The 225,955-nt window shown below is 67.4% G+C and carries 215 protein-coding genes, 2 tRNA genes and 1 riboswitch (2 of these 218 running past the window's edge); of the genes, 118 read left to right on the top strand and 99 right to left on the bottom strand.

Annotation, left to right across the window (positions count from 1 at the left end; genetic code table 11):
* Positions 1-730 carry the 3' portion of a homoserine dehydrogenase gene (locus SY26_RS02315; RefSeq protein WP_045999102.1) on the top strand. It extends 560 nt beyond the left edge of the window, so 730 of the gene's 1,290 nt are visible here — the last part of the coding sequence; its start codon lies off the left edge, out of view; its stop codon occupies positions 728-730.
* A gap of 82 nt (positions 731-812) precedes the next feature.
* Here the strand turns inward: SY26_RS02315 and SY26_RS02310 are convergent, their stop codons facing one another.
* The gene (locus SY26_RS02310) at positions 813-1,745 is read right to left on the bottom strand and encodes a class I fructose-bisphosphate aldolase (protein WP_045999101.1); all 933 of its coding nucleotides are present in this window, start codon (positions 1,743-1,745) and stop codon (positions 813-815) included.
* A 204-nt stretch (positions 1,746-1,949) separates the two neighbouring features.
* Between SY26_RS02310 and SY26_RS02305 the strand changes: the two genes are divergently transcribed.
* Complete coding sequence (locus SY26_RS02305) at positions 1,950-2,210, top strand: hypothetical protein (protein ID WP_045999100.1); 261 nt, start codon at positions 1,950-1,952, stop codon at positions 2,208-2,210.
* A gap of 28 nt (positions 2,211-2,238) precedes the next feature.
* Here SY26_RS02305 and pgk read toward each other — a convergent pair whose 3' ends face one another.
* Complete coding sequence (pgk, locus tag SY26_RS02300) at positions 2,239-3,441, bottom strand: phosphoglycerate kinase (RefSeq protein WP_045999099.1); 1,203 nt, start codon at positions 3,439-3,441, stop codon at positions 2,239-2,241.
* Between the two features lie 176 nt (positions 3,442-3,617).
* On the opposite strand from pgk, the gene SY26_RS02295 reads away from it, so the two are divergent.
* From SY26_RS02295 to glmM, 7 genes are all read left to right on the top strand, one after another.
* Complete coding sequence (locus tag SY26_RS02295; protein WP_042251774.1) at positions 3,618-4,124, top strand: peptidylprolyl isomerase; 507 nt, start codon at positions 3,618-3,620, stop codon at positions 4,122-4,124.
* Complete coding sequence (locus tag SY26_RS02290) at positions 4,117-4,794, top strand: peptidylprolyl isomerase (RefSeq protein WP_045999098.1); 678 nt, start codon at positions 4,117-4,119, stop codon at positions 4,792-4,794. Before SY26_RS02295 ends, SY26_RS02290 begins: the two co-directional genes overlap by 8 nt.
* A gap of 174 nt (positions 4,795-4,968) precedes the next feature.
* Positions 4,969-7,512: a putative PEP-binding protein gene (locus SY26_RS02285; RefSeq protein ID WP_045999097.1), complete on the top strand. Its 2,544-nt coding sequence runs from the start codon at positions 4,969-4,971 to the stop codon at positions 7,510-7,512.
* Between the two features lie 324 nt (positions 7,513-7,836).
* A complete protein-coding gene (locus tag SY26_RS02280; protein WP_052714635.1) occupies positions 7,837-8,433 on the top strand; it encodes a cell wall hydrolase in 597 nt (198 codons plus the stop codon).
* 41 nt (positions 8,434-8,474) lie between these two features.
* Positions 8,475-9,272, top strand: a complete 798-nt coding sequence (locus tag SY26_RS02275) for a dihydroneopterin aldolase (protein WP_045999096.1) — start codon at positions 8,475-8,477, stop codon at positions 9,270-9,272.
* 6 nt (positions 9,273-9,278) lie between these two features.
* Positions 9,279-10,271 (top strand): dihydropteroate synthase, encoded by a 993-nt coding sequence (gene folP / locus SY26_RS02270; RefSeq protein ID WP_369799384.1) that lies wholly within the window; start codon positions 9,279-9,281, stop codon positions 10,269-10,271.
* On the top strand, positions 10,268-11,611 hold the full coding sequence (gene glmM / locus SY26_RS02265; protein WP_045999095.1) for a phosphoglucosamine mutase: 1,344 nt from the start codon (positions 10,268-10,270) through the stop codon (positions 11,609-11,611). The genes folP and glmM overlap by 4 nt, the downstream gene beginning before the upstream one ends.
* A gap of 72 nt (positions 11,612-11,683) precedes the next feature.
* Here the strand turns inward: glmM and SY26_RS02260 are convergent, their stop codons facing one another.
* Together SY26_RS02260 and dksA are read right to left on the bottom strand one after the other, a co-directional pair.
* Complete coding sequence (locus SY26_RS02260) at positions 11,684-12,802, bottom strand: FAD-dependent oxidoreductase (protein WP_045999094.1); 1,119 nt, start codon at positions 12,800-12,802, stop codon at positions 11,684-11,686.
* 67 nt (positions 12,803-12,869) lie between these two features.
* Complete coding sequence (dksA, locus tag SY26_RS02255) at positions 12,870-13,292, bottom strand: RNA polymerase-binding protein DksA (protein WP_045984066.1); 423 nt, start codon at positions 13,290-13,292, stop codon at positions 12,870-12,872.
* 174 nt (positions 13,293-13,466) lie between these two features.
* On the opposite strand from dksA, the gene SY26_RS02250 reads away from it, so the two are divergent.
* Together SY26_RS02250 and SY26_RS02245 are read left to right on the top strand one after the other, a co-directional pair.
* The gene (locus SY26_RS02250) at positions 13,467-14,309 is read left to right on the top strand and encodes a MoxR family ATPase (protein ID WP_045999093.1); all 843 of its coding nucleotides are present in this window, start codon (positions 13,467-13,469) and stop codon (positions 14,307-14,309) included.
* A gap of 105 nt (positions 14,310-14,414) precedes the next feature.
* Positions 14,415-15,701 carry an O-acetylhomoserine aminocarboxypropyltransferase/cysteine synthase family protein gene (locus SY26_RS02245; RefSeq protein WP_045999092.1) on the top strand — a complete coding sequence of 429 codons (1,287 nt, stop codon included), beginning with the start codon at positions 14,415-14,417 and terminating at the stop codon, positions 15,699-15,701.
* A 50-nt stretch (positions 15,702-15,751) separates the two neighbouring features.
* On the opposite strand, the gene SY26_RS02240 is transcribed toward SY26_RS02245, so the two are convergent.
* Complete coding sequence (locus tag SY26_RS02240) at positions 15,752-16,747, bottom strand: SIMPL domain-containing protein (RefSeq protein WP_052715084.1); 996 nt, start codon at positions 16,745-16,747, stop codon at positions 15,752-15,754.
* A gap of 201 nt (positions 16,748-16,948) precedes the next feature.
* On the opposite strand from SY26_RS02240, the gene SY26_RS02235 reads away from it, so the two are divergent.
* On the top strand, positions 16,949-19,879 hold the full coding sequence (locus SY26_RS02235) for a hypothetical protein (RefSeq protein WP_052715083.1): 2,931 nt from the start codon (positions 16,949-16,951) through the stop codon (positions 19,877-19,879).
* A 6-nt stretch (positions 19,880-19,885) separates the two neighbouring features.
* Here the strand turns inward: SY26_RS02235 and SY26_RS02230 are convergent, their stop codons facing one another.
* Positions 19,886-20,893, bottom strand: a complete 1,008-nt coding sequence (locus SY26_RS02230) for a TraB/GumN family protein (RefSeq protein ID WP_045999091.1) — start codon at positions 20,891-20,893, stop codon at positions 19,886-19,888.
* Between the two features lie 184 nt (positions 20,894-21,077).
* On the opposite strand from SY26_RS02230, the gene SY26_RS02225 reads away from it, so the two are divergent.
* The gene (locus SY26_RS02225; protein ID WP_045981205.1) at positions 21,078-21,365 is read left to right on the top strand and encodes a co-chaperone GroES; all 288 of its coding nucleotides are present in this window, start codon (positions 21,078-21,080) and stop codon (positions 21,363-21,365) included.
* A gap of 45 nt (positions 21,366-21,410) precedes the next feature.
* Entirely contained in the window at positions 21,411-23,057 is a 1,647-nt protein-coding gene (groL, locus tag SY26_RS02220; RefSeq protein WP_045999090.1) for a chaperonin GroEL, read from the top strand.
* An 81-nt stretch (positions 23,058-23,138) separates the two neighbouring features.
* Here groL and SY26_RS02215 read toward each other — a convergent pair whose 3' ends face one another.
* The 4 genes from SY26_RS02215 to SY26_RS02200 are packed head-to-tail and all read right to left on the bottom strand — an operon-like array spanning position 23,139 to position 28,831.
* Entirely contained in the window at positions 23,139-24,662 is a 1,524-nt protein-coding gene (locus SY26_RS02215; RefSeq protein ID WP_045999089.1) for a Ppx/GppA family phosphatase, read from the bottom strand.
* Positions 24,663-24,716: 54 nt separating this feature from the next.
* The gene (locus SY26_RS02210) at positions 24,717-26,882 is read right to left on the bottom strand and encodes an RNA degradosome polyphosphate kinase (RefSeq protein WP_045981326.1); all 2,166 of its coding nucleotides are present in this window, start codon (positions 26,880-26,882) and stop codon (positions 24,717-24,719) included.
* 28 nt (positions 26,883-26,910) lie between these two features.
* On the bottom strand, positions 26,911-27,615 hold the full coding sequence (locus SY26_RS02205; protein ID WP_331497796.1) for a chromosomal replication initiator DnaA: 705 nt from the start codon (positions 27,613-27,615) through the stop codon (positions 26,911-26,913).
* A 4-nt stretch (positions 27,616-27,619) separates the two neighbouring features.
* Positions 27,620-28,831: an AI-2E family transporter gene (locus SY26_RS02200; RefSeq protein WP_064503533.1), complete on the bottom strand. Its 1,212-nt coding sequence runs from the start codon at positions 28,829-28,831 to the stop codon at positions 27,620-27,622.
* 129 nt (positions 28,832-28,960) lie between these two features.
* On the opposite strand from SY26_RS02200, the gene proS reads away from it, so the two are divergent.
* The 6 genes from proS to SY26_RS02170 all read left to right on the top strand — a co-directional run bounded on the left by proS (position 28,961) and on the right by SY26_RS02170 (position 36,030).
* On the top strand, positions 28,961-30,322 hold the full coding sequence (proS, locus tag SY26_RS02195; RefSeq protein WP_045999088.1) for a proline--tRNA ligase: 1,362 nt from the start codon (positions 28,961-28,963) through the stop codon (positions 30,320-30,322).
* A 444-nt stretch (positions 30,323-30,766) separates the two neighbouring features.
* Complete coding sequence (locus tag SY26_RS02190; protein ID WP_045999611.1) at positions 30,767-31,951, top strand: ABC transporter substrate-binding protein; 1,185 nt, start codon at positions 30,767-30,769, stop codon at positions 31,949-31,951.
* A gap of 114 nt (positions 31,952-32,065) precedes the next feature.
* A complete protein-coding gene (locus SY26_RS02185) occupies positions 32,066-32,848 on the top strand; it encodes an ABC transporter ATP-binding protein (RefSeq protein WP_045981209.1) in 783 nt (260 codons plus the stop codon).
* Positions 32,845-33,672, top strand: a complete 828-nt coding sequence (locus SY26_RS02180; RefSeq protein ID WP_084693643.1) for an ABC transporter ATP-binding protein — start codon at positions 32,845-32,847, stop codon at positions 33,670-33,672. The genes SY26_RS02185 and SY26_RS02180 overlap by 4 nt, the downstream gene beginning before the upstream one ends.
* Before the next feature lie 3 nt (positions 33,673-33,675).
* The gene (locus tag SY26_RS02175) at positions 33,676-34,683 is read left to right on the top strand and encodes a branched-chain amino acid ABC transporter permease (protein ID WP_045999087.1); all 1,008 of its coding nucleotides are present in this window, start codon (positions 33,676-33,678) and stop codon (positions 34,681-34,683) included.
* A 12-nt stretch (positions 34,684-34,695) separates the two neighbouring features.
* A complete protein-coding gene (locus SY26_RS02170) occupies positions 34,696-36,030 on the top strand; it encodes a branched-chain amino acid ABC transporter permease (protein WP_045999086.1) in 1,335 nt (444 codons plus the stop codon).
* 46 nt (positions 36,031-36,076) lie between these two features.
* On the opposite strand, the gene SY26_RS19755 is transcribed toward SY26_RS02170, so the two are convergent.
* Positions 36,077-36,589 carry a CAP domain-containing protein gene (locus SY26_RS19755; RefSeq protein WP_052715082.1) on the bottom strand — a complete coding sequence of 171 codons (513 nt, stop codon included), beginning with the start codon at positions 36,587-36,589 and terminating at the stop codon, positions 36,077-36,079.
* A 123-nt stretch (positions 36,590-36,712) separates the two neighbouring features.
* On the opposite strand from SY26_RS19755, the gene guaA reads away from it, so the two are divergent.
* From guaA to SY26_RS02125, 8 genes are all read left to right on the top strand, one after another.
* The gene (gene guaA, locus SY26_RS02160) at positions 36,713-38,272 is read left to right on the top strand and encodes a glutamine-hydrolyzing GMP synthase (RefSeq protein WP_045999085.1); all 1,560 of its coding nucleotides are present in this window, start codon (positions 36,713-36,715) and stop codon (positions 38,270-38,272) included.
* A 75-nt stretch (positions 38,273-38,347) separates the two neighbouring features.
* A complete protein-coding gene (locus SY26_RS02155; protein ID WP_045999084.1) occupies positions 38,348-39,868 on the top strand; it encodes a cryptochrome/photolyase family protein in 1,521 nt (506 codons plus the stop codon).
* A 62-nt stretch (positions 39,869-39,930) separates the two neighbouring features.
* On the top strand, positions 39,931-40,728 hold the full coding sequence (locus tag SY26_RS19750; RefSeq protein WP_052715081.1) for a GNAT family N-acetyltransferase: 798 nt from the start codon (positions 39,931-39,933) through the stop codon (positions 40,726-40,728).
* 70 nt (positions 40,729-40,798) lie between these two features.
* Positions 40,799-42,619, top strand: coding sequence for a M3 family oligoendopeptidase (locus tag SY26_RS02140; protein WP_045999083.1), 1,821 nt, complete (start codon positions 40,799-40,801; stop codon positions 42,617-42,619).
* A 58-nt stretch (positions 42,620-42,677) separates the two neighbouring features.
* Positions 42,678-43,859: a dipeptidase gene (locus SY26_RS02135; RefSeq protein WP_045999082.1), complete on the top strand. Its 1,182-nt coding sequence runs from the start codon at positions 42,678-42,680 to the stop codon at positions 43,857-43,859.
* A 9-nt stretch (positions 43,860-43,868) separates the two neighbouring features.
* Positions 43,869-44,252, top strand: coding sequence for a D-ribose pyranase (rbsD, locus tag SY26_RS02130; protein WP_045999081.1), 384 nt, complete (start codon positions 43,869-43,871; stop codon positions 44,250-44,252).
* A 63-nt stretch (positions 44,253-44,315) separates the two neighbouring features.
* On the top strand, positions 44,316-44,462 hold the full coding sequence (locus tag SY26_RS20145) for an entericidin A/B family lipoprotein (protein WP_064503532.1): 147 nt from the start codon (positions 44,316-44,318) through the stop codon (positions 44,460-44,462).
* 141 nt (positions 44,463-44,603) lie between these two features.
* Positions 44,604-44,987, top strand: coding sequence for a hypothetical protein (locus tag SY26_RS02125; RefSeq protein ID WP_052715080.1), 384 nt, complete (start codon positions 44,604-44,606; stop codon positions 44,985-44,987).
* Positions 44,988-44,990: 3 nt separating this feature from the next.
* On the opposite strand, the gene lepA is transcribed toward SY26_RS02125, so the two are convergent.
* From lepA to SY26_RS02105, 4 genes are all read right to left on the bottom strand, one after another.
* The gene (lepA, locus tag SY26_RS02120; RefSeq protein WP_045999080.1) at positions 44,991-46,790 is read right to left on the bottom strand and encodes a translation elongation factor 4; all 1,800 of its coding nucleotides are present in this window, start codon (positions 46,788-46,790) and stop codon (positions 44,991-44,993) included.
* A 65-nt stretch (positions 46,791-46,855) separates the two neighbouring features.
* The gene (locus tag SY26_RS02115; RefSeq protein WP_045999079.1) at positions 46,856-47,551 is read right to left on the bottom strand and encodes a type 1 glutamine amidotransferase domain-containing protein; all 696 of its coding nucleotides are present in this window, start codon (positions 47,549-47,551) and stop codon (positions 46,856-46,858) included.
* 201 nt (positions 47,552-47,752) lie between these two features.
* The gene (locus SY26_RS02110) at positions 47,753-48,658 is read right to left on the bottom strand and encodes a DMT family transporter (RefSeq protein ID WP_232303244.1); all 906 of its coding nucleotides are present in this window, start codon (positions 48,656-48,658) and stop codon (positions 47,753-47,755) included.
* Complete coding sequence (locus tag SY26_RS02105) at positions 48,655-49,356, bottom strand: HAD family hydrolase (RefSeq protein WP_045999078.1); 702 nt, start codon at positions 49,354-49,356, stop codon at positions 48,655-48,657. Before SY26_RS02105 ends, SY26_RS02110 begins: the two co-directional genes overlap by 4 nt.
* Before the next feature lie 64 nt (positions 49,357-49,420).
* On the opposite strand from SY26_RS02105, the gene SY26_RS02100 reads away from it, so the two are divergent.
* Positions 49,421-49,615, top strand: a complete 195-nt coding sequence (locus tag SY26_RS02100; protein ID WP_045999077.1) for a cation transporter — start codon at positions 49,421-49,423, stop codon at positions 49,613-49,615.
* A 130-nt stretch (positions 49,616-49,745) separates the two neighbouring features.
* A complete protein-coding gene (locus SY26_RS02095) occupies positions 49,746-50,048 on the top strand; it encodes a hypothetical protein (protein ID WP_052714596.1) in 303 nt (100 codons plus the stop codon).
* Between the two features lie 28 nt (positions 50,049-50,076).
* On the opposite strand, the gene parA is transcribed toward SY26_RS02095, so the two are convergent.
* The gene (gene parA, locus SY26_RS02090) at positions 50,077-50,709 is read right to left on the bottom strand and encodes a ParA family partition ATPase (RefSeq protein ID WP_045999076.1); all 633 of its coding nucleotides are present in this window, start codon (positions 50,707-50,709) and stop codon (positions 50,077-50,079) included.
* Between the two features lie 75 nt (positions 50,710-50,784).
* Entirely contained in the window at positions 50,785-51,105 is a 321-nt protein-coding gene (locus SY26_RS02085) for an antibiotic biosynthesis monooxygenase (protein ID WP_045999606.1), read from the bottom strand.
* A 123-nt stretch (positions 51,106-51,228) separates the two neighbouring features.
* Here SY26_RS02085 and SY26_RS02080 point away from each other — a divergent pair, with 123 nt between their 5' ends.
* Positions 51,229-52,275: a dipeptidase gene (locus tag SY26_RS02080; protein ID WP_045999075.1), complete on the top strand. Its 1,047-nt coding sequence runs from the start codon at positions 51,229-51,231 to the stop codon at positions 52,273-52,275.
* A 28-nt stretch (positions 52,276-52,303) separates the two neighbouring features.
* Here SY26_RS02080 and SY26_RS02075 read toward each other — a convergent pair whose 3' ends face one another.
* Entirely contained in the window at positions 52,304-53,512 is a 1,209-nt protein-coding gene (locus tag SY26_RS02075) for a helix-turn-helix domain-containing protein (protein WP_139598237.1), read from the bottom strand.
* Positions 53,513-53,717: 205 nt separating this feature from the next.
* The gene (gene hemA, locus SY26_RS02070; RefSeq protein WP_045999074.1) at positions 53,718-54,947 is read right to left on the bottom strand and encodes a 5-aminolevulinate synthase; all 1,230 of its coding nucleotides are present in this window, start codon (positions 54,945-54,947) and stop codon (positions 53,718-53,720) included.
* A gap of 163 nt (positions 54,948-55,110) precedes the next feature.
* Here hemA and SY26_RS02065 point away from each other — a divergent pair, with 163 nt between their 5' ends.
* On the top strand, positions 55,111-56,496 hold the full coding sequence (locus tag SY26_RS02065; protein ID WP_045999073.1) for a M20/M25/M40 family metallo-hydrolase: 1,386 nt from the start codon (positions 55,111-55,113) through the stop codon (positions 56,494-56,496).
* 50 nt (positions 56,497-56,546) lie between these two features.
* On the opposite strand, the gene SY26_RS02060 is transcribed toward SY26_RS02065, so the two are convergent.
* Entirely contained in the window at positions 56,547-57,158 is a 612-nt protein-coding gene (locus SY26_RS02060; RefSeq protein WP_045981225.1) for a transglycosylase SLT domain-containing protein, read from the bottom strand.
* A 277-nt stretch (positions 57,159-57,435) separates the two neighbouring features.
* Between SY26_RS02060 and gatB the strand changes: the two genes are divergently transcribed.
* Positions 57,436-58,947 (top strand): Asp-tRNA(Asn)/Glu-tRNA(Gln) amidotransferase subunit GatB, encoded by a 1,512-nt coding sequence (gene gatB, locus SY26_RS02055; protein ID WP_045999072.1) that lies wholly within the window; start codon positions 57,436-57,438, stop codon positions 58,945-58,947.
* 29 nt (positions 58,948-58,976) lie between these two features.
* Complete coding sequence (locus SY26_RS02050) at positions 58,977-59,285, top strand: DUF4177 domain-containing protein (protein ID WP_045999071.1); 309 nt, start codon at positions 58,977-58,979, stop codon at positions 59,283-59,285.
* A gap of 3 nt (positions 59,286-59,288) precedes the next feature.
* On the opposite strand, the gene SY26_RS02045 is transcribed toward SY26_RS02050, so the two are convergent.
* The 4 genes from SY26_RS02045 to recA form a co-directional block, all read right to left on the bottom strand.
* Complete coding sequence (locus SY26_RS02045) at positions 59,289-60,083, bottom strand: class II glutamine amidotransferase (RefSeq protein WP_045999070.1); 795 nt, start codon at positions 60,081-60,083, stop codon at positions 59,289-59,291.
* A 59-nt stretch (positions 60,084-60,142) separates the two neighbouring features.
* Positions 60,143-60,442, bottom strand: a complete 300-nt coding sequence (locus tag SY26_RS02040; protein WP_045999069.1) for a DUF1330 domain-containing protein — start codon at positions 60,440-60,442, stop codon at positions 60,143-60,145.
* Complete coding sequence (gene alaS, locus SY26_RS02035; RefSeq protein ID WP_045999068.1) at positions 60,439-63,090, bottom strand: alanine--tRNA ligase; 2,652 nt, start codon at positions 63,088-63,090, stop codon at positions 60,439-60,441. Before alaS ends, SY26_RS02040 begins: the two co-directional genes overlap by 4 nt.
* 139 nt (positions 63,091-63,229) lie before the next feature.
* Entirely contained in the window at positions 63,230-64,309 is a 1,080-nt protein-coding gene (recA, locus tag SY26_RS02030) for a recombinase RecA (protein ID WP_045999067.1), read from the bottom strand.
* A gap of 241 nt (positions 64,310-64,550) precedes the next feature.
* Between recA and SY26_RS02025 the strand changes: the two genes are divergently transcribed.
* Positions 64,551-65,138 carry a sulfotransferase family 2 domain-containing protein gene (locus SY26_RS02025; RefSeq protein WP_045999066.1) on the top strand — a complete coding sequence of 196 codons (588 nt, stop codon included), beginning with the start codon at positions 64,551-64,553 and terminating at the stop codon, positions 65,136-65,138.
* 8 nt (positions 65,139-65,146) lie between these two features.
* Here the strand turns inward: SY26_RS02025 and SY26_RS02020 are convergent, their stop codons facing one another.
* The gene (locus SY26_RS02020) at positions 65,147-67,261 is read right to left on the bottom strand and encodes an ATP-binding protein (protein ID WP_045999065.1); all 2,115 of its coding nucleotides are present in this window, start codon (positions 67,259-67,261) and stop codon (positions 65,147-65,149) included.
* 63 nt (positions 67,262-67,324) lie between these two features.
* Entirely contained in the window at positions 67,325-68,473 is a 1,149-nt protein-coding gene (locus SY26_RS02015) for an RsmB/NOP family class I SAM-dependent RNA methyltransferase (RefSeq protein WP_045999064.1), read from the bottom strand.
* Positions 68,474-68,723: 250 nt separating this feature from the next.
* Between SY26_RS02015 and katG the strand changes: the two genes are divergently transcribed.
* Positions 68,724-70,910: a catalase/peroxidase HPI gene (gene katG / locus SY26_RS02010; RefSeq protein ID WP_045999604.1), complete on the top strand. Its 2,187-nt coding sequence runs from the start codon at positions 68,724-68,726 to the stop codon at positions 70,908-70,910.
* A gap of 88 nt (positions 70,911-70,998) precedes the next feature.
* On the opposite strand, the gene guaB is transcribed toward katG, so the two are convergent.
* Positions 70,999-72,447 (bottom strand): IMP dehydrogenase, encoded by a 1,449-nt coding sequence (guaB, locus tag SY26_RS02005; RefSeq protein WP_045999063.1) that lies wholly within the window; start codon positions 72,445-72,447, stop codon positions 70,999-71,001.
* Between the two features lie 211 nt (positions 72,448-72,658).
* On the opposite strand from guaB, the gene SY26_RS02000 reads away from it, so the two are divergent.
* The 6 genes from SY26_RS02000 to SY26_RS01975 all read left to right on the top strand — a co-directional run bounded on the left by SY26_RS02000 (position 72,659) and on the right by SY26_RS01975 (position 78,736).
* Positions 72,659-73,816: an outer membrane protein transport protein gene (locus SY26_RS02000; protein ID WP_045999062.1), complete on the top strand. Its 1,158-nt coding sequence runs from the start codon at positions 72,659-72,661 to the stop codon at positions 73,814-73,816.
* A gap of 304 nt (positions 73,817-74,120) precedes the next feature.
* Positions 74,121-74,984, top strand: a complete 864-nt coding sequence (locus SY26_RS01995) for a hypothetical protein (protein ID WP_045981237.1) — start codon at positions 74,121-74,123, stop codon at positions 74,982-74,984.
* 1 nt (position 74,985) lies between these two features.
* Positions 74,986-75,912 (top strand): homoserine O-succinyltransferase, encoded by a 927-nt coding sequence (gene metA, locus SY26_RS01990; protein ID WP_045981238.1) that lies wholly within the window; start codon positions 74,986-74,988, stop codon positions 75,910-75,912.
* Positions 75,913-75,916: 4 nt separating this feature from the next.
* Complete coding sequence (ppk2, locus tag SY26_RS01985) at positions 75,917-76,801, top strand: polyphosphate kinase 2 (RefSeq protein WP_045999061.1); 885 nt, start codon at positions 75,917-75,919, stop codon at positions 76,799-76,801.
* A gap of 58 nt (positions 76,802-76,859) precedes the next feature.
* Positions 76,860-77,603 (top strand): SDR family NAD(P)-dependent oxidoreductase, encoded by a 744-nt coding sequence (locus tag SY26_RS01980; RefSeq protein ID WP_045999060.1) that lies wholly within the window; start codon positions 76,860-76,862, stop codon positions 77,601-77,603.
* A gap of 95 nt (positions 77,604-77,698) precedes the next feature.
* On the top strand, positions 77,699-78,736 hold the full coding sequence (locus SY26_RS01975; RefSeq protein ID WP_045999059.1) for an extracellular solute-binding protein: 1,038 nt from the start codon (positions 77,699-77,701) through the stop codon (positions 78,734-78,736).
* A 29-nt stretch (positions 78,737-78,765) separates the two neighbouring features.
* Here the strand turns inward: SY26_RS01975 and SY26_RS01970 are convergent, their stop codons facing one another.
* Together SY26_RS01970 and hppD are read right to left on the bottom strand one after the other, a co-directional pair.
* Positions 78,766-79,125 carry a Rieske 2Fe-2S domain-containing protein gene (locus SY26_RS01970; RefSeq protein WP_045981242.1) on the bottom strand — a complete coding sequence of 120 codons (360 nt, stop codon included), beginning with the start codon at positions 79,123-79,125 and terminating at the stop codon, positions 78,766-78,768.
* A gap of 37 nt (positions 79,126-79,162) precedes the next feature.
* Positions 79,163-80,275, bottom strand: a complete 1,113-nt coding sequence (gene hppD, locus SY26_RS01965) for a 4-hydroxyphenylpyruvate dioxygenase (RefSeq protein ID WP_045999058.1) — start codon at positions 80,273-80,275, stop codon at positions 79,163-79,165.
* Between the two features lie 128 nt (positions 80,276-80,403).
* Between hppD and SY26_RS01960 the strand changes: the two genes are divergently transcribed.
* The 3 genes from SY26_RS01960 (at position 80,404) to metH (ending at position 84,700) form a co-directional block, all read left to right on the top strand.
* On the top strand, positions 80,404-80,856 hold the full coding sequence (locus SY26_RS01960) for an Lrp/AsnC family transcriptional regulator (RefSeq protein ID WP_045999057.1): 453 nt from the start codon (positions 80,404-80,406) through the stop codon (positions 80,854-80,856).
* Positions 80,857-80,952: 96 nt separating this feature from the next.
* Positions 80,953-81,990: a homocysteine S-methyltransferase family protein gene (locus SY26_RS01955; RefSeq protein ID WP_045999056.1), complete on the top strand. Its 1,038-nt coding sequence runs from the start codon at positions 80,953-80,955 to the stop codon at positions 81,988-81,990.
* Entirely contained in the window at positions 81,983-84,700 is a 2,718-nt protein-coding gene (gene metH / locus SY26_RS01950) for a methionine synthase (RefSeq protein WP_045999055.1), read from the top strand. Before SY26_RS01955 ends, metH begins: the two co-directional genes overlap by 8 nt.
* 33 nt (positions 84,701-84,733) lie before the next feature.
* Here metH and betA read toward each other — a convergent pair whose 3' ends face one another.
* The 3 genes from betA to betI are packed head-to-tail and all read right to left on the bottom strand — an operon-like array spanning position 84,734 to position 88,357.
* A complete protein-coding gene (betA, locus tag SY26_RS01945; RefSeq protein WP_045999054.1) occupies positions 84,734-86,362 on the bottom strand; it encodes a choline dehydrogenase in 1,629 nt (542 codons plus the stop codon).
* Entirely contained in the window at positions 86,349-87,794 is a 1,446-nt protein-coding gene (gene betB, locus SY26_RS01940; RefSeq protein WP_045999053.1) for a betaine-aldehyde dehydrogenase, read from the bottom strand. Before betB ends, betA begins: the two co-directional genes overlap by 14 nt.
* Entirely contained in the window at positions 87,791-88,357 is a 567-nt protein-coding gene (gene betI / locus SY26_RS01935; protein ID WP_045981248.1) for a transcriptional regulator BetI, read from the bottom strand. Before betI ends, betB begins: the two co-directional genes overlap by 4 nt.
* Before the next feature lie 87 nt (positions 88,358-88,444).
* On the opposite strand from betI, the gene choX reads away from it, so the two are divergent.
* From choX to choV, 3 genes are read left to right on the top strand one after another with little or no spacing between them, the layout of a single operon-like run.
* Positions 88,445-89,386, top strand: coding sequence for a choline ABC transporter substrate-binding protein (gene choX, locus SY26_RS01930; protein ID WP_045981249.1), 942 nt, complete (start codon positions 88,445-88,447; stop codon positions 89,384-89,386).
* 55 nt (positions 89,387-89,441) lie between these two features.
* Entirely contained in the window at positions 89,442-90,290 is an 849-nt protein-coding gene (choW, locus tag SY26_RS01925; protein ID WP_045999052.1) for a choline ABC transporter permease subunit, read from the top strand.
* Positions 90,287-91,291, top strand: coding sequence for a choline ABC transporter ATP-binding protein (gene choV, locus SY26_RS01920; RefSeq protein ID WP_045999051.1), 1,005 nt, complete (start codon positions 90,287-90,289; stop codon positions 91,289-91,291). The genes choW and choV overlap by 4 nt, the downstream gene beginning before the upstream one ends.
* Here choV and SY26_RS01915 read toward each other — a convergent pair.
* The gene (locus SY26_RS01915; RefSeq protein WP_157020380.1) at positions 91,288-92,157 is read right to left on the bottom strand and encodes an ABC transporter permease; all 870 of its coding nucleotides are present in this window, start codon (positions 92,155-92,157) and stop codon (positions 91,288-91,290) included. The two genes, choV and SY26_RS01915, sit on opposite strands and share 4 nt — an antisense overlap.
* Before the next feature lie 323 nt (positions 92,158-92,480).
* Between SY26_RS01915 and SY26_RS01905 the strand changes: the two genes are divergently transcribed.
* The 3 genes from SY26_RS01905 (at position 92,481) to SY26_RS01895 (ending at position 95,658) form a co-directional block, all read left to right on the top strand.
* On the top strand, positions 92,481-93,704 hold the full coding sequence (locus SY26_RS01905; RefSeq protein WP_232303242.1) for a sugar transporter: 1,224 nt from the start codon (positions 92,481-92,483) through the stop codon (positions 93,702-93,704).
* On the top strand, positions 93,701-94,369 hold the full coding sequence (locus SY26_RS01900; RefSeq protein ID WP_045999048.1) for an ABC transporter ATP-binding protein: 669 nt from the start codon (positions 93,701-93,703) through the stop codon (positions 94,367-94,369). The genes SY26_RS01905 and SY26_RS01900 overlap by 4 nt, the downstream gene beginning before the upstream one ends.
* A gap of 113 nt (positions 94,370-94,482) precedes the next feature.
* Entirely contained in the window at positions 94,483-95,658 is a 1,176-nt protein-coding gene (locus SY26_RS01895; RefSeq protein WP_045981254.1) for an NAD-dependent epimerase/dehydratase family protein, read from the top strand.
* A gap of 36 nt (positions 95,659-95,694) precedes the next feature.
* Here SY26_RS01895 and SY26_RS01890 read toward each other — a convergent pair whose 3' ends face one another.
* The gene (locus SY26_RS01890) at positions 95,695-96,510 is read right to left on the bottom strand and encodes an alpha/beta fold hydrolase (RefSeq protein WP_045999047.1); all 816 of its coding nucleotides are present in this window, start codon (positions 96,508-96,510) and stop codon (positions 95,695-95,697) included.
* 86 nt (positions 96,511-96,596) lie between these two features.
* Positions 96,597-96,980: a DUF2147 domain-containing protein gene (locus SY26_RS01885; RefSeq protein WP_045999046.1), complete on the bottom strand. Its 384-nt coding sequence runs from the start codon at positions 96,978-96,980 to the stop codon at positions 96,597-96,599.
* Between the two features lie 135 nt (positions 96,981-97,115).
* Between SY26_RS01885 and hisA the strand changes: the two genes are divergently transcribed.
* From hisA to aat, 6 genes are all read left to right on the top strand, one after another.
* Positions 97,116-97,832 carry a 1-(5-phosphoribosyl)-5-[(5-phosphoribosylamino)methylideneamino]imidazole-4-carboxamide isomerase gene (gene hisA, locus SY26_RS01880; RefSeq protein ID WP_045999045.1) on the top strand — a complete coding sequence of 239 codons (717 nt, stop codon included), beginning with the start codon at positions 97,116-97,118 and terminating at the stop codon, positions 97,830-97,832.
* 84 nt (positions 97,833-97,916) lie between these two features.
* Positions 97,917-98,678, top strand: coding sequence for an imidazole glycerol phosphate synthase subunit HisF (hisF, locus tag SY26_RS01875; RefSeq protein WP_045999044.1), 762 nt, complete (start codon positions 97,917-97,919; stop codon positions 98,676-98,678).
* The gene (locus SY26_RS01870; RefSeq protein ID WP_045999043.1) at positions 98,675-98,992 is read left to right on the top strand and encodes a phosphoribosyl-ATP diphosphatase; all 318 of its coding nucleotides are present in this window, start codon (positions 98,675-98,677) and stop codon (positions 98,990-98,992) included. Before hisF ends, SY26_RS01870 begins: the two co-directional genes overlap by 4 nt.
* Before the next feature lie 107 nt (positions 98,993-99,099).
* A complete protein-coding gene (gene accB, locus SY26_RS01865; protein ID WP_045999042.1) occupies positions 99,100-99,618 on the top strand; it encodes an acetyl-CoA carboxylase biotin carboxyl carrier protein in 519 nt (172 codons plus the stop codon).
* Between the two features lie 4 nt (positions 99,619-99,622).
* Entirely contained in the window at positions 99,623-100,969 is a 1,347-nt protein-coding gene (accC, locus tag SY26_RS01860; protein ID WP_045981261.1) for an acetyl-CoA carboxylase biotin carboxylase subunit, read from the top strand.
* Positions 100,970-100,976: 7 nt separating this feature from the next.
* Entirely contained in the window at positions 100,977-101,594 is a 618-nt protein-coding gene (gene aat / locus SY26_RS01855; RefSeq protein ID WP_045999041.1) for a leucyl/phenylalanyl-tRNA--protein transferase, read from the top strand.
* On the opposite strand, the gene SY26_RS01850 is transcribed toward aat, so the two are convergent.
* The 5 genes from SY26_RS01850 to SY26_RS01830 form a co-directional block, all read right to left on the bottom strand.
* Positions 101,585-101,905 carry a DUF2155 domain-containing protein gene (locus SY26_RS01850; RefSeq protein WP_232303241.1) on the bottom strand — a complete coding sequence of 107 codons (321 nt, stop codon included), beginning with the start codon at positions 101,903-101,905 and terminating at the stop codon, positions 101,585-101,587. The two genes, aat and SY26_RS01850, sit on opposite strands and share 10 nt — an antisense overlap.
* A 26-nt stretch (positions 101,906-101,931) precedes the next feature.
* Positions 101,932-102,408 carry an outer membrane lipid asymmetry maintenance protein MlaD gene (locus tag SY26_RS01845; RefSeq protein ID WP_045999040.1) on the bottom strand — a complete coding sequence of 159 codons (477 nt, stop codon included), beginning with the start codon at positions 102,406-102,408 and terminating at the stop codon, positions 101,932-101,934.
* Position 102,409: 1 nt separating this feature from the next.
* The gene (locus tag SY26_RS01840) at positions 102,410-102,784 is read right to left on the bottom strand and encodes an NADH:ubiquinone oxidoreductase subunit NDUFA12 (RefSeq protein WP_045999039.1); all 375 of its coding nucleotides are present in this window, start codon (positions 102,782-102,784) and stop codon (positions 102,410-102,412) included.
* Positions 102,785-102,867: 83 nt separating this feature from the next.
* Positions 102,868-104,133, bottom strand: a complete 1,266-nt coding sequence (clpX, locus tag SY26_RS01835) for an ATP-dependent Clp protease ATP-binding subunit ClpX (protein WP_045981266.1) — start codon at positions 104,131-104,133, stop codon at positions 102,868-102,870.
* A gap of 161 nt (positions 104,134-104,294) precedes the next feature.
* A complete protein-coding gene (locus SY26_RS01830) occupies positions 104,295-104,927 on the bottom strand; it encodes an ATP-dependent Clp protease proteolytic subunit (protein WP_045999038.1) in 633 nt (210 codons plus the stop codon).
* Positions 104,928-105,082: 155 nt separating this feature from the next.
* Here SY26_RS01830 and pth point away from each other — a divergent pair, with 155 nt between their 5' ends.
* Genes pth through SY26_RS01810 form a run of 4 tightly spaced genes read left to right on the top strand, consistent with a single transcriptional unit; the run spans position 105,083 to position 107,785 of the window.
* Positions 105,083-105,778, top strand: coding sequence for an aminoacyl-tRNA hydrolase (pth, locus tag SY26_RS01825; protein ID WP_045999602.1), 696 nt, complete (start codon positions 105,083-105,085; stop codon positions 105,776-105,778).
* Positions 105,775-106,773: a DUF2332 domain-containing protein gene (locus SY26_RS01820; RefSeq protein ID WP_045999037.1), complete on the top strand. Its 999-nt coding sequence runs from the start codon at positions 105,775-105,777 to the stop codon at positions 106,771-106,773. The genes pth and SY26_RS01820 overlap by 4 nt, the downstream gene beginning before the upstream one ends.
* A gap of 48 nt (positions 106,774-106,821) precedes the next feature.
* Positions 106,822-107,196 carry a DUF2237 family protein gene (locus tag SY26_RS01815; RefSeq protein WP_045999036.1) on the top strand — a complete coding sequence of 125 codons (375 nt, stop codon included), beginning with the start codon at positions 106,822-106,824 and terminating at the stop codon, positions 107,194-107,196.
* Entirely contained in the window at positions 107,186-107,785 is a 600-nt protein-coding gene (locus SY26_RS01810; RefSeq protein WP_045999035.1) for a DUF4893 domain-containing protein, read from the top strand. Before SY26_RS01815 ends, SY26_RS01810 begins: the two co-directional genes overlap by 11 nt.
* Here the strand turns inward: SY26_RS01810 and trpB are convergent, their stop codons facing one another.
* Positions 107,786-109,012, bottom strand: a complete 1,227-nt coding sequence (gene trpB / locus SY26_RS01805; RefSeq protein WP_045999034.1) for a tryptophan synthase subunit beta — start codon at positions 109,010-109,012, stop codon at positions 107,786-107,788.
* A 215-nt stretch (positions 109,013-109,227) separates the two neighbouring features.
* On the opposite strand from trpB, the gene SY26_RS01800 reads away from it, so the two are divergent.
* Positions 109,228-109,932 (top strand): gamma-glutamylcyclotransferase, encoded by a 705-nt coding sequence (locus SY26_RS01800; RefSeq protein ID WP_052715079.1) that lies wholly within the window; start codon positions 109,228-109,230, stop codon positions 109,930-109,932.
* Positions 109,933-109,974: 42 nt separating this feature from the next.
* Here SY26_RS01800 and SY26_RS01795 read toward each other — a convergent pair whose 3' ends face one another.
* The 12 genes from SY26_RS01795 to SY26_RS01740 form a co-directional block, all read right to left on the bottom strand.
* A complete protein-coding gene (locus SY26_RS01795) occupies positions 109,975-110,736 on the bottom strand; it encodes an SDR family NAD(P)-dependent oxidoreductase (protein ID WP_045999033.1) in 762 nt (253 codons plus the stop codon).
* Complete coding sequence (locus SY26_RS01790; RefSeq protein WP_045999032.1) at positions 110,733-111,014, bottom strand: hypothetical protein; 282 nt, start codon at positions 111,012-111,014, stop codon at positions 110,733-110,735. The genes SY26_RS01795 and SY26_RS01790 overlap by 4 nt, the downstream gene beginning before the upstream one ends.
* Complete coding sequence (locus SY26_RS01785) at positions 111,011-112,018, bottom strand: phosphotransferase family protein (protein WP_045999031.1); 1,008 nt, start codon at positions 112,016-112,018, stop codon at positions 111,011-111,013. Before SY26_RS01785 ends, SY26_RS01790 begins: the two co-directional genes overlap by 4 nt.
* Entirely contained in the window at positions 112,015-113,226 is a 1,212-nt protein-coding gene (locus SY26_RS01780; RefSeq protein ID WP_232303240.1) for an acyl-CoA dehydrogenase family protein, read from the bottom strand. Before SY26_RS01780 ends, SY26_RS01785 begins: the two co-directional genes overlap by 4 nt.
* A 98-nt stretch (positions 113,227-113,324) precedes the next feature.
* Entirely contained in the window at positions 113,325-115,268 is a 1,944-nt protein-coding gene (locus SY26_RS01775) for a potassium transporter Kup (protein WP_084693640.1), read from the bottom strand.
* 314 nt (positions 115,269-115,582) lie between these two features.
* Entirely contained in the window at positions 115,583-116,863 is a 1,281-nt protein-coding gene (guaD, locus tag SY26_RS01770; protein ID WP_045999030.1) for a guanine deaminase, read from the bottom strand.
* Positions 116,851-117,582: a xanthine dehydrogenase accessory protein XdhC gene (gene xdhC, locus SY26_RS01765; protein ID WP_045999029.1), complete on the bottom strand. Its 732-nt coding sequence runs from the start codon at positions 117,580-117,582 to the stop codon at positions 116,851-116,853. Before xdhC ends, guaD begins: the two co-directional genes overlap by 13 nt.
* The gene (gene xdhB / locus SY26_RS01760) at positions 117,579-119,888 is read right to left on the bottom strand and encodes a xanthine dehydrogenase molybdopterin binding subunit (protein WP_045999028.1); all 2,310 of its coding nucleotides are present in this window, start codon (positions 119,886-119,888) and stop codon (positions 117,579-117,581) included. The genes xdhC and xdhB overlap by 4 nt, the downstream gene beginning before the upstream one ends.
* A 3-nt stretch (positions 119,889-119,891) precedes the next feature.
* Complete coding sequence (gene xdhA, locus SY26_RS01755) at positions 119,892-121,340, bottom strand: xanthine dehydrogenase small subunit (protein WP_045999027.1); 1,449 nt, start codon at positions 121,338-121,340, stop codon at positions 119,892-119,894.
* Positions 121,341-121,636: 296 nt separating this feature from the next.
* Entirely contained in the window at positions 121,637-122,890 is a 1,254-nt protein-coding gene (locus SY26_RS01750) for a urate hydroxylase PuuD (RefSeq protein ID WP_206692666.1), read from the bottom strand.
* Position 122,891: 1 nt separating this feature from the next.
* Positions 122,892-123,242, bottom strand: a complete 351-nt coding sequence (uraH, locus tag SY26_RS01745) for a hydroxyisourate hydrolase (protein ID WP_045981279.1) — start codon at positions 123,240-123,242, stop codon at positions 122,892-122,894.
* Positions 123,243-123,349: 107 nt separating this feature from the next.
* Positions 123,350-124,828 (bottom strand): nucleobase:cation symporter-2 family protein, encoded by a 1,479-nt coding sequence (locus SY26_RS01740; protein WP_045999026.1) that lies wholly within the window; start codon positions 124,826-124,828, stop codon positions 123,350-123,352.
* Positions 124,829-125,096: 268 nt separating this feature from the next.
* On the opposite strand from SY26_RS01740, the gene bhcR reads away from it, so the two are divergent.
* Positions 125,097-125,897: an HTH-type transcriptional regulator BhcR gene (bhcR, locus tag SY26_RS01735; protein ID WP_045999025.1), complete on the top strand. Its 801-nt coding sequence runs from the start codon at positions 125,097-125,099 to the stop codon at positions 125,895-125,897.
* Positions 125,898-125,904: 7 nt separating this feature from the next.
* Here the strand turns inward: bhcR and SY26_RS01730 are convergent, their stop codons facing one another.
* Positions 125,905-127,206 carry an NCS2 family permease gene (locus tag SY26_RS01730; RefSeq protein ID WP_045999024.1) on the bottom strand — a complete coding sequence of 434 codons (1,302 nt, stop codon included), beginning with the start codon at positions 127,204-127,206 and terminating at the stop codon, positions 125,905-125,907.
* Positions 127,207-127,424: 218 nt separating this feature from the next.
* Between SY26_RS01730 and puuE the strand changes: the two genes are divergently transcribed.
* Both puuE and SY26_RS01720 read left to right on the top strand, forming a co-directional pair.
* Positions 127,425-128,831: an allantoinase PuuE gene (puuE, locus tag SY26_RS01725; RefSeq protein ID WP_045999023.1), complete on the top strand. Its 1,407-nt coding sequence runs from the start codon at positions 127,425-127,427 to the stop codon at positions 128,829-128,831.
* Complete coding sequence (locus tag SY26_RS01720; protein WP_084693639.1) at positions 128,828-129,727, top strand: bifunctional allantoicase/(S)-ureidoglycine aminohydrolase; 900 nt, start codon at positions 128,828-128,830, stop codon at positions 129,725-129,727. Before puuE ends, SY26_RS01720 begins: the two co-directional genes overlap by 4 nt.
* A 16-nt stretch (positions 129,728-129,743) precedes the next feature.
* On the opposite strand, the gene SY26_RS01715 is transcribed toward SY26_RS01720, so the two are convergent.
* Positions 129,744-130,073, bottom strand: coding sequence for a DUF3140 domain-containing protein (locus tag SY26_RS01715; RefSeq protein ID WP_045981284.1), 330 nt, complete (start codon positions 130,071-130,073; stop codon positions 129,744-129,746).
* 116 nt (positions 130,074-130,189) lie between these two features.
* Between SY26_RS01715 and opgC the strand changes: the two genes are divergently transcribed.
* Entirely contained in the window at positions 130,190-131,386 is a 1,197-nt protein-coding gene (gene opgC / locus SY26_RS01710) for an OpgC domain-containing protein (protein WP_045999022.1), read from the top strand.
* 1 nt (position 131,387) lies between these two features.
* On the opposite strand, the gene SY26_RS01705 is transcribed toward opgC, so the two are convergent.
* The 8 genes from SY26_RS01705 to SY26_RS01670 form a co-directional block, all read right to left on the bottom strand.
* Positions 131,388-132,296: a DMT family transporter gene (locus tag SY26_RS01705; RefSeq protein WP_232303269.1), complete on the bottom strand. Its 909-nt coding sequence runs from the start codon at positions 132,294-132,296 to the stop codon at positions 131,388-131,390.
* Positions 132,297-132,393: 97 nt separating this feature from the next.
* Positions 132,394-133,137, bottom strand: coding sequence for a YebC/PmpR family DNA-binding transcriptional regulator (locus tag SY26_RS01700; RefSeq protein ID WP_045999021.1), 744 nt, complete (start codon positions 133,135-133,137; stop codon positions 132,394-132,396).
* A 124-nt stretch (positions 133,138-133,261) separates the two neighbouring features.
* Entirely contained in the window at positions 133,262-133,489 is a 228-nt protein-coding gene (locus SY26_RS01695) for a hypothetical protein (RefSeq protein WP_045981287.1), read from the bottom strand.
* 122 nt (positions 133,490-133,611) lie between these two features.
* Positions 133,612-135,396 (bottom strand): SLC13 family permease, encoded by a 1,785-nt coding sequence (locus SY26_RS01690; protein WP_045999020.1) that lies wholly within the window; start codon positions 135,394-135,396, stop codon positions 133,612-133,614.
* A gap of 102 nt (positions 135,397-135,498) precedes the next feature.
* Entirely contained in the window at positions 135,499-136,314 is an 816-nt protein-coding gene (locus tag SY26_RS01685; RefSeq protein ID WP_045999019.1) for a TIGR00282 family metallophosphoesterase, read from the bottom strand.
* 100 nt (positions 136,315-136,414) lie between these two features.
* A complete protein-coding gene (locus SY26_RS01680; protein WP_042248736.1) occupies positions 136,415-136,621 on the bottom strand; it encodes a cold-shock protein in 207 nt (68 codons plus the stop codon).
* Positions 136,622-136,776: 155 nt separating this feature from the next.
* Positions 136,777-136,851 (bottom strand) — tRNA-Thr (locus tag SY26_RS01675).
* Between the two features lie 30 nt (positions 136,852-136,881).
* Positions 136,882-138,474 (bottom strand): iron ABC transporter permease, encoded by a 1,593-nt coding sequence (locus tag SY26_RS01670; protein WP_232303268.1) that lies wholly within the window; start codon positions 138,472-138,474, stop codon positions 136,882-136,884.
* 229 nt (positions 138,475-138,703) lie between these two features.
* Between SY26_RS01670 and SY26_RS01665 the strand changes: the two genes are divergently transcribed.
* Entirely contained in the window at positions 138,704-139,579 is an 876-nt protein-coding gene (locus tag SY26_RS01665; protein ID WP_045999018.1) for a hypothetical protein, read from the top strand.
* A gap of 30 nt (positions 139,580-139,609) precedes the next feature.
* Here the strand turns inward: SY26_RS01665 and SY26_RS01660 are convergent, their stop codons facing one another.
* On the bottom strand, positions 139,610-139,861 hold the full coding sequence (locus tag SY26_RS01660; protein ID WP_042248738.1) for a DUF2312 domain-containing protein: 252 nt from the start codon (positions 139,859-139,861) through the stop codon (positions 139,610-139,612).
* A 111-nt stretch (positions 139,862-139,972) separates the two neighbouring features.
* Between SY26_RS01660 and SY26_RS01655 the strand changes: the two genes are divergently transcribed.
* The 10 genes from SY26_RS01655 (at position 139,973) to SY26_RS01610 (ending at position 148,456) form a co-directional block, all read left to right on the top strand.
* Positions 139,973-140,200 carry a hypothetical protein gene (locus tag SY26_RS01655; RefSeq protein WP_045999017.1) on the top strand — a complete coding sequence of 76 codons (228 nt, stop codon included), beginning with the start codon at positions 139,973-139,975 and terminating at the stop codon, positions 140,198-140,200.
* A gap of 7 nt (positions 140,201-140,207) precedes the next feature.
* Complete coding sequence (gene dtd, locus SY26_RS01650) at positions 140,208-140,657, top strand: D-aminoacyl-tRNA deacylase (protein ID WP_045999016.1); 450 nt, start codon at positions 140,208-140,210, stop codon at positions 140,655-140,657.
* 254 nt (positions 140,658-140,911) lie between these two features.
* Positions 140,912-142,285 (top strand): DEAD/DEAH box helicase, encoded by a 1,374-nt coding sequence (locus SY26_RS01645; protein ID WP_084693637.1) that lies wholly within the window; start codon positions 140,912-140,914, stop codon positions 142,283-142,285.
* 111 nt (positions 142,286-142,396) lie between these two features.
* Positions 142,397-142,969: a thymidine kinase gene (locus SY26_RS01640; protein ID WP_045999015.1), complete on the top strand. Its 573-nt coding sequence runs from the start codon at positions 142,397-142,399 to the stop codon at positions 142,967-142,969.
* Between the two features lie 88 nt (positions 142,970-143,057).
* The gene (locus tag SY26_RS01635; RefSeq protein WP_045999014.1) at positions 143,058-144,212 is read left to right on the top strand and encodes a D-alanyl-D-alanine carboxypeptidase family protein; all 1,155 of its coding nucleotides are present in this window, start codon (positions 143,058-143,060) and stop codon (positions 144,210-144,212) included.
* A complete protein-coding gene (tmk, locus tag SY26_RS01630; RefSeq protein ID WP_045981295.1) occupies positions 144,212-144,808 on the top strand; it encodes a dTMP kinase in 597 nt (198 codons plus the stop codon). Before SY26_RS01635 ends, tmk begins: the two co-directional genes overlap by 1 nt.
* Entirely contained in the window at positions 144,805-145,914 is a 1,110-nt protein-coding gene (locus tag SY26_RS01625) for a DNA polymerase III subunit delta' (protein WP_045999013.1), read from the top strand. The genes tmk and SY26_RS01625 overlap by 4 nt, the downstream gene beginning before the upstream one ends.
* Before the next feature lie 3 nt (positions 145,915-145,917).
* Positions 145,918-146,712, top strand: a complete 795-nt coding sequence (locus SY26_RS01620; protein ID WP_045999012.1) for a TatD family hydrolase — start codon at positions 145,918-145,920, stop codon at positions 146,710-146,712.
* Positions 146,709-147,515, top strand: coding sequence for an MBL fold metallo-hydrolase (locus tag SY26_RS01615; protein WP_045999011.1), 807 nt, complete (start codon positions 146,709-146,711; stop codon positions 147,513-147,515). The genes SY26_RS01620 and SY26_RS01615 overlap by 4 nt, the downstream gene beginning before the upstream one ends.
* The gene (locus SY26_RS01610) at positions 147,512-148,456 is read left to right on the top strand and encodes an AEC family transporter (protein ID WP_045999010.1); all 945 of its coding nucleotides are present in this window, start codon (positions 147,512-147,514) and stop codon (positions 148,454-148,456) included. Before SY26_RS01615 ends, SY26_RS01610 begins: the two co-directional genes overlap by 4 nt.
* 86 nt (positions 148,457-148,542) lie before the next feature.
* Here the strand turns inward: SY26_RS01610 and SY26_RS01605 are convergent, their stop codons facing one another.
* From SY26_RS01605 to SY26_RS01570, 8 genes are all read right to left on the bottom strand, one after another.
* The gene (locus SY26_RS01605) at positions 148,543-149,103 is read right to left on the bottom strand and encodes a hemerythrin domain-containing protein (protein ID WP_045999009.1); all 561 of its coding nucleotides are present in this window, start codon (positions 149,101-149,103) and stop codon (positions 148,543-148,545) included.
* Positions 149,100-150,050 carry an ABC transporter permease gene (locus SY26_RS01600; protein ID WP_045999008.1) on the bottom strand — a complete coding sequence of 317 codons (951 nt, stop codon included), beginning with the start codon at positions 150,048-150,050 and terminating at the stop codon, positions 149,100-149,102. Before SY26_RS01600 ends, SY26_RS01605 begins: the two co-directional genes overlap by 4 nt.
* Positions 150,051-150,054: 4 nt before the next feature.
* Complete coding sequence (locus SY26_RS01595; protein WP_045999007.1) at positions 150,055-151,356, bottom strand: ABC transporter permease; 1,302 nt, start codon at positions 151,354-151,356, stop codon at positions 150,055-150,057.
* Positions 151,357-151,415: 59 nt separating this feature from the next.
* Positions 151,416-152,492, bottom strand: a complete 1,077-nt coding sequence (locus SY26_RS01590) for an ABC transporter substrate-binding protein (RefSeq protein WP_157020379.1) — start codon at positions 152,490-152,492, stop codon at positions 151,416-151,418.
* 105 nt (positions 152,493-152,597) lie between these two features.
* On the bottom strand, positions 152,598-153,668 hold the full coding sequence (locus tag SY26_RS01585) for an ABC transporter substrate-binding protein (protein ID WP_045981304.1): 1,071 nt from the start codon (positions 153,666-153,668) through the stop codon (positions 152,598-152,600).
* Positions 153,669-153,693: 25 nt separating this feature from the next.
* Complete coding sequence (locus tag SY26_RS01580; protein ID WP_045981305.1) at positions 153,694-154,797, bottom strand: ABC transporter ATP-binding protein; 1,104 nt, start codon at positions 154,795-154,797, stop codon at positions 153,694-153,696.
* Between the two features lie 222 nt (positions 154,798-155,019).
* A complete protein-coding gene (locus SY26_RS01575; protein ID WP_045999005.1) occupies positions 155,020-156,927 on the bottom strand; it encodes a DEAD/DEAH box helicase in 1,908 nt (635 codons plus the stop codon).
* A gap of 147 nt (positions 156,928-157,074) precedes the next feature.
* A complete protein-coding gene (locus SY26_RS01570; RefSeq protein ID WP_045999004.1) occupies positions 157,075-157,551 on the bottom strand; it encodes an acyl-CoA thioesterase in 477 nt (158 codons plus the stop codon).
* Between the two features lie 94 nt (positions 157,552-157,645).
* Positions 157,646-157,748: riboswitch (TPP riboswitch) on the top strand.
* A 70-nt stretch (positions 157,749-157,818) separates the two neighbouring features.
* Here SY26_RS01570 and thiD point away from each other — a divergent pair.
* From thiD to SY26_RS01520, 10 genes are read left to right on the top strand one after another with little or no spacing between them, the layout of a single operon-like run.
* Positions 157,819-158,622 (top strand): bifunctional hydroxymethylpyrimidine kinase/phosphomethylpyrimidine kinase, encoded by an 804-nt coding sequence (thiD, locus tag SY26_RS01565; protein ID WP_084693636.1) that lies wholly within the window; start codon positions 157,819-157,821, stop codon positions 158,620-158,622.
* A complete protein-coding gene (locus SY26_RS01560) occupies positions 158,615-159,574 on the top strand; it encodes an FAD-dependent oxidoreductase (RefSeq protein WP_045999003.1) in 960 nt (319 codons plus the stop codon). The genes thiD and SY26_RS01560 overlap by 8 nt, the downstream gene beginning before the upstream one ends.
* A complete protein-coding gene (thiS, locus tag SY26_RS01555) occupies positions 159,564-159,761 on the top strand; it encodes a sulfur carrier protein ThiS (protein WP_045999002.1) in 198 nt (65 codons plus the stop codon). The genes SY26_RS01560 and thiS overlap by 11 nt, the downstream gene beginning before the upstream one ends.
* 3 nt (positions 159,762-159,764) lie before the next feature.
* Positions 159,765-160,526 (top strand): thiazole synthase, encoded by a 762-nt coding sequence (locus tag SY26_RS01550; RefSeq protein ID WP_045999001.1) that lies wholly within the window; start codon positions 159,765-159,767, stop codon positions 160,524-160,526.
* Entirely contained in the window at positions 160,523-161,119 is a 597-nt protein-coding gene (locus tag SY26_RS01545) for a thiamine phosphate synthase (RefSeq protein WP_045999000.1), read from the top strand. The genes SY26_RS01550 and SY26_RS01545 overlap by 4 nt, the downstream gene beginning before the upstream one ends.
* Positions 161,116-162,087 (top strand): HesA/MoeB/ThiF family protein, encoded by a 972-nt coding sequence (locus SY26_RS01540; protein ID WP_045998999.1) that lies wholly within the window; start codon positions 161,116-161,118, stop codon positions 162,085-162,087. The genes SY26_RS01545 and SY26_RS01540 overlap by 4 nt, the downstream gene beginning before the upstream one ends.
* The gene (locus SY26_RS01535) at positions 162,084-163,016 is read left to right on the top strand and encodes an ABC transporter substrate-binding protein (RefSeq protein WP_045998998.1); all 933 of its coding nucleotides are present in this window, start codon (positions 162,084-162,086) and stop codon (positions 163,014-163,016) included. Before SY26_RS01540 ends, SY26_RS01535 begins: the two co-directional genes overlap by 4 nt.
* Positions 163,013-163,690: a TenA family protein gene (locus SY26_RS01530; RefSeq protein ID WP_045998997.1), complete on the top strand. Its 678-nt coding sequence runs from the start codon at positions 163,013-163,015 to the stop codon at positions 163,688-163,690. The genes SY26_RS01535 and SY26_RS01530 overlap by 4 nt, the downstream gene beginning before the upstream one ends.
* Entirely contained in the window at positions 163,687-164,382 is a 696-nt protein-coding gene (locus tag SY26_RS01525) for an ATP-binding cassette domain-containing protein (RefSeq protein ID WP_052715078.1), read from the top strand. The genes SY26_RS01530 and SY26_RS01525 overlap by 4 nt, the downstream gene beginning before the upstream one ends.
* Positions 164,370-165,125 (top strand): ABC transporter permease, encoded by a 756-nt coding sequence (locus SY26_RS01520; RefSeq protein ID WP_045998996.1) that lies wholly within the window; start codon positions 164,370-164,372, stop codon positions 165,123-165,125. Before SY26_RS01525 ends, SY26_RS01520 begins: the two co-directional genes overlap by 13 nt.
* Here the strand turns inward: SY26_RS01520 and SY26_RS01515 are convergent.
* The 7 genes from SY26_RS01515 to SY26_RS01485 form a co-directional block, all read right to left on the bottom strand.
* Positions 165,112-165,900, bottom strand: coding sequence for a MetQ/NlpA family ABC transporter substrate-binding protein (locus tag SY26_RS01515; protein WP_045998995.1), 789 nt, complete (start codon positions 165,898-165,900; stop codon positions 165,112-165,114). The two genes, SY26_RS01520 and SY26_RS01515, sit on opposite strands and share 14 nt — an antisense overlap.
* 30 nt (positions 165,901-165,930) lie before the next feature.
* Positions 165,931-166,605: a methionine ABC transporter permease gene (locus SY26_RS01510; protein WP_045998994.1), complete on the bottom strand. Its 675-nt coding sequence runs from the start codon at positions 166,603-166,605 to the stop codon at positions 165,931-165,933.
* Positions 166,595-167,629: a methionine ABC transporter ATP-binding protein gene (locus SY26_RS01505; protein WP_045998993.1), complete on the bottom strand. Its 1,035-nt coding sequence runs from the start codon at positions 167,627-167,629 to the stop codon at positions 166,595-166,597. The genes SY26_RS01510 and SY26_RS01505 overlap by 11 nt, the downstream gene beginning before the upstream one ends.
* A gap of 201 nt (positions 167,630-167,830) precedes the next feature.
* Positions 167,831-169,660, bottom strand: coding sequence for a response regulator (locus tag SY26_RS01500; protein ID WP_045998992.1), 1,830 nt, complete (start codon positions 169,658-169,660; stop codon positions 167,831-167,833).
* Positions 169,650-170,513, bottom strand: a complete 864-nt coding sequence (locus SY26_RS01495) for a protein-glutamate O-methyltransferase CheR (protein WP_045981320.1) — start codon at positions 170,511-170,513, stop codon at positions 169,650-169,652. Before SY26_RS01495 ends, SY26_RS01500 begins: the two co-directional genes overlap by 11 nt.
* Positions 170,510-173,575, bottom strand: a complete 3,066-nt coding sequence (locus SY26_RS01490; RefSeq protein WP_232303239.1) for a response regulator — start codon at positions 173,573-173,575, stop codon at positions 170,510-170,512. The genes SY26_RS01495 and SY26_RS01490 overlap by 4 nt, the downstream gene beginning before the upstream one ends.
* 163 nt (positions 173,576-173,738) lie before the next feature.
* The gene (locus SY26_RS01485; RefSeq protein ID WP_045998990.1) at positions 173,739-174,287 is read right to left on the bottom strand and encodes a cytochrome b; all 549 of its coding nucleotides are present in this window, start codon (positions 174,285-174,287) and stop codon (positions 173,739-173,741) included.
* Positions 174,288-174,389: 102 nt separating this feature from the next.
* On the opposite strand from SY26_RS01485, the gene SY26_RS01480 reads away from it, so the two are divergent.
* From SY26_RS01480 to SY26_RS01460, 5 genes are read left to right on the top strand one after another with little or no spacing between them, the layout of a single operon-like run.
* Positions 174,390-175,133, top strand: coding sequence for a CDP-alcohol phosphatidyltransferase family protein (locus SY26_RS01480; RefSeq protein WP_232303238.1), 744 nt, complete (start codon positions 174,390-174,392; stop codon positions 175,131-175,133).
* Positions 175,130-176,707 (top strand): sulfatase, encoded by a 1,578-nt coding sequence (locus tag SY26_RS01475; protein ID WP_045998989.1) that lies wholly within the window; start codon positions 175,130-175,132, stop codon positions 176,705-176,707. Before SY26_RS01480 ends, SY26_RS01475 begins: the two co-directional genes overlap by 4 nt.
* Entirely contained in the window at positions 176,704-177,648 is a 945-nt protein-coding gene (locus SY26_RS01470; RefSeq protein ID WP_045998988.1) for a lysylphosphatidylglycerol synthase transmembrane domain-containing protein, read from the top strand. The genes SY26_RS01475 and SY26_RS01470 overlap by 4 nt, the downstream gene beginning before the upstream one ends.
* The gene (locus tag SY26_RS01465; protein ID WP_232303237.1) at positions 177,645-178,694 is read left to right on the top strand and encodes a glycosyltransferase family 4 protein; all 1,050 of its coding nucleotides are present in this window, start codon (positions 177,645-177,647) and stop codon (positions 178,692-178,694) included. Before SY26_RS01470 ends, SY26_RS01465 begins: the two co-directional genes overlap by 4 nt.
* A 54-nt stretch (positions 178,695-178,748) precedes the next feature.
* On the top strand, positions 178,749-179,162 hold the full coding sequence (locus SY26_RS01460; protein WP_045981725.1) for a VOC family protein: 414 nt from the start codon (positions 178,749-178,751) through the stop codon (positions 179,160-179,162).
* A gap of 3 nt (positions 179,163-179,165) precedes the next feature.
* Here SY26_RS01460 and SY26_RS01455 read toward each other — a convergent pair whose 3' ends face one another.
* The 3 genes from SY26_RS01455 to SY26_RS01445 are packed head-to-tail and all read right to left on the bottom strand — an operon-like array spanning position 179,166 to position 181,473.
* The gene (locus SY26_RS01455; protein WP_045998987.1) at positions 179,166-180,509 is read right to left on the bottom strand and encodes a HAMP domain-containing sensor histidine kinase; all 1,344 of its coding nucleotides are present in this window, start codon (positions 180,507-180,509) and stop codon (positions 179,166-179,168) included.
* Entirely contained in the window at positions 180,506-181,168 is a 663-nt protein-coding gene (locus SY26_RS01450) for a response regulator transcription factor (RefSeq protein WP_045981723.1), read from the bottom strand. Before SY26_RS01450 ends, SY26_RS01455 begins: the two co-directional genes overlap by 4 nt.
* Positions 181,168-181,473: a PepSY domain-containing protein gene (locus SY26_RS01445; protein ID WP_052715076.1), complete on the bottom strand. Its 306-nt coding sequence runs from the start codon at positions 181,471-181,473 to the stop codon at positions 181,168-181,170. The genes SY26_RS01450 and SY26_RS01445 overlap by 1 nt, the downstream gene beginning before the upstream one ends.
* 132 nt (positions 181,474-181,605) lie before the next feature.
* Between SY26_RS01445 and SY26_RS01440 the strand changes: the two genes are divergently transcribed.
* Positions 181,606-182,322: a calcium-binding protein gene (locus SY26_RS01440; RefSeq protein ID WP_084693635.1), complete on the top strand. Its 717-nt coding sequence runs from the start codon at positions 181,606-181,608 to the stop codon at positions 182,320-182,322.
* 30 nt (positions 182,323-182,352) lie between these two features.
* Here SY26_RS01440 and thyX read toward each other — a convergent pair whose 3' ends face one another.
* Entirely contained in the window at positions 182,353-183,258 is a 906-nt protein-coding gene (thyX, locus tag SY26_RS01435; protein ID WP_045999591.1) for an FAD-dependent thymidylate synthase, read from the bottom strand.
* Between the two features lie 135 nt (positions 183,259-183,393).
* Between thyX and SY26_RS01430 the strand changes: the two genes are divergently transcribed.
* On the top strand, positions 183,394-183,822 hold the full coding sequence (locus SY26_RS01430; RefSeq protein ID WP_045998986.1) for a VOC family protein: 429 nt from the start codon (positions 183,394-183,396) through the stop codon (positions 183,820-183,822).
* A gap of 45 nt (positions 183,823-183,867) precedes the next feature.
* Here the strand turns inward: SY26_RS01430 and SY26_RS01425 are convergent, their stop codons facing one another.
* The 3 genes from SY26_RS01425 to SY26_RS01415 form a co-directional block, all read right to left on the bottom strand.
* Positions 183,868-184,323, bottom strand: coding sequence for a MarR family winged helix-turn-helix transcriptional regulator (locus SY26_RS01425; RefSeq protein WP_127899388.1), 456 nt, complete (start codon positions 184,321-184,323; stop codon positions 183,868-183,870).
* 176 nt (positions 184,324-184,499) lie between these two features.
* On the bottom strand, positions 184,500-184,802 hold the full coding sequence (locus tag SY26_RS01420) for a succinate dehydrogenase assembly factor 2 (RefSeq protein WP_045998985.1): 303 nt from the start codon (positions 184,800-184,802) through the stop codon (positions 184,500-184,502).
* Positions 184,795-185,142 carry a helix-turn-helix transcriptional regulator gene (locus tag SY26_RS01415; RefSeq protein ID WP_042249702.1) on the bottom strand — a complete coding sequence of 116 codons (348 nt, stop codon included), beginning with the start codon at positions 185,140-185,142 and terminating at the stop codon, positions 184,795-184,797. The genes SY26_RS01420 and SY26_RS01415 overlap by 8 nt, the downstream gene beginning before the upstream one ends.
* Before the next feature lie 81 nt (positions 185,143-185,223).
* On the opposite strand from SY26_RS01415, the gene SY26_RS01410 reads away from it, so the two are divergent.
* Together SY26_RS01410 and SY26_RS01405 are read left to right on the top strand one after the other, a co-directional pair.
* Positions 185,224-186,426, top strand: coding sequence for a pyridoxal phosphate-dependent aminotransferase (locus tag SY26_RS01410; RefSeq protein WP_045998984.1), 1,203 nt, complete (start codon positions 185,224-185,226; stop codon positions 186,424-186,426).
* 52 nt (positions 186,427-186,478) lie between these two features.
* Complete coding sequence (locus tag SY26_RS01405) at positions 186,479-186,856, top strand: host attachment family protein (protein WP_139598694.1); 378 nt, start codon at positions 186,479-186,481, stop codon at positions 186,854-186,856.
* Positions 186,857-187,041: 185 nt separating this feature from the next.
* On the opposite strand, the gene SY26_RS01400 is transcribed toward SY26_RS01405, so the two are convergent.
* On the bottom strand, positions 187,042-187,824 hold the full coding sequence (locus tag SY26_RS01400) for a 3-hydroxybutyrate dehydrogenase (protein WP_045998983.1): 783 nt from the start codon (positions 187,822-187,824) through the stop codon (positions 187,042-187,044).
* 244 nt (positions 187,825-188,068) lie between these two features.
* On the opposite strand from SY26_RS01400, the gene SY26_RS01395 reads away from it, so the two are divergent.
* Positions 188,069-189,925, top strand: coding sequence for an extracellular solute-binding protein (locus SY26_RS01395; RefSeq protein ID WP_045998982.1), 1,857 nt, complete (start codon positions 188,069-188,071; stop codon positions 189,923-189,925).
* Positions 189,926-190,055: 130 nt separating this feature from the next.
* Complete coding sequence (locus tag SY26_RS01390) at positions 190,056-190,388, top strand: hypothetical protein (RefSeq protein WP_045981713.1); 333 nt, start codon at positions 190,056-190,058, stop codon at positions 190,386-190,388.
* A gap of 15 nt (positions 190,389-190,403) precedes the next feature.
* On the opposite strand, the gene SY26_RS01385 is transcribed toward SY26_RS01390, so the two are convergent.
* The gene (locus SY26_RS01385; protein ID WP_045998981.1) at positions 190,404-191,561 is read right to left on the bottom strand and encodes a choline transporter; all 1,158 of its coding nucleotides are present in this window, start codon (positions 191,559-191,561) and stop codon (positions 190,404-190,406) included.
* 285 nt (positions 191,562-191,846) lie between these two features.
* Between SY26_RS01385 and SY26_RS01380 the strand changes: the two genes are divergently transcribed.
* Positions 191,847-192,734: a cation diffusion facilitator family transporter gene (locus SY26_RS01380; RefSeq protein WP_045981711.1), complete on the top strand. Its 888-nt coding sequence runs from the start codon at positions 191,847-191,849 to the stop codon at positions 192,732-192,734.
* 17 nt (positions 192,735-192,751) lie between these two features.
* Here SY26_RS01380 and xth read toward each other — a convergent pair whose 3' ends face one another.
* On the bottom strand, positions 192,752-193,537 hold the full coding sequence (gene xth, locus SY26_RS01375; RefSeq protein ID WP_045981710.1) for an exodeoxyribonuclease III: 786 nt from the start codon (positions 193,535-193,537) through the stop codon (positions 192,752-192,754).
* Positions 193,538-193,595: 58 nt separating this feature from the next.
* Between xth and SY26_RS19745 the strand changes: the two genes are divergently transcribed.
* Complete coding sequence (locus tag SY26_RS19745) at positions 193,596-194,129, top strand: hypothetical protein (RefSeq protein ID WP_052715074.1); 534 nt, start codon at positions 193,596-193,598, stop codon at positions 194,127-194,129.
* Here SY26_RS19745 and SY26_RS01365 read toward each other — a convergent pair.
* Positions 194,126-194,449 (bottom strand): iron-sulfur cluster assembly accessory protein, encoded by a 324-nt coding sequence (locus SY26_RS01365; protein WP_045998980.1) that lies wholly within the window; start codon positions 194,447-194,449, stop codon positions 194,126-194,128. The two genes, SY26_RS19745 and SY26_RS01365, sit on opposite strands and share 4 nt — an antisense overlap.
* Before the next feature lie 74 nt (positions 194,450-194,523).
* Between SY26_RS01365 and SY26_RS01360 the strand changes: the two genes are divergently transcribed.
* Genes SY26_RS01360 through SY26_RS01350 form a run of 3 tightly spaced genes read left to right on the top strand, consistent with a single transcriptional unit; the run spans position 194,524 to position 197,030 of the window.
* On the top strand, positions 194,524-195,690 hold the full coding sequence (locus tag SY26_RS01360) for a deoxyguanosinetriphosphate triphosphohydrolase (RefSeq protein ID WP_045998979.1): 1,167 nt from the start codon (positions 194,524-194,526) through the stop codon (positions 195,688-195,690).
* A gap of 60 nt (positions 195,691-195,750) precedes the next feature.
* Positions 195,751-196,173: an OsmC family protein gene (locus tag SY26_RS01355; RefSeq protein ID WP_045999588.1), complete on the top strand. Its 423-nt coding sequence runs from the start codon at positions 195,751-195,753 to the stop codon at positions 196,171-196,173.
* Positions 196,173-197,030, top strand: coding sequence for a transglutaminase family protein (locus SY26_RS01350; protein WP_045998978.1), 858 nt, complete (start codon positions 196,173-196,175; stop codon positions 197,028-197,030). The genes SY26_RS01355 and SY26_RS01350 overlap by 1 nt, the downstream gene beginning before the upstream one ends.
* On the opposite strand, the gene SY26_RS01345 is transcribed toward SY26_RS01350, so the two are convergent.
* Complete coding sequence (locus tag SY26_RS01345) at positions 197,027-198,622, bottom strand: peptide chain release factor 3 (protein WP_045998977.1); 1,596 nt, start codon at positions 198,620-198,622, stop codon at positions 197,027-197,029. The two genes, SY26_RS01350 and SY26_RS01345, sit on opposite strands and share 4 nt — an antisense overlap.
* A gap of 160 nt (positions 198,623-198,782) precedes the next feature.
* Here SY26_RS01345 and SY26_RS01340 point away from each other — a divergent pair, with 160 nt between their 5' ends.
* Positions 198,783-200,174 (top strand): hypothetical protein, encoded by a 1,392-nt coding sequence (locus SY26_RS01340; RefSeq protein ID WP_157020377.1) that lies wholly within the window; start codon positions 198,783-198,785, stop codon positions 200,172-200,174.
* Between the two features lie 5 nt (positions 200,175-200,179).
* Here the strand turns inward: SY26_RS01340 and SY26_RS01335 are convergent, their stop codons facing one another.
* The 5 genes from SY26_RS01335 to SY26_RS01315 form a co-directional block, all read right to left on the bottom strand.
* On the bottom strand, positions 200,180-201,844 hold the full coding sequence (locus tag SY26_RS01335) for a formate--tetrahydrofolate ligase (RefSeq protein WP_045998975.1): 1,665 nt from the start codon (positions 201,842-201,844) through the stop codon (positions 200,180-200,182).
* 3 nt (positions 201,845-201,847) lie between these two features.
* A complete protein-coding gene (locus tag SY26_RS01330; protein WP_045981702.1) occupies positions 201,848-202,273 on the bottom strand; it encodes a universal stress protein in 426 nt (141 codons plus the stop codon).
* Positions 202,266-205,070 (bottom strand): TRAP transporter permease, encoded by a 2,805-nt coding sequence (locus tag SY26_RS01325; RefSeq protein WP_052715073.1) that lies wholly within the window; start codon positions 205,068-205,070, stop codon positions 202,266-202,268. The genes SY26_RS01330 and SY26_RS01325 overlap by 8 nt, the downstream gene beginning before the upstream one ends.
* A gap of 83 nt (positions 205,071-205,153) precedes the next feature.
* Positions 205,154-206,119, bottom strand: coding sequence for a TAXI family TRAP transporter solute-binding subunit (locus SY26_RS01320; protein WP_045998974.1), 966 nt, complete (start codon positions 206,117-206,119; stop codon positions 205,154-205,156).
* Positions 206,120-206,257: 138 nt separating this feature from the next.
* Positions 206,258-206,848: a uracil-DNA glycosylase family protein gene (locus tag SY26_RS01315; protein ID WP_157020376.1), complete on the bottom strand. Its 591-nt coding sequence runs from the start codon at positions 206,846-206,848 to the stop codon at positions 206,258-206,260.
* Between the two features lie 169 nt (positions 206,849-207,017).
* Here SY26_RS01315 and SY26_RS01310 point away from each other — a divergent pair, with 169 nt between their 5' ends.
* The 4 genes from SY26_RS01310 to SY26_RS01295 are packed head-to-tail and all read left to right on the top strand — an operon-like array spanning position 207,018 to position 211,570.
* Complete coding sequence (locus SY26_RS01310) at positions 207,018-207,671, top strand: ABC transporter ATP-binding protein (protein WP_045981699.1); 654 nt, start codon at positions 207,018-207,020, stop codon at positions 207,669-207,671.
* A 25-nt stretch (positions 207,672-207,696) separates the two neighbouring features.
* On the top strand, positions 207,697-209,427 hold the full coding sequence (locus SY26_RS01305) for a capsule biosynthesis protein (protein ID WP_157020375.1): 1,731 nt from the start codon (positions 207,697-207,699) through the stop codon (positions 209,425-209,427).
* On the top strand, positions 209,424-210,266 hold the full coding sequence (kdsA, locus tag SY26_RS01300) for a 3-deoxy-8-phosphooctulonate synthase (protein WP_045998971.1): 843 nt from the start codon (positions 209,424-209,426) through the stop codon (positions 210,264-210,266). The genes SY26_RS01305 and kdsA overlap by 4 nt, the downstream gene beginning before the upstream one ends.
* On the top strand, positions 210,263-211,570 hold the full coding sequence (locus SY26_RS01295; RefSeq protein ID WP_045998970.1) for a mechanosensitive ion channel family protein: 1,308 nt from the start codon (positions 210,263-210,265) through the stop codon (positions 211,568-211,570). Before kdsA ends, SY26_RS01295 begins: the two co-directional genes overlap by 4 nt.
* Here the strand turns inward: SY26_RS01295 and SY26_RS01290 are convergent.
* A complete protein-coding gene (locus SY26_RS01290) occupies positions 211,567-212,736 on the bottom strand; it encodes an NAD(P)/FAD-dependent oxidoreductase (RefSeq protein ID WP_045998969.1) in 1,170 nt (389 codons plus the stop codon). The two genes, SY26_RS01295 and SY26_RS01290, sit on opposite strands and share 4 nt — an antisense overlap.
* Before the next feature lie 94 nt (positions 212,737-212,830).
* Here SY26_RS01290 and SY26_RS01285 point away from each other — a divergent pair.
* Positions 212,831-212,905, top strand: a tRNA-Gln gene (locus SY26_RS01285).
* 53 nt (positions 212,906-212,958) lie between these two features.
* Here SY26_RS01285 and SY26_RS01280 read toward each other — a convergent pair.
* Positions 212,959-213,750 (bottom strand): IclR family transcriptional regulator, encoded by a 792-nt coding sequence (locus SY26_RS01280; RefSeq protein ID WP_045998968.1) that lies wholly within the window; start codon positions 213,748-213,750, stop codon positions 212,959-212,961.
* A gap of 78 nt (positions 213,751-213,828) precedes the next feature.
* Between SY26_RS01280 and SY26_RS01275 the strand changes: the two genes are divergently transcribed.
* Genes SY26_RS01275 through SY26_RS01240 form a run of 8 tightly spaced genes read left to right on the top strand, consistent with a single transcriptional unit; the run spans position 213,829 to position 224,198 of the window.
* A complete protein-coding gene (locus SY26_RS01275) occupies positions 213,829-215,352 on the top strand; it encodes a M81 family metallopeptidase (RefSeq protein WP_232303235.1) in 1,524 nt (507 codons plus the stop codon).
* Positions 215,353-215,394: 42 nt separating this feature from the next.
* Positions 215,395-216,960: an ABC transporter substrate-binding protein gene (locus tag SY26_RS01270; protein WP_045998967.1), complete on the top strand. Its 1,566-nt coding sequence runs from the start codon at positions 215,395-215,397 to the stop codon at positions 216,958-216,960.
* A 54-nt stretch (positions 216,961-217,014) separates the two neighbouring features.
* Positions 217,015-217,956 (top strand): ABC transporter permease, encoded by a 942-nt coding sequence (locus SY26_RS01265; protein ID WP_045998966.1) that lies wholly within the window; start codon positions 217,015-217,017, stop codon positions 217,954-217,956.
* On the top strand, positions 217,956-218,831 hold the full coding sequence (locus SY26_RS01260; RefSeq protein ID WP_045998965.1) for an ABC transporter permease: 876 nt from the start codon (positions 217,956-217,958) through the stop codon (positions 218,829-218,831). The genes SY26_RS01265 and SY26_RS01260 overlap by 1 nt, the downstream gene beginning before the upstream one ends.
* Positions 218,831-220,504, top strand: a complete 1,674-nt coding sequence (locus tag SY26_RS01255) for an ABC transporter ATP-binding protein (protein WP_045998964.1) — start codon at positions 218,831-218,833, stop codon at positions 220,502-220,504. The genes SY26_RS01260 and SY26_RS01255 overlap by 1 nt, the downstream gene beginning before the upstream one ends.
* Positions 220,488-221,657, top strand: a complete 1,170-nt coding sequence (locus SY26_RS01250) for a M20 aminoacylase family protein (protein ID WP_045998963.1) — start codon at positions 220,488-220,490, stop codon at positions 221,655-221,657. The genes SY26_RS01255 and SY26_RS01250 overlap by 17 nt, the downstream gene beginning before the upstream one ends.
* Positions 221,654-222,784, top strand: a complete 1,131-nt coding sequence (locus SY26_RS01245) for a M20/M25/M40 family metallo-hydrolase (protein ID WP_045998962.1) — start codon at positions 221,654-221,656, stop codon at positions 222,782-222,784. Before SY26_RS01250 ends, SY26_RS01245 begins: the two co-directional genes overlap by 4 nt.
* A gap of 7 nt (positions 222,785-222,791) precedes the next feature.
* Positions 222,792-224,198 carry an amidase gene (locus SY26_RS01240; protein ID WP_045998961.1) on the top strand — a complete coding sequence of 469 codons (1,407 nt, stop codon included), beginning with the start codon at positions 222,792-222,794 and terminating at the stop codon, positions 224,196-224,198.
* Here SY26_RS01240 and SY26_RS01235 read toward each other — a convergent pair.
* The gene (locus SY26_RS01235; protein ID WP_255352847.1) at positions 224,195-225,142 is read right to left on the bottom strand and encodes an NAD(P)-dependent oxidoreductase; all 948 of its coding nucleotides are present in this window, start codon (positions 225,140-225,142) and stop codon (positions 224,195-224,197) included. The genes SY26_RS01240 and SY26_RS01235 overlap by 4 nt on opposite strands.
* Before the next feature lie 44 nt (positions 225,143-225,186).
* On the opposite strand from SY26_RS01235, the gene SY26_RS01230 reads away from it, so the two are divergent.
* Positions 225,187-225,955 carry the 5' portion of an aldehyde dehydrogenase family protein gene (locus SY26_RS01230; RefSeq protein ID WP_045998959.1) on the top strand. It continues 689 nt past the right edge of the window, so only the first 769 of its 1,458 coding nucleotides appear in the window; its start codon is at positions 225,187-225,189; its stop codon lies beyond the right edge, outside the window.

The raw sequence follows: 225,955 nt of genomic DNA, 5'->3' as shown, positions 1-225,955 counted from the left end.
GCTGGGCTATCTGGAGGCCGACCCGACGCTGGACGTAGGCGGGATCGACGCCGGCCACAAGCTGGCGATCCTGTCGTCGATCGCCTTCGGCACCCAGGTCAACTTCAACGCGGTCGAGATCGAGGGGATCGAGCGCGTCAGCATCGATGACATCCACCGCGCCCGCGACATGGGTTACCGCATCAAGCTGCTGGGCGTTGCGCAGATGACCGCCCGCGGCCTGGAACAGCGGATGTCGCCCTGCTTGGTGCCCGCCGACAGCCCCCTGGGGCAATTGGTGGGCGGCACCAACATGGTCGTGATCGAGGGCGACAGCGTGGGCCAGATCGTCCTGCGCGGCGCGGGCGCGGGCGAAGGCCCGACCGCCAGCGCGGTCATGTCCGACATCGTCGAGATCGCGCGCGGCGTCCGCATGCCGGTCTTCGGACAGCCTGCCGGATCGCTGACCGCGGCCCAGCCCGCCCGCACGGCCGTGCCCGCAGCCTATTACATCCGTCTGGAGCTGCAGGACAAACCCGGTGCCTTGGCCAAGGTCGCGACGGTCCTGGGCGATGCCGGCATCTCGATCGACCGGATGCGCCAGTACGGCCAGCACAGCCCAGCCAGCGTCCCGGTCCTGGTCGTGACCCACAAGACCACGCCCGAAGCCATCGACTACGCCATCGAGGCCCTGCCCCGCACCGGAGTCCTGGTCAGCGACCCGGTCGAGCTGCGCATCGAGGAAGTATGAAAAAGGGGGCCACCGGCCCCCGTCCCGCGCCGCAAGGCGCTGATCGCGTCGCGCCCCCGTTTTCGGGGGCGCGTCCGTTTGGTCAGGCGTCCTTGCCCAGATAGATGTCGACCAGCTTGCCCAGCATCGCCAGCGCATCCTCGCGCGACCGCTGAAAGCTGTTGCGCCCGATGATCGAGCCGTTGCCGCCGCCGTCGCGGATCGCGCGGGCGTCGTCATAGACCGCATCGGTCCCCTTGGCCGCCCCGCCCGAGAACACCACGATGCGGCGTCCGCCAAAGCTGGCCTGCATGCAATGCTCGACCCGTTTGGCCTGGCTGGACACGTCGATCGCCTTCTCCTCGTAGACCTTCTTGGCCTCGGGCAGCATCAGGTGGTCGGTCGACAGCTTGATCTTGATGATATGCGCGCCGATCAGTGCCGCGATCTGGGCGGCATAGGCAGCCACGTCGATGGCGGTCTCCCCGTCCTTGGTGATCGCCTCGCCGCGCGGATAGGACCAGATGACGGTCGCCACGCCCTTGGCGGCGGCTTCCTTGCGCATGGCCACGATCTCCTCAAACATGTCCAGTGCCATGTCCGACCCCGGATAGATCGTGAAGCCGATCGCCGCGCAGCCCAGCCGCAGCGCGTCATCCACCGATGCGGTGATCGCCTGGTTCTTGCCCGCCGTGCCCGACATCAGGCTGTTGGCGCTGTTTACTTTCAGGATGGTGGGGATCTGGCCTGCAAAGGTGTCCGCACCCGCCTCGATCATCCCCAGCGGCGCGGCATAGGCGTTCAGCCCGGCATCGATCGCCAGCTGATAATGGTAATGCGGGTCATAGCCGGCCGGGTTCGGCGCAAAGGACCGTGCGGGACCATGCTCGAACCCCTGGTCCACGGGCAGGATGATCATCTTGCCGGTGCCGGCCAGCTTTCCGGTCATCATCATGCGGGCCAGCTGCGCCTTCACGCCCGGCGTCTCGCCCTCGTAATTGGCCAGGATGCGGCGCACCGTGTCGGTCATCTGCATGGGTCTCTCCTATTATTGTCGGGTGCTGGATAGCATGCGCCGGACCCGCGGCAATGCTGGTTACGCTAACAAATTCAGGCAGATGCGGTTTTCCGCCGCGTCGCGGCGCGGGCGATCCCTAAAAGCTTAATCACAGATGAATCGATTTTCTGACGAATTGTCCGCATCCTGCATGGCAGGGACAGACCCCGACAGGAGGATGCCATGTTCATGACCACGACCCTGGCGCATTATCAGCTGCCGATCTTCGGCATCGGGTCCAGCGCGCTGGAAACCCGCATCGGCGCGGACCAGCGGACGGTCTGGATGCGCCCCATCACGGCGGGTGCCAGCCAGACCGAACTGCTGCCAGCGTCCACGGTGCAATCGGCGGAACGCGTCACCCCGCCGATGGCCTATGCCCAGTGGCTCAAGATGCTTTGGGCTTATCAGGACGGCGCCAAGGCCGCACAGACCGGAGGCTGAGGCGCGCCGCCACCGGCGCGCCGTTCGCTCAGCGCTTGGCGGCTTCCAGTGCTGCGACGCCCGGCAGGGTCTTGCCCTCCATCCATTCCAGGAACGCGCCTCCGGCGGTCGAGATGAAGGTGAACTCCTCCGCCGCACCCGCCTTGTTCAGCGCCGCGACGGTGTCGCCCCCGCCCGCGACCGACACAAGCTGTCCCTGCGTGGTCAGTTCGGCCGCGGCGCGCGCGGCGGCATTGGTGGCAGCGTCGAAGGGCTCGATCTCGAAGGCCCCCAGCGGGCCGTTCCAGATCAGCGTCTTGCAGGCGGTCATCGCCTGACGCAACGCCTCGACCGTCTCGGGGCCGGCATCCAGGATCATCGCATCGGCCGGGCACTGATCGACGGGCAGCGTCTCGGACGCTGCGCCCGCCTTGAACTCGCGTGCCACGACGATGTCCACCGGCAGGTGGATCTTGCATCCGGTGGCATCGGCCTTTTCCAGGATGGCACGGGCAGTATCGGCCATGTCGCGTTCGGCCAGCGACTTGCCGACCTCGACGCCCTTGGCCACCAGGAAGGTGTTGGCCATTCCCCCGCCGATCACCAGATGGTCGACCTTCTCGACCAGGTTCGTCAGCAGGTCCAGCTTGGTCGAGACCTTCGCACCACCCACGACCGCCATCACCGGCCGTTGCGGATCGCCCAGCGCCGCGTCCAGCGCCTTCAGCTCTGCCTCCATCAGGCGGCCCGCACCCGCATACATCAGCCGCGCCAGCCCCTCGGTCGAGGCATGGGCGCGATGGGCCGCCGAGAAGGCATCGTTCACATAGGCACCGCCCAGCGCCGCCAGCGATGCGGCGAAGGTGCCGTCGTTCTGTTCCTCGCCTGCGTGAAAGCGGGTATTCTCCATCAGGGCCACCTGCCCCGGCTGCAGCGCCGCGACGACGCGCTTGGCGGGACCGCCGATGCAGTCGTCGGCGAAGACGACCGGCTGGCCCAGCGCCGCCTCCAGCGCGGGAACGATCTGGCGCAGGCTCATGCCCTCGACGCGCTGTCCCTTGGGGCGGTCGAAATGCGCCAGCAGCACGGGGATGCCGCCCTTGGCCTGGATGTCCTTGACCGTCGGTACGATCTTGTCGATGCGGGTGGTGTCGGTGACCTGGCCGTCCTCGACGGGGACGTTCACGTCGACCCGGGTCAGCACGACCTTTCCGTCAAGATCCATGTCGTCGATGGTGTTGAACTTTGCCATGTCGCATCCTTCAGGGTCCAAGAGTTGGCGAACTTGTCCCGCATGGCAGGCGCGGCGTCAACCGCGCCCGGTGGATGCGCGCCGCCCTGCCGGTCGGACCCCATAACGGTTTCGCGCGTTGCGCAGGGCAGCGACAGACCCTAGATCAAGGGTCGCACCTGACAAAGGAGGGCCTCATGGCCGAGATCAAGGACCCGGAAAACACCATCGTCATCCAGCTCAAGGACGGCCCCGTCGTCATCGAGCTGCTGTCCGACGTGGCCCCCAAGCATGCCGAGCGCATGAAGGAACTGGCCCGCGCCGGCGCCTATGACAACGTGGCCTTCCACCGCGTCATCGAGGGCTTCATGGCCCAGACGGGCGACGTGGCCCATGCGAACATGGAAAAGGACTACAACCCCGGCCGCGCCGGCACGGGTGGATCGGACAAGCCGGACCTGCCGGCCGAGTTCTCCAAGCTGCCCCATGACCGTGGCACCATCGGCGCCGCGCGGTCGCAGAACCCGAACAGCGCGAACAGCCAGTTCTTCATCAACTTCAAGGACAATCATTTCCTGAACGGCCAGTACACCGTCTATGGCCGCGTAATCGAGGGGATGGAGCATGTCGACAAGATCGCCCGCGGAGAGCCGCCGGTGAACCCGGACCGCATGATCAGCGTCAAGGTGGCCGCCGATGCGTAAGGCCGCGCTGATTCCGGCCTTGCTGATGCTGGGCACCGCCGCGACCGCGCAGGGCACCAACCCGCAGATCGAGGATACCGACGGCCCGAACATGGTCATCGAAGTTGCCGATGCCGAGGGCACCTCCAAGGGCACGATCGTGCTGGACCTGCGCGAGGATCTGGCGCCCAACCACGTCGCCCGCCTGGTCGAGCTGACGAATTCGGGTGCCTATGACGGCGTGGTGTTCCACCGCGTCATCGACGGCTTCATGGCGCAGACTGGCGACGTCGAGAACGGCCGTCAGGACGGCGACACGGCGATGGCCGGGATGGGCGGTTCCGACCTGCCCGACCTGGAGGCCGAGTTCACCGAACAGACCTTCGACCGCGGAACGGTTGGCATGGCGCGCGCCATGGATCCCAACAGCGCGAACAGCCAGTTCTTCATCGATCTGGCCCCGGCGCCGTTCCTGGACGGTGAATATACCGTCGTGGGTCAGCTGATCGAAGGCTGGGACGTGCTGGACTCCATCAAGAAGGGCGACGCCGCCACCAATGGATCGGTGACCGAGCCCGACTACATGATGACTGTGACCATCGCGGACGGTGACACGGCCGCCCCCGCTGAGGAGGCACCCGCTGCCGACGCCCCGGCCGAGGAAGCCCCTGCGGAAGACGCCGAGGGCTGATCCCCATGCGATCCGATCAGGGGGCCACGGTCCCCTGATCCCTCTCCCTGCGGGGACATCCCTTCTTTCACCAACGATCCGGCGCCATGCGCGGACGCGCCGCATGGCTCTCTGCTGCACTGCCGCATAATGGCCTTGCGGGACTGCGGTCGCCGCCCCTAGGATGCCGGGGTCATGACCAGCGCACCCCCACCCGCCACCGCATTGCAGATCACGCCCTCGGCCCCGATCAGCCGCGAGCTGCATGGGTGGCGTGCGAAATGCCTGCAGCGGCTGGTTCGGATGCAGCTTCCCGTCCCGCGCAGCTTTGCGATCCCTGCCGACACCGTCCGCATGATCGCCCAGGGACGGCGCATCCAGCCCGACGCCCTGTTGGACATCTTTGCGGGCAGCGGCTTGGTCAGCGTACGCCCCTCGGCCGCGATGCCGGAATGGGGCGGGCCGGGAACCGTCCTGAACGTCGGCATCAACGATGCGCTGCACGCGCGACTGGCCGAGGTGATCGGGCGCGATAATGCGGATGCGGTTTATTTGTCCTTCGTCCAGAGCTATGCGATCCATATCGCGCGGCTGAACCCAGACCTGTTCACGCAGGACGGCCCCGATGCCCTGGCTGCCAGCCTGCGCCACTACCAGGACGAGATGGACCAGCCCTTCCCCCAGGACCCCACGGAACAGCTGTCCGAGGTGCTGCGCAGCATGGCGCGTGCATGGGACGGGCCGACCGCCCGCCTGCTGCGTCAGGCCAAGGGTGCGCCCGCCGATGCGCCCTTGGGTCTGGTGGTGCAGGAAATGGCGCTGGCGCTTGGTCCGGGCATCTGCGGATCGGGCACGATCCAGTTCATCGACCCCGTCACCGGCACCCCGCGCGTCACCGGACGCTTTCGCGGCCAGCGCCACGGCGCGACCGTCGGGGCGGGCGCCGAGACGCTGTTCCTGACCCGCGACGACCGCGGCCCCGCGCTGGAGGACACCGCGCCCGAGATCTTTGCCGACCTGGTCCGCTTCGGCATCGCCGCCCGCGAGCGCCTGCGCGAGGAGATGCAGATCGAGTTCGTCGTGACCGAGGGCCGGATCAGCGTCATCGACGCCACCCGCGTGGCTCGCGGCAGCCGCGCCGGCGTCCGCATCGCGGTCAGCTTGGCGCGCGACGGGATCATCCCCCCCGAGGAGGCGCTGATGCGCGTCGAGCCCCGCGCCCTGGCCGACCTGCTGCACCACCAGGTCGACCCGCGCGCGCCCCGCGACGTGATCGCGCGCGGCATCGATGCCAGCCCCGGGGCCGCCACCGGGCGCATCGTTTTTTCCGCCGCCAGCGCGCAATCCGCCCATGCACGGGGAGAACCCTGTATCCTGGTGCGGCGCGAAACCGTGCCCGAGGACATCCGCGGCATGCACGCCTCGGTCGCGGTGCTGACCGAGCGGGGCGGCACGACCAGCCATGCGGCGGTGATCGCCCGCGGCCTGGGCCTGCCCTGCATCGTGGGCGCCAGCGGCCTGACCATCGACGCCCGCGCCCGCAGCGTGCGTGCCGGATCCCGCATCCTGCACGAGGGCGACGAGATCACCATCGACGGCAGCTCTGGCGAGGTTCTGGCGGGCGCGGCCGTCCTGCTGCCCCCCGCACTGGACGATGCGTTCACGCAGCTGATGGACTGGGCCGCTGATGCGGGCGGTATGGGCGTGCGCGCCAATGCCGACACCCCCGAGGACGCCCGCGCCGCCCGGCGGTTCCAGGCCCAGGGCATCGGCCTGTGCCGCACAGAGCACATGTTCTTCGACGCCGAACGCCTGCCCGCCATGCGCGAGATGATCTTTGCCGACACGCCCGATGACCGGCGCCTGTCCCTGGACCGCATCCTGCCCATGCAACGGCAAGACTTCGCCAGCCTGTTCGAGATCATGGCCGGCCTTCCCGTCACCATCCGGCTGTTCGACCCGCCGCTGCACGAATTCCTGCCCCATGACCGCGAGGGGCTGCGCGAGCTGGCAGAATCGCTGGACCTGCCGCTGTCGGACGTGACCCAGCGCGTGGAGGCTCTGACCGAATTCAACCCGATGCTGGGCATGCGGGGGGTCCGTCTTGGGATCACCGTTCCAGAAATCTATGACATGCAGGCCCGCGCGATCTTCGAGGCGACCGTCCAGGCCAGCCGCAAGGGCGACCCCGTCGTCCCCGAGATCATGATCCCGCTGGTCAGCGCCATGCGCGAGGTCGAGCTGGTCAAGACCCGCATCGACGCCGTCGCGGCCGCCGTCAGGAACGAGATGCGCACCGATTTCACCTATCGCCTCGGCGTGATGGTGGAAACGCCGCGTGCTGCCCTGCGTGCCGGCGACATCGCGGCCCACAGCGCCTTCCTGTCCTTTGGCACGAACGATCTGACGCAGATGACCTATGGCCTGTCGCGCGACGATGCCGGGCGCTTCATGGGGACCTATGTGGGCCAGGGGGTCTATGCCGAGGATCCCTTCCATGTCCTGGATCAGGACGGGGTCGGAGAGCTGTTGCTGATCGGCGTGCAGCGCGCCCGCGCGCAGGCTCCGGGCATCACCCTGAGCGTCTGCGGAGAGCATGGCGGCAACCCCGAATCCATCGCGTTCTGCCATCAGGCGGGCGTGGATTACGTGTCCTGTTCACCCTTCCGCGTGCCGGTCGCGCGGCTTGCGGCGGCGCAATCGGCCATCAGAAACCGCCCGCCTGTGCCCCGGTCGTGATTCTGCAACTGCAAGTTGCTGATTTGGCTGGACATAACATCTGACCCTTACACCCATGTGCCGGAAGTTGCCGGTTTCCGCGCAAAGGCGTGGCGGATTGCTGCCCAAAACTGCCCCGAACGGGCCGGTTCCGGGCCTCACGCCAAAGTGGGATGGCACAGCAGATGCCGAAAATCCTAATCACATCGTCAGCCCGCCCGGCGCGACAGACCATCCCTGTCGACCGGGCATTAATGCCCCGTCAACACGGGACCTTGTATAGGACTGTACATGCCCAAGCTGTCGAAACGGCTGGCGCACGCTCTTTTATGTGCGGCAACAGCCATGCCCCTTCTGACGACCACTGCCCTTGCCGGGGGAAACGGATCGCTTTTTTCCGCCGATACCGGCATGTTCGGCGCTTTGCAAGCCGCCGCGAACGCGCCGCGGCCCACGCCGCTGCTTTATACCGACGCGATGCCCGTCACGGTCGAGATCACTCCCGATGAGCCCGTCGAAACCCTGCATCTGGCCAACACGCGCAAGGTGATTTCCCGCGCCGATCTGGACTGCATGGCAGAGGCCCTTTACCACGAGGCCCGCGGCGAGGGCCGCCAGGGTCAGATGGCCGTGGCCGAGGTCATCCTGAACCGCGTCGACAGCGGCGCCTTTCCCCGCACCGTCTGCGGCGTGATCAACCAGCCCAGCCAGTTCAGCTATACCATCGGCGGCGCCAAGCCGATCCGCAACAAGGCCGCCTATCTGCGTGCCCAGGACATCGCGGCCGAAGCCCTGGCCGGCGCACCGCGCCAGTTGACCGGTGGCGCCACCTATTTCCACACCCCGGCGGTCAGCCCGTCCTGGTCGCGCCGTTTCCAGCGCACCGTCCAGATCGGCCGCCACATCTTCTATCGCACCAATCAGCGCGTCGCCTCGAACTGAGGTCTGCGGCGGGGGTTGCCCGCGCCGCGGATTTGCTGTGAATGGCGGATATGGAACATCCCGACCGCATCTTTCTGCGCGACCACGTCCTTTCGGCCGAGATCGGCGCCTTTCAATCTGAACGCGGCCTGGATCAGCGCCTGCGCTTCAACCTGACCGTGGATCTGCGAGAGACCGTCGCGGGCAGCGGCGATCATGTCGACGCCGTGCTGTCCTATGACGTACTGACGCAGGCGGTCGACACGGCGCTGGCCGATCAGCGCTACAACCTTGTCGAGACGCTGGCCGAACGCATCGCCGCCGAGGTGCTAGCCCATCCCCGCGCCGCCCGCATCACCGTCAGCGTCGAAAAGCTGGACCGCGGTCCGGGCGCCCTTGGCGTGTCGATCATCCGCCATCGGGGCCGCGTGCCCGCCACGGGCGTGGCCGCACAGGTGGCGATCCTGGTGCATGCGCCCGGCGCACTGCTGGCCCCGGGGGCGGTCGTGATCGTTCCGGGCGCCCTACCCATCACCGATGACGGCCCGCATGCCCGCCGCCTGGCGCTGTTGTCGCTGGATCAGGCCGCATGGCGGCTTGGCGGCGACCTGGGCATCGAGGTGGCAGAGACCCGCACCGAACTGGACGCCGCGATCCAGCTGCGCCAGCCGGTGATCTGGGCGCCCACGCGTCTTGCCGCCGATGCCCCGGATGCAGGCGACGGTCCCGACAGCCTTGCGCTGTGGCTTGCGGGGCGTCTTGGGGCCCATCACATCGATTTCGCCGGCCCTACCGACAGGCCGCTGCCGGTCGTACCGGACGGGTTGGCGGTCAGCGTCGCGCATCTGCGCACCGCCTGACATCCGATGATGCAGGACGGCCTCTACTATCGCCCCATCCCGCAGGATCAGGGTGGCCGCTGGCCCCTCGCCGGCGGGTGGACCGGGTTCACGCATCTGGAATGCCTGCAGCGCGGCGCGGCCCCGCGCATCGTCGACAGCGCACCCGATCGCGTGATGGCGGCCCTGACAGCCCCGCGGCCGTCCGTCCTGCGCCTGACGCTGGACCGGCCGCGGCTGATGGGCATCGTCAATGCGACCCCCGACAGCTTCTCGGACGGCGGCCGGTACGATCCTGCATCGCAGGCGCGGACCCTGGCGGCGGATGGGGCGGACCTGCTGGACATCGGCGGCGAATCCACCCGTCCCGGAGCCGAGGAGATCGCCGTCCCGGACGAGATTGCCCGCATCCTGCCCGCGATCGAGGCTGCCCGCGGCCTGTTGCCGATATCGGTCGATACGCGCAAGGCCGCGGTCGCGCAGGCGGCGCTTGCCGCCGGGGCCGGTATGGTCAACGACGTGTCGGGCTTCGATTTCGATGCGGGACTGGCACCCCTGGTGGCCGGTGCCGGGGTGCCTGTCTGCCTGATGCATGCGCAGGGGCTGCCCGCCACGATGCAGGACGACCCGCGTTACGACGACGTGCTGCTGGACGTCTATGATGCCTTGGCCGCACGCATCGACCGGGCGGTCCGGGCGGGCATTCCCGCTGATCGCATCGTGATCGATCCGGGCATCGGCTTTGGCAAGACGGAGGCGCATAATCTGGCGATCCTGCGGCGGATTTCGCTGTATCATGGGTTGGACTGCCCGATCCTGCTGGGCGTGTCGCGCAAGCGTTTCATCGGCCGGATCGGCGGGGCCGACCTGGCGGCAGAGCGCATGCCCGGCACGCTGGCCCTGACGGTCGCGGCCGTGGCCCAGGGGGTCCAGATCCACCGCGTCCACGATGTCGCGGAACACGCACAGGGGCTGCGCCTGATCGCGGCCCTCAACAAGAACGGGAAGGCAGGGACATGAGCAGAAAGCTTTTCGGCACCGACGGGGTCCGCGGGCGCGCCAACACCTATCCGATGACCGCCGAGATGGCGCTGCGCCTTGGCGCCGCCGCCGGCCGTTACTTTCGCCGCGACGGGCGCAACCGGCACCGCGTGGTGATCGGCAAGGACACGCGCCTGTCGGGTTACATGCTGGAAAACGCGCTGACGGCGGGGTTGACCAGCACGGGGATGAACGTGCTGCTGCTGGGCCCGGTGCCGACGCCGGCCGTCGGGTTCCTGACGCGGTCGATGCGGGCCGATCTGGGGATCATGATCTCGGCCAGTCACAACCCGGCCGAGGACAACGGCATCAAGTTCTTCGGTCCCGACGGCTTCAAGCTGTCCGACGAGGCCGAGGCCGAGATCGAGGCGCTGGTCGCGGGCGCGATGGAACCGGTCGCCCCGGCCAGCATCGGCCGGGCCAAGCGGATCGACGACGGTCGGGGCCGCTACATGGAATATGCCAAGACGACCTTCCCGGCCAAGCTGCGGCTGGACGGGCTGAAGGTGGTCCTGGACTGCGCGAACGGCGCCGCCTATCGCGCCGCGCCCGACGTCCTGTGGGAACTGGGCGCGGATGTGATCCCCCTTGGCGTCGAGCCGGACGGGTTCAACATCAACGACGGCGTCGGAAGCACGCATCCCCAGGCCTGCGCCGATGCGGTCCGTGCCCATGGCGCGCATCTGGGAATCAGCCTGGACGGCGATGCCGACCGGGTGGTGATCGTGGACCAGACGGGCCGCGTGGCGGATGGTGACCAGATCATGGCGCTGTTGGCCGGGCGGTGGGCCGAACAGGGCCGGCTTGCAGGCGGCGCGCTGGTCGCCACGGTCATGTCGAACCTGGGGCTGGAGCATTACCTGACCGCGCGCGGCCTGCGGCTGGAGCGGACGCAGGTCGGCGACCGCTATGTGGTCGAGCGCATGCGCGAGGGCGGGTTCAACCTGGGCGGTGAACAGTCGGGTCATATCGTGATGACCGACTATGCCACCACCGGCGACGGGCTGGTGGCCGCGATGCAGGTGCTGGGCGCGATGGCCGAGACGGGTCGGGCGGCAAGCGAACTGGTCGCGCAGTTCGAACCCGTGCCGCAGATGCTGAAGAACGTCCGCTATGCCGCGGGTGCCGATCCGCTGGCGGCCGAGCCGGTCAAGCGCATGATCGCGGATGCCGAGGCGCGGCTGGCCGGGTCCGGCCGGGTGCTGATCCGGAAATCGGGGACCGAGCCGCTGATCCGGGTGATGGCCGAGGCCGAGGACGAGGCCGTCCTGCGCGAGGTCGTCGACGGCATCGTCGCGGCGGTCGAACGCGCGGCCTGATTTGCGTCCCGCGGCGGCCGGGGGGCTATGCGCCCCCCGGACCCCCCGTCGCGGAGGGGTGCCGATGGCGGGTCAGGGTATCTGTCCCACGGGATCGAAGTCATAGAGCCAGTCGAAACGACCGGGCATCAGCGACGGCGCCAGGCGGTCCGCCACGCGCAGCACCGAATGCGCGCCGATCCGCATGACACCCCCGAAATGATAGTTGCGGGCATTGGCGTTCGCCGCATCGACGATCCGGGTCACGCGTGGCTGGCGCAGCGCCTGATAGCGGGCCAGGGCCTGTGGCTGATCCGGGATCGTGTCCAGGCAGGCGGCAAGCGTCCAGGCGTCCTCGATGGCCATGCCCGCGCCCTGGGCCAGAAAGGGCAGCGTCGGGTGGGCCGCATCGCCCAGCAGGGCAAGCCGGTCGTCATGCCAGCGCGACGCGACCGGATGGCGGAAGAGACCCCACAGATGCGTATGGTCCACCTGGGCCAGCCAGCCCGGCACCGGCCCGCCCATGCCCGCAAAGGCCGCGCGCAGGCGGTCGGGGTCGCCGGGATGGGACCAGCCCTCGTCCTGCCAGTCCGGGCGTTCCTCGACGGCCACGATGTTGCGCAGGCCGCCGGGCAGCGGATAGCTGACCAGATGCCTGCGCGCGGTCATGAAGACCTGCGCGACGGGCGCGCCTCCGGCATCGGGGATCAGGGCGCGCCATGCGGTCTGGCCGGTGAAGAATGGCACCTGCTGGCCGTTCAATGCTGCCCGATGCGTGCTGCGCAGCCCGTCGGCGGCGATGGTCAGGCCATCGGCATCAGCCGCCGTCACGCCAAGCTGGATCGTCACGCCCGCCTGCCGTGCCACATCGGCCAGCAGACCGATCAGCCGGGCGCGGTGGATCAGCAGAAAGCGCGCCTCGGGGCGGTGCGCCCGAAGGTCCATGCGCAGCACGCGCCGCCCGCGTTCGTCGTTCAGCTGCACCGCGTCTGTGCGCAGCGCGGCGCCATCCAGCGCGGTTCCCAGGCCAAGCGCATCCAGCACCCGCACCGCATTGGCCGAGATCTGGATCCCCGCACCGACCTCGCCCAGTTCGGGCGTGCGTTCCACGACCGTGACCTGCGCCCCGCGTCGCGCCAGGGCCAGGGCCGCCGTCAGGCCGCCGATTCCGGCGCCGATGACGGTCACGGGGCGGTTCTCAAGCGCGGACATGGATCGGACCTCCGGATATGACAAGGCCCCGCACCGGGCGGGGCCTGGCGCGGCGCTGACGGATGGATCAGTCGTCGCGGTGAACGCGTTCCTTGCGCTCGTGACGCTCCTGCGCCTCCAGTGTCATGGTTGCGATCGGACGGGCATCCAGGCGACGCAGGCTGATCGGCTCGCCGGTCATCTCGCAATAGCCGAAATCGCCGGTCTCGATGCGGCGCAGCGCGGCGTCGATCTTGCTGACCAGCTTGCGCTGACGGTCGCGGGTACGCAGTTCCAGCGCGCGGTCGGTCTCCTCGCTGGCGCGGTCGGCCAGGTCGGGAACGCTGCGGGCGCTGTCCTGCAGTCCTTCCAGGGTCTCGGCCGACTGGCTGAGCAGTTCCTGCTTCCAGGCCTCGAGCTTCCGCCGGAAATATTCGAGCTGACGCTCGTTCATGAAGGGTTCGTCCTCGGCGGGACGATAATCCTGGGGAAGGAAGGTCTGGGCTTTCATTACGTCCTCCGGCGGCGCCGGGCGGAGCAAAATTACCGGCACCTTGCGCGGTCCCTTAAAGTATGACGTGCTGCTTGTCACTAGGGTTCAGGGCGCTAATGATGCGCGGCGTGCAATTCGCCGCAACTTTGCGGGCAGTTGCGGGCAAGCACCTTGCGCTAAAGGAGAGTTTTCATGCAGTTCACGGGAACCGACCGCTATGTGGCCCCGCCCGATCTGGCCCTGGCGGTGAACGCCGCCGTCACGCTGGAACGCCCGCTGCTGGTCAAGGGAGAGCCCGGAACCGGCAAGACGGAGCTGGCCCGGCAGGTCGCCGCCAGCCTGGGCATGCCCATCATCGAATGGCACGTGAAGTCCACGACCAAGGCGCAGCAGGGGCTTTACGAATACGATGCGGTCAGTCGGCTGCGCGACAGCCAGCTGGGCGACGCGCGTGTGAACGACGTGTCGAACTATATCCGGCGGGGCAAGCTGTGGCAGGCCTTTGCCGCCCCCGCGCGGGTCGTGCTGCTGATCGACGAGGTCGACAAGGCCGATATCGAGTTTCCGAACGACCTGCTGCAGGAACTGGACCGGATGGAGTTCCACGTCTACGAAACCGGAGAGACAGTGCGCGCCGCGCACCGGCCCGTGGTCATCATCACCTCGAACAACGAAAAGGAGCTGCCCGACGCGTTCCTGCGGCGGTGCTTCTTCCATTACATCCGGTTTCCCGATGCCGCGACCCTGCGCGCCATCGTCGAGGTGCACCACCCGGGGCTGAAACCGCGCCTGCTGGACAGCGCGCTGTCCCAGTTCATGGAACTGCGTGACGTGCCGGGGCTGAAAAAGAAGCCCTCGACCAGCGAATTCCTGGACTGGCTGAAGCTGATCCTGGCCGAGGACCTGTCGCCCGAGGATCTGGCCCGCGATCCTGCGACGATGCTGCCCAAGCTGCACGGCGCGCTGCTGAAGAACGAACAGGACGTGGCCCTGTTCGAGAAGCTGGCCTTCATGGCGCGCCGCCAGGGCCGCTGAGGAGAGGATTTCCCCTGCCCCGGTCCCCCGTCGGGGAAGCCTTTTCCCGATTGCCGCCCGCCCGGCCCGGCGACTAGGCTTGCGCCACATCGGAGGGAGGACATCATGAGCGATCAACAGGGTTTCGACACGCGGGCGATCCATGCGGGGGCGGCTGCCGACCCGGCGACCGGGGCGCGGCAGGTGCCGATCTATCAGACGACGGCCTATGCCTTCCGCGACGCCGACCACGCCGCGCGCCTGTTCAACCTGCAGGAGGTCGGATACATCTATTCGCGCCTGACCAACCCGACCGTCGCGGCGCTGCAAGCGCGCGTCGCGGCGCTGGAGGGGGGTGCGGGCGCGGTCTGCTGTTCGTCGGGCCATGCGGCGCAGATCATGGCGCTGTTTCCGCTGATGGCGCCGGGGCGCAACATCGTGGCCTCGACCCGGCTCTATGGCGGCACCGTGACCCAGTTCAGCCACACGATCCGGCGATTCGGATGGTCGGCCAAATTTGTCGATTTCGACGACCCCGAGGCGCTGCGCGCGGCGATCGACGACGACACGCGCGCGGTCTTCTGCGAATCGATCAGCAATCCCGGCGGGTCGGTCACCGACATCCCGGCGGTCGCGGCCATCGCGGATGCGGCGGGAATCCCGCTGATCGTCGACAACACGCTGGCCACCCCCTATCTGTGCCGCCCGATCGAGATGGGCGCCACGCTGGTCGTTCACAGCTTGACGAAATACATGACCGGCAACGGCACGGTCACCGGCGGCGTGGTCGTGGACAGCGGCACCTTCGACTGGTCCGCCAGCGACAAGTTTCCCAGCCTGTCGGCCCCGGAACCCGCCTATCACGGGCTGAAATTCCACGAGACCTTCGGCAACATGGCCTTTACCTTCCACGGCATCGCCATCGGGCTGCGCGATCTGGGCATGACCATGAACCCGCAGGGCGCGCATTACACGCTGATGGGGATCGAGACGCTTGGCCTGCGGATGGAACGCCATGTCGCCAACGCGCAGAAGGTCGCCGCCTGGCTGGAGGCCGACGACCGGGTGGAGCGGGTGACCTATGCCGGTCTGGACAGCTCTCCGTGGAACACGACGGCGCGCCGGCTGTATCCCAAGGGCGCCGGGGCGCTGTTCACCTTCGCGATCAGGGGCGGCTATGCGGCGGCGGTCAAGCTGGTCGATGCGCTGTCGCTGTTCAGCCATGTGGCGAACCTGGGCGATGCGCGGTCGCTGGTGATCCATTCGGCCTCCACCACCCACCGCCAACTGACCGAGGATCAGCAGCGCGCCGCCGGGGCCGCCCCCGAGGTCGTCCGCCTGTCGGTGGGCATCGAGGATGCGGGCGACCTGATCGCCGACCTGGATCAGGCCCTGGCCAAGGCCACAGCCTGACGAAACGGGCCGGGGGTCGCCCCACGGCCCGTCCCTGCAATGTCATCCGATCAGTTCGCCGGGGTCTCGGGCAGTGGCTCGACGATGCCGGGCACGATCGGTTCGTCCGGCGCAGGCGCGCCGTCGCCGGGCATCGGCGGATGCACGGGGCTGCCGTCAGGCCCGCTCGCCGGACCACCGGCGGGGCCGCCATGCTCCCGACCGCCGTGTTCGGGGCCACCATGCTCAGGCCCACCATGCTCGGCGCCGCCATGACCGCGGTCGCCGTGATGCATGCCCATACCGTGCGGCGGCATCGGCGCACAGGCACCCTCTCCGGCCAGCGCGTATTCGATCTCGACCTGGGCGGCCATCTCGACCTCTCCGGCCTGGACGGGCACCGCATCGGCCATCGCGGCCTCCATGCGCATCATCGGGCGCGGGCCGCCCGTACCGGTCTGAATGTCGCGCAGCGTCAGCACCGGGCCCAGGTCGACGCCCGCGGCCTCTGCCAGCAGCTCGGCCTTGCGGCGTGCGTCGGCCACGGCATCGCGGCGGGCCTGATCCTGCGCCTCGGCGCCATCCTCGCGGCTGAAGGTGATGCCGTTGATCTCATTGGCACCCGCGGTGACGATGGCGTCCAGAACCTCGCCCAGACGGGCCAGGTCGGACACGCGCACCGCAACGGTGTTCGTCGCCTGATAGCCGGTGACGGTCGGGGCCTGGTTTTCGCCGTACTGCATCAGCGGGTTCAGGTTCAGCCCCGAGGTCTGGATCTGCGCCTCGTCGATCCCGGCACCGGTCAGCGCCTCGATCACGGCACTCTGCTGGGTGCTGTTCTGCTCCATCGCGGCGGCGGCGCTGTCGGCCTGCGTGGTCACGCCCAGCTGGACGGTCGCCATGTCGGGGGCGATGCGCGACTGCCCCTCGCCGGTGACGGTCAGGCGCGACGGACCGGCCGGACCGCAGGCCATGGGCGCGGCAAGGACGGGTGCGGCCATCAGGGCGGTCATGGCCACGGACAGGGCCAGCCGTCTTGCAGGGGGGGCACGGAAGATCGGTCGCATCAGGGGATCCTTTCTGATCGCGTGTTCGCTCAGGCGTTGATGCCCTGCCCGATGCCCGCTTCCTAGCCCTTTCACGCGCAAAACCGATCACAGATATGGCAGTTCTTCTTTCAACGTTCCACAATTTGCGGTAGTGGTGATTGGTGAACAATGACGTCGCGGGCACGACCACGCGACGCACCCCGAGCAGTGAAGACAGCCATGAACCAGCACGCCGCGCCACCCGAATTCGCCATGAGCTTCACCCAGGAGGCGGTCCGGCTGGAATGCCGCAACGGCCCGGATTGGCGGCCCTTGGGCCATGCCCGCTTCGCCGGCGGCGACATGGCCGCCGTGCTGAACGGGCTGCGCGAGCAGGCGGGCGGCCAGGCCGGGGAACTGGACACGGTCCTGGTGATCCCCGACGATCAGATCCTGTACACGGTGCTGACGGTCCCCTTCGGCTCGGACACCGCTGCAACCATTGCGCGCGCGCTGGAGGCGTCGACCCCCTATCGCGCCGAGGATCTGGCCTTCGACTGGTGCCCCGCCACGAACGGCGACATCGAGACGTTGCGCGTGGCCGCCGTCGCCCGCCGCACCCTGCACGAGGCCGAGGATTTCGCCCGCGCCCAGGGCTTTCGCCCATCCGGATTTCAGGCGCGGCCGGGCGACGACCGGTTCCAGGGCAATCCCGATTTCGGCCCCTCGCGGCTGGTGCAGGAACAGTACAACCGCCGGCCCTTCAGCGAGCCGGTCCTCAGCCAGGCGCGCGTGACCGCCCCGCAGATCGAGATCGAACAGCCCGTCGTCGCGGCGGTGCCGGTCATTTCGCGCATCATCCCGCATGTGGTCGCGGTCCCGGCAGCGGTCTCGGTCCCGCCCGCCACCGACACCGTCGCGCCCCCGACGGGTGAGACGCCTGCCGCGGTGATCCGCCACGGCAGCGGGCCGCTGACCGCAAAGCGCCTGTCGCCGCGGGCCGAGGCCGTGCACAGCCGCGCCGCCGCCGCCCGGGCGGAACGCGACGCGGCCGCACCCGCCGAAGACGTCGCGCCGACGCTGTCCGACCGCCTACGCGCCCTGGACCCGGCGCGTCTGCCTGTCCTGGTGGGCGGGCTGGCCCTGCTGCTGGTCGTGGCGCTGCTGTTCCTTGGCCGCCCCGCGCCGCAGGAGGAACTGGCCCAAGCCCCCGTTCCGCAGGCCCCCGTTCAGCAGGCACCTGTCCAGCAGGCTCCCGTCGCGGCAGAGCCGCAGCAGACGGCACCCGCCCCGCAAGCAGCCATCCCGGTTGCACCTACGACCACGACGCCGGTCGACCCCGTCCCTGTGGCACAGGAACCGCAGACCGCGCAGACGACGCCCGAACAGCCCGACGCCCTGGATCAGGCCCTGGCCGAGGCGCTGGCCCAGGCCCGTGCGCCTGCCCCTGCATCGACACCAGTCGCCGTGCCGCCCGCAGCATCGATGATCGCCGATCTGACGGCCACCCCGGCTGCAACCGCGACCACCGAAGTTGCGCCCGCCGCGGAGCCGACGCCCGCCGAACCTGCACCCGCAGAGACCATGGCGACCGCCGCGGCACCCGCGACGCCGACACCCGCTGCAACCGCGCCGACCCCGTCCGCCGCGCAAACCGCCGCCGCGCAGGCCGAGCAGTTGGCGCGGTCGGCCCGTCCGCCCCGGGCGACCCCGGCTGCGGCCTCCGTACCTGCCACGCCCGACCGCCAGCCGACGGTCCCGGCCAATCCGCTGCCGTATGGCGTGCAGAACCAACCGGCGGCACCCGTCGCGGCCGCGCGGCCGCCGTCGCGCCCCGCCGCGGCACCCGTCGCGCAGTCCGCTCCGGCTTCGGCGCCAGCCAATCGCCCCGCAGCGGCGGCCGCCTCCGCGCAGGCCGCCCCGGCGCAGACCACCGCCACCCCGGCGGCACGTCCGCCCAGCCCGGCCCAAGCGCGTCCCGCCCCGGCCCGGCCTGCGGCCGAGGCTGCCGCTGCCCCGGCACAACCGTCAGCCCGCCCGCCCTCGCGCCCCGACCGGCTGTCCCTGCTGGACGAAGGCAGCGCGCCCGAGCAGACCGCGGCGCTGACGCAGGCGGAACGCGACCTGATCATCAGTCAGCTGCGCGATCTGCGGACCGCGCAGGCAGGCAACGCGCCGCTGAGCCAGGCCGAGCGCGGCTTGGTGTTCCAACTGGCAGACGCCCGGCCCACGCGCCGGCCGGTCTCTGTGCGCGCACCGTCGCAACAGGCGGTGCAGGACGCCGTGGCACAGGCCGTCGATGCCGCCCGCCCCGCCCCGCGGGCCAGTGCGGCGGCCAGCCTTGCGGCACCCCGTCCCGCGGCCATCGATCCCGGCCCCACCGCCGCACCGTCGGGCGCCATCCTGCGGTCGGCCCGCCCGAACAGCCGGCCCGGCACGCGCACCGTGGCCAGCCCCGCGGTGTCGGAGCAGGCCGTGGAGGATGCCATCGCATCGGCCATCGGCAACAGCCCTGCCGCGCCCGGCGCGGTGGCGCTGACCGCGCTGACATCGTCGGCCATTCCGCCGCGCCGTGCCGGTGGCGCCGCCGTCAACGCGATGGTGGCCACGGCCGCCCCGGTCGCCGCAGCCCTGTCGCCGTCGTCGCCCGACCTGCGCGCCGCAGCCGAGGCGCAGTCGGCCGAGGCCGCGATCGCGGAACAGCGCCGGCAGGATGCCGAATTGCAGGCCCAGGCCGAGGCGCGCGCCCGGTCACAAGCCGCAGCCGACGCCCGGGCCGAAGCCCAGGCCCGCGCCCAAGCCGAAGCCCGTGCCCGCGCCCAGGCCCAGGCCGAGGCGCAGGCCGCCGCAGCGCGCAACCAGCAGTACCGCCCGCCCGAGGTCGACAGCGAGCCCGAGGTCATGGCCGCCGTCCCGCAGAACGCCATCGGCAATGCCGCCGCCAGCGCCACTGTCAAGGACGGCATCCAGCTGAGCAGCACCCAGATCATCGGCACGATCGGCGCGGGCCGGGCAAGCCGGGCATTGGTCCGCCTGTCCAACGGTCGCGTGCTGACGCTGCGCATCGGCGACCGCATCAACGGCGGCACCATCAGCGAGATCGGCGACAGCCGCATCACCTATCAAAAACAGGGCCGTGCCCACGCGCTTGGCGTCCTGAACGGCCAATAGATCCGGTCACCCGTCCAGACGGGTGATCGTGAAGCCCTCGTCCTGCAGCAGCGACAGGACCCCCGCCTCTCCGGGCAGGTGCAGCGCACCGAAGGCTGCGACAATTCCCTCATCCCCGGCCTCGACGGCACCCTCCAGCAGCGGTGCGATCCAAGCGCGGTTGCGATCATCCATCAGCCGGGTCTGGGCCAGGTCCATTTGGCGATCAACCTCTTCCCTGGACAATCCGGAATTGGCATAGGCGTCGAAACGCCCGAACTCCCAGATCTTCCAGACATCCCCGTCGAAATAGGCATCCGTCAGCGTCACCGCGTAATCGTCGGCATAGCTGGCCGCCGGCAGGCTTGCACGGATCATGTCCAGCTCCTGCTCGGGCGTCAGGCCCTCGAACAGGCCGAAGATGGTGTCCCACGGCTCCAGCGAGCGGACGGGCGTGCCCGCGTCCTGCGCCTCGGCCACCAGCAGGTGGTCCAGGCCGCCGGACTCTCCTCCCTGCTCGGCCATGGTGCGGACCATGCAGGGAGAGACGCCCAGCATCAGCGCGACATACCAGGGCCGCATCCGGGCGGTGATGACACCCGGCGTGCCGCGATCCGACATGGCCTGCGACAGCGCATCCCATTCGTCGGGCGACAGGCGTTCCGGCAGGGTGGGCCCGTCGGGATCGACCATCAGGGTCGGATCCTCGGTCAGCGCCTTTGTCAGGCGGGCCTCCTCGGCGGGGGCGGCCTCGACATAGAGCGCATGGGCCTCATCTATCAGCGGGCGGACACGCTCGATCATCGGCTGGTGGCGCGCATCGCCGAAGTGATAGGTGCCCACCAGCGTGATGCGCTGATCGTCGCGCACGGCCTGGTACAACAGGCCCTGGCGAAAGGGGACGTCGCGGCTGGCGGCCTCGATCGCCGCGGCGCGTTCGGCGGGCATGATGTCGAACAGGTTCTGGCCGGTGCAGGCGGCCATCGCGCCATGTCCCGACAGGGCGAACAGGGCGGCGGCAATCGTCAGTCGCATGGGTATCCTTGCTGGTCCGTCAATGGCCGCCAGACTGTCATGTTTGCCCCCCTGCCGCCAGACACCAGACCGCGATGACCCGTTGACAGGCTTGGGCGATTTGCCTATCTAGCCGTCATTGGCACTCGCACCCGGTGAGTGCCAACAAAGCAACACTGCAACCTGAATCAAGGAGTGTTCGACAATGGCATTCAAACCGCTGCATGACCGCGTGCTGGTCCGTCGCGTCCAATCGGAAGAGAAGACCAAGGGCGGCCTGATCATCCCCGACAACGCCAAGGAAAAGCCCGCCGAGGGCGAGATCATTTCCGTGGGCGAAGGCGCGCGCAAGGATTCGGGCGAACTGATCGCACCGTCGGTTTCGGCTGGCGACCGCGTCCTGTTCGGCAAATGGTCGGGCACCGAAGTCACGGTCGACGGCGAAGAGCTGCTGATCATGAAGGAAAGCGACATCCTGGGTGTGCTGAGCTGATCGGCCCCAAGACGCTTCTTTCCCCCAACATTCAGGAGATTTTTCATGGCTGCTAAAGAAGTCAAATTCGGCACCGACTCGCGCGACCGCATGCTGCGCGGCGTCAACATCCTGGCCGATGCCGTCAAGGTCACGCTTGGTCCCAAGGGCCGCAACGTGGTCATCGACAAGTCGTTCGGCGCGCCCCGCATCACCAAGGACGGCGTGTCGGTCGCCAAAGAGATCGAACTGTCCGACAAGTTCGAGAACATGGGCGCCCAGATGGTCCGCGAAGTCGCTTCGCGCACCAACGACGAGGCCGGTGACGGCACCACCACCGCGACGGTCCTGGCCCAAGCCATCGTCAAGGAAGGCATGAAGGCGGTCGCCGCCGGCATGAACCCGATGGACCTCAAGCGCGGCATCGACCTGGCCACCTCGAAGGTCGTCGAGGCCATCAAGGCCGCCTCGCGCCCGGTGAACGACAGCGACGAAGTCGCGCAGGTCGGCACCATCTCGGCCAACGGCGAAGCCTCGATCGGTCGTCAGATCGCCGACGCCATGCAGAAGGTCGGCAACGAGGGTGTCATCACCGTCGAAGAGAACAAGGGGATGGAGACCGAGGTCGAAGTCGTCGAAGGCATGCAGTTCGACCGCGGCTACCTGTCGCCCTACTTCGTGACCAACCCCGACAAGATGGTCGCCGATCTGGAAGACGCCTACATCCTGCTGCACGAGAAGAAGCTGTCGTCGCTGCAGCCGATGGTTCCGCTGCTGGAAGCCGTCATCCAGTCGGGCAAGCCGCTGGTCATCATCTCGGAAGACGTCGAGGGCGAGGCTCTGGCCACGCTGGTCGTCAACAAGCTGCGCGGCGGCCTGAAGATCGCTGCCGTCAAGGCACCGGGCTTTGGTGATCGTCGCAAGGCGATGCTGCAGGATCTGGCGATCCTGACCGGCGGTCAGGTCATCAGCGAAGACCTGGGCATGAAGCTGGAGAATGTCGGCATCGACATGCTGGGCCGCGCCAAGAAGATCACGATCAACAAGGACACCACCACCATCGTCGATGGCGCCGGCGACAAGGCCGAGATCGAGGCACGCGTCAGCCAGATCCGTCAGCAGATCGAGGAAACCACCTCGGACTACGACAAGGAGAAGCTGCAGGAGCGCGTGGCCAAGCTGGCCGGCGGTGTTGCCGTGATCCGCGTCGGCGGCATGTCCGAAATCGAGGTCAAAGAGCGCAAGGACCGCGTCGATGACGCGCTGAACGCGACCCGTGCAGCTGTCCAGGAAGGCGTTGTCGTCGGCGGCGGCGTGGCTCTGGTGCAGGGCGGCAAGGTTCTGGAAGGCCTGACCGGCGCAAACAGCGACCAGGACGCAGGCATCGCCATCGTTCGCCGCGCGCTGGAGGCCCCGATGCGCCAGATCGCCGAAAACGCAGGCGTCGACGGCGCCGTCGTGGCCGGCAAGGTCCGCGAGTCGACCGACAAGTCGTTCGGTTTCAACGCCCAGACCGAGGAATATGGCGACATGTTCAAGTTCGGCGTGATCGACCCCGCAAAGGTCGTCCGCACTGCGCTGGAAGACGCCTCGTCGGTGGCCGGCCTGCTGATCACGACCGAAGCCATGATCGCCGAGAAGCCCGAGCCCAAGGGCCAGGGCGGTGCCGGCGGCGGCATGCCCGACATGGGCGGCATGGGCGGGATGATGTAATCATCCCCCTGCCCCTTGGCAGAACAGGAAAGGGCGCCCCGCGGGGCGCCCTTTTCGCATCCGACAGTGTCGATGGCCCGTCTACTTGACGATGCCGACGACGCCGATCGACTTGCACAGCGACAGAAAGCGCGACTGCGCAACCTCGCCCATCAGGTGACGGCCGGTGGACGTCAGGCGCAGCTCCAGCGTGCCGGCCGGGGTCAGGCGCAGGCTGGCCGCATCGGACGGATCGTCGATCGCGAACATCGCGCCAAAGCGCATTGCCTTGCCCAGGATCTCGGCCGCGCGGATCTCGTCGTCATCCAGCAGCGCGAACAGAGGCGCCATCTGCGATTCCGCGCGGTTGTTCTTGTAGCGGTGCAGCAGCGCCAGCCCCAGGAAGATCCGCTCGGGGTGGCTCAGCGCCGCCATGTTCGCGCGCGTGACGTTGTCGAAGCAGGCTTCGGCCCGGTAATCGGGGTGGGCGCGCCATGCGGTGTCGTGCAGCAGGCAGGCCGCCCGCATCAGGCGGTCGCGTTCGGGCGTCAGGTTCGGAAACAGCGGTAGCAGGAACTGGTACAGCTTCTTGCCGAAACCCGGCAGGCGGGCCATCTGCTTTTCGGTGAAGCGCGCCGCCTCGATCAGGGGATCGCGCTTGCGAAGCGTCGTCGACATGTGCTCATAGAGCAGCCCTTCGCGAATGCCATAGCTGGACACCGCCAGCTCCTTGGGATCGAACACCTCGATCATCTGTGACAGGACCTGCGAGGCCAGCGGCACCAGTTCGATCCGCGAGGCGGAGATGCCGACCTTGGCACGCAACGTGCCCAAGTCGTGCTTGCCGATCCAGGCGACGGTGTCGGCGACCGCGTCGGGGGTCATGCGGTATTCATGCAGGACGGTCATGGGATAGCCCACGCGCTCCATGTCCAGCCGCGCGATGGCGCGCCACGACCCGCCGACCAGATAGATCCGGTCGTGATCGGTGCCCAGCTTTTCGGCGAGCCCCTGCAGGATCGTGGTGATATGCGCGCGCAGCTGATCGGGGGCGACCTGCTGCAGGCGGAACGGGCCCAGCTGCGACGTCACGCGCCGCCCGACCTTGCCGTCCGCGACCTCCGCCAGTTCCATGGAGTTGCCGCCGATGTCGCAGACCAGCCCCTTGGCGTCGGGCCAGCCCAGCAGGACGCCCTGCGCGGACAGCCGGGCCTCCTCCTCTCCGTCGATCACGTGCAGCTTCAGGCCGGTCTCCTTCTCGACGCGGCGCTGGAAGGCGGGGCCGTCCTCGGCCTCGCGCACGGCGGCGGTCGCGACGCAGGTCAGCGGCGCGATGTCCATGCTGCGGGCCAGCGCTGCAAAACGCGCCAGCGCGGAAAAGCCGCGCTTGATCCCCTCGGGGTTCAGGCGGCCGGTGCGGGCCATGTCCTGGCCCAGACCCGCCATGACCTTTTCGTTGTAGAAATAGGCGGGCGAACGAGCCGCCCCGTCGAACACCACCAGCCGGATCGAGTTCGACCCGACATCCACCACGCCGATCCGCTTGAGGGCCCGCTTGGGCAGCTTGCGGAACTTGCCGCCGAATGGCTCGATCGTCTGGCCGCTTGTCGTGCGTACGCCGTTCATCTTGCAGCCCCTTGTCCTTGGTCGCCCGTTAAGTGGCCCGGCGGGGCCAAACCGTCAATCCGCCGAATGGGTCAGGGCCGGCACGTCACGCGCGCCTGCCGTTCCCCGTCCCGACAAGGACGGGTTTTCCATGAAGAAGCGATGACAGTTGAACAGATCGTCACGCCCCTCGGGCAGGTAACGCAGGAAACGGCCATCCGGCTGCAACAACCAGCTTTGCGCCTCGTCGGCCATGTTGGCGGCCATGACCTGGTTGACGATCTGCGCCTTGACCGTGTCGTTCACGCATTCGACCAGCGTTTCGACCCGGCGGTTCAGGTTGCGGTCCATCCAGTCGGCCGAACTGATGAAGACCCGCGCCTTGGGCGACGGCATGCCGTGGCCGGACCCGAAACACACGATCCGGCTGTGTTCCAGATAACGCCCGACGATCGACTTCACGCGAATATTCTCTGACAAACCCTTGATTCCTGGCCTGATTCCGCAAATTCCGCGAACGATCAGGCTGATGCGGACACCTGCGGCACTGGCGGCATACAGCGCCTCGATCACGTCCTTCTCGATCAGCGAGTTCATCTTGGCCCAGATCGCGCCGGGGCGGCCCTGGCGTGCATATTCGGCCTCGCGGCCGATCAGGTCGATCAGCCGCGATTTCAGGTCGATCGGAGAGATCGACAGGTTCTCCAGCCCCGCAGGCTGCACATAGCCGGACAGATAGTTGAAGACCTTGGTCGCGTCCCGGCCAAGCGCCGGGTTGCAGGTGAACAGCGACAGGTCGGTATAGATGCGCGCGGTGATCGGGTGATAGTTGCCGGTCCCGTAGTGGGTATAGGTCACCAGGCCCTCGCCCTCGCGTCGTACGATGGTGCTGATCTTGGCGTGGGTCTTGTAGTTCACGAAGCCATAGACGACATGCGCACCCGACCGCTCCAGCCGGCGCGACTGGCGGATGTTGGCGGCCTCGTCGAAGCGGGCCTTGAGTTCGACCAGTGCGGTCACCGACTTGCCGGCCTCGGCCGCCTCGCACAGCGCGTCCACGATGGGGCTGTCGCGGCTGGTGCGATACAGCGTCTGCTTGATCGCCAGCACGTCCGGGTCGCGCGCCGCCTGCGCCAGATAGCGCACGACCATGTCGAAGGTCTCGTAGGGGTGATGCAGCAGCATGTCCTTCTGGCGGATCGCCGCGAACATGTCGCCGTCATGGTCCTGGATCCGCTCGGGGACACGGGGGGTGAAGGCGGGCCACATCAGGTCGCGGCGGCTGTCCAGCACCAGTTCGCGCAGATCGGCCATGCCCAGCAGGCCCTCGACCTCGATCACCTCGTCGGGGCTGACCTCCAGCTCCTCCATGATCAGGCGGCGCAGGCGGTCGGGGGCGCCGGCGGTGATCTTCAGCCGGATGACGCTGCCGCGGCGGCGCCGCTTCAGGGCGGTCTCGAACTCGCGGACGAGGTCCTCGGCCTCCTCCTCGACCTCCAGATCGCTGTCGCGCAGCACGCGGAAGCTGCAATGGCCCGTATCGCGATAGCCGGGAAACAGGCTGGACAGATGCATCAGCAGCAGATCCTCCAGCCGCAGGAACCGCTGCCCGCCCGGCAGGGGCACGAACCGCGGCAGCTGCGCGGGGATCGGCAGCAGCGCCTGCATCTTGCGGCCATCGGTCTCGCGCGCCAGCTCCAGCGCCAGCGAAAAGCCCGCGTTCGGGATGAACGGGAACGGGTGGGCGGGGTCGATGGCCAAGGGCGACAGGACCGGAAAGACCAGGTTCTGGAAATGGCCGTTCAGAAACTCCTCCTCGGCGCGGGTCAGGCGCTGGCGGGACAGGATGACGATGCCCGCCTGCTCCATCTCCTTGCGCAGCGTGTTCCAGACGCCCTGCTGCGCGCCCATCAGGCGGCGCGCGTCGGCGTTGATCAGGGCCAGCTGTTCCGCCGGTGTCAGGCCGTCATCCGAGGGCGTGGTGCTGCCCTCGCGCACCAGTTCGCGCAGGCCGGCCACGCGGACAGTGTAGAACTCGTCCAGGTTTGTGGCGCTGATCGACACGAAGCGCAGGCGCTCCAGCAGCGGCACGCGGGGATTGCGCGCCTCGTCCAGGACGCGCCAGTTGAACGACAGCCAGGACAGCTCGCGGTTGAAGAACCGCGCGGCGCCTTCGGGAACGCCCTCGGGCAAGGTCTTGGGTTCAGGGAACGGCGTGCGAAGAAAATCGGCTTGGGTCATGATCGTCCGGCGGCTGGCGTGGACGCGATCATGCGTCACCCTCGGACAGCTTGTCCAGCAGGTCGGCCGCGATCCGGCGGGTCACCGGGCCCTTCTGCGCCATGGCCGCATGGTCCATCGCCGCGACCAGCCGACGCGCCAGGCCCAGGTCGCGATCCATGTGCAGCACCAGCCAGTCGATCAGCCCCGCAGGCACGGCCAGCTGGCGATCCGCGAACAGCTTGACCAGTACCGCGGCCATCAGCGCTTCGTCCGGCGACCCAAGCCGCACCTGCGGCATCGCGTCCATGCGCGACCGCAGATCGGGCAGCACCAGTCCCCAGTCCCGCGGCGGCGTCCGTGCGGTCAGCAGCAGCAGGCAGTCGCGGGGTCCGCACAGGTTCCACAGATGGAACAGCGCCTGTTCGGCCCCCGCGGCAAAGCCCGCGTGATCGGCATCCTCGACCACCACGGCGCCGCCGTCGGCGGCCAGCAGATCGGCGGCATCGGGGCGCAGGGCCGAGGCGCTGATGCGGCGCGCGCCGTTCTCGGCCGCCCAGAAGGCCGCCAGATGGGTCTTGCCCGACCCTTCGGGCCCGATCAGCAGCATCCGGCCCGCGGGCCAGTCCTGGGGGCGGTCCAGCGCCTTGAGCGCGGCATGGTTGGCAGGCGCGGGCAGGAAATCCGCCCGCGCATGGGCGGGTGGCGTGGTCAGGTCCAGCGTCAGCTGGCGCGAGGGCGGAAACAGGCTCAACCCGTCAGCCTTGCAGGTCGCGGCGCGCCAGGTTTTCCTGCATGGCCTCGATCTGCTGCTGGCTGCGGGCGCGGTCGGCATCCATCCGCGCGGTGCGCATCCGTGCGGCCACGGTGCCCGCGGGCACCATCTCTACCAGGATAGGCTGCGACGGTTCCGCCGGCAATGCCTGCCCGGTAAACAGCGAGCTTTCGCGATAGCGCGCGATCAGGAACCGCGCCAGCACCCCCAGCGCCGCCGCCATCGGCACTGCCATGACCAGACCGACAAAGCCGAACAGCGCGCCGAAGACCGACAGCGCCAGAAGCAGCCAGACCGGGTGCAGGCCGACATGGCCGCCGACGATCTTGGGTTGCAGATAGTTGCCTTCGACGATCTGGCCCAGGGCAAAGATCGCGACGACCGCGCCGATCCACAGCGGATCGCCCCAGAAGCTGAACAACGCCACGCCGATGGCCGTCGCGCCCCCGATCAGCACCCCGACATACGGGATGAAGGACAGGACCGCCGCCATGATCCCGATGAAGAAGCCGAAGGGAAGGCCCACCAGCATCAGCGCCAGCGCGTACCACGTCCCCAGGATGGCGATCACGACCCCCTGTCCGCGCAGGAACCCGGACAGCGCGTCGTCGATCTCGGCGGCAAGCTGGCGGATGGTCGCCGCATGTTCGCGCGGCAGCAGGTCGTCGATGGCCGCGACCAGGTGATCCCAGTCCAGCAGCAGATAGAAGGCGACCACCGGCACGATGACCAGCAGCGCCACGGTCCCCAGCACGCCGGTGACCGATCCCAGGACGGTCGATGCCAGGCGTGCGGCCTGATCGCCCATCGTCGCCTGCAGGTCGGTCAGCGTCTGCTGCAGCCCGTCGCCCTGCGGGATCAGGTTGGGAAAGCGCGTGTCCAGGAAACCCCGCGCCTGGCTGATCATTTCCGGCGCGGTCTCGATCAGGGCGGTGGCCTGGCGCACCAGGATCGGCATGACCAGCAGAACGATGGCGACGAAGGCCAGCACGACCGCAAAGGTGATCACTACCACGGACATGGTACGCGACAGACCCGCGCGTTCCAGACGGTCGGCAAGCGGGTCCAGCAGATAGGCGATGCCCGCCCCCAGGATGAACGGCAGGACGGCCTGCCCCAGCAGCCACAGCGTCACCAGCAACGTCAGCGCCGCGATGCCCCACCACATGACCTGCTTGCGTACGGGGATGCGCATGGTTCGACCCTTGTCCAGAAACCTGCGGCGAATGTGCCGCCCCGTGCGTCTGGTTGCAAGCGCGATGCTTGGCAAGGCCGGACCGATCCGGTAACGCTGCGGACCGAACCGCTTTGAAGGACCCGTGCCATGCGTCTGTCGCGCTATTTCCTGCCCGTGCTGAAGGAAGACCCCAAAGAGGCGCAGATCGTCAGCCACCGGCTGATGCTGCGCGCGGGCATGATCAAGCAGCAGACGGCGGGCATCTATTCCTGGCTGCCTTTGGGCTTCAAGGTGCTGCGGCGCATCGAGCAGATCGTGCACGAGGAGCAGGCCCGCGCCGGTCACATCCCGATGCTGATGCCCACGCTGCAGCCCGCCGACCTGTGGCGCGAAAGCGGCCGCTATGACGACTATGGCGAGGAGATGCTGCGCATCAAGGACCGCAACAAGCGCGACCTGCTGTACGGCCCCACGAACGAGGAGATGATCACCGACATCTTCCGCAGTCATGTCGGCAGCTACAAGGATTTGCCGCTGACGCTGTACCACATCCAGTGGAAGTTCCGCGACGAGATCCGCCCGCGCTTCGGCGTGATGCGTGGCCGCGAGTTCCTGATGAAGGACGGCTACAATTTCGACCTGACCAAGGAAGACGCGTTACACGCCTACAACCGCCACCTGGTCAGCTATCTGCGCAGCTATGAACGGATGGGCCTGCAGGCGATCCCGATGCGCGCCGATGGCGGCCCGATCGGCGGCGATTACACCCACGAATTCCTGGTCCTGGCCGAAACCGGGGAATCCGAGGTGTTCTATGATAGCCAGATCACCGACCTGACCTTTGGCGACCGGGACATCGACTATGACAGCGTCGAGGAATGCCAGGCCGTGCTGGAGGAGTTCACCAGCCGCTATGCCCGCACCGACGAGACGCATGACGAGGCCGTCTATGCCCAGGTCCCCGAGGAACGCCGCCGCACCGCGCGCGGCATCGAGGTCGGCCAGATCTTCTATTTCGGGACCAAGTATTCCGAACCGATGGGCGCGATGGTCCGCAACTCCGAAGGTGCGCAGGTTCCCGTGCACATGGGCAGCCACGGCATCGGCGTGTCGCGCCTGCTGGGCGCGATCATCGAGGCGAACCACGACGACAAGGGCATCATCTGGCCCGAGGGTGTGACCCCCTTCCACGTCGGCATTGTCAACCTCAAGCAGGGCGACAATTCCACCGACGCCGCCTGCGACGCGATCTATGCCGAACTGCAGGCCCGCGGCCTGGACCCGTTGTACGACGACCGGGACGAACGCGCCGGGGCAAAGTTCGCCTCGATGGACCTGATCGGACTGCCCTGGCGCATCACGGTCGGTCCGCGCGGCCTGACCAGCAACAAGGTCGAGCTGACCAGCCGCCGCACCGGCCAGACCGAGGAGGTCTCTCCCCAGGAGGCCATCGCCCGGATCGCGCAGATCTATCAGCCCGTGTTGGGCGTGACGGTCGCGGACAAGTAGGCCGCGACGGACGGTCGCCGCCGCGCTTCATCGCAAGCGTCGTGGCGACCGACCACCCGCGCATTGCCCCTCTGTGTTGGTCCGCCATCGGGGGCATGGTTGACAGGATGACCAGTGCGGATGTCAGGTTCGAACATGGCATTTTCAAAGACGCAACCGCTGCACAAGTTAGGCGGATGCTATTCGACATCGGCGATGACGTCCGACGTCCCTGAACCCCGTGAAACGCCGGCAATACCATTCGGAACGGGATGACCACGGCGACGGCCGACCGTCCCAAAGCCGGCTTGAAGCGAGGGGCGATCATGCGGTCCAAAGTTGCCCCTGCGTCACACGTCAACCTGTCCAAAAACCATGCAAATACGCGCGACAACGCACTTTCTTTTTGAATGTTGCGCCTCTAACCTGACGCGCAGGACAATGTTCCAACTGGGAGACTTCCACATGAAAAAGCTTCTTCTCGCGACCGCCGCCGGGGCGCTGATGGCCGGTGCCGCGGGCGCCGAAGAAATCAAGCTGGGCATCTCGCTCGGCTTCACCGGTCCGCTGGAATCGATGGCCCCCGCAATGCAGCAGGGCGCCGAGATGGCCATGAAGGAGGTCAGCGATTCCGGCCTTCTGCTGGACGGGTCGACCGTTGTGGCGGTCACGGGCGACAGCACCTGCATCGACGCCGCCGCGGCGACCGCGACCGTCGAGCGTCTGATCGCATCCGAAGGCATCAAGGGCTTGATCGGCGGCATGTGCTCGGGCGAGACCATCGCCTCGCTGGAGAACGTCGCAAAGGCGAACGGCATCGTGATGATCTCTCCGTCGGCCACCTCGCCCGCGCTGACCGACATCGAGGATGACGGACTGTTCTTCCGCACCGCCCCGTCGGATGCCCGCCAGGGCGAGGTGATGGCCCAGATCATCGCCGACCGCGGCATCGAAACCGTCGCCGTGACCTACACGAACAACGACTATGGCAAGGGCTTGGCGGACAGCTTTGCCGCGGCCTTTACCGCCAATGGCGGCACCGTGACCGTCAACAGCGCGCATGACGACGGCAAGGCCGACTATTCGGCCGAGATCGCGGCCCTGTCGGCCGCGGGCGGCGATGCGCTGGTCGTGGTGGGCTATGTCGACCAGGGCGGTTCGGGCATCGTGCGCGGCGCGCTGGACAGCGGCGCCTTCGAGACCTTCGTGTTCCCGGACGGCATGGTCGGCCAAGCGCTGGAGGACAACTTCGGGTCGGAGATCGAGGGCAGCTTCGGTCAGAACCCCGCAGCCGAGGGCGAAGGCCGCGAGGCCTATCTGGCGATGGCCGAGACCGCGGGCTTTGACGGCTCGGGCGCCTTTTCGGCCGAGGCCTATGACGCGGCGGCGCTGATGCTGCTGGCGATGGCCAAGTCCAAGTCGTCGGACCCGGCGGTCTACAAGGAGCACATCATGGACGTGGCCAACGGCCCCGGCGAGGAGATCCTGCCGGGCGAATTGGCCAAGGCGCTGGAGATCATCAACGGCGGCGGCGACGTCGATTATGTCGGCGGCACCTCGGTCGAGCTGGTGGGTCCGGGCGAATCCGCGGGCACCTTCCGCGAGATCCAGTTCACCGACGGCAAGCTGGAAGTGGTCGGCTATCGCTGATCGCAGACCTGAACAGGCGGCCCGGCACCATCTTGGTGCCGGGCCGTTTTGCAAAGATAACAGCCGCTTGACGGCACATCTTCACCAGGAATGTGAAGACAGGGAAGGTGACGCATGATCCGTGTCGAGGATCTTCACAGACATTTCGGCGGCTTTCGCGCCGTGGACGGCGCCAGCCTGACGATCGAGACCGGCTCGATCACCGGGCTGATCGGGCCGAACGGCGCGGGCAAGTCGACGCTGTTCAACGTGATCGCGGGCGTGCTGCCCCCCACGTCAGGCCGCGTCTTCATGGACGGCGAGGACATCAGCGGCCTGCCGCCGCACGAGCTGTTTCACAAGGGCCTGCTGCGCACCTTCCAGCTGGCGCATGAGTTCAGCTCGATGACTGTGCGCGAGAACCTGATGATGGTCCCCGGCGCGCAATCCGGAGAGACGATCTGGAAGACCTGGTTCCAGCGCGGCCGGATCGAGCGCGAGGAGGCCGAACTGAAGCGCAAGGCGGATGAGGTTCTGGACTTCCTGACCATCCGCCACCTGACCCATGAGAAGGCCGGCAACCTGTCCGGCGGCCAGAAGAAGCTGCTGGAGCTGGGCCGCACGATGATGGTCGACGCCAAGATCGTCTTCCTGGACGAGGTCGGCGCGGGCGTGAACCGCACCCTGCTGATGACCATCGCCGACGCGATCATCCGTCTGAACAAGGAACGCGGCTATACCTTCTGCGTGATCGAGCATGACATGGATTTCATCGGCAAGCTGTGCGACCCGGTGATCGTGATGGCCGAGGGCAAGGTTCTTGCCAAGGGCAGCGCCCAGGACATCATGAAGAACGAGGCGGTGATCGAGGCCTATCTGGGCACCGGCCTGAAGAACAAGGACATGGTGGGCGCATGAGCGACGCAGGCTTTGGCAATCGCGGCAACCGCGACGCCTCGGTGGTGAACATCAAGGGGATGGGCCAGATCGACGGCACACGGCGGTCCGGACCGGTGGGCGCCGGTCGCGCGGGCGATCCATTTCTAATCGGCGAGGCGATGACAGGCGGGTACGGCAAGGGCGCCGACATCCTGCACGACTGCACCATCGCGGTCGAACAGGGCCAGATCGCGGTGATCGTCGGCCCCAACGGCGCGGGCAAATCCACGGCCATGAAGGCCATATTCGGCATGTTGAACCTGCGCCAGGGATCGGTGCGGTTGAACGGTCAGGACATCACCGCGCTGAACCCCCAGGACCGGGTCAAGGCGGGCATGGGGTTCGTCCCGCAGGTCAACAACATCTTCCCGTCCATGACGGTCGAGGAGAACCTGGAGATGGGCGCCTATATCCGCCGCGACGATATCCGCGCGACGATGGAGCAGGTCTATGACCTGTTCCCCGCCGTCGCTGCCAAGCGCCGCCAGGCCGCGGGCGAACTGTCGGGCGGTCAACGCCAGCAGGTCGCCGTCGGTCGTGCGCTGATGACCCGACCCAAGGTGCTGATGCTGGACGAACCCACCGCGGGCGTCAGCCCCATCGTCATGGACGAGCTGTTCGACCGCATCATTGCCATCGCGCGGGGCGGTCTGCCTGTCCTGATGGTCGAACAGAACGCACGCCAGGCGATGATGATCGCCGACAAGGCCTATGTGCTGGTGCAGGGCGCGAACGCCCATACCGGCACCGGGGCCGACCTGATGCAGAACGACGAGGTGCGTCGCACCTTCCTGGGGGGCTGAGCCGTGGATATCCTGAACGCCCTCGTGGTCTTTCTGAACTTCGTCTTCATCCCGGCCGCCGCCTATGGCGCGCAGCTGGCGCTTGGCGCCCTGGGCGTCACGCTGATCTATGGCATCCTGCGGTTTTCGAACTTTGCGCATGGCGACACAATGGCCTTTGGCACGGGAATCGTGATCCTGCTGACCTGGGGGCTGCAATCCCTGGGCGTCAGCGCGGGCCCGCTGCCCACGGCGCTGATCGCCCTGCCCCTTGGCATCGCGCTGACGGCGCTGCTGGTGCTGGGCACCGACCGCGCAGTCTATAAATTCTATCGCCGGCAGAAGGCTGCGCCGATCATCCTGGTGATGGCATCGGTCGGCGTGATGTTCGTGATGAACGGCCTGACCCGCATCCTGATCGGCGTGGACGAGATCCGCTTTGACGACGGCGCGCGCTTTCTGATCGCGGTCCGCGATTTCCGCGAGATGACCGGGCTGGAGGAAGGCTTGGCGCTGCGCTCGACCCAGGCGCTGACCGTGGGGGTGGCGCTGATCGTGATGATCGCGCTGTTCTGGTTCCTGAACCGCACGAAGTCGGGCAAGGCCATGCGCGCCTATTCCGACAACGAGGATCTGGCCCTGCTGTCGGGCATCGACCCGGAACGCGTCGTGCGCCTGACCTGGATCATCGCGGCCGCGCTGGCGACCATCGCGGGCACGCTTTACGGGTTGGACAAGTCGTTCAAGGCCTTCAACTATTTTCAGATCCTACTGCCGATCTTTGCTGCGGCGATCGTCGGGGGCCTGGGCAATCCGCTTGGCGCCATCGCGGGCGGCTTCCTGGTGGCCTTTTCCGAGGTCGCGGTGACCTATCCGTGGGTCAAGGTCGTGGGCTATCTGGCGCCTTGGTACGAACCCGGCGGGCTGATGCAGCTTCTGGGCACGGAATACAAATTCGCGGTCAGCTTTGTGATCCTGATCGTCGTCCTGCTGTTCAGGCCCACCGGCCTGTTCCGCGGCAAATCGGTCTGAGGGGGAGAGATCATGGCAACCAACCGTCAAGCCGCGACATCCGCCAGCCCCTGGCGCGCGCCGATCCTGTTCGGGGTGCTGGCCATCCTGTTCGTGCTGGAGGGCACGGTCCGGAACAGCATGTTCTCGGGCAGCTGGAACACCTCGCTGGCGATCCTGAACATGGGGCTGCTGTCCGCGATCACCGCCCTGGGCGTCAACATGCAATGGGGCTATGCGGGCCTGTTCAACGTGGGCGTGGTGGGCTTTCTGGCGATGGGCGCGCTGGCCCCCGTCCTGGTGTCGCTGCCCCCGGTCGAAGGAGCATGGGCCGCGGGTGGCACGCGGCTGATGCTGGCGCTGGCCGTGGGCGTAGGGACGCTGGCCATGGCCAAGCTGGCCTGGACGCGCACCCGCAGCGGCATCCTGACCGCGGTCGTGCTGATCGGCGGCTTTGTCGCCTATCGCTGGCTGTTCGATCCCGCTGTCATCGCGATCGAGGCGAACAACCCGGCCCGCAACGGCAATATCGGCGGCCTCGGCCTGCCGGTGCTGCTGTCCTGGGTGGTGGGCGGCCTGTTCGCGGCCGCTGCGGCCTGGGCCATCGGCAAGGTCGCCCTTGGCCTGCGGTCCGATTACCTGGCCATCGCCACGCTTGGCATCGGCGAGATCATCGTGGCCGTGACGAAGAACGAGGACTGGCTGGCCCGTGGGGTCAAGAACATCACCTCGATCCCGCGCCCCGTCGCGCAGGAGGTGGCCCTGCAGCGCAACCCGGATTTCGTCGACTTTGCCGCCAGCTGGGGCTTCCCCGCGGCCGAGGCGTCGGGCATCTGGGTCAAGCTGTCCTACATGTCGCTGTTCCTGGTCGTGCTGCTGGTCATCATCCTGCTGGCCGAACTGGCGCTGAAATCGCCCTGGGGCCGCATGATGCGCGCCATCCGCGACAACGAGACCGCGGCCGAGGCGATGGGCAAGGACGTGACCAGCCGCCACCTGCAGGTGTTCATCCTGGGGTCGGCGGTCATCGGGGTCGCGGGGGCGATGATGGTGACGCTGGACGGGCTCTTGGCGCCGACAAGCTACAACCCGCTGCGCTATACCTTCCTGATCTGGGTGATGGTGATCGTCGGCGGGTCCGGCAACAACTGGGGTGCGGTGCTGGGGGCCGTCACCATCTGGTTCCTGTGGATCAAGGCCGAGGTCTGGGGCCCTGCCCTGATCGCCATGCTGACCGGGCCGATGGCCGACGGGCCGGTCAAGGCGCACCTGCTGGACAGCGCGCCGCACATGCGCTTCATCGCGATGGGGGCGGTGCTGCTGCTGGTGCTGCGCTTTGCGCCACGGGGCCTGCTGCCCGAAAAATAAGGCGACGTGGGAAAGGGGCGCGGATCACACCGCGCCCCTTGTCCGTTCAGCGGCAGTTGTTGCCCAGGACCGTGCTGTGCCACAGCCGCCCGTCCGCGCCGCGCGCGACCCCGCTGCCGATTTGATAGCTGAGCTGTCCCAGGACCTGTTCCCGCTGCGGGCCGGGGACAAGCCACGCGTTGACGGTTCCTTCGGGCGTGCCGCCGGCGCCGACCAGCTGGACCACGCCGCAGGTCGGATAGCCCACGGACCGCGCGCGGTCGACGACGTTCGACCCGTTCGACCCGGCCACGTCCGCGCGGCCCATCCGCGCCATGTCGCAGGCATGGGCCAGCGCGATGCGGTCCAGTTCCGCACTGCTGGCCAGTGTGTTCTTGCCCTCGGCCGCGCGGGCGGCGTTGACGGCGGCAGACAGGCGTAGCCCCGCATCGACCTCTCCGCGGCATTCTGTGGCCAGCGCCTGATCGGCGGGGGCCTGCGGGGCCGTCAGGCCGGGAATCGGCATCTGGCAGGCAGACAGGGCCAGAACGCAGGTGGCGGCAAGGGACAAGCGCTTCATCGGGACATACCTTTTGCACGGATCGGGGTGATTGACCCCGAACGCGCGCGGGTTTCGTCGGTTCCCGCCCGCCCCGGCGCCGAAATGCTTGCAAGGTGCTGAAACCGCGCTTAAAGCGCACCCATGACCCAGCACCAGCGCCTTCTGATCATCGACTTCGGCAGCCAGGTGACGCAGCTGATCGCGCGTCGCCTGCGTGAACTGAACGTCTATTGCGAAATCCACCCGTTCAACACGGTGACCGACGACACGCTGCGCCAGATGGCGCCGCAGGCGATCATCCTGTCGGGCGGTCCCGCCAGCGTCACGACCGACGGCAGCCCGCGCGCGCCCCAGGCCGTGTTCGACATGGGCGTGCCCGTCTTTGGCATCTGCTATGGCCAGCAGGTGATGATGGAGCAGCTGGGCGGCCGGGTCGAGGCCGGGCACCACGCCGAATACGGCCGCGCTTTCATCGCGCCCGCGCCGGGCCACAAGTCCGACGGCATCTTTGCCGGCCTGTTCGACACGGGCCGCGAAGAGGTCTGGATGAGCCATGGCGACCGCGTCACCAGCCTTGCGCCGGGCTTCGAGGTCATCGGCACCTCGCCCAACGCACCCATGGCGATGATCGCGGACGAGGCGCGCCATTTCTATGCCGTCCAGTTCCACCCCGAGGTGCATCACACGCCGAACGGCCGCACCATGCTGGAGAACTTCGTCCGGCTGGCGGGCTTCACCGGCGACTGGACCATGGCCAGCTACAAGGACGAGGCAATCCGCAAAATCCGCGAGACCGTGGGCGACCGCAAGGTCATCTGCGGCCTGTCGGGCGGCGTGGATTCGTCGGTGGCGGCGGTCCTGATCCACGAGGCGATCGGCGACCAGCTGACCTGCGTCTTCGTCGATCACGGGTTGCTGCGGCTGAACGAGGGCGAGGACGTCGTCAAGATGTTCCGCGACAACTACAATATTCCGCTGATCCATGCGAACGAGGCCGACCTGTTCCTGGGATCGCTGGAGGGCGTCAGCGACCCCGAGGTCAAGCGCAAGACCATCGGCCGGCTGTTCATCGACGTGTTCCAGAAATACGCCAGCCAGATCGAGGGCGCCGATTTCCTGGCGCAGGGGACGCTATACCCGGACGTGATCGAAAGCGTCAGCTTCAGCGGCGGCCCGTCGGTCACGATCAAGTCGCACCACAACGTCGGCGGCCTGCCCGAGAAGATGGGCCTGAAGCTGGTGGAACCCCTGCGCGAACTGTTCAAGGACGAAGTCCGCGAACTGGGCCGTGAACTGGGCCTGCCCGAGAGCTTCATCGGCCGCCACCCCTTCCCCGGGCCTGGTCTGGCCATCCGCTGCCCAGGAGAGATCACCCGCGAAAAGCTGGAGATCCTACGCAAGGCCGACGCGGTCTTCATCGACCAGATCCGCAAGCACGGTCTGTACGACGAGATCTGGCAGGCCTTCGTGGCGATCCTGCCCGTGCGCACGGTGGGCGTCATGGGCGACGGGCGGACCTATGATTTCGCCTGCGCGCTGCGGGCCGTGACCTCGGTCGACGGGATGACGGCGGACTATTATCCCTTCACCCACGATTTCCTGGGCGAGACCGCGACACGGATCATCAACGAGGTCAAGGGCATCAACCGTTGCACCTATGACATCACGTCCAAGCCGCCAGGCACGATCGAATGGGAATGACGCGGCACCGCGTCGCATGACATGTCGGGAACGCGCAGGGCAACCTGCGCGTCCTTGTCATTCTGGGGGTGTGGAATGCGTCTGATCCTGGTGCTGGGCGACCAGCTGTCGCCTGACCTGTCAGCGTTGCGCGAAGCGCGCCCCGACGATCTGATCGTGATGGCCGAGGTGATGTCCGAGGCCAGCTATGTCCCCCACCACCCACAGAAGATCGCCTTCCTGTTCGCCGCGATGCGCAAGTTCGCGGACCGTCTGCGCGAGGCCGGCCACCGCGTCGCCTATGCGACGCTGGACGATCCGGACAACACCCAGTCCATTCCCGGAGAGCTGCTGCGCCATGCCGCGGCGCATGGCGCCGAGCGCGTGATCGCCACGCGGTCCGGGGAATGGCGCCTGATCGCCGCGCTGGACGACCTGCCCGTGCCCGTCACGCAGCTGCCCGACGACCGCTTCGTCTGCAGCCAGCCCGAATTCGAAGCCTGGGCCGACGGCCGCAAGGAATTGCGGATGGAGTGGTTCTATCGCGAGATGCGCCGCAAGACCGGGCTGCTGATGGAGGGCGACCAACCGATGGGCGGCAAGTGGAACTTCGACCACGACAACCGCAAGCCCGCCCAGGCCGACCTGCTGCGCATCCCCCCGCCCCGGTTCGAACCGGACGCGGTGACCGCCCAGGTTCTGGACCTGGTCGAGGCACGGTTTTCCGACAATTTCGGCCGTCTGCGGCCCTTTGGCTATGCCACCGACCGGGCCGGCGCGCTGCAGGTCCTGGCGCATTTCATCGACCATGCGCTGGACGAGTTCGGCCCCTATCAGGACGCGATGCTGCAGGACGATCCGTTCCTGCATCATTCGATCCTGTCGCCCTATATCAACGCGGGCCTGCTATCCTCGATGGAGGTGTGTCAGGCCGCCGCTGACGCCCATGCCGCGGGAAAGGTGCGCCTGAATTCTGCGGAAGGATTCATCCGCCAGATCATCGGCTGGCGCGAATACATGCGCGGCATCTATTTCCTGGAAGGCCCTGACTATACCGCGCGCAACGTGCTGGGGCATGACCGCGACCTGCCACCGGTCTACTGGGGTGCGCCCACGCGGATGAACTGCATGGCGCAGGCGGTGGGACAGACCCGCGATCACGCCTATGCGCATCATATCCAGCGGCTGATGGTGACGGGCAACTTCGCCCTGCTGGCGGGGATCGATCCGGCGCAGGTCCATGAATGGTATCTGGCCGTCTATGTCGATGCCTATGAATGGGTCGAGGCACCCAACGTCATCGGGATGAGCCAGTTCGCGGATGGCGGCGTGGTCGGGTCCAAGCCCTATGTCAGTTCGGGCAACTACATCGCCAAAATGTCGGATTATTGTGGCGGATGCGCCTACAAGGTGACGCAGAAGACCGGCCCCGGCGCCTGCCCGTTCAACGTGCTCTATTGGGATTTCATGGTGCGTCATCGCGACCGGTTCCAGTCGAACCCCCGCATCGGGCGCGCCTATGCGACCTGGGACCGGATGGACGCCGACAAGCGCCGCCAGATCCGCAGCGACGCGGCCGCGTTCCTGGACCGCCTGGATGCGGGCGATCCGGTCTGAGCCGCTTGACGCGGGGCTGCCGTGCCGCCACGCTGCCCGCCGATCAGCGAAAGGACCTGCCGATGGATTGCGCCTGCGGCCATGCCCATACCCCCGCCCTGGACCCCTCTGGCACGCCGGTGCCCCTGTCGCCTGCCCCCGTCGCCCTGCACGGACGCCTGATCTGTCACGACACGGCACAGATGCTGACCGCGCTGGACCTGCTGCAGGATCATGCCGATGCCAGCCGCGCCGAGCCGGGATGCCTGCGCTTTGACATCGCGCAATCCGACGACCCGATGGTCTGGACCCTGTCCGAGGTCTTTGCCGATGACGACGCGTTCGCGGCGCATCAGGCCCGCACGGCATCCAGCCCCTGGGGCCTGCGCAGCCGCGACATGGGCCGCGATTTTCATCGCCACGCCGCTCAAGTCATGATCCGGCCCGAGGTCCCGTCGGATCACGCAGCCCTGGACACCCTGCTGGTACGCGCATTCGATGGCCCGGCCGAGGCCCGCCTGCTGCGCGCGCTGCGGGCTGATGGCGATCTGTCCCACGCGCTGGTGGCCCATGTCGAAGGGGTGCCGGTCGGCCTTGTCGCCCTGTCACCCCTGCAGGCGGCGGAACCCGCATTCGCCTTGGCGCCGCTGGCTGTCCATCCGGCCATGCAGCGGCGCGGCATCGGTCGGGCGCTGATCGATGCCGCACTGCGCGCCGCGACGGGGCCGGTCGTGGTCCTGGGCGATCCCACGGTCTATGCCGGATCGGGTTTCGTCCCCGCGGATCTGGCATCCCCCTATGCGGGGCCTGGCCTGCAGATCCACGGCAGTCTGCCCCGGGGCAGCGCCGTGACCCATGCCGGGGCCTTTACGGCCCTGTGACGGCGCGCCCCTTGCGGCGCTGCCCGGCAGGGTCCACATCTGACGCCGAAGCATTCTGAAAGGACCCACCATGGCAGGCAACACCGTCTTCGATGCAACCGATCCGGCGCGCGCCAAGGGCGATTTCGGCACCCTGCCCGAATGGGATCTCAGCGACCTCTATACCGCCCCCGACAGCCCCGAACTGACCGCGGACATCGCGCGCATCGAGACGCAGGCGCAGGCCTTTGCCGCCGAATACCAGGGCAAGCTGGCCGACCTGACGCCCGCGCAGATGCTTCAGGCGGTCGAGGCGTTCGAGCAAATCAATATCCTGGCCGGGCGCGTCATGTCCTATATCGGGCTACGCTATTACCAGAACACCACCGACCCGGTGCGTGCCAAGCAGATGGGCGACCTGCAGGCGCGCATCACCGATCTGACGACGCCGATCATCTTCTTCTCGCTGGAGTTCAACCGCATCCCCGATGCGACCTACGAAGCCATGTTCACCGCCGCGGACGGCCCTGCCCGCTACAAGCCGGTCTTCGACCGGATGCGCGCGATGCGGCCCCACCAACTGTCGGACGAGCTGGAGCAGTTCCTGCACGACACTTCGGTCGTCGGCGCCGCCGCCTGGAACCGTCTCTTCGACGAGACGACCGCCGCCCTGACCTTTGACGTCGACGGAGAGACTCTGGGCCTGGAGGCCACACTGAACCTGCTGACCGACCACGACCGGGCACGCCGCGAGGCCGCCGCCCATGCGCTGGCCAGGGTCTTCACCGCGAATGTCGGGCTGTTCACGCGCATCCACAACACGCTGGCCAAGGAAATGGCGATCGAGGACAAGTGGCGCAAGATGCCCACGCCGCAATACGGCCGTCACCTGTCGAACCATGTCGAACCCGAGGTGGTCGAGGCGCTGCGCAATGCCGTCACCGCCGCCTATCCCCGCCTGTCGCACCGCTATTACGCGCTGAAGGCGAAATGGCTGGGGCTGGACAAGCTTCAGGTCTGGGACCGGAACGCGCCGCTGCCGACCGATGCGCCCCGCGTGATCGACTGGCCCGAGGCGCGGTCGACGGTCCTGGACGCCTATGCCGGCTTCTCGCCGGAACTGGCCGAACTGGCCGAACCGTTCTTCGACAGGGGCTGGATCGACGCGGGCGTCAAGCCGGGCAAGGCGCCGGGCGCGTTCGCGCACCCGACCGTCTCGACCGCGCATCCTTATATTCTCCTGAACTATCTGGGCAAACCGCGCGACGTGATGACCTTGGCGCACGAACTGGGCCACGGCGTTCACCAACGTCTGGCCGCCCGTCAGGGGGAGCTGCTGTCCTCGACGCCGCTGACCCTGGCGGAAACCGCGTCTGTCTTCGGAGAGATGCTGACCTTTCGCGCGCTGCTGGCCAAGACCACCGACCCCGCGCAGAAGAAGGCCCTGCTGGCGGGCAAGGTCGAGGACATGATCAACACGGTCGTCCGTCAGATCGCGTTCTATGATTTTGAGTGCCGCCTGCACGCCGCCCGCGCCGAGGGAGAACTGACCCCCGACGACATCAACGCGCTGTGGATGGCCGTCCAGCATGAAAGCCTGGGCCCGGTCTTCGAATACATGCCGGGATACGAGACGTTCTGGACCTATGTCCCGCATTTCGTGCATTCGCCCTTCTACGTCTATGCCTACGCTTTCGGCGACGGGCTGGTGAACGCGCTCTATGCCACCTACGAGGACGGCCTGCCGGACTTTCAGGACAAGTATTTCGACCTGCTGAAGGCAGGCGGCTCCAAGCATCACCGCGAACTGCTGGCACCGTTCGGCCTGGATGCGTCCGACCCGGCCTTCTGGGACAAGGGCCTGTCCATGATCGAGAGCCTGATCGACCAGCTGGAGGCGCTGGAGGCGTGATCCCGTCTGGCGTCCCCGGTCCGTCGCGCTAGACTATGCGCAACGGATCGGAGGAGCCATGTGGAAACGGGTGCTGCTGGGGACAGGCGCGGTCCTGGCGATGGGCGTGGCGGGGTTTCTGACCTTCGCCCCGGCCTATGTCGAACGCGGGATGAACCCCGTCACCATGCCGGCAGAAGGCTGGCCGGTCACGGCAGAAGCGCAGGCCCTGCATGACCGGCTGGTGATCGGCGACTGGCATTCCGATGCGTTGTTGTGGGACCGCGACCTGCTGGACCGTGCGGATCGGGGGCATACCGACGTTCCGCGCCTGCTGGACGGGAACATGGCGGTGCAGGTCTTCACCACCGTCACGAAAAGCCCCCGTGGCCAGAACTATGACCACAACGCCACCGATACCGGCGACAACATCACGCCGCTGTTCATCGGACAGCTGCGCCCGCCGCGCAGCTGGTTCTCGCTGCGCGAACGGGCGCTGGTGCAGGCGCAGGCGTTGCAGGACGCCGCGGATCGCGCACCTGACCGGCTGCGGGTGATCCGCAGCCGCGCCGATCTGGCCGACCATCTTGCGCAACGGCAGGCAGGCGCGCAGGTGCTGGGCGCGGTGCTGGGATCGGAAGGCGGTCACCCTCTAGAGGGCGATCCGGGCAATCTGGACGTGCTCTATGACGCGGGCTTTCGCTTGTTGGGGCTGACGCATTTCTTCGATAACGAACTGGGCGGCAGCCTGCACGGAGAGGGTGGCACCGGCGCGGGCCTGTCCGATTTCGGGCGTCAGGTGGCGGACGCGATGATCGCGCGCGGCATGATCATCGACGTGACCCATGCCAGCCCGCAGATGGTGCGCGACGTGCTGGCCATTCCGGGCGCGCGGCCGGTCCTGTCCCATACCGGCATCACCCGCCACTGCCCCAGCCCCCGAAACCTGCCCGACGATCTGGTCGCGGACATCGCGCAGGCGGGCGGGATCATCGGCGTCGGGTTCTGGTCGGACGTGGTCTGCGGATCGACGCCCGCCGACGTGGCCCAAGCCATCGCAGCCGCGATCGAGGTCGCCGGAGAGGACCACGTCTCGCTCGGCTCGGACTGGGACGGGTCGGTCGACACGCCGTTCGACGCCGCCCATCTTTCGGCACTGACCCAGGCCCTGCTTGACCAGGGCCTGTCAGAGGTGCAGATCGCCAAGGTCATGGGGGGCAACATGATGGCCTATCTGGCCGAAACCCTGCCCGAGAACTGAGAGGAACCGATGAAACGCACGACCTTGCTGCATGCCGAACTGTCCGGGCTGATCGCCGCCTTCGGCCATGGCGACATGCTGGTGATCGGCGATGCCGGGCTACCCGTGCCCGCCGGCGTCCGGGTCATCGACCTGGCCCTGACCCGCGGCATTCCGGGCGTCTTCGACGTGCTGGATGCGGTGCTGGCCGAACTGGTCGTCGAACGTTCGGCGATGGCGACCGAAGCCGCCCCCGACCTTCAGGCCGAATTCGCGCGACGTGACATCGGACCGGTCACCATGCAGTCGCATGACGACTTCAAGGTGGCGTCGCGCCACGCCCGCGCGATCGTGCGGACCGGGGAATGCACCCCCTATGCCAATGTGGCCCTTTACGCCGGCGTGGCGTTTTAGACGGAACCGATGCGCCGATATTGCGTTGCAAGCCCAGATGCTTATCCACAAGGAGACTGAGCGATGCAGAAGAAGATCCTGGGCCTGACCGCCGTTCTGGCCATGATGACGCTGGCCGCCTGCGAAACCGTGCAAGGTGCGGGCCGCGACATCTCGACCGCCGGCGCGGTCGTCCAGCAGGAAAGCGCCGAGGCTCAAGCCGGGATGTGATCCTGATCGATCGGCACGACATGACGGCCCCCCGCAGCCTGCTGCCGGGGGGCTTTCTCATGCGCATGGGACATTGGATACGGAACCCGATGCCGATCTGGTCCGTTTGAACGTATCCCTTAAAGAAACGATGAGGCCATCATGCGGATTATCCTGATGGCGCTGCTGGCGCTGCCCCTGCCCGCCCATGCTTTCACCGCCCGCAATGGCATGGAGGCCCGTCAGGTCGATGCGACCGATATCGCAGTCCCGTTCGAGGCGGGCCGGACCGACACGGATTACTGGTGCGCCGCCGGTGATCTTGCGCAGCAGGTGATGAACCAGCCGGTCGCGACGCGCATCTGGCGCGCCAGTCCCAAGCCGCGCGAGGCAGGTCAGGGCATCCTGTTCACGCTGGACCCGGCTCGCCAGGCGCAGGGCGCGGGCCTGTCCCAGTTCGGATCAGGGCCGCGCGATGGCGCACTGTCGGTCGGTCAGGCCGTGGCCAGTCATTGCCGCATCATCATTCCCTTCATTCGGGAATGACGATCAGTTGTCCATCTTCAGCGCCTGGATGAAGGCCGTCTGCGGGATCTCGACCTTGCCGAACTGACGCATCTTCTTCTTGCCGGCCTTCTGCTTCTCCAGCAGCTTCTTTTTCCTCGTGGCGTCGCCGCCATAGCACTTGGCGGTCACGTCCTTGCGCATGGCTGACAGCGTCTCGCGTGCGATCACGCGGGCGCCGATGGCGGCCTGGATCGGGATCTTGAACATGTGCCGCGGGATCAGGTCCTTGAGCTTTTCGACCATCGCGCGGCCACGGCTTTCGGCACGGTCGCGATGAACCATGATCGACAGCGCGTCCACCGGTTCGTCGTTCACCAGGATCGACATCTTGACCAGGAAATCCTCGCGGTACTCGCTAATCTGATAGTCAAAGCTGGCATAGCCCTTGGTCACCGACTTCAGCCGGTCATAGAAGTCGAACACGACCTCGGCCAACGGCAGGTCATAGACCACCATCGCCCGCGCGCCGGCATAGGTCAGGTCCAGCTGGATGCCGCGACGGTCCTGGCACAGTTTCAGCACGTCGCCCAGATATTCATCCGGCACCATGATCGTGGCCTTGATGCGCGGCTCCTTGATATGGTCGACATGGGTCAGGTCCGGCATGTCGGCGGGGTTGTGCAGGTCGCGCACCTCGCCGTCGCGCATGTGGAGCTTGAAGACCACCGACGGCGCCGTGGTGATCAGGTCCAGGTCGTATTCGCGCTCAAGCCGGTCACGGATGACCTCAAGGTGCAGAAGCCCAAGAAACCCGCAGCGGAAGCCGAACCCCAGGGCCGCCGACGTCTCCATCTCATAGCTGAAGCTGGCATCGTTCAGGGCCAGCTTCTCGATGGCGTCGCGCAGGGGTTCGAAATCGTTGGCGTCCACCGGGAACAGACCGCAGAACACCACCGGCTGCGCCGGCTTGAAGCCCGGCAACGCCGTGGCACAGGGCTTGCGTTCCTGGGTGATCGTGTCGCCCACGCGCGTGTCGCGGACCTGCTTGATCGAGCCGGTGAAGACACCGATTTCACCCGGGCCCAGTTCGGCGATGTCGACCATCTGCGGCGTCAGGACGGCCAGCTTGTCGATGCGGTGGCTGGCGCCTGTCTGCATCATCTTGATCTGGTCGCCCTTGCGGATCACCCCATCCATGACGCGGATCATCACGACAACGCCCAGATAGGCGTCGTACCAGCTGTCCACCAGCATCGCCTTCAGCGGCGCGTCGCGGTCGCCCTTGGGCGCGGGCAGGCGCGTGACGATGGCCTCCAGGACGTCCGGGATGCCCAGACCGGTCTTGGCGCTGATCGGGATCGCGTCCTGCGCGTCGATGCCGATGACTTCCTCGATGTTCTCCTTGACGCGGTCGGGCTCGGCCGCGGGCAGGTCGATCTTGTTCAGGACCGGCACGATCTCGTGGCCTGCGTCGATCGCCTGATAGACGTTGGCCAGCGTCTGCGCCTCGACGCCCTGGCTGGCGTCGACGACCAGCAGCGACCCCTCGACCGCGCGCATCGACCGGCTGACCTCATAGGCAAAGTCCACGTGGCCCGGCGTGTCGATCAGGTTCAGGACATAGGTCCGGCCGTCCTTGGCCGGATAGCTGATCCGCACCGTGTTGGCCTTGATGGTGATCCCGCGCTCGCGCTCGATATCCATGCTGTCCAGCATCTGGGCCTTCATGTCGCGATCCGCGACAGTGCCCGTGGACTGGATCAGCCGGTCGGCCAAGGTGGATTTCCCGTGGTCGATATGCGCCACGATCGAAAAATTGCGGATGAGGTCAAGGTCGGTCATGGGCGGGCTATACAGCCCCGCAAAGGCCGCGAAAAGAGGGTTTCGCGGCCCAGCGTTATTTGGTGTCAGGGCGCGGTCGGAAGGTCCGCGGCCTTCAGCATCAGGCGCGCGACCTCGGCCGACGAGGCAGGGTTCTGGCCGGTGACCAGGTTGCCATCGGCGATGGCAAAGGGCTGCCAGTCCGGGCCCTTCTGATGATGGCCGCCCTGGGCCTTCAGCTGGTCCTCCAGCATGAACGGGACGACATCGGACAGGCCGACCGCGTCCTCCTCGCTGTTGGTGAACCCCGCCACGCGACGGCCGTGGACCAGCGGATCACCCGAGGCAAGACGCGCCGACAGCAGGCCGGCCGGCCCGTGGCAGACCGCGCCGACGACCGCACCCTTGTCGAACGCCCGGCCCAGCAGATCGCCCAGCGCCTTCGAATTGGGCAGGTCCCACATCGTGCCGTGACCGCCCGGAAGGAACACGATGTCGCAACCGGACACCTCGACGTCCTCGACCTTGGTGGTGTTTTCCAGCTTGTTCATGACCGCCTCGTCGGCCAGCAGGCGGCGGACCTCGTCGGTCATCGCGTCGCCCTCGGCCGAGGAAGGGTCCGCCGGGGGCTTGCCGCCCTTGATGCTGGCCAGCTCGATCTGCCAGCCCGCGTCCGACAGGATCCAATAGGGGGCGGCCAACTCCTCCCAATAGAAACCCGTGGGTTTGCCGGTGTCGCCAAGCGTGTCGTGCGAGGTCAGGATGAACAGGGCCTTGGGCATGGTAAACCTCCTTGAGGGATGCAAAAATTACCACGATGCCGGGATGGCGCCATGGCGTTCGGCACGTCAATGTTCCCCGACGCGTCCGGGTTCCCGGTCGCGATGTCGCACCGGCGCGACCATCTGGGTCGCGCGGCCGCCAAGGCCCCTCGATGGGGTCGCAGGCGGCCTCGTCCGCCCGAGCCACGCGCGGGCAGGACCTCAACCGGGACCGGGTCGCACCAGGCTGTCGACGGGGCGCCTGCGCCGCAGCCCCGCCTCGCGCCACATCGCATATCCCCCTGCCAGCGCGATCAACGCCGCCCCCGCCAAGGTGGCCGCATCGGGCCGCTCGCCGAAGATCACCGCCGCCACGACCAGCGCAAAGGCCAGTCGCGTGTATCGGAACGGCGCGACGACTGACGCCTCGCCCAGACGCGAAGCCGCCACCAGCGTCGCATAGCCCACGACGCCGAACACCACCGTCCCCGCCAGCAAAACGACCTCGATCGGGCCGGGCATCACCGGCGCGGGCCCGGCCAGCATGCCCAGCACCACCCCCGCCGGAATCATCGCGCCATAGGCCGAGGCCGACAGTTGATCCGACGCTACCCCCGGCGGAATGCGTCGCGTGGCCAGATCGCGCAGCGTCAGCCCCGCGACGCCCGCCACCGCCCACAGCATTGCGGGCTGGAACGCCGCCGTCCCCGGCCGCAGGATCAGCAGTACCCCCGCGAACCCGACCGCCACCGACAGCCAACGGCGCCAGCCGACCTTTTCGCCCAGAAACAGCGCCGCGCCCAGCACCAGCGTCAGCGGCAGCACCTGCAGGATCGCAGAGGTCACCGCCAGATCACCCACCGCCAGCGCTGTCACCAGGCAGACGGCCCCCACGATCTCCCCGGCATTGCGCAACAGCGCCATGGGATGGATCAGGTCACCTGTCCAAAGACGCCCTCCCCGCCGCGCCAGACGCATCCAGAAAACCGCACCCGCGACCGCCCCCACCATCGCCAGCAATTGCCATACCGGCATCGTCCGAGTCAGCACCTTGAGAAACGCATCCTCGACCGCGAACATCGCCATGGATGCCGACATGAACAGCGCGGCACGCCCGTTGTCGGTCACGCCGCACCTTCCAGGTCGGCGATCAGCGCGGGCAGTCCGCCCATGTCGGACAGCTGGTGCAGGCGCGGATGATCGGGCGCCTCGACATGTTCATGGCTCCAGGTCAGGTCGTGGGGGATGAAGACCCCCGTCCCGCCCAGATCCAGCACCGGGATCACGTCGCTGCGCATCGAATTGCCCGCCATCAGGAACCGCGACGGCTGCACCCCCTGCCCCATCAGGACCCGGGCATAGGCCTCGGGCGTCTTGTCGGCCAGGATCTGCACCGCCGCGAATCGCTCGGCCAGTCCAGAGGCTGCGATCTTGCGCTCCTGATCCATCAGGTCGCCCTTGGTGATCAGGATCAGCTGCCGTCCCTCCAGCGCGTCCAGGGCTTGTTCCACCCCCGGCAGAAGGGTCACGGGATGGGCCAGCATCTCGGCGCCCAGGTCCAGGATGCGGGCGATCTGGCGGCCCTCGATGCGTCCGTCGGTCAACTCGATCGCGGTCTGGACCATCGACAGCATGAAGCCCTTGATGCCGTAACCGTAGCGCGCAAGGTTCGCGCTTTCCGTGTCGTACAGCCGCGCCGCGATGGTCTCGGCGTCGCCGTGGTCCGACAGCAGCGCGCAGAACTCGGCCTCGGTGACGCGAAAGAACGTCTCGTTCTCCCACAGCGTGTCGTCGGCATCCAGCCCAATGGCGTCAAACAGGGTCATGTCGTCCTCTTGCGGGCGGCGCCGCGCTGTTTCAGGATCGAACGACCCAGCACAGGAGCGCCCGATGATCTATTCCGTCCCCGACATGAGCTGCGACCACTGCAAGGCCGCGATCGAGGCCGCCGTCGCCGGGGCTGGCGGCCGCGCAACCGTCGATCTGCCCGAAAAGCGTGTCACCGTCGAGGGGCTGGATCCCGCCACCGCGCAATCCGCCCTGACCGCCGCGGGCTTCACCCCCCACCCGCTGCCTGCCACATGACCCCGATCACCAAGTTCGCCGCGATTGAGCGGCGGGCCGCTTGATGCTAGGATCGCCCGATCGGCCTATGCGGGCAAGAACCGGACCAACCGGCGCGCGGCCGTCCGAGGCATTTCGAGGAGACAGTCCCATGCTGAACCGTTTCGTGATCGCGGCCGCCGCGATCGTCATGACGACCCCCCTGGCCATGGCCGGACCCATCGACAGCGCCTGCGTCCGGTCGGACCGCGCGCGCGGCAACGCACCGCTGTGCGGCTGCATCCAGCAGGTCGCGAACCAGACCCTGTCCCGGTCGGACCAGCGCCAGGCGGCGCAGTTCTTCCGCGAGCCGCATCGCGCCCAAGAGGTCCGCACGTCAAAGCGTGACGCGGACAACGCCTTCTGGGCCCGCTACCGCAATTTCGCGGCGCAATCCGAACGGCTGTGCCGCTGATCTGAACTAACAGGCTGGCCCGCTTGGGTCAGCCGATGCGGGCCAAGATCTCATCCGTCAGCGCGGCCATCTCGGCCGTTGCGGGACCTTTGGGGCGTTCGATCGCCCCCAGACCCAGTCCCAGGGTCTCGGCATAGACGACGCGGTTTGCGACCTGCGTGTCGGCCACCTGCGCGCCCAGTTCGGCCGCCTTCTGCGCCACTTCGACCGACAGGCGCGTGTTGGGGCGGGTGCGGTTCAGGACCACCAGCACATCCGCCTTGTCGCGCCGCGCCAGATCCAGGACCCCCTCGGTCGCCCACAGGTCGACATGGCTGGTGGCCACCGGCACCACCACCAGATCCGCCACACGCAGCGCCGGGCGCAGGTCGCTGTCGATCTTGGGCGGCGTGTCGATGATGACGTAATCGAACCGACGCTTCAGCTTCTCCGATTCGTAGCTGGCCCCCCAGGCCGACGAGGTCGAGAAATCCATCGCCTCGTCCTCTCCTACCGCGGACATGCGTTCCATGAACCAGCGGCCCAGGCTGCCCTGCGGATCGGTGTCGACCAGGGCGACGGAGTGACCCCGCGCATGCAGGCTGACCGCCAGATTGACGGCCAGCGTCGTCTTGCCCGATCCGCCCTTTTGCTGAGCCACCGTGATGATCCGACCTGACATTGCGACAATCCCCCGCGTTTGGCCCAGCCTAGGGTCCAACGCGGCCGATTGCACCAAGTTTCTGCATGTGCAGCATCAGGGATGCACGGACTGAACCTCGTACATCACGGGCTCGAACGACTTGCACATTCCGTGGATTTCCCGGTTCCGGCGACGCATCTCGGGGTCGCGCAGCATCGCTTGGTAATCGCGGCGGTCGCGCCACTGCGAATAGGTGGCGATGCGGGTCTGCGCGTCGTTCAGATGGATCGCCCCGCCCAGGCAGCCGGCCTGTCTGCTGATGACCTGCGCCCAAGCCTCGGTCAGCAGGTCCAGCACGTCATGCGCGGTACCGGGGGTCACCTCGAAGGTGGTGATGACGGTCTGGCCGTCGAAATCGGGCGTGATGCGGGGCATGGGCTGGCCTTTCATGGGCATGGTCCTGCCATCAGCGTAACCCCCAAGCCCCTTGGCGCAAAGCGCCATTGCAGGGCGCTGCACGATGTGCATCCTGCCGGGACGAAACAGCAAGGACCAGCCATGACCCCGGTATTCGACGGCCACAACGATTTCCTGCAGCGCGTCGTGGCGGCGGGCGCGGATGCCGACCAGCTTTGGCTGCATGGCGACGGCACCGGCCATCTGGACCTACCCCGGATGCAGGCCGGCGGCATGGTCGGCGGTTTCTTCGCGATCTGGATACCGACACCGGCAGGGCTGGGCGACGACCATGCGATGGACGCGATGGAGAACCCGCCGTTCGAGCTGCCCCTGCCCGCCCAGATCGCGTCCGACGTGGCCCTGCCCCAGGCTTTCGCACAGGCGGCGGCGTTGCTGTCGCTGGAGCGGACCGGCACCCTGGACATCGTGCGCGACGCCGCAGGGTTGCGCGCGACCATTGCGGCCGGGCGGATCGCCGCGATCATGCACATGGAGGGTGCCGAGGCGATCCGCGACCGTGATGCGCTGCACCTGTGGCACGCGGCGGGGCTGCGCTCGCTTGGGCCGGTCTGGTCGCGGCCCACCCAATTCGGCGAGGGCGTGCCCTTCGCCTTTCCCGCCAGCCCCGACATGGGCGGCCCGCTGACCCCCGAAGGTCATGCCCTGGTCGCGGATTGCAACGCGCTTGGCATCATGCTGGACCTGTCGCACCTGAACCAGGCCGGTTTCGACGACGTGGCCCGGCTGTCGGACGCGCCCCTCGTCGCCAGCCACAGCGCCGTGCATGCCCTCAGCGAAAGCAGCCGCAACCTGACCGACCGGCAGCTGCGCCAGATCGCGGACAGCAAGGGCTTGGTCGGACTGAATTTCGCCTCCAGCTTCCTGCGGCCCGACGGACGGCGCCAGCCGTTGGAGGATCTGGGCATGATGATCCGGCATCTGGATCACCTGCTGGAGATCCTGGGGGAAGATGGCGTGGCCTTGGGGTCCGATTTCGACGGCGCGCTGATGCCGCGGGATCTGCCCGACGCATCGGCGCTGCCCGTGCTGATCAAGGCGATGGGCGATGCCGGTTACGGCCCCGACCTGATCCGCAAGATCGCCTGCGACAACTGGATCGGCCTGTTGGAACGCACCTGGCGCTAGGTGGGCCGGGGTTCCGGCCCTGCGACTCTCACTCGGTTTCGGTTTGGCCGGGCGTCGCGACCTGCGCCACCGCGATCATCTGCGCCAGTTCCGGGTCGGCCGCGGGATCGGCCAGTGCATAACGCTCGGTCAGGCTGGCGGGGGACAGTTCCACCCCGCTGATGACCTGCGCGCCGGGCGCCGCCGGCCCATAGGTCTGGCCGCTGACCGCGAAATAGACCGCGCCCGAATTACCGGTCCGCAGCACGGGCGGTTGTTCCAAGGGCGGCAGTGCAAAGCGTTCGCCGGCATCCATGATCTTTTCCAGCAGCACCGTGCCGTCCGCCGATGTCACGCGCACCCAGGCCGGACGCGCCGCCATCAGCTCCAACGGGGGCGCATCCGGGGCCAGCGTGCGCACGACGCTTTCCACGGCGGCGGGCTGGGCGGTCTGCAAGGCGCCGATGGCGCCGGGCGTTCCGGTCGGCACCTGCGCCACGCCCGCCTGCTGGGCCAGCGCGTTCTGGGGAAGCGGCACCTGCGCGACCTGTCCCGCCGAGGCGATCACATCCTCGACCGTGGCAGAGCTGTCCAGCAGACCGGGATCGATCGCCGCGATGGGCCCGTCGCGCGCGGTCAGGACCGGTGCCTCGAGGATCTGCGGACGGTACAGGCGATCCAGCGCCTCGGGCTGGGGCAGGCTCAGCGCGATGTCGCTGCTCTGTCCGCCATCGATGGCAGGGTCCGACAGCCCCGCGCCCTGCGTCGGGTCCAGTTCGGCGACCACCGTGGGCAGATCGTCACCCGGGGTCAGCGTGACGCGTTGGACCTCCTGCAGGACGGCCCATCCGCCATAGCCCAGCCCGCCGATCAGCGCCATCAGCACGAAGATCGCGCCGACGGCCCGAGGCTCGACCTCGGACAGGAATCCGCGTTCCTGAGGGATGAACAAGGCGCGGGGATTGGCCAGCGCTTCGGCAGGGTCGGACGGACGGCGGCCCGGCTTGGGCCCGGCAGCGGCAGGAGCCATGCCATGCGTCGGCTGAAAGCCAGATTCCTGACAGAACCGCCGGAAGACCCAGTCGGGGTCCATGCCCAGATAACGCGCATAGGAGCGCACATAGCCCGAGATAAAGCTGGGCGCGTCAAAGGCCGAGACGTCACAGTTCTCGATCGCGGCGACATAGGAGGCACGGATGCGCAATTCGCGCTGGACGTCCAGAAGGGACTTGCCCAACGTCGCCCGCTCTCCGCGCATCAGATCGCCCAACCGCGTGTCATCGTCCAGGAACACTGCCGTATCCCCGACTTGCACGAAATCTTCTGCCGGGTCAGGTACCCGCAGCCTGCTCATCGCCTATGCCTCATCCGCTTGTTATAGGCTGCCTCCGAATCGAAGGCTACCAAAGCTTCTTTAGCCAAAGGTTATCACGCAGGCGAGAGCAGTTCACCCGTGGATTGCATTACGCGCTCAATTCCGCGCGATTCAGGGCACAGTGCGACCACAGTGCATCCATCGCCCGGACCAGGTGATCGATCTGCTTCGGATCGTGCACCGGCGACGGGGTAAAGCGCAGCCGTTCGGTCCCGCGCGGGACCGTGGGGAAGTTGATCGGCTGGACGTAGATGCCGTAATCGCGCAGCAGCATGTCGGACAGCGCCTTGCAGTGCACGGGATGACCGACATGGACAGGCACGATATGGCTGCCGTGGTCGATGATCGGCATACCGAGCGATTTCAGGCGCATCTTCAGGATGCGGGCATGCAGCTGCTGCGCATCGCGCAGCTTCTGCCCCTCGGCCGTCTTCAGCAGCGCGATGGACGCCGCGGCCCCCGCTGCAACCGCCGGTGGCAGAGACGTGGTGAAGATGAACCCTGGCGCATAGGACCGTATCGCGTCGCACATCTTGTCGCTGGCCGCGATATAGCCGCCGAACACGCCGAACGCCTTGCCCAGAGTGCCGTTGATGATGTCGATGCGATCCGACAGCCCGTCGCGTTCCGCGACGCCGCCGCCCCGCTTACCGTACATGCCGACGGCATGAACCTCGTCCAGATAGGTCAGCGCGCCGAACTCGTCAGCCAGATCGCAGAACCCCTCGATCGGGCCGAAATCGCCGTCCATCGAATAGATGGATTCGAAGGCGATCAGCTTGGGCGCGTCCGGGTCGTCCGCGGCCAGCAGCTCGCGCAGATGCGCCAGATCGTTGTGCCGGAAGATGCGCTTGGCGCCGCCATTGCGCTTGATCCCCTCGATCATGGACGCGTGGTTCAGCTCGTCCGAATAGATGATCAGGCCGGGAAACAGCTTGGGCAGCGTGGACAGCGTCGCGTCATTCGCGATGTAGGCGCTGGAGAAGACCAGGGCCGCCTGCTTGTCGTGCAGGTCCGCCAGTTCGGATTCCAGACGCTTGTGATAGACCGTGGTGCCGCTGATGTTGCGCGTGCCGCCGGACCCCGCGCCGGTGGCGTCCAGCGCCTCGTGCATCGCGGCCAGGACGGTCGGGTGCTGACCCATGCCCAGATAGTCGTTTCCGCACCACACGGTGATTTCCTGGCGTTCGCCGTCGGGGCGATTCCAGACCGCCTGCGGGAACCGGCCCTGCGCACGTTCGATGTCGATGAAGGTGCGATAGCGCCCTTCTTCGTGCAGACGTGCAAGGGCCTTGTCCAAGGCGACATCATATTTCATGGCGGGCGATCCCTTGCATAGCTGGCTGGGTGCGATCATTCTCCGACCGCGCGCTTTCTGCCTTGATAGAGGTCAAGGCGCGAAAAAAACAGGCCGAAAACGTCGCAATTCGACGAAAGGCGCAGGCAGAAACCTGAAATCGACACCGCAAGAGGTAGGAATCATGGGCGAACACGCAAGGCTGCAGGACATCCTGACGCATCTGGACCAGGGGTTGGAGGATGCGCTGGCACGGCTGGTGCGTTTTCTGGAGATCCCGTCCATCTCGACCGATCCGGCGCATGCGGGCGATGTGCGGACCGCCGCCGAATGGCTGGCACAGGAACTGCGCGACCTTGGCTTCGATACCCAGGTCCACGACACGCCCGGCCATCCGATGATCACCGCCCGCAGCCCGCGTGGCGATGCGCGCCCGCTGCTGTTCTATGGTCATTACGACGTGCAGCCGGTGGATCCGCTGTCCCTGTGGGACCGCCCGCCCTTCGAACCGGCGATCGAGGATACGCCCCAGGGACGGGTGATCCGCGCCCGCGGCGCGTCCGACGACAAGGGCCAGCTGATGACCTTCGTCGAGGCGTTCCGGGCCTGGAAGGCCGTGCATGGCGCCCTGCCCACCGACCTGATCCTGCTGTTCGAGGGCGAGGAGGAGTCCGGCTCTCCGTCGTTGCGGCCGTTCCTGATCGAACATGCCGACAGCCTGCGCGCCGATCTGGCGATGATCTGCGACACGGCGCGCTATGCCGACGGGCGGCCCGCCATCACCACGCAACTGCGCGGGCTGGTGGGACAGGAGGTCGTGATCCATGCCGCCGATCGCGACCTGCATTCCGGCAGCTTCGGTGGGCTGGCGGCGAACCCGATCATGATCTTGGCGCAGGCGCTGGCGGCGCTGAAGGACGATACGGGTCGCGTCACCCTGCCCGGCTTCTATGACGGCGTGGCGGATCTGTCGCCGGAGTTGGCGCGCGACTGGCAGGCGCTGAATTTCGACGCCGCCGACTATCTGTCGCGCGTGGGACTGTCCCAACCCATCGGCGAACGGGGCCGCACCGCGTTGGAGATGGTCTGGAACCAGCCCACGGCCGAGATCAACGGCATCGCCGGCGGCTATGCCGGGGCAGGGTTCAAGACCGTTCTGCCGGCGACGGCGCGCGCCAAGGTCAGCTTCCGCCTGACGGGCACCCAGGACCCACAGGCGGTGCGCCAGGTGTTCCAGGATCATGTCCGCCGCTTCGTTCCCGCCGATTGCCGGGTGGAGTTCCACGAGCACGGCGCCGGGCCCGCCAGCGTCATGGACATCAGCGATCCGGCATTCGGCCAGGCCAAGGATGCGCTGACGCAGGAATGGGGCCAGGAGGCCGCCTATATCGGCGGCGGCGGGTCGATCCCCATCGCGGGCGATTTCAAGGAGCTGCTGGGCATGGATTCGATGCTGGTGGGATTTGCCCGCGACGACGACCGCATCCATTCACCAAACGAAAAGTACGACGTGGAAAGCTTTGCCAAGGGCGCGCGGTCCTGGGCGCGCATCCTGTCGGCCCTGCGCTGACATGAAAAAGGGGGCCCGATCCGGCCCCCTTTCCCCAACCTGATCCGGTCTCAGCCCTGCGCGCTGCAATAGCTTTGGCTGGAGGTCCAGGCGGCGATGTCCGCACGCTTCTTGCTGCTGCGCATCGGCGCCCAGTCCCGCGCGACGCCACGCCAGCCGTTGTCGTCACGGGCGACGGCGTTGTCGCGTCCCACCTGCTGTGCGGCGATCTTGACCGCGCAGGCCATGTTGTCGGCGCCGTTGCGGATGTTGCCGGTGCAGTCATAATTGCGCCAGGTCGCCGGCGCGATCTGCATCAGGCCGATCCATTTGCCACCGCCACCGGCGGCCTGCGGATTGAAGGTGCTTTCGTGCCGCGCGACGGCCGACAGCAGGCCCGCCCAGAACGCCTTGCGGCCGGTGGGGGCAAGCTGGCGATAGTTGGGGCAGAATTCCGCGATGTCATGAGGGACGCTGGACAGCATCGTCACGCCTTCGCGGTCAAGCGCCTCCATCGTGGCGCGGGTCCATTCGTCAGAGCCGTTGCGCTCTCCCCACCGCATCGGGGGCACCTGGGCCAGGGCCATCTCCTGTGCCTCGACCTGGGCGTCGGTCGGACCCGACGGGGTCGTGGAACAGGCGGCCACCAGGGCTAGGGCGGCAAGGGAAAGCGCGGCGCGCATGGTTACCTCAAAGGGTGGTTTCGTCGTCCTCTGCCATAGCGTGTGTCAAATATCCTGCAAGAAGAAGGATTTGCCTCGGCGGGAACCTGCCGCGACACGAAAGGCACATGGTCGGAAATCCGCCGACGGCCATGGCCGAACACCGCCGTTCATTCGAATTTTACGCAATGCAGGGCGCCCGTGATGATTCGCGCAGCAGTGGCGGGCGGGGCCGTGACAATGCCGCGGCCTTGCCCTAAAACCGCCGCCAGACCGTTTGCCGCCAAAGAGGCCCGCCATGCTTGACCTGACCTTCACCGCCCCGCAGCCGAAAGTGATCCAAGGCGCGCAAGGGGACTGGGAGCTGGTGATCGGGCTGGAGGTTCACGCCCAGGTCGCATCGAACGCCAAGCTGTTTTCTGGCGCCTCGACCCGTTTCGGGTCCGAGCCCAACAGCAACGTGGCCTTCGTCGATGCGGCCATGCCGGGCATGCTGCCGGTCATCAACGAATTCTGCGTGGCGCAGGCGGTCCGCACCGGCCTGGGCCTGAAGGCCCAGATCAACCTGCGCAGCGCGTTCGACCGCAAGAACTATTTCTATCCCGACCTGCCGCAGGGCTATCAGATCAGCCAGCTGTACCACCCCATCGTGGGCGAGGGAGAGATCATCGTCGACATGGCCCCCGGCGTCGCCCGCCGCGTCCGCGTCGAGCGCATCCACCTGGAACAGGACGCGGGCAAGTCGATCCACGACATGGACCCGACCATGTCCTTCGTCGATTTGAACCGCACCGGCGTCGCCCTGATGGAGATCGTCAGCCGCCCCGACATCCGCGGCCCCGAGGAGGCCGCCGCCTATGTCGTCAAGCTGCGCCAAATCCTGCGCTATCTGGGCACCTGCGACGGCAACATGCAAAACGGCAACCTGCGCGCCGACGTCAACGTCAGCGTCTGCAAGCCCGGCGATTACGAACGGTTCCAGGAGACCGGCGATTTCGGCCATCTGGGCACGCGCTGCGAGATCAAGAACATGAACTCCATGCGCTTCATTCAGGCGGCCATCGACTATGAGGCCCGGCGCCAGATCGCGATCCTTGAGGATGGCGGAAAGATCGTCCAGGAGACGCGCCTCTATGATCCCGACAAGGGAGAGACGCGGTCGATGCGGTCGAAGGAGGAGGCGCATGATTACCGCTACTTCCCCGACCCCGACCTGCTGCCGCTGGAGATCGAGCAGGCATGGGTGGACGACATCGCGGCATCCATGCCCGAACTGCCCGATGAGAAGAAGGCCCGCTTCGTACAGGGCATGGGCCTGTCGGAATACGATGCGGGCGTACTGACCGCAGAAGTCGAGAACGCCGATTACTTCGAGGCCGTGGCATCGGGCCGCGACGGCAAGATGGCCGCGAACTGGGTCATCAACGAACTGTTCGGCCGCCTGAACAAGGAAGGTCTGACCATCGCGACCTCTCCGGTGTCCGCCGCGCAGTTGGGCGGCGTGATCGACCTGATCGCATCGGACGCGATTTCCGGCAAGATCGCCAAGGACCTGTTCGAGATCCTGTGGACCGAAGGCGGCGACCCCGCCCGGATCGTCGAGGAACGCGGCATGAAGCAGGTCACCGACCTTGGCGCGATCGAGGCCGCGGTCGATCAGATCATTGCCGACAACCCCGCCCAGGTCGAAAAGGCGCGCGCCAACCCCAAGCTGGCGGGCTGGTTCGTGGGTCAGGTGCTGAAGGCCACCGGGGGCAAGGCGAATCCCGCCGCCGTCAACGACATGGTCGCCCGGAAACTGGCTCTGTGACCCTTATCCCATCGCGACAGGACGCTGACATGCGCTTTGAATATTCCGTCATCCCCGCGCCGACCAAGACGGAGAAGGCCCGCGAGGCAAAGACGCCGACCGACCGGTATGCCCTGTCGCTGACGGCAGAGCTGAACCGCATGTCGGCCGAGGGCTGGGAATACGTGCGCGCCGATGTCCTGCCAAGCGAGGAGCGCAGCGGCCTGACCGGGCGCACCACGGTCTATCACAACGTGCTGGTGTTCCGCCGCCCGCACAGCGTCGATCCCGAACTGCGCCGTCTGCCCCAGCCCGAGGCTGCGCCCGCGGCCCCTGATGCGATGACCGACCGCCCGTGAGGGTCAGGCAGCCGCGCTGAGCGGTTCGGGGCAGAACGGCACGACCTCGACCCGGTCACGCTCGAACGTGCAGAAGCTGCCGGGGGGAACCTCGGTCCAGTCCGCCTCGTCGCTCTCCAGCGGTTCGGACACGACGGCCCAGCCCTGACGGCTTTCCGACCATCGATGGTACAGCGACGGCGCCTGGTCGTCGCTGCTGTAGCGCAGCGCGTACAGCCGCTCTCCGTCCGACAGGGCGCAGGCGGCGCGGACATGCGGCGCGCATCCGCGCTGACGCGCCAATGTGCCCAACAGGCCAAGCGCCCGTTCCATCGCAACCTTGGGATTCTGGTCCAGCCCGCATCCTAAGGCGACCAGGAACAGCGCCTCGCTGTCGGTCGCCCCCTTGCGGTGGGGATAGTATTCGTCCGGGATCAGCACGTCGGCATGGCGGCGGAAGGCGTCATAGCCGCCGAACTGGCCATTATGCATGAAGCTCCATCGACCGACGGCAAAGGGATGGCAGTTGTTGCGGCTGGTCGCCGTCCCCGTCGACGCGCGCACATGCGCCATGAACAGGCCGGACCGCACCTGCGCCACAAGGCTGCGCAGGTTCGGGTCGGACCAGGCCGGCATGACATCTCGGTACAGCCCCGGTTCGGGACGTTCGCCGTACCACGCGATGCCGAAGCCGTCGGCATTCACCGGCGTATGGCATCGCATCGCACCCTGGCTCTGCCGGATCAGCGAATGCGCCGGCCGGCTGACGATATCCTCCAGAAAGATCGGTGCGCCCAGATAGGCGGCCCAACGACACATGCCCTGCCCCTTCACGTCTCTTTTGTGACAGGACTAGCACGAAAGTCTGAAGGTTTCACCTATTCCGTAGGGGGTGCGGCCTCTTCCACGATGACAAGATCGCGTTCGCTGGCCCCTTTGGCATGCGCAAGCGCCGCCTGGTACTCGGTGCTGTGATAACAGGCAACGGCCGCATCAAGCGACGGGAACCGCGCAACCACGTGCCGGGCGCGGTTCGCCCCCTCCAGCACGTGATAGCGGCCGGCGCGGGCCAGGAACATACCGCCATGGGCGGCGATCGCAGGACCCGCCGCCTTGGCGTAAAGGCCATAGGCGTCCGGGTCCGTCACGGTCACATGGGCAATCCAAAGCGCTGTCATTTGCTGTCCTCGATGATCTTGCGGGCGTCCTGGAACGCCGTTTCCGCGGCCGCCAGAGAGGGCGCGCCACCCTGTGCCCGGTCGGGGCGGCCGCCACCGCCCTTGCCCCCCAGTGCAGCCGTCGCAGCCTGCACCAGCGCCACGGCACTGATGCGACCGGTCAGATCGGGCGTGACGCCCGCGGCCACGGTGGCCTTGCCGCCATCCTCGGCCAGCACCAGAACTGCGCCGCTGCCCAGGGATGCCTTCATCTCGTCGACCAGCGCACCCAGCTCCTTGCCGCCCACGCCCTCGACCTTGCGGGCGATGAACTTGACGCCCGCGATCTCCTCGGCCTCGTCTCCGCCGCCCATCGCCAGCTGCCGCTTCAGCTGCGCGACCTCGTTGGCCAGCGCCTTGCGTTCGTCGGCCAGCGCGCGGACGCGGGTCACCACCTCGGCGGACTGCGCCTTGAGGATGCCCGCGATCTCGGCCAGGCGGCTGTCCGCATCGCGCAGATGCGCCAGCGCCGCCTGTCCGGTCAGCGCCTCTATCCGCCGGACACCCGCGCTGGAGGCCGCGTCGCCCAACAGCACGAACGCCCCGATATCGCCGGTCCGCGCGACATGCGTGCCGCCGCACAGCTCCAGCGAATAGGTCGCCCCGTCGGCGCCCTTGCCGCTGCCGGGCTGCGCGCCCATCGACACGACGCGAACCTCGTCGCCGTATTTCTCGCCGAACAGGGCCTGCGCCCCCAGGGCGCGTGCATCGTCAGGCGTCATGATCCGGGTCTCGACCGGGCTGTTCTGGCGCACATAGCCGTTCACCTCGGCCTCGATCGCCGCAAGCTGCTCGGCGGTGACCGCATGGTTGTGGCTGAAGTCGAACCGCAGCCGGTCCGGCGCGTTCAGGCTGCCCCGCTGCGCGACGTGATCGCCAAGGGCCCCGCGCAGCGCCTCGTGCAGCAGGTGCGTCGCCGAGTGGTTCGCGCGGATCGCCGACCGGCGGTCGTGATCGACCGACAGCTGCGCCCCTTGGCCACGGCTGATCGTGCCCATCGTGACTTGGGCCTGATGGATAAAGACGCCGGCAACCTTCTTGGTGTCGGTGACGCGTGCCGCGCCCGTGTCGGTGCGGATCAGGCCATGATCGCCGACCTGCCCGCCGCTTTCGGCATAGAAGGGCGACTGGTTCACCACGATGGCGACCTTGGCCCCCTCGCCCGCCTCGGCCGCGTCGGCGCCGTCGATCACCAGCGCGGTGATCTGGCCCTCGGCCTCCTCGGTGTCATAGCCCAGGAACTCGGTGACGCCGTGCTTTTCGGCCAGCTCGAACCAGATGGTCGCATCCGCGGCCTCTCCGGAACCCGACCATGCGGCTCGGGCCATGCGCTTCTGCTCGGCCATCGCCATGTCGAACCCTTCGGTCTGCACCGCGCGGCCCTTTTCGCGCAGCGCGTCCTGGGTCAGGTCCAGCGGAAATCCGAACGTGTCGTACAGCTTGAACGCGGCCTCGCCCGGCAGGTCGGCCCCTTCGGGCAGGCGCGCCAGTTCGTCGTCCAGCAGGCGCAGACCCCGGTCCAGCGTCTGGCGGAACCGCGTTTCCTCGGTCCGCAGGGTCTCCTCGATCATCGCCTGCGCGCGTGTCAGCTCCGGATAGGCCGCACCCATCTGGCGCACCAATGCGGGCACCAGCTTGTGCATGACCGGGTCCTGCGCGCCCAGCATGTGCGCATGGCGCATCGCGCGGCGCATGATCCGGCGCAGCACGTAACCGCGGCCCTCGTTCGACGGCATCACCCCGTCCGCGATCAGGAAGCTGGTCGACCGCAGGTGATCCGCGATCACCCGGTGATGCACCTTGCCCGGCCCGTCGGGATCCGCGCTGGTCGCATGGGCCGAGGCCTCGATCAGCGACCGCATCAGGTCGGTGTCATAGTTGTCGTGCTTGCCCTGCAGCAGCGCGCCGATCCGCTCCAGCCCCATGCCGGTGTCGATGGACTGCATGTCCAACGCGCGCATCGAGCCGTCCTCGAACTGCTCGTTCTGCATGAACACCAGGTTCCAGATCTCGATGAAGCGGTCGCCATCCTCGTCCGGGCTGCCCGGAGGGCCGCCGGGGATCTTGTCGCCATGGTCGAAGAAGATCTCGGTGCAGGGGCCGCAGGGACCGGTCGGGCCCATCTGCCAGAAATTGTCCGATGTCGGGATACGGATGATGCGGTCGTCGGACAGGCCCGCGACCTTCTTCCATATCTGCACAGCCTCATCGTCGGTGTGATAGACGGTGACCAGCAGGCGATCCTTGGGGATCGCGAAATCGCGGGTCAGCAACTCCCAGGCATGCGCGATCGCCTGGTCCTTGAAATAGTCGCCAAAGCTGAAGTTGCCCAGCATCTCGAAGAACGTGTGGTGCCGCGCCGTATAGCCAACATTGTCCAGGTCGTTGTGCTTGCCGCCGGCACGAACGCATTTCTGCGCGCTGGTGGCGCGATTGTAGTCGCGCGTCTCGACCCCGGTGAACAGGTTCTTGAACTGCACCATGCCGGAATTGGCGAACATCAGCGTGGGGTCGTTGCGCGGGACCAGCGGGCTGCTGTCCACGACCCGGTGGCCGTTCCTTTCGAAATAGCCAAGGAAAGTCGAGCGGATGTCATTCAGACTGGGCATGGCGGGCCTTCATCGCAAAAGTGTCTCCGGCCAAGCCGGGCTGCCGATGGTCTATCGCCCGGCCGCTGCCCTGTCCAGCAACCGGCATGCGAAAAGGCGCAGGATCTCCCCCGCGCCCGTCGTCGTGATGGCAGCGACCTTATTCGGTCAGCGAGTCGTCGTCGCCGCTGTCCGACCCTTCGCCGACGCCGAATTCCAGGCCGTGGCTGGCGCGGATCTTGTCCTCGATGGCAAAGGCCACCTCGGGGCGGTCGCGCAGGAACTGTTTGGCGTTCTCGCGGCCCTGGCCGATGCGCTCGTCACCATAAGAATACCAGGCGCCCGACTTCTCGACCACGCCGGCCTTGACGCCAAGGTCGATCAGTTCGCCGACCTTGCTGATGCCCTCTCCGTACATGATGTCGAACTCGACCTGCCGGAAGGGGGGCGCGACCTTGTTCTTGACCACCTTGACGCGGGTGGCGTTGCCCACGACCTCGTCGCGGTCCTTGACCGCGCCGGTGCGGCGGATGTCCAGACGAACCGAGGCATAGAACTTCAGCGCGTTGCCGCCGGTTGTGGTCTCGGGGTTGCCGAACATGACGCCGATCTTCATGCGGATCTGGTTAATGAAGATCACCATGCAGTTCGAACGCCCGATGCTGGCGGTCAGCTTGCGCATGGCCTGGCTCATCAGTCGGGCCTGGCTGCCCATCTGCATGTCGCCCATGTCGCCCTCGATCTCTGACTTGGGCGTCAGCGCCGCGACCGAGTCGACCACGACCAGGCTGACCGCGCCAGACCGCACCAGCGTGTCCACGATCTCAAGCGCCTGCTCGCCCGTGTCGGGCTGGCTGATCAGCAGCTCGTCCAGATTCACGCCCAGCTTCTTGGCGTATTGCGGGTCCAGCGCGTGCTCCGCGTCGACGAAGGCGCAGACGCCGCCCTTCTTCTGCTCCTCGGCCACGACATGCAGTGTCAGCGTCGTCTTGCCCGAGCTTTCCGGCCCGAAGATCTCGATGATCCGGCCCTTGGGCAGGCCGCCGATGCCAAGCGCGATGTCCAGACCCAGAGACCCAGTCGAGGTCGCCTCGATCTCGGCCACCGGACTGTCCTTGCCCAGCTTCATGATCGAGCCCTTGCCGAACTGCCGTTCGATCTGGGCCAGGGCGCTGTCCAGCGCCTTCTGCTTGTCCGCCGCGCGTTTGTCCGTCATGTCGAAGATGCTCGCCTGTGCCATGTGATCCCCACGTTATTTCACAGCCCTCCGGGCGGGGCAATCAATTCGACCGACCGGATGTTCTTGTCTTGTTCACCACTAGATGCGTCATCCTTAACAGGTTTTCAAGGATGTTGTGGACGATTGTCGATTCGTCTGCGCCAGCATCGCGCGGACAGGGTTAACAAAGCGTTTACAGCCTTTGGCGGGCCCGCTATCCAACGCCTCCGTGCATCTGCAACACCATGATCGGACGACAGGCATGCTGATATTCTGGGACCAGAGACTGGTGTTTCTCGCCACGCCCAAGGCCGGCTCGACGGCGATCGAGGTTGCGCTCGAGTCGCTGGCCTCTGCGTCGCTGCTGCGACCGGACGCGCTCAAGCATACCAATATCGCCACCTATCGCCGTTTCGTCGGCCCGTGGCTCTCCGCGCAGACCGGTGCGGATTTCACCACGGTCGCCCTGATGCGAGATCCGGTGGATTGGCTGCGCAGCTGGTACCGCTTCAAGCTGCGCGACGATCACGACGATCCGCGCCATGCCATGGACGGCATCAACTTTTCCGATTTCGCGACGCGTTACGCCGCAGGCCAGCACCCCGAAATCGGCAGCCAGAGTGCCTTCCTGACGGACGGCGATCATCGCGTCGACTGCATCTTCCGCTATGAGGACATCGCCAGCTTCGTGGATTTCCTGGAGACGCGACTTGATTGCGCGATCGAGTTGCCGCGCATCAACGTGCCGCCCAGTGTCGACGTCCATCTGCGGGAACAGGCCGAGGCGCGGCTGCGCCACGCGATGGCCCGCGATCTGGACGTCTACGCGTCCTTGTACAGCCGCGGCTGATCCGCGCGTCAGTGCAGCCGGTCGCTGCCCGAGGGGCGCGTCAGCTGCATCTCGACCATCTGCGTCAACTCGGTCAGCGTGAACGGCTTGGCCAGAAACGATGCGTCTGCAATGGGCACCTGTCCGTCCACGAAGATGTCCTCGGTATATCCGGACATGAAGATGACCTTGGCGGAAGGCAGCATCCGCCGCCCCTCGCGGACCCAGGTGGGGCCGTCCATGCCGGGCATCACCACATCGGTGACGAAGATATCGACCGGACCGTCGCGCCCTTCCAGAAGGCTCAGCGCGGCCTCTCCCGATCCGGCCTCAAGGACGTCATATCCCTTCAGCTTCAGGGCACGCGCGGCAAACGCGCGGACCGGCGCCTCGTCCTCGACCAGCAGCACGGTCGCCTTGGGGCCGGTCTGCAGCTGCGGGGTGGGCCGGGGCACCGGACGCGCGGCGGGAACTGCTGCGATCTGGGCGCGGGCATGGGCCGGGAAATAGAGCGAGAAGGTCGTCCCTTCGCTCAGCACGCTGTCACAGAAGATGAAACCGCCGGTCTGCTTGACGATGCCATAGGCCGTCGACAGGCCCAGCCCCGTCCCCTCGCCCGTGCGCTTGGTGGTGAAGAACGGCTCGAAGATCTTGCCAAGATGATCCGGCGCGATGCCGCAGCCGTGGTCGCGCACGATGATGCGGACATAGTCGCCCTTGGGCAGCGTGACCTGGTCGCGGGTCATCGCCTCGGACAGGTGAAGGTTTTCGGTGCGCACGGTGATGTCGCCGCCTTGCGGCATGGCATCGCGGGCGTTGACGACAAGGTTCATGATGACCTGCTCCAGTTGCCGCTTGTCGGCGCGGATGGCGCGCAGCGCCGGATCGTAGGTAATGGTCAGGCCCACCCGTTCCCCCACCAGCCGGTTCAGCAGGTGGGTCAGGTCGGCCAGCGTGTCTCGCAGGTCCAGCGTCTCCAGCCGCAGCGTCTGCTTGCGTGAAAACGCCAGCAGCTGTCCGACCAGCGCCGCCGCGCGGTTGGCGTTCTGGCTGATCTGGTCCAGGTCGGCATAATCCGGATCGCCCTTGTCCCGCTTGAGCATCAGCAGGTCGCAATGCCCGCTGATCGCGGTCAGCAGGTTGTTGAAATCATGCGCGACGCCGCCCGCCAGCTGGCCGATAGCCTGCATCTTCTGGCTTTGCACGAACTGCGCCTCCAGCGTCTTGAGGGCGCTGGCATCGGTCAGCACGGCGATCATGCGGCCAGCCTCGGCCGGGTCGCGCGCCAGCGACAGCTGGAAATAGCGGTCGCGCATCTCTCCCTGGCGGCTGTCGGGGTGGCGCAGGCGCAGCATTTCCGTTCCGTTGGTGGCGCGCCCGGCGCACATGTCGGAAAGCCAGTCCGCCAGCGGGCGTCCCGGCCCTTCCAGCAGTTCGGCCAGGTTCTGGCCCTCGTCCGCCAGCATGCCGTCCAGCAGGTGACGCGCGGCGGCATTGGCGCGGCAGATGCGGCCGTCGGTCGCCAGACGCAGCAGCGCGACGGGAATGGCGTCGAAATCATCGGCCGGGGGCTGGTCCTCCTCCATCGCCAGGGCCAGTTCGAACCCATCGGGCTGGACCCCGGCGCGGTGCAGCGACCAGATCTGCAGCGGCGCGTCGGGCAGGCAGGACAGCGACAGGATCTCTCCCTCGGCCAGTTCCAGATCGGCATTGCCCACCCGCAGCGCACGGGCGGTCAGGTCGGCCAGCTGCCCTTCGGCATCGGCCCGCAGGCGCGCGATCAGCGACAGGACAGGGCGACCGGTCAGGTCCTCGAACTCGGTCCGGGCGGCCTCGTTCTGAAACAGCACCTGGCCGCGGGCATCACACATCCAGATCGGGTCGGCGGCTGTCGCCACCTCTCCCCTGATGGCGCGCAGGGCCTTGCGGGCCGATAGTCCGCGCGCCAGGTGACCCATGGCGACCGCGCCCCCCAGCAGGTACCACGCCACCGCGACCGTCGAGGCAATCACGGCAGCCGTCCCGGTCGCGGCGCCCGGTCGCGCCATCAGCACGGCCGCCCCCAGCACCATCGGCGCCAGCAGCAGCGGCAGCGCCGCCAGCGCCCCGCGCGGCAGGCCCGCCTGTTCGTCAAGATGCGCCATCGCGAATCGTCCCTTGTTCCGTCCGATCCTGCGCAGCGTAGCGCGGCTTTGCTTAAATTTGCGTTAACCCTGTCGCAGCTGGGCCAGAAAGAACCCGTCGCCCCCGGTCAGGGGTGTCCATGCCTGCTGGTCGATGCGCCGGAAACCGGGATGACGCGACAGGAACGCGTCCACCTGATCGCCGTTCTCGGCCTCAAGGACGGAACAGGTCATGTAGGCCAGCAGACCGCCGGGCGCGACCAGTGCCGCCACCTGATCCAGGATGCGGGCCTGCAGCGCTACGAGGTCGCTCAACTGCGCCGCGGTCAGACGCCATTTCGCGTCGGGCGTCCGCCGCCATGTCCCTGATCCTGAACAGGGAACGTCGGCGACCACCAGGTCGAACGTCCCGCGCGGCTGCGTCTGGATCTGGACCTTGGCCCCCGCGCGGGCGGCACGGGCGGGCAGATCGGCCATGCGGGCCGGGGCCACGTCATGGGCGGACACCTGCATGCCAGGCTGCCGCGCGGCCAGGGCCAGCGCCTTGCCGCCGCCCCCCGCGCAATAGTCCAGGACCCGCAGGCCGGGAGCCAACGGCAGCCGCGCGCAGGCCATCTGTGGTGACAGGTCCTGCAACTCGACCAGGCCGTCCAGATAGGCGCTGGACCGCGCGATCAGGCGGTCGCCCGACACGACCAGCAGGGCCGATGCAAGCTGGGGCGCGGCCTCGACCGTGATCCCGTCGGCGGCCAGCACCGCCGCCGCCTGCTCGGGCGTCGCGCGCGACCCGTTCACGCGCAGCCAGACCGGCGCACGCTGCGTCATGGCCAGAGCCACGGCATCGGCCTGATCGCCCAGGGCCTGCCGCCAGGCCAGGCGCAACCAGTCGGGCAGGTCGTCGGGCAGCGGATCGGGGGGAACCACGGCGGCCTCGGCCCCCGTCAGGGGGGCCGGTGCGTGGCCTTCTCCGGTGAAGATCGCGTCCAGCGACGGGCCGGATTGGCGGACATGGCCGATCATCAGCTCCCGCCCCGTCAGACCCCCGCCCAAGGCGGCAAGACTGTCGCGCTGCCGCAGGGCACCGAAGACCAGATCGCGCAGGGCGGCCCGGTCCCCCGACCCCGCAAAGCGGCTGGCACGCGACCAGCGCAACAGCGCCTGTTCCGCGGGGCTGCCGGCAAGGATCTGGTCCAGAATGGTGATGGCGGCGCTGATGCGGGCGGCGGGCGTCACGATGTCGCCCGTCCGGAAAGGGTGTGATGGGTCATGGGTGCCCTTGGCTGATCTGTCAGGTCATCGGCCTATCATGATGACGTGGGACCGGGCCAGCCCCATCAACATTCCTGACGGTGTCGATCAGATAATCGAAATTTACCTGATGCGTCGACCAAGCTACTGTCCGGCCATGACGAATCGCCCGCGATGCGACCGGTCCGCGGCATGCCGCCGGATCGCCCGCATGGCCCGCAAGATGGAGATGATGATGGACGGCAACCCGATGAACAGCGCCGGCAAATGCCCGGTGATGCATGGCAGCCATACCTCGACCGCGGCGTCGAACACCGACTGGTGGCCCAGTGCGCTGAACTTCGACATCCTGCACCAGCATGACCGCAAGACGAATCCGCTTGGCCCCGATTTCAACTATCGCGAACAGCTGAAGTCGCTGGACGTCGAGGCGCTGAAGAACGACATCCGCGCCCTGATGACCGACAGCCAGGAGTGGTGGCCCGCCGACTGGGGCAGCTATGTCGGCATGTTCGCGCGCGTCACCTGGCATGCGGCGGGGTCCTATCGCCTGGGCGACGGTCGGGGCGGTGCGGGCACCGGCAACCAGCGTTTCGCGCCGCTGAACAGCTGGCCCGACAACAACAACACCGACAAGGGTCGCCGCCTGCTGTGGCCGATCAAGAAGAAGTACGGCAACAAGATCAGCTGGGCCGACCTGATCGTGCTGGCCGGGACCATCGCCTATGAGCAGGCAGGTCTGAAGACCTTCGGCTTTGCCTTTGGCCGCGAGGACATCTGGCATCCCGAGAAGGACATCTACTGGGGCGCCGAGAAGGAGTTCCTGGAGGGGTCTGAAAGCCGCTATGCGGACGTGACCAAGCCTGACACGATGGAGAACCCGCTGGCCGCCGTGCAGATGGGCCTGATCTACGTGAACCCCGAGGGCGTGAACGGTCAGCCCGACCCGGCGGCCACCGCCCAGCACATCCGCGAGACCTTTGCCCGGATGGCCATGAACGACGAGGAGACCGTCGCCCTGACCGCCGGCGGCCACACCATCGGCAAGAGCCACGGCAACGGCCGGGCCGAGAACATGGGCGCCGAGCCCGAAGGCGCGGCGCTGCACGAGCAGGGCCTGGGCTGGAACGCGCAGGAAGGCCGCCGCGGCATCGGCCGCGACCAGATGGTCAGCGGCATCGAGGGCGCCTGGACCAGCAACCCCACCAAGTGGGACATGGGCTATTTCGACATGCTGTTCGGCCATGAGTGGGAGCTGCGCAAGTCGCCCGCAGGCGCCTGGCAGTGGGAGCCCGTGGACATCAAGCCCGAGGACATGCCCGCCGATGTCGAGGATCCATCGATCCGGACCATGCCGATCATGACCGACGCGGACATGGCGATGAAGGTGGACCCCGTCTATCGCGCCATCTGCGAGAAGTTCATCGCCGATCCGGCAAGCTTCGACGACGCCTTCGCCCGCGCCTGGTTCAAGCTGACCCACCGCGACATGGGTCCCAAGGCACGCTATGTCGGGCCCGACGTGCCGTCCGAGGACCTGATCTGGCAGGATCCGGTTCCAGCGGGCCGGACCGATTACGACGTCGAGGGCCTCAAGGCGCGGATCGCGGCGACCGACCTGACCGTGGCCGAAATGGTGGCGACGGCCTGGGACAGCGCGCGGACCTTCCGCGGGTCCGACCTGCGCGGCGGTGCCAACGGCGCCCGCATCCGTCTGGCCCCGCAGAAGGACTGGGCCGGCAACGAACCCGAGCGTCTGGCCCGCGTCCTGTCCGTCCTGCAGCCCATCGCCGATGAGGCCGGCGTGCCACTGGCCGATGTCATCGTGCTGGCCGGCAATGTCGGCATCGAGAAGGCCGCGCAGGCGGCGGGCCACGCGATCACCGTGCCCTTTGCCCCCGGCCGCGGCGACGCGACCGAAGAGCAGACCGATGCGGCATCCTTCGACGCGCTGGAGCCGGTGCATGACGGGTTCCGCAACTGGCTGAAGGCCGATTTCGCCGTCAACGCCGAGGAACTGCTGCTGGATCGTGCGCAGCTGCTGGGCCTGACCGCGGCCGAGATGACCGTCCTTCTTGGCGGGCTGCGGGTGATCGGCGCCAACCATGGCGGGTCCAAGCTGGGCGTGCTGACTGACCGCGAAGGCGCGCTGACGCAGGACTTCTTCGTCAACCTGACGGACATGGCCAACCGCTGGACCAAGGCCCAAGGCGACGCCGAGGTCTATGAGATCCGCGACCGCAAGACCGACGCCGTCCGCTGGCAGGCGTCGCGCGTGGACGTGACCGTGGGCTCGAACTCGATCCTGCGCAGCTATGCCGAGGTCTATGCCCAGGACGACAACGCCGAGAAGTTCGTTCGTGATTTCGTCGCCGCCTGGGTCAAGGTGATGAACGCCGACCGATTCGACATCGCGGCCTGATCCGGCAGGGGCGCATCCGTGCGCCCCGACCGACCATGACAAAGGCGGCCCCCTTGCGGGGGCCGCCTTTTCGCTGTGATGCCGATGTTCAGCCCAGACGGTAGTTCGGGCTTTCGCGCGTGATCTGCACGTCGTGGACGTGGCTTTCCTTCAGCCCTGCCCCGGTGATGCGGACGAACTGGCAGTTGGTGCGCATCTCGGCGACAGTGGCACAGCCGGTATAGCCCATCGCGGCGCGCAGGCCGCCGACCAGCTGGTGCACCACGGCGTTGGCCGTCCCCTTGTAGGGCACCTGCCCCTCGATCCCCTCGGGGACCAGCTTGTCGCTGGCCGCGTCCTTCTGGAAATAGCGGTCGGCCGATCCGCGCGCCATCGCGCCCAGCGAGCCCATCCCGCGATAAGACTTGAAGCTGCGGCCTTGGTAAAGGATCACCTCCCCGGGGCTTTCGTCGGTGCCGGCGATGGCGCTGCCGACCATGGCGCAGCTGGCGCCCGCGGCGATGGCCTTGGCGAAATCGCCGCTGAACTTGATGCCGCCGTCAGCGATGATCGGGATGTCGCCCGCACCGGCCACGGCATCCATGATCGCGGTCAGCTGCGGCACTCCCACGCCCGCCACGATCCGCGTGGTGCAGATCGAGCCCGGCCCGATGCCGACCTTGACCGCATCCGCGCCTGCGCCGATCAGCGCGCGCGTGGCCTCGGTCGTGGCGACGTTGCCGGCAACCACCTGCACGCCCTCGCGGAACGCCTTGACCCGTTCGACCGCGCGCGCGACGCCTGCGGAATGGCCGTGGGCCGTGTCGATCACGACCATGTCCACGCCGGCCTCGATCAACGCGCAGCTGCGCTCGAAGCCCTCGTCGCCCACGGTGGAGGCTGCGGCCACGCGCAGGCGGCCCAGGTCGTCCTTGCAGGCCTGCGGGTTCAGCACGGCCTTTTCGGTATCCTTCAGCGTCAGAAGGCCGGTCAGCTTGCCCGACCCGTCGGTGACCAGCAGCTTTTCGATCCGGCGCGCCTTCATCAGGCTGATCGCCACGGCCCGGTCGGCCGGTTCGCGCAGGATGGCCAGGTTGTCCGACGACATCATGGCTCGCACCGGGGTGCGCATGTCGCTGGCGAACCGCATGTCGCGGTTGGTCACGATCCCCAGCACGCGCCCGTCCGCATCGACGACCGGAAAGCCGGTGACGTTGTATCGGTCCTGCAGCGCCTTGGCATCGGCCAGGGTCTGGTCCGGCGTCAGGGTGATCGGGTTGTAGACGATGCCGCTCTCGAACCGCTTGACGCGGCGGACCTCGTCGGCCTGCTGCTCGGTCGTCAGGTTGCGGTGGATCACGCCCATGCCGCCGGCCTGCGCCATCGCTATGGCCATGCGGCTTTCGGTGACCGTGTCCATAGCGGATGACAGCAGCGGAATGTTCATCCGGATCGACCGGGTGACATGGGTGGTCACGTCAGCGGTCGAGGGAAGCACCGTCGATGCTGCCGGAACCAGAAGAACGTCGTCGAATGTGAGGGCCTCACGAATCTGCATGGGGGGTGTCCTTGCGGCAATCTCGTTTGGCAGTTTCCCCTTTCACGCCCTGTCCACTTTGTCCAGCCCGCACGCAGGCGTTGCACGGACGACACGGCATACGGGCCGACATGACGCGGACGTCACGTCAGCGTGTTTGAGTAATTGATCGATAACGTTCGTGCGCTACGGTGGGTTCCGGGGGCGGTTCGCCCGACCGAGGGAAGATGACATGAAATTCGCAATCACGAGCATGGCCGCGCTGCTGGCGGGAACCGCGCCACTGCTGGCCGGGGGGATCGAACGCGCGCCCCAGTCACTGAACATCCTGTTCGAACAGGGCAATTACGCGGAACTCAGCTTCGGCGGCGCCGACCCGACCGTCGAAGGCCCGGACAGCCCTCCCGTGGGCGCACCGATCCCGCAGCGTAACACGGGTGACGTGGCAAACGGCTATGGGTTCGTGGGCCTGGGCTACAAGCACCAGTTCAACGACGCGCTGTCGGCCGCATTGATCATCGAACAACCCTTCGGCGCGGACGTGACCTACACCCCTGCCGCCGATGGGGGATCGTTCCTGCTGGGCGGCACCCGCGCGCGCGTCGATTCGACGACCGTGACCGCCCTGATGCGCTACAAGCTGCCCAACAACCTGTCGTTCCATGGCGGCCTGCGCGGCTCGCGCGCCGATGCCGAAGTGACGCTGAGCGGCGCGGCCTATGGTCCGATCAGCGGCTACAACGTGCAGTTGGACCAGGACTGGGGCGTCGGCTTCGTGGTCGGCGCCGCCTATGAGATTCCCGACATCGCGGGTCGCGTCTCGCTGACCTACAACTCCAAGGTCGAACATCAGTTCGACACGGTCGAGAGCGTGAATGGCACCATCCTGGGACGTTCCACCACGACCGTCGACACCCCGGAATCGCTGACCCTCGAAGCGCAGACCGGCGTCGCTGCGGACACGCTGGTCTTCGGCAGCATCCGCTGGGTCAACTGGTCGGAGTTCACCGTGAACCCGCGCATCTTCTCCCGCGCACCCACCGCGACGGATCCGCTGGGCTTCAACGTCACGGACGGCCTCGTGTCGCTGGAGGACACGACGACCTATACGCTCGGCGTCGGTCGCAAGTTCAACGAGACATGGTCCGGCTCCGCAGCGCTTGTCTACGAGCCGGAGAACGACGATCTGGTCTCGCCCCTGGCGCCGACCAACGGTCGCCTCGGCCTGACGCTGGCCGCCGTCTACACCATGGACAACATGAAGATCACCACGGGGATCAACTACTCCAAGCTGGGCGACGCGCGTCCCCAGACCGGCGGCGAACCCCGTGCACAGATGGAAGACAGCGACCTGCTGGGGATTGGCATCCGCATCGGCTACAGCTTCTGATCGCCGCCTGACCTTAGGTCACCGATCGGCCCTGTCTCCGCGACAGGGCCGTTTTTCGTTGGACGGCAACCCTGTGGTGGTGGGCGGCGACATCGTCCAAACGCCCCTGCGCGGGGGACAGGCCGACGATGCGCAACGAACTGGCGGAATGCCGCGACGGTGGGGGGTCCGGGGGGCTGGCCCCCCGGCCTGCGCGGGACGCAGAGGGTCCTGCGCGACGCGGCGTGGTACGCCCGTGCGGTCGGCCTCTTTCCATGCCGCATGCATGCGATTACCTAGGGGCCGAGCAGGGAAAGGGCATGGGATGATCTATGGCAGCGCGGATGAATGGCGGGCCGCCGCGGGCAAGCGGGTCGTGCTTTTCGGCATGTCCGGCCTGGGCAAGACCTATCTGGCCTCGATGCTGCGGGACACGGGCGACTGGTTCCACTACAGCGTCGATTACCGGATCGGCACGCGCTACATGGGTGAATACATCGCCGACAATTTCAAGCGCGAGGCGATGAAGGTGCCGTTTCTGCGCGAATTGCTGATGTCTGACAGCGTGCATATCGCCAGCAACATCACCTTCGACAACCTGGCGCCGCTGTCTACCTATCTGGGCAAGCCCGGCAGCCCGTCGCGCGGGGGACTGCCCTTCGACGCCTATTGCCAGCGTCAGGACCAGCATCGCCGGGCCGAGATCGCCTCGCTTCTGGACACCCGACATTTCATGGACCGCGCCGGCGACATCTACGGCACGCCGCATTTCGTCTGCGACAGCGGCGGCTCGATCTGCGAGGTCGTGGATCCGGACGATCCCGACGACCCGGTCCTGACCGCCCTGTCGCGCGACCTGCTGCTGGTCTGGATCAAGGGCAGCGACGCGCATACCGCCGAACTGGTCCGCCGTTTCGACCGCGCGCCGAAGCCGATGTATTACCAGCCGCAGTTCCTGGAACGCGCCTGGATCGCCTATCGCGTGGAAAAGGGGCTGGAAGCTGACCAGGTGAACCCCGATGACTTCATCCGCTGGACCTATGCCCGGGCGCTGGCGCATCGCCAGCCGCGCTATGAGGCGATGGCCCGGCGCGGCGTCACCATCCTGGCCGAGGAGGTGGCGCAGATCCGCACCCCTGACGATTTCACCGACCTGATCGCGACCGCCATCGCGCGCAAGGATAGCTGACATGCCCATCACGTTGAATGAAAGCCTGCCCGCCTATCGCATCCTGTCCCAGGAAGGGGTGATGGTCATGTCGCCGGGTCGTGCAGCGACCCAGGACATCCGTCCTCTGCGCATCGCGCTGCTGAACCTGATGCCCAAGAAGATCCAGACCGAGAACCAGTTCGCCCGGCTGATCGGCGCCACGCCGCTGCAGATCGACTTTCAGCTGATCCGCATGTCGGACCATGAAAGCCGCAACACCGCCGCCGACCACATGGAAAGCTTCTATCGACCGTTCCGCGACGTCGAGGCCAGCGGAGAGAAGTTCGACGGCCTGGTCATCACCGGCGCACCGATCGAGCATCTGCCGTTCGAGGACGTGACCTATTGGGACGAACTGACCCGCGTCTTTGCCTGGACGCAGACCCATGTGCATTCGACCTTCGGCGTCTGCTGGGGCGGCATGGCGATGGCGGCGCATTTCCACGGCCTGCCCAAGCACCCCCTGCCCGCCAAGGCGTTCGGCTGTTTCCGGCACACCAATCTGGCGCCGGCATCGCCCTATCTGCGCGGGTTCTCGGACGAGGTGCTGGTCCCGGTCAGCCGCTGGACGGAGGTGCGTCAGGACGACGTGGACGCCCGCCCTGCGCTGACCACCCTGCTGGCCAGCGCCGATGTCGGGCCGTGCCTGCTGGCCGATCCGGGGCATCGTGCCCTCTATGTCTTCAACCATTTCGAATATGACAGCACCACGCTCAAGGAGGAATACGACCGGGACGTGGCGGCGGGGAAACCGGTGAACGTGCCCGCCAACTATTATCCCGGCGACGACCCGACGCGGGCGCCCGCGAACCGCTGGCGCAGCCATGCGCACCTGCTCTACGGTAACTGGATCAACGAGATCTATCAGACGACATGGTACGACATGTCGCGCATCGGAGAGGGCTGAGCACATGGGCGCCGAACTGCCGGACCTGCCGCTGGTGGGCAAGATCACCGCCTATCTGCAGGACGAGGCCCCGGCGCCGATCCGCAAGGCGGTTCAGAAGGGGTCGTCCAAGGACATCCTGGACCCGGACTTCCCCTACAGCGCAGAGATGCCCAAGGCCGAATACGAACCGAAGATGGCTGCATTGCAGATGCAGCTGGTTCGCATGATGCATGATGTGATCGACAGCGGAAAGCGGCTGGTGGTCCTGTTCGAGGGGCGCGACGCCGCCGGCAAGGGCGGCACGATCGAGCGCGTGCGTGAAAACCTGAACCCCCGGTCGGCCAGCATCGTGGCCCTGCCCAAGCCAAACGAGCGCGAGGCGGGCCAGTGGTATTTCCAGCGCTATGTCGACTGGCTGCCCGGCGCCGGAGAGATCGCCCTGTTCGACCGCAGCTGGTACAACCGCGGCGTGGTCGAACGGGTCTTCGGCTTTTCGACCGACACGCAGCGCGCGGCGTTCTTTCGCCAGCTGCCGGGGTTCGAACAGATGCTGGTCGACGACGGGATCATCCTGGTCAAGCTGTGGCTGAACGTGGGCCGCGCCGAACAGTTGCGTCGCTTTCTGGACCGCGAAAAGGACCCGCTGAAGCAGTGGAAGCTGAGCGGCATCGACGTGGACGGGCTGGCCCGGTGGGACGACTATACCGTGGCGATCCGCGACACGCTGGCGGCGTCCCATTCGCCGATCGCGCCTTGGACCGTGATCCGGTCAGACGACAAGCGCCGCGCCCGGATCGCCGCGATCCAGACCATTCTGGGCGCGGTCGATTACGCGGGCAAGGATCAGGCCGCCATCGGAACGCGCGACCCCTTGATCGCCGGCGGGCCGGAACTGCTGCGCGACTGATCTTGGCGCGCGCGCGCCCACGTGCCAGAACCCGACCGGAACATCCTGGGAGGGGATCATGGATCTGTCGAACTGCCGCGCCGTCGTGACCGGGGGCGCATCGGGCCTGGGTGCCGCCACCGCGGCGCATTTCCGCGACATGGGGGCGCAGGTCACCGTGCTGGACCGCGACCCGGCAGGCGCCGAAGCCGCATCCGTCATCGGCGCGCATTATGCCGTGACCGACGTCACCGACGAGGCCAGCGTGACGGCGGCGCTGGATCATGCCGTGGCGCGGATGGGGGGCATCGATGTCTGCGTGAACTGCGCGGGCGTGGTGGTGGGCGAAAAGACCCTGGGCCGCGACGGTCCGCACCGGCTGGACAGCTTTCGCCGCACGATCGAGGTCAACCTGATCGGCAGCTTCAACGTGCTGCGCCTGGCCGCCGGACGCATGGCCGCGAACGGGCGTGCCCAGAACGGCGTGATCGTGAACACGGCGTCCATCGCCGCCTTTGACGGGCAGAAGGGCCAGGCCGCCTATGCCGCCTCCAAGGCCGGCATCGCGGGCATGACGCTGCCGCTGGCGCGCGATCTGGCGGGACAGGGCATCCGCGTCTGCGCCATCGCGCCCGGCATCTTTGGCACGCCCATGCTCAAGGGCCTGCCCGCGGACGTGCAGGACAGCCTGGCGGCCGAGGTGACCTATCCCAAGCGGCTTGGCGATCCGACCGAATTCGCGCGGACCTGCGCCTTCATCGTCCAGAACGACTATCTGAACGGAGAGACGATCCGCGTCGACGGCGCATTGCGGATGCGCTAGGCACACAGGCCCATCACGGGCGCGCGAAACCCTTGCGCGCGCCCGCAGCCCGCCTTAGCGTTGTCGCAAATCCGACAACAGAGAGGCCAGTTTTCATGCGCTTGCTGACCACCACCATCCTGGCCGCGGCGGCCCTGCCCGCCTATGCCGCCGACCGCGAACTGACGGTTTTCGATTGGGCCGGGTTCGAGGAGCCTTCGATCTTCCAGGCCTATGTGGACAAGCACGGCGACAGCCCGACCTATGCCTTCTACGGCGATGACGACGAAGCGTTCCAGAAGGTTGCTTCGGGTTTCAAGGCGGACGTGATCCATCCCTGCAGCCAGATGGTCGGCAAGTACCGCGATGCCGGCCTGATCGAGCCCTGGGACACGTCGCGCATCCCGAACTTCGAGCAGATCGAGGAGCGGTTCCTGGACAGCGAGGTGTTCCGCGACGATCAGGGCGTGTGGTTCATCCCCACCGACTGGGGCGCCACCGCCATCGCCTACAACACCGAGACCGTGCCTGCCGAGGACGTGGCCAGCCTTGGCGTCTTCACCAACCCGAAATACCAGGGCCGCACCTCGCTGCCCGACAGTTCGGATGATGTCTGGGCGCTGGCCTATCTGGCGACCGGCGTGACCGACTGGTCCGAGGTGACCGACGAACAGTTCCAGGCGGCCGCCGCCTGGCTGCGCGAGGCGCATGCCAATGTCGCGGCCTACTGGGCCGACCCGTCCGAACAGGCACAGCTGATGGCGTCGGGTGCGGTGGACGTGGCCTGGTCGTGGAACGACGGTGTCGTCTATCTGCAGGCCGACAACTATCCGGTGGGCTTTCAGCGTGAGCCGGCCGAAGGGTCGTCGACCTTCTTCTGCGGCTACGTGAACGTCAAGGACGGTCCGGGCAGCGAAGACAAGGCCTATGACTTCATCAACGCCTGGCTGGAGCCGTCGGCCGCCAAGGCGCTGCTGGACACGATCGGTTATGGCCATACCTCGGCCGCGGCCATGGCGACCATCGCCGACGAACCCGCCGTCGCCGAAGGTCTGGCCGAGATCGACGCACCCGTTCTGGCCCAGACCCCGAATGACCCCGAACTGCGTCAGCGCCAGTTAGCCGAGTTCGAGAAGATCAAGGCCGGCTTCTGATCCCGGTCAGGGACCGCGCATGAAACCTGTCAGGGGGCGATCACGATGTGGTCGCCCTGCTGCATGATCGGGACCGCATCCAGCCCGCATTCCGCACCGGCCACGACGCTGCCGGTCGACTTGTCGAAGCTTGCGCCATGTGCGGTGCACAGCAGCCGCAATCCATCCGCCGAAAGCAGCGTATCGCCGCGGTAATCCAGCGGCAGGTACTGATGGGGACAGGCGTTCACATAGGCACGCAGCACGTCGCCGTCGCGCAGCACGATCATCGGGAACGACCCGCGGTCGGTCGTGACGGTCAGCGGATGGACGCCAGTGATCCCGGTCGCCGCGCAGACGCGCGTTCCGGGCGCCGGGGCGCTGCTGTAATCGGTCCAAGCCATGATCATCGGCGCGGCGGCCTCCCCGCCGCCGCGCCGCTCCTCCCTACTGGGCCGGGGTGGCGTCGAGAACGCCGCGCCGGATCTGGTCTTCCTCGATAGACTCGAACAGGGCGCGGAAATTGCCCTCTCCGAACCCGTCGTCGCCCTTGCGCTGGATGAACTCGAAGAAGATTGGCCCGATCACCGTCTTCGAGAAGATCTGCAGCAGGATGCGCGTCTCTCCGCCACCCACGACGCCTTCGCCGTCGATCAGGATGCCGCGCGCCTTCATGCGGTCTAGCGGTTCGTCATGGTCCCTCACGCGGCGGTGCGACATCTCGTAATAGGTGTCGGGGGGGCCGGGCATGAACTCCATCCCGGCCTCGGCAATGCGGTCGGTCCCCGCATAGATGTCGTTCGAGGCAATGGCGATGTGCTGAATGCCCTCGCCCTTGTATTCGCGCAGGTACTCCTCGATCTGGCTGTGATCGTCGGTGCTCTCGTTGATCGGGATGCGTATCTTGCCGCAGGGCGATGTCAGGGCGCGGCTGACCAGACCGGTCTGCTTGCCCTTGATGTCGAAGAAGCGGATCTCGCGGAAGTTGAACGTGTCGTGATAGAACTTGTACCAAGTGTCCATGTTGCCGCGGATCACGTTGTGGGTCAGGTGATCCAAATAGAAGAAGCCGAACCCTTCGGGGCGCGGGTCGGACTCGCCGATCCAGTCGTAATCCGTGTCATAGGCACTGCCCGCGTCCCCATAGCGATCAATGAAATACAAAAGCGACCCGCCGATGCCCAAGACAGCCGGTGCCTCGATCGACTTGCCAGGGCCGGTATATTCAGTCGCGCCAAGCTCCAGTGCGCGCCGCAGGGCGACCTGCGCGTCCACCACGCGCCACGCCATGGCCGGCGCGCAGGGGCCGTGTTCCGCGACAAAGCCGGCTGCATGGCTGTCCGCCTCGGCATTCAGCAGATAGTTGATGTCGCCCTGGCGATAGAGCGTGATCGCCTTGGTCTTGTGGGTCGCCACGGGGGTGAACCCCATCTGCCGGAAGATGCGGTCCAGCACGGCCGGGTCCGGATGGGCGTATTCGACTAACTCGAACCCATCCGTTCCCGCGGGGTTGGCGGCACTGATCGTGGCCTTGGGGGCATCGTGGGGAAAGGGTCCCATGGCATTCCTCCTGCTTGTTGCCACCATGATGCGCGCGGGCCGCTGCAATGTGCTTGCAAAGAGCGTCGCCCTGCAGCCAGAATTGCACGAAACGCGCATTGATCGCGCAAATGACGCATGGGTGATGCATGGACCGGTTCGACAGTGCAATCTTGGCTGCTCTGCAGCGCGACGGGGCCTTCAGCAACGCCGCATTGGCACAGATCGTGGGGCTGTCCGCCAGCCAGATCTCGCGCAGGCGCGCGGCCCTGGAGGAGGCCGGAGTGATCGAGGGCTATGCCGCGCGGCTGTCGGCGGCCAAGCTGGGGCACGGGTTCAGGGCGGTGATCCGCGTCAACCTGCGCGGCCATGGCCAGGGACGCGAGGACGAATTCGCCCGCTTCGTGGCGGCACAGCCAATGATCCGGCAGGCGTTCTCGGTGTCCGGCGATGCCGATTACGTCCTGGACGTGCGCGCCCGCGACCTGGAGGCCTTTGCCGATTTCGTCCATCGCCACCTGCTGCCGCACCCGCAGGTGGCGCAGGTCCGCTCCGAAATCGTTCTTAAGACGCTCAAGGACGAAGGCGGCGTTCCGGTCTGACCATGCACCGCGCTCATGATCTTGTCGAATACTATGAATTTGCCGATGGGACGCGGAACGCCTATATCACGGGCTGAAACCGAAAGGCCTGATACCATGTCCCTGCCCCCATCCCCCGCCTTTGCGGCCCTGAACAAGGCCGCATCCGAACGCATCCTGATCCTGGACGGCGCGATGGGCACGCAGATCCAGGGCCTTGGCCTGGGAGAGGACGACTATACCGGCCACGGGTCCGGTCATGTCTGCCGTCATCACACCGACCACCCCCAGCAGGGCAACAATGATCTTCTGGTCCTGACCCAGCCCGAGGCGGTCGAGGAGATCCATTACCGCTATGCGATGGCCGGCGCCGACATCGTCGAGACCAATACCTTTTCCGCGACCACCATCGCGCAGGCCGATTATGGTCTGGGCGAGGCCGTCCACGACCTGAACGTCGAGGGTGCCCGCGTCGTCCGCCGTGCACTGGACCGCGCGACGGCCCAGGACGGGCGGGCCCGTTTCGTCGCAGGCGCCATCGGGCCGACGAACCGCACCGCATCGATGAGCCCGGACGTCAACGACCCCGGATACCGCGCCGTGACGTTCGAGGACCTGCGTGCCGCCTATCTGCAGCAGGCTAAGGGTCTGATCGCTGGCGGTGCCGACATCCTGCTGATCGAGACGATCTTCGACACGCTGAACGCCAAGGCCGCGATCTTTGCCTGCATCCAGGCGATGGAGGAACACGGCCAGCGTCTTCCCATGATGATCTCGGGCACGATCACCGACGCGTCGGGGCGCACCCTGTCGGGCCAGACGCCGACCGCCTTCTGGCATTCGGTCCGCCATGCGAACCCCTGGACCATCGGCCTGAACTGCGCGCTTGGTGCCTCGGCCATGCGGCCGCATCTGGTCGAACTGTCGGGCGTGGCCGACACGCTGATCTGTGCCTATCCCAATGCCGGCCTGCCCAACGCCTTCGGCCAGTATGACGAAGGCCCCCATGACACCGCCCCGCAGGTCGCCGAATTCGCGCGCGCGGGGCTGGTCAACGTGGTTGGCGGCTGCTGCGGCACCACGCCCGATCATATCCGCGCCATCGCCGATGCCGTGGCCCCCTTCGCCCCCAGAAAGGTGCCCGCCTATGCCTGATCGTTACCTGCGCCTGTCGGGGCTGGAGCCCTTTGTCCTGACGCCCGACATCCCCTTCGTGAACGTGGGCGAACGCACCAACGTCACCGGCTCCGCCCGTTTCCGAAAGCTGATCAAGGAGCGCGACTATGCCACCGCCCTGGAGGTCGCTCGCGATCAGGTCGAGAACGGCGCCCAGATCATCGACATCAACATGGATGAGGGCCTGATCGATTCAAAGGCCGCGATGGTCGAATACCTGAACCTGCTGGCGGCCGAACCCGACATTGCCCGCGTGCCGATCATGATCGACAGCTCCAAATGGGAGGTGATCGAGGCCGGCCTGCAATGCGTGCAGGGCAAGCCGGTCGTCAACTCGATCAGCATGAAGGAGGGCGAGGAGCAGTTCCGCCATCAGGCGCGACTGTGCCTGGCCTATGGCGCGGCGGTCGTGGTCATGGCCTTCGACGAGCAGGGCCAGGCCGACACCGCCGCCCGCAAGATCGAGATCTGCCAGCGCGCCTACGACATCCTGGTGAACGAGGTGGGCTTTCCACCCGAGGACATCATCTTCGACCCCAACATCTTCGCCGTGGCGACGGGCATCGAGGAGCACAACAACTATGGCGTCGACTTCATCGAGGCGACGCGCTGGATTCGCCAGAACCTGCCCCATGCGCATGTGTCGGGCGGCGTATCGAACCTGTCTTTCAGCTTCCGCGGCAACGAGCCGGTGCGCGAGGCGATGCATGCCGTGTTCCTCTATCACGCCATCAAGGCGGGGATGGACATGGGCATCGTCAATGCGGGCCAGCTGGCCGTCTATGACCAGATCGACCCGGATCTGCGCGAGGCCTGCGAGGATGTCGTCCTGAACCGCCGCCCCGACGGCACCGAACGCCTGCTGGAGATCGCCGAGCGGTTCCGCGGCGACGGTCAGGGGGCCAAGCGCGAAAAGGACCTGTCCTGGCGCGAATGGCCGCTGGACAAGCGGTTGGAGCATGCCCTGGTCAACGGCATCACCGAATATATCGAAGCCGACACCGAGGAGGCCCGGCAGGCCGCCGAACGTCCGCTGCACGTGATTGAAGGCCCGCTGATGGCGGGGATGAACGTGGTGGGCGACCTGTTCGGCGCGGGCAAGATGTTCCTGCCGCAGGTGGTAAAATCCGCCCGCGTGATGAAGCAGGCCGTGGCCGTCCTTCTGCCCTACATGGAGGAGGAAAAGCGCCTGTCCGGCGGGACCGAGCGCGAGACCGCGGGCAAGATCCTGATGGCGACCGTCAAGGGCGACGTCCATGACATTGGCAAGAACATCGTCGGCGTCGTGCTGGCCTGCAACAATTTCGAGGTTATCGACCTGGGCGTGATGGTCCCGGCGCAGAAGATCCTGCAGGTCGCCCGCGACGAGAACGTGGACATCATCGGGCTGTCCGGCCTGATCACCCCGTCCCTGGACGAGATGGTGCACCTGGCCTCCGAGATGGAGCGCGAGGGAATGGACATTCCCCTGCTGATCGGTGGCGCTACGACATCCAAGATCCACACGGCGGTCAAGATCTCGCCCCGCTACACGCGCGGTCAGGCGGTCTATGTGACCGACGCCAGCCGGGCCGTGGGCGTCGCCTCCAACCTGCTGTCGACCGACCGCAAGGCCGCCTATGTCGACGAGATCCGGGCCGACTATGCTGCCGTCGCCGACCGGCACGAACGGTCCGAGGCATCGAAATCACGCCTGCCGCTGGCCAAGGCGCGCGACAATGCGCTAAAGATCGACTGGAGCGGCTATGTGCCCACCGCGCCGACCTTCACCGGCGCGCGGGTGATTGAGGATTGGGACCTGGCCCAGATCGCGCGCTATATCGACTGGACGCCGTTCTTCCAGACCTGGGAGCTGAAGGGCGTCTATCCGCGCATCCTTGACGACGAAAAGCAGGGCGAGGCCGCCCGCCAGTTGTTCACCGAGGCGCAGGAGATGCTGGCCCGGATCATCGACGGCCAATGGTTCAAGCCGCGCGCCGTGGTCGGTTTCTGGCCCGCGAACGCGGTCGGCGACGACATCCGCCTGTTCACCGGCGACGATCGGTCGGAGACGCAGGCCATGCTTCACACGCTGCGCCAGCAGGTCACCAAGCGTGGCGACCGGCCGAACGTGGCCCTGTCCGACTTCGTGGCACCCGAAGGCATCCCCGACCATGTCGGCGGTTTCGTCGTGACGGCAGGCCCCGAGGAGGCAGAGATCGCTGCACGCTATGAACGCGCCAACGACGACTACGGCGCGATCATGGTCAAGGCGCTGGCTGACCGCATCGCCGAGGCGATGGCCGAGATGCTGCACGAACGCGTGCGGCGCGACTATTGGGGCTATGCCACGGACGAGGGCTTTGCGCCGGAGGAACTGGCGGCGGAACCCTATACCGGCATCCGTCCCGCGCCGGGCTATCCGGCCCAACCCGACCACACCGAAAAGCTGACGCTTTTCAAATTGCTGGACGCGGAAGCTGCGACCGGCGTGACGCTGACGGAAAGCATGGCGATGTGGCCGGGATCGTCGGTTTCGGGCCTCTATATCAGCCATCCCAACAGCTATTACTTTGGCGTCGCCAAGATCGAGGAGGATCAGGCCCGCGATTACGCCGCGCGCAAGGGCTGGACCCTGGACGAGGCCGAACGTTGGCTGGCCCCGGTCCTCAACTACACCAAGCGTCAGGCAGAGGCCGACGCGGCATAGGGAAAGGCCCGCATCGCTGCGGGCCTTTCTTTGTCAGGCGCGCAGCATCTGGCGGCCCAGGATGTGATCGGCGGCCTTTTCGCCGGTCATGATCGACGGGCCGTTCAGGTTGCCGTTGGTGATACGTGGAAAGATTGAGCTGTCTGCCACACGCAAGCCCTCGACCCCGATCACGCGCAGTTCGGGGTCCACGACCGCGTCGGGATCGCTAGCCGCACCCATGCGGGCGGTGCCGCAGGGATGATAGGCCGATTCCGCATGTTCGCGGATGAACGCGTCGATCTGTTCATCGGTCTGCACGGCATCGCCCGGCTGGATCTCGTCGCCGCGGTATTCCTTGAACGCGGGGGCGTCAAAGATGCGGCGCGTATGGCGGACGCATGCCCGGAACTCCTCCCAATCCTCGGGTTGGGACATGTAGTTGAAGCGGATCTCGGGCGCCGCGGACGGGTCACCCGATGCAAGCCGGATGGTGCCGCGCGATTTCGACCGCATCGGCCCCACATGGGCCTGGAAGCCGTGACCCTTGGCCGCCGATTTCCCGTCATAACGGACCGCCAGCGGCAGGAAGTGATACTGGATGTCGGGATAGTCCTTGGCATCCGACGACCGGATGAAACCGCAGCTTTCGAACTGGTTCGATGCGCCAAGGCCGGTCTTCTGCAGCAGCCATTCGACACCCACGCGGCCTTTGCCCAGCAGGTTGTAATAGGTATACAGCGTCACCGGCTTCAGCGACTTGTACTGCATGTAGATCTCAAGATGGTCCTGCAGGTTGCCCCCGACGCCGGGACGATCCGCAAGTGGTGTGATGCCATGCTGGCGCAGGTGATCCGCAGGCCCGATGCCCGACAGCATCAGCAGCTTGGGCGTGTTGATCGTGCTGGCCGAAATGATGACCTCGCGGTTTGCCAGGACGGCCTCGACCTTGCCGCTGCGCTCGATTTCAACGCCATAGGCGCGTTTTCCTTGAAACAGGATGCGGTTCGCTAGACCGCGCACGACGGTCAGCAGGCCGGTCTTTTTCGCGGGACGCAGATAGGCATTGGCGGCGGACCAGCGGCGGCCTTTCCAGATGGTGGCCTCCATCGGGCCGAAACCCTCCTGCTGGGTGCCGTTGTAATCGTCCGTGCGTGGCCATCCTGCCTGGTGACCCGCCTCGATGAAGGTGTTGAACAGCGGGTTCTTGCGCTTGCCGCGGGTGATGTGCAGCGGGCCGCTGGTGCCGCGCACCGGCGACGTGCCGCCATGCCAGGTCTCCATCCGCTTGAAATACGGCAGGACGCCCGCATAGTCCCAGCCCTCGGCGCCGCTGTCGGCCCAATGCTGGAAATCCTTGGGGTTGCCGCGCACGAAGACCATGCCGTTGATCGACGACGATCCGCCGATGACCTTACCGCGCGGGGTCGCCAGCTTGCGCCCGCCCAGATGCGGTTCCGGTTGGCTGGCAAAGCCCCAGTCATAACGGCTCATGTTCATCGGATAGGACAGTGCGCCCGGCATCTGGATGAAGGGGCCGACATCGCTGCCGCCGAACTCGATCAGCGTGACGGTGCGTCCCGCCTCGGTCAGGCGATAGGCCAGGGCACAGCCAGCGCTGCCCGCGCCGATGATGACGTAATCCGCGTCCTTGGCGGCTTTCGGAAGATCAGTAGGGTGCATCGACGCCTCCCATGCCCACATAGACGGATTTCAGCTGGCTATAATGCTCGATCGCGGCGGCAGAGTTCTCGCGGCCCAGACCTGACAGCTTGACGCCGCCAAAGGGCATCTCGACCGGCGTCAGGTTGTAGGTGTTGATCCAGCAGGTGCCGGCCTCCAGCGCGGCGACCACGCGATGGGCGCGGGACAGGTCCTGGGTAAAGACCCCCGCGGCCAGGCCAAAGCCGGTGCCGTTGGCACGGGCGATCACCTCGTCCTCCTCGGCAAAGCTGAGGGCGGTCAGGACGGGTCCGAAGATCTCGTCCGTCGCGATGGTCATGTCGTCGGTGGCATCGGCAAAGACCGTGGGCGGGATGAACGGCCCCTCACCCTCTCCGCCGCAGACCAGTCGGGCACCGGCGTCACGCCCGGTGCGGATGGCGGCGCGGATCTTGTCGGCCTGGGCCGCATTGATGATCGGACCGTGATTGGTGTCCGGGTCCAGCGGATCGCCCATGCGGACGGCCTTCACACGCTCCGCCAGGCGGGCCAGGAAGTCCTCCTTGATACCCTCCTGCAGGAAGACGCGCGTCCCGTTAGAGCAGATCTGACCCGAGCTGTAGAAGTTCGCCAGGATCGCGGCGCTGACCGCGTCCTCAAGGTTCGCGTCATCGAAGACGATCAGGGGCGACTTGCCGCCCAGCTCCATCGTGACATGCCGCATTCCTTCCGCGGCGGCCGCATAGACGCGGCGGCCGGTGGGCACCGAACCGGTCAGGGACACCTTGGCCACGTTGGGGTCGTTGACCAGCGCGGCACCGACATCGCCCCGGCCCTGCACCACGTTGAACACGCCCGGAGGCATCCCCGCCTCGATGAAGATTTCCGCCAGTTTCAAGGCCCCTAGCGGCGTTTCCTCGGAGGGTTTGAAGACCATGGTGTTGCCCATGACCAAGGCCGGCGCGGCTTTCCAGCAGGCGATCTGGCTGGGATAGTTCCAGGCCCCGATGCCTGCACAGACACCCAGGGCCTCGCGGCGGGTATAGGCCCAGTCCGCCCCCAGGGGGATCATCTGGCCCGTCAGCGTCGCCGCCAGACCCGCGAAATATTCCAGTGCCGCGGCACCCGACGGCCAGTCCGCCACCAGAGTCTCCTGGATCGGCTTGCCGGTGTCCAGGGTCTCAAGGCGCGCCAGTTCGTCGTTGCGCTCAAGGATGATCGAGGCGGCGCGGCCGAGAATGCGGCCGCGCTCGACGGGCGCCATCGCGGCCCATGCGGGCTGGGCGGCCTTGGCGGCGGCGCAGGCCTGGGCCACCTGGTCGGTCGATGCCTCCTTCAGCGTTGCGATGGTCTCGCCGGTCAACGCATAGCGGACGGGCAGGTCGGCACCCTGCCCTTCGACCGGCTTGCCGCCGATGAACAGGGATGCGGTGGGTTGTGCGGAAAGGCTCATGCAAGGGCCTCCTTCAGATAGGTCATGATGGTGTTCAGCGCCACATCGGCATCGGTCGGACCGGGGGTCAGGACCGCGCGCAGATAGACGCCGTCGATCAGCGCACCCAACGTCTCGGCGGTGCGCTCGGGGTGGTCGGTCAGGCCGCGCAGCGCCACGATCAGGTTCGAATGCAGCCGGCGGTGATAGACCCGCAACAGGCGCGCGGCCTCGGGAGAGTTCAGCGCAAGTGCATAAAAATTGAGCCACGCACTGACCGTCTCGCGCTGAAAGTTCTGGGGCGCAAAGCTGGCGTGGATGATCGCATCCAACCGCCCCCGTGCACCCCGCCCCGGCAGCCGGTCATGGACCGATTGCCCATAGCTGCGCAGGATATACCGCATCGCCGCCAGGAAGATCTGGTCCTTGGATCCGAAGTAATGGTGGGCCAGCGCCGGCGACATGCCGGCACGCTTGGCGATCTGCGCGACGGTGACGTCCAGCGACCCCGCGCGCCCCACCTCGAAGATCGCGGCATTGATCAGCGCTGCTTTTCGGATAGGCTCGGCCCCGAGTTTCGGCATGATTGCACCTGCGGCGGAAGATTTCTGTTGCGTTGCCGTTTCCATGTAACGTTAATTGACTGAACAATCAAGAACAGGGAGCCCATCATGACCCTTTCCCGCATCCTCGCGGTCCTTGCGATGACGCCCGCGCTGGCGCTGCCCGCCGCCGCGCAGGAGCCCGACAGCTGCCGAGAGGTGGTGTTTTCCGACGTGGGCTGGTCCGACATCACCGCGACCACGGCCATCGCGTCGACGGTCCTGCAGGCCCTGGGATACGAGACCGAGACACGCATCCTCTCGGTCCCGGTGACCTATACGGCGCTGTCCACGGACGACGTGGACGTGTTCCTGGGCAACTGGATGCCCACGATGGAGGCCGACATCGCCCCCTATCGCGACGCGGGCACGGTCGACACGGTGCGCACCAACCTGACCGGCGCGAAATACACGCTGGCCACAAACAAGGCCGGTGCCGACCTGGGGATCGCCGATTTCGCCGACATCGCCGCACAGAGCGAGGCGCTGGACGGCAAGATCTATGGCATCGAGCCGGGCAACGACGGCAACCGCCTGCTGCTTGAGATGGTGGCGATGGACAAGTTCGACCTGGGCACCTTCGAGGTCGTCGAATCCAGCGAACAGGGCATGCTGGCCCAGGTCCAGCGCGCGACCAACAGCGATCAGCCGGTGATCTTCCTGGGATGGGAGCCCCACCCCATGAACGCCCAGTTCGAGATGACCTATCTGACCGGCGGCGATGAGATCTTCGGCCCCGATCTTGGCGGCGCCGAGGTTCGCACCAACACCCGCGCGGGCTATGTCGCGGAATGTCCGAACGTGGGCAAGTTCCTGACCAACCTGGAGTTCACCCTGACCATGGAGAACGAGGTCATGGGCGCCATCCTGAACGACGGTCAGGATCCGATGGACGCCGCCCGCGATTGGCTTGCGGCCAACCCGGACGCGGCCACCCCCTGGCTGGTCGACGTGACCACCGCCGACGGCAACGACCCCCAGACCGCGCTGACCGAGGCGCTGGCGCAATGACCCCCCGCCCCGGCGCTGTGCCGCCGGGGCCCCCAACGTCATAGAGGGTGCAGGCATGGAACAGCTGACCGATTGGGTCACCGACACCAAGATCCCCGTGGGACGGACCGCAAAGACGGTCTTTGACTGGCTGAATGCCAATGCGGCCGGGCTGTTCGATGCGATCTCGACCGGGATGGAGGCGCTGATCGACGCCATCCTGACGGGGCTGGAGGCGCCGAACCCGTTCCTGTTCATCGCGCTGGCCGTGGCGCTGACCTGGGCGCTGCAGCGGCGGTTGGGCACCTGCCTGCTGGTGATGTTCGGGCTGCTGTTCGTGCTGAACCAGGGCTACTGGTCCGAAATGCTGCAGTCGCTGACGCTGGTCCTGTCGGCCTGCATCGTCTGCATGGCCGTGGGCGTGCCCATCGGCATCGCCTGCGCGCACCGGCCGCGGCTTTATGCCTGGATGCGCCCGGTCCTGGACCTGATGCAGACGCTGCCGACCTTCGTCTATCTGATCCCGGCGATCGTGTTCTTCGGCATCGGCATGGTGCCGGGCCTGCTGGCCACCGTGATCTTCGTGCTGCCCGCGCCGATCAGGCTGACGCAGCTGGGCATCGCCTCGACCCCGCCTGCTCTAGTCGAGGCCGCGACCGCATTCGGCGCCACCCCCCGCCAGCTGCTGTGGAAGGTGGAACTGCCAAGCGCCCTGCCCCAGATCATGGCCGGGCTGAACCAGACCATCATGCTGTCGCTGTCGATGGTCGTCATCGCCGCGCTGGTCGGCGCATCGGGCCTGGGCGTGCCTGTCGTGCGGGCCCTGAACAGCGTCAACACCGCACTGGGCTTCGAATCGGGCATGGTGATCGTCGTCGTCGCCATCCTGTTGGACCGGATGCTGCGCATGGAGGGCCGCAAATGAACGCCGTCGAATTCGACCGGGTGTGCATCGTCTTCGGCGATCACCCCGACCGCGCCCTGCCCCTGATGGACGAGGGTCTGGACCGCGGCCCCATCAAGACCGAAACCGGACAGGTGCTGGGCGTCCATGATTGCAGCCTGTCGGTGGCCGATGGAGAGATCCTGGTCCTGATGGGCCTGTCGGGATCGGGCAAATCCACGCTGCTGCGGGCGGTGAACGCGTTGAACCCCGTCTGCCGTGGAGAGGTCCGCATCAAGCGCGGCGGTCAGATGGTCAGCGTGACCGCAGCCGGCAGCCGGGCGCTGCGCGACATCCGCCTGCGCGACGTGGCGATGGTGTTCCAGGCCTTCGGCCTGCTGCCATGGCGCACGGTGCGCGACAATGTCGGCCTTGGGCTGGAACTGGCGGGCATGTCGCAGGCCGAACGGCGCAGCAAGATAGAGGGCCATCTGGCGACCGTGGGCCTGTCGGAATGGGCCGACCGCAAGGTCGGAGAGCTGTCCGGCGGCATGCAGCAGCGCGTGGGCCTGGCCCGCGCCTTTGCGACCGAGGCACCGATCCTGCTGATGGACGAACCGTTCAGCGCGCTGGACCCGCTGATCCGCGCCCGCCTGCAGGACGAACTGCTGGAGTTGCAGGCCAAGACCGGGCGAACCATCATCTTCGTCAGCCATGACTTGGATGAGGCCTTCAAGCTCGGCAACCGCATCGCGTTGATGGAGGGCGGACGCATCGTGCAGATCGGAACCGCCAGAGAGATCATCGCCAACCCGATCAACGACTATGTCGCGGATTTCGTGGCGCACATGAACCCGCTTGGCGTGCTGACCGCCGAGGACGTGGCCGAACCCGGCACCGCTGAGGGAGAGCCCGTGCCCCGCGACATGCCGGTGCGCGCGGTCATGGGCCTCTTGGCGGATCGCACGGCCCTGCCCGTGCAGGGCGGCGGGCGCATCACGCAGGCCGCGGTCCTGGCGCGCCTGATCGACCCGCGGGGCTAGCTGTTCTGAAGGTCGCGGTGGTACCGGACCAGCAGCGCCAGCCCCAGGGCGAACAGACCCAGCCCCAGCCCGAAGACATAGGTATAGCTGACGTATTCGCCGGCATATTGCGGATAGAACGACCGCCGCATCTGTCCGATGACATGGATCAGCGGGTTCCACCACAGCCAGTCCTGATAGGGCTGGGGCACATCGTCGAACATGAAGAAGATGCACGAGAGCAGGAAGAACGGCTTCATGAAGATCGCCCACAGGGGCTGCCACCAACTGACCGCCTCGAACAGGAAGCAGTTCATGACGCCGATGGCTGCACCCGTCAGGATCATCATCGCCAGGCCGATCGCGATCAGGTCCATCTGCGGGTCGGTCCGGGTCTCCGACGTCATCATGATCGCCGTGAAGATCACCGTGGCCACCATCACCTGGGTGATCGCGTTGAAGGCGATCCGTGCCAGCAGTGCGTCCATGAAGGTCACCGCCGGATAGCTGAGAAGCGCCATCGAATAGCGCACAGAGGACGCGACCTTGTTCGAGATGTCCATGTATCCCAGGAACGGCACCATCCCGGTGGCATAGAACATCGCAAAGCTTGTCCCGATCGGCGGCAGCGCGAAGGTGACCGAAAAAATCAGCGTCAGCAGCATGATCCCGCCCGCAGGTTCCGCGACCGCCCAGAAATACCCCCCCGAGGCGCGGCCGTTGCTGGTCTGGACCTCGCGCAGGATCAGCGCCGTGATGGCGCGCAGGCTGGCGAAGCTGCGGTGCTTTCGCACCTCCTTGAGGACGCGCGGGCCCTGCGCGGCGGTCTTGCGCTGCGGCAGGGGGGCGGCGGGCGGGCCGTGTCGGGGTGTGGTGGATTGGGACATGCGGATCACGGATGGCGCCGGGGGCGCGTTTGCGCTGCTCACGATCCTGGCAACGGATCGGTGCTGGAACTGTTCTGCGCGCTTATGTATGACGGCGCCAGCAAGATCAACAAGGCAGGCGGGGTAAGCGCATGTCCGCCCAGGATTCCAACTCCGGTCCCCACAGGAACACGCCCCCCGGTGCCACCGCACCGCAGGAAGGCCCCCAGGGCCCCGCACAGGGTCAGGGGGCAACCCAGGGTCAGGCAGGACAGGGTCAACCGCTGCGGCCCCAGGGACCGGGCGCAGGTCAGCCCCGTCCGCAGGGCCAGCAGGGTGGCCAGATGGTCCATCGCCCCGGTCAGGGCGCAGGCCAGCAGGTGATCCGCCCCGGCCAGCACAATCCGCAGATGCAGGCCCGCATCCAGGCCGCGATGCAGCAGCCCGTTCTGCCCCCGGCCGGTCCGGCGCGCCTGCATCGGCGCCATTACGGCATGGCCATCAGCTTTGTCCTGATGGTGATTATTCCTGTCCTCCTCAGCGCCGTGTACATCTATACGCGCGCATCGGACCAGTACGCGTCCTATGTCGGCTTCTCGGTCCGCAGCGAATCCGCGCCCAGTCCGGCGGACGTTCTGGGTGGGCTGGGGTCTCTGGTGGGGGTCACGTCCAGTTCGACCAGCGACACCGACATCCTCTACAAGTTCATCCAGAGCCGTGACCTGGTCGAACGGGTCAATGCCCGCATCGACCTGCGCGAGGTCTGGTCCAAGGCGCCGGGCGATCCGATCTTCGGCTTCAACGGCGGGCCGTCGCTGGAGGACCTGGTCGAGGAATGGGAGCGGAAGGTCCGCATCCATTACGATTCCGGGATGATCGACCTGCGCATCCTGGCCTTCGATCCTGAGGACGCCCAGACCATTGCCAACGCGATCCTGGAAGAGGGCGGCATCCTGATCAACCGTCTGAACGACATCGCCCGCGAGGATGCCCTGCGCTATGCCCGCGACGAGCTGGATCGGGCGCAGGATCGCCTGCGCGAGGCCCGCCAGGAGGTGACCGAGTTCCGCAACCGCTATCAGCTGGTGGACCCGGTGGCCGACGTACAGGGTCAGATCGGCGTCGTCACATCGCTGCAGCAACAACTGGCCGAACAGCTGGTCGGCTTGGGCCTGCTGCAGGCGAACGCGCAGCCCGAGGACCCGCGGATCGGCCAGGCCGAACTGCGCATCCAGGTCATCCGCGACCAGATCGAGGCCGAGCGCCAGAAGTTCGGGTCGACCGGCGGCGAGGAGGCCCTGTCCGATGTCGTGGGCCAGTTCGAGATCCTGACCGTCGACCGGCAGTTCGCGGAGGCCACCTATACCGCGGCCCTTGCCGGCTTCGAGACCGCGCGGGCCGAGGCCGTGCGCCAGTCGCGCTATCTGGCACCGTACATCCGCCCGACGCTTGCACAGGAGGCCGAGTTCCCCGAACGCGCAAAGCTGCTGCTGATGATCGCAGGGTTCCTGACGGTGCTGTGGGTGATCGGCAGCCTGATCTTCTACAGCCTGCGCGACCGGCGATGATCTATCTGCAGAACCTCTGCAAGACCTACACGCTGAACGGCAAGCACAAGGTGGTGGCCGACGACATCACCGCGATCTTTCCGTCCGGCGTGTCGGTCGCGCTGCTGGGGCGCAACGGCGCGGGCAAGTCGTCGCTGCTGCGGATGATCTCGGGGGCCATGCTGCCGTCGTCGGGCAAGGTGCTGTCTACGGGGACGATCAGCTGGCCGGTGGGCTTTGCCGGTTCGTTCAGCGGAGAGCTGACGGGAGAGCAGAACTGCCGCTTTGTCGCGCGCATCTATGGCGTGGACACCGAGGAGCTGCTGTACTTCGTCCAGGATTTCGCCGAACTGGGCGATCACTTCAAGCTGCCGATCCGCACCTATTCCTCGGGGATGCGGTCCCGCCTGGCCTTCGGCCTGTCGATGGCGGTGCCCTTCGACACCTACCTGGTGGACGAGGTCTCGGCCGTGGGCGACGCGGCCTTCCGCACCAAGTCCAACCGCGTGTTCAACGAACGCATGTCGAATGCCGGGGCCATCGTGGTTGCGCATTCGATGGGAATGCTGCGCGAGACCTGTCATGCGGGGGCGGTTCTGGAACAGGGCAAGCTGACCTTCTATCCCAACCTGGAAGACGCCATCGCGGCGCATATGGTCAACATGCAGCAGGCCCAGACAGGCTGATTGCCGCCGGTTTCATGGCAGCCGGATGACGCAACCCCTGCGGGGGTGGCGCTTGCATGCACGCATGGATATTGATTTGAATGAATTCAGCGCATCATTCGGCAAGGCATATCATGAAGATCATCGTTCTGGGCGGAGACGGTTTTTGCGGCTGGCCCACGGCCCTGCACCTGTCCGCCCGCGGTCACGACGTCGTGATCGTCGACAACCTCTCGCGCCGCAAGATCGATGTGGAGCTTGAGGTCGCCTCCCTGACGCCGATCCGCCCCCTGGGCGAGCGCGTCCGTGCCTGGGCCGAGGTGACCGGCAACCACATCCGGACCGAGGACCTGACCGTCGGTCAGGATTACGACCGGCTGCTGGCGCTGTTGGAGCGTGAACGGCCCGACGCGATCGTGCATTTCGCTGAACAGCGTGCGGCCCCTTATTCCATGAAATCGGCCCGCCACAAGCGGTACACCGTCAACAACAACCTGAATGCGACGCATGACGTTCTGGCCGCGATCGTCGAATCGGGTCAGGACATCCATCTGGTGCACCTGGGCACGATGGGCGTCTATGGCTACGGCACCGCCGGCATGAAGATCCCCGAAGGCTATCTGGACGTGACCGTGCAGACCGCGCAGGGACCCCATGACCAGCAGATCCTGTACCCGGCCAATCCGGGCAGCATCTATCACATGACCAAGACCCAGGATGCGCTGTTCTTCTTCTACTACAACAAGAACGACGGCCTGCGGATCACCGACCTGCACCAGGGCATCGTCTGGGGCACGCAGACGGCCGAAACGCAGATGGACGAGCGATTGATCAACCGGTTCGATTACGATGGCGACTATGGGACGGTGCTGAACCGGTTCCTGATGCAGGCGGCCATCGGCTATCCGATGACCGTGCACGGAACGGGCGGCCAGACGCGCGCCTTCATCCACATTCAGGACACCTGCCGCTGCATCGAACTGGCCATCGCGAACCCGCCCAAACGCGGCGACCGGGTACAGATCCTGAACCAGATGACCGAGACGCACCGCGTCCGCGACCTGGCGCAGATGATCTCGGACCGCACGGGGACCGAGGTCGCGTTCCAGAAGAACCCCCGTAATGAGGCTGACGAGAACGACCTGCATGTCGTCAACGACAGCTTTCTGGGATTGGGCCTGCAGCCGATCACCCTGGCCGAGGGTCTGCTGTCAGAGGTCCGTGACATCGCCCGCAAATACTCCGACCGCTGCGACCGCGACAAGATCCCCTGCGTGTCTCAGTGGCGCGCGGCGCAGGCGGCAGAATAGGCGACAGGGGGCGGACGGTCCGCCCCCTGCCCCCGATCAGGCCAGAAACGCCTTGAGGTCGTCCAGCAGCCGCTCGCCATGCGTGGCGGCCAGTCCGTGCGGGGCGTTATCGTATTCGATCAGTTTTGCGGTCGGGACCATCTTGGCCATCCGGTGCGCGGTGGCGGCGATCGGCACGATCTTGTCTGCCGTGCCATGCACGACCAGCGTGGGCAGGTTGATCTCCGCCACGTCCGCGGTGAAATCGGTCATGCCGAACGCTGTCACGCATTCGATCGTGGCGCGCGGGCTGGCCATCATCGCCATGCCCTGTGTCCAGTCCAGAACGGCCTGACTGACGCCGCCCAAAAGGCCCTGGCCATAGAACTGCTTGGCGAAATCCTGCAGGAAGGCCGGACGGTCCTTGCGCAGCCCGTCGCGCATCCCCTCGAACAGGTCGGCAGGGGCACCGTCGGGACTGGCGTCGGATTTCAGCAGCCCCGGCGCGACAGACGAGATGAACCCCAACCGGCTGGCCCCCTTTGCGCCGTGGCGCGAGACATAGCGGGCGACCTCTCCGCCGCCCATGGAAAAGCCGATGATGGCCGCGTCGGTCAGTTCCAGCTCGTCGATCACCGCGGCCAGATCGTCCGACAGCGTGTCGTAATCATAGCCGTTCCAAGGCTGTTCGGACCGGCCGAATCCGCGGCGGTCATAGCTGACGACGCGATAACCCGCCTCGGCCAGGCCCAAGGCCTGCGTCTCCCAGCTGTCTGCGGTCAGCGGCCAGCCATGGATCAGGACGACCGGGCGGCCCTGCCCCCAGTCCTTGACGTAAAGCTGCGTGCCATCTTTCGCGGAAATCATCGGCATGGTGCGTTCCTTGATTGCTGTTTCGCCCAGGGAACGCGTCGGGGCCGCGGCAGGTTCGCCCGGCCCCGATCACTATTCTGTCGGTGCTACTGCACCCGCACCCAGGTCTGACTGCTGCACAGCAGGCCACCGGCGATGCAGCCCGACAGGCTCATCCGGTCGCCCGCGACCGACGCCTTGCCGGCATAGATCTTGTCGTTGGACGGTCGCCAGACGCGACCCGCATAGTTGCCGCCGCCCTGGGGTGCCATGTCGATGACGATCTGGCGGCCCAGGTTGGGCGACTGGTATTCGGCCGTGTCGCGATAGGTCCGGGTGATCGTTCCGCAGAACGCGCCGCCGCAGGGCGCGACGGTGACATGGGCGAACGCGCCCTCGTCGGGCTGGGTCTGCCAGACCCCTTCGATCGGGTCGGCGCTGGCCGCCCCTGCAGCCAGCGCGAACGTGGCGGCCAGAATGATGTGACGCATGGGTCCCTCCTCCTCAGGGTGCGACCAGATTGCGCGGGCCGCCCCCGTCCGGGCAAGCATGACGTCAGGTCCCTTGCCGTTCCCGCCCGCCCCGTGGCAAAGGGGGCGCAACCCTTGAGACCGGAGCGTGCCGCAATGATCCTCTATCCCGCCATCGACCTGAAGGACGGCAACTGCGTGCGCCTGCTGCGCGGCGACATGGAGGCCGCGACCGTCTTCGGCACCGATCCCGCGGCCCAGGCCCGTGCGTTCCAGGATGCGGGTGCCGAATGGCTGCACCTGGTCGACCTGAACGGCGCCTTCGAGGGCAAGCCCGTGAATGCCGCGGCGGTCGAGGCGATCCTGGCGGCCACCGACATCCCCACCCAGCTGGGCGGCGGCATCCGTGACATGGCGACGATCGAATCCTGGCTGGACCGCGGCCTGACCCGCGTGATCCTGGGCACCGTCGCGGTCGAGAATCCCGACCTGGTGCGCGAGGCCGCCGACGCCTTTCCCGGCCGCATCGCGGTCGGTATCGACGCCCGCGCAGGCAAGGTCGCGACGCGGGGCTGGGCCACGGAAACCGACGTGAACGCCACCGACCTGGCCCGCCGGTTCCAGGACGTGGGCGTCGCCGCAATCATCTATACCGACATCGACCGCGATGGCGCGATGGGCGGCCCCAACATCCACGCGACCGAGGCGCTGGCCCGCGCCGTCACCATTCCGGTGATCGCATCCGGCGGGGTCTCGTCGCTGGCCGACCTGAAGGCGCTTGACGACACCAAGGTGATCGCGGGCGCGATCTCGGGGCGGGCGCTTTACGACGGCGCGCTGGACCTGCGCCAGGCGCTGGCCGCGCTGGCCTGACACGGGCGGGCGCGGACCACTGGTCCCGCCCCCGCCGCTGCGCTAGAACCCAGGGCTTACCAGCCCCAGCCAAAGGCCCCGATGATGCTCAAGACCCGGATCATTCCCTGCCTGGACGTCGCCGACGGGCGCGTGGTCAAGGGCGTGAACTTCGTCGACCTGGTCGATGCCGGCGACCCGGTCGAGGCCGCACGCGCCTATGACGCCGCCGGCGCGGACGAGATCTGCTTTCTGGACATTCATGCCACCCATGAAAATCGCGGCACCATGTTCGATCTGGTGACCCGGACGGCGGAACAGTGCTTTGTCCCGCTGACCGTGGGCGGTGGCGTGCGCACGCACAACGACGTTCGGGCGCTGCTGCTGGCTGGGGCCGACAAGGTCAGCTTCAATTCCGCGGCCGTGGCCGACCCGGACGTGGTGGCCGCCGCCGCCGACCGGTTCGGCAGCCAGTGCATCGTCGTGGCGATCGACGCAAAGACCGTGGAGGACGGCCAGTGGGAGATCTTCACCCATGGCGGCCGCAAGCCCACCGGGATCGACGCGGTGGCGTTCGCGCGACTGGTCGAAGCCAAGGGCGCAGGAGAGATCCTGCTGACCTCGATGGACCGGGACGGGACGCGGTCGGGGTTCAACCTGCCGCTGACGCGGGCCATCGCCGATGCGGTGAACGTCCCAGTCATCGCATCCGGCGGCGTCGGCACGCTGGACCACCTGGTCGAGGGCGTGACCGAAGGTCATGCCAGCGCCGTTCTGGCCGCCAGCATCTTCCATTTCGGCACGCATACCATCGCCGAGGCCAAGGCCCACATGGCTGCCGCCGGCATTCCCATGAGGCTGACATGACCGCCCTGCACCGCCTGGCCGCGACCGTCCAGGACCGCAAGACCGCCGACCCCGACAGCAGCTGGACCGCCAGACTGCTGGCCAAGGGCCCCGAGAAATGCGCCGAGAAGTTCGGCGAGGAGGCCGTCGAGGCGATCATCGAGGCGGTCAAGGGCGACCGCGCCCGCCTGACCGCCGAGGCCGCCGACGTGATGTTCCACCTGCTGGTCATGCTGGCCGCGCGCGACATCACGCTGCAGGACGTCGAGGCGGAGCTTACGCGGCGCGAAGGCACCTCTGGCCTTGCGGAAAAGGCCGCGCGCCCCGGCGCCTGAGCGCGCAAAGCGCGACGGGACCCTTCCCCTTGGGCAGGCACAGGGGCTATAAGCCCTGCAATCGCCGCGCGTGGACGCGGCCCGACCAGAACACGTCAGAGGATGGCATGAGCAACGATTCCCACCACGACAAGCATCACGAGGGCGACGTGGCCTTCATCCGCTCGCTGGCCGAGCTGCTGAACTCCAGCGAGCTGAACGAGATCCAGGTCAAGCGCGAATACGGCGAGCATGACCGCCTGACGGTCAGCCTGACCAAGCAGGGCAAGCAGGTCGTCTATGCCCAGAGCCCCGCGGCGCCCTCCGCCCCGGCACCGCAGGCATCCGCCCCGGCGCCCGCCGCAGCCACTGCGCCCGCCTCTGCCGCGGTCAGCGCCGATCCGGCCAGCCTGCCCGGCGCCGTGACATCGCCGATGGTGGGCACCGCCTATCTGTCGGCTGAGCCCGGCGCCGCGGCCTTTGTCACCGTCGGTCAGACCGTGGCCGAGGGCGACACGCTGATGATCGTCGAGGCCATGAAGACGATGAACCACATTCCCGCGCCGCGCGCGGGCACGGTTCGCCGCATCCTGGTCGATGACGGCAACCCGGTCGAATTCGGCACCCCCCTGATGATCGTCGAGTAAGCCCATGTTCGACAAGATCCTCATCGCCAACCGGGGCGAGATCGCGCTGCGCGTGATCCGCGCCTGCCGCGAGATGGGCATCGCATCGGTCGCGGTCCATTCGACCGCCGACGCCGACGCGATGCATGTCCGCATGGCAGACGAATCGGTCTGCATCGGTCCGCCGTCTTCGGCGCAGTCCTATCTGTCGATGCCGGCGCTGATTTCGGCCTGCGAGATCACGGGCGCGCAGGCGATCCACCCGGGCTACGGCTTCCTGTCCGAGAATGCGGGTTTCGTGCAGATGCTGGAAGATCACGGCATCACCTTCATCGGTCCGCGTGCCGAACACATCCGAATCATGGGCGACAAGATCACCGCCAAAGACACGATGAAGGCGCTTGGCGTCCCCTGCGTTCCCGGCAGCGACGGTGGCGTGAACGACGTGGAACAGGCCAAGGCGGTCGCGGCCCAGATCGGCTATCCGGTCATCATCAAGGCCACGGCGGGTGGCGGCGGTCGCGGCATGAAGGTCGCCGAGAACGAGGCGGGCCTTGAGGTCGCCTTCCGCACCGCGCGGTCCGAGGCCAAGGCAGCCTTCGGCAACCCCGACGTCTATCTGGAGAAATACCTCCAGCGCCCGCGCCACATCGAGATCCAGGTCTTCGGCGACGGCAAGGGCCGCGCCGTGCATCTGGGCGAACGCGACTGCTCGCTGCAGCGCCGCCACCAGAAGGTGCTGGAGGAAGCCCCCGGCCCCGCCATCACCGCCGAACAGCGCGCCCGGATCGGAAAGGTCTGCGCCGATGCCGTGGCCAAGATCGGCTATTCCGGCGCCGGCACGATCGAATTCCTGTTCGAGGACGGAGAGTTCTACTTCATCGAGATGAACACCCGCCTGCAGGTGGAACATCCGGTGACCGAGGCCATCTTCGGGGTCGACCTGGTGCGCCAGCAGATCCGCGTCGCTGCCGGCCTGCCGATGGAGTTCCACCAGGAGGACCTGGTGATCAACGGCCATTCGATCGAGGTGCGCATCAACGCCGAGAAGGTGCCCAGCTTCTCTCCCTGCCCCGGCAAGATCACCCAGTATCACGCCCCGGGCGGTCTGGGCGTGCGGATGGATTCGGCGCTGTATCAGGGCTATTCGATCCCACCCTATTACGACAGCCTGATCGGCAAGCTGATCGTTCACGGTCGGGACCGGGACGAGGCGCTGGCCCGTCTGTCGCGCGCCCTAGGCGAACTGATCGTGGACGGGGTCGACACGACCGTGCCGCTGTTCCGCGATCTGCTGGCGGAACCTGACATCCAGTCGGGGAACTACTCGATCCACTGGCTGGAACGCTGGCTGGCCCGGCACTACGCGTAAGGGCCCGATGCTGACGCCTGCGCAGTTGCTGACCGGTTATGCGCGCGGCGTCTTTCCGATGGCCGAAAGCGCGGATGACGACCGCCTGTACTGGTTCGACCCCCCGATGCGGGGGGTCCTGCCGGTGGGGGGCGTCCATGTCGCGCGCTCTCTGCGGCGAGACCTGCGGCGTGGTGGATGGTCCGCACATCTGGACGGCGATTTCGCAACCGTGGTCGCCGCCTGTGCCGACCGCGAAACGACGTGGATCAACGCTCCGCTGGCGGACCTGTATCAGGCGCTGCACGGCGCGGGCCATGCGCATGCCATCGAGATCCGCCATGATGGGGCTTTCGCGGGCGGTCTGTTCGGCGTGACCCTCGGGGGGGCATTTTTCGGCGAATCCATGGTTTCGGCCCGCGAGAACGGATCGCGGATGGCGCTGTGGTGGCTGTCGATGCACCTGAAGCGATGCGGCTTCACCTTGTTCGACACGCAGTTCCTGACGCCGCATCTTGCCCGGATGGGTGGGATCGAAATTTCGCGCAAGACCTATCACACGCGGCTGACCGCGGCCCTCCGCCGCAAGGCCGACATCCATGCGGCGCCCCTGCCCTCAGCCGAGATGCTGGCCGCTCAGCCCTGACAGGACATGACCCAGACATCGTAGCGCGCGTCATCCAGCGCTGACAGCGCGGGCGAGCTGGCGATCATCCAGCCGCTGAAGACCGTCGCGTTCTGCCGCAGGTCGGTGATGGTCAGCTGCGCGAAGGCGTCCGAGCTGGGATCGCCTGCAGGATAGCGGCATTCGCCCAGCCTGATCTCCAACCGCCCATAACGAACGGCCTGACCGATCTGAAGCGGCAGGTCCGTCGTCCGCCCCGACACCTTGTCCAGACCCCGCAGCATCGCGCCCGATGCGCGCACGGTGTCCTGCGCGGCCAAGGGTGTTGCCATCAGCATCAGGCAAAGCGCGGCGCGAATCACGGCGCGGACCCGTCAGCCGATTGGCTGTCGACGAATTTCAGCATCAGCTGCAGCAAACTGACCGCGCCCTGCACATCCTCGATCTCGTCCCCTGGGGCAAGATTGTCCATCGCTCCGCCGGGCTGCAGCTGGATGTACGCGCCGCCCAGCAGGCCGTCGGACTGAATCAGCGCGGCGCTGTCCGTGGGCAGCGCGATGTCGTCTGGGATCGTCAGGACGGCATCGGCCAGATAGGTCTGCGGGTTCAACCGAACCTCACTGACGCGGCCGATACGAACACCGGCCAAACGGACCTCTGTCCCGACCGCGACCCCGTCGACATCCGGAAACGATGCGATCAGCGGATAACCCGATCCGCCGCCCCATTGGCCCTGCGCCGCCCAAGCAAGAAAGCCCGCGGCCACCGCAAGGACGATGCCACCGGCGATCAGTTCGGCCCGCGCCTCGGTCCCATGGGCGATGTCGGCGGACATGCTATTCCGGGCGCCACGCGTCATAATCGCTGCGCACCGCAGGTGCCACGCGATACAGCGACCCGGCCGGCACATAGGCGCCAGGCGTGCCGGTCAGGTTGGCCTGGTGCGGCTGTTCCCACGCCTTGCGCGGGACGGCCAGTTCGGTCGGCGCCTCGTTCCAGGTGTGGTGCAGCCAGCCGTGCCATTCTGGCGAAATCTGACTGGCCTCGGATTCGGATTTATAGATGACCCAACGGCGCTTGCCGTCCTTGGTCTTGTAGAAGATGTTTCCGGCCGCGTCCTCGCCGACCTTGACGCCGTTGCGCCAAGTCCAGAACTGAGTGTTCAGCGTCTGGCTGTTCCACCAGGTCAGAAAGCGCAGCAGGAACGACATCGGCAGGACCCTCAACGATCAGTTTTGCCCTTGGGATATGCCCCAGTTTAAGCGCAAGGTCCAGCCTTGCGCGGACGCCCCGATCACCCGGCCGAGGCGGTTTCCTTCTTGGGATCGACATGGATCAGCAGGGGCTTGGCGGTGGGGTTGTCCACGGCCTCGTCGTTGACCACGACCTCCTGAACGCTGTCCAGTCCGGGCAGTTCGAACATGGTGTCCAGCAGAATCTCCTCCATGATCGACCGCAGGCCGCGGGCACCGGTCTTGCGCTTGATCGCGCGCTTGGCGATGGCGGTCAACGCGTCGTCGGTGAAGGTCAGCTGAACGCCTTCCAGGTCGAACAGGCGCTGGTACTGCTTGACCAGGGCGTTCTTCGGCTTGGTCAGGATGATGATCAGCGCCTCCTCGTCCAGGTCGGTCAGGGTCGCGATGACCGGCAGACGTCCGACGAATTCCGGGATCAGGCCGAACTTCAGCAGATCCTCGGGCTCCAGTTCCTTGAACAGCTCGCCGACGCCCTGATCACCCGTTTCCTTGACCGAGGCGCCAAAGCCCATCGCCGTGCCCTTGTTGCGCTGTGCGATGATGCGGTCCAGACCGGCAAATGCGCCGCCGCAGATGAACAGGATGTTGGTCGTGTCGACCTGCAGGAACTCCTGCTGGGGATGCTTGCGCCCGCCCTGCGGGGGAACCGAGGCGACCGTACCCTCCATGATCTTCAGCAAGGCCTGCTGCACGCCCTCGCCGGACACGTCACGGGTGATGGACGGGTTGTCCGACTTGCGGGTGATCTTGTCGACCTCGTCGATATAGACGATGCCGCGCTGTGCCCGCTCGACGTTGTATTCGGACGACTGCAGCAGCTTCAGGATGATGTTCTCGACATCCTCGCCGACATAGCCCGCCTCGGTCAGCGTGGTTGCGTCCGCCATCGTGAAGGGCACGTCCAGAATGCGCGCCAAGGTCTGCGCCAGCAGCGTCTTGCCGCAACCGGTCGGCCCGATCAGCAGGATGTTCGACTTGGCCAGCTCGATGTCGGTCTTGGATCCGTGGTTCAGACGCTTGTAATGGTTGTGCACGGCCACGGACAGCACGCGCTTGGCATGCTCCTGCCCGATGACGTAATCATCCAGCACACCGCAAATCTCCCGCGGGGTGGGCACGCCGTCGCCGGACTTCAGACCACTGGTCTTGGTCTCTTCGCGGATGATGTCCATGCACAGTTCGACGCATTCGTCGCAGATGAACACGGTCGGTCCCGCAATCAGCTTGCGGACCTCGTGCTGGCTCTTGCCGCAGAAGCTGCAATAGAGCGTGTTCTTGCTGTCGCTGCCGGACTGGTTCGCCATCGTCCATTTCCTTGACTGCCGTCCCGCAAGGACGCGGGGCGGGCGACGGCGGGATCGGGTTTCCGCGCGCCGCATCTTCGGGTTTCCGCGGCGGATCGGCCGCCGCGGGTCATTCACGCCATGTTACGGGCCAGTCCGGCCCGTCACAATCCCCATCAAAGCTATTTCTTCTCTGGGATGGCCTTGCCGCGCGGAGCCACGACCTCGTCGATCAGGCCCCAGTCCTTCGCCTCGTCCGCGGTCATGAAGCGGTCGCGCTCCAGCGCCTCCTCGACCTCGGTCAGAGATTTGCCGGTGTGATGGACATAGATCTCGTTCAGGCGACGCTTCAGCTTTTCGGTTTCGCGTGCGTGGATCAGGATGTCGGTGGCCTGGCCCTGGTATCCGCCCGACGGCTGGTGGACCATCACGCGGCTGTTCGGCAGCGAATAGCGCAGCCCCGGCTCTCCGGCCGCCAGAAGCAGCGAGCCCATGCTGGCCGCCTGCCCCACCACCAGCGTCGAAACGCGCGGCTTGATGTACTGCATGGTGTCATAGATCGACAGTCCCGAGGTCACGACACCGCCGGGGCTGTTGATATACATGCTGATATCCTTGGACGGGTTCTCCGCCTCAAGGAACAGCAATTGCGCGCAGATCAGCGTCGACATCCCGTCATGGACGGGACCCGACACGAAGATGATGCGCTCCTTCAGCAGACGCGAGAAGATGTCATAGGCCCGTTCCCCGCGCGAGGTCTGTTCGACCACCATCGGCACCAGGGTGTTCATGTAGAAATCTGCCGGATCGCTCATCTTCTGTCCTTGCCTGTTCGCCCCTGTCCCCGCGATTCGACCGGGCACTTGTCCCTGTCTTACCCGCGAAGTGTTGACAGAGTCTTAGTAACGGGCAAGGACAGCCGCAAGGGATGGAACGCAAATCGCCCCCGGCGGGCGGACAGGAGGCAGCCGTGAAGCTGATCGTGGGGCTGGGCAATCCCGGCGCGAAATATGCGGCCAATCGTCACAACATCGGGTTCCTGGCCTTGGACCGGATCGCCGCGGACCACGATTTCACCCCGTGGCGCGCCCGGTTTCAGGGCATGGCCGCCGATGGCCGCCTTGGCGACATGCGCGTCACGCTGCTCAAGCCCCAGACCTTCATGAACCTGTCCGGCCAGTCCGTCGGAGAGGCCGCGCGCTATCTGAAGCTGACGCCCGCCGACGTCATCGTGCTGCATGACGAACTGGATCTGGCGCCCGGCAAGTGCCGCGTCAAGCAGGGCGGCGGGCATGCGGGCCACAACGGGCTGCGCTCGATCCACCAGCATATCGGCGCGGAATACGGACGGGTGCGGCTTGGCATCGGGCACCCGGGGCACAAGGACAAGGTCGCGTCCTATGTGCTGTCCGACTTTGCCAAGGCAGAGCAGGACTGGCTGGACGACCTGTTGCGCGGCATCTCGGACGGCGCCCCGGCCCTGGCGTCCGGCGATGGCGGCCGGTTCCAGAACGCGGTGGCGAACCGCACCGCACCGGCACGCAACAGCGGGACCGAGGCCCCGGCCCCGAAACCCGCACCTCCACCGGCACCGAAACTGGACCCCGCGCCCCAGCCCGTCACCCTGACCGACCGCCTGCGCGCGCTGAGCGACCGGTTCAAGTGACGGTCGCCGCGGCCTTTGCCCATCAGGCCCGCGCCTGTGCCGCGCTTGGCTCACCGCTGACGGCACATCTGTGCCGGACCCTGCCCTTGGTTCTGGCCGACGGACCCGTCGCTGACCGCGTGCTGGGCTGGACGGGCGATCCGTCGACCGCGGCGGATTCGCTGCCCCTGCGCCTGTGCGGGGCGCTGCATGCGCTGGTGCTGACCGGGCAGGCCCCTGACCTTGCACGCGCTTATGACGGCGGCGTTGTGGACCCGGCCCTGCTGCGCCGCGTGCTGGACGATCATCCGGAAACCATCCTGTCATGGCTGGACAGCCCCCCGCAGACGAACGAGGTCGCCCGGTCCGCGGCCCTGATCGCCGCGGCACGGTTCCTCAGCGCGCTGTCACCCCTGCCGCTGCGGCTGCTGGAGCTGGGGGCGTCAGCCGGATTGAACCTGAATTTCGACCGCTATCACCTGGGTACGGGGGAAACCGGCGTGGTGCTGACACCCGAATGGCGGGGCGCGATGCCGCAGGGGTCGGTAACGGTTGCCAGCCGTCGCGGGGTCGACCTGAACCCGCTGGACCCGGATCGCGACGGGCTGCGACTGATGGCCTATTGCTGGGCCGATCAGCATGACCGCATGGCGCGCCTGCGGGCGGCGCTGGACCTGGCCCGGCGGGACCCGCCGCAGGTCGACCGTGGCGATGCGGGTGCCTGGCTGGCCGACCGGTTGGCCAAGCCGGTGCCGGACCGGCTGACGCTGGTGTATCACACCGTCGCGGCTCAGTATTTTCCGCCCGCGACGGCGCAGGCCTGCACGGACGCACTGTCCCACGCAGGCCGGACCGCGACCCCGTCGGCCCCGGTGGCCCATCTGCGGATGGAGGCCGATGGCGGCGAGGGCGCGGCGCTGGACCTGACGCTGTGGGACGGCACCCGGCGCGACTGGTCGCTTGGCCGCACGGATTTTCATGGGCGCTGGATCGACTGGCAGCCGAAGCAGTTGTGACTTTCCCCGGCGCCCGGCTGCGCCTAGGCTGAGCGCAAAGGAGACCCCATGGACGCTTCGATCAATGTGCTGGGCGGCGTCTTGCAGCCCTGTTCGACCAAGCCGATGACCGGATTCTTTCGCAACGGCTGCTGCGACACCGGGCCCGAGGACCGGGGCAGTCACACGGTCTGCGTGATCCTGACTGACGAATTCCTGGCGATGTCGCGCTATCTGGGCAATGACCTGACGACCCCGCGGCCGGAGTACGGCTTTGCGGGGCTGAAGGCCGGCCAGCGCTGGTGCCTGTGCGCCAGCCGCTTTCTGCAGGCGGCGCAGGAATTCGCCGCGCCGACCGTGGTGCTGGAATCCACGCACAAACGCGCGCTGGAGATCGTGCCGCTGGAACTGTTGAAGCGCCATGCCGGGACCGATGCGGACTAGGACGGCGATCCTGATCGCGGCGCTGGCCGCGACACCCGCCGCGGCCTTCGGCCCCGACCTTGCACCCATCATCCGCGCCGAAGACCGCATCCGGCTGGAGCAGGTCGATGCGGTGGCCGGACGCACGCTGAGGGGCGCCCTTGCGCAGGGAACCCCGGACGATCTGGCCGTGCTGATGCAGGGTCTGGCAGGCCGCCCCCTGCCCGCCGATCAGGTCGCGGCCCTGCTGCCCGGCGACTGGTCATGCCGGATGCTGAAGCTGGGCGGCGGGTTGCCTCTGGTCGTCTATCAGCCGTTCCGCTGTCGCATCGACACCGACGGCGGGTTCGTGAAACTGAGCGGCTCACAGCGGATGCAGGGCATGATCGGCGATCTGGACGGGGCACAGGCCTATCTGGGCACAGGCTACATCGCCGGCGATACCGCCCCGCCCTATGCCGACCTGCCCGACAGCATCGACCCCGCGGCCACGCCGCAGCGCGTCCCCGAGGTCGGCATGGTCGAGGTCGTCAGCCCGACCCGGGCACGCATCCTGATGCCCCTGCCGATGCTGGAATCGGACCTGAACATCCTGCTGCTGACGCGCTGATCAGGTCTTCAGGTCCTGACCCAGATGCTTAGCGACGGTGAAGATGTCCTTGTCGCCTCGCCCGCACATGTTCATCACGATGATGTGGTCGGCGGGCAGGTCCGGCGCGATCTTGATGACATGCGCCAGCGCATGGCTGGGCTCCAGCGCGGGAATGATGCCTTCCAGCGCGCAGCACAGCTGGAACGCGCCAAGCGCCTCGTCGTCCGTGATGCTGACATATTCGGCGCGGCCGATGTCCTTCAGCCAGGCGTGTTCCGGCCCGATGCCCGGATAGTCCAGGCCCGCGCTGATCGAATGACCCTCCAGGATCTGGCCGTCATCGTCCTGCAGCAGATAGGTGCGATTCCCGTGCAGGACGCCGGCGCGGCCGCCCGACAGGCTGGCGCAATGCTCCATCCGGTCGTCCACACCCTTGCCCCCGGCCTCGACGCCGATGATGCGCACGTCCTTGTCGTTCAGGAACGGATAGAACAGGCCCATCGCGTTCGACCCGCCGCCGATGGCCGCGATGATCGTGTCGGGCAGATGCCCTTCGCGCGGCATGATCTGCTCGCGCACCTCCTTGCCGATGATCGACTGGAAATCGCGCACCATCGCCGGATAGGGATGGGGCCCCGCGACCGTGCCGATGCAGTAGAACGTGTCGCGCACATTGGTCACCCAATCGCGCAGCGCGTCGTTCATCGCGTCCTTCAGCGTGCCGCGCCCCGACGTGACCGGGATCACCTCGGCCCCCAGCAGGCGCATGCGGAAGACGTTGGGCGATTGGCGTTCGACGTCATGCGCGCCCATGTAGACCACGCATTTCAGGCCGAACCGCGCGCAGACCGTGGCCGTCGCGACCCCGTGCTGGCCCGCGCCGGTTTCCGCGATGATGCGCGTCTTGCCCATGCGGATCGCCAGCAGGATCTGGCCCAGCACATTGTTGATCTTGTGCGCGCCGGTGTGGTTCAGTTCGTCGCGCTTCATGTAGATCTTGGCGCCGCCCAGGTGCTGGGTCATGCGTTCCGCGAAATAGAGCGGGCTGGGCCGGCCGACGTAATGCGTCCACAGGTCGTCCATCTGCGCCCAGAAGGACGGGTCGGTCTTGGCGCGTTCGTATTCTGCCTCCAGGTCCAGGATCAGCGGCATCAGCGTCTCGGACACGAAGCGACCGCCATAGATGCCAAAGCGCCCCTGATCGTCGGGGCCGGAGGTAAAGCTGTTCAGCAGATCGTCGGCCATGGGATGCGCCTTTGGGTTATTTGCGTGTCTGGGCAACCGGAGTGCCCCTTGCCCCTGTTCTAGCCGCCATCGCGCGCAGGGTGAAGCCCGTGCAGGCAGGCGGCCCGCGAAACCGCCCGATTTGCGCGCGACGTCGTGACGCGGACAGGTTTGGCGATTGACGCCCGGCGGATGACGGTCAAAACCTGCGCCGGACACGCCACACCGGAGGGATGATGCCCAAGGCCCGCACCCTGTCCCTGAGCGATCACCACGTCGCCAGCGTCGCCCCTGCCGAGGGGCTGCTTTACAATCCCGCCTGGCGGATGCTGGAGGATGGCGACCTGGACGCGCTGGCCCTGCGGCTGACGCAGGGGCGGACGGGCCCGATACCGATCTTCGCCTATGGGTCGCTGATCTGGAACCCGGGCTTTGCGGTGCAGGACCGCCGCCGCGCCACGGCGATAGGCTGGCACCGTGATTTTTCGCTGACGCTGGACCATTTCCGCGGAACGCCGGAACGGCCCGGTCTGATGCTGGCGCTGGCATCGGGCGGCACCTGCGAAGGGCTGGTGCTGGACATCGCCGAAGGCACCGAGGTCGAATCCATGCGCGCCATCCTGCGCCGCGAACTGGTCGCGCACGAGCTGGCCGCGAACGCCTGCTGGATCCAGGTGCGCACCGATCGCGGGGTCGAATCCGCGCTGACCTTCTATGCCGATCCGGTCGACGCCCCCGTGGCGCGCCTTCCGGTCGAGGAGCAGGCGCGGCTGTTGGCGACCGCTGCGGGCGCTGCGGGCTCGGGCGCCGAATACCTGCTGCGCACCGCGCGCGGACTGGCCGAATGGGGCATCGAGGACGATTACATCTGGACGTTGCAGCACCTGGTCGCCGAACGGATCGAGGCCGAGGCGGGCTTTGTGCCCCCGACTGGCCGCTAGCCCATCCCGCGCCCCTTGCGCCAGTGGCCGTGGGGATCGCGTCTACAGCGGCGACAGCAGGTGGCCGCCATCGGCCACCAGAACCGATCCGGTCATGAACGCCCCCGCGTCAGAGGCAAGCAGCAGCAGCGGCCCGGCCAGATCGGCGGCCTGCCCCAACCGCCGCTGCGGAATGCAGCGGATCTGGGCCTGGCCATGGTCGGTGGCAAAGAAATCGCGGTTGATGTCGGTCTCGACATAGCCGGGGGCCAGTGCGTTCACGCGGATGCCATGGCGCGCCCATTCCAGGGCGTGCTGTTTGGTCAGCTGGATCAGTGCGGCCTTGGACGTGGCATAGGCGGAGACCCCCGCCCCCTGCCGCAGCCCCAGGATCGAGGCGACATTGACGATAGCGCCGGGCCGCCCCGCCTTGACCAGCCTTGCGGCCACCGCCACCGACATCCGCCGTGCCCCGTCCAGGTTGACGCCCATCACCCGCGCCCAGTCCTGGTCGGACTGTTCCAGCGACGCACCGGGAATGGCGATGCCGCTGTTGTTCACCAGCAGGTCGACCGGGGTACCTGCCCAGGCCTCGGCCCCGTCTAAGGCGCGGCGCACGCTGTCCGGATCGGTCACGTCCAGCGCAGTGACATGCGCATCGGTCAGCTGCCGCGCCAGCACCTGCATGGCCTCCACCCGCCGCGCGGCCAGGACCACCCGCGCGCCAGCATCGGCCAGGACGCGCGCGAACTCCGCGCCAAGCGCGCCCGATGCCCCGGTCACCAACGCCACGCGCCCGTCCAGGCGGAAACGATCCATGCTCATGCGGGCTCCTCGGCGGTGGTGGGGTCGGCGATCCAGGCGCGCAGCCGGGCGGCGGCCAGCAGGCGGGCATGCAGGTCGGCGTCATGGTCATGCGCACCCGCCCGGATCGCGGCCACGTCGGCGGTCACGTCCCGCGACGGGCGGGCCAGCTCTCGCTGCGCCATGGCCAGCGCATTAGCGGCCAGCAGTGCGTGGTATCGCGCATCGGGCCCGCCAGGGGCGATGTCCCGGCGCAGGGTCGCCTCGGCCTCCGCGATCAGGTCCAGCGCGTCGCTCATGCGGCCTCCGGCGCGGTCATCTGCAACAGGCGGTATTCTAGCGTATCGGCGATGCGCCCGGTCAGCGCCAGATGCAGCGAACGTTCGGCCCCGCTGTCGTGGCGGTCGCCCTGCTGCAGGGCGATCACGGCCCACCGGATATGGGCCATGACCTCCCACCACCGCACGCGGTCGGGATCAGGGACAATGCCCCCGGCGGCGGCATAGCCCGACAGGACGGCCGCGCGGTTGGCGATGCCGCCACCCTCCAGATCGGGGCGCGAAAACCGCCAGCATTCCGCGCAGAACCACCCCAGATCGCAGGCCGGGTCCGACCAGGCGGCGAATTCCCAGTCCAGAACGGCCGTCAGCCCATCAGCATCGACCAGGAAATTGCCGGTGCGGAAATCCTGATGTGTCAGGGTCACCCTGCCCGGCGCCGGCGCGTGGCGTTCGGCCCAACGCAGCGCCCATTCCAGGCCCGGTCGCGGCGCGGGCCGCGCATCCAGCCATCCGCGCAGCCCTGCCACCGTCTGCAGGGCCGGATCGGCGGGGCGGGGCCCCAGGACCCTTGCCAGCGCCTGGTCCGGATCGATCCTGTGGATCAGCGCCAGCTGGCGGCCCAGTTCGCGGCCCAAGGCCTCGCGGTCGCCGCCAAGCGTCGTGTCGCGCACGACCTTGGGGCCATAGCCGGTGCCGCCCACCCAGGCCATCACGGCAAACGGCACGCCGATGATCTTTGGGTCATCGCAGAAGCCCAAGGGTTCGGGCACGCGCACACCCGCGCGGTGGGCTGCGGCGATGATCGCATATTCCTCTGCCCGAGACCGGCTGGCGGCGATGGTGGCCGGGGCGTCGCGACGGATCACCAGGCGGCGCGACATCCCGTCCGCCGTGACCGTCACCGCCCAGTTCTCCTGGATCGCGCCGCCAGACAGCTTGTCCGCGGCGGTGACCCGCGCACCGGGCAGGTCCAGCGTCGTCGCCAGCCAGGCGTCAAGTGCGGCGTTATCCGTCAGGCTCATGCGCCCCAGCCCCAGAAGTCGTCCCCTTCGCGCGCATAGGCATCGGCCAGCACCATCCGGTGCACCTCGGAGGCGCCATCGACCAGCCGCGCCTGCCGGGCATAGCGATAGATCCATTCCAGCACCGTGTCGCGGCTGTATCCCCGCGCGCCGTTCAGCTGGATCGCCACGTCGGCGGCCTGATGCAGCGTGTCTGCGACATGCAGCTTGGCCATCGACACCTCCTTGCGGGCATGGCTGCCCTGGTCCAGCGCCCAAGCCGCATTCATCGTCAGCAGCCGCCCGATCTGAATGTTCAGCGCCACGCCGCCCAGCATCAGCCGCACCGATTCCCGGTCGGCCAGCCGGATGCCGAAGCCCTCTCGCGCATCGACATAGGCCTGCGCCTCGGCCATCGCGCGCTTGGCCAGGCCCAGCCAGCGCATGCAGTGGGTCAGCCGCGCGGTGCCAAGCCGGATCTGCGTGACCTTCAGCCCGTCGCCCACGCCCATCAGGCGGTTCTCGTCGGGAATCTCCAGCCCGTCGAACTCCAGCTCGCAATGGCCGCCATGCTCCTCGGGGCCCATGATGGCGATGCGGCGCAGGATCTTCCAGCCGGGCTGGTCGCGGTGGAACAGGAACGCCGTCAGATGGCGGCGCTTCTCGTCGGGATTGGGGTCAGTGCGCGCGATCAGGATGAAATGCGCCGCCCCCTCGGCCCCGGTGATGAACCACTTGCGGCCCGTGACGCGCCAGACATCGCCATGCCGCACGGCGGTCGTGCCGATCATGCCGGGGTCGGACCCGCCACCCGGCGCGGGTTCGGTCATCACAAAGGATGATCGCACCGCGCCCGCCACCAGCGGCGCCAGCCAGCGCGCCTGCTGATCGGGGGTGCCGACGCGGGCCAGGATGTCCATGTTCCCGTCATCGGGGGCCGCGCAGTTGAAGACCGCGGGCCCGAAGATCGAGCGGTTCGCCTCCTCGTACATCACCGCGCGGCCGGTGACGGGCAGGCCCATGCCGCCCAGGGCCTGCGGCACCTGCGGGCACCACAGCCCCGCCGCCCGCGCACGCGCGCGCAGCGCCTGCAGGGGCGCATCGGCGATGTTGTCATGATCGTCCCAGTTGGCGCGGTCAGCCTCGACCGGCAGGATATGGGTGTCGACGAAATCACGGGTACGGCGGCGGATGTCCTCCAACCGGGGGTCCAGGGTGAAATCGATCATGTCAGTCCTCTCCTCGCGCCATCCGCGTCCTGCCGGGGCCCACCATCCACCAGCCTCCGCGCGATGTCGATGCCGGGCGATCCAGACCCGGCGCCGCGTCAGATCAGCAGTTGCTGACCCAGGACGATCACGCGGCTGCTGGGCAGATGATAGAAGTCGGTGGCGTTCGCAGCGGATTTGGACAGGGACACGAACAGCGTCTCCTGCCAGGCGGGCAGTTCGCGCGTCTTGCCGGGGCGGAACGTGCGGCGGCTGAGGAAGAAGGACGTCGACATGATGTCGAAGCGCACGCCTTCCTTGCGCGCCAGGGTCAGCGCCTTGGGCAGGTTCGTCTCCTCCATGTAGCCGAAACACATGTCGATGCGGATGAAGCGGTCGGACAGGCGCGCCACCGTCAGGCGGTCGTTGTCGGCGACATAGGGGCGCGTCGCCACGGTCACGCAGACGATGATGTTCGTCTCGTGCAGGACATGGTTGTGCTTGAGGTTGTGCAACAGTGCGGCCGGCGCGATGTCGGGTTCCGCGGTCAGGAAGACGGCGGTGCCGGGCACCTCGACCAGCCGGTCAGACCGGGCCAGCATCTCTATCAGCGCGGCCGTCGGGGTGGCGCTGCGCCGGGCCTGGGCCTGGACATGGCGGGTGCCGCGGATCCAGGTCCACATCAGCACGATCATCACGGCGGCCATCATGATCGGCACCCAGCCCCCGTTCGGGATCTTGATCGCGTTCGATCCCAGGAACAGCAGTTCCAGCGCCAGCAGCGGCGTGACCACCACGGCGACCAGCATCAGGGGCCAGCGCCAGACCCGCAGGAACACGACCGAGGCCAGGATGGTGGTGATGACCATGTCCCCCGTCACCGCGATGCCGTAGGCCGCGGCCAGGTCCGAGGACGACCCGAACACCACCACCAGCACGACCACGCCGATGGCCAGGATCGCGTTGATCTTGGGCAGGTAGATCTGCCCCTCCTGGGTCTCGGAGGTGTGCAGGATCTCGAGCCGGGGCAGCAGGTTCATGCGCACCGCCTGCTTGACCATCGAGAACGCGCCCGAGATGACCGCCTGGCTGGCGATGACCGTGGCCATCGTTGCCAGGATCACCAGGGGCAGCAGCGCCCAGGGCGGCGCCATCAGGAAGAACGGGTTCGTCACCCGGTCGGGATGAGCCAGGATCATCGCCCCCTGCCCCAAATAGCTGAGCGTCAGGGCGGGCCAGACCAGCAGCACCCAGGCCATGCGGATCGGGCGACGCCCGAAATGGCCCATGTCGGCATAAAGCGCCTCTCCTCCGGTGACGGCCAGGAAGACCGATCCCAAGACGATCAGCGAGGCCAGCTTGTTCGTGACCAGGAACGCCCCGGCATGCACGGGGCTGAGCGCGCGCAGGATCGACCAGTCGTCGCCGATATGGGACAGCCCCATCACCGCCATGACGACGAACCAAGTGACCATGATCGGCCCGAACAGGATCGACACCGCCCCCGTGCCCCACCGCTGGACGATGAACAGCCCGGTGATGATGGCCAGCGTGACGGGCACCACGTAGGGGCCGAAGGCGGGGGCCACGATGGTCAGCCCCTCGACCGCGGACAGGACCGACATGGCGGGTGTGATGATCGCGTCCCCGAAGAACAGCGATATGCCGATCATTCCCAGCACCATCAGCCAGACGGGCCGCTTGCCAAGTGCCTGCTGGATCAGGGTCACCAGGCTCAGCGTGCCGCCCTCGCCCCGGTTGTCGGCGCGCATGATCAGGGCCACGTACTTGAAGCTGACGATCGAGATCAGCGTCCAGATCAGCAGCGAGATCACCCCCACCACATCATCCGGCGACAGCCCGTCGCGCGACGCGGCGTGCAGCGATTCGCGCATCGCATAGATCGGAGAGGTTCCGATGTCGCCATAGACGACCCCGATCGCCCCCAGGACCAGCCCGCCCAGATTGCTGGAACCATGCTGCCCCGCGGTGGGAAGATCGGACAGGTGCGCCGATGCGGCGGCAGGTTGCGCCGGACCGTCGGGGGTGACGTGATCGCTCATGTGTCGACAACTCTCTTGGCAGCGCCGTGGCCTGCAGGCGCTGCCGCCTCTAGCAGGCACGCGTCGCATTGAGAAGAACGGCCCGCGTTCATCTGACATCCACGAAGGCGATCACGTCAAACCCTAGCCCGGCAAGACCGGCACCATGCGTGCCGCCTGCCCATCGTTCAATCAGAACGGCACGATTTTGCCAAGCCGGATCGGGTGGCAGGTTCGATCTGTCGTTGGGTCACATCGTTAGGGGCCGAATCACGCCTGTCCCCGGCGCGACGCGCGCAGGCGGCGCCGAACGTCGCCCGGCTGCCAGAGGTGCATCAACCAGCCTTCTGCGGGCGACCGGCGACATAGGTCTGGGCCACCGCGCGGTCGTCGCCCATGATCTGCAGGATGAACAGCTCCTGCGCCAGGGTCTCGGCCTTTTCCATCCGCAACGCCATGGCGGGGGTGGCACGGGCGTCGAGGACCACCAGGTCAGCGGCGCTGCCGGGGGCCAGGGTGCCGATCTCGGCCTCCATGCCCAGGGTCAGCGCGTTGCCGCGCGTGGCCCAGTGGAACGCCGCCAGCGGATGCAGCTTCTGCCCTCGCATCTGCAGGATCTTATAGCCCTCGGCCAAGGTCTGCAGCATCGACCAGCTGGTGCCGCCGCCCACATCCGTTGCGATGCCGCTGACGATGCCCGCGGCGCGCAGCCCGTCGGCGTCGAACAGCCCCGACCCCAGGAACAGGTTCGAGGTCGGGCAGAACACCGCATGGCTGCCGGTCTCTGCCATCCGGGCGATTTCGCGGGGTTCCAGATGGATCGAATGGCCCAGCAGCAGCTTGTCGGACAGCAGGCCGTAGCCCTCGTAGATGTCCAGATAGTCGCGCGCCTTGGGATAGAGCGACAGGGTGTATTCGATTTCGTCGACGTTTTCCGACAGATGCGTCTGCACGTGGCAGTCGGGATGGGCGCGGGCCAGCGCGCCGGCCGCTTCCATCTGTTCGGGGGAGGACGTGATCGCAAAGCGCGGCGTGATCGCATAGCGCTGGCGGCCCTTGCCGTGCCACGCCTGGATCAGCGCGGCGCTGTCGTCATGGCCCTGCTGCGGCGTGTCCAGCACGGCGGCCGGCGCATTGCGGTCCATCATCACCTTGCCCGCGACCATGGCCATGTCGCGATCATGGGCGGCAGAGAACAGCGCCTCGGCGCTGGCCTTGTGGCTGGAGCAGAAGGCAACGGCGGTCGTCGTGCCGTGCGCGGTCAGCTGGTCCAGGAACAGCCCCGCCATGCGAGTGGCATGCGCGGGGTCGGCGAATTCCGCCTCGGCCGGGAAGGTATAAGTGTTCAGCCAGTCCAGCAGCTGTGCACCCCAGCTGGCAATGACCTGCAACTGGGGAAAATGGATATGCGGGTCGATGAAGCCCGCCAGGATCAGGTGCGGGCGGTGGTCGATCTCCTCCAACCCGTCGCGGGTCAGTTCGGCATGATCGCCGACGGCGACGATGCGCCCGTCATCGATCAGGATGGCCCCGTCTTCCCAGAAGCGATGATTGTCGGCCGAGTCCTGGGGATCGGCATGAAAGTCGAGGACGCGGCCCCGGATCAGCTGTTGCATGGGTATTTTTTCAAAGAAGAAGAGGTGAGGCGCGCCATCAGTTCGGCGGCGGTGAAGGCGGCGATGATTTCGGGGCGCTTGTCGCGCGAGAACCCCGCCCCGATGGGACAGGTCAGGCCGGCGGCGTCGACCCCGCGCGAGGCGGCGAAGCGTTCGAACTGGGCCCGCTTGGTGGCGCTGCCGATCATCCCGACATAGGCCAGGTCGGTGCGGGCAAGCGCCTCGGCCGCCAGCAGGAAATCCAGTGCGTGATCGTGGGTCACGATCACCACGGACGTGCCGGGCCGGGCTGCGCGGATCTGCGCCTCGGGCAAGGGGGTCAGCAGGGTCGGGCCGCTGGCCTGCGCCAGTTCCTCCGGCCGGCTGTCGATCAGCAGGGCGTTGACCGGCAGCGGTTCCAGCGCCCGGGCCAGGGCGCGCCCGACATGGCCCGCGCCAAAGGTCAGCGCGTCGGCGTATTCCTGTGGCGCGGGGCCGTGCCGGTCCAGCGTCAGCACCACCCGCCCGCCGCAGCACTGGCCGATCTGGGGGCCCAACGGCACGTCCATGGTGGCATCGGCCTCGTCCCGCGCCAGCATCTGCCGCGCGCGGTCGATCGCCATGTATTCCAGCTGTCCACCGCCGATGGTGCCGGTGACCCGGTCTGGGGTCACGAACATCTCGGCCCCCGCCTCTCGCGGGGTCGAGCCCAGGGCCCGGGTGACGCGGACGCGGATCATCCGCGCAGCCGCTCGACCGCCATCAGCACGCGTTCGGGCGTGGCGGGCGCATCCAGACGCGCGGGCGTGCGATAGTCGGCGACCGAGGCCACGGCCATGTTGATCGCCTCGAACACGCTGATGCCCAGGACGAAGGGCGGCTCTCCGACGGCCTTGGACCGCTTGATAGTCCGCTCGCTGGCCTCGGACCAGTCGGCCAGCGCGACGTTGAAGATGCGAGGGCTGTCGCTGGCAAGAGGCACCTTGTAGGTCGACGGCGCATGGGTGCGCAGGCGGCCCTTGGCATCCCACCACAATTCCTCGGTCGTCAGCCAGCCGGCACCCTGGACGAACGCGCCCTCGACCTGACCGCGATCCAGCACCGGGTTCAGGCTGCGGCCCACGTCGTGCAGGACGTCGGCGCGGTCGATGACGTATTCGCCGGTCAGCGTGTCCACCGACACCTCGGCCACCGCGGCGCCATAGGCGAAATAGTAGAACGGCCGCCCCTGCCCCGTCGTCCGGTCCCAGTGGATCTTGGGCGTCTTGTAGAAGCCTGCCGCCGACAGCTGGATGCGCGCCATGTACGCCGCGCGGATCACCTGGGCAAAGGGGATCATCTGATCGCCCGCCCGCACGTGCCCCGGCACGAACGCCACCTGGTCGGGGGCGACCTGCCATTTCTCGGCCACGAAGGTCACCAAGCGCGCCTTGATCTGTTCCGCCGCATCCAGCGCCGCCATCCCGTTCAGGTCGGTCCCCGACGATGCCGCCGTGGCCGAGGTGTTCGGCACCTTTTCCGTGGTGGTCTTGGTGATCTTGATGCGGCTCAGGTCGCACTGGAACGCCTCGGCGACCACTTGGGCCACCTTGGTGTTCAGACCCTGCCCCATCTCGGTCCCGCCGTGATTCAGGTGGATCGAGCCGTCGGAATAGACATGGATCAACGCCCCTGCCTGATTGAACCAGGTCGCGGTGAAGCTGATGCCGAACTTGACTGGGGTCAGCGCGATGCCCTTGCGGATCACCCCACCCTTGGCGTTCCAGTCCAGCACCGCCTGCCTGCGGGCGTGATAATCGCTGCTGGCCTCCAACTCATCGAAGATGCGCGGCAGGATCTGGTCCTGCACCGTCTGGTGATAGGGCGTCAGCTGGCCGTTCTGGTACAGGTTGCGCTTGCGCACCTCCAGCGGGTCCATGCCCAAGGCATAGGCGATCTCCTCGACCATGCGTTCGGCCACGATGGCGCCCTGGGGGCCGCCGAAGCCGCGAAAGGCGGTGTTGCTGACGGTGTTCGTCTTCATCGGGTGGCTGCTGATGCGCACGTCAGGATAGAAATAGGCGTTGTCGGCGTGAAACAGCGCCCGGTCGGTCACCGGCCCCGACAGGTCCGCCGAAAAGCCGCAGCGGGCATAGAAATCGCCCTCCACCGACCGGATGCGGCCGTCATCGTCGAAGCCCACGGCGTAATCCACCACGAAATCGTGCCGCTTGCCCGTGGCGATCATGTCGTCGTCCCGGTCCGGGCGGATCTTGACCGTCCGGTTCCAGCGCTTGGCCGCGACGGCCGCGACGCAGGCGAACAGGTTCATCTGCGTTTCCTTGCCGCCGAAACCGCCGCCCATGCGCCGCACGTTCACCACGACCGCGTTGCTGGGCACCCCCAGGACGTGGGCCACCATGTGCTGCACCTCGGACGGGTGCTGGGTCGAGACGTGCAGGACGACCTCGTCATCCTCGCCCGGCACGGCCATCGCGATCTGGCCCTCCAGATAGAAATGGTCCTGCCCGCCGATGGCAAAGCGACCCTCGATCCGGCGCGGCGCGGCGGCCATCGCCGCAGGCGCATCGCCGCGCTTGAGTGTCAGGGGGTCAGTGACATAGCCCATGCTCGCGTCGCGCGCCGCGATCGGGTCCAGCGCATGGGGCAGCACGTCATAATCGATCCGCGCCTTGTGCGCCGCGCGGCGCGCCTGGTCGCGCGTTTCGGCGATGACCGCAAAGACCGGCTGGCCCCAGAACTGCACCACGCCTTCGGCAAAGATCGGGTCGTCGTTCTTGCCGTTGGGCGACACGTCGTTGACGCCCGGCAGATCGGCCGCCGTCAGGATGCCCAGCACGCCCGGCTGCGCCACCGTTTCGGTGAAATCCATGCCCGTGATGCGGCCATGGGCGCAGGACGACAGGCCCAGATAGGCGTGGATCGTGCCGGTGGGCTCGACCAGATCGTCGGTGTATTCGGCACGGCCGGTGACATGCTTGGCGGCGCTGTCATGGGCGGTGTCCTGATGGGCCTGGCCCGTGATGGTCGCGGTGTCGTCCTTCATGGCCTAGACTCCTTCGCTCTGGCGCAGCCGTACGGGCAGGCCGGGTTCGGATTGCTCCAGCCAGAACCGCCGGATCAGGTTGCGTGCGACGGTCGCGCGGTATTCCGCGCTGGCGCGCATGTCGGACAGCGGCTGGAAATCCTCCGCGATCGCGCGGGCGGCGGCATCGAAGCTTGCCGCCGCGAAGGGCTGCCCCTGCAGCGCGGCCTCGGCACGGCGGGCACGCTTGGGCGTTCCGGCCATGCCGCCGAAGGCCAGCCGCGCGCGGGCGATCATGCCGTCCGCAACGTCGATGCAGAACCCCGCCGCGACAGAGGTGATATCGCTGTCGCGCCGCTTGCTGACCTTGTAGGCCGCGATGCGCGCCTTGGGCTGCATGGGGATCAGGACCTCCTCGACGAACTCGCCTTGCTGGCGGTCCTGCTTGCCGTAGTCGATGAAGAAATCCTCCAGCGGCAGCTCGCGGCGCGTGTCGCCCCGACGCAGGACGATCCGCGCGTCCAACGCGATCAGCAAGGGCGGCGTATCCCCGATCGGAGAGCCGTTGGCGATGTTCGCCCCGATGGTGCCGGCATTGCGCACCTGCCAGCCGCCGATACGCGACCAGTATTCGGCGGCCTGCGGAACATGGCGGGCGATCAGGGGGGCGGCCTCGCTGTAGGTCACGCCGGCACCCAGACGGATCATGCCGTCCTCGACCGTGATGTCCTTCATCAGGTGACCGATGAAGATGGCCGGGCTGATGTCGCGCATGAACTTGGTGACCCACAACCCGACATCGGTGGCGCCCGCGACCAGCGTCGCCTTGGGTTCGTCCAGCAACAGCTGGGCCAGATCGTCGGTATCGGCGGGGACCAGTGCCCGGTCCGCGCCGCGCGCAAGTGAAACCCGTGCGCCACGCATCCCGGCCAGGCACGCGGCCACCGCGTCGCGTTCGCGGGACAGCGCGTCCTGGGCCTGTCCTCCGGCCGCGCCCGCGGCCAGGGCCGCGCGGATGATCGGCGCATAGCCCGTGCAGCGGCAGATGTTGCCCTGCAGCGCGGTCTCGATCTCGGTGGCATCGGCATCGGGATTGGTCATCCACAGCCCGTAGAGCGCCATCACGATGCCCGGCGTGCAGAAGCCGCACTGGCTGCCGTGATGGTCCACCATTGCGGCCTGGACCGGGTGCAGACCGCCATCGGGGCCGCGCAGATGCTCGATCGTGACGATATGTGTGGCATGGCACGAGGCCAGCAGCCGGATGCAGGCGTTCACCGGCTCATAGACCAGCCCTGTGGCGGTCAGGCGTCCCGCAAGCACCGTGCAGGCGCCGCAATCGCCCTCGGCGCAGCCCTCCTTGGTGCCGGTCATCCGGCGCGCAAGGCGCAGATGATCCAGCAGCGTGTCCGAAGCGCCGACCTCTGTCAGGGCGATCTCGGTGTCGTTCAGAAGAAACCGCAGCTGGGTCATGATAGCCTTTCCTTGCCTTGGTCCAAGTCTACGGCCTGGCGGTGCGTTTCGAAATCGGCTGTGATCTAGAAGACTTTACACGTTCCGTTGAAAGCGGACCACCGTCACATGGCGTCAGGCGCGAAAGCCGCGCCATCTGCGACAATCTTCGGCAGCCCTTTCCAGCGGTGGCCGGACCTTGCCGGGGGCGCAGAAAGGCGCGGCGGCCCCCCATCGAGGGGGACCGCCGCGCCCGGGGGACTGGGCCCCCGTGTCCCGCCGTTGCGCGGGCCGTTGTTACTCAGCGGGGAATGGCCCTACAGGCCCGCGACCCCCAGGGGTCCAACCTCGCGGAACCAGCGCAGGATCGCGTCGCGCTCGGCGTCCTCCATCCCGGTGATGTTCGCAGGGGGCATCGCATCGGTCAGTCCCGCCTGGACATAGACCTGATGCGCGGCGCGGGCGATGTCGGCGGGCGTCTCCAGCAGGACGCCCTTGGGCGCGGTGCGGATGCCGTCCCAGACCGGTTCGCGCGCATGGCACATCGAACAGCGGCCGATGACGGCTTGGCTGGCATCCTCGAACCCCTCGGCCTCGGCGAAGCGCGCCTCGACCGGGGTCAGGGGCCGCGCCATCGCCTCGTCATAGCTGTCCTGGTTCACGCCGATCGACGCCAGCCACATCACCCCGATGAACAGCATCGTCGTGACCGCCCAGGTCCACCACTGGTATCCCTTGCGGGCGTGCATGGTGTTGAAGAAGTGCCGGATGGTCACACCCATCAGGAAGATCAGCGCCGCGATCAGCCAGTTGTACTGGCTGGCGAAGGCCAGCGGATAGTGGTTCGACAGCATCAGGAAGATGACCGGCAGCGTCAGGTAGTTGTTGTGCGTCGACCGCAGCTTGGCGATCTTGCCGTATTTCGGGTCGGCGGGGCGCCCGGCCTTCAGGTCGGCGACCACGATGCGCTGGTTCGGCATGATGATCAGGAACACGTTCGCGGTCATGATCGTCGCGGTGAAGGCGCCCAGATGCAGCAGCGCCGCGCGGCCCGTGAAGATCTGGTCATAGGCCCAGCCCATCGCCACCAGCGCCGCGAACAGCAGCAGCATCAGTACCGTGGGACGGTTGCCGAGGGGCGACTTGCACAGCCCGTCATAGATCAGCCAGCCCACTGCCAGCGACCCGCCCGAGATCAGGATCGCCTGCCAGATCGCCAGGTCGGCCTTGGCGGGCTCGATCAGGTACAGGTTGGCGCCGGCCCAATAGGTGACCATCAGCAGCGCGGCCCCAGACAGCCAGGTCGCATAGCTTTCCCATTTAAACCAGGTCAGATGCTCGGGCATGCGCTCGGGCGCGACCAGGTACTTGCGGATGTGATAGAATCCCCCGCCGTGGACCTGCCATTCCTCGCCATGCGCGCCCTTGGGAAGGTCAGGTGCCTTCTGCAGGCCCAGGTCCAGCGCGATGAAGTAGAACGACGACCCAATCCACGCGATGGCGGTGATCACGTGCAGCCAGCGGACGGCAAAGGAGAGGAACTCCCACAGGATGGCGATTTCCGGGATCATCTCAGCTGCCCCGATAGGTGGAATAGCCGAATGGAGAGACCAGCAGCGGCACGTGGTAATGGTCGTTCTGCGACATGCCGAAGCGGATCGGGATCACGTCCAGAAACCGGGGGCTTTCGGGGGCCACGCCCGACGCGTCCATCCAGGCGCCGGCATGGAATTCCAGCTCGTAGGTGCCGGTGGCGAAATCGCCCGCCGGCAGGATATGCGCATCGGTGCGCCCGTCGTCATTGGTCACCATGCGCGCGATCTCCTCGCGCGCGGGCGACAGCCGGAACAGCACCACCTGCATCCCGCGCGCGGGCAGCCCGCGCGCCGTGTCCAGAACATGCGTTGTCAGAAAACCCGACATGAAATCCCCCCGTCTTGATCGTTCCTGCGCCGTGATACCCGATTTGCCCAAGGGCGGCAGGGGCTTGATGGACAAGGCAGTCTTAAGAAACCGTGCATAATCGACCCTCAGTGATCGGCCAGACGACCGGCCTCGGCCAGTTCAGCCTCGTCCGCGGGGGCCGCACCGTTGTAGAACCAGTTCAGCGCCACCGCGCTGACCGCGGCCAGCAGGATGCCCGAATGGATCAGCGGATGGATCGCATGGGGCAGCCACTGCTTGAAGTTGGGGGCGACCAACGGGATCATCGCCATGCCAATGCTGATGGCCACGACGAACAGATTGTGGCGGTTGGCGGTGAAATCGACACGGCTCAGGATGCGGATGCCGGTGGCGGCGACCATCCCGAACATCACCAGCCCGGCCCCGCCCAGCACGGTGGTCGGCAGGCTTTCGACCAGGGCGCCCATCTTGGGGATCAGGCCCAGCACGATCATGATGATGCCGCCCGCCACGCAGACGAACCGCGACCGGATGCCCGTGACCCCCACCAGCCCGACGTTCTGCGAGAACGAGGTATAGGGGAAGGTGTTGAAGATGCCGCCCAGCATCGTGCCCAGACCGTCGGCACGCAGGCCCGCGGCCAGGCCGCGCGAATTGATCGGACGGCGGCACATGTCCGACAGCGCCAGGAACATGCCCGTCGATTCGATCATCACCACGATCATCACCAGGACCATCGTGACGATCATCACCGGGTCAAAAGTCGGGAGACCGAAATGGAACGGCTTGATGACGGCGAACCAGGCGGCCTCTCCGACCTTGTCGAACTGCATCAGCCCCATCGCCGCCGCGGCGACGCCGCCCACGGCGATGCCCAGCAGGACGGCGATGTTGGCCATGAAGCCGCGGGCGAACCGCGAGACCAGCAGGATCGTGCCCAGCACCAGCACCGCAATCAGGATGTTCGTCCCCGAAGCATAGGCGGGGTTCGGCATGGCGGGCGCCAGGCGCAGCCCCTCGGGCACGCCGCCCGCGGCGATGGCGCCGTCCAGCCAGGCCTGCTGCGCGGGATCGACCAGCATCGGCGCGGTCGGACCGACCGGCAGGCCGAAGATCCAGTTGATCCCGATGGGCATCAGGCTGATGCCGATGGCCAGGATGACCGTGCCGGTGACGACGGGCGGAAAGAACCGCAGCACCCGCCCGATCAGCGGCGCCAGCAGGATGGCGATCAGGCCCGCCGCGATGATCGCACCGAACAGTGCGCGCGCCCCGTCGGTGCCCGGCGTCTGGCCCGCGATGGCGACCATCGGCCCCACGGCCGCAAAGGTCACGCCCATCATCACCGGCAGGCGGATGCCGAAATACTGGGTCATGCCCAGGCTTTGGATCAGGGTCGCCAGTCCGCAGACGAACAGGTCGGCCGAGATCAGGAAGGCCACCTCCTCGGGCGGCAGCTGCAGGGCGCGGCCCACGATCAGCGGCACCGCGATGGCGCCCGCATACATGACCAGCACGTGCTGGAACCCCAACGTGATCAATCGCCCCGTGGGCAGCATCTGGTCGACGGGATGGACCTGGGTCCGGGAAAGGCTGTCTGTCATGGCGGGCTCCCCTTCTGATGTCGCGTCGTGGTTGCGCGACTGACCCAGACCTAGCTTGGCCCGTCATTTTCCCGAAACGGATTTTCAGGGCGTCGTCGGCACCCTACCCCCGGCTGCCCGAAATCCCGGCACCGAATCCGCCCCTGCCCAGCCCGTGCCGGGAACCCGTGGCGACCGAAAATGGAAATGTTTTCTAAGCGTTGGCTTTTTGGCTTGCGAGACGTCATTTTCGCCCGCATCTAAAGGCAGCATTAACAAGGGACGCATAATGGCCGACCCGACCCGCAAGCGGGGGCGCCCCCGCAAGACCCTGCCCGACGCGCCGGGCACCGTGCAGTCGCTGGACCGGGCGCTGGACCTTCTGGACCTGCTGGCGGCCCATCCCGGCCTGACCTTGTCCGAGGTAGCGGACCGATCGGCACAGCCGCCCTCGACCGTGCACCGGGTGCTGCACACGCTGGCCGCGCGCGGCATGGCCGAAAGCGACCCCGCGACGCAGGCCTGGAACATCGGGCCGCAGGCGTTCCGCCTGGGATCGGCCTTCATGCGCCGGTCGGGCCTTGTGGAACGCGCCCGTCCGATCATGCGCGCGCTGATGGAACATACCGGCGAGACCGCGAACCTGGGCATCCTGCAGGGCGACAGCGTGCTGTTCCTGTCCCAGGTCGAGACCTCCGAAACGATCCGCGCGTTCTTTCCCCCCGGCACCCGGTCGCCCCTGCACGCATCGGGGATCGGCAAGGCGCTGCTGGCGTTCCGGCCCGACAGCGTCGCGGCACTGGGTCCCCTGGCGCGGTTCACCGACACCACGCTGACCGACCCCGCGGCGCTCGAGGCGGACCTGGCCCGCATCCGGCACCGCGGCTTTTCCTTCGACGACGAGGAACGCAGCCGGGGCATGCGCTGCATCGCGGCCCCCGTCTTCGATCTGTCCGGAGAGGCGATCGCCGGGATCAGCGTCAGCGGCCCCACGCATCGCATCGGGGCCGAACACGTCAAGACCCTGGGCGCGGTGGTGGCCGCCGCGGCGGCCAGCCTGTCCGATGCCCTGGGCGGCCCGACCCGCTGACCGGGGGTCAGTGCGCGCCGAACAACGCGAACTTGGCCACGAACAGGGCCGCGATGATCCAGGTTGCGGCATGCACCTCGCGCGCGCGGCCGGTCAGCAGCTTGATCACGGCATAGCTGATGAAGCCGAAGGCCAGGCCGTTGGCGATGGAATAGGTCAGCGGCATGGCGATGGCGGTCAGCACCGAAGGCGCGGCCTCGGTCACGTCGTCCCAGCTGACCTCGGCCAGCTCGCGCACCATCAGCGTCGCGACATACAGAAGCGCGGGCGCGGTCGCATAGGCGGGCACCGACCCGGCCAGCGGCGCAAAGAACATCGCGGCCAGGAACAGCAGGCCCACGACCACCGCGGTCAGGCCGGTCCGGCCCCCCGCCTGCACGCCCGACGCGCTTTCCACATAGGCGGTTGTCGAGGACGTGCCCAGCAGCGCACCGGCCGTGATCGCGGTCGAATCCGCCATCAGCGCGCGGCCCAGGTTCTTGTTCTTGTGGGTCGGCCCCTCGGTCAGCAGGCCCGCGCGCTTGGCCACGCCGATCAGCGTGCCGGTGGCGTCGAAGACCTCGACCAAGACCATGACCAGAACGACCTGGAAGATGCCGAAGGTCAATGCGCCCATCAGGTCCATCTGCAGGAAGGTCGGCGCGATCGACGGCGGCATGGACATGACGCCAGAAAACTGGCTGACGCCAAGAACGATTGCCGCGACCGTCACCACCAGGATGCCGATCAGGATCGCCCCCGTGACCCGCAGCGCGTCCAGCGTCACGATCAGAAAAAACCCGCAGATCGTCAGCAGCGTGCCCGTGGCGGTCAGATCGCCCAGCGCGACCAGCGTCGCGGGGTTGCCCACCACGATGCCCGACGACTGCAGTGCGATGATCGCCAGGAACAGGCCGATGCCCGCCGCGATGGCGCTGCGCATCGACGCGGGGATGCCCGCGATCAGCCAGCGCCGGATGCCCGTCAGCGACAGGAACAGGAAGATCATCCCGCTGATGAACACCGCGCCCAGCGCCTGCTGCCAGGTAAAGCCCATGACGCCCACGACGGTGAAGGCGAAGAAGGCGTTCAGCCCCATGCCCGGCGCCATGCCGATGGGCCAGTTGGCCCACATCCCCATGATCAGCGAGCCCAGCGCCGCGGCAAGACAGGTCGCGACGAAGACCGCGTCGCGGTCCATGCCGGTTGTGGACAGGATGTCCGGATTGACGAAGATGATATATGCCATCGTCAGGAAGGTGGTGATCCCGGCGATCACCTCCGTCCTGACGCTGCTGCCTTTTTCGGCAAGTCCAAAATAGCGTTCCATGCGTCCCCCCTTGGCGGACCCCCCGTCCGCCGTTGGGCCGGACAGTGGGCGGCGCGGCCTCATGCCGCAATTGTTCCCGGCGCGTAAGTCTTTCAACGCGATTTTGAAAGACCCGACCATTGTCGCGCATTCCTTGATACAGAATTCCGCCCCTGACCGCTTGTCCTTGCGCGGCCGCCGCGCTTTGCTGACGCAACGACAGGCACAAGGGGAGACAGATGCGCTACAGCCGAGACCTGACCGGATATGGCCGGACCACCCCCGATCCCCGCTGGCCGGGCGGTGCCCGCATCGCGGTCCAGATCGTCCTCAACTATGAGGAAGGCGGAGAGAACAGCATCGAGCATGGCGATCCCGCCTCGGAGGCGTTCCTGTCCGAGATCATCGGCGCCCAGCCCTGGCCCGGCCAGCGGCACTGGAACATGGAATCGATCTATGACTATGGCGCGCGGTCGGGCTTCTGGCGGATGCACCGCATGCTTTGCGACCTGCCGATCACCGTCTATGGCGTCGCCACCGCGCTGGAGCGCGGCCCCGAACAGGTGGCCGCCATGCAGGAGGCCGGGTGGGAGATCGCGACCCACGGACTGAAATGGATCGACTATCGCAACGTCCCGCGCGAGGTCGAGGCCGACCACATCGCCCAGGCCGTGGCCCTACACACCGCCATCACCGGCGAACGCCCGCACGGTTTCTATCAGGGCCGCACGTCGATGAACACGGTGGCCTTGGGCTGCGAGGAAGGCGGGTTCGCCTATCTGGCCGACACCATCGCGGACGAGCTGCCCTATTGGCACGTCCACAACGGCCGGCCACAGCTGATGGTGCCCTATACGATGGACGCCAACGACATGCGATTTTCTAGCGGACAAGGGTTCGGAACGGGGACCGACTTCTTCGACTATCTGCGCGACAGCTTCGACATCCTCTACGCCGAAGGCGCCGCCGGCGCGCCCAAGATGATGTCCATCGGCCTGCATTGCCGCTTGGCCGGGCGCCCCGGTCGGGCCATGGCGATCCAGCGGTTCCTGGACCACGCCCGCAGCCACGAGGGCGTCTGGTTCGCCAGCCGCCTGGACATCGCCCGCCACTGGGCGGCCGAACATCCGTTCCAGCCCCGCACGCGCCCGTCGCAGATGGACCGCGACGCCTTTGTCGCGCGGTTCGGCGGCGTCTATGAACATTCTCCCTTCATCGCCGAACGCGTCTGGGATGCCGAGATGGGTGCCGTCCACGACACGCCCGGCGGCCTTGCCGGACGCATGGCGCAGATGTTCCGCGCGTCAGGCGACGACGAACGACTGGGCGTACTGCAGGCCCACCCCGATCTGGCGGGCAAGCTGGCGCAGGCCAAGCGTCTGACCGCCGACAGCACTGCCGAACAGGCCAGCGCCGGGCTGGACGCGCTGACCGATGCGGAACGGGCCGAATTCACACGCCTGAACGACGCCTATGTCGCCAAGCACGGCTTTCCGTTCATCATCGCGGTCCGTGACCACGACAAGGCGGGCATCCTGTCCGCCATGCAGGCCCGCGTCGACAGCGACACCGCCACCGAACGCGCCACAGCCGAGGCGCAGGTCACCCGCATCGCCACCATTCGCCTGAAAGAGATCCTGAAATGACCCAGACCGGCCCCGCGGGCGCCCCCACCGGCGACATCGCCCAGCTTCCCACCGATGATGCCACCGCGCCGCGCATCCGCTATGCCGGGCCAGTGGCGGGCCTGCCGCCCCAGACGGGGATGACCACCGACACGGCGATCTTCACCGAGGCCTATGCAGTCATCCCGCGCACCGTGATGCGTGACATCGTCACCAGCTATCTGCCCGGCTGGCAGGGGATGCGGTTCTGGATGCTGGCGCGTCCGCTGACCGGATTTGCGGAAACTTTCAGCCAGTACATCGTCGAACTGGCCGAAGGCGGCGGCAGCGACACGCCCGACGACGACTCCGAGGTCCAGCACGCGATCTTCGTCACCGGCGGCGACATGCAGGTGGTGATCGACGGGACCGAGCATCTGCTGTCGCCGGGCGGCTTTGCCTATATCCCGGCTGGCACGCCATGGCGGGTCAGGAACCGCACCGCAGGCCCCGCAGGCTTTCACTGGTGGCGCAAGCGCTGGCAGCCCTTTGCCGGCACGGACAAGCCCGACCCCATCGTAGTGCAGGAACAGGACATCGCCCCGTCCATGATGCCCGACACGGACGGGGCATGGGGCACCACGCGCTTCATGGACCCGGCCGATCTGCGCCATGACATGCACATCACCGTCGTGACGTTCAAACCCGGCGGCTCGATTCCCTTCGCGGAAACGCACGTGATGGAACACGGCCTGTTCGTGCTGGAAGGAAAGGCCGTCTATCGCCTGAACCGGGATTGGGTCGAGGTGGGTCCGGGCGATTACATGTGGCTGCGCGCCTTCTGCCCGCAAGCCTGTTACGCCGGCGGCCCGGGGCCGTTCCGTTATCTTCTGTACAAGGACGTCAACCGCCACGCGACGCTGTGGCCGAACCGCTAATTTGCCGGGGCTGCGATCACTTCAGCGGATCGTGGCCCCAGTTCATCAGGGAATAGCGCCAGTCGCTGTGTTCCTTGTCCTTTTCGGGCCCACCCTGCGCCAAGTGGCGCTTGATGTAGCCCGCGACCTTGGCCATGTGCGACCAGTCGTCGTCGGTCAGGTCGGCCTTCTTCTTGTCCTTGATGCGCAGGATGTGGCGGCCTGACTTGTGGCCGGTGCTTTCGCCCTGCCCGCCGGTGTCGCCCACCGACTTGCTGTCGTCAGTGTCCAGCCAATCCTTCAGCTGGGACGGCGTCATGTTCACCAGCTTCTGCCAGTCGTCCCAAACCTGTTCATGCGATGCCATTGAATCCTCCTGCGATCGGCGGAAAAACTCTTGGCGCCAATGCGCGGTTCCAATCGGGCGGCATTCTGCTATGACCCCGCGTTGCACAGAATGCAAAGTATTAACGTGGTAAACAGATGCGGATCATTGGCCTTGATGCGGCGCGAAGCCTGGCGATCGTGCTGGCGATGTCGTCGCATGTCTTTGCGGATGTGGGCCTTTACGCCCACATGTCCGAACCGCTGACCCGCGTTGCGGGATTTGCCTTCCAGATCGCCACACCGACCTTCATCCTGCTGTTCGGCACGATGCTGGAGGTGGTCTATCGCCCACGCTGGACCACGCGTCAGGCGCGCCATGGGGTTGCCATGCGGCTTTTGTCGCGGGCGTTCCAGTGCTGGGTTCTCTATGCGCTGACGATCCTGACACTGACCTTGACCGATGACGGCTACTCGGTGCCCTACAGCACCGCGACGGTCCTGTTCATGGGAAATTTGCCCTATACGGAAATCCTGAAGTTCTATGCCATCGTCCTCGCCGTCGCGCCGATCCTGTTGTGGATTCGGACGCGGACCGGGCTGTTGCCGCTGGCGGTCGCCGCGCTGGCCTGTCACGCGGCGTGGCCCCTGCTCAGCGGCCTTCCGGACGTCCAGAACGATCTGGGCGCGCCCACCCCCATGGCCAGCCTCGTGCAGTTCCTGACCGGTTTTGGCGACCTGCCGCTTGCAGGTCCGTCCGTGCTGCACGGCCTGACGCTGGTCATCGCCGGGCAATGCCTGGGCCGCTATCTGACCGGCCGGTCGGCGGCGGGATCGACAGACCCCTTGGCCGATCCAAGCTTTGGCCGCCGGGTGCGTGCGCTGCTGGTCGGGGGCGCGGGGGTCGCGCTGATCGGCGGGCTGTTCGTCAGCGTCGACGTGATCGACGGCCTGGCGGATGGCAGCCTGCGGCGGGACAGCAATCCGCTGTATTTCGCAACTGGCATCCTGTCGGCGACGCTGATGACGCTGTTCTTCGTCTGGCTGATCGACATTCGCAAGGTCGGAAGCATCGGGGCATGGTCCCGCGCCACCTTCTTTGGCCGCACCAGCATGTTCACCTTCGCTTGGGGCAATGTCCTGCTGTATCTGGTCGCCCCACAGCCCACCGACGTGACCGGGGCACTGGCATGGACCGCCGCCCTGCTGGTCGCGCTGTGCGTGATGAGCCTTGGTTTCGACCGCGCCGCGCGCCGCTCGACGACGGTGGCGACCACGCTGACGCGGCTCAGGCGGCCCGCCGACTGGCTGGCCGAACGGCTGCTCTGGGGGATGGGCCGACTGCGCGCGGCCTAGCTCAAACCTTGGTGGCGCTGACCGGTGGCGTGACGGTGCGGGCGCGGATGCGCGCCTCGCGCCAGGTGATATAGCTGATCGCCCCGATCATCAGACCGCCGCCCAGGATCACCCACGGGTCCAGCGGCTCATGAAAGACCAGCACGCCGACCAGGCTGGCCCAGATCAGCTGCAGGAACGTCACCGGCTGCGTGACCGTCAGCGGCGCGGCCGCAAAGGCCCGCGTCATCGTGTAATGGCCAAGCGTCGCAAAGACCGCGACCAGCGCCAGCCAGCCCAGCTGGCCCATCGTCGGCGGCACCCACTGCGCGATGGCCAGCGGTGCCAGGCCGACCGACACAGTCAGCGACATCATCGCCACGACCACCGCCGCGGGCACGCGATCCGACAGCTGCTTGGCGATCAGATAGGACAGACCGAAGGCAACAGCGGCCAGCACCTGGCTCAGATGCCCGGGGTCCAGCTCCCGCAACCCCGGCCGCAGCACGACCAGCGCGCCCATAAGCGCCACCGCCACCGCCGCGATCCGCCGCGAGGCCAGCTTTTCACCCAGGAACAGCGCGGCGCAGATCGTCACGATGATGGGGTTCAGAAAGCCGATGGCCGTCACCTCGGCCACGGTGATGCGCGACATCGCATAGAACCATGCGACCACCGCCACCACGTGCAGCGCACCGCGCAGCGCGAACAGCCCCCAGATCCCCCGCGAAAACCCGCTCCGCAGGGCGCTGGTGATGACCGGGGCCAGAAACACCAATCCGAACAGAAAGCGGATGAACGCCGCCTGCGCCGCGGGCAGCGCGCCGTCCAGCCCGCGCACGATGGTGTTGACCGCGACAAAGCACAGCCCTGTCGCCAGCATCCATCCGATGCCGATCAGGTCGCGGCGTGTCTCGCTTTGCATCTGCATGATCTGCAATTGCCGCCTTTCCCGGCGGCGCGCAAGGCGCAAAACGCAGGACGGGCCGCCCCCGATGGGAACGGCCCGCCCGCGCGATCGACGGCGATTACAGTTGCGCCGCGATCTCTTCCGAGATGTCGAAATTGCCGGTGACGGTCTGCACGTCGTCGTCATCCTCCAGCGTGTCGATCAGGCGCATCAGCTTTTGCGCGGTCTCAAGGTCGGTGACCTCGGTGGGCGCCTGAGGCTTCCAGATCAGCTTGGCGGTGTCGGATTCGCCCAAGGACGCCTCCAATGCGCTGGACACCTCGTTCAGCGCGGTGTCGGCGCAATAGATCCAGTGGCCCTCCTCGTCGGATTCGACGTCGTCGGCCCCGGCCTCCAGCGCGGCCAGCATGACCGTATCGGCATCGCCAGCGGATGAGGGATAGACGATCTCTCCGACCCGGTCGAACATGAAGCTGACCGAACCGGTCTGGCCCATGTCGCCGCCCGACTTGGTGAAATAGCTGCGCACGTTCGACGCGGTGCGGTTGCGGTTGTCCGTCATCGCCTCGACCACCAGCGCGATCCCGTTCGGGCCGTAACCCTCATAGCGGATCTCGTCATAGGTCTCGGCGTCGCCGCCCTGCGATTTCTTGATGGCGCGGTCGATCACGTCCTTGGGGACGGATTTCGACTTGGCCTCCTTGACGGCCAGGCGCAGGCGCGGGTTCTTTTCAGGATCGGGGTCGCCCATCTTGGCGGCCACGGTGATCTCTTTCGCCAGCTTGGAGAACAGCTTGGACCGCAGCTTGTCCTGCCGGCCCTTGCGGTGCTGGATGTTGGCCCATTTGGAATGCCCTGCCATGTCGGGTCGTCCTTCGTGCGGAAACTGGAATATGGTCCGCTTCTAGTCCAGCGGGCACCCACATCGCAATGCGAAACGCGGCCCCAGGGGGCCGCGCGGTGGTCGTCGGGTGATCTGGCGCGCCTTACAGCGCGGCGGAACCGCCCAGGATGCGGCGGACTTCGCCGTCGCGGGTCAGGCCCTTGGCGGACAGTTCGGCATCCGACATCTGGCTCAGGCGGTTCAGCGCGCGCATCTGCGGGCTTGCCTCGGCCAGAGCGATCATGAAGCGGCCCACTGCACGGAACGGCGCCAACAGCGAGCCGGCCGAGAAACCGGTGGATTTGTGATCGACAGAAGCGATGGTCGCCATGTGGAAACTCCTTGCATAGGACAAAGTCGTTTCCTCCCCTGCGCCCTAGATCGGGGTTTTGCCCCCCGATCGCAACCGCCGATGCTGCATGGCAGCATTGCAGTCGCGGCAAGCGCAGGGCGTCAGGGGACCAGCGGCCACAGGATGGGGATGATCAGGCACGCCACGATGCCACAGATGATGTCCAGCGGCACGCCCACCTTGACGAAGTCGGAGAACCGATACCCCCCCGGTCCATAGACCATCATATGTGTCTGATAGCCGATTGGCGTCGCAAAGGCGACGGTCGCCGCGAACATGACGGCCACGACATAGGGCCGCGGGTCGTGGCCAAGGGTCGTGGCCAGCGCGATGGCAATGGGCGTCAGCAAAACGGCGACCGCATTGTTCGACAGGACCTCGGTCAGGATCAGGCCCAGGAAATAGACCGCGATCAGGGTCAGGAACGGCGGCAGGTCCATCAGGTGCGGCGCCAGGAAGTCGACGATCAGGTTGACCGTCCCCGTATGTTCCAGCGCCTCGCCCACGGCCAGCATGGCGAAGATCATCGCCATCAGGCGGCCGTCCACGAAAGAGAACGCCTCTTCGGCGTCGACGCAGCGGGTGATCAGGATCACCGCGGCCGCCAGGAAGGACAGCGCCAGGATCGGGGCGACGTTCAGGGCCGCCAGCGTGACCACGGCCAGCAGGCAGATGATCGCGATGGGGGCGCGATTGCGCCGATAGGCGCGCGCCGAGGGGCGCGAGACGTCGACCATCTCCATGTCGGTGGCCAGGCGGCCGATATCCTCTGGCGCGCCCTCCAGCAGCAGGGTGTCGCCCACGCGCACCACCAGGTCGTCCAGCTGGCGACCGATGTTCTGGTTCCGCCGGTGCGCCGCCAGGACATAGATGCCATAGCGGCGGCGCAGGCGCAGGTCGCCAAGGCGGCGACCGATCAGATGGCAGCCCGGCGAGATCAGGACCTCGACCGTCTCGGTCGCGACCGAGCCCAGCTTGTCCAGCATCTGCAGGTTTTTGTTGTCCAGCATCTCCAGCAGGTCGGACATCTCCGACCGCAGGACGACGCGGTCGCCGGGGGCCAGCACCACCTCGGGCAGGTTGCGGCGCAGCGACGCGTCGCCCCGCAGCACGTCGATCAGGCGCACCGCGTCGCGCTTGAACAGCGCCACCTCGGTCACGGTCTGGCCGACCAGGGACGAATCCTCGGGGATCGCGACTTCGGTGAAGTACTTCATCTCGCGGCGCGACCCCAGGAAGCCGGCCAGCGAGGTGCGTTCGGGCAGAAGCTTGCGCCCGATCAGCAGGAAATAGGCGATCCCGGCAAGGGTGATGGCGATGCCCACCGGGGCGATTTCGAAGATCGTGAAGGGCTCCATCCCGCGTTCGCGCGCCACCCCGTCGACCAGCAGGTTGGTCGAGGTGCCGATCAACGAGATCATGCCCCCCATCAACGTGAAATAGCTAAGTGGCATCAACAATTTGGACGGCGTTGTTCCAAGCCGCAGCGCCAGCTGGATGCAGATCGGGATCATCACCGCGACGACCGGCGTGTTGTTCATCACCGCCGATGCCACGATCACGAAGCCGAACAAGCTGGCCACGGCCAGCATCGGATTGGTGTCGGCGCGGGCCGACACGATGCTGGACATCAGGTCCAGCGCCCCCGTCCGCATCAGGCCGCCCATCAGCAGGTACATGAACGCGATCGTCCAGGGCGCGGCATTCGACAGCACCCCCGCCGCATCCTCGACCGGCAGCAGCCCCAGCACCATCATCGTCGCCGCCGAGGCGATGGCGATGACCTCTGGCGGGTGCTTTTCGCGGATGAAGAGGACAAAGGTGATGCTGACGATGATCAGCATGGCAACGGAAGCGGTCGTGCCGGTCAGTTCAAAGCCAAGCATGAAGATCCTGTCTCGTCACACGGCCCGGATGCGGCCCCGACATCGGGGTGTAGAGCAGTTTTCTGCGCTGCCGCAAGCGAAAGTTGAAACGGTGCCGGCGGGTCAGGCCGGATGCGTGGCCGCCAGCCGACCGCCGTCGCGCACCGGCTGGACGCTGCGCGCCTGGCCCGTGCGGTCGTCCGTCTCGACCAGCACGCCGGACAGCGTCGCCTCGCCTTCTGCGGGCACAAAGCGGTCGCGGACCATACCGGTGATGAAGCGGCGCAGCGGCTCTGCCTTGTCCATGCCGATCACGCTGTCATAGTCGCCGCACATCCCCGCATCGGTCAGATAGGCCGTGCCGCGCGGCAGGACCTGCGCATCGGCCGTGGGGACGTGGGTGTGGGTGCCCACCACCAGGCTGGCGCGCCCGTCGCAGAAATGACCCACGGCCATCTTCTCGCTGGTCGCTTCGGCGTGGATGTCGACCAGGGCGGCCTGCACCATGCCGCCCGGCGGATGGGCGCGCAGCACGCCGTCCAGCGCCGAGAACGGATCGTCATAGGGACGCGACATGAACACCTGGCCCAGGGCCTGCACGATCAGCGCCTTGCGCCCGCGCTGGTCGCTGATGATCGTGTGGCCGCGGCCCGGCGCCTCGCGCGCGAAGTTCAGCGGGCGCACGATCCGCGGTTCGCGGTCGATGAAGGCCAGCATGTCCTTTTGATCAAAGGCATGGTCGCCGAGCGTCAGGCAATCGGCCCCCGCCTCCAGCAGCAGCTGCGCGTGACCCGCGGTCAAGCCGCGTCCGCCGCTGGCGTTCTCCGAATTGACCACGACAAGATCGGCCTTCAGCCGGGCGCGCAGCCCCGCCAGCCGTTCGGTGATCGCACGACGGCCCGAACGGCCCATCACATCGCCAAGAAACAGAATTTTCATGGGGGTCTGCTATGCCAATCTGCGTGCGGCCTCAAGCGCGCACATGCAAAAAGGGCTGCCTTGCGGCAGCCCTTTCATATCGTCGCCGTAAGGCGTCGGATCAGACGAACTGAACGTTCGTTGCCGATTCGCGACCGTCGCGGCCACGCTCCAGCTCGAACGTCACCTTCTGGCCATCGGCCGGAGCCGACAGGCCCGCGCGCTCGAGAGCCGAGATGTGCAGGAAAACGTCCTGGCGGCCGCCTTCCGGTTGAATGAAGCCGAAGCCTTTGGTGCTGTTGAACCACTTCACGGTGCCGTTGGCCATCGTGAGATCTCCTGTCTTAGTGTTCCACCCGCAGTATGCGGTGGCTTGGCCGTCAGATTAACAAAGCAGACTGAAGGCAGAAGCAGACAGGATGCAGAGAATTTAACGTAGCCATGTCTAGATAGGGCGGACAGGGCCTTAATGCAAGGGAAACTTGGTGCCGGCTGAGGGATTTGAACCCCCGACCCCCTGATTACAAATCAGACGCTCTACCACTGAGCTAAGCCGGCAACGTCGTCCGATTACCAAGCCGCCCGATGTTACGCAAGCGGCGGCTTCGTGCGCCTTGCACCGCCCAGGTTGGTGCGCGCCAGAAGCGCGACCGCGGCCAGCCCCACGGCCATCACCAGCAGTGCCGCGGGCGCGGCGTTGCCCAGATCTTCCAGGCTGGCGCGTTCGTGGGTGCGGGTCGCCAGCGTCTCGAAGTTGAACGGGCGCAGCAGCAGCGTTGCGGGCAGTTCCTTGACGCAATCGACGAAGACCAGCAGCAGCGCCGCCCCCACCGACCCGCGCATCATCGGCAGATAGACAGCGCGCAGCACCCCGGCATTGTCGCGCCCCAGCGACCGCGCCGCCATCGGCAGCGAGGGCGGCACCCGCGTGAAGGCCGCGTCGATCGCCCCCTGCCCGATCGCGAAGAAACGGACCAGATAGGCCAGCACGATGGCCGTGCCCGTGCCCGTCAGGATCAGCCCCGGATCGGTGCCCGTCACCGCCAGCCAGCCGTCCGCGACCCGGTGGTCCAGCGCGGCCAGCGGGATCAGCAGGCCCACCGCCAGCACCGCCCCCGGCGCGGCATAGCCGATGGTCGTGACCGGCATCAGCAGGCGCGGCAGCGCCCGCCCCGACAGGCGCGTGCCATAGACCATGATCAGCGCCATCAGAACCGTCAGCACCGCGGCAATCCCGCCCAGCGACACCGTATGCCAAGCGGCCCTCACCAGCCCCGGCGACACCCAACCCTGCGGATAGGCCAGCGCATAGGTCGCGATCACCCCCACCGGCAGGACGAACCCCATCGCGAAGGGCAGCGTGCAGGCCAGCGTCGCCAGGACCCCCGGCAGGGCACGCAGGCGTTGGCGCTGGATCGGCCGCGGCTGCCGGGCGCTTTGGTGATAGCGTGCGTTGCGGCGGGCAAAGCGTTCCCACAGTGACAGAAGCACGATGATGGCCAGCATCGCGCAGGCGATCTGGGCGGCACCGCCGGCGTTCCGACGCTCCAGCCAGGTGGTGAAGATGCCGGTGTTCAGGGTCTGGACCCCGAAATAGCTGACGACGCCGTAATCGGCGACCGCCTCCATCATCGCGATGGCCGATCCCGCCACGATGGCCGGGCGCGCCAGCGGCAAGCCAACACGGGCGAACAGGCCCCAGGGGCCGGTGCCCAGGGCGCGTGCGACCTCGTATGCGCTGCCCGACTGTTCGTGCAGCGCGGCGCGCGTCAGCAGATAGACATAGGGATAGAGCGCAGAGGCCAGCACCACGATCGCCGCCTCCAGCGAGCGGATGCGGGGGAACCAGTAGTCGCGGGCCGTCTCCCACCCGAACCAGCCGCGCAGGGCGATCTGGACCGGGCCGGAATAATCCAGGAAATCGGCCAGCGCATAGGCACCGATATAGGCGGGCACCGCCAGCGGCAGCAGCAGCAGCCACTGCAGCACGCCGCGGCCCGGAAAGTCGTACATGCTGACCAGCCAGGCAGCCCCGGTGCCCATCGCCGCGGCCAGCAGTCCCGTCCCCACCGCCAGCGCGACCGTGTTGCCGAAATAGCGGGGCATGACGCTGGACAGCAGATGCGGCCAGATGTTGTCGGTGGGGTTCAGCGCCAGCCAGACGACCGACAGGACCGGCATCAGCACAAGCCCCGCGACCAGGACCGCGGCGACCGACCATCCGCGCCCGCCCCCCTGGCGCAGGGCATGATCGTGACGGCGGCTGCGGGTCGGTTCTGGGGCTGTCCGGGTCATGCCCAAGGGCGATATGCCAAAGCGGTTTGACTGTCCACGCCGGACGGTTAATCTGCGCGCCACAACCAGGGTGGGCTTGCCCGCCGCAAGGCCAAGAAAAGACGGGACAGTTCAGATGCAGATGGTTTTCCACCTGGGGGTGCACGGCACCGACCGCGACCGCCTGCTCAAGACGCTGCTGAACAACCGCGCCGCCCTGCAGGGCATCGGCACCGAGGTTGTCACCCCGAACCGCCACCGTGGGCTGTTCGACGAGGCGCTGGCATCGCTGAACGGCGGCACCGCCACGCCCGAGATGGAACAGATCATGATGGACGCGATGCTGGAAAGCGACGATCCCAAGCGGATCGTGATGTCCACCTCGACCTTCATGGGTGCGCCGGGCCGGGCTGTGGGGCGCGACGGGCTCTATCCGCAGATCGGCATGCGCGCGGCCGCGCTGTCGCGGCTGTTCCCGTCGGCGCGGACCGAGTTCTTCCTGGCGATGCGCAATCCCGCCACCCTGCTGGCCGAGGTCCTGCCCCAGTTCAGCGGCGGCGGCTATGACGACCTGATGCAGGGCAATCACCCGCTGCAGCTGCGCTGGCGGCTGGCCATCCAGAAGCTGGTCCGATCGGTGCAGGGCCGCCGCCTGGTCCTGTGGTGCCACGAGGATGTGCCGCTGATCTGGCCCGAGGTGGTGCGGTTGATCGGCGCATTGCCCGACGGCGTGCCGCTGGCGGGAAACATGCCCTACATGTTCGACCTGCTGGGCCCGTCCGGGATGGAGAAGCTGCGCGCCGCGATGGCGGGCCGCGACCAGACCAATGTCGCGCAGCGCCGCCAGATCTATTCCGACGTCCTGGCCGCACATGCCTTGCCCGAGGTGCTGGAGCAGACCGTCGACCTGCCGGGCTGGACGCAGGGGCTGGTCGATCAGGTGACCGAAAACTATCGCGCCGACGTGGCCGAGATCGCGGTCCTGCCGGGCGTCGAGTTCATCCTGCCCTAGGGCCGCGCGGGCGGCCCCGGGACGGGTGCGTCAGACCATGCCCAGGGCGGCCTTGTACATGTCCAGGATCGCCTCTTCCTCGGCGATGTCGTCCTTGTCGCGGCGGCGCAGGGCGATGATCTGCTTCATCACCTTGGTGTCGTATCCGCGGGCCTTGGCCTCGGCCATCACCTCTTTCTGGCGTTCGGCGATGTCCTTCTTTTCGGCCTCAAGCTGCTCGAACTGTTCGATGAACTGGCGCAGCTCGTCCGCGGCCACCCCATAGGCTTGATCGTCCTGCATCGGATTCGTCCCTTCTTGCGCGTTTGCACCGGGTGTTAGGCGGTCTTGTTGCGGGGTGCAATCGCCGCTAGGGGACGGTCGCGAAACCCCGCTTTGCGCAAGGAGACGACCATGACCCTGTTCGACTGGATCATCTGGAGCGGCGCGGCCCTGACCCTGATCGGGCTGGGCGCCCTTGTCTGGTGCATCTGGACCGTCAGCCGCGCCCGCGCGCGGGGCCTGGACGACGCGGCGCTGCGCGAGAAGATGCGCAGCGTGCTGGCCGTGAACATGGGCGCGCTGGCGGCATCGGTCATCGGCCTGATGATGGTCGTGATCGGCATCGTGCTGGCCCGGTGACCCGACGATGAGGGTCCTGATCCAGCGTGTCACCCAAGCCAGCGTCACCGTCGACGCCCAGATCGTGGGGCAGACCGGGCCGGGCCTGCTGATCCTGGCCTGCGCCATGCGGGGCGACGACGACGCGGCCGCCACGGCACTGGCCGGGCGGGTCGCGCGGCTGCGCATCTTCCGCGACGATCAGGGGCGGATGAACCGGTCGGTGCTGGACACGGGCGGGACGGCGCTGGTCGTCAGCCAGTTCACCCTGGCCGCCGACACCCGCAGCGGCAACCGCCCCGGCTTCTCCTCGGCCGCCGCGCCCGACGATGGCCGGCGCCTGTACGAACGCTTCGCTCAGGCGCTGCGCGACCTGGGGGTCCCCACCGAAACCGGGCGCTTTGGCGCGGATATGCAGGTGGTTTTGGTCAATGACGGGCCCGTGACGATCTGGATGGACAGCGCCGACCGCGCCTGACCATCCAGGACCGTGCCTGACGGGGCTTGACTTTCACGTCATTTCCGCCCATCTGACCCCCATCGCCGTCCGCTGCCGCGTGAGCAGCCTTGGGCCCCTGCCCGATGACGCCGACACCCAATCCAGTTTCCCATTCACGCGGGGAGGCAGCAGGCATCCTCGTATCGCGCCTGCACCCCTGCCACTGGCCGCGCCCTGCGCGGGGCCCCTGCCTTTGCGTCCGATACGGGGGACGGAAGGGACGAAAGATCCTGATGGAACAGAACAACACCCGCCGCCGCCCCAACCGTGGCGGCAAGTCCACCCCCGCCCGCCCGCCGATCCAGGCCAACGAAGGCCGCCGCGCCCCCGCCCGCGAACCCGTCATCACAGGTCCCTTCGCGGATATGGGGATCGACCACCGCATCAACGCCAACATCATCGCGATGGGCCTGACCACGCCCACCCCGATCCAGGAACAGGGCATTCCCGCCATCGTGCAGGGCCGCGACGTGCTGGGCCTGGCCCAGACCGGCACCGGCAAGACGGCGGCCTTCGGCCTGCCGATGCTGACCCGCCTGATCAACTATGGCAAGAAGCCCGACCCCAAGACCTGCCGCGCGCTGATCCTGGCACCGACCCGCGAACTGGCCACCCAGATCGCGACGAACATCGACGCCTATGCCGAAGGCACGCCGATCCGGTCGTTCCGCGTCGTGGGCGGCGCCTCGATCAACACCCAGACCGAGCGGCTGTCGCGCGGCGTGGACGTGCTGATCGCCACCCCGGGCCGCCTGATGGACCTGATCGAGCGCCGTGCGATCAGCCTGGAGGCCACCACCTATCTGGTGCTGGACGAGGCCGACCAGATGCTGGACATCGGCTTCATCCATACGCTGCGCAAGATCGCGCGGATGCTGCCCCGTGAACGCCAGACGCTGATGTTCTCGGCCACCATGCCCAAGCTGATGTCGGAACTGTCGGACACCTACCTGACCAACCCGGTCAAGGTCGCCGTCAACCCGCCGGGCCAGGCCGCCAAGAAGATCGAACAGGGTGTCCACTTCGTCAGCCAGGGCGACAAAGCCACGCTGCTGGCCGAATACATGTCCAAGCACACCAACGAGCTGGCGATGGTCTTCGGCCGCACCAAGCACGGCTGCGAAAAGCTGGCCAAGCTGCTGGAAAAGTGGGGCTTCGCGGTCGCCGCGATCCACGGCAACAAGAGCCAGGGCCAGCGCGAGCGTGCGCTGGAGGCCTTCCGCAAGGGAGAGACCAAGGTGCTGGTCGCCACCGACGTGGCCGCCCGCGGCCTGGACATCCCCGAGGTCGCGCATGTCTATAACTACGACCTGCCGAACGTCCCCGAGAACTATGTCCACCGCATCGGCCGGACGGCGCGTGCGGGTCGTGACGGTCGCGCCGTGGCCTTCTGCTCGCCTGCCGAACTGGGAGAGCTGCGCGCCATCGAGAAGGCCATGAAGAACGCCATTCCGGTGATCGGCGGCGACGTGCCCTCGGCTGCTGCGGCCGCAGCGGCGGGTCCTGCCGGAGGTGCACAGCGCGGACGCGGCAAGCCGATGGACGGGGGCGCCCACAAGCGTCCGGCACGCCGCCCGTCGCGCGCGCCCAAGAGCCGCACCGCCTGATCCCTGCCGCAAGGCGGAATGGGTATCTGGACAACGAACGGGCCGCCGGGGCGCAATCTCCGGCGGCTTTCGCTTGTCGCGCGTGATGCGCGCGGGTATGGGCCGGGCACCATGGCAAAGCTGTATTTCAACTATTCGACGATGAACGCGGGCAAGAGCACGCTGCTGCTGCAGGCGTCCTACAACTATCGCGAACGCGGGATGGAGACGCTGCTGCTGACCGCGGCGCTGGACGACCGCGCCGGCAAGGGGCGCATCGCCAGCCGGATCGGCATCGCCGACGAGGCGCTGTCCTTTGACAGCGCGTCCGACCTGCTGACGCTGGTGGCGCAGACCGCGCCACGCCCCGCCTGCGTGTTCGTCGACGAGGCGCAGTTCCTGACCGCGGACCAAGTCTGGCAGCTGGCCCGCGTGGCCGACGACCTGGGCATTCCGGTGATGTGCTATGGGCTGCGGGTCGATTTCCGGGGCATGCTGTTTCCGGGATCCGCTGCCCTGCTGGCGCTGGCCGACGACATGCGCGAGGTGCGCACCATCTGTCATTGCGGCAAGAAGGCCACCATGGTCATCCGCCGCAACGAGGCGGGACAGGCGATCACCGAGGGCGCGCAGGTGCAGGTCGGCGGGAACGAGACCTATGTCTCGCTCTGCCGCAAGCACTGGCGCGAGGCCACGGGAAACTGATCACGATTGCCCCGTCCCGGCCATGGCGCGTTGCGGGGCGGATTGGGTTGATGTAACCATCATGGAAAACAACCTAGGGGGACTTATCATGCGCGGATTCCTGATCTGGGTGGCGGCCGTGCTGGCCATGACGGCCCCCGCCAAGGCCTTTGACACGACAGCATCGGCCGCGTGGGTCTATGACGTCCAGACCGGCACCGTGCTGATGGAGAAGAACGCCGAGACGCCGCTTCCCCCGGCCTCGATGTCCAAGCTGATGACCCTGACCATGCTGTTCGAGGCGCTGCGCGACGGCCGCGTAAGCATGGACACGACCTTTCCGGTGTCCGAGAAGGCGTGGCGCATGGGCGGGTCCAAGATGTTCGTGGAACCAGCCGACCGCCCCTCGGTCGAGGATCTGATCCACGGCATTATCATCAATTCCGGCAACGACGCCTGCGTCGTCGTGGCCGAGGGCCTGGCCGGGACCGAAGAGGCCTTTGCCCGCCAGATGAACGAACGCGCGGCGCAGCTGGGACTGACCCACACGACGCTGACGAACGCCTCGGGCTGGCCCGATCCGGGACATCGCATGTCGATGGAGGATCTGGGTCTGCTGGCTACCTACATCATCACGGAATTCCCGGATCTCTATCCGAACTTCGCCATGACTTCGTTCAACTACAAGGGCCGCGTGCCGTCGAACGCGGGCAACCGCAACCCGCTGCTGTCCATCGGCACGGGCGAATGGACCGCCGACGGGCTGAAGACCGGCCACACCCAGGAGGCCGGATACGGCCTGGTCGGGTCGGCCATCCAGGACGGGCGTCGCATCATCTTCGTCATCACCGGCCTGACAAGCGACCGTGCCCGGGCCGAGGAATCCGAACGCCTGGTCAACTGGGCATTCCGCGAATTCAGCATGCGCACCCTGGTCCCCGCCGGAGAGGACGTGGCGCAGGCCCCCGTCTGGCTGGGCACCGTGTCGCGCGTCGGCCTGACCACCCAGAACGGCGTCAACGTCCTGGTTCCCGCCGGCGTCCAGGACCAGGTCAAGGTCGAGGTCGTCTACGACTCTCCCGTTCCAGCGCCCATCGCGAGGGGGGACCGCCTTGGCCAGTTGGTCGTGACCATCCCCGGCACGCGCGACACCGTCACGCCCCTGATCGCCACGCAGGACGTCCCCGAGGCCGGGCTGGTGGGCCGCATGAAGGGGGCCGTGATGCAGCTTGGCCAGCGTGCCATCACCGCCGTCACCGGCTGATGCTGATCAGCCTGGAAGGCATCGACGGCTGCGGTAAGTCCACCCAGTCCCGCCTGCTGGCCGACGCGCTGCGGGCGCAGGGCCGCGAGGTCGTGCTGACCCGCGAGCCGGGCGGCAGCCCAGGCGCCGAGGAGATCCGCCGCCTGCTGGTCGAGGGGGCAGGCGAACGGTGGTCGCCCGAGACGGAATGCCTGCTGTTCACCGCCGCCCGGCGCGATCATCTGGAACGCACGATCCGACCCGCGCTGAAAGCGGGCCATGTCGTCGTGACCGACCGGTTCGCCGACAGCACCCGCGTCTATCAGGGTGCGGCGCGGGGTGACCTGCGGGACATGGTGGACCGGCTGCACGCGTTGATGATCGGGGTCGAGCCGGACCGGACCTTCGTCATCGACATCGACCCAGAAACGGGGCTTGCCCGCGGCACTGCGCGCGGCGGGGCCGAGGACCGCTTCGAAAGCCTGGGGCTGGCTTTCCAGCAGCGGCTGGCGACGGGCTTTCGCGCGCTGGCCGCCGAATATCCCGACCGCGTCCGGCTGATCGACGGCAGAGGCAGCGCCGCGGACGTGTCCGCCCGCATCATGGCCGCGTTGTGAAGACCGAGGCCGCCGACATTCCCGAACCCGACCGGGTCCCGGGCGCACCCCATCCGCGTCACGCGACGCGCGTGATCGGTCAGGACGCGGCTGCGGCGGCGTTTCTGCAGGCCGCGCAGGGCGACCGGCTGCATCATGCCTGGCTGCTGACCGGGCCGCGGGGCGTGGGCAAGGCGACGCTGGCCTGGGCCATCGCGCGCTGGCTGCTGGCCGAGACCGGGCGGGCCGATCTGGCCGTCGATCCCGACACGCCAGAGGCCCGCCGCATCGCCGCCCTGTCCGAGCCGCGCCTGGCCCTGATCCGCCGCCCCTGGGACGACAAGACCAGCCGCCTGCGCGCCGAGATCACCGTGGACGAGATCCGCAAGCTGCTGTCCTTCTTCCACCTCTCGGCTGCCGAAGGCGGTCGCCGCGTGGCGATCATCGATGCCGCCGACGAGATGAACATCCCCGCCGCCAACGCCCTTCTGAAGGTGCTGGAGGAGCCGCCGTCGGATGCGCTGATCCTGCTGATCGCGCATCAGCCCGCACGCCTGCTACCCACGATCCGGTCGCGCTGCCGCACACTGCGCCTGTCGCCGCTGCCACCGCGACAGATGTCGGCGATCCTGTCCGACATGGGCCTGAACGAGGATGCCGAGGCGCTGTCGGCCCTGTCCGACGGATCGGTCGGAGAGGCGCTGCGGCTGGCCGGCCAGGGGGGTCTTGACCGCTATCAGGACCTGGTCGACCTGTTCGCCACCCTGCCCCGGCTGGACCGGCTGGCGGCCTCCAAATTCGCCGATGGCGCGGCGGGGCGCGCTGGCGCCGACGGTGACCCGTTCGATCTGACCATCACCGTGCTGGACCGCTTCGTTACCCGGCTGGCGCGGGCGGGGCTGATGGGCGCGCCGCTGCCCCAGGCCGCGCGCGGCGAAGGGGCTTTGATGGCGCGGCTGTCACCCGACGACCACGCCGCCCGCATCTGGGCCGAGGCGCAGGCCCGCCTGTCGGCGCGTGCCCGCACGGGACGGGTGGTCAACCTTGACCCTGCCGCGCTGGTCATGGATATGGTGCTGGAACTGGCGCAGCTGCCGCCCGCGCAAGCGTCCCTGACCAAGGCCTGACCGATGACCGATGCGGCCCTCCGGCTGACCGACAGCCATTGCCACCTGGATTTTCCCGATTTCGACGGCGAACACGCAGCCCTGATCCATCGTGCCCGTTCCGCGGGCGTCGGACGGATGGTCACCATCTGCACCCGCCTGCGCCAGGAACCCGCCGTGCGCGCCCTGGCCGAGGCCCATGACGGCGTCTTCTATGCCGCGGGCACCCACCCGATGAGCGTCGCGGATGAACCCATGGCCACCGTCGATCAACTGGTGGCCCTGGCCGATCACCCGAGATTCGTGGCCATCGGCGAGACGGGGCTGGATTACCACTACACCGCCGAAAGCGCGCAGGCGCAACAGGACAGCCTGCACATTCATATCGAGGCCGCGCGTCGGACGCGCCTGCCCCTGATCATTCACGCCCGCGACGCCGATGACGATATGGCGCGCATCCTGGCCGAGGAACATTGCGCCGGCGAATATACCTGCGTCATGCACTGCTTCAGCTCGACCCCCGCGCTGGCGCAGGCGGCGCTGGACCTGGGGTTCTACCTGTCGATGTCGGGCATCGCGGCCTTTCCGCGGTCGTCCGATCTGCGCGACATCTTCAAGGCCGCGCCGCTCGACCGCATCCTGGTCGAGACCGACAGCCCCTATCTGGCCCCGCCCCCGCATCGCGGGCGCCGGAACGAACCCGCCTATGTCGCCCATACCGCCGCGGTGGGCGCGGACCTGTTCGGCCTGTCCCTGCCCGATTTCGCCGCCCGAACCGAGGCCAATTTCGAACGCCTGTTCTGGAAGGCCGCCCGATGAGCGCCACGATCCGCGCCACGATCCTGGGCTGCGGATCGTCCGGCGGGGTGCCGCGCCTTGGCAACCGATGGGGCGCCTGCGACCCGGAAAACCCGCGAAACCGCCGCCGCCGCTGTTCGCTGCTGGTCGAACGCGACGGGCCGGACGGCACCACCCAGGTGTTGATCGACACTGGCCCCGACCTGGTTCCGCAGATGCTGGACGCGGGCGTGGCGACGCTGGACGCCGTGGTCTATACCCATGCCCATGCCGATCATGTCCACGGCATCGACGACCTGCGCCAGCTGGTCTTCAACGCGCGCCGCATCCTGCCGGTCTGGGCCGATCAGCCCACTGCCGAAGCGCTGACGACCCGCTTCGGCTATGTGTTCGAGACGCCCGAGGGCAGTCTCTATCCCCCGATCTGCGCGCTGCATGCGATCGACGGCCCGATCACCATCGACGGCCCCGGCGGCCCAGTGACGCTGACCCCGTTCCGCGTCCAGCACGGAGAGATCACCGCCCTGGGCTTCCGCATCGGCGGTCTGGTCTATCTGCCCGACGTCTCGGACATTCCCGACGCCGCATGGCCGCTGATCGAGGATGCGCCGGTCTTCGTCATCGACGCCCTGCGCCATGAACCCCATCCCAGCCATGCCCACCTGGCCCTGTCGCTGGACTGGATCGCCCGCGCGCGCAGCCCCCGCGCGGTGCTGACGAACATGCATATCGACATGGACTATGCCGCGGTCGCAGCCCAGACCCCGGACCATGTCGAGCCCGCCTTCGACGGCATGCAGATCACCGTGCCCGCCGCGACATGACGGCGCTGTTCACGATCATCCTGCCCGTCTTCCTGATCGTGGGCTTCGGCTATCTGGTGGCATGGCGGGGCTGGTTCTCGGCCAGCGGTGTCGACGGGCTGATGAATTTCGCGCAGAACTTCGCAGTCCCCACGCTGCTCTTCGTGTCGATGGCGCGCCTGGACCTGGGCACCGAGTTTCGCGCCCAGCTGCTGATCCCCTTCTATGCCGGCGCCTTCGCGGCCTTTGCGGCGGGTTGGGGGGGCGCCCGGTTCCTGTTCGGCAGGCCGCCGGTGGACTGCGTGGCGATCGGGTTCGTGTGCCTTTTCTCGAACACGTTGCTCTTGGGCGTACCGATCACGGAACGCGCCTATGGCCCGGATGCGCTGGCCGGGAACTGGGCGATCATCGCGATCCATTCGCCGATGCTCTACACCTTCGGGATCACGGTGATGGAGTTCACTCGCGCCCGCGGCAGTGGCCTGTCGGTCGGGCGCGTGGCCCTGCGTGCGCTGACGGGGGTGCTGCGCACCTCGCTGGTCATCGGCATCATCGCGGGCCTGTCGGTGAACCTGCTGTCGCAAGCGGGGCTGGCCCTGCCGCAGGGGTTCTGGGACGCCGCCGACATGATCGCGCGCGCCGCCCTGCCCGCCGCACTGTTCGGCCTTGGCGGCGTCCTTTATCGCTATCGTCCTGAAGGCGACATGGCGACCATCGCCTTGTGCTGCTCCGCATCGCTGATCCTGCATCCCGCGATCACCTTCGGTACGGCCTGGGCGCTGGATCTCGACCGCGACGGCATGCGCTCGGCCGTGCTGACGGCGTCGATGGCCCCGGGCGTGAACGCCTATCTGTTCGCCAATGTCTACGGCGTGGCCAAGCGTGTCGCAGCCTCCAGCGTGCTGATCGCCACGGCGCTGTCCACGCTGACGATCTGGATTTGGCTGGCATTGCTGCCCTGAGGCGTCGCGGGGGTCCGGGGGGCCGCAGGCTCCCCGGCGGGGGGTGCGGGGGGCCGGCCCCCCGCCGTCGCGGGACGCAACCTGCCTCAGATGGGTACGCGAAGCGCCCCCAAAGGCTCCTCCAGCGCCCGCTCCTCGTACCCGAAATGCGACCGGATCGCCCGGTCCAGCGCCGCGAACCGCTCCGCACACAGATCGAGCGCCGCTGGCCCCCGATCCGCGACAAGCGCCTGTGCCGCCTCGTGCAACGCGCCGATCAACCTGTGGATCACCTCATGCTCGGCCTTCAGCCGACGGATCACCGGGGCCAGTGCCGACCCGCCCCGCTCCGCAAGGGCCGGAAACATCCACTGCTCCTCAATGTCGTGATGGTTCTGCAAAAGCGCGCAGTCGCGGCCGCAGGCAGTGCCGAACTGCGCCATGTTGCGCGCCAGCGCCGTCCCGGCCACCGCCGGTGCGACCAAGGACGGATTGGCCTGCGCGGCCCGGACCTGAACCAGCAGCCGCTGCACGCCGTCCAGTTCGGCCCGGTACATGTCATGGATGGCGGCCAGGCGCCGGCCATGTGCGCGCTCGGCCCGCGTGATGGCGGGATAGGACGGGGGCGCAGGACGCGCGCCCTCGTCCTCCAGCTCTTCGGGCGTCATCGAGGCGTGACGCCCCGGATACGCTCGGACCGCCGGCGCAGCAGTTCCACCGTGGTCAGCAGCGCGATCGAGAAGATCACCAGCAGCGTCGCCACCGCCAGGATGGCCGGGCTGATCTGTTCACGAATGCCGTTCCACATCTGGCGCGGAATGGTCTGCTGATCGGGACCGGCGATGAACAGCACCGCCACGACCTCATCGAACGACGTGACGAAGGCGAACAACGCCCCCGACACCACGCCTGGCAGGATCAGCGGCATCGTCACCTTGAAGAAGGTCGTGCGCGGATTGGCCCCCAGGCTGGCCGCCGCACGGTTCAGCGACTGATCGAACCCCACCAGCGTCGCGGTGACGGTGATGATCACGAAGGGAATACCCAGGGTCGCATGGGCCAGGATCACCCCCAGATAGGTTCCCGCCAGCCGCCCGCATTCCGGCGACAGCCCGACCAGCGCCAGCAGTTCGCAGGGGTTCGAGTAGAAGAAGAACATCCCCGTCGCCGTGATGATCAGCGGCACGATCATCGGAGAGATCAGGATCGCCATGATCGCCCGGCGGAACGGCATCTCGGGCCGCGACAGGCCCAGGGCCGCCAGCGTTCCCAGAACCGTCGCCACGATGGTCGAACATACCCCGATGATGATCGAGTTCTTGGCCGCCTGCACCCATTTCGCATTCGCCCAGGCATCCGACCAGAAGGCCCAGCCCGTCGAATCCGGGTTCTGCATCCCGAAGGTCAGCAGGCTGGAATACCACCGCATGCTGTAGCCGTCAGGGTCGAGCGACAGCATCCGGTCGGTGAACGTGAAATAGGGCTCGGCGTTGAACGACAGCGGGATGATCACGATGATCGGCGCGATCAGGAACACGAAGATCAGCGCGCAGACCGTCAGGTAGGTATAGTGCCAGACATGCTCCAGCGGGCTTGCATAGGTCGGAACAGCCATTCGCTTACCCCAGTTTCAGGTTGTCGACGCCGACAAGGCGGTCGTAGAGCCAATAGAGGATCAGCACCGACCCCAGCAGCAGGGCCGCCAGCGCCGCCGCCATCGACCAGTTCAGCGTGCCGGTCATGTGCTGGGCGATCATGTTCGAGATCAGCTGCCCCGACGATCCGCCGACCAGCGCGGGTGTGATGTAGTATCCGACCGCCAGGATGAAGACCAGCATCGCCCCCGCCCCCAGGCCCGGCAGGGTCTGCGGAAAATAGACCCGGCGGAACGCGGTCCAGCTTGTCGCGCCCAGGCTGCGCGCCGCACGGACATAGGCGGGGTTGATGGTCCGCATCACCGAATACAGCGGCAGGATCATGAAGGGCAGCAGGATATGCGTCATCGCGATGATCGTGCCGGTCTGGTTATAGATCATCTGCAACCGCTGCCCGCCGCCGATCACACCCAGCCAGACCAGGATGTCGTTCACCACGCCCTGCTGCTGCAGCAGCACCATCCAGGATGTCGTGCGCACCAGAAGCGACGTCCAGAACGGCAGCAGCACCAGGATCATCAGCAGGTTCGACTTGCGCATGGGCAGCGTCGCCAGCAGATGCGCGATGGGAAAGCCCAGGATGAAGGTCAGGCCGGTGATCACCGCCGACAGCCAGAAGGTGCGCCAGAACAGGGTCAGATAGATCCGCTGCTGTTCCGCGACCTGCTGGATGTTGCCGGCCTCGTCCCGGGTGCGGTCGACCGCTGCCAGATAGAAGTTCGCCGTGACCGGCGTCGATGCCGATCGCATGACGGACCACAGGCGCGGGTCGCCCCAATCCTCGTTGATCTCCAGCAGGGCCTGTTGATAGGGCGGCTCCAGCCCGCGGCGGACCTGGCGCCCGGTCGCGGTGAACAGCGACCGCGTCCCCGGCATGTCATAGTTGATCCGCGTGCCCACCACCCCGATGCTGCGCGCATCGGCGCTGGCGATCAGGTCCTGGGCCAATGCGGTCCAAGCCGCCTCGTCGGGCGCGGTGCCGGGCTCCGTCGATGCGAACCAGGCCGAGACCTGCGGCATGTTGGCGGAAAAGCCGTCATTGTGAAACGACCGCGCCAGCATCTGCCCGATCGGCACCACGAAGGTGATCAGGATGAAGGCCAACAGCGGCAGAACCAGCAGAAAGGCCCGCCGTCGCGCCCGGCGCTGGCTGTGCGCCAGGGCGCGGGCCAGCGGCATTCCGTCGGCGGTCGTCAGCGTGCCAGACCCCACACCGGATGCGGTGGTGGCAATGGCGGCATGTGGATCAAGTGCGGCGTCGGCCATGTCGTCCCCCGGGCAGTCAGGTCCGCCGCCCCCGGATGCGGGGGCGGCAGGGTGTCAGTTCAGGACGCGGCCAGCCAGCTGTTGAAGCGTTCGGTCAGTTCCGCGGAATGGTCGGCCCAGAATTCCGGATCGTCCGTCACCGCATTGGCCAGCGCCTCGGGACTGGTCGGCATGTGCGGCGCCATCTCGGTCACGCCGTCCTGGTACAGCCCGACCAGTTCGTTCGACGATTTCCGCGCCGGGCCATAGGCGATGTATTTCGCCTGATCGGCCAGACGCTGCGTGTCGGTCGCGAATTTTAGGTATTCCATCGCCGCGTCCGGGTTGGGTGCATCGACCGGGATCACGAACATGTCCATGTCCAGGTACTGGCCGTCCCAGATGATCTCGAAGGGCTGCTTTTCGGCCACCATCGCGTCAAAGGCGCGACCGTTATAGACGGTGGTCATGCTGACCTCTCCGTCGGCCAGCAGCTGCACGGGCTGGGCGCCGGCCTCCCACCAGACGGTGTCGGCCTTGATCGTGTCCAGCTTGGCAAAGGCGCGGTCCACGCCCTCGGGGGTGGACAGCACGTCATAGACCTCGGCCGCGGGCACGCCGTCGGCGATCAGCGCCAGATACAGGGTGCGCTTGGGGTTCTTGGGCAGGCCGCGCTTGCCCGGGAAGGTCTCGGTGTCGAAGAAATCGGAGGCCGTGCTGGGGGTCTCTCCCTCGAACTTGGTCGTGTTGAACGAAATGACCGTGCCCCAGACGATGTTGGCGACCGCGCAATCCTGCAGCGCGCCGGGCACGAAATCATCTGCCGCAGCGGTGCCGTCGGGCGCACTGGGCAGGTCGGCGGGGTCGATCTCGACCAGCGCACCCTCGTCGCACAGGCGGATCGCGTCGCTGACCTCGACGTCGAAGACGTCGCCCGTGACGTTGCCGGCCTCGACCTGGGCGCGCAGCGGCGTCGCGGGGTTGTCGGCGGCGATCATGTTGACGGTGATGCCGGTCTCAGCGGTGAAGGGCTTGTTGTAGGCCTCGACCTGGCTGACCTCGTAGGCGCCGCCCCAGGACACGACGTTGACCTCTTGCGCCATCGCGCCGAAGGCCACGCCGCACAGGGCGGTCGAAAGGATCAGGGTGGATTTCACGTTGGTTCTCCCGGTTGGTTGGTCTCGGGCATTTTTGCCCGTTGTCATTGGCCCCGTTGGCGGGGCGCGGACCGGGCGGGACGAACCCTCCCGGTCCGAACTGGATCAGCTGGCCAGCCAGCTGTTGAAACGCTCAATCAGCTCGGCGTCGCGGTCGACCCAGAAATCCAGGTCCGATGCCAGCGCCCCGGCCATGTTCGCATCGAAGGTGGGCAGGTTGGGGCCCATCGGCTCCTCGGTGCCCTCGATGTTGCCGACCATCGCGGCGGCGGACCGGCGCGGCGGACCATAGCTGATGAATTCGGCGGCGCGGGCCTGGGGCGCGGGCGCGGTGGTCCAGGCCACGAATTCCATCGCCTGCTCCAGGTTCGGCGCGCCCTTCGGCACGACCCAGCCCTCCATCTCATAGATCTGGGCGTCCCAGATGATCTCGAAGGGCTGGCCGTCGGCCTGCGCCGCGTTGAAGATCCGGCCGTTGAAGGCATAGGCCATGCTGACCTCGCCATCGGCAAGCAGCTGCGGGGGCTGGGCGCCTGCCTCCCACCAGATCACCTCGGACTTGATCGTGTCCAGCTTGGCAAAGGCGCGGTCCACGCCCTCCGGGGTGGACAGCACGTCATAGACCTCGGCGGCGGGCACGCCATCGGCCATCAGCGCCAGCTCAAGGTTGAACTTGGCGCCCTTGCGCATGGTCCGCTTGCCCGGAAACGCTTCCAGATCGAAGAAATCGGCAGGGGTCGCGGGCTTGGCCTCCGGGAAGGCGGTCTCGTTGAACGCCAGGACCATCGAATAGACGTCGGTCGCCACAAAGCATTCGGTCACCGCGCCGTCGATGAAGTCGTCGGCCGCTGCCGTCCCGTCCTCGGCCGGCAGCAGGATGGCGGGGTCGATCATCTCCAGCGCGCCCTCGTCGCACAGGCGCACCGCATCGGCATATTCGACCGACGCGACATCGACGCTGACATTGCCTGCCTCGACCTGCGCCTTGATCGGGGTCGCGGGGTTGTCGGCATCCGACATAACGACATTGATGCCCGTTTCCGCCGTGAACGGCTTGGCATAGGCCTCCAAGTGGCTGTTGCCATAGGCGCCGCCCCAGGACAGCAGGTTCACATCGGCCAGGGCCGGCCCGGCGACCAGGCCCATCGCGGTGCTGAGTGCAAGAAAACGCTTCATCGAAGTCTCCGGTTGGGAAAAGGGATCAGATCGGGTCCAGCGCGCGGGCATCCTGGGGATGCCAGCCGATGCGGATGACCTGGCCGGGGTCCAGACGGGTCTGGCCGATCGTGTTGCGCATCTTCATGACGAAATTGTCGCTGCCGGCGACCTTCAGCCGGGCGCGCAGGATGTCGCCCATATAGATGACCTCCATCACCTGCGCCTCGATCGTGTGGGCGCCCTGGGACATCATCTCGGGCTTGAACTCGACCCGTTCGGGGCGGATCGACACGGTCGTGCGCTGACCCCTCTCGCGGATGTTCACGGCGGTCGCGTCGATCACCCCACCCCCGTCCAGCCGCACCAGCGCCTTGTCGCCATCCAGCTGCTCGATCGTGCCAGCCAGGGCGTTGTTCTCTCCGATGAAGCTTGCGACGAAGCTGTTCTCGGGGCGCTCGTAGAGGTCGGACGGCGGGGCCAGCTGCTGGATGCGACCGTCGTTGAAGACCGCGATGCGGTCCGACATGGTCAGGGCCTCGCCCTGGTCATGGGTCACATAGACGACGGTGATTCCAAGTTTCTCGTGCAGGTGCTTGATCTCGAACTGCATATGCTCGCGAAGCTGCTTGTCCAAGGCGCCAAGCGGCTCGTCCATCAGCACCAGTTCGGGGTCGAAGACCAACGCGCGGGCCAGGGCGATCCGCTGTTGCTGCCCGCCGGACAGCTGCGCCGGACGCCGGTTCGCGAACTTGCCCATTTGGACCATGTCCAGCGCGCGGGCGATGCGCGTCTGGCGTTCGTCCTTGCCCATCCCGCGGACCTCCAGCGGAAAGGACAGGTTCTCTCCGACGGTCATGTGCGGGAACAGGGCATAGTTCTGGAACACCATGCCGATCCCGCGCTTGTGCGGCGGCACCTGGTTGATCGGACGCCCGCCAAGACGGATTTCTCCGTTCGTCGCGGTCTCGAAGCCCGCCAGCATCATCAGGCAGGTGGTCTTGCCGGAACCGGACGGCCCCAGCATCGTTAGAAATTCACCCCGTCCGATCGACAGATTCAAGTCTTTGACGACAAGTGTCTGTCCATCATAGCTTTTTTGCACATGCTCGAAGGCGACGAATGCGTCGCCGTGGCGGTCGTCCAGCAAAAGCGCTCTCCCTGTTATGTCGTTGGTTATTCAGCGCAAGGATCAGGTTAAGCGTCGCCCTGCCCGACTGGCAATATCAATTGCGACATTCCATGCCCCGAACGCGTCGCGCCCGAAACCCCGCAAGGGAGCTTCGGGCGCGAGGGCCATGTGGATTGCAGAGCGTGCAGGGCCCACTGCCTGTTTGTCAGGCAGTTGCTTGGCCCCGCAGGCAGTTGCCGGTCAGGCGGGCCGCTTGGGTCCCTTGCGATGCGCCTTGGGGGCGCCCGCCTTGTCGCCGGCGGGCCTGGACTTGGCCCAGGCCGGCTTGGGGCCCTTGCCAGCGTCGGCCGACGACTTCTTCTTCCACGATTTCACGGCCGCATGCGGTCCGGTCTCGCGCGGTTCGGCAGGGGCATCATCGGGCAGCCAGCCGCCGCGGGCGGACTTGACGCGGGCGTGGTGACCCTCGTCCGACGCGGCGTGCTTGGCACGCGGCGCGGGCTTGCGACCCTCGGAACGGTTGTCGGTGCGCGGGGCACGGGGCGCCCGTTCGATCGGCGCGTCCAGGTCGGGGGCGCCGTCCATGCGGCGCATGGTGACCTCCGGGGTGATCTCGATGAAATCGCCGAACTTGGCGGCGACTTCCGACGCGATCTGGATATAGGACAGGTCCTGCTTGACGCGGATCGCACCGATGCTGTCGCGGGTGATCCCGCCCGCATCACAGACCTTGGGCAGCAGCCAACGCGCCTCGGCCCGACCGGAATGACCGACCGACAGCGTGAACCAGACCGACGGGCCGAACTCGCGCTGCGCACGGGGGGCCATCGGTGCGGGGGGCGCATGCGCCTCGGACAGTTCCTCGGCAGCGGGGCGGCCTTCGCGCCACAGGCGCAGGAAGGCGGCGGCGACCTGTTCGGCGCTGAACTGCTCCAGCAGCTGCGCGGCCAGGGCGGCGTCGTCGCCCACGGGTTCACGCAGGCCGGGATGGTCCAGCATGCGCTGATCATCGCGCGCCCGCACCTCGTCCGCTGTCGGCGCGTCCAGCCATTCGGCCGAGACCTTGGCGTTCTGCAGCAGACGCTGTGCCCGACGATAATCGGCCGACGGCACGATCAGCGCGGACACGCCCTTGGAGCCCGCACGCCCGGTGCGGCCCGACCGGTGCAGCATCGTGTCGGGGTTGGTCGGCAGGTCCGCGTGGATCACCAGCTCCAGCCCCGGCAGGTCGATGCCGCGCGCGGCCACGTCGGTGGCGATGCAGACGCGGGCGCGCCCGTCACGCAGCGCCTGCAGGGCGTGGGTCCGCTCCTGCTGGGACAGTTCGCCCGACAGGGCCACGCATTTGAAGCCCCGGTTCGACATGCGCGCCAGCAGATGGTTCACGTTGGCCCGCGTCTTGCAGAAGACGATGGCGGTCTGCGCCTCGTGGATGCGCAGCAGGTTGAAGATCGCGGGCTCGCGGTCGCGGGCGGTCACGGTATAGGCGCGATAGGCGATGTCGCCATGCTGGCGCGCCTCGCCCATTGCGGCGATGCGCAGGGCGTCGCGCTGGAAATCACGGGCCAGCTTCTCGATCGCCGACGGCACCGTGGCCGAGAACATCAGCGTGCGGCGCTCGACCGGGGCGGCGCCCAGGATAAACTCCAGGTCCTCGCGGAAGCCCAGGTCCAGCATCTCGTCAGCCTCGTCCAGGACGGCCGCGCGCAGATCCGACAGGTCCAGGCTGCCGCGGTCGATATGGTCGCGCAGGCGGCCAGGCGTGCCGACCACGATCTGCGCGCCGCGTTGCAGGGCGCGCTTTTCGTTGCGATAGTCCATACCGCCGACGCAGGTCGCGATCTGCGCGCCGGTCCCGGCATAGAGCCATTCCAGCTCGCGCGCGACCTGCAGCGCCAGTTCGCGCGTGGGCGCGATGGCCAGGGCCAGCGGCAGCTCGCCCGCGATGATGCGGTCGCCGTCCAGAAGGTCCGCGCCCATCGCCAGGCCAAAGGCCACGGTCTTGCCCGACCCGGTCTGGGCCGAGACCAGCACGTCGCGGCCCGCGGCCTCGGGCGCCAGCACCGCCGACTGCACGGCAGTCAACGTCTCATAGCCCTTGTCGGCCAACGCCGCCTGAAGCGGCGCGGGGAAATTCAGTTCAGTCATGTGATTCGCCAAAATGCGGGGGCCGTGAGCGACCCGATGAGCGGCACCTATCGTCGCTGCGACCGGCCCACCCTGCACCCGCCGCCCCGGACTAGCAGGGCCAAAGGCGGTTCCCTACGCGGTTTGGATCGCAAAGTCCACGCCCAATCAGGGGGTGTTCGACGCGGCCTCCTGGCGGGCCGCGATCTCGCGCCGCATGGTGCGCCTGACCTCGGCCGACCGCCAGCGCTGGCGGTCGATGTCGTCCTCAAGCTCGGGCTTGGGGACCGGCACAGGATGGCCTCGTTCGTCGACCGCGACCATGGTAAAATAGCAGGAATTGGTATGCCTGCGGGTGCCGCGGCGGATGTTCTCGGCCTCGACCCGGATGCCGACCTCCATCGAGGTGCGGCCGGTATGGTTCACCCGCGCGCGAAAGGTCACCAGCTCTCCCACGTGGATGGCCTCCTTGAAGGTCACCTGGTCGACGGACAGGGTCACCGCATATTCTCCAGACCAGCGCGACGCGCACGCATAGGCCACCCGGTCCAGACAGGCCAAAAGCGCGCCGCCATGCACCTTGCCGCTGAAATTCGCCATGTCCGGCGACATCAGCACCGTCATCTCCAGCCCGCGCCTGTCCATCTGTCCCCCGTCCGCTGTCCCACCATCCTGCGACAATCGCGCGGGCGCGAAAAGCCCCCCTTGCGCCCCGGGCCCGCCGCGCCTAGCCTTGGGGGGCAAACCGTTGGGGTGTCCCGTCACAGGGGCTGAGAGGCGACAGCCAACCCATCGAACCTGATCCGGGTCATACCGGCGGAGGGAACGGTGCAGATATCCGCGCGGCCATCGGCCCGCCCTGTGTCCCCACCCCTTTGCCCGGTCACGACCCGCCACATTACGGGGGACGACGTGACAGCACCCATTGCCCTGACCATCGCCGGGTCCGATTCGGGCGGCGGCGCCGGCATTCAGGCGGATCTGAAGACCTTTTCGGCCCTTGGCTGCTATGGCGCCAGCGTCGTGACCGCGCTGACGGCGCAGAACACCCGCACCGTGGCTTTGGTCGAACCGGCCAGCCTCGCGATGATCGCAGGGCAGATGCGTGCCGTTCTGGACGATCTGGACGTCCGGGCGGTCAAGCTGGGCATGCTGGGCGGGGCCCAGGCCGTCGCCACGGTGGCCGGGGGTCTGGACGGCTGCGGCCTGCCCATCGTGCTGGACCCGGTGATGGTGGCGAAATCGGGCGACCGCTTGCTGCCGCCCGATGCCATCGACGCGCTACGTTCCCTGTTGGGCTGCGCGACGCTGCTGACCCCGAACCTGCCCGAGGCCGCCTGCCTGCTGGGTTGTGCCCCGGCCACCACCCCGGCCCAGATGGCCGAACAGGGTGCTGCGCTGCGCGCCATGGGCGCGGGGGCCGTGCTGATGAAGGGTGGGCATGGCGAGGGCGCGATCTGCACCGACCTTCTGGTGACCGCGCAGGGGGCGACGCCTTTCAGCGCCCGACGCCTGTCCACCCGCAACACGCATGGCACTGGCTGCACGCTGTCGGCGGCCATCGCAGCCGGCCTGGCACACGGCCTGCCGCTGGAGCAGGCGGTCGGGGTCGCACACCGCTATCTGCAACGCGCGATCGCGGCGGCCGACGATCTGTGCGTGGGGTCGGGGCACGGGCCGGTGCATCATTTCCATGCGGTCTGGTCGCATGGCTGATGTCACCATCATCGGCGCGGGCGTGGCCGGGCTGTTCGCGGCCCATGTGCTGGTGCAGCGCGGCCTGACCCCGCGCATCCTGGACCGCAAAGGCGCGCCCGGCCCACACGGCTGCTCATGGTGGGCCGGCGGCATGCTGGCCCCGCAGTGCGAAGGCGTGACCGCCGACCCCGTGATCACCCGCCTTGGCGCAGAAGCCGCCGATGCCTGGTCCGCCGTCACGCCCGTCACGCGGCGCGGCACGCTGGTCCTGGCGCTGGACCGCGACCGGGCGGAACTGGCCCGCTTTGCGCGCCGTGCCACGGCGCATCACCCCTGCGATAGCGCCGATCTGGAACCAGACCTGCAGCCCCGGCCCGGCCTGATCTTTCCAACCGAGGCGCATCTGGACCCCCGACGTGCCTTGGCGGATCTGGCCGCGTGGCTGGCCGCGCGCGGCATCGGCATCGAATGCGTGACCGCCGAACCCGGCGACGTCGCAGGCCCGGTGATCGATGCCCGCGGACTGTCCGCCGCCCTGCCCGACCTCCGCGGCGTGCGCGGCGAGATGGTCGTTCTGCACGCGCCCGACATCGCCCTGACGCGGCCGGTCCGCCTGCTGCATCCGCGTCATCCGCTGTACATCGTGCCACGCGCGGGCGGCCTGTTCATGCTGGGCGCGACCCAGATCGAAAGCGCATCCCGTGCGCGTCCCACCGCTCGGTCGGTGCTGGAACTGCTGTCGGCGGCCTATGCGCTGGATCCCCGCTTTGCAGAGGGCGCCATCGTCGAGATGGGCGCCGATCTGCGCCCGGCATTTCCCGACAACGTCCCGCGCGTGACCGTCCAAGGGCGGGTGCTGCACCTGAACGGGCTGTTTCGTCACGGATACCTGATGGCCCCCGCGCTGGCGCGCCAGGCGGCCGATTACCTGATCACCGAAACCAAGGGAGAACTGGTCCATGAGGATTGAGGTCAACGGAACCCCCCGCGACATCGCCGCCACCACCGTGGCCGACGCACTGTCCGAACTGGGCTGGGGCGAGGCCCGCGTGGCCACAGCGCTGAACGGTGATTTCCTGCCCGCCGCGTCCCGCCCGACGCAGGCGCTGCGCGACGGTGACCGGCTGGAGGTCCTGGCACCCATGCAGGGAGGATAGGCGATGCGTGATTTCTATGGCGTCACCCTGACCAACGCGCTGATGCTGGGCACCGCCCAATACCCGTCCCCGTCGGTCCTGCAGGAGGCGTTCCGCGCCAGCGGTGCGGGCGTGGCCACCGTGTCGCTGCGCCGCGAGGCCGGCCAGGGCCAGGCCTTCTGGTCGCTGATCCGCGATCTGGGCGTGCGCGTGCTGCCCAACACCGCCGGCTGTCACAGCGCGCGAGAGGCCGTGACCACGGCCCGCATGGCGCGCGAAGTCTTTGAAACCGACTGGATCAAGCTGGAGGTGATCGGCCATGCCGACACCCTGCAGCCCGATCCCTTCGGCCTGCTGGAGGCCGCGACGACGCTCTGCGCCGAGGGGTTCCATGTGTTTCCCTATACGACCGAGGATCAGGTTCTGGCCGCCCGCCTGCTGGATGCGGGGTGCCGGGTGCTGATGCCTTGGGGCGCGCCCATCGGGTCTGGCCTTGGGCTGAACAACCGCCACGGGCTGCGCATGCTGCGCGCGGCCTTTCCTGACGTGCCGATGGTGATCGACGCGGGCCTTGGCCTGCCCAGCCATGCGGCGGAGGCGATGGAGATGGGGTTCGACGCGGTTCTTCTGAACAGCGCGGTGGCGCAGGCGGGCGATCCGGTCGCGATGGCCCGCGCCTTTGCGCTGGCCGTGCAGGCGGGCGCCTTGGCGCGCGACGCCGATCCCATGGGGGTGCGCGACATGGGCGCGCCCTCCACCCCCCTGATCGGGAGGGCCTGGCTGTGACGCTGCCGCGCTTCTATCCGATCTTCGATGATGCCGCATGGCTGGACCGCGTTCTGCCTCTGGGCGTCCGGCTGGTCCAGCTGCGGCTGAAGGACCGCGACCCCGCCTATGTCCTCGACCAGATTGACCGCGGGCTGCGCCTGGCGCGCGCACATGGCGCGACGCTGGTCGTCAATGACCACTGGCAGGCGGCGATCGATCTGGGCGCCGACTGGTTGCACCTGGGGCAGGAGGACCTGGACGACGCCGACCTGCCCGCCATCCGCCGCGCCGGGCTGCGGCTTGGCGTCTCGACCCATGACCGGGCGGAACTGGACCGTGCGCTGGCGCTGGCCCCCGATTACGTGGCCCTTGGGCCCGTCTGGCCCACGATCCTGAAAAAGATGCGCTGGCACGAACAGGGCTTGGACCGCGTCACCGAATGGAAGGCGCTGGTGGGCGACATTCCGTTGGTCGCGATCGGCGGGCTGACCCCCGATCGCGGTGCGCAGGCGCTGGCGGCGGGGGCGGACATCGTATCGGCCGTGACCGACATCACGCTGAACCCCGACCCCGAGGCGCGGATCGCCGACTGGCTGGCGGTGACGGCATGATCCGCTATGCCCGCCAGATGGTGCTTCCGGGCATCGGCGCCGCGGGCCAGGATCGGCTGGCGCAGGCCCACGTGCTGGTCGTGGGCGCGGGCGGGCTGGGCTGCCCCGCGCTGCAATACCTGGCCGCCGCGGGAGTGGGTCGGATCACCCTGGTCGATCCCGACCGCGTGGAGGAGACGAACCTGCACCGCCAGCCCCTGTACCGCATGGACCAGGTGGGCCGACCCAAGGCCCAGGCCGCGGCGGCCGCATTGGCGGTGCTGAACCCCGACTGTCAGGTGGTGCCGCGTGTGGAATGGCTGACCCCGGCCAACGCGAGCGATCTGGTGCAGGCAGCCGACGTGACGCTGGATTGCGCCGACAGCTTTGCGGTCAGCCTGACGCTGTCTGATGCCTGCATGGCGGCGGGCAGGCCGATGATCACCGCCTCTGCGCTTGGCCTGTCGGGCTATGCCGCGGGCTGCTGCGGCGGGGCGCCCAGCCTGCGCGCGATTTTTCCCGACCTGCCCGCGCAGGCCGCCAGCTGTGCCAGCGCGGGTGTGCTGGGCCCCGTCGTCGGGATGATCGGAGCGCTGCAGGCGCAGATGGCGCTGGCCGTGCTGCTGGGCCTGGACCCTCGGCCCTTGGGGCGGCTGATCAGCTGGGACGCAGGCGGCTGGCGGATGGGCGGCTTCCGCTTCGACACCGCGCCCGAATCCGCCGACCCCCTGCCCTTCATCGCCCACGCCCAGATCGCCCCCGGCGACCTGCTGATCGACCTGCGGACCGAGGCCGCGCCCATCGCCGGCGCCCGCCACCTGCCTCCAGACCGCATCGCGCATCTGGACCCCGGCCCTGCCACGCGGGTGGTGCTGGCCTGTCGCACCGGCCTGCGCGCGCACAATGCCGGGCAGGTGCTGCAATCACGCTGGTCGGGGCGCATCGCCCTGCTGGCCCTGACCGATGACGACCTGAAAGGACGCCCATGAAGACGCTGACCCTGGCGCTGGCCGTGCTGGCCCTGCCCGCCCATGCCGAAACCCGCCTGACGGTGATGCTGGACTGGTTCGTGAACCCCGACCACGCGCCCATCGTGCTGGCTCAGGAACTGGGCTATTTCGCGGATGCCGGCCTGGCGGTTCAGACCGTGGCCCCGTCCGACCCCAACGATCCGCCGCGCATGGTCGCCGCCGGGCGCGTCGATCTGGCCGTCAGCTATCAGCCGCAGCTGCACCTGTCCCGCCACCAGGGCTTGCCGGTGACCCGCGTCGGCACGTTGGTGGAAACGCCGCTGACCTGCCTGGTCGTGCTGGCCGACAGCGGTATCACGACCCCTGCCGACCTGTCCGGCCGCAAGGTCGGCTTTGCCGTGGCGGGCGTGCAGGAGGTGATGCTGGACGCCATGCTGACCGATGGCGGGCTGGCCCCCGACGATGTCGAACAGATCAACGTCGGCTGGTCCATCGCGCCTGCGCTGATGTCGGGACAGGTGGACGGCGTCATCGGCGCCTTCCGCAACTTCGAGCTGAACCAGCTGCGGCTGGAGGGGTTCGAGGGCCGCTGCCTGAACCCCGAGGATCACGGCATTCCGGCCTATGACGAGCTGATCTATCTGGCCGATCCCGCCCGCATGGACCGCGCCGCCGTCGCGGCCTTTCTGGAGGCCACGGAACGCGCGACGGCCTTCATCAAGAACGACCCCGACGCGGCGTGGCGGATCTTCGCGGAGACCGCCGCCGAACTGCGCACCCCCCTGAACGAGGCCGCGTGGGCCGACACCTGGCCCCGCTTTGCCGGGCGCCCCGCGGCGCTGGACGCGGGCCGGTATCTGCGCTTCGAGGCTTTCCTGGCCGATCGGGGCGCCACGCCGGGCGGACAGTCGCTGTCCGATCTGGCCATCGACGTGACCGCACCATGAGCGCGCCCGACTATGGCCGCGCCTTCGCGCTGTGGCGGGACGCGGCGGGGGCGCACTGGGACGCCTATGTGGACCACGCCTTCGTGCGCCAGCTGGCGGCGGGCAGCCTGCCCCGCGACAGCTTCCTGCATTACCTGCAGCAGGATTACGTCTTCCTTCTGCATTTTGCGCGGTCCTGGGCGCTGGTCTTTGCCAAGTCCGACCGGATGTCGGAGATGGCGCTGGCCTCATCCATCGCGCATGGGCTGCTGAACGGAGAGATGCCGCTGCATGTCGCGATCTGCGGCCGCGAGGGCATCTCCGAGGAGACGCTGCAGCGGACCCCGGAATCGCCAGCGAACATGGCCTATACGCGGTTCGTGCAGGCCACCGGCTATGCGGGCGACATGCTGGACCTGCTGGCGGCGCTGTCACCTTGCGTCTTCGGCTATGGCCAGATCGGGCTGGCGCATGCGGACAGCGGCGGCCCCTATGGCGAATGGACCGCGACCTATGGCGGCGCCGACTATCAGCGCGTCTGCCATGATGTCGGCGCGCTGATCGACGCGGCGCTGGAGGCGCGGTTGGGCCCTGACTGGCCCGCCCTGCCCCGCGCGTGGACGCTGGCGCGCCATTTCACACAGGCCACCCAGCTGGAGGTCGGATTCTGGCAGATGGGGCTGGACCGGACATGATCCGCATCACGGGCGATCTGATCCTGGACGGGCGGGTGCTGCTGCCGGATCTGGCGCTGGACTGTCCTCCGGGGCGCTGGACGGCGCTGATGGGGCCGTCGGGGGTGGGCAAGTCGACCCTGGGCCGGATCGTGGCGGGCCTGCCCGTGGCCGCGCGTCTGGCCGGGGCGGCGGATGTCGCGGGCCCGGTCACCCTGATGGGCCAGCAGGATCAGCTGCTGCCTTGGGCCAACGCGCTGGCCAATGTCACCATCGGCGCGCGGCTGCGTGGGCAGGCGCCCGACCGCGCCCGCGCCCGCGCCCTGCTGGCCGATCTGGGCCTGGCGGGGCTGGAGGGGCGTCGCCCCGCCCAGCTGTCGGGCGGCCAGCGTCAGCGCGTGGCCTTGGCCCGCACCCTGATCGAGGATCGCCCGGTCGTCGTTCTGGACGAGCCGTTTTCGGCGCTGGACGCCGCCACGCGGGCGCAGATGCAGGATCTGGCGGCGCGGCACCTGGCCGGGCGCACCGTCATCCTGATCACCCACGACCCGCTCGAGGCCGCGCGGCTGTGCCACGCGGCCTTCCTGCTGGATGCCCGGGGAGCCCGCCCGCTGGCCCTGCCCGCGACGCCCACGCCGCGCGCGCTGGACGATCCGCAGGTTCTGGCGGCCCAGGCCGCGCTGTTTCGCAGCCTGATGCCATGCGCGGCCTGATCGCGGTCCTGGTCGCGCTGTCGGTCTGGCAGGGCGTGGTCTGGGCCAGCGGCGTGCCGCCCTTCATCCTGCCCGGTCCCGCGCGGGTGGCGCAGGCACTGATGGATCACGCCGCGATGCTGGCGGTGAATGCGCGCTTCACGCTGGCCAATCTGGCGGCGGGGCTGGCCCTGGGGGTGGCGCTTGGGGTCGGGACGGCGGTCAATCTGGCGCTGTCGCCCGCGGCACGGTGGCTGCTGCGACCGATGCTGATCGCGGCTCAGGCGGTGCCGGTCTTTGCGCTGGCCCCGATCCTGACGCTGTGGCTGGGCTACGGCGCGCCCAGCAAGGTCGTCATGGTGGCGCTGGTGGTCTATTTCCCGGTGGCGTCGGTGCTGTTCGACGCGCTGATGCGCCCGCCCGCCGCGCTGGACGATCTGGCGCGGTCGATGGGCGCAAGGCCCCTGCGGCGCTTGACGCTGATCCAGCTGCCCGCCGCCCTGCCCGCGCTTGGGTCGGGGCTGCGGCTGGCGGCGGTGCAGGCGCCGCTGGCGGTGATCGTGGGCGAATGGGTCGGCTCCAGCCGGGGCCTGGGCCATGTGATGCTGATGGCGAACGGGCGGGGTCAGACCGACCTGATGTTCGCGGCCCTGGCCGTGCTGACGGCGATGGGGCTGGCGCTGTTCGCCGCGGCAGGCGCGGTGCAGCGTCTGACGGAAAGGGGCCGCCTCGAAGGACGGCCCCGGGCGATCACCACGAGGTGATGACGGCCCCGTCGTATTTCTCGTCGATGAAGGCCTTGACCTCGGGCGACTGGTACGCCTCGACCAGGGTCTTGACCCAGGGCTCGGCCTCGCGGCCCTGCTGGACGACCAGGATGTTCACATAGGGGCTGTCGGCCTTTTCCATGGCGATGGCATCCTCGCGCGGGGACAGGCCCGAGGCCAGTGCATAGTTGGTGTTGATCACCGCGATGTCGGCATCGGCCAACGCGCGGGGCAGCTGCGCCGCGTCCAGCTCCAGGAACTGCAGACCCTTGGGGTTGTCGCTGACATCCAGCGGGCTGGGAACCAGGCCCGTGCCCTCGGCAAGGGTGATCAGGCCCAGATCCTGCAGGATCAGCAGCGCGCGGCCGCCATTGGTCGGATCGTTCGGGATCGCGACCTGCGCGCCCTCGGGCAGCTCGGCGATGTCCTCGACCTTGTCGGAATAGATCCCCACTGGCGTGGTGATAGTGGTGCCGACCTCGACCAGCGCGAAGCCGCGGTCCTTCATCTGGTTCTCCAGATAGGGGCGGTGCTGGAAGCTGTTGGCATCCAGATCGCCATCGGCCAGCGCCTGGTTCGGCACGACGTAGTCGGAAAACTCGATGACCTCGATGGTCAGGCCCAGGGGTTCGGCGACCTCGGCCACCTTCTCCATGATCTCGCCATGTTCGCCGGGGGACACGCCGACCTTGATGTCTTCGGCCATGGCGACGGAGGCCATGGCGGCGGTGGAGAGGGCGATGGCGGATACGAAGGTTGTCAGACGCAGCATGGGATTCGTCCTTTCTTGTCTGCGGGAAATTCAGGCGCCGCGGTTGCGGGGCGCGCGGCGGTCGACGCGGGCCGCGATCCATTCGCCAAGCGACTGGACCAGCTGCACCAGCACGATCAGGATGACGACGACGGCGGCCATGACCTCGGGCATGAAGCGCTGGTATCCATAGCGGATGCCCAGATCGCCCAGACCCTGCCCGCCGACCGCGCCGACCATCGCGGAATAGCCGATCAGGCTGACCACGGCCAAGGTCAGGCCCAGGGTGATGCCGGGCAGCGCCTCGGGGATCAGCACCTTGCGGATGATCTGGAAGGGCGTCGCCCCCATGGCGCGGGCCGCCTCGATCAGGCCGGCATCGACCTCGCGGATGGCGTTCTCGACCAGCCGCGCGATGAAGGGGATGGCGGCCAGGGTCAGCGGCACGATCGCCGCGTCCGTGCCGATCGACGTGCCGACCAAGGCCCGCGTGAAGGGGATGATCGCCACCACCAGGATGATGAACGGGACCGAACGCGTGGCGTTCACCGCCAGCCCCAGCACCTTGTTGATCCAAGGCGCGCTCAGGAGTTCCCCCCGCTGAGAGCAGGCCAGGAACACGCCCAGGGGCAGCCCGCCCAACGTCCCCAGGATCGCCGAGATGGCGACCATGTAGAGCGTCTGCAGCGTCGCGTCCCACAGGATCGGGATCAGGTTAGCGGACATGGCCCAGCACCTCCGTGGTCAGACCGTGTTGCTCAAGGAAGGCGCGGGCCTGATCGCCCCGGTCCTGGGGCACCGAGATCAGCAGGTTGCCGAAGGGGCGCGTGCCGATCTCCTCGATGGTGCCGCCCAGGATGTTGGCGCTGATGCCCAGATCGGTCGCCAGCCGCGCCAGCATCGGGTCGGTCGCATGCAAACCCGCAAAGGTCACGCGGATCACTTGGTCGCCCGGCGGATCGGTCTGCAGCCGCGCCGCGACGAAGGCCGGCAGCGTGGCCCCGGTGACGCCGGACAGGAAGCGCCGTGTCGTGGCATGTTCGGGCCGGGCGAAGATGTCGTAGGTCGGACCGGCCTCGACGATGCGGCCCGCCTCGATCACCGCCATGTGGCTCGCGATGTCGCGCAGCACGGCCATCTCATGCGTGATCAGCAGGACGCTGACGCCCAGGTCGCGGTTGATCTGGGCCAGCAGGTCCAGGACGGTCTGCGTGGTCTCGGGGTCCAGCGCGCTGGTCGCCTCGTCCGACAGGAGGACCTTGGGGCCGGTGGCCAACGCGCGCGCGATGCCCACGCGCTGCTTCTGCCCGCCCGACAGTTCCGCCGGATAGCGGTCGGCCAGCGCGCCAAGGCCTACCTGCTCGATCAGCTGGTCGACGCGGGCGCGGATCTGGCCGCGCGGCGTGCCCGCGACCTCCAGCGGCAGGGCGATGTTGCCCCGCACCGTGCGCGAGGCCAGCAGGTTGAAGTGCTGGAAGATCATCCCGACATCGCGCCGGATCGCGCGCAGCGCGGACCCGGTGGCGGTGCCCACGTCGCGGCCCGAGACCGTGACGCGGCCCGTCGTCGGCCGCTCCAGCCCGTTCACCATGCGAAGCAGCGTGGATTTGCCCGCGCCGGACCGGCCGATGATGCCGGTGATGCTGCCCTCAGGGACCGACAGGGTGATGTCGGCCAGCGCCGTCACCTGCCCTCCCGCCTTGGGAAAGGACTTGCCCAGCCCTTCGAAGGTTATCGCCGCGCCGGTCATCCGCATCCTGCATGCTTGCCAAAAGTCAGGGCGCGGTCCTGCCCGAAACGGCCGCCGGGCGCAAGCCGTGCCGCAGCCGCACGGCGATCCCGCCCGGAACGGCCGTTCGCGCGCCGCGCAGCCTGCCGGAACGCAGGCCCAGCCCCGGCCGATGCGCACGGACCGCGGCGGTCGGGACGCGCATCGGGCAGGACGGCATCCTTATTCCGCGGCGTCTGGCACCCCGCGCGCCAGAAGCGCGGTCAGGATCGTGCGCAGCGTGTCGGGGCGGAACGGCTTTTCGATCAGCGGCGCATGGTCGAACCCCTGCGGCAGGTTCTCACGGCCATAGCCCGACACGAAGCAGAACGGCACCGAAAGGCTGTCGAACAGGGCCGCGACCTCGTCCACCGGCTCTCCCTTCAGGTTGCCGTCCAGCAGGGCCAGGTCGATCGGCCCGTTCCGGGCAGCGGCCATCGCCTCGGGGACGCTGCGGGCGACGCCGGTGACGGTGGCTCCGGCATCCTCCAGCTCATAGCGCAGGTCCAGCGCGACGAGCGGCTCGTCCTCGACCAGCAGGACGCGCGCGCCCTCCAGCGTCGATGCGCGGATGACGGGCTGGCCAACCAGCGCCTCGGCGGTGGCGGCGTGACCCGCCAGCCGGGTCACGCCGTCGGTCAGGCGGATGGTCCAGACGACCCCGTCGGGGTTCCAGTCGGCGCTGACCGCCGCCGCATCGCCGCCCCCGGCCGCCCCGATCAGCGTCATGCCGAAGCCCATGCGCGACGGCGCGGTGACCGCCGGGCCGCCCGTCTCGCGCCAGGTCAGGACCAGGCGCTGCCCCTCAAGGCGCCAGGCGATGTGCACGATCCCGCCCGGAACCGACAACGCACCGTATTTCGCGGCATTCGTGCCCAGTTCGTGCAGCGTCAGCGCAAGGCGCAGCATGGTGTCGGGGGCCAGTTCCACCGGCGGGCCGTCGCGGCGCAGCCGGTCGCCGTCCAGCGTGCCCGAACTGATCTGGTCGTCGATCAGCTGATCCAGCGGCGCGCTGGCCCAGGTCGCATCCGACAGGATCGAATGGGCGCGGGCCAGCGCCTGCAGGCGTCCGCCAAAGCTGGTCTCGAACTCGGGCAGGCTGCCGGATTGGCGCAGGCTTTGGCGGGCGATGGCCTGAACGTTGGCCAGAGTGTTCTTGATGCGGTGGTTCAGCTCTCCGATCAGCAGGGCGCGGACCTCTTCGGACTGCTTTCGTTCGGTGATGTCCTGGACCTGCAGCGACAGCGATTGGCGGTTCAGACCCTCGGACAGGACCGATCCATAGACCTCACAGCAGATCGGGCCGATATCGGCGTGATCCAGGCTGATCTCGGCCGAGAAGCGCGGCACGCCATCCTGCTGGCTGTCCAGCCAGCCGGTCAGCAGTGTGGCCCCCTGTTCGTCCAGCCAGCCCGCCGCGGTGGCGGTCATGCCCAGCATGTCGCCCGCGGGCCGCCCGAACATGCGTTCGGCCCCCTTGGACCAGCTGCGCACGCACAGGTTCCGGTCCAGCGTGACGAAGGCCAGCGGCGAATTGTCGGCATGGGCCTTCAGTTGCGCCATCGCGCGGTCGCGGTGCAGCGCGATGTCCTGCATCTCGTCGCGCTGGCGCTGCAGGTCCTTGGCCTGGCGGCCGATGCGGAAGAACACCTCGGCCTTGGATTTCAGCACCACGGGGTCGATAGGCTTGAAGATATAGTCGACCGCCCCCGCCTCGTACCCGCGGAACCTGCGGGCCTCGTCCATTTCGGCGGCGGTGACGAAGATGATGGGCACGCCGCGGGTGCGTTCGGTGGACCGCATCAGCTCCGCCAGCTCATAGCCGTCGGTGCCGGGCATCTGCACGTCCAGAAAGGCCAGCGCGTAATCATGCTGCAGCATCAGTTCCAGCGCCTCGGTCGCGGACCGCGCGGTGTCGACCACCAGCCCGTCGCGCCGCAGCAGCGCCTCCAGCGCCATGATGTTTTCCGCGATGTCGTCGACGATCAGGAAACGGATGGGTCTATCGGGCATGAACAGTCTCCTGGTCGGCATTCCGGCGCCAGATCCGGTCCGGTTCGGCAAAGGCCGCGAAGGACGCGGCATGGGTGGAAAAGCGCAACGTCTCGTGAGAGCCGAGGCCAAGAAAGCCGCCCCGCGCCAGCGCCTCGGCGAACAGGCCCACGGCGCGGTCCTGCAGCGTCCCGTCGAAATAAATCAGCACGTTCCGGCACGACACCAGCTGGACCTCGGAAAAGACCTGGTCGGTGGCCAGGTTGTGCTCGGTGAACACCGTGCGCGATCGCAGGCCCCGGTCAAAGGCCGCGCGCCCATAGGCGGCGGTATAGTAATCCGACAGCGACCCCAGCCCCCCCGCCCGCTGATAGTTCTGCGAGAAGACCGGCAGGCGATCAATGTCATAGATGCCGGCCTCGGCCCGGGCCAGGGCGCGGCGGTTGATCTCGGTCGCATAGAACATCGTGCGGTCGAACAGCCCCTCCTCGCGGAACAGGATGGCCAGCGAATACAGCTCCTCGCCATCGGCACAGCCCGCCACCCAGACCTTGAGCGAGGGGAAGGTCCGCAGATGCGGGATCACCTCGCGGCGCAGTGCCAGGTAATAGGCCGGATCGCGAAACAGCTCGCTGACCTGCACGGTCATCGCGTCGATGATGTCGGGCAGCACCGCGGGATCGTGCAGCAGGCGGCCCTGCACCTCGGACAGGGTCGCGCAGCCAAGCCTTTCGCGCGCCAGTTCGGCACGACGGGCCAGCGATGCGCGCGAATAGGACCGGAAGTCATAATGGTGGCGCCGGTTCAGCGCCTCCAGGAACAGGTCCAGCTCGATCGCGTCGGCCGCGCGCAGGGGGACGGGATCGACGCTCATCGCGGCATCCAGACCCGGGTCAGCGACAGCAGCTTGTCGACATCCAGGGGTTTGGGCAGATAGTCGTTTGCCCCCGCCGCCAGGCACTGGTTCTGATCCTCGGCCATCGCCTTGGCGGTCAGCATGATGATGGGCAGGCCCTTCCATCGGTCGATCTTGCGGATCTCGCGCGTGGCGGTCAGGCCGTCCATCTCGGGCATCATCACGTCCATCAGCACCAGGTCGATCTTGGGGGCGGCACCGTCGTTGATGCGGCCCAGGGCCTCCAGCGCCTCGCGGCCGTTCCGGGCAATCTGCACGGTCGCGCCATGCGGCTCGAACACGCCGGTCAGGGCATAGACGTTGCGGATGTCGTCCTCGACCACCAGGATGCGGCGCCCCTCCAGCTGCGCATCGCGGTTCAGCGACGCGGCCAGCATGTCGCGCTGTTTCTGCGGCAAATCGGAGACGACCTGATGCAGGAACAGCGTGACCTCGTTGATCAGGCGCTCGGGCGATTTTGCGCCCTTGATGATGATCGATTTCGAATAGCGGCGCAGGCGCTGCTCCTCGGCCTCGGACAAGGCGCGCGCAGTATAGACGATGACCGGCGGGAAGGACGCCGTGCCGTCCCCGTCCAGCTGCTCCAGCACCTCGAACCCCGATGCATCCGGCAGCGTCATGTCCAGGACGATGCAGTCGACCGTCTGGCTGCGGCAGATCTGCAGTGCCTCGGCGGCGGTACCGGCGCCCACCGTCTCGACCCCGTCGCTGGTCAGCAGCGCCTTCAGGCCCAGCATCTGCGCGGGATCGTCCTCGACGATCAGCACGCGGCGCAGGCGCTGTTCCAGGCGGGTCTCCAGGTTGCGGATCGCAGTGGCCAGGTCGTCGCGCCGCACCGGTTTCATCATATAGCTAATGGCGCCCTGTGCCAGCGCCTCCTTGGTGTAATCGTCGGCCGAGACCATGTGCACCGGGATGTGTCGCGTGGTCGTGTCGCGCTTCAGCCGGTCCAACGCGGACAGGCCCGAATGGTCGGGCAGGCCCACATCCATCACGATCGCCTGCGGCAGGAAATGGCGCGCCGCACGCACCGCGTCATCCGCCCGGCCCACGCAGACGCAGCGGAAGCCCAGCTCCTGCGCCAGACCATAGAGGATGCGGGCGAATGCCGGATCGTCCTCGACCACCAGCATCACCCGGTCGCCGGCGCCGATGTCCGCGCGGTCGTCCTCGACCCCCGGCAGGGCGTCCAGCATCATCGGCGCGGGTTCGGGCATCGTGGGCGCGGGCAAGGACCGCCGCGCAGGTGCCGGCGATTGCAGCGCCGGGGCGGCGGGCAGGATCAGCGTGAAGGTGCTGCCCTTGCCGGGCGCGCTGGTCAGCGTGATGCGCCCGCCCAGCAGATCGGCCAGTTCACGGCAGATCGACAGGCCCAGCCCTGTTCCGCCGAAGCGGCGCGAGATGGTGCCGTCCGCCTGCCGGAACGCCTCGAACACGGTCTCCTGCTGGCTGGCGTCGATGCCGATGCCGCTGTCCTGCACCGACAGCGCGATCCCCTGCGCCGCCGGGGAAATATGCAGCACCACCTGCCCCCGTTCGGTGAATTTCAGCGCGTTCGAGATGAAGTTCCGCAGCACCTGCTCCAGACGCTGCCGGTCGGAGGAGAACGCCGCGACCTTGGGATCGACCTGCGCCGACAGGGTCAGCCCCTTGTCGCGGGCCTGCGCCTCGAAGGCGCGCACCAGCTTGTCGGCCAGCGCCTGCGGCTCGACCGTGTCGCGCGACACGTCCATCTTGCCGGATTCGATCTTGGACAAGTCCAGGATGTCGTTGATCAGCGCCAGCAGATCCTTGCCCGATGCCTCGATCGTCTCGGCCCAACGGACCTGCTCCTCGGACAGGTTGCGGCCGCGGTTGTCCGACAGCAGCCGCGACATGATCAGCAGCGCGTTCAGCGGCGTGCGCAGCTCGTGCGACATGTTGGCGACGAATTCGGACTTGTAGCGGCTCTCCTGCGCCAGCTCCTGCGCCTGATCCTCCAGCATCCGGCGCGACCGGGCCAGCGCATCGCGCTGTTCCTCCAGCTCCTGCGTCTGGCTTTCAAGCTGGGCGTTCTGTTCTTCCAGCTCTGATTGCTGTGCCTCCAACCGGCGCTGGCTGTCCTGCAGAGCGCGGGTCTGCTCCTCCAGCTCTTCGTTGGACGCCGCAAGCTCCTCGGTATGGGCGCGCAACTCCTCGGCTTGACGGCGGGTCTCCTCCAGCAATTCCTGCAGCTGCTGGCGATACTGGGCGGACCGCAGCGCGATGCCCAGCTTGTCTCCGATACGCTCGAACAGGTCGATCACGCGAGGCGGCGGGGCGGCATCCAGCCCGAACTCCAGCACGCCGTTGATCAGCTGCCCGTCCCGCATCGGCACGATCAGCGCATGCGCCGTGCGCCCCCGCGCCAGTCCCGTCGCCCAGCCCAGCGCCTGGTCCGGCGCAAGGGACATCTGCAGGATGCGACCTTCGGTGACGGCGCGGCCCAGATGGCCTTCGTCATCCGCCACGCGTTCCGCCAGGGCGTCACCGTCGGTGCCCCATTGCGCCAGCCGCAGGTGGCCATGTCCATTACGGGCATAGGCGACGGCGGCCCGCGCGCCGATCCGGTCGGCCAGAACCTGCAGGACCTGGCGGGCCAGCTTTTCCGCGGTCAGGTCGCCCTGGACGGCACGGGACACCGCGACCTGGGTGCCGGTGATCCAGTCGGTGTCCAGCAGCTTGCCGCGGGTGACGATCAGCCTTCGCCCCAGAAATCCCAGGCACAGATACACGATCCCGGCCAAGCCGCGGTTCACGGCTGCCACGGTCGGATCGATGCCGGTGTTGTCCTTCTGGAACGCCAGCGCCATCGCCACGCAGACCAGCACGGCCGTGGCCACCGGCAGCGCGGGCCAGCGCGCGAAGACTGCAAGACTCAACGGCAGGATATAGATCAGCCAGACCGCCGTCCCCAACGGCACCATCAGATCGAGGGTAAACACGCCGGCAAGGGCCGCTGCGATGACGACCAGAATCGTCAGGTCTTGGGTCTTGGTCACGATCTCTCCTGGTCGGCGGCATTTTCGACGTCACCGTCGAACGCCGCGACAGGACCTTTCGTTCAACCGCCTGTGATCAATATTTGATAATCCGGTGCGACCCGACGGTCCCCGTCATTCGCGCCGCATGGCCATATCCAAACCGGACGGTCCTGTCGAGGGCTCAGCGCGCCCGCGGCGGCCACATCCGTGCCCAGACCCCGTCGCGCCGGATCAGCGCATGGTGCAGCGCCGCGCCCACATGCAGGGCCAACACCGCCATCAGCGCCCAGGCCGCCAGTTCGTGCAGGCTGCTGGCGGCGTCGGCCAGGGGCTTTGACCGGGGGACCAGCGTCGGCAGGCCAAGCGCATCCAGCCCTTCGATCGGAAAGCCGCCCGCGCGCACGCGGATGTATCCCGACAGCGGCATCACGACCATAAGTCCGTACAGCGCCAGATGCGACAGCCCCGCCACCCGCCGCTGCCAGTCGGGCATGGTCGCGGGCAGCGGCGCGGGCGGATGCGTCAGCCGCCAGACCAGCCGCAGCGCGATGATGACGATCAGCAGGCTGCCCACGTTCTTGTGAAACAGGTACAGCGCGTCCCCCAGGCCGCGGTCCAACCCGTCCTGCACCATCAGCAGACCCACCGGGATCATCGCCAGGATCAGCGCCGCGACCAGCCAGTGCAGCATCCGCGCCGTGGTGCCATAGCCTGCGGGTCGATGATCCATGGCGCAGCCCTCCTGTCGCGACAGGATAGCCCGGGATCGTGCTGAGGCAAGCCTGTTCAGAAGTCAGCTTGACGCGTCATGCCCCTGTCATATGTTCACCCGATGCAGATTTCCCGCCCCGACCTTGCCGATCCCACCGTCAGACCGGCCCCCGCCGCAGGCCACCGCCTGCCCGAGGGGTTGATCCTGGCCATTCCCGCGGGGCTGGCCCTGAACCTGGGCATCGGCGTGATGGTCCTGGGCCAGGGCACGGGTGCCCTGGTCGCGGGCGTCGTCTATCTGGCGGGGGCCGCGCTGGTCTGCGTTGCAATGCGCAGGCATTATCCGCATGCCAGGCTTGGGTCGTGCAACGCGGTGACGCTGATGCGCATGGCGCTGACGACGGCGTTGATCGCGCCCCTGGTCGGCGGGGTCGCGGCGGGCTGGGCAGTGGCGGCGATCGCGACCATATCACTGACGCTGGACGGGGTGGATGGCTGGCTGGCGCGGCGCAGCGGGCTGTGCTCCGATTTCGGCGCCCGTTTCGACATGGAGGTCGACGCCGCGCTGGCCCTGATCCTGGCGCTGCACGCCCTGGCCGGCAGCCCCGTCGGACCCGAGATCCTGGCCCTGGGCGTCATGCGCTATCTGTTCATCGGGGCGGGGCTGGTCTGGCCGTGGATCATGGCGCCGCTGCCGGTCAGCTATGCCCGCAAGGCCGTCTGCGTGCTGCAGCTTGCGACGCTGATCGCGCTTCAGGTGCCGGTCCTGTCGGACGATCTTGCGATCACCCTGGCGCGGATCGCGGCGGCGGCGCTGATCTGGTCCTTTGGACGCGACGTGCTGTGGTTGCGGGGCCATCGGTGACCCCCCGGCCCTTGTCGGTCCTTGCCGCCATCCTGCTGCTGCACGTCCTGCTGGCGCTGCCCGCGCATCCCGATCAACTGGCCTGGGCCGCGCTGGCACGCCCGGCGCCGGAGCTGGCGGTGCTGATCCTGCTGGCGCTGGCCGCGGGCCGGACGGTCGCGGGGCGGCTGCTGCGCGTGGCGGCGACCCTGGCCCTGACGCTGGTCACCGTGCTGAAGGTCGCGGACCTGGCGATGCTCGAAAGTCTGGGCCGCAGGTTCAATCCGGTCGCGGACCTGCCCCTGATCGATGCATCCGTCCGGCTGATCGCCGGCAGCCTGGGCCCCTGGCAGGCGGCGGGTGCGGTTCTGGCCGCGCTTCTGGCCACGTTGCTTATCGTTGCGGGCACATGGTGGGCGATGGGCGTGCTGATGCGCCGGGCCCCGCGTCCCGCCTGGATGCGGATCGCCGGTCTGGCAGCCTCTGTCGCGGGGATCGCGCTGCTGGCGTTAATGCCGCCCCCGACGGCCGCCTATGCCATCGACCGCGCTCAGCTGTCGGCACGCACCGTGACAGAGCTGCGCCAGTTCAACGAACAGGCGCGCCAGGATACGCTGGCCGGGCTGCAGGATCCGCTGGCGCTGATCGACCGCGACGTTCTGGTGATCTTTCTGGAAAGCTATGGTCGCACCAGCTTTGACACGCCCTTCTTTGCCGACACGCATCTGCCCCGGCTGCGCCAGGGACAACAGGTGCTGCAGGATCACGGATTGGCCATGGCATCGGGGTTCCTGACGTCGCCGACGCATGGCGGACAAAGCTGGCTGGCGCATGCGACGCTGGCTAACGGGCTGTGGGTCAATGACCAGACGCGCTATCAGGCGGCCATCGCCAGCGGGCGCCGGACACTGTTCCACCACGCCGCCGATGCCGGGTTCCGTACCGCGGCCGTGATGCCCGCCATCGTCCGTCCCTGGCCCGAGGCGTCGACGATGGGCTTCCAGCGGATCCTGGCCGCGCCCGACCTGGGCTATCGCGGGCAGCCGTTCAACTGGGTCACCATGCCCGATCAGTTCACGCTGGCCGCCACCGACCGCCTGTTGCGCGACGGCAGCGACCCGCGCCGCCTGTTCGCGCAGATCGCCCTGATCTCGTCCCACGCGCCCTGGACCCCGGTCCCCGAAATGCTGCCCTGGGAGGATCTGGGCGACGGCACCGAATTCGACGCGATGGCGCAAGCGGGCGATCCGCCGAACGTCGTCTGGCGCGACCGCGACCGGGTGCGGGCCCAGTATCGGGACACGATCGACTATACGCTGCAGGCGGTGCTGGACTATGCCGCGCGGCAAGGAGAGGACGCGCCCCTGATGATCCTGGTCGGCGATCACCAGGCCGCCACCACCATCGGCCTGGACGACCGCCGAGAGGTTCCGATCCACGTCATCGGCCCGCCCGATCTGGTCGCGCGGACCGACGGTTGGGGCCTGACGCGGGGGTTGATCCCGGAACCGGGCAGCCCGGCGATGCCGATGGAAGCACTTCGCGACCGCTTCATGCGCAACTTTTCCGGGTCCCTGAACGTGCCTCCTGCATGAACGTGACACGCAGTCTTCAAATCCTGGTCGCCCTGGCAGTGATGGCGCTCCTGTGGTTCGGCCTGGACGGCCAGCAGGCGCTGCACTTGCTGGTGCGTGCCGATCCGCTGTGGCTGGCGGCCGCAGCACTGGCCCTGACGGCGCAGACGGTGCTGTCGGCAATGCGCTGGCGGCTGACGGCGCGGCAGCTTGGCCAGACCATCCCCCTCACCCGGGCCATCGGCGAATACTACTTGGCGCAGGTCGTCAACCAGTCGCTGCCCGGCGGTGTCGTGGGCGATGCCGGCCGCGCGGTCCGCGCGCGTCATCAGGCGGGCCTGCGCCGCGCCGGCGCCGCCGTCGCGATCGAGCGCCTGGCGGGCCAGGTCGCGCTGTTCCTGGTGCTGGCGGCGGGTGCGCTGACCGTGACGCTGATGCCGGGCGGGCTGACACTGCCGTCCTGGGTCATGGGCCTGATCGGCGCGTTGCTGAGCGTCGCGCTGATCGCGATGCTGGCCATCGGCGGTGCGGGACAGCTGCCTGGGCGCGCAGGCACCGCCGCACGCGATCTGCGGGGCGCGTTGCGCGTCACGCTGCTGGCGCCGGGCGCCCTGCCGCGTCAGGTGGCGCTGAACCTGGCGATCACCGGGGCCAACCTTGCGGCCTTTGCCTTCTGCGCCGCGGCCACCGGCACGATGATGTCCCCGGTCGAGACCGCCGTTCTGGTGCCGCTGATTCTGCTGACCATGATCCTGCCGCTGACCGTCAGCGGCTGGGGTCTGCGCGAGGGTGCGGCCGCCGGGCTGTTCCCCCTGATCGGCGCCAGCGCGCAGGCGGGGCTTGCCGCCAGCCTGGCCTTCGGCCTGATGTTTCTGGCCAGCACCCTGCCGGGGCTGCTGGTCCTGTTGGCGCAGCGCCGCGTCAACCGTCCCGCCCCCGCAGCCATACAGGCAGACCCGTGACCGACCCAAAGACCCTGACCTTTGCCCTGCCGGGCGACATCACCACCCTGACCGGCGGCTATATCTACGACCGCCGCATGGTCCAGGGGCTGCGCGACCAGGGCCGGCATGTCGATGTCCTGGCCCTGCCCGACAGCTTTCCGACCCCGTCCGACAGCGACATGCGCCAGGCGCTCGACGCGCTGCAGGCGGTGCCCGCGGATCGGCCGGTGATCATCGACGGGCTGGCCTTTGGCGCGCTGGACCCGCAGGGGGTGGTCGCGATCCGCGCGCCCATCGTGGCGATGATCCATCATCCCCTGGCCCAGGAAAGCGCGCTGCCTGCCGATCTGGCCGACCATCTGTGGCGGACCGAGCGCGCGAACCTGGCCCATGCGGACCACGTGATCGTGCCCAGCCCGCATACGCGCGACATGCTGGTCGACCGCTATGACGTGCCCGCCGACCGGATCACCGTCGCCCGCCCCGGCACCGACCGCCCGGAACAGCCCGCCACACCACAGGACCCGCCGCTGATCCTGTCGGTGGGCATCCTGCACCCGCGCAAGGGCCATGACGTGCTGATCGCCGCGCTGGCGGCGCTGGCCGATCTGGACTGGCAGGCGGTGATCGTGGGCAACCCCTGGGACGCAGCCCATGTTGCCGACCTGCAGGCGCAGATCGCCGCCAGCGGACTGGATGGACGGCTGGAACTGGCCGGGCGGGTCGGGGCGGATCGCCTGGCGGACCTGTACCGAAAGGCCTCGATCTTTGCGCTGGCGACCCGGTACGAGGGTTACGGCATCGTCTTTGACGAGGCGCTGTCCCATGGCCTGCCCATCGTCAGCACGCGCGCGGGCGCGGTGCCGGGAACGGTTCCGGCCGATGCGGGCCTGCTGGTCGCACCCGACGATGCGCCCGCGCTGGCGCAGGCGCTGCGCTGCATGCTGACCGACCCGGCCCAGCGTGCCGCACGGGCGGCCGCCGCCGCACGGGCGGGGGCGGCGCTGCCGAGCTGGTCGGACACCGCGCGCGTGGCGGGCGGGGTTCTGGACGCGCTGGACTGACTTGCGGGGCGCGGCCCGCGCGTGCATCACTGCCCCGCAACCACGGAGGCCGCGATGAGATCCCTGTTCCACCTTGCCATCCATGTCACCGACCTGGACGCGGCCCGTCGCTTCTATGGCGACATCCTGGGCTGTGCCGAGGGTCGGTCCACCGACACCTGGGTCGATTTCGACTTTTTCGGCCATCAGCTTTCGCTGCATCTGGGCACGCCCTTTCCCACCACCCGCACCGGCCGGGTGGGCGATCACATGGTGATGATGCCGCATCTGGGGGTCGTGCTGCCGCTGGCGGATTGGCTGGCCTTGGCCGACCGCCTGGCCGCGGCGGGCGTGTCCTTTGACATCCCGCCCCAGATCCGCTTCGAGGGCCAGCCCGGAGAGCAGCGGACGATGTTCTTCTTCGACCCCTCGGGCAACCCGATCGAGGTCAAGGGCTTTGCCGATTTCGACGGTCTGTTCGCATCCTGACCATCAGTCCGGGTGGCGCGGCAGGTGCAGTTCCGCCGCAAGGCCCGGCAGCATGTTGATCAGCTCCAGGCGCCCACCCGCGGCCTCGGCGATGTCGGTGACGATGGCCAGACCGATCCCCTGACCGTCCCCGCCCTGGTCCAGCCGCACGCCGCGCTGCGCCAACCGCGCCAGCTCGGCATCGGGCACGCCCGGCCCGTCGTCGCGGATGATGACGGCCGTCCGATCGTCATCCGCACGCATCCCGACCCACACCCGCGACCGCGCATGGCGGGCCGCGTTTTCCAGCAGCGCACCCAGGGCCTCGGTCAGGTCGTCAGGGTCGATGCGCAGCGCCACCGCCTGCGGCAGGTCGACCTGCCAGTCCAGCCCGGCACCCGCGGGCGTGCGCCGCAGCACCTGCACCAGCCGGGCGACGATCGGGGCGGGATGCGCGCGGGCCTGCGCGGCGTCGGTGCGGATGCGGGCGCGCGCCAGTTCCCGGTCGACATGGCGGCGCATCACGGTGACGACATGTTCGATGCTGTCGGCCTGTTCGGTCCGTCCCTGATCGCGCAACGCCTCGGCATCGCCCAGCAGCGCCTGAAGCGGCGTCTTGAACCCGTGCGCCAGATCGCCGGCGCGGTGGCGCGCACGATCCAGCTCTCGGTCGCGGTCGTCCAGCAGATGGTCCAGCTGGCGGGCCAGGGGCGCGACCTCGGAGGGCAGATCGTCGCCCAGGCGACGCCTGCGCCCCTGCGCCAGCCCGCGCAGATGCGCGCCGATCTGGGCCAGCGGGCGCAGGCCAAGCGTGACCTGGACGAAGGACGCCGCCAGCAGCAGCGCCGCCAATCCCGCCAGCCATGGGACAAGGTCGCGCAGAAAGGCCGCGCGGGCCTGCGCGGAATCCTCCATGTCCTCGGCCACGATCAGGCGGATGGGGGACGCGGTCGCGCCCTGCCCGATCAGCACCTGCTGATCCAGCGCCAGCAGGCGCTGGTCGCCCGGCCCGTCCAGCTGCAGCACCCGCCCCTCGCCCGGCGGCGGCGCATCCGCGGGCACAGGCAGCGTCACGTCCCACAGTGAACGCGACCGCAGGGGCTGGTCCCCCAGCCACACCTGCCAGTAATGCCCCGAGAATGGCAGCTGCCACGACGGGTTGCGCGGCTGGTCGCGCATCTGCGGCGGCGTGCCGGGTTCGATCACCGACAGCAGAACAAGCGCCCGATCGCGCAGGTCCGACACGGCGACGCGCTGGACATGGCGGTCGAACAACACCGCCAGCATCGTCACCGACAGCGCCATGACCAGCAGGATGGTCGCCCCGCCCAGCAGCATCAGCCGCAGGCGCAGCGACAATGGCCTCATGCACCGCCCTCCAGCAGATAGCCGAAGCCGCGCCGCGTCGCAACGATGCCCGGACCCAGCTTGCGGCGCATGCGGGTCACGACCGCCTCCAGCGCGTTGGCCTCGCGCGCGTCATCGTCGCCGTAAAGGTGCTCCAGCAGTTCCGTGGGCGAGACGACGCGGTCGCGGTGAACGGCCAGATGCGCGATCAGGCGGAACTCCAGCGGGGTCAGCGGGACCGGCACGCCATCGACCAGCGCCGTCATGCGGTTCAGATCGACGGTCAGGCGGCCCGCCTCGATCCGCGGTTCGGCCCGGCCGCCTGCCCGGCGCACCAGGGCGCGGGCCCGCGCCACCAGCTCCTCCATGCGGAACGGCTTGGGCAGATAATCGTCGGCACCGGCCTCGATCCCCTCGACCCGCTCGGTCCAGGCGCCCCGTGCGGTCAGGATCAGCACCGGCGAATCGCACCCCTCGGCCCGCCAGCGTTTCAGCACGGTCAGACCGTCCAGGTCGGGCAGCCCCAAGTCCAGCACGATCAGGTCGTACCCCTCGGTCCCGCCCCGGAACCAGGCGTCCTGGCCCGATGCGGTGCCGTCCACGCGGAACCCGGCCGCCGTCAGCGCCCGGCCCAGATCGGCGGCGATCCGGCTGTCATCCTCGACCACAAGGGCGCGCATCAGTCGTCGTCTTCCTCGTATCCCAGAATCGCCCCCGTGCGGGCGTCCAGCTCTATCTCGATCAGGCGGCCCTCGGGGGTCAGCACCTCGATCTCATAGAGCCACAGGCCGTCCTCGTCTTCCAGCTCGACCTCGACGATGCGGCCGGGATGGCGCGCCTCGATCCGCGCCAGGATCTGTTCCAGCGGCAGCATGTCGCCGCGGTCCACCGCCTGGCGGGCGGTCTCGTAATCGGGGGCGATCGGCTGCGCCGCAAGGGTCAGCGGCAGCAGGATCAGCATCAGGCTGGACAGGGATCGTTTCATTCCCGCGTCCTAGCACGGCCAAGCTGACAGCCCGCTGACAGCCCCCGTCAGCCGGCTGTCAGCGGGCCCGTGATATCGCGATTCGCACAGGGCCGCCGCATGGGAGGCCGACAACATGAAAGGATCGCTTGAATGGCACGCTATAACGGAACCTCGGGTGCGGACCGGATCAACGGCAGCGCGTTGGCCGACCTGATCTATGGGCGCGACGGCAACGACGTGCTGAATGGCAACCGCGGCTTCGACCGCATCTGGGGCGAGAACGGCAACGACGTGCTGAACGGCGGCGCGGGCAATGACAGCCTGGCAGGCGGTGCGGGCAACGACCTGCTGCGCGGCGATGACGGAAACGACGATCTGTGGGGCGGCTTCGGCTTCGACACCCTGTTCGGCGGCCGGGGCGACGACGAGTTGGAGGGCAATCAGGGCAACGACCTGCTCTATGGCGGTCAGGGCCGGGATGACCTAGAGGGCGACGGCGGCAATGACCGGCTGTTCGGCAACGAGGGCAATGACGAGATCGAGGGCGACGACGGCGCCGACATCCTGCACGGAAACCAGGGCAACGACACGCTGGACGGCGGTCGGGGCAACGACATCCTGGCCGGGGGGATCGGCGCCGACCGGTTCGAATTCGACCTGGGCGACGGGCGCGACCGTATCGTCGACTTCCAGAACGGCCTGGACCGGATCGAGATCGACGACCTGGATCGCGGCCAGGTCCAGCGCGCCATCAACGGCGCCGTGCAGCAGGGCGGCGACACGATCCTGACAGTGAACGCGTCCACCGTGATCGTGCTGGAGGATTTCAACCGCGCCAACCTGGACCTGAACGACTTCACGTTCTGATCCGGACGGGGGCGCGTGGTGCGCCCCCGTTTAGCCCCAGACGGCTTGGAACTCGCGCCATTCACGCGCGCCCATGCCGGCATTTTCCTGCGTGACGACCTCTCCGGCCAGGCGCCGCCGCAGCGCATCGGCGGCTTGCGCGGACAGGTTCACGGCATTCATCCGGTAATCCTGGAATGCACCAAAGGCGGCGGGCACCCAGTCGCGGGTGATGTCGCACATGATGTCTGCATAGGCCCGGATCTCGTACTGGGCATGGCTGTCGGCGCGCAGGCGCAGGAAATGCAGCAGGTTGTGCAGATCCACCTTCCAGTACCACTGGGTATAGATGTTGGCGGGCAGGTTCATGCGCGCCAGTTCCCGTGCCAGACCCTGCTGCCCCTCCTGGCTCAGCATCGCCTCATAGCTGTCATAGCTGCGCATTGCGTCCTCGCGCAGCAGGTCCAGCACGCGCTGCGCCTCGGCGCCCTGCAGCACCTCGCCCCGGCCCTGGTGGTTCTGCGACGACTGCGCGGCCAGATGCTCGGGCGCGGGGATGTAGAATTCCCGGTCCAGGATCGAATAGCGGCCGGAATACTCGTTCACGTTGGCGGTGCGGTGACGGATCCACTGGCGGGCCACGAAGACCGGCAGCTTGACGTGGAACTTGACCTCGCACATCTCGAAGGGCGTCGAATGCCAGTGCCGCATCAGATAGCGGATCAGGCCCTCGTCGTTCTGCACCGACTTGGTCCCTTTGCCATAGCTGACGCGCGCCGCCTGACAGATTGCCGCGTCGTCGCCCATGTAGTCGATGACCCGCACCAGCCCGTGATCCAGAACCTGATGCGCCACGTACAGGTGGTTCTCCATCCCCTCGGACACGGCGCGCAGCGTCTGGCGAGGCGTGGCGCGCTGGCTGTCGATCTCGGCCTGCTGTTCTGGTGTCAGGGGCATGGTCATCCTTCCGGGCGGTTCCGGCCTCCTTTGACACGCGGCGCGCTGTCGATCAACCGTTCTGGAACCACATCGCAAGCTTGCAGATTGTCCCGCTGCATGACAGCTTGCCCGCCCATCCGAACAGGAGACCCCATGAATATCCGCTATCTGCACACGATGGTCCGCGTGAAGGACCTGGACAAGACGATGGACTTCTTCCGCCTGCTGGGGCTGGAGGAAATGCGCCGCATCGACAACGACAAGGGCCGCTTCAGCCTGGTGTTCATGGCGCCTCCGGGCCAGCCGGAATGCCCGGTGGAACTGACCTACAACTGGGACGGCGATGACGGCCTGCCCTCGGACAGCCGCCATTTCGGCCATCTGGCTTACCGCGTCGGCAACATCTACGAGATGTGCCAGAAGCTGCAGGACGCCGGCGTCACGATCAACCGCCCCCCGCGCGACGGCCACATGGCCTTCGTGCGCAGCCCGGACAACGTGTCGGTCGAGCTGCTGCAGGAAGGCGATCACCTGCCCCCGCAGGAGCCGTGGTCCAGCATGGAGAACACCGGCACCTGGTAAGGCGCCAGGAAAAGGCACACCCGGCCCCGCAGGGCCGGGTTCAATTCAATAGATATAGCGGATCTGCTCGGTCCAGAACCGCTCGATGCGGCGGCATTGCAGGTTCACCTGATCCAGCGGCGGATCCTCCAGCACGCCCGACATGGCCAGCCCTTCGGCGTGGCGGATGAACAGGCGCTGCACCAAGTCGCGCACCGCCTGGCCCTCGGCCGTCAGACGCACCCGGACCGAGCGTCGGTCCATGTCGCAGCGTTCGTGATGGACATAGCCCATCGCGACCAGCTTCTTCAGATTGTAGCTGACGTTCGATCCCTGATACATGCCGCGCGACCGCAGCTCTCCGGCAGAGACCTCGGCCTCGCCCAAGTTATACAGGATCATGGCTTGGACCGGGGTCAGGTCGCCCCGGTGCAGTCGTTCGAATTCGTCCTTGACCAGATCCAGCATCAGCCGGTGCATCCGCTCCAGCAGCTGCAGGGATTCCAGATAGGCGTCGGTCATGTCCGACAGGGGCACGTCCAGGGCCGTGGGATCGACTGTCGGATGCTGTTCGCGGGGTGCAGGTGCAAGCATGGCTTCGGGATGTCCTGTCCTGTTCGTCATGACCTCTCAATGACAGAGAAAAGACAATCTTCGGTTAATTGCCGCCTCTTCCTGCGCCAGGAATGCCGAAATTTTTAGCGATCGGCCGCAAAGCGGGTCGCGGCATGTCGCGCGATCCGATCCAGCATCGGGGTCAGCATCTGCGGTGCCTCGCGGGTGGGACCGTCGCCGATCCGCGCGGTGACCCACAGGTACAGATCCTGATCGTTCTCGGCCAACATGCGTTCGTACAGGTCCAGATCGGGGCCGGACAGCCCGGACAGGCAATCATCGGCGAAGCGGCCCAGAATCAGGTCCATCTCCTTCATGCCGCGCCGCCAGCTGCGCATGTGCAGACGTTTCAGGCGGTTCTCGGGGGTTTCCAGCGTATCAGCCATGCGACAGTGCTTCCTCCAGACGGTCCACGCGGGCGGCGGCCTCGGCCAGCAGGCGGCGCAGATCGGCCAGCTCGGCACGCAGGGCCGCCCCCGCGCTTGCGTCTTGCGGTCCCGCGCCCTGCCCCGTCAACAGCCAAACCGGCGAGACGCCAGTGACCGTGGCGATCCGTCCCATCAGGCTGGCCGTCGGTTCGGCCTGATCGACCTCCCACCCCTCCAGCGTCTCGGGGCGTAGGCCAAGCGCATCGGCCATGGCGGCAATGTCCAGGCCCGCGCCTTCGCGCGCGGCGGTCAGGCGGTCGCCAAGGGTCGCCACCGGTTCGGCATAGCTGTCGATCATGTCTCTCGTCCTTGTGAGGGCGTGCGGCGCAGCGTATGCCATGCGGGCCGACAGTTCAAACCGACAGCAGCAAGGTGTCTCATGGCGTTCATCTCGGACCGGCTGGCCCGCATCAAACCCTCGCCCACCATCGCGATGACCACCCGCGCGGCGGACCTGCGCGCACAGGGACGCGACATCATCAGCCTGTCCGCCGGAGAGCCCGATTTCGACACCCCGGAAAACATCCGTGACGCGGCAAAGGCCGCGATCGACGCGGGCCACACTCGTTACACCGCCGTGGACGGCACGCCGTCCCTGAAACGCGCCATCGCCAACAAGTTCGCGCGTGAGAACGGGCTGGACTATGCGCCTGCCCAGATCACCGTCGGCACCGGCGGCAAGCAGATCCTCTACAATGCGCTGATGGCCACGCTGGACGACGGCGACGAGGTGATCGTGCCGGCCCCCTATTGGGTCAGCTATCCCGACATGGTCTTGCTGGCGGGCGGCACGCCGGTCGTCGTGGAATGCGACCAGGCATCCGGGTTCCGCCTGACCCCCGACGCGCTGGAGGCCGCGATCACCCCGCGGACCAAGTGGCTGATCCTCAACTCGCCCTCCAACCCGTCGGGTGCGGGCTATGACCGGGCGCAGATGGCGGCGCTGTGCGATGTGCTTCTGCGTCATCCGCAGGTGTGGGTGCTGGCCGACGACATCTATGAGCACCTGGTCTTCGACGGCTTCGCGTTCTGCACCCCCGCACAGGTCGAACCCCGGCTGAAGGACCGCGTCCTGACCATGAACGGGGTCAGCAAGTCCTATGCCATGACCGGCTGGCGGATCGGCTATGGAGCGGGCCCCGAGGCGCTGATCAAGGCGATGGCCAAGCTGCAGTCGCAATCGACCTCGAACCCCTGCTCGATCAGCCAGTACGCGGCAGAGGCCGCGCTGACCGGGCCGCAGGATTACATCACCGACAGCCGCGCGGTGTTCCAGCGGCGGCGTGATCTGGTCGTGGCCGGGCTGAACGCCTGTCCGGGAGTGGACTGCCCGGTGCCGCAGGGGGCGTTCTACGTCTATCCGTCGATCGCCGGGCTGATCGGCCTGACCAGCGCCGGCGGCACCCCGATCGACAGCGACGAAGCCTTTGCGAACGCGCTTCTGGACGAAACCGGGGTTGCGGTCGTCTTCGGTGCAGCATTCGGCCTGTCGCCGCATTTCCGTATCTCCTACGCCACCAGCGACGCCGTGCTTCAGGACGCGATGGCACGCATCCGCCGCTTTTGCGAAGGCTGCAACTGACCGGTCCCGGCTTGCGTTGAACCGTGAAAGCGAACGCAAGAAGGAGCTGACCATGCTGCCCCACAATGCCCTGGTCGTCGTTGCCGACGGCCACTCCGCCACCCTGTTCCGCAACACGGCCAAATCCGGGCTGGAACTGTCGGAAACGACCAAGGTGACGCAGGAGAGCCTGTCGGGCGACGGTGCGCAGATCGACGAAGGGTCGCCCCGGGATGACGAGGAGGCGACCTTTGCGGCCCAGCTGTCGCGTCACCTGAACGCGATGGTGCTGAAGAACAAGTTCGAGGATATCGCGATCATCGCAGACCCTTCGACCTTGGGCGTCATGCGCAAGCACTATCACAAGGAACTGCAGCTTCGCCTGCGCAAGGAAGTCGCCAAGACGCTGACGAACTCCGACATCCAGACCATCCAGAACAGCCTGTCCTGAAGACCCCGGACAGACCAAGGGCGCCCCGCATCACGGGGCGCCCTTTCGCATCAAAAGATGCCCAGAACGTACAGGATCACGATTACGACGACCGGGACCCCCAAAAACCACGCCACAAGACCCTTCATCACCATCTCCTCACATTGTGTTGATGTGGAACGGCAAAGGACGCAGCGCGGTTCCCGTCACAGGGCGGTCCAGCCCCCGTCGACGCTGATCGTGGTCCCGGTGATCTGGGCCGCGGCGTCACTGCACAGGAAGACCGCCGTGTCGCCCAGTTGGTCGGTCGTCGCGAATTCCTTGGACGGCTGGCGTTCCAACAGGACCTTTTCGATCACCTCGTCCCGGCCCATGCCGTATTTCTCCATCGTGTCCGGGATCTGGCTTTCCACCAGCGGCGTCAGCACATAGCCCGGACAGATGGCGTTGGCGGTGATCGCCTCGCGCGCGGTTTCCAGACCCGTGACCTTTGTCAGACCGACGATGCCGTGCTTGGCCGCGACATAGGCCGACTTGTAGGGGCTGGCCGTCAGTCCGTGGGCCGAGGCGATGTTGATCACCCTGCCCCATCCCGCCGCACGCATCAGCGGCAAGGCCGCGGCGGTGGTGTGGAAGGCGGACGACAGGTTGATCGCTATGATCGCGTCCCATTTCGCGGCCGGGAAATCGGGGATCGCCGCAACGTGCTGGATGCCGGCATTGTTGACCAGGATATCGCAGGCGCCGGCCTTTTCGATCAGCGCGCGGCAGTCGTCGCCCCTGGACATGTCGGCCCGGATATAGCGGACCTTGACCCCGTGTTCGCCGGACATGCCTTCGGCCAGCGCGTGATCCTCGTCCGTGTCGCTGAAGCTGTTCAGGACCACGTCCGCGCCGGCGCGCGCCAGCCTGTGGGCCACGCCCAGCCCGATGCCAGAGTTGGATCCGGTGACGACGGCGGTCTTGCCCTTGAGGAATTTCTCGAACATCGGCTGCTCCTTGACGGCCCCGAAAGGCGGTTTGCAGGCGCAGCATGGGCAAAAAAAAACGCCCGCACAAGGCGGGCGCAAGTTATGAGGCAGGTTTCATACAGGCAAGAAACCTATCGAGCAGTGCCCTATTTATACGCGAGGAACCGCGCGAGTCCAACAGCGATCTTGCCACCTTGGTTGACGCCCCCCGGTCAAGCCTGTTGATAATGCGGCCAAACAAGAAACGACCGGGCGGCAGGCAATGCGAATCTTCGAAAACCTTAACAAATCCGCGATCAGGGGGGCTGCCTTGGGTCTGCTGACCCTGACGGGCGGTGTTGCATCTATGCCGCTGGCAACCCTTGCCGAACCTGTCCATGGCATTGCAATCTATGGAGAACCTGCCCTGCAACAGGGCTTTGCACATTTGCCCTATGCCAACCCGGACGCGCCCAAGGGCGGTACGATTCGGCTGGCGGAACCGGGCGGGTTCGACAGTCTGAAACCTTGGGTGCTGAAGGGCAATGCCGCATGGGGCGTGGGCGTTCACGTGACAGAGTCCCTGATGATGCGGTCGATCGACGAGCCGTTCACCCTTTACGGCCTGCTGGCCGAGACGATCGAGGTCGCGCCCGACCGGCACTGGGTCGAGTTCACCCTGCGCGAGGAGGCGCGGTTTTCCGACGGCAGCCCGGTCACCGTCGACGACGTGATCTGGTCCTATGAGACGCTCGGGACACAGGGCCATCCCCGCTATCTGGCGGCCTGGTCGCGCGTCGACAGGATCGAGGCTACGGGCCCCCGCAGCGTACGCCTGACCTTCACCGAACCCGACCGAGAACTGCCCCTGCTGATGGGGTTGCGTCCGATCCTGAAGAAGGCCCAGTGGGAGGGGCAGGATTTCGCCGCCTCCTCGCTCGAGGCCCCGATCGGCAGCGGCGCCTATGTCGTCGATCAAGTCGAGCCGGGGCGGTCGATCAGCTTTCGCCGCAACCCCGACTATTGGGGCCGCGATCTGCCCCTGATGGCGGGGGTGAACAATTTCGACGTCATCCGCTATGACTATTTCGCCGATGCCAACGCGATGTTCGAGGCGTTCAAGGCCGGTGCCGTCACCGTCTGGCGCGAGTTGTCGGCGCAGAAATGGGCCAGCGAATACGGCTTTCCGCTGATGACGGACGGACGCGCGGTCCAGGCAGAGATCCCGAACGAACGCCCGTCGGGCATCGTCGGCCTGGTGATGAACACGCGCAACCCGGCCTTCGCCGATTGGCGCGTGCGGCAGGCGCTGATCGAGATGTTCAATTTCCGTTTCATCAACCAGACCCTAAACGGCGGTGCCGATCCCCGGATCACGTCCTATTTCTCGAACTCGGTCCTGGCGATGCAGGACGGGCCGGCGACGGGGCGCGTGGCGGAACTGCTGGCGCCCTTCGCGGCCGACCTGCCGCCCGGCACGCTGGACGGCTATACCCTGCCCGAAGGATCGGACCGCGCGATGGACCGCGCGGGTGTCCGCCGCGCGATGGCGCTGATGGCCGAGGCCGGCTGGACGGTTCAAGACGGACAGCTGAAGAACGCGCAGGGCCAGCCCTTCGCCTTCGAGATCCTGCTGAACCAGAACGGCACCGCGATGCGCAGCGGGTCCGAGGTTCAGCAGATCGTGAACATCTATGTCGAGGCGCTGCGCCCCCTGGGGATCACCCCGCGCATCACCCTGCTGGATTCCGCGCAGTACATCGAGCGCACGAACAACTATCAGTTCGACATGACATGGTACGAACGCGGCCTGTCGCTGTCGCCGGGCAGCGAACAGCGCCTGTACTGGGGCCGCGACGGCGTATCCACGCCCGGCAGCCGCAACTGGATGGGCATCGACAGCCCCGCGGCCGAGGCGATGATCGACGCCATGACGGCCGCCGACACGGCCGAGGATTTCACCGCCGCGGTCCGGGCGCTGGACCGCGTGCTGACGGCGGGGCGCTATGTGATCCCGGTCAGCTTTTCGCCGATCTCGCGGCTGGCCCATGCCGCGGATCTGAAATACCCAGAGGAAATACCCATGTACGGGGACTGGCCGGGCTTTTTGCCCGAAGTCTGGTGGCAGGAGACGAACTGATGCGAATGTTTTGGGTTACTGTAGCGGCTTGCACGATGCTGGCCGGTTGCAACACCGTCGCCGGTGTCGGCGAGGACATTACAGGGACGGCGCGCTGGTTCCAGGGCAGCCTTCCGACAGGAGGTTATTGATGAAGTGGCACCATGTTCAGGAAAACTGGGCGGCCTTCTATGAGGCGATCATCGACAAGTGGCCCGAGGCCGAGGACACCGAGCTGGACGAGATCGACGGCGACCAGCGCGCCTTCATCGCCTATCTGGTCGAGGTGACCGGCCAGGAGCCCGCCGAGATCCGCGAAGAACTGCGCGAATGGCTGGTCGGAGAGATCCCGTCGGACGTCGTGATGGACCCCGTCCATGACAACCACTCGATCGCGCTGTCGTCCAAGTTCGTCAACGAGGGCGAGGACGAGTTCTCTGACGATTCGCGCTTTGGCGACGACGACAGCGACAAGGACGACTGAGAGGGCGTCCGCCCCCTATCCCGCGGCGGGGCGGCCGATGCCGCCCAGCTTGCCCATGTGCCGCGCCAGCAGCACATAGATCACCCCGTACAGCGCCGCGACGATCAGGCCGACCCACTGGATCTCGAACGGGGTGAAGACATAGGCGCCGACCAGCCCCAGCTGCAGCAGGAAATGCAGCGGATAATAGCGCCGGTCCCCCAACGTCTCGCGCGACCAGTTCAGGTTCGTCGAATACAGCCGGATCAGGCTGTCCAGAGAGTTCACGACGAAGACCACACCGACAGCGATCATGAACCAGTTCAGCCAGCCGGGGATCACGATCCCGCCCTGGTGATAGACGAACAGCACGCTGAACCACAGCCCCAGGGGGATCGCCGGCAGGGCCACCATCGCCAGTGCCAGCTGCCAGACCCTCAGCCCGCCCACGAAGCGCGCGACGAACTGGCCGATCATGATCGACCAGGCGAACCACCAGAACAGATAGAATTCGTGGTAATCCGAAATGGGCGTGGCAAAGCGCGGCAGATGCGCGAAGTACCCGCCCAGCAGGCCGACGCTGTCGAAGAAATCGCCCAGACCCACGCGGCTGTAGACGAAGGCGATCATCGCCAGTGCGGTGAAGGCCAACATGCCGAACCCATAGCTGGAGATGATGGCCAGCCACTTCATCACCGCCATGTTGCCGCTGGACAGGACGGCGGTGGCGATCACCACCACGACCAGCGCCCAGACCGCGCCCTGCGGCAGGTCCGGGGCATAGGTCGGCAGGTTCGACATGAACAGATAGCAGGTGAACGAACAGGTCGCGATGACCGTCAGGTTGTAGACCCACTTGACCGCCGGGATCTGGAACAGCTGCAGGCGCGGCTCCAGCGCGATGAAATAGAAGGTGGCCACGAAATACATCAGCCAGACCAGCGGCCCCCACATGCCGAATTCCACGGCCAGGGCATTGGTGAACCCGAAGGCGGGGTCCTCCTCATAGATCGGGAATTCCGCAAGGGGCAGCATGACCAGGCCCATGTCCAGTCCGGCGGTGAACAGCAGGGCGATCAGGGTGAACAGGCCGACGGGCTCTTCGCCCTGCAGCCGCAGGCGGGGCCAGCGGATCAGGACGAACAGCGCGCAGGCCAGCACACTGAGATAGGCGACGGTGATGATTGGCGTCATGGGCGCAATCCTCCTTAGACAGATGAACGATCAGCGCCACAGTGCAGCCGGGCATGTGGCCCGCTGTACGCGCATGATCGCAGCCAAGCGGCTGCACGTTTCTTTGATACTCTAAGGATGCTTTATATTGAGTGACGGGTCAATCAACAAATGCAATGCGTGTCTATCCGGCACCCGAACGCCTATTGTGCGCAAATGGCTGCAACCGTGGCTTGAGATTTCACAAAGCATCTGCGACATGCTGCGCCTCATACCCATCCCGTCCATGGCCAAGGGGACGATCTGATGTCCAGCAGCCTGAAAATCGCCGTCGGCAGCATCTTTGTCGGCTTGATCGTGCTTGGGCTGAAGACCCTGGCCTGGTACCTGACCGGGTCGGTGGCGCTGCTGTCGGACGCGCTGGAAAGCATCGTGAACGTGGCGACCGCGGTCGCGGCGCTGGTCGCGATCTCGGTGGCGCAACGACCGGCGGATCAGTCGCATCCCTATGGCCATCACAAGGCCGAATTCCTCAGCGCCGTGCTGGAAGGGGTGCTGATCATCGTGGCCGCCTTGCTGATCCTACGCGAGGCGTGGCACGCCTTCCAGAACCCGCGCGAGATTCAAGCCGTCGGCATGGGCATGGCCATCAACGCCAGCGCGGGCGTGCTGAACGCGATCTGGTGTAGCATCCTGATCCGTCAGGGGCGGCGGCTGCGCTCTCCGGCGCTGGTCGCGGACGGCAAGCACCTGCTGACGGACGTGGTGTCGTCGGGGGGCGTCCTGCTGGGCGTGGGGCTGGCGGTGGCGACCGGCTGGTCGATCCTGGACCCGGCGCTGGCGATGCTGGTGGGGGTGAACATCCTGTGGTCGGGATGGAAGGTCATGGCGTCGTCCGTCTCCGGCCTGCTGGACGAGGCCGTGCCCGAAAAGACGCTGGTGACCATCCGCGACATCATCTCGGACAAGGCCAGCGGCGCGCTGGAGGCGCATGACCTGCGCACGCGTCATGCGGGCGCCGTCACCTTCATCGACTTTCACCTGGTCGTGGACGGCCAGACCACCGTGTCCGACGCCCATGACATCTGCGATCGGGTCGAGGCCAGCCTGAAGGCCAAGCTGCCCGACGCCCAGATCACCATCCATGTCGAACCGGAACACAAGGCCAAGCATTCCGGCGTTCTGGTGATCTGACCCGCCGCCGGGCGCCGTCAGGCGGCCAGGCGCACCCAGACCGGGACGTGGTCGCTTGGCTTTTCACCGGCCCGCGCATCGCGGTCGACGCCCGTTTCGATCATCAGGTCGGCCGCTTGGGGCGACAGCAGCAGATGGTCAATGCGGATGCCGTTGTCACGCTCCCACGCGCTGCCCTGATAGTCCCAGAAGGTGAACGGCCCACGCGTGGCCCAAGGGTCGCGGATGCGCACCGCATCGGTCCAGCCCTGGTTCACGATGGCCCGGAACGCCGCCCTGCTTTGCGGCAGGAACAGCGCATCCTCGGTCCAGCGGTCGGGATGGGCGGCGTCGCGCGGCTCGGGAATGATGTTGTAGTCGCCCAGCATCACCACCGGCAACTCCGACGCCAGCAATTCCGCCGCGCGCAGGCGCAGGCGTTCCATCCATGCCAGCTTGTAGTCGTATTTCGGCCCCGGCGCGGGGTTGCCGTTGGGCAGGTACAGCCCGGCGATGCGCACCGCATGGGTGCCGACCACGGTCGCCTCGATATAGCGGGCCTGCTCATCGGCATCGTCGCCGGGCAGGCCGCGGGTCACGTCCTCCAACGGCAGCCGCGACAGGATCGCCACGCCGTTGAAGCCCTTCTGGCCGTGGGTTTCCACCTGCCATCCCAGGTCTTGGAAATGCTCGCGCGGGAACCCCTCGTCCACGGATTTGATTTCCTGCAGCACGACCAGATCGGCATCGGTCGAGGCCAGCCAGTCGGTCAGGGCCTGCACGCGGGCCTTGACGCCATTGATGTTGAAGCTTGCGATTTTCATGGGCGGCATCTTTAGCGCCGCCTGCGCGTTTGGCAACACGAACCGGAAAGGGGCCGCGATGATCCGACTGCTGATCCTACTAATGGTCCTGCCCGTGGCGGCCGCCGCGCGCCCGTTGACCGGGCTGCTGGAAAAGGCAAGCCCCCTGCCCGCGACGATCCCACTGCAGGTCCGCGCCCCCGCCGACATGGATCACGCGATCATCCTGACGGATGACCAAGGCACGCCCGTCATCAGCGGCTATCTGCGCGGCGGCGCGGTCCTGCGGCTGCTGGTGCCGCCGGGAGATCACCGCCTGACGGTGGCCAGCGGGCCCGCGCAGGACTGGCAGGGTCTGCCCGACTTGTTCGGCGCGCCTGCCATCGCGTCGCCGCAGCCCCTGCCCTTCTTCATCGATGGCACGCGGCGCGAGGGGCAGGCGATCACGCTGTCGAAAGACGGTGACGGCCTGCGGATCACCGACCGGCAGAACCGTGTCATCTGTCAGAACGCCGGATGGGAAACCACGCGCGTCGTCAAGACGCTGCCCTCGGGGACGCAGTTCCGTTATGTGGAGCGGCGACTGGACCCGCGCAGCATCCCCTGCGACTAGATCGAGAAGCTGGTTCCGCAGCCGCAGCTTGCCGTGGCGTTCGGGTTCTCGATCACGAAGCGCGCGCCGATCAGCTCGTCGGTGAAATCGATGACCGCCCCCGCCAGATAGGGCAGCGACACCGGATCGACGACGACCCTCTGTCCCGATTTCTCCAGGATCAGATCGTCGGTCTCGGGCGCGTCCAGGCGGATGTCGTACTGGAAGCCGGAACATCCCCCGCCCAGCACCGCGATGCGCAGCGGTACCGGGTCCTTGCCCGCATTGATCTGGGACAGGCGGTCAAAGGCGCGGTCGGTCACTTTGGGCGGCAGGTTCATGGGGCGTTCCCGTTTTCGTCTGGTCGCATCAAATATAGGGTCCGCGGGGTGAACCCGCAAGGAAGGCTGACCCCGTGACCGCACTCGCGCCCTATGCCTGCCATCCGCAAGACAGCCGCGGGCGATTGCAGGACGAAAGCTTGTCCACCTTCCGGTCGCCCTGGCAACGCGACCGCGACCGCATCATCCATTCCAGCGCCTTCCGCCGGCTGAAACACAAAACCCAGGTCTTTGTCGAACATGATGGCGAAGGCTATCGCGGCGATTATTTCCGCACCCGCCTGACCCACACGATCGAGGTCGCGCAGGTCGCGCGCACCATCGCCGGGGCGCTGAACCTGAACACCGACCTGGCCGAGACCGTGGCCCTGGCCCATGATCTGGGCCACCCACCCTTTGGTCATACCGGAGAGGACGCGCTGTCCGCGCTGATGGCGCCCTATGGCGGCTTCGACCACAACGCGCAGGCGCTGCGCATCGTCACCAAACTGGAACGCCACTATGCCGATTTCGACGGGCTGAACCTGACCTGGGAGAGCCTGGAGGGCATCGCGAAGCACAACGGTCCGGTGACCGGTCCCCTGCCCTATGCCCTGGCCGAGGTGAACGCGCTGTGGGATCTGGAACTGCACACCAATGCCAGCGCCGAGGCGCAGGTGGCGGCGGTGGCCGACGACGTGGCCTACAATCACCACGACCTGCATGACGGCCTGCGCGCGGGCCTGTTCACCGAGGGCGATCTGGCGGAACTGCCCGTGATCGGCCCCGCCTTTGCCGAGGTCGACCGCCTGTATCCCGGCCTGGACCCGACGCGGCGCCGCTACGAGGCGCTGCGCCGCGTCTTCGGCGTCATGGTCGAGGACGTGATCGCAGTTGCCCAGAACCGGCTTGCCGGGCTGCAGCCGCGATCGGCGGACGACATCCGCGTGATGGACGGGGCGATCATCCGCTTTTCCAAGCCGCTGTACCAGAACATCAAGGCGATCAAGTCCTTCCTGTTCCAGCGCATGTATCGCGCGCCCTCGGTCGTCGTCGAACGTACCCATGTCACGCAGATGCTGAACGACCTGTTTCCGCTGTACTTGGATCATCCCGACCGCCTGCCCGACCAGTGGCGCGACGCGGCCATGCGCCTGAACGATCCGACCGAACGCGCGCGTCTTGTGCTGGATTACGTCGCAGGGATGACCGACCGCTATGCGATTGCGGAACATCAACGTCTGATTCAGCCACAGTCCTGAACCTTGGATGGTGTTGCCGCGTTGGGCGGGCAACACTGACCAAGGAAAAGGATGGATCACATGATTACCCGCACCGGATCGGCTGAATGGACTGGCGGCCTGAAAGAGGGCAAGGGCCAGGTTTCGACCAAGTCGGGCGCGCTGTCGGCGCAGCCCTACGGTTTCAACACCCGCTTCGAGGACAAGCCCGGCACCAACCCCGAGGAACTGATCGGCGCCGCGCATGCGTCGTGCTTCTCGATGGCGCTGGCGATGATGCTGGAGCAGGAAGGCATCTCGGGCGTGTCGATCAAGACCAAGTCCGACATCTCGATGGATAAGGAAGGCGACGGTTTTGCCGTCAAGAAGGCCCACCTAACCACGACCATCACCGCTGATGCGGACCAGGCGAAGATCCTCGAGGTCGCTGAAAAGGCCAAGGAAGGCTGCCCGATCAGCAAGCTGCTGAATGCCGAAATCACGATGGACGCATCGGTTTCCTGATGCGCGTCCGGGTCGGTCACGAGTTCCGTATTAAGGTCGAGCAGCCGACCCCCCTCATCTGCCTTGTCGCCCCCGAGGCGGCACGGCACGACGATTTCACAGCCCCCGAACAGGTCACGACCGTTCCTCATGTCGACGTGCATGAGTACCGCGACCTGTTCGGAAACATCTGCCGCCGCATGGTCGCCCCTGCGGGCGAATTTGTCCTTCGTGGCGATGTGACCCTGAATGACGACGAAATGTGGGACGATGTCGATTTCGCGGCCCAGGAAACGCGGGTCGAGGATCTGCCCGACGATGCGCTGATCTACCTGATGGCGTCCCGCTATGTCGAAAGCGACGTTCTGTCCCAGCAGGTTTGGGACCTGTTCGGTCATCTGCAGCCGGGCTGGGGCCGTGTCCAGGCCGTGCTGGACCATGGCCACAAGGTGCTGACATTCGATTACGGCACGGCGTCGGTCTTTCGCACTGCCCATGATGCCAGCAAGGGCGGCATGGCCGTCTGCCGCGATTTCGCGCACCTGGCGCTGGCCTATCTGCGGGCGCTGAACATCCCGGCCCGCTATGTGAACGGCTATGTCGGCGATATCGGCGTGCCCAAGGTCGATGCGCCGATGGATTTCGCCGCCTGGATCGAGGTCTACCTATCTGGCCGCTGGTGGACGTTCGACCCGCGCAACAACGAACGCCGCCTTGGCCGCGTCGTCGTCGCACGGGGCCGCGATGCCGCCGATGTGGCGATGCTGGCCAGCTTTGGCCCGCATCAGCTGTTGGACTTCACCGTCTGGTGCCACCCAGTCGACGAGACCGGGCAGGAGTTGGACGGTATGGCCTTCGGCCAGGAGACGCGGCGCTAGACCATCATCTCCTTGGTCGCGGTCAGCCTCAGGTCCGGGTGATCGCGACCGATCCGGTCGATGTCCCATTGCAGGCGGGTCAGATAGACCAGATCGCCGTCATGGTCATGGGCCAGATGCGCCTTGTTCGTTTCGGCAAAGGCATCGACCACCGATTTGGCGCCACTGACCCAACGGGCGCTGGTGAACTGGCTACCCTCGAACCGCACCGGGATGCCGTATTCCAGCTCGATCCGGCTGGCCAGCACCTCGAATTGCAGCGCGCCCACGACGCCCACGATGAAGCCCGATCCGATCGCGGGCTTGAAGACCTTGGCGGCCCCCTCCTCGGCGAACTGCATCAGCGCCTTTTCCAGATGCTTGGCCTTCATCGGGTCCGTCGCGCGCACCGTCTGCAGCAGTTCGGGCGCGAATGACGGGATGCCCGTAAAACGCAGCGTCTCTCCCTCGGTCAGGGCGTCGCCGATGCGCAGCTGGCCATGGTTCGGAATGCCGATGATGTCGCCGGCCCAAGCCTCCTCGGCCAGTTCGCGGTCAGCGGCCAGGAACAGGACCGGGTTCGACACCGCCATCGGTTTCTTCGTGCGGACGTGGACCATCTTCATGCCACGTTCGAAATGCCCCGATGCCAGCCGAACGAAAGCCACGCGGTCGCGGTGCTTGGGATCCATGTTGGCCTGAACCTTGAACACGAAGCCGGTCACGGTGTTCTCGTCCGGGGAAATCTCGCGCTCGGCACTATTCTGGGGCTGCGGCGGCGGGCCATAGGTGCTGATGCCCTGCATCAACTCCTGCACGCCAAAGCTGTTGATCGCGCTGCCGAACCAGATGGGCGTCATGTGCCCCTCCAGGAACGACCGATGGTCGAAGGTCGGCAGCAGCTCGCGGGCCATCTCGACCTCCTCGCGCAGCTTGGCCAACAGGTCGGCGGGAACATGATCGGCCAACCGCGGGTCGTCCAGCCCTTTCATCGAGATCGACTGCGCCACCTTGTTGCGGTCGGCCCGGTCCATCAGTTCCAGCCGGTCGCCCAGCATGTCATAGCAGCCGATGAATTCTCGCCCCACGCCGATCGGCCAGGATGCCGGTGCCACGTCGATGGCCAGGTTCTCCTGGATCTCGTCGATGATCTCGAACGTATCGCGGGATTCGCGGTCCATCTTGTTGCAGAAGGTCAGGATCGGCAGATCGCGCAGGCGGCAGACCTCGAACAGCTTGCGGGTCTGCGATTCGACACCCTTGGCCCCGTCGATGACCATGATCGCCGCATCCACCGCGGTCAGCGTGCGATAGGTATCCTCGGAAAAGTCGCTGTGGCCCGGCGTATCCACCAGGTTGAAGCGATGTCCGTCAAAATCGAACGACATCGCCGACGCGGACACCGAGATGCCGCGATCCTGCTCCATCTTCATGAAATCCGACCGCGTGCGCCTCGCCTCGCCCTTTGCGCGCACCTGCCCGGCCATCTGGATGGCGCCACCGTACAGCAGGAACTTCTCTGTCAGCGTTGTCTTGCCGGCATCGGGATGCGAGATGATCGCAAAGGTCCGGCGGCGGGCGATTTCGGGTGGAAGCTGGGGGCGGTTTGTCATGCCGACGCTTTATCCTGCGCGCGCGTCCGACGCAATTCCCGGCATCATGCCGCCAATGGCGCGAATTGTCTGCATCCGGTTCTTGAACCCGCGCGTCCTTGTCGCATGATCAACCGCGAAACGGACGAGGGCGCAGATGGACGGATCATGGGACCAATTGATGCGGCTGCTGTCCAACCGCGGCCTTGAATGGCTGCGCCAGCGTATCATGGCCCTGCCCGATCCCTGCCCGCTGGATCATTCCGACATCGGCGCGCTGGCGCTGGTGGGACAGATCGCGCCGGTGCTGTCGGGCCTGCGCGGGCGCATCTCTCCGATCGAGGTGATCGTGCTGCGTCGCCTGACGCCCGATCTGGTTCGCCAGGGCGCCTTGCGCGTTCTTGACGGCGCGCGGGACGATGCGCTGGTCCGCCTGACGCTGGCGGGCGGTCTGGTCGCCCAGACCGACCCCCTGTGGCAGCTGGCCTGCGAGGCGCTGGCCGACGACCCCGCCCTGCCCCTGCCGCACAGGTTGGCGCTGTCCGACGACCCCGTCCTGTTGGCAGAGGCCGAGGCCGCGCTGACGACGCCCCCGACCTCGATCACCCCCGATCACGTGGCACAGGTGGCGCAGCTGCTGATGCAGCTATATCATCATGGCGCGCGGCGTCCCCGTCTGTCCCATCCGCGCGCCTATACGCTGATCTTCGACCACCTGAAAATGCTGGCAACCTGGGCGCAGGGCGCGGGATGCACGGGGTCGGTTGCCCGGATCGCGTTCTGCCTGAGGCTGCTGGACGACGACCACCCGGTGGCGGACATGCTGTCCGACCTGATCCAGGTCCAGCGGCCCGACGGATCATTTCCCCTCAAGCTGGGTTTTGCCACCGCGGACCAGACATTCGCGGATGCGGTCCAGCCGACGGTCCATGTGGCGATGGCGCTGCACATGGCGGCGTGGAAACGCTGGCGCGGTCCTGCGCCCGTCTGGCTGCAGCCCCATCCCGTCCAGGCCACCGCCCGCCAACTGGCCGACCGGATCGCAGCGATGGACATCCCCAAGGCGCAGGCCCTGCACGCGGCAACCAGCCTGACCCGCGCGACCGGAGAGAACTGGTTCGCCCGCCTGTCCCCCGCGCGCCATGCGGTGCCCGATGACCTGACCCGATTGGGGCGCATCTGCTTTCGCGACGCGGTCGCGGCCCGGCATCTGCGCGCATGGCTTGGCCTGACGCGTCACGGTGACCGCCCGTCCGGCCTGGACGGACCCGAGGCCGCATGGCTGACAGGGCGCATCGTGGCCATCGCGACCCCCCTGCCGGATGCCGTGATGCGGCTGTGGGACCGCGCCGCGCTGGCCGGTGACGTCGCGGCCTTCACCGACTGCGCGCGCATCGCGCAGCATCACGCGGACGGCCCGGCCAGCCCCGCGGTCCGCGCCATGACCCGCCGCCTGTGCGTAGATGCGCTGACAAAGGATGCGCCCCTGCCCCGGATGCTGGACAGCCTGGATCGCCTGACCCTGCTGTCCCGCCTGTTCGAACCGGAAGCCAAGGAAGTGGCCGCCGCCTGATCGGGTCAGAACAACCCCTCGACCTGTCCCAGATCATCCAGCCGGATGACCTCGGCTGCGGGATGGCGCGGCAGGCCCGGCATGGTCATGATCTGCCCGCAGATCGCCACCACAAAGCCCGCGCCCGCGTTCAGCCGCACCTCTCGCACCGGTATGACATGCCCGGCGGGCGCGCCGCGCAGGTCCGGATCGGTCGAAAAGCTGTACTGGGTCTTGGCGATGCAGACCGGCATATGCCCATGGCCCGCCGCCTGCCAGGCGGCCAGCTGATCCAGGACGCCGGGACCGGGTTCGACCCGCGCGGCGCGGTGGATATGGGTGCAGACCGTCTGGATCTTGTCCCACAGCGGCATCGCGTCGGGGTAAAGCGGCGCGAATGCCGCAGGCTGTTCCGCCAGGGCGACGACCGCGCGGGCCAGATCTTCGGCACCGGCGCCACCCATGGCCCAGTGCCGTGCCAGGATGGCCTGCACGCCCTGTTCGGCGCAATAGTCCTGCAGGGCCGCGATCTCGGCCGGGGTGTCGCCGTCGAAATGGTTTAACGCAACGACGACCGGCAGCCCAAAGCTGCGGATGTTCTCGATGTGCCGGCCCAGATTGGCGCAGCCCGCGGTGACCGCCGCGGCGTCTTCCGCCGCCAGATCGGCCTTGGCCACGCCGCCGTTCATCTTCAGCGCCCGCACCGTGGCCACCAGCACGACGGCCGCCGGCGCAAGCCCCGCAAGGCGGCACTTGATGTTCAGGAACTTCTCGGCCCCCAGATCGGCGCCGAAGCCCGCCTCGGTCACCACGTAATCGGACAGGCGCAGGGCGGCGCGGGTCGCGATGACGCTGTTGCAGCCATGGGCGATATTGGCGAAGGGGCCGCCATGAACCAGCGCCGGGTTGTTCTCCAGCGTCTGGACCAGGTTCGGCTGCAACGCGTCCTTTAGCAGAACGGTCATTGCGCCGTCCGCCTGCAGATCGCGCGCGGTGACGGGTTGGCGGTCGCGGGTATAGCCCACGACGATCCGGCCAAGCCGGTCCTGCAGATCGGCCAAATCACGCGACAGGCACAGGATCGCCATCACCTCGGACGCGACGGTGATGTCGAAACCGGTCTGGCGCGAAAACCCGTTCGCCGGACCGCCCAGCCCCACGACCACATCGCGCAACGCGCGGTCGTTCATGTCCATGACCCGCCGCCAGGTGATGCGGCGCGTGTCCAGGTCAAGCGCATTGCCCCAGTGGATGTGGTTGTCGATCATCGCGGCCAGCAGATTGTGCGCCGAGGTGATGGCATGGAAATCGCCGGTGAAATGAAGGTTCATCTCCTCCATCGGCACGATCTGCGCGCGCCCGCCCCCGGCCGCCCCGCCCTTCATGCCGAAGTTCGGGCCCAAGCTGGCCTCGCGGATGCAGATGGTGGCACGGTGGCCGATCCGGTTCAGCGCATCGCCCAGACCCACGGTCGTGGTGGTCTTGCCCTCTCCCGCAGGGGTCGGGTTGATGGCGGTGACCAGGATCAGACGTCCTTTGGGCCCGCTTAGACCGGCCAGCGCGTCATGGGTGATCTTGGCCTTGTCATGACCATAGGGCAGGATCTGATCCGGCGTCAGGCCAAGACGGGCGGCGATGTCGTTGATCGGCCGCTTGGTCGCGGCGCGCGCGATCTGAAGGTCGGTCTGCATGTCCTAGCGCACCACCATGACCGAGACCGGCGAATGGCGGACGACCGCATTGGCATCGCGGCTGACCAGGATGCTGCGCAGCTCGTCCGGCTTGTCGCTGGCCATCACGATCAGGTCCGCCTTGTGCCGGGCCGCGGCCTTGAGGATCGTCTCGGCCACATGCCCGTGGCCGACATGCACCTGCACGCGCGACTGGTCGGGGAAATGCTGGCTGGCGAAATCGTCCAGTGCGCCCTTCATCTTCTGCAGGGCCTTCTGTTCGTACCCCTTGGGCAGGAAGGTCGCTACCATCGAGCTGCCGAAATCATGCACGATCCCCAGCAGGTGGATCACGCCCCGGTCCCCCGCCAGCCGCATCGCGGCCGGCAGGGCCTTTTCCCAGCTTTCAGGATGCTGAAGGTCGATCGGCAACAGCACGACGTCATGCATGGCGCGGTCCTTTCACGGGCTGGGGGCGCGTCTCGCGCCGACGCTGCGACCAGATCACCAACCCCATCAGCAGGAAGGCCGGGATATAGATCCAGTACCGCGACGGCGCCGCCGCCGGGGCGTTCACGGCAAGCACGGTCTGATCCCAGTCCAGCCCCGCCGCCTGCGCCGGGCTGTCGAACGCCACGTTATCGATCAGCGTGCGATCACCGTCCTGGATCAGGGTGATGCCCGCGGCCTCCAGCCGTTCCTCTCCGGTGGCGCCTTCGGGGACGGGCAGCAGGGCCGTGAACTCAACAGGGTTGCCGATGTCGTTCAGCCCGGCGATGCGCAGGCGCAGGCCGTCGCCGACCTCGCTGTCCTCCAGCGCCTGGACCAGTTCCGCGCCCGAACGCTCCTCGAACGGCGGAAAGACGTAGCCCCAGAAGAAGCCGGGCCGGAAGATGGTAAAGGCGATCACCAGCAGCAGGACCGTCTCCCACAGCTTGCTGCGGACCAGGAACCAGCCCTGGGTCGCGGCCGCGAACAGCAGCATCGCGATGGTCGCCGTGATGAAGACGAAGATCCCCTGCCCCCAGCCCACGTCGATCAGCAGCAGATCGGTGTTGAAGATGAACAGGAACGGCAGGACCGCCGTGCGCATGCTGTAGCCGAATGCGACGACCCCGGTCTTGATCGGATCGCCTCCCGACACGGCGGCCGCGGCAAAGGATGCAAGGCCCACGGGCGGGGTCACGTCGGCCATGATGCCGAAGTAGAACACGAACAGGTGCACCGCGATCAGCGGCACGATCAGCCCGTTCTGCTGTCCAAGCGTCACGATGACCGGCGCCAGCAGTGCCGAGACGACGATATAGTTCGCCGTCGTGGGCAGACCCATCCCCAGAATCAGCGACAGGACCGCGGTCAGGCCAAGGATGGCCAGCAGATGGCCGCCCGACAGGACCTCGACCACCTCGGCCAGGGCCGATCCGACGCCGGTCTGGCTGACCGCACCCACGATGATGCCCGCGGTCGCCGTGGCGATGCCGATGCCGATCATGTTGCGTGCGCCCGAGATCAGCCCGTCCACCAGATCGTCGAACCCCGCCCGCAATGCGCGCCCGGTGCGGGCGTTTCCGGTGCGGTCGGACCCGCGCAGCAGCACCATCAGCGGTCGCTGCGTCAGCAGGATGAAGATCATGTAGGCGGTGGCCCAGAAGGCCGACAGGCCCGGCGACAGGCGGTCGACCATCAGCGCCCAGACCAGCACGACCACCGGCAGGATGAAGTGCAGACCCGACCGGACCGTCGGCCCCGGCAGCGGCAGTTCCGTCACCGGCGCGTTGGGATCGTCGATCTGCAGCGGCTCCTCGCGCGATGCGACCCACAGCAGGCCGACATAGGCCGCCGTCAGGACGGCAAAGACCACGTAGGGGGCGGCCGCACCGAATGCGGGCCGGATCCAGCCCATCAGATAATAGACCGCCAGCGACAGCGCGCAGATGCCCGCGATCAGGAAGGCCGCGAACATCAGCCGGCGCAGCAGCGGCGGCGGCGTATAGGCGCGCGGCAGGCCCTGCATCCCGGCCTTCATGGCCTCCAGATGCACGATGTAGACCAGTGCGATATAGCTGATCGTGGCAGGCAGGATGGCGTGCTTGACCACGTCGAAATAGGGAATGCCCACATATTCGACCATCAGGAAGGCTGCGGCGCCCATGACGGGCGGCATGATCTGGCCGTTGACCGACGACGCGGTTTCGACCGCCCCGGCCTTTTCGCTGGAAAAGCCCACCTTCTTCATCAGCGGGATGGTAAAGGTGCCGGTGGTGACCACGTTGGCGATGGACGAGCCCGAGATCAGGCCGGTCATGGCGCTGCTGACCACGGCGGCCTTGGCAGGCCCGCCGCGCAGGTGGCCCATCAGCGAAAAGGCGACCTGGATGAAATAGTTGCCCGCGCCCGCCTTGTCCAACAGCGCGCCGAACAGCACGAACAGGAACACGAAGCTGGTCGATACCCCAAGGGCGATGCCGAACACGCCTTCGGTCGTGACCCACTGGTGGTTGGCGACCTCGGCCAGGGAATTGCCGCGATGCGCGATGATCGACGGCATGTAGGGGCCCAGGAAGGTATAGGCCAGAAACACCGTGGCCACGATCATCAGGGCAGGCCCAAGGCTGCGGCGCGTGGCCTCCAGCAGCAGCAGGATGCCCACGACCGCCACGATCAGGTCAGTGGTGATCGGCGCGCCGACCCGGCGGCCAAGGGCATCGCTGTTGATAAAGACGTACATGGTGACGACCACGCCGGCCAGCGCCAGCAGCCATTCCCATGGCGGAACGCGGGTCTTGGGACTGCCCAGCAGCACGGCCGCAACGACGCCCGCCCCGGCCAGTGCCAGCCACCACAGCGGCATCGCGGCGGGCGCGCCATAGATGAACAGCCCGGACAGGATCACCGGAACCGACACACCAAGGGCCAGCTGGAAAGGCGACTTTTCAGCTGGATAGGCCATGAAAGCCAGAAACAGCGCGAAGGCCAGATGGACTGCGCGGGCATCCGTGGCGCTGATGATGGCAAAGTTCAGCATGAAGGGCAGCGGCGAGGCGATCCACAGCTGGAACAGCGACCAGCACAGGGCCACCCCCAGGATCAGCTTGCCCACGAAACCCGGCGGAGTGCGCGCGCCCGTGTCCGACGAGGCGACCAGTTCGTCCAGTTCCTCCTGGGTCAGGGCGCCATGGCCCGACGCCTGCATCTCGACCGCGCTGGCCTGCTGCTGGCGTTCCCTGGTCTTGTCGTCGTCGCTCATCACGGCACCCCGTGCGATGCATCTTGTTGTTCGTTGGTCATGATGAAGGGCGGCCCGATGGGGCCGCCCCGGTCAGGCCTGGATTACTGGATCCAGCCCTGTTCGCGATAGTAGCGCTCGGCACCGGGGTGCAGGGGCGCGCTGTTGCCGTCGGCGATCATCTCCTCGGGGGTCAGCGAGGCGAAGGCCGGGTGCAGACCCTTGAAGCGGTCGAAGTTGTCGAAGACCGCCTTGACGACCTGGTACACCGTCTCGTCCGGGATCGCGGCCGAGGTCACGAAGGTTGCCTTGACGCCGAAGGTCTCGGTGTCGTCGTCGTTGCCGGCATACATGCCGCCGGGGATCACGACCTTGGAGTAGAACGGATTGTCCGCGATCAGCTTGTCGATCGCCTCGCCGGACACGTCGACCAGGGTCGCGTCCACGGTCGAGGTCGCTTCCTGGATCGAACCGTTGGGATGGCCTACGGTATAGCTGATGGCATCGACCTGGTTGTCGCCCAGGGCAGCCGACTGTTCGGCAGGGCGCAGTTCCGACGACAGCGCAAAGTCGTCCATGCTCATGCCCATGGCTTCCAGGACGACCTCGAACGTGCCGCGCGATCCGGAACCGGGGTTGCCGACGTTGACGCGCTTGCCTGCCAGGTCGGTGAAGGTCTCGACGCCGCTGTCGGCACGGGCCACGACGGTGAAGGGCTCGGGGTGGACGGCGAACACGGCGCGCAGGTCGGTGAAGGCATCGCCCTCATAGTCCAAGCTGCCGTTATAGGCGTGGAACTGCCAGTCGGACTGGGCAACGCCCATCGTCATGCCGCCGGACCGGATCTGGTTGATGTTGTCGATGGACCCGCCGGTCGCGGGCGCGGTGCAGCGCAGGCCGGTGGTTGCGGTGTCACGGTTCACCAGGCGGCAGATCGACTGACCCACGACGTAATAGACGCCCGTCTGGCCGCCGGTGCCGATGGTGATGAACTGTTCTTCCTGCGCCATCAGCGGCGTGGCACCCAGTGCCATGGCGGTGCTCAGCAGGATCGGTTTCAATTTACCCATGTCGGCGTCTCCCTAACGATGATTGGCGGGAAGGCATGACAGGCGCGTTCCCGCTGGATGGTCTTATCGTCACGGATGCGTGTGCGAAACACAAGCCCGCATGGCCACAAAGCGTCCCGGGCGTGGACCTGGGCTTGATCAGCCCAGCAGGGTCGCCACCCGGTCCCGCAGCACGGGCAGCAGGTCGGTCGCGAACCACGGATTGGCGCGCAGCCATCCGGTGTTACGCCAGCTGGGATGAGGCAGCGGAAACATCGCCGGCGCATGGGTGCGCCAGTCCCGGACGGTCTGCGTCACGTTGCGCGCGCCCAGATGCCACCGCATCGCGTGCCCGCCGACCAGCAGGGTCAGCTGCGGATTCAGCTGGTCCATCACCTGCCGCCGCCACGTCGCCGCGCAGATCGGCGGGGGCGGCAGGTCCGACCCCTTGGCGTCGTAACCCGGAAAGCAGAAGGCCATCGGCACGATCGAGATCCGGTCGCGGTCATAGAAGGTGTCGGGCTCCACCCCCATCCAGTCGCGCAGCCTGTCGCCGGAACGGTCGGTGAAGGGTCGCCCGCTGTCATGAACCCGCGCGCCCGGCGCCTGCCCCACGATCAGGATGCGCGTTTCCGGCCGGAACCAGACCACCGGTCGGGGCGCATGGCGCGTGGCGGTCACGGCAAAGCGGTCCGCGCACAGCCTGCAGGCACGGATACGGTCGGCCAGCGGTGCGTCGTGATGATACATGCGTCGCATTTATGGCGAAATTGCGGCGATATAAGGCTGGTCAGATCACAAATTATCGGGCCCCATCGCAAGACTGGACACCCCGTCCGCCCCACCCTAATGTCGCCTTGGCAGTCGAGGCACCCGGCATGGCACGCCTCGTGCCGAAACGCGTTGGTATAACAAGGCCATGCTTGAATTCGACAATGTGTCCAAATCCTTCTGGACCGGCAAGCAGCACAAGATCATCCTCGAGCAGGCCTCGTTCAGGGTCGAGCTGGGGCAATCGCTTGGCATCCTGGCCCCCAACGGCACCGGCAAGACCACACTGGTGAACATGATGTGCGGGCTGGAAAAGCCCGACGAAGGCAAGATCCGCCGCGAATGCCGCATCTCGTTTCCCCTGGGGTTCATGGGCGGCCTGGTCACGCGCCACACCGGTAACGAGAACGCGCGTTACATCGCGCGCATCTATGGGCTGGACCCTGACTACGTCGCGGCCTTCACGCGGTGGCTGTGCGACATCCACGAATATTTCGACATGCCGGTCGGCACCTATTCCACGGGCATGCGGCAACGGTTCAACTTCTCGCTGCTGCTGGCGCTGGATTTCGACATCTACCTGATCGACGAGGGCATGCCCCAGACCACGGATGTGGAATTCAACCGCAAGGCCGGTCGCGTCCTGTTCGAGCGGCTTCAGACCGCGACCACGGTGATCGTGTCCCACCAGCCCAGCACGATCGAGAAGTTCTGCAACCGCGCCGCGATCCTGCGTGATGGCAGGCTGTATCTGTTCGAGACCCTCGACGAGGCCAAGCAATATTATGACTACACCTCCTAAAGCGCGCCGGTACAACACGCAGGCGATGGCCTCGATCACGCCCCAGACGCCCCCGCCAGCGGAACCGACCGCATCGGACAGCCCCGCGCCGCCCCGGTTGGAGGTCGCGCGCCGCAGCGATGCCCCCGCCGCTGACGCGTCCGAACGCCAGGCGCGGCTGGAACGGTTCCTGGCCACCGAACCGATCGACGATGGCTTGGGTGATTTTCGCCTGACCAAGCCCGCAGCGCCGTCCCCAGAAAAGGACACGCCGGCCGCACCCCCCGCGGATTCTGGCGACATAGAGACGCGACTGGCCGCCATCCGCGCAGAGAAGCTGACCGAACGCCAGCTGCGCATCGCCAAGCGTATCGCCGCCCTGCACCAGATCGAGGTTTCCTCGGCCGAGGAGGCCGTGCTCCGTCTGCGCGAGCGGGGGATCGATCCGTCCCACCGCACCGCCGTCGGCAGCATCCTGTCGTCGGAGGGCACGCGCGCGCAGGCCGCCCCCTCGCCCAACGCGCCCGCCGTGCGGCAGGCCCCCGTGCCGTCGATCCTGCCCGACCGCAGCCCGGCGCCCCCCGGCCGCCCCGCCCTGCCGTCCCGCGAGGAACTGACCGAGGAAAAGCGCGCCGCCGAAATCTATCGCATCCAGCGCGACCTGGCCCGCCGCCGCCGCCGCCGCATGGCGATGCTGGCGATGCGGCTGGCGCTGTTCGTGTTCCTGCCGACCGCACTGGTCGGCATCTATTACGGCCGCTATGCCTCTCCGCTTTACGCAACGGTATCGCAGTTCCAGATCCAGTCGGCCGAAAGCGGATCCGGCGCCAGCGGGCTCAGCGGGATGCTGGGCGGGTCGGGCCTGGGCACGAACCAGGACGCGGTCGCGGTGCAAAGCTATCTGACATCGCGCGACGCGATGCTGCGCCTGGACGAGGATCTGGGCTTCCGGCGCGCCTTCCAGGACCCGTCAGTCGATGCGATCAAGCGGCTGCCGGCGGATGCCACAAACGAGGCCACGTTCAGCCTGTACAAGGATTCCGTCAAGATCGGCTATGACCCGACCGAAGGCGTGCTGAACATGGAGGTCATCGCGCCCGACCCGCAGCTGAGCGAACAGTTCTCGCGCGCGCTGATTTCCTACGCGGAACAGCTTGTTGACGCCCTGACCTCACGCATGCGCTCCGACCAGATGGACGGCGCGCGCGAGACCTATCAGGACGCCGAGGAAAAGATGCTGGCCGCCCAGCTTCGCGTCCAGGAATTGCAGGAGAGGCTGGGCGTGCTGGACCCCGTCGCGGAAAGCGGCGTGGTCATGGCGCAGGTCAGCATGCTGGAAGGCCAACTGGCCGAAAAGCAGCTGGAACTGGGCCAGTTGCAGTCGAATGCTCGCCCCCTGCAAAGCCGCGTCGATGCGGTGGAGGGCGACATCGCCCGCCTGCGCGACCTGATCACCCAGACCCGCCAGCAGCTGACGCAGGGCAACGACACCCGCAACTCTCTGGCCGCCATCGGCGGAGAGCTGCGCGTCGCCGAGGCCGAGATGCTGACGCGCCAGGAAATGCTGGCCGCCGCCGCCGCCCAGATGGAGACCGCGCGCATCGAGGCGAACAAGCAGGTCCGCTATCTGTCGCTGTCCATCGCGCCCATTCCGCCGGATGAGGCGACCTATCCCCGCGCGTTCCAGAACACCCTGGTGGCATTCCTGGTGTTTTCGGGTATCTATCTGATGCTGTCGCTGACGGCCTCCATCCTACGCGAACAGGTATCGACATGACGACTGCCAAGCATATCCCAATCGGTTCGATCACCTGCGGCAACGACCTGCCGCTGACGGTGATCGCCGGACCCTGCCAGCTGGAAAGCCTGGACCACGCGCTGATGATCGCCGGAGTGATGGCCAGGGCCTGTGCCGATGCCGGGGCGTCCTTCGTCTTCAAGGCCAGCTATGACAAGGCGAACCGCACCTCTTTGTCGGGTCGCCGCGGCTTAGGCATCGACGAGGGGCTGGAGATCCTGGCCGCGGTCCGCGAAAGGTTCGGCTGCCCCGTGCTGACCGACATCCATGACGCTGACCAGGCGGTGCGCGCCGCGCAGGTGGTCGATGTGATCCAGATCCCCGCCTTTCTGTGCCGCCAGACCGACCTGTTGCTGACCGCGGGCCGCACCGGCGCGGTGGTCAACATCAAAAAGGGTCAGTTCTTGGCCCCCTGGGACATGCCCAACGTCGCGGACAAGGTCGCCTCGACCGGGAACGGGAACATCCTGCTGACCGAACGCGGGGCCAGCTTCGGCTATAACACGTTGGTGGCCGACATGCGGTCGCTGCCGATCATGGCGCGCACCGGCTATCCGGTGATCATGGACGCGACCCATTCGGTCCAGCAGCCGGGCGGTCAGGGCGGCAGTTCGGGCGGGCAGCGCGAATTCGCCCCGGTCATGGCAAGGGCCGCGGTGGCCCTGGGTGTGGCCGGCGTCTTCATCGAAACGCACGAAGCCCCCGACACCGCGCCGTCCGACGGGCCGAACATGATCCCGCTGGACCGCATGCCCGCGCTGATCGCATCGCTGATGGCCTTCGACCGGCTGGCAAAGGCCGACCCGCTCCCGGCATGATCCGCGTACTGCTGATCCTGTTGACGCTGGCGGCCCCCGTGGCCGCCCAGGTCGTCGATCCGTCAGCACCGTCGACGCCAAGTGGCGCGATCTCGACGCAGGACAACCGGGCGACGGACTTGGCAATCCTGTCGCGGATTTCCAGCATCCTGGCGCAAGTCCCTGAATTCGATGGCGTCCGTGCCAGCGTCGATGCGGGGATCGTGACGCTGGTCGGCGAGGTGACCGAACAGCAGACCATTTCGCGCCTTGAATCGCTGCTGGCGCGCGTCGAGGGGGTCGTCGCGATCGAGGATCAGGTTACCCTGTCTACAGACCTGGGCACGCGGCTGGTCTCGGTACGCGACAGGTTTCAGTCTCGCCTGACCGCGGTCATCGCGGGCCTGCCCTTCATGGCACTGGGCCTGGCGGTGGGGGCGATAATCGTGCTGGCCGGCGGCTGGTTGTCGCGGCGGGAACGAACCCTGTCGGGGATCGCACCGAACCCCTTCATCGCCGGATTTCTGGCGCAGACGATCCGGCTGACCGCATGGATCGTGGCGCTTGTCGTGGCGCTGGACCTGATGGGCGCGCGGGCGCTGTTGGGGACATTGCTGGGTGCGGCGGGCATCTTCGGCCTGTCGCTGTCCTTTGCGGCCCGCGACACGATCGAAGGATTCGTGGCCACGATGCTGCTGTCGCTGCGCCAGCCCTTCAACCCGAACGACCTGATCGAGGTGAACGGTCTGCGCGGTCGGGTGATCCGCCTGACCAGCCGCGGCACCACCCTGCTGACGCTGGACGGCAATCACATCCGCATCCCGAACCAGATCATCTACAAGGCCGTCCTGACCAATTACACGCGCAACCCCGAACGCCGGTTCATGGTCGACCTGACCATCGACCCCGGCGCCGATCTGGGCCGCGCGCGCGATCTGGTGCTCAGGGCGCTGGCGGGGATGGATTTCGTGCTGAAGCGTCCCGAACCCGTTGCCTGGCTGGATGCCCAGGGACCGGATCACGTGGTCATCCGCGCCGGGGGTTGGGTCTCGCAGGACGGCACCGATTTCGACCTGGCGCGCGGAGAGGCGTTTCGCCTGCTGCGCCATGCGCTGGACAGCAAGGGCTATCTGGTGCCGGAACCCGTCCACCGCATCCGCCTGGAACAGCCCGAAGCGGAGGCGCGTCCAAGCCCTGCCCGCCCCTCACGCCCCGCCGATGCGCGCCTGTCCGACCTGAACCCCGACGCCGCGTTCGAGGAGATGGTCGAACGGGGTCGCATCGATGACGGGCGCGACCTGCTCAGCCCGACGCCACGGACCTAGGCGGCGCGCCCGGCGGCATCCGCCGACGCCCAGGCCCACTGAAAATTATAGCCGCCCAGCCACCCCGTCACGTCGACGCATTCACCGATGAACGCCAGTCCGGGCACCTGGCGCGCCTGCATGGTCCGCGCGTCCAGATCGCGCGTATCCACGCCGCCCAGGGTCACTTCGGCGGTGCGATAGCCTTCGGTCCCCACGGGTCGGACCTGCCACCGGTTCACACGCGCGCCCAGCGCGTCCAGCCGGGCGTTCGGCTGATCGGCCAGCCGCGCCTGTGCCAAGCCCGCGTCCGCCGCCACGGATTGCGCAAGGCGTTCCGGCAGCATCTGGGCCAGTACGGTCGCAACCTGCGCCTTGCCACCGCGTGCGGCCTTCAGGTCGGCGGCGATGTCGCGGTCGGGCGCAAGATCGATCGTCAGCACCTCGCCCGCCTGCCAGAAGCTTGAGATCTGCAGGATCACCGGGCCGCTCAGCCCGCGATGCGTGAACAGCAGCGCATCGCGAAAGCTGCCCTTGCCATGCGTGATCCGCGCCTCTACCGACAGCCCGGCCAGCGGACGGCACAGCGCCAGATCCTGTTCCGCAAAGGTCAGCGGTACCAGCGCGGGCCGCGTTTCGACAAGCCGCAACCCGAACTGGCGCGCCAGATCATAGCCTAGCCCCGTCGCCCCGATCTTGGGAATCGACTTGCCGCCCGTCGCGACGACGACCCGACCCGTGCTGATCGACCCGCCGGAGGTCGCGACCACGAACCGATCACCATCCTTGCTGACGCCGTCGATGCGCGTGCCAAGGCGCAGGTCCGCCCCGGCCATGCGGTCCAGCAGCATGTCGGTGATCTGCGTGGCCTTGCCGTCACAGAACAGCTGCCCCTGGGTCTTTTCATGCCAAGCGATTCCCGCCCGGTCGACCAGATCGACAAAGGCCTGCGGACGATACCGCGCCAAGGCACTGGCTGCGAAGCGCTGGTTGTCCGACAGGAAACGGTCCGGCCCGGTCGCGAAGTTGGTGAAATTGCACCGCCCGCCGCCGGAAATGCGGATCTTTTCGGCGGGCGTCGGCGCATGATCCAGCACCACGACCCGCCTGCCCTGCGCGACGGCAGAGCCTGCGCAGAATAATCCGGCCGCCCCGGCCCCCAGAATGACGATATCGGCGTGTTCCATGGCGCGTCGATACCGGGGCTTTGGGATGGGGGCAAGATTTCTGCATTTTTCGTCTTGCACCCATCTGCGGGCTTGGGTAATCACCCTCCACAGTTGGGGCGTGGCCAAGTGGTAAGGCATCGGTTTTTGGTACCGTGTACCGTAGGTTCGAATCCTACCGCCCCAGCCAATATCCAGAAAGTTAAATGATCAGCCGCACTTGGCGGCCATACATGATGTCGCCTACGCTGACATGATGCTGCGCACGGCCTCTGCGGCCAGGGGTGCATTGCGGCGGCGGAACTCCTCCGGATCCCACTCCGAGAGCGATCCGGCGATGTGGATCGCGGCGATCGGGCGGCCCGATGCGTCCGGGATCGCCACGCCAAGGGCCACCTCTCCCATCAGGATCTGCTCCAGCGCCAGCGCGTGGCCGGCCTCTCGCGCCAGCGCGACCTGGTCGCGGATCGCCTGGGGATCGGTCAGGGTCCGGGGCGTCAGCGGCCGAAGACTGGCCTCGTCCAGGATCTGGTCGACCTCGGTCGGGGGCAGCATCGCCATGACGGCCCAACCACCCGACGTGCAGGTCGTGGGCACGCTGTTGCCCACCAAGGTCGCAAAGAACGTCTCGCGCTTGCTTTGCATCCGGGCGGCATAGACCATGCGCTGACCATCGAACAGTGACAAGTCGACCCGTTCGCGGACGTTGCGACGCAGGTCCAGCAGGATCGGACTGGCGCGACGCACCAGCGGGTTCAGGCGCAGATAGTCGTGCGTCAGGTCCAGGATCGGCAGGTCCAGACGAAAGCCGCGACCATCCTCGGCCAACGTCAGATAGCCCAGTGTGCGAAAGGTGTGCACCAGACGCTGCGCCGCGCTGCGTGTCAGACCGGTCCGCGTGGCGATCTGGCCAAGCGACAGTGCCCCATCGGCATCGCGAAACGCTTCCAGAACGCTCATTCCGCGGGCAAGGGATTGGACGAACAAGGCATTCTCGGCCTGCGGAGCGTCCGGATCGTGATTCTTGCGCTGCATGCAATCTCCGACGTTGACATGATCAATTTTGGGTTAATACACTCGTGATACAATGCAACTGTATCGGATGACAATACATTGCTGACCCAGACGATTCCTGCCCGTCCTTTGCGGATCGCCCTTGCGGGCTTCGTTCATGAGAGCAATTCCTTTGCCCCAAGCCCCGCCGACATGGCGGCCTTTGAACAGGGCGGTGGCTATCTACCGCTGTGCCGTGGGGCGCAGATCATCGAGCGTGCACGGGACGTGAACCTGCCGATCGCCGGTGTCATCGCGCATGGCGAAAGGCAGGGTTGGCAGATGGTGCCTGTCGTCTGGGCCGGCGCGGTCCCATCGGCCCCGGTGACCGCCGATTGCTATGCCGCCCTGACCGAGGAGATCGTCCAGGGCCTGCGCGATGCGGGGCCGCTGGACGGCGTCTTTCTGGACCTGCACGGCGCGATGGTGGCCGATGGGGCGCCGGACGGCGAAGGCCTGCTGTTGGAGCGGGTCCGCCAGGCAGTCGGGCCGAACACGCCTGTCGTCGCGGCGCTGGACCTGCACGGCAACATCACGGCGCGGATGGTGGACAATGCCGACCTGATGGTGGGGTTCCGCACCTATCCGCATGTCGACATGGCCCTGACCGGGCATCGTGCGGCGCAGCAACTTGACCGCCTGATGGGCGGCGCGCCCAACGCCAAGGCGTTCCGGCAGCTGGATTTTCTGATCCCGATCGCGTGGCAGGCAACCGATGCACAGCCCGCAGCCGGGCTTTATGACCGGGTTGCCGCATGCGACGGTCAGGGCTGTGCGTCGCTGTTCATGGGGTTTCCCGCGGCCGATTTCGCCGACTGCCGCCCCTCGGTCATCGCCTATGCCCAGACGCAGGCACAGGCCGGTGCGATGGCCGACGGCCTGGCACAGGCCCTGCGCGAGGCCGAACCCGCGTTCCGCGGCGAATGCCTTAGCCCCGCGGGCGGGGTGGCAGAGGCGATGCGCCGCGCCACCGATCGGCCGGTGATCCTGGTCGACACGCAGGACAATCCCGGCGCAGGCGGCAATTCCGACACGACCGGCATGCTGCGCGCCCTGGTCGAGGCCGATGCCCGGGACGCGGCCATCGGCCTGATCATCGATCCGGAGGCGGCGGCGGCGGCCCATGCCGCGGGGGTGGGCGCGACCATCGATCTGGCCCTGGGCGGTCGGTCCGGCATTCCGGGCGATGCGCCATTTCAGGGCCGGTTCACGGTGGACGCGCTGTCCGACGGGGCCTGCCATGCCACGGGCCCGTTCTATGGCGGCGCGCATCTGGCGCTTGGGCCGTCCGCCTGCCTCAGCATCGGGGGCGTGCGGGTGGCCGTCGCGTCGGAAAAGGCGCAGATGGCCGATCGTCAGATGTTCCGCTTCCTTGGGATCGTCCCCGAGGAGCAGGCCATCCTGGTCGTGAAAAGCTCGAACCATTTCCGTGCCGATTTCGCCCCCATCGCGGCGGCGATCCTGACCTGCGCCGCGCCCGGGCCCATGCCCGTCAGCCCGGCCAGCCTGCCCTTTCGCAACCTTGTCCCCGGCATCCGGCTGGAGCCGGGCGGCGCACCCTTCACACCCCCCGCGCAAAGCTGACGCCAAGATCACCCCGCGGACCCGTTCAACAGAGAGGACACCATGCTCAAGAAATTGACTGCCACGCTTCTGGCCTCGACCATGCTGACAGGCGCGGCCTGGGCCGAGACCACCGTCAAGGCCGTGATGCATTCCGGCCTGCGCGTGCTGGACCCCGTTATCACCACCGCCCACATCACGCGCAACCACGCCTACATGATCTACGACGTGCTGATCGCGCAGGATTCCGAATTCCAGCCGCAGCCGCAGATGGCCGACTGGACCATCTCGGACGATCAGCTGACCTATACCTTCACGCTGCGCGACGGGCTGACCTTCCATGACGGCGCGCCGGTGACGGCGGCCGATGCCGTGGCCTCGCTGCAGCGGTGGGGGCAGAAGGACGCGGGCGGACAGGTCATCATGGACCGCACCGCCAGCCTTGAGGCGACCGATGACAAGACGATCACCTGGACGCTGACCGAACCCTTCGTGCCGATGCTGGACGTGCTGTCCAAGCAGTCGGCCCTGCCCCCCTTCATCATGCCCGCCCGCGTGGCCCAGACCTCGGCCGACGAGGCGATCACCGAATACGTGGGTTCGGGGCCGTTCCGCTTTGTCGAGGCGGAGTTCCAGCCGGGGCTGATGGTCGTCTATGAGAAGTTCGACGAATACGTGCCGCGCGACGAACCCGCCGACTGGATGGCCGGCGGCAAGGTCGTCAATGTCGACCGCGTCGAATGGGTCAACATGCCCGACGTCCAGACCGCCGTGAACGCGCTGTCGGGCGGAGAGATCGACTATATCGAGGCGATGCAGGTCGACCTGATCCCGCTGCTGGAGGGTGATCCGAACATCGTCGTCGAGACGCGCGAGCCGACCGGCATGCAGACGATGACGCGGATGAACTTCCTGCACCCGCCCTTCGACAACGTCCAGGTCCGCCAGGCGGCAATCAAGGCGATCACCCAGGAACCGGTCCTGGCCGCGATGGTCGGCAACCCCGAATATTATTCGGTCTGCGGCGCCATCCTGGGCTGCGGTACGCCGCTGGAGAACGCGATCGGCACCGAAACCCTGACCCAGGGCGGCGGCGCCGAGGAGGCGCGGGCGCTGCTGGAACAGGCGGGCTACGACGGCACGCCGGTCGTGCTGATGGCGCCCACCGACATGGTGGCGCTGGCCACTCAGCCCGTCGTCGTGTCGCAGATGCTGCGCGAGGCCGGGTTCCAGGTCGAGCTGCAGCCGATGGACTGGCAAACGCTGGTCACCCGCCGTGCCAGCCAGGCAGCCCCGGCCGAAGGGGGCTGGAACGTGTTCATCACAAACTGGATGGTGCCGGAGATCTCGAACCCGATCTCGAACCCGATGCTGAACGGACGCGGCGACGACGCCTGGTTCGGCTGGCCGACCGACGAGACCATCGAGGGTCTCAAGGAGGAGTTCATCGACGCCCCCGACGCAGCAGCCCAGGCCGCGGTCGCCGAGAAGATCCAGGCCCATGCCCTTGAGAACGGCCTGCTGATCCCTCTGGGTCAGTACACCCTGCCGCAGGCCCGTCGCACCACGATCACCGAGATGATCAACTCGCCCGTGCCGGTCTTCTGGGGCCTGCAGAAGTCCGAGTGATCGAAAGCAGGGGGCGGTCCTGCCGCCCCCCACCCACCTGATCGGAGAAACCTGATGCTGGGGTACATCCTGCGGCGCATTCTGGCCGTCATTCCGGTGATGCTGCTGGTCGCCGTCTTCGTCTTCCTGCTGCTGCGCCTGACGCCGGGCGACCCGGCCGCGATCATCGCGGGCGACATGGCGACCCCCGCCCAGCTGGAGCGCATTCGCGAGGCCATGGGCCTGAACGATCCGCTGCACATCCAGTTCGTGACCTGGGTCGGACAGCTGCTGCGGGGCGATCTGGGCGTGTCGCTGATCTCGAACACGCCGGTGGCCACGATGGTCGCCGACCGCATCGCGCCGACCCTGTCCATTGCGGTGCTGACCATCGTGATGTCGGTCGCGATCGCCGTGCCGATGGGCGTCCTGGCCGCGTGGAAGCATCGCAGCATGGCCGATTACGCGGTGATGACCTTCTCGGTCCTGGGGTTTTCGGTGCCGGTCTTCGTGATCGGATACCTGTTCATCCTGGTCTTCTCGCTGCAGCTGGGCTGGTTCCCGGTGCAGGGATACACGCCCCTGTCGTCGGGCCTGGGCGGGTTTCTGTCAAATGCCTTCCTGCCCGCGCTGACGCTGTCCACCATCTATGTCGCGCTGATCGCGCGCATGACGCGGGCCAACATGCTGGAGGTGCTGGGCGAGGACTATATTCGCACCGCCCGCGCCAAGGGGGCCCCGGAACGCACCGTCCTGTTCCGCCACGCACTGAAGAACGCGGCCGTCCCGATCCTGACCGTGATCGGCACCGGCTTTGCCCTGCTGATCGGAGGCGTGGTGGTGACCGAGACCGTCTTCAACATCCCCGGCGTGGGCCGCCTGACGGTCGATGCGATCTTGGCGCGCGACTATCCGGTCATCCAGGCGATGATCCTGCTGACCAGCTTCCTCTATGTGCTGGTGAACCTGCTGATCGACCTCAGCTACCGCCTCTTTGACCCAAGGATCCGTTACTGATGGCACAGGTACCGCAACCGACCTCGGCGATGCAGCCGGTCCTGCGCGCGCTGCGCCTGCCGCATCTGGGCGCAGGCAGCAAGATCGCGGCGCTGGTGCTGGCCGTCATCGTCGTCCTGACGCTGCTGGCGGGCTGGATCGCGCCGCATGACCCGCTGGCGATGAACCCCATGGCCCGCTTGCAGGGCCCGATCGAGGGCCATCCCCTTGGCACCGACAATTTCGGTCGCGACATCTTCAGCCGCGTGCTGATCGGGGGACAGCTGTCGCTGATCATCGGAATCGCCACGGCGGTGGTGTCGGTCCTGCTGGGCCTGATCATCGGCATGATCGCGGGCTTCTTCCGCACGGCGGACGCGATCATCATGCGGGCGATGGATGCGCTGATGGCGATCCCGTCGATCCTGCTGGCCATCGCGCTGGTGGCGCTGAACGGCCCGTCGGTCGGATCGGTCATCGCCGCGATCACCATCCCCGAGATCCCCCGCGTCGTGCGTCTGGTCCGCGCCGTTGTCCTTTCCGCGCGCGAGGAGCCCTATGTCGAGGCCGCGATCGCGCTTGGCACGCCGATGCGCAAGATCCTGGTGCGCCACCTGGTGCCGAACACCACCGCACCCCTGATCGTGCAGGGCACCTACATCCTGGCCAGCGCCATCCTGACCGAGGCGATCCTGTCCTTCCTGGGCGCAGGCGTCAGCACCGAGACCCCCACCTGGGGCAACATCATGGCCGAGGGTCGGCTGTTCTTCCGCATCAAGCCGGAGCTGATCCTCTATCCCGGCATCGCGCTGTCGCTGTGCATCCTGTCGATCAACCTTCTGGGCGATGCGGCACGCGACATGCTGGACCCGCGGCTGAAGAAGAGGGCAGGCTGATGCAGTTCAAGACACGCAACTTCGACGCGGCAGACGTGGTGCTGGAGGCACGCGACCTGACCGTGACCCTACCCGAGACGCCGGGAAACCCCGCGGTCCTGAAGGGCATCGACTTGACCATCCGCGCGGGCGAGACCGTCTGCCTGGTGGGCGAATCCGGGTCGGGGAAATCCGTCACCTCGCTGGCGATCATGGGGCTGCTGCCCGACGCGCTGCGCGTCGCGGGGGGCACGATCCGGCTGCAGGGCCGCGACCTGCTGCCCCTGACACAGGCCGAGATGCGCGACCTGCGCGCGGCCCGCGTCGCGATGATCTTCCAGGAGCCGATGACCGCGCTGAACCCGGTGCTGCGCGTGGGCGACCAGATCATGGAGGTGATGGAGCTGCACACCGACCTGCCCGCCGCGGAACGCCGCCGTCGCGCCGTGGCGATCATGGAGCAGGTCCATCTGCCCGATGTCGAGCGCATCTTCCGCAGCTATCCGCACCAGCTGTCGGGCGGCCAGCGCCAGCGGATCATGATCGCGATGGCGCTGGTGCTGGAGCCGGTGCTGCTGATCGCGGACGAACCCACGACCGCGCTGGACGTGACCACGCAAAAGCAGATCCTGGCGCTGATCGACGAATTGCAGAAGGGCCACGGCACGGCGGTGCTGTTCATCACCCACGACATGGGCGTCGTCGCCGAGATCGCCGACACCGTCTATGTCATGAAGCAGGGCGAGATCGTCGAACATGGCGCGGTCGAGACGCTGCTGCGCAGCCCGCAGGCGGACTATACCCGCAAGCTGCTGAAGGCCGTGCCCAGCCTGTCGCCCCGCGATGCCCGGCCCGTGACGGAGGATGCGGTCCTGCGGGTCGAGCGGCTGAACAAGATCTATGGCGGCGGCGGCATCCTGCGGAAGCTGCCGCAAGCGCATGCCGCCAAGGATGTGACCTTCGCCCTGTCGCGCGGCCGCACCCTGGGGATCGTCGGCGAAAGCGGGTCTGGCAAGTCCACCGTCGCGCGCTGCATCATGCGGCTGATCGACCCCAGTTCTGGGCGCATCCTGCTGGACGATGCCGACATCGCGAACCTTTCGCGCGGCGCGTTGCGCCCGCACCGCCAGAAGCTGCAGGTGGTGTTCCAGGACCCGATGCGGTCGCTGAACCCCCGCTGGACCATCGGCGAGAGCCTGATCGAGGGGCCATTGAACTATGGCACCAGCCGTGCGGACGCGATGGCCGAGGCCGCGCGCCTGATGGGCGTCGTGGGCCTGCCCGCCGACGCGCTGGCCCGCTATCCGCACCAGTTCTCGGGCGGGCAGCGGCAGCGGATCGCGATCGCCCGCGCGGTGATGATGCGCCCCGACGTGCTGGTGGCCGACGAGGCCGTGTCGGCGCTGGACGTGTCGGTGCAGGCGCAGGTGCTGGACCTTCTGGACCAGCTGCAGCGCGACCTGGGCATCGCCATCGTCTTCATCACCCACGATCTGCGCGTCGCCGCCCAGATCTGCGACGAGGTGATCGTCATGCAACGCGGCGCCGTCGTGGAACACGGCCCCGCGGGCGAGGTGCTGGCCGCGCCCGCCCATCCCTATACCCGCGCCCTGATCGAGGCCGCCCCCGGCCGGTCATGGGACTTCCAGAACTTCCGTGCCATGCCAGAGGTGAGACATGCCGAACCTGCCTGAGATCGACGCCGCCGTCCCGGAACTGACCGCGATCTTCCGCGACCTGCACGCCCACCCGGAAATCGGCATGGAGGAGGTTCGCACCAGCGCGGTCGTCGCGGCCAAGCTGCGCGAATGGGGCGTGGACGAGGTCCACGAGGGCGTGGGCAGGACCGGCGTCGTGGGCATCGTGCATGGCCGGGGTCAGGGCAACCGCCGCATCGGCCTGCGCGCCGACATGGACGCGCTGCCGATCCAGGAGGCGACGGGCCTGCCCCATGCCTCGACCCAGGCCGGCAGGATGCATGCCTGCGGCCATGACGGGCACACGACCATGCTGCTGGGTGCCGCGCAGTATCTGGCGCGCACGCGCAACTTCGACGGCACCGCGGTCCTGATCTTCCAACCCGCCGAGGAGGGTCTGGGCGGCGCCCGCGCCATGATCGCGGACGGGCTGTTCCAGCGGTTCCCGGTCGACGAGGTCTATGGCATGCACAACCAGCCGACCGGCCAGCCGGGCCGCGCGACGCTGTGCAAGGGTCCGGCCATGGCGGGGGCGTCCTTCTTGGACATCACCGTGACGGGCAAGGGCAGCCATGCCGCCATGCCGCAGCAGTCGCGCGATGCGCTGGTCGCGGCATCAGGGCTGGTGGGGCAGTTCCAGACGATCCTGGGTCGGAACGTCGCGCCGCTGGATCAGGCCGTGCTGTCGGTGACCCAGATCCATGCAGGCAGCGCCTACAACGTGGTGCCCGAGACCGCGACCCTGGCCGGCACGATCCGCTTCTTCCGACCCGAGGTCCGCGACCTGATGCAGGCGCGGATGCGCGCCATCTGCGAGGGTGCCGCGCAGGCCTTCGACCTGCGGATCACCTGCGAGTTCCGCGAGATCTTCGACGTGCTGGTGAACGATGCCGACCTGTCGGACGCCTGGACACAGGCCGCCGCCGACGTGCTGGGCGCAGACAATGTGCGCGACGATTCCCAGCCCTTCACCGGGTCCGAGGATTTCGCCGACATGCTGCAGCAGGTCCCCGGCGCCTATGGCAACCTGGGCCATGCGGGAACGGTGCCGCTGCACAATCCAGGCTTCGTGCTGGACGAGGGTATCCTGCCCGTCGGCGCGTCGATCTATGCGCGGCTGATCGAACGCCGCCTGCCGGTGGCGGCATGAGCGCGGTCGACCTGCCCTTCGACGCGGAGGAGATGCTGACGGGCCTGCGCCCCTGGATCGAATGCGAAAGCCCGACCTGGGACGCGGGTGCCGTCAGCCGGATGATGGACCTGGCCGCGCGCGATCTGTCCGCGATCGGCGCCACGGTCGAGACGGTGCCGGGCACCAAGGGCTTCGGCACCTCGATCCGCGCGACCTTTCCGCATGCCGATCAGGGCAAGCCGGGCATCCTGGTGTCGGGGCACATGGACACGGTCCATCCCGTCGGCACGCTGGAGAAGCTGCCTTTCCGGGTGCAGGACGGCAAGGCCTGGGGGCCGGGCATCATGGACATGAAGGGCGGCAACTACGTCTTTCTGGAAGCGATGCGCCAGATCGCGCGGGCGGGGCTGACCACGCCTTTGCCGGTCACGTTCCTGTTCACCCCCGACGAGGAGGTCGGCACCCCCGCCACCCGCGGCCTGATCGAGGATGCCGCCCGCGGCCAGCGCGCCGTGCTGCTGCCCGAACCCGCGCTGCCCGACGGGGGCGCGGTGATCGGGCGATACGCCATCGCGCGTTTCGACCTGTTGACCCACGGCCGGCCCAGCCATGCGGGCTGGGCGCTGAAGGACGGGCGGTCGGCCATCGCCGCCATGGCCCGCCGTATCCTGCAGATCGAGGCGATGACCACCGAGGACTGCACCTTTTCCGTGGGCGTGATCCATGCCGGGCAATGGGTGAACTGCGTGGCCTCGGAATGCCGGGCCGAGGTCCTGTCCATGGCCAAGACGCAAGACGACCTGGACCGCGGCGTCGCGGCCATGCTGGCGCTGCAGGGCGAACGGGACGGGGTCGAATTCACCGTCACCCGCGGCGTCACCCGCCCGGTCTGGGAGCCGCAGCCGGGCACGATGGCGCTGTATGATCTGGCGCGCGACCTGTCGGCGCAGATCGGGTTCGACCTGTCGTCGGACCGGTCGGGCGGCGGGTCGGACGGCAACTTTATCGGTGCGATGGGCGTGCCCACGCTGGACAGCATCGGCGTGCGCGGCCGCGGCCTGCACACGCTGGACGAACATATCGAGATCGACAGCCTGCCCGAGCGTGCGCGCCTGGCCGCGGGCCTGCTGACCCGGATCACCTGAGGACCCCATGACCGCATTTGCCGACCTGACCGCCGCCGCGATGACCGCGGGCTTTGCCGACCGCAGCCTGTCCCCGGTCGAGGTGACCCGCGCCGTCCTGGACCGCATTGACGCCTGCGAGCCGGTGCTGAACGCGATGTGGACCGTCGATCACAACCTGGCGCGGGAGGCCGCCCGCGCGTCCGAGGAGCGCTGGCGGCGCGGCGATCCGCTGACGGTGGGCGGCGTGTCGTTGGACGGCGTGCCCATCACCATCAAGGAGAACATCGCCACCCGCGGCGTGGCGATGCCCCTGGGCACCGCGGTCAGCGACATGACGCCGCGCACCGAGGACGCGCCCCCCGCCGCCCGCATGCGCGAGGCGGGGGCGGTCTTTCTGGGCCGCACGACCATGCCCGATTTCGGGATGCTGTCCTCGGGCCTGTCCAGCTTTCACCGGCTGGCGCGCAATCCGTGGAACACCGCAATGAACCCCGGCGGCTCCAGCGCGGGGGCGGGAGCGGCAGGGGCTGCGGGCTATGGGCCGCTCCATCTGGGGACCGACATCGGCGGATCGATCCGGCTGCCCGCCGCGTGGTGCGGGCTGGTGGGGCTGAAGCCCAGCTTGGGGCGCGTGCCGATCGACCCGCCTTTCATGGGGCGCGCGGCGGGACCGATGACGCGGACCGTCACCGATGCCGCGATGGCCATGGCGGTGCTGTCCCAGCCCGACGGGCGCGACCACATGTCCCTGCCACCCGCGACGATCGACTGGATGGACCTGGACTGCGACCTGAAGGGGCTGCGTGTCGGCCTGCTGATGGACGCCGGCTGCGGCATGGCGGTCGACCCGCAGGTCAGCGACGCCGTGACCGCCGCGGCGGCGCTGTTCGAACAAGCCGGCGCCGTCATCCGGCCCATCGATCCGTGGATGACCCCCGATCTGCTGCAGGGCCTGGATGATTTCTGGCGCACGCGGGCCGGGCTGGACGTGCTGGCGCTGGCGCCCGAACGGCGGGCCCGTATCCTGCCGCTGGTGCGGGAATGGGCAGAATCGGGTCTGGGCCGGTCCGGAGAGGACGTCTGGCGCAGCTATGGCGCCACGGTCGAGATCCGTCGTCGCACCACCCAGGCCATGGCTGATCTGGACCTGATCCTGTCGCCCATCTCTCCGAATGTCAGCTTTCCGGCGGATTGGGCCTATCCCGCCGACAACGACGTGACGCGCGCGATGCAGCATATCGGCTTTACCGCGCCCTTCAACATCGGCGAACAACCGGCGATCAGCGTGCCCTGCGGCCATGACCGGAACGGCGTGCCCATCGGGTTGCAGATCGCTGGCCGCCGGTTCGACGACCTGGGCGTGCTGCGCGCCGCGCGGGCGTGGGAACGGATCGCCCCGCCCGCACGCCCCTGGCCCGTGGTCACGGGCTAGTCGTGCGAGGGCTTGTCCTGCGGGGCGAACAGGGCCGCGGCTTCCGACAGATAGCTGTCGGCGAAACCGCCTTGGGCAAGCCCGTCCAAGGCCGCCCCGACGCCGTCTGCCGCGTCATGCGCGGCGCCCACGTCCCGCGACAGCTGCCGGTAATAGGACAGGTCCTTGGCCGCATTCGCGACCGAAAAGCGCATTCCCGACGTGTCCCCCGACAGCAGGAAGGGCGCGATCCGGTCCAGCGCGGCACCGTGCCCGCCGCCCTTGGACAGCACGTCGACAAAGGTCGCGTCACGGATGCCCGCCTGCCGCGCACAGGCCGCGGCCTCGCTGATCAGGGTCGCGCAGCCGATCGAGACGAAGTTGTGCAGCAGCTTCAGCGTATGGCCCGCGCCGACGTCGCCCGCGTGAAAGATGTTCTCGGCGAACGTGCCCAGCAGGGGGCGCATGCGGTTGAACAGATCACCGTCCGCGCCCACCAGCAGGTTCAGGCGGCCTTCCTCGGCCTCCTTTGGGGTGCGGGTCATGGCCGCGTCCATGAATTCCCCGCCCGCCTCGCGCGTCAGCCCCGCCAGGCGCAGGGTCGATGCCGGGATCGCGGTCGAACAGTCGACGATTACGGTTCCCGGACGGATCGCGGCCAGCAGACCGCCCGCGCCCAGCAGCACCTCCTCGACCTGGGGGGTGCCCGACAGGCACAGGATGACCGCGCGGCATTCCGCCAGGGCCTCCAGCCTATCGACGCGGCGCGCGCCAAGCGCCGTCAGGTCACCGACCGGCTGGTTGCCGGGATGATCCAGAAACAGCAGCGGCCACCCCTTGGCCGCAATGTTTCGCGCGATGCCGTGGCCCATCAGACCCACGCCCACCATGCCGACCGTCATCTTGTCCATCGTCTCCTCCTGTCCTGCCGGGGGGCCAGCTTGGGCGCTGGCCGCCCGGGCCACAAGGTGACCGGACGCAATTTTTCCACCGACCACAGGACCGCAGCATGATCATCGACGATCTGACCCGCATCGACACCAGCCTGATCTTCGTGGATGGCCACTGGACCCGCCCCCAAGGCGGCACCCTGCCGGTCGAGGATCCGTCGACCGGCGATGCCATCGGGGTGATCGGTCGCGGCACCCCGGCCGATGTCGACGCCGCCGTCGCCGCCGCCCGCGCCGCCCTGGACGGCCCCTGGGGGGCGCTGACCGCCACCGACCGCGGGCGCATCCTGACGCGGATGTCCGCCCTGGTCCTGGACCGGGCCGAGGACCTTGCGATGATCGAGACGCTGGACGTGGGCAAGCCGCTGGACCAGTCGCGCCGCGATTCGGTGGCCCTGGCCCGCTATCTGGAATTCTACGGCGGTGCGGCGGACAAGCTGATGGGCAGCACGATTCCCTATCAACAGGGCTATACCGCCTATACACTGCGCGAGCCGCATGGCGTTTGCGGGATCATCATCCCGTGGAACTATCCCATGCAGATCCTGGGCCGCGCCGTCGCGGCGGCGCTTGCCGCGGGCAATGCCGTGGTGCTGAAGCCGGCCGAGGATGCGTCGCTCTCGGCCCTGGTCTTTGCGCAGATCGCCCATCAGGCGGGTTTGCCCCCCGGCGCGTTGAACGTCGTGACCGGCCTGGGGGCCGAGGTGGGCGCGGCGCTGTCCGCACATCCGGGCGTGCATCATCTGTCCTTCACCGGCTCGGTCGGGACCGGGGCCGGCATTCAGCGCGCCGCGGCGGCCAACGCCGTGCCCGTGACGCTAGAACTGG

The sequence above is a fragment of the Paracoccus sp. 228 genome (genome assembly GCF_000967825.1).
GTDB lineage: Bacteria > Pseudomonadota > Alphaproteobacteria > Rhodobacterales > Rhodobacteraceae > Paracoccus > Paracoccus marcusii.
Note: the sequence above shows the minus strand (reverse complement) of the source record. Positions and strands in the feature narration are given on the sequence as shown.

Excerpts from the sequence above, each read along its gene's own strand:
- SY26_RS01890 (WP_045999047.1), bottom strand. The coding sequence starts at position 96,510 with ATGCCGATGATTTCCGCGAAAGATGGCACGCAGCTTTACGTCAAGGAC.
- SY26_RS01365 (WP_045998980.1), bottom strand. The coding sequence starts at position 194,449 with ATGAACCTGCCGCCCAAAGTGACCGACCGCGCCTTTGACCGCCTGTCC.
- SY26_RS01535 (WP_045998998.1), top strand. The coding sequence starts at position 162,084 with ATGAAGACGCTGACCCTGGCGCTGGCCGTGCTGGCCCTGCCCGCCCAT.
- SY26_RS01700 (WP_045999021.1), bottom strand. The coding sequence starts at position 133,137 with ATGGCAGGGCATTCCAAATGGGCCAACATCCAGCACCGCAAGGGCCGG.
- xdhA (WP_045999027.1), bottom strand. The coding sequence starts at position 121,340 with ATGACCCAGCTGCGGTTTCTTCTGAACGACACCGAGATCGCCCTGACA.
- xdhB (WP_045999028.1), bottom strand. The coding sequence starts at position 119,888 with ATGAAGGACGACACCGCGACCATCACGGGCCAGGCCCATCAGGACACC.
- SY26_RS01640 (WP_045999015.1), top strand. The coding sequence starts at position 142,397 with ATGGCAAAGCTGTATTTCAACTATTCGACGATGAACGCGGGCAAGAGC.
- SY26_RS01245 (WP_045998962.1), top strand. The coding sequence starts at position 221,654 with ATGAGCGCGGTCGACCTGCCCTTCGACGCGGAGGAGATGCTGACGGGC.
- SY26_RS01800 (WP_052715079.1), top strand. The coding sequence starts at position 109,228 with ATGCCCAAGGCCCGCACCCTGTCCCTGAGCGATCACCACGTCGCCAGC.
- SY26_RS01405 (WP_139598694.1), top strand. The coding sequence starts at position 186,479 with ATGCTGCCCCACAATGCCCTGGTCGTCGTTGCCGACGGCCACTCCGCC.
- SY26_RS01270 (WP_045998967.1), top strand. The coding sequence starts at position 215,395 with ATGCTCAAGAAATTGACTGCCACGCTTCTGGCCTCGACCATGCTGACA.
- SY26_RS01795 (WP_045999033.1), bottom strand. The coding sequence starts at position 110,736 with ATGAGCATGGATCGTTTCCGCCTGGACGGGCGCGTGGCGTTGGTGACC.
- kdsA (WP_045998971.1), top strand. The coding sequence starts at position 209,424 with ATGACGACTGCCAAGCATATCCCAATCGGTTCGATCACCTGCGGCAAC.
- SY26_RS01505 (WP_045998993.1), bottom strand. The coding sequence starts at position 167,629 with ATGACCGGCGCGGCGATAACCTTCGAAGGGCTGGGCAAGTCCTTTCCC.
- SY26_RS02280 (WP_052714635.1), top strand. The coding sequence starts at position 7,837 with ATGCCCCTTCTGACGACCACTGCCCTTGCCGGGGGAAACGGATCGCTT.
- SY26_RS01515 (WP_045998995.1), bottom strand. The coding sequence starts at position 165,900 with ATGCTGCGTCTGACAACCTTCGTATCCGCCATCGCCCTCTCCACCGCC.
- SY26_RS01605 (WP_045999009.1), bottom strand. The coding sequence starts at position 149,103 with ATGACGCCCGAAGAGCTGGAGGACGAGGGCGCGCGTCCTGCGCCCCCG.
- xth (WP_045981710.1), bottom strand. The coding sequence starts at position 193,537 with ATGAAAATCGCAAGCTTCAACATCAATGGCGTCAAGGCCCGCGTGCAG.
- SY26_RS02240 (WP_052715084.1), bottom strand. The coding sequence starts at position 16,747 with ATGCGACCGATCTTCCGTGCCCCCCCTGCAAGACGGCTGGCCCTGTCC.
- SY26_RS01665 (WP_045999018.1), top strand. The coding sequence starts at position 138,704 with ATGCAGATGGTTTTCCACCTGGGGGTGCACGGCACCGACCGCGACCGC.
- xdhC (WP_045999029.1), bottom strand. The coding sequence starts at position 117,582 with ATGATCCGCGTCCGCGTCACCCGGGCCCTGGGCTCGACCCCGCGAGAG.
- SY26_RS01305 (WP_157020375.1), top strand. The coding sequence starts at position 207,697 with ATGGCCTCGATCACGCCCCAGACGCCCCCGCCAGCGGAACCGACCGCA.
- uraH (WP_045981279.1), bottom strand. The coding sequence starts at position 123,242 with ATGTCGGGTTTTCTGACAACGCATGTTCTGGACACGGCGCGCGGGCTG.
- SY26_RS02075 (WP_139598237.1), bottom strand. The coding sequence starts at position 53,512 with ATGCGCGGAGAGCGGGCGACGTTGGGCAAGTCCCTTCTGGACGTCCAG.
- SY26_RS01380 (WP_045981711.1), top strand. The coding sequence starts at position 191,847 with ATGTCCAGCAGCCTGAAAATCGCCGTCGGCAGCATCTTTGTCGGCTTG.
- SY26_RS01255 (WP_045998964.1), top strand. The coding sequence starts at position 218,831 with ATGCAGTTCAAGACACGCAACTTCGACGCGGCAGACGTGGTGCTGGAG.
- SY26_RS01265 (WP_045998966.1), top strand. The coding sequence starts at position 217,015 with ATGCTGGGGTACATCCTGCGGCGCATTCTGGCCGTCATTCCGGTGATG.
- hisA (WP_045999045.1), top strand. The coding sequence starts at position 97,116 with ATGATCCTCTATCCCGCCATCGACCTGAAGGACGGCAACTGCGTGCGC.
- SY26_RS01885 (WP_045999046.1), bottom strand. The coding sequence starts at position 96,980 with ATGCGTCACATCATTCTGGCCGCCACGTTCGCGCTGGCTGCAGGGGCG.
- SY26_RS01810 (WP_045999035.1), top strand. The coding sequence starts at position 107,186 with ATGCGGACTAGGACGGCGATCCTGATCGCGGCGCTGGCCGCGACACCC.
- SY26_RS01955 (WP_045999056.1), top strand. The coding sequence starts at position 80,953 with ATGTCCCTGCCCCCATCCCCCGCCTTTGCGGCCCTGAACAAGGCCGCA.
- SY26_RS01635 (WP_045999014.1), top strand. The coding sequence starts at position 143,058 with ATGCGCGGATTCCTGATCTGGGTGGCGGCCGTGCTGGCCATGACGGCC.
- clpX (WP_045981266.1), bottom strand. The coding sequence starts at position 104,133 with ATGGCGAACCAGTCCGGCAGCGACAGCAAGAACACGCTCTATTGCAGC.
- SY26_RS02245 (WP_045999092.1), top strand. The coding sequence starts at position 14,415 with ATGAGCGATCAACAGGGTTTCGACACGCGGGCGATCCATGCGGGGGCG.
- choV (WP_045999051.1), top strand. The coding sequence starts at position 90,287 with ATGAACGCCGTCGAATTCGACCGGGTGTGCATCGTCTTCGGCGATCAC.
- SY26_RS01790 (WP_045999032.1), bottom strand. The coding sequence starts at position 111,014 with ATGAGCGACGCGCTGGACCTGATCGCGGAGGCCGAGGCGACCCTGCGC.
- SY26_RS01345 (WP_045998977.1), bottom strand. The coding sequence starts at position 198,622 with ATGACAAACCGCCCCCAGCTTCCACCCGAAATCGCCCGCCGCCGGACC.
- SY26_RS02155 (WP_045999084.1), top strand. The coding sequence starts at position 38,348 with ATGCGTCTGATCCTGGTGCTGGGCGACCAGCTGTCGCCTGACCTGTCA.
- glmM (WP_045999095.1), top strand. The coding sequence starts at position 10,268 with ATGAGCAGAAAGCTTTTCGGCACCGACGGGGTCCGCGGGCGCGCCAAC.
- SY26_RS02095 (WP_052714596.1), top strand. The coding sequence starts at position 49,746 with ATGCTGAACCGTTTCGTGATCGCGGCCGCCGCGATCGTCATGACGACC.
- SY26_RS01655 (WP_045999017.1), top strand. The coding sequence starts at position 139,973 with ATGACCCTGTTCGACTGGATCATCTGGAGCGGCGCGGCCCTGACCCTG.
- SY26_RS01460 (WP_045981725.1), top strand. The coding sequence starts at position 178,749 with ATGAGATCCCTGTTCCACCTTGCCATCCATGTCACCGACCTGGACGCG.
- SY26_RS01715 (WP_045981284.1), bottom strand. The coding sequence starts at position 130,073 with ATGGCATCGCATGAACAGGTTTGGGACGACTGGCAGAAGCTGGTGAAC.
- SY26_RS01560 (WP_045999003.1), top strand. The coding sequence starts at position 158,615 with ATGGCTGATGTCACCATCATCGGCGCGGGCGTGGCCGGGCTGTTCGCG.
- SY26_RS01420 (WP_045998985.1), bottom strand. The coding sequence starts at position 184,802 with ATGGCTGATACGCTGGAAACCCCCGAGAACCGCCTGAAACGTCTGCAC.
- SY26_RS01400 (WP_045998983.1), bottom strand. The coding sequence starts at position 187,824 with ATGTTCGAGAAATTCCTCAAGGGCAAGACCGCCGTCGTCACCGGATCC.
- metH (WP_045999055.1), top strand. The coding sequence starts at position 81,983 with ATGCCTGATCGTTACCTGCGCCTGTCGGGGCTGGAGCCCTTTGTCCTG.
- thyX (WP_045999591.1), bottom strand. The coding sequence starts at position 183,258 with ATGCCCCTGACACCAGAACAGCAGGCCGAGATCGACAGCCAGCGCGCC.
- choW (WP_045999052.1), top strand. The coding sequence starts at position 89,442 with ATGGAACAGCTGACCGATTGGGTCACCGACACCAAGATCCCCGTGGGA.
- SY26_RS02310 (WP_045999101.1), bottom strand. The coding sequence starts at position 1,745 with ATGCAGATGACCGACACGGTGCGCCGCATCCTGGCCAATTACGAGGGC.
- SY26_RS02215 (WP_045999089.1), bottom strand. The coding sequence starts at position 24,662 with ATGAACGGCGTACGCACGACAAGCGGCCAGACGATCGAGCCATTCGGC.
- SY26_RS01750 (WP_206692666.1), bottom strand. The coding sequence starts at position 122,890 with ATGATCCCGGAAATCGCCATCCTGTGGGAGTTCCTCTCCTTTGCCGTC.
- SY26_RS01290 (WP_045998969.1), bottom strand. The coding sequence starts at position 212,736 with ATGGAACACGCCGATATCGTCATTCTGGGGGCCGGGGCGGCCGGATTA.
- SY26_RS01595 (WP_045999007.1), bottom strand. The coding sequence starts at position 151,356 with ATGGCCGACGCCGCACTTGATCCACATGCCGCCATTGCCACCACCGCA.
- SY26_RS01470 (WP_045998988.1), top strand. The coding sequence starts at position 176,704 with ATGAACGTGACACGCAGTCTTCAAATCCTGGTCGCCCTGGCAGTGATG.
- SY26_RS02290 (WP_045999098.1), top strand. The coding sequence starts at position 4,117 with ATGCGTAAGGCCGCGCTGATTCCGGCCTTGCTGATGCTGGGCACCGCC.
- SY26_RS01260 (WP_045998965.1), top strand. The coding sequence starts at position 217,956 with ATGGCACAGGTACCGCAACCGACCTCGGCGATGCAGCCGGTCCTGCGC.
- SY26_RS01670 (WP_232303268.1), bottom strand. The coding sequence starts at position 138,474 with ATGCCGGTCCTGTCGGTCGTCTGGCTGGCGCTGAACCCCACCGACAAC.
- bhcR (WP_045999025.1), top strand. The coding sequence starts at position 125,097 with ATGGCCGACCCGACCCGCAAGCGGGGGCGCCCCCGCAAGACCCTGCCC.
- SY26_RS19755 (WP_052715082.1), bottom strand. The coding sequence starts at position 36,589 with ATGAAGCGCTTGTCCCTTGCCGCCACCTGCGTTCTGGCCCTGTCTGCC.
- SY26_RS01685 (WP_045999019.1), bottom strand. The coding sequence starts at position 136,314 with ATGAAAATTCTGTTTCTTGGCGATGTGATGGGCCGTTCGGGCCGTCGT.
- aat (WP_045999041.1), top strand. The coding sequence starts at position 100,977 with ATGCTGACGCCTGCGCAGTTGCTGACCGGTTATGCGCGCGGCGTCTTT.
- SY26_RS01335 (WP_045998975.1), bottom strand. The coding sequence starts at position 201,844 with ATGCAGACCGACCTTCAGATCGCGCGCGCCGCGACCAAGCGGCCGATC.
- katG (WP_045999604.1), top strand. The coding sequence starts at position 68,724 with ATGGACGGCAACCCGATGAACAGCGCCGGCAAATGCCCGGTGATGCAT.
- SY26_RS01690 (WP_045999020.1), bottom strand. The coding sequence starts at position 135,396 with ATGCTTGGCTTTGAACTGACCGGCACGACCGCTTCCGTTGCCATGCTG.
- SY26_RS02295 (WP_042251774.1), top strand. The coding sequence starts at position 3,618 with ATGGCCGAGATCAAGGACCCGGAAAACACCATCGTCATCCAGCTCAAG.
- SY26_RS01995 (WP_045981237.1), top strand. The coding sequence starts at position 74,121 with ATGATCTATGGCAGCGCGGATGAATGGCGGGCCGCCGCGGGCAAGCGG.
- SY26_RS01960 (WP_045999057.1), top strand. The coding sequence starts at position 80,404 with ATGGACCGGTTCGACAGTGCAATCTTGGCTGCTCTGCAGCGCGACGGG.
- SY26_RS01450 (WP_045981723.1), bottom strand. The coding sequence starts at position 181,168 with ATGCGCGCCCTTGTGGTCGAGGATGACAGCCGGATCGCCGCCGATCTG.
- trpB (WP_045999034.1), bottom strand. The coding sequence starts at position 109,012 with ATGGCCGACGATCTGCTGAACAGCTTTACCTCCGGCCCCGACGATCAG.
- SY26_RS01320 (WP_045998974.1), bottom strand. The coding sequence starts at position 206,119 with ATGGGTAAATTGAAACCGATCCTGCTGAGCACCGCCATGGCACTGGGT.
- SY26_RS02050 (WP_045999071.1), top strand. The coding sequence starts at position 58,977 with ATGCGCTTTGAATATTCCGTCATCCCCGCGCCGACCAAGACGGAGAAG.
- SY26_RS01445 (WP_052715076.1), bottom strand. The coding sequence starts at position 181,473 with ATGAAACGATCCCTGTCCAGCCTGATGCTGATCCTGCTGCCGCTGACC.
- SY26_RS01870 (WP_045999043.1), top strand. The coding sequence starts at position 98,675 with ATGACCGCCCTGCACCGCCTGGCCGCGACCGTCCAGGACCGCAAGACC.
- pgk (WP_045999099.1), bottom strand. The coding sequence starts at position 3,441 with ATGGCAAAGTTCAACACCATCGACGACATGGATCTTGACGGAAAGGTC.
- rbsD (WP_045999081.1), top strand. The coding sequence starts at position 43,869 with ATGAAACGCACGACCTTGCTGCATGCCGAACTGTCCGGGCTGATCGCC.
- dtd (WP_045999016.1), top strand. The coding sequence starts at position 140,208 with ATGAGGGTCCTGATCCAGCGTGTCACCCAAGCCAGCGTCACCGTCGAC.
- alaS (WP_045999068.1), bottom strand. The coding sequence starts at position 63,090 with ATGCCCAGTCTGAATGACATCCGCTCGACTTTCCTTGGCTATTTCGAA.
- SY26_RS02275 (WP_045999096.1), top strand. The coding sequence starts at position 8,475 with ATGGCGGATATGGAACATCCCGACCGCATCTTTCTGCGCGACCACGTC.
- guaB (WP_045999063.1), bottom strand. The coding sequence starts at position 72,447 with ATGCAGATTCGTGAGGCCCTCACATTCGACGACGTTCTTCTGGTTCCG.
- tmk (WP_045981295.1), top strand. The coding sequence starts at position 144,212 with ATGCTGATCAGCCTGGAAGGCATCGACGGCTGCGGTAAGTCCACCCAG.
- SY26_RS01240 (WP_045998961.1), top strand. The coding sequence starts at position 222,792 with ATGACCGCATTTGCCGACCTGACCGCCGCCGCGATGACCGCGGGCTTT.
- SY26_RS01410 (WP_045998984.1), top strand. The coding sequence starts at position 185,224 with ATGGCGTTCATCTCGGACCGGCTGGCCCGCATCAAACCCTCGCCCACC.
- SY26_RS02140 (WP_045999083.1), top strand. The coding sequence starts at position 40,799 with ATGGCAGGCAACACCGTCTTCGATGCAACCGATCCGGCGCGCGCCAAG.
- SY26_RS02230 (WP_045999091.1), bottom strand. The coding sequence starts at position 20,893 with ATGCGACTGACGATTGCCGCCGCCCTGTTCGCCCTGTCGGGACATGGC.
- SY26_RS19750 (WP_052715081.1), top strand. The coding sequence starts at position 39,931 with ATGGATTGCGCCTGCGGCCATGCCCATACCCCCGCCCTGGACCCCTCT.
- SY26_RS01295 (WP_045998970.1), top strand. The coding sequence starts at position 210,263 with ATGATCCGCGTACTGCTGATCCTGTTGACGCTGGCGGCCCCCGTGGCC.
- SY26_RS01525 (WP_052715078.1), top strand. The coding sequence starts at position 163,687 with ATGATCCGCATCACGGGCGATCTGATCCTGGACGGGCGGGTGCTGCTG.
- SY26_RS01390 (WP_045981713.1), top strand. The coding sequence starts at position 190,056 with ATGAAGTGGCACCATGTTCAGGAAAACTGGGCGGCCTTCTATGAGGCG.
- SY26_RS02105 (WP_045999078.1), bottom strand. The coding sequence starts at position 49,356 with ATGACCCTGTTTGACGCCATTGGGCTGGATGCCGACGACACGCTGTGG.
- SY26_RS01575 (WP_045999005.1), bottom strand. The coding sequence starts at position 156,927 with ATGACTGAACTGAATTTCCCCGCGCCGCTTCAGGCGGCGTTGGCCGAC.
- betI (WP_045981248.1), bottom strand. The coding sequence starts at position 88,357 with ATGCCGAAACTCGGGGCCGAGCCTATCCGAAAAGCAGCGCTGATCAAT.
- hppD (WP_045999058.1), bottom strand. The coding sequence starts at position 80,275 with ATGGGACCCTTTCCCCACGATGCCCCCAAGGCCACGATCAGTGCCGCC.
- SY26_RS19745 (WP_052715074.1), top strand. The coding sequence starts at position 193,596 with ATGATCCGACTGCTGATCCTACTAATGGTCCTGCCCGTGGCGGCCGCC.
- SY26_RS01730 (WP_045999024.1), bottom strand. The coding sequence starts at position 127,206 with ATGGAACGCTATTTTGGACTTGCCGAAAAAGGCAGCAGCGTCAGGACG.
- SY26_RS02180 (WP_084693643.1), top strand. The coding sequence starts at position 32,845 with ATGAGCGACGCAGGCTTTGGCAATCGCGGCAACCGCGACGCCTCGGTG.
- SY26_RS01695 (WP_045981287.1), bottom strand. The coding sequence starts at position 133,489 with ATGGCGACCATCGCTTCTGTCGATCACAAATCCACCGGTTTCTCGGCC.
- SY26_RS02080 (WP_045999075.1), top strand. The coding sequence starts at position 51,229 with ATGACCCCGGTATTCGACGGCCACAACGATTTCCTGCAGCGCGTCGTG.
- SY26_RS01620 (WP_045999012.1), top strand. The coding sequence starts at position 145,918 with ATGACCGATGCGGCCCTCCGGCTGACCGACAGCCATTGCCACCTGGAT.
- thiS (WP_045999002.1), top strand. The coding sequence starts at position 159,564 with ATGAGGATTGAGGTCAACGGAACCCCCCGCGACATCGCCGCCACCACC.
- accB (WP_045999042.1), top strand. The coding sequence starts at position 99,100 with ATGAGCAACGATTCCCACCACGACAAGCATCACGAGGGCGACGTGGCC.
- SY26_RS02285 (WP_045999097.1), top strand. The coding sequence starts at position 4,969 with ATGACCAGCGCACCCCCACCCGCCACCGCATTGCAGATCACGCCCTCG.
- SY26_RS01905 (WP_232303242.1), top strand. The coding sequence starts at position 92,481 with ATGGTCCATCGCCCCGGTCAGGGCGCAGGCCAGCAGGTGATCCGCCCC.
- SY26_RS01740 (WP_045999026.1), bottom strand. The coding sequence starts at position 124,828 with ATGACAGACAGCCTTTCCCGGACCCAGGTCCATCCCGTCGACCAGATG.
- opgC (WP_045999022.1), top strand. The coding sequence starts at position 130,190 with ATGCGGATCATTGGCCTTGATGCGGCGCGAAGCCTGGCGATCGTGCTG.
- SY26_RS01395 (WP_045998982.1), top strand. The coding sequence starts at position 188,069 with ATGCGAATCTTCGAAAACCTTAACAAATCCGCGATCAGGGGGGCTGCC.
- SY26_RS01315 (WP_157020376.1), bottom strand. The coding sequence starts at position 206,848 with ATGTATCATCACGACGCACCGCTGGCCGACCGTATCCGTGCCTGCAGG.
- SY26_RS01250 (WP_045998963.1), top strand. The coding sequence starts at position 220,488 with ATGCCGAACCTGCCTGAGATCGACGCCGCCGTCCCGGAACTGACCGCG.
- SY26_RS01845 (WP_045999040.1), bottom strand. The coding sequence starts at position 102,408 with ATGTCCGCCGACATCGCCCATGGGACCGAGGCGCGGGCCGAACTGATC.
- SY26_RS02200 (WP_064503533.1), bottom strand. The coding sequence starts at position 28,831 with ATGCGCATCCCCGTACGCAAGCAGGTCATGTGGTGGGGCATCGCGGCG.
- SY26_RS02025 (WP_045999066.1), top strand. The coding sequence starts at position 64,551 with ATGCTGATATTCTGGGACCAGAGACTGGTGTTTCTCGCCACGCCCAAG.
- SY26_RS02190 (WP_045999611.1), top strand. The coding sequence starts at position 30,767 with ATGAAAAAGCTTCTTCTCGCGACCGCCGCCGGGGCGCTGATGGCCGGT.
- guaA (WP_045999085.1), top strand. The coding sequence starts at position 36,713 with ATGACCCAGCACCAGCGCCTTCTGATCATCGACTTCGGCAGCCAGGTG.
- SY26_RS01645 (WP_084693637.1), top strand. The coding sequence starts at position 140,912 with ATGGAACAGAACAACACCCGCCGCCGCCCCAACCGTGGCGGCAAGTCC.
- SY26_RS20145 (WP_064503532.1), top strand. The coding sequence starts at position 44,316 with ATGCAGAAGAAGATCCTGGGCCTGACCGCCGTTCTGGCCATGATGACG.
- hisF (WP_045999044.1), top strand. The coding sequence starts at position 97,917 with ATGCTCAAGACCCGGATCATTCCCTGCCTGGACGTCGCCGACGGGCGC.
- SY26_RS01830 (WP_045999038.1), bottom strand. The coding sequence starts at position 104,927 with ATGAGCGATCCGGCAGATTTCTACATGAACACCCTGGTGCCGATGGTG.
- SY26_RS02305 (WP_045999100.1), top strand. The coding sequence starts at position 1,950 with ATGTTCATGACCACGACCCTGGCGCATTATCAGCTGCCGATCTTCGGC.
- SY26_RS01540 (WP_045998999.1), top strand. The coding sequence starts at position 161,116 with ATGATCCGCTATGCCCGCCAGATGGTGCTTCCGGGCATCGGCGCCGCG.
- SY26_RS01980 (WP_045999060.1), top strand. The coding sequence starts at position 76,860 with ATGGATCTGTCGAACTGCCGCGCCGTCGTGACCGGGGGCGCATCGGGC.
- hemA (WP_045999074.1), bottom strand. The coding sequence starts at position 54,947 with ATGAAATATGATGTCGCCTTGGACAAGGCCCTTGCACGTCTGCACGAA.
- SY26_RS01415 (WP_042249702.1), bottom strand. The coding sequence starts at position 185,142 with ATGATCGACAGCTATGCCGAACCGGTGGCGACCCTTGGCGACCGCCTG.
- SY26_RS01350 (WP_045998978.1), top strand. The coding sequence starts at position 196,173 with ATGCGCGTCCGGGTCGGTCACGAGTTCCGTATTAAGGTCGAGCAGCCG.
- folP (WP_369799384.1), top strand. The coding sequence starts at position 9,279 with ATGATGCAGGACGGCCTCTACTATCGCCCCATCCCGCAGGATCAGGGT.
- choX (WP_045981249.1), top strand. The coding sequence starts at position 88,445 with ATGACCCTTTCCCGCATCCTCGCGGTCCTTGCGATGACGCCCGCGCTG.
- lepA (WP_045999080.1), bottom strand. The coding sequence starts at position 46,790 with ATGACCGACCTTGACCTCATCCGCAATTTTTCGATCGTGGCGCATATC.
- SY26_RS02000 (WP_045999062.1), top strand. The coding sequence starts at position 72,659 with ATGAAATTCGCAATCACGAGCATGGCCGCGCTGCTGGCGGGAACCGCG.
- betB (WP_045999053.1), bottom strand. The coding sequence starts at position 87,794 with ATGAGCCTTTCCGCACAACCCACCGCATCCCTGTTCATCGGCGGCAAG.
- SY26_RS01915 (WP_157020380.1), bottom strand. The coding sequence starts at position 92,157 with ATGTCCCAATCCACCACACCCCGACACGGCCCGCCCGCCGCCCCCCTG.
- SY26_RS01455 (WP_045998987.1), bottom strand. The coding sequence starts at position 180,509 with ATGAGGCCATTGTCGCTGCGCCTGCGGCTGATGCTGCTGGGCGGGGCG.
- SY26_RS01280 (WP_045998968.1), bottom strand. The coding sequence starts at position 213,750 with ATGCAGCGCAAGAATCACGATCCGGACGCTCCGCAGGCCGAGAATGCC.
- SY26_RS02040 (WP_045999069.1), bottom strand. The coding sequence starts at position 60,442 with ATGACAGCGCTTTGGATTGCCCATGTGACCGTGACGGACCCGGACGCC.
- SY26_RS01310 (WP_045981699.1), top strand. The coding sequence starts at position 207,018 with ATGCTTGAATTCGACAATGTGTCCAAATCCTTCTGGACCGGCAAGCAG.
- SY26_RS01840 (WP_045999039.1), bottom strand. The coding sequence starts at position 102,784 with ATGTCGTTCCTGCTGCGCTTTCTGACCTGGTGGAACAGCCAGACGCTG.
- SY26_RS01970 (WP_045981242.1), bottom strand. The coding sequence starts at position 79,125 with ATGATCATGGCTTGGACCGATTACAGCAGCGCCCCGGCGCCCGGAACG.
- SY26_RS01550 (WP_045999001.1), top strand. The coding sequence starts at position 159,765 with ATGCGTGATTTCTATGGCGTCACCCTGACCAACGCGCTGATGCTGGGC.
- SY26_RS01425 (WP_127899388.1), bottom strand. The coding sequence starts at position 184,323 with ATGACCGACGCCTATCTGGAATCCCTGCAGCTGCTGGAGCGGATGCAC.
- SY26_RS01850 (WP_232303241.1), bottom strand. The coding sequence starts at position 101,905 with ATGGCAACACCCTTGGCCGCGCAGGACACCGTGCGCGCATCGGGCGCG.
- metA (WP_045981238.1), top strand. The coding sequence starts at position 74,986 with ATGCCCATCACGTTGAATGAAAGCCTGCCCGCCTATCGCATCCTGTCC.
- SY26_RS01610 (WP_045999010.1), top strand. The coding sequence starts at position 147,512 with ATGACGGCGCTGTTCACGATCATCCTGCCCGTCTTCCTGATCGTGGGC.
- recA (WP_045999067.1), bottom strand. The coding sequence starts at position 64,309 with ATGGCACAGGCGAGCATCTTCGACATGACGGACAAACGCGCGGCGGAC.
- SY26_RS01900 (WP_045999048.1), top strand. The coding sequence starts at position 93,701 with ATGATCTATCTGCAGAACCTCTGCAAGACCTACACGCTGAACGGCAAG.
- SY26_RS01430 (WP_045998986.1), top strand. The coding sequence starts at position 183,394 with ATGAATATCCGCTATCTGCACACGATGGTCCGCGTGAAGGACCTGGAC.
- SY26_RS01495 (WP_045981320.1), bottom strand. The coding sequence starts at position 170,513 with ATGAGCGTCGATCCCGTCCCCCTGCGCGCGGCCGACGCGATCGAGCTG.
- SY26_RS01720 (WP_084693639.1), top strand. The coding sequence starts at position 128,828 with ATGACCCAGACCGGCCCCGCGGGCGCCCCCACCGGCGACATCGCCCAG.
- ppk2 (WP_045999061.1), top strand. The coding sequence starts at position 75,917 with ATGGGCGCCGAACTGCCGGACCTGCCGCTGGTGGGCAAGATCACCGCC.
- SY26_RS02085 (WP_045999606.1), bottom strand. The coding sequence starts at position 51,105 with ATGCCCCGCATCACGCCCGATTTCGACGGCCAGACCGTCATCACCACC.
- SY26_RS02060 (WP_045981225.1), bottom strand. The coding sequence starts at position 57,158 with ATGCGCGCCGCGCTTTCCCTTGCCGCCCTAGCCCTGGTGGCCGCCTGT.
- gatB (WP_045999072.1), top strand. The coding sequence starts at position 57,436 with ATGCTTGACCTGACCTTCACCGCCCCGCAGCCGAAAGTGATCCAAGGC.
- SY26_RS01570 (WP_045999004.1), bottom strand. The coding sequence starts at position 157,551 with ATGGACAGGCGCGGGCTGGAGATGACGGTGCTGATGTCGCCGGACATG.
- dksA (WP_045984066.1), bottom strand. The coding sequence starts at position 13,292 with ATGAAAGCCCAGACCTTCCTTCCCCAGGATTATCGTCCCGCCGAGGAC.
- SY26_RS02115 (WP_045999079.1), bottom strand. The coding sequence starts at position 47,551 with ATGCCCAAGGCCCTGTTCATCCTGACCTCGCACGACACGCTTGGCGAC.
- SY26_RS01355 (WP_045999588.1), top strand. The coding sequence starts at position 195,751 with ATGATTACCCGCACCGGATCGGCTGAATGGACTGGCGGCCTGAAAGAG.
- accC (WP_045981261.1), top strand. The coding sequence starts at position 99,623 with ATGTTCGACAAGATCCTCATCGCCAACCGGGGCGAGATCGCGCTGCGC.
- SY26_RS02020 (WP_045999065.1), bottom strand. The coding sequence starts at position 67,261 with ATGGCGCATCTTGACGAACAGGCGGGCCTGCCGCGCGGGGCGCTGGCG.
- SY26_RS02260 (WP_045999094.1), bottom strand. The coding sequence starts at position 12,802 with ATGTCCGCGCTTGAGAACCGCCCCGTGACCGTCATCGGCGCCGGAATC.
- SY26_RS01330 (WP_045981702.1), bottom strand. The coding sequence starts at position 202,273 with ATGCATGACGTCGTGCTGTTGCCGATCGACCTTCAGCATCCTGAAAGC.
- SY26_RS01785 (WP_045999031.1), bottom strand. The coding sequence starts at position 112,018 with ATGAGCCTGACGGATAACGCCGCACTTGACGCCTGGCTGGCGACGACG.
- SY26_RS01815 (WP_045999036.1), top strand. The coding sequence starts at position 106,822 with ATGGACGCTTCGATCAATGTGCTGGGCGGCGTCTTGCAGCCCTGTTCG.
- SY26_RS01660 (WP_042248738.1), bottom strand. The coding sequence starts at position 139,861 with ATGCAGGACGATCAAGCCTATGGGGTGGCCGCGGACGAGCTGCGCCAG.
- SY26_RS01485 (WP_045998990.1), bottom strand. The coding sequence starts at position 174,287 with ATGGATCATCGACCCGCAGGCTATGGCACCACGGCGCGGATGCTGCAC.
- SY26_RS01705 (WP_232303269.1), bottom strand. The coding sequence starts at position 132,296 with ATGCAGATGCAAAGCGAGACACGCCGCGACCTGATCGGCATCGGATGG.
- SY26_RS01520 (WP_045998996.1), top strand. The coding sequence starts at position 164,370 with ATGCGCGGCCTGATCGCGGTCCTGGTCGCGCTGTCGGTCTGGCAGGGC.
- SY26_RS01775 (WP_084693640.1), bottom strand. The coding sequence starts at position 115,268 with ATGAGCGATCACGTCACCCCCGACGGTCCGGCGCAACCTGCCGCCGCA.
- SY26_RS01530 (WP_045998997.1), top strand. The coding sequence starts at position 163,013 with ATGAGCGCGCCCGACTATGGCCGCGCCTTCGCGCTGTGGCGGGACGCG.
- SY26_RS02225 (WP_045981205.1), top strand. The coding sequence starts at position 21,078 with ATGGCATTCAAACCGCTGCATGACCGCGTGCTGGTCCGTCGCGTCCAA.
- SY26_RS02210 (WP_045981326.1), bottom strand. The coding sequence starts at position 26,882 with ATGACCCAAGCCGATTTTCTTCGCACGCCGTTCCCTGAACCCAAGACC.
- SY26_RS02065 (WP_045999073.1), top strand. The coding sequence starts at position 55,111 with ATGGGCGAACACGCAAGGCTGCAGGACATCCTGACGCATCTGGACCAG.
- puuE (WP_045999023.1), top strand. The coding sequence starts at position 127,425 with ATGCGCTACAGCCGAGACCTGACCGGATATGGCCGGACCACCCCCGAT.
- SY26_RS01385 (WP_045998981.1), bottom strand. The coding sequence starts at position 191,561 with ATGACGCCAATCATCACCGTCGCCTATCTCAGTGTGCTGGCCTGCGCG.
- SY26_RS02125 (WP_052715080.1), top strand. The coding sequence starts at position 44,604 with ATGCGGATTATCCTGATGGCGCTGCTGGCGCTGCCCCTGCCCGCCCAT.
- SY26_RS01440 (WP_084693635.1), top strand. The coding sequence starts at position 181,606 with ATGGCACGCTATAACGGAACCTCGGGTGCGGACCGGATCAACGGCAGC.
- SY26_RS01585 (WP_045981304.1), bottom strand. The coding sequence starts at position 153,668 with ATGAAGCGTTTTCTTGCACTCAGCACCGCGATGGGCCTGGTCGCCGGG.
- groL (WP_045999090.1), top strand. The coding sequence starts at position 21,411 with ATGGCTGCTAAAGAAGTCAAATTCGGCACCGACTCGCGCGACCGCATG.
- betA (WP_045999054.1), bottom strand. The coding sequence starts at position 86,362 with ATGCACCCTACTGATCTTCCGAAAGCCGCCAAGGACGCGGATTACGTC.
- SY26_RS02170 (WP_045999086.1), top strand. The coding sequence starts at position 34,696 with ATGGCAACCAACCGTCAAGCCGCGACATCCGCCAGCCCCTGGCGCGCG.
- SY26_RS01895 (WP_045981254.1), top strand. The coding sequence starts at position 94,483 with ATGAAGATCATCGTTCTGGGCGGAGACGGTTTTTGCGGCTGGCCCACG.
- guaD (WP_045999030.1), bottom strand. The coding sequence starts at position 116,863 with ATGCAACAGCTGATCCGGGGCCGCGTCCTCGACTTTCATGCCGATCCC.
- SY26_RS02235 (WP_052715083.1), top strand. The coding sequence starts at position 16,949 with ATGAACCAGCACGCCGCGCCACCCGAATTCGCCATGAGCTTCACCCAG.
- SY26_RS01325 (WP_052715073.1), bottom strand. The coding sequence starts at position 205,070 with ATGAGCGACGACGACAAGACCAGGGAACGCCAGCAGCAGGCCAGCGCG.
- parA (WP_045999076.1), bottom strand. The coding sequence starts at position 50,709 with ATGTCAGGTCGGATCATCACGGTGGCTCAGCAAAAGGGCGGATCGGGC.
- SY26_RS01780 (WP_232303240.1), bottom strand. The coding sequence starts at position 113,226 with ATGATCGATTTCACCCTGGACCCCCGGTTGGAGGACATCCGCCGCCGT.
- SY26_RS01615 (WP_045999011.1), top strand. The coding sequence starts at position 146,709 with ATGAGCGCCACGATCCGCGCCACGATCCTGGGCTGCGGATCGTCCGGC.
- SY26_RS01500 (WP_045998992.1), bottom strand. The coding sequence starts at position 169,660 with ATGCCCGATAGACCCATCCGTTTCCTGATCGTCGACGACATCGCGGAA.
- SY26_RS01510 (WP_045998994.1), bottom strand. The coding sequence starts at position 166,605 with ATGTCCGCTAACCTGATCCCGATCCTGTGGGACGCGACGCTGCAGACG.
- SY26_RS02250 (WP_045999093.1), top strand. The coding sequence starts at position 13,467 with ATGCAGTTCACGGGAACCGACCGCTATGTGGCCCCGCCCGATCTGGCC.
- SY26_RS01480 (WP_232303238.1), top strand. The coding sequence starts at position 174,390 with ATGCAGATTTCCCGCCCCGACCTTGCCGATCCCACCGTCAGACCGGCC.
- SY26_RS02100 (WP_045999077.1), top strand. The coding sequence starts at position 49,421 with ATGATCTATTCCGTCCCCGACATGAGCTGCGACCACTGCAAGGCCGCG.
- SY26_RS02185 (WP_045981209.1), top strand. The coding sequence starts at position 32,066 with ATGATCCGTGTCGAGGATCTTCACAGACATTTCGGCGGCTTTCGCGCC.
- SY26_RS01600 (WP_045999008.1), bottom strand. The coding sequence starts at position 150,050 with ATGGCTGTTCCGACCTATGCAAGCCCGCTGGAGCATGTCTGGCACTAT.
- SY26_RS02045 (WP_045999070.1), bottom strand. The coding sequence starts at position 60,083 with ATGTGTCGTTGGGCCGCCTATCTGGGCGCACCGATCTTTCTGGAGGAT.
- SY26_RS01975 (WP_045999059.1), top strand. The coding sequence starts at position 77,699 with ATGCGCTTGCTGACCACCACCATCCTGGCCGCGGCGGCCCTGCCCGCC.
- SY26_RS01340 (WP_157020377.1), top strand. The coding sequence starts at position 198,783 with ATGCGGCTGCTGTCCAACCGCGGCCTTGAATGGCTGCGCCAGCGTATC.
- SY26_RS01680 (WP_042248736.1), bottom strand. The coding sequence starts at position 136,621 with ATGGCCAACGGCACCGTGAAGTGGTTCAACAGCACCAAAGGCTTCGGC.
- proS (WP_045999088.1), top strand. The coding sequence starts at position 28,961 with ATGCGTCTGTCGCGCTATTTCCTGCCCGTGCTGAAGGAAGACCCCAAA.
- SY26_RS02135 (WP_045999082.1), top strand. The coding sequence starts at position 42,678 with ATGTGGAAACGGGTGCTGCTGGGGACAGGCGCGGTCCTGGCGATGGGC.